We start from the raw sequence: 230,686 nt of genomic DNA, 5'->3' as shown, positions 1-230,686 counted from the left end.
AGGGCGGTCAGAATCAAGCCTGGCACAATGCCGGCCAGATAGAGCTCGGGGATGGATGTATTGGTGATGCTGCCGTAGACGATCAGATTGATGGACGGCGGAATCAGAATCCCCAGCGTGCCGCCTGCGGCAATGCTGCCCAGAAACAGCCGTTCGTTATAGCTGTGCAGTTTGATTTGAGGAATGGCGATCGAACCGATGGTGGCAGCGGTGGCGAGGCTGGATCCCGATGTGGCGGCAAAGATGGCGCTGGTGGCGACATTGGTTTGCATCAATCGTCCCGGCATCTTGTTCAGCCACGGTGCGACGGCATCGTACATTTCGCCGGCAATGCCGCTACGTACGAAGATCTCACCGAGCATGATGAATAAGGGGACCGAGATCAGCACGTAGTTTTGCGACTGGGCCCAGGCTGTCATTCCGAGCGAATCTACGATGGGGGCTGGAGAGATCAGTCCCACCGCGAGAGCGCCCAGGCCGATGACTGAAAAAATGGGCAGGCCGGCAAAGAAAAGAATGAATGCGCCCAGGATGAAGGCGATGCCGATCGTCATACCGTGTACTCCCCGGACTGCTCGCTTTCTTCTATGAGCGTGATCGTTTCCTCGTACTTGCCTTGCAGGGCAAGGCCAAGGCTCTCCAGCAGTACCAGTACCGCAGAGATCAGAAAGAGCAAGACGCCAGCCAGGAAAATGAACTGAGGTATCCACATGGGCACGCGCAACGGTGTGTTTGATACCGCATCAAATGTCCATGAGTCGAAAGCGAGAATCCATACCTGCCATGCCAGGACGCCGATCAGGCCGACCGTCGCCAGGACGGCCAGCACGTCAAGCCAGGCTTTGGCGCGTGGCGGCAGCGTCATGTGCAGAACATTCACTCGTATGTGGCTGCCTTGGAAAAAGGCGTACGAGAGGGCCCAACTCGTAGCCAGGGCGAGCGCATAGCCGCCGAGTTCGTCGGCGCCGACGAATGCGATGCCGAATATTTTGCGGACCACGACGTCGGTGCTGACCAACAGTGTCGTGGCGAACAGGACGTAGAGTCCGGTCAGGGCTGCAATGCGAGACAGGCGCTCGAACAGAATTCGGGCACTGGCGAGATAAGACATGTTCTCTCCCGTGCTGCCCATCTGTCCCGCGTACCTCAGGGACAGGCGGGCAGGGTGTAGGTTGGATTATTGAACTGGAATCGTCATGTCGACGGTTTTGCCGACCGTGTTGTTCCACGCTGTGGCGCAGTCTTTGCCGCACGCCTTGCCATACTGGGGCAGCACTTTCTGCTGAACGACTTCGCGCACTTTGGCCAGGTCTTCTTTGCTGGGCTCGACCAATTTCATCTTGCCCGGCGTGACGCCAGCTTGTCCGATCATGGTGCAGCGTTTGTCGGCAGTGTTGCACCAGATGCCTTCTTGGACGTTCTTGGTTTGAATGGTGTCGCTGATGTTGCGGTAGTAATAATCTATCGCTTTGGTCAGCCATGCGCGTTGGGTCTCGTCCAGTCTGGCCAGGCTCTTGGTGTTGATGACCTGAATGGTGGGCGCCCAGCCTGCGATCAGCGTGAACATGGTGTCGGAGACTTCGTAGAGCTTTGCGGTATTGCCGGACATGGTGCCGGTAATCACGCAATCGATGACGCCGCGCTGCAGGGCCGGGACCAGTTCGCCGAACGCCATGGTGACGGGGGCGGCGCCCAGGCCTTGTACCAACTCGGACAGCGTACTCGAGCTGACGCGTACTTTCTTACCTTTCAGGTCATCGACGGTTTTGATGTCGCCCCTGCAAAAAAAGGTTTGTGCGCCCGACATACCGGCGCCCAGCAGATTGACGCGGTAGCGCTTTTGCAAGGCAGTTTCGGCCGCGGGTTCGTAGGCGGCCAGCACTTTTTTGATGGTATCTACCGACGTGGCTACACCAGCGAGGTCGAATCCGTCCAGGGTCGGGACATCGCCGGAACCATAGTTGGCGACCATGTTGGCCATGTCGAATGTGCCCTGAGAAACGAGTTGCAGGGCGTCCGATGGTTGAGCGTTGATGTCGGTGACACTGTTCAGGGTTGCAGTGACCTTGCCGGCGCCCAGTTCTTTAACGGTTTCGCTCCAGAAGGGCTTGACGACGAATACCCATTCCGCTGTACCCACCGGTGGCCCCAGCACGCGCATGGAAAAGGGCTTCATTTCCTGTGCGAGAGACAGCAACTCGGCTTTGGTATCGGTTTGCGCACGCACCGTCGTTGCCGCCAATGCGGTGACGATCACCGCTGCGGCAGAAAGGAATTGTTTATGGATCTGCTTCATGGTAGTCCTCTGTTGTGTAGACGCGTGCGCGAGGCGACGCGGCGGAACCAAGTGAATAACAGCAGGAGCCGCAGTGGCTCTTGTGCAATCTAGATCAAACGCAGTTGTTCGACCGGGACATCGCCGATCAGCATGTGCCCTGGAGCGTGAGTAATCAGGATCGGGGGTTTGGCGAGCAGCGCTGCAGCTTGCGGTGTGACGCCGCATCCCCAGAAAATGGGGACTTCGCCTGGCAGGATGTCAGTGGGTTCGCCTTCGTCGGGACGATTGACATCGGCGATGCCGATCTCGGCGGGATTGCCCATATGGACGGGCGCGCCGTGCGCACCGGGCAGGCGAGCACAGACTTCGTAAGCGATGCGGGCCTGTTCAGGCGTATAGGGCCGCATCGAAACCACCATCGGTCCTTGGAAAGCGCCGATGCGTTTGGTCTGGATCGAGCTGTGATACATCGGGACGATTTTTCCTTCGTCCACATGCCTGACGCGCAGGCCTGCTTGTTCGAGGGCGTATTCGAACGACAAGGAGCATCCCAGCACAAAGCCTACAAAATCGTCTTGCCACAAGGAGGACACGTCATCGACTTCATCTACGAGCAGTCCATCGCGCCAGACGCGGTAGCGCGGCAGATCGGTTCTGAGGTCGATGTCAGTGCCTAGCATGGGTACTGCGGGATCACCGGGTCGAGTCATCCCGATCAAGGGGCAGGGCGTGGGATTGGCCTGGCAATACCCATAGAAATCCTCGGCCCAGCTTTTGGGCAGGATCACCAGGTTGCCCTGGCCATAGCCCGGCGCCATGCCGCTGGTGTTGCCGTTGAATGATCCTTGGCGCGCTTGCGCGCGAACTCCTGCGGGTGTTGCGGCCCACGGTGGTAGTTGATGTTGCGTGTCGGTGGATGTCATGGGGTCGGGCGCTCCGAGAATAAACGGCCTGTCGGCGTTGCGTGTTCGAGACTGTCGATGGCGTGTAAAGACGCCCATATCGTGGCCTGGTTTGACGTCACCACGGGCACGTTCAACGAGGACTCCAGCGTCTGTACGCACTCCAGTGATCGCCACGCGGTACACGAGCAGAACAGCGCCTGTGCGCTGCCGTCGAAATGCTCGAGCGCGAACTGCGCGATTTCCGCAGGGGACTGATCGTTGATGGCCCGATGGCCGTTTGCAGCGGCCCGAACATCACCGTGCACATCTTTGACGTCCATGCCTTGTGCCGTGTAGTACTCGGCGAGTTTTCGGTTCGTCCAGTCGGGATAGGGCGTCATGACGGAGATGGTGCGCACGTTCAAGGACCGGAACGCTTGTGATACCGCAGTACTGGTAGTCACGCATGGAATGCCGGTGCGCTGCTCAATGGCGTTCTTGACCTGTTCGTCCCAATCTGCGCCGCGATAAAAGCTGCCCGAGGTGCAGGCGTAGGCGATGACGTCTATCTTTGCGGTGGCCAGCAGCGCTGCTTTTTCGTGCAGATCCCGATTCATCAGGTCCAGCGATTCCTCAGTCATCGTGCCGTCAGGAATGTACAAACGTTCGCTGTGCACGGTCACCGCGTCAGATAGCAGCCGCTGAAAATCGGCTTCGACGGATGTGTTGGTCGATGGAATGAGAATACCGATACGCTTTGGAATCATGCCGTTCCTTTTCCCCGGATCTGTGTTGTGACCGCTTTGGTACACTTTTATGTCACTGCCACTCCCATCCTATATGGCATGTCAGGGGTGAGGGTAATCAAAATTCCTAACGGGGCTGCGGTCAATTTCTATCATGGTGATATCCCTAACCCAGATAGAGACTTTTTACTGGGTTGCCCGGCTAAAGAGTTTCCATGCGGCTTCCCGGCATCTGCATTTGACGCAGCCGACGGTGTCTACACGCATCCAGGAACTCGAAGGCGTGGTGGGCTACCGGCTTTTCGAGCGCGACGCAAAGGGCGCGGCGCTGACGCCGAAAGGCGCGTCGTTTCTGAACAAGGCCACTGAGCTGCTAAAGCTCGCCGACGACGTGCTGACCGAGGACGTGGTGCCTATGCGCGGTCTGCTGCGATTGGGCACGAATGAGTCCGCTGCGCTGTCTGGTTTGGGAGCGTTTCTTGCCGGCCTCAGCGAGCGCTATCCCTCGCTGCAAGTGGAATTGAGCGTAGATGTCGGATCTATTTTGCGCGGCAGATTGTGTGCGGGAGGATTGGATTTCGCTATTTCCACCGACCCTGGCGCTCATCCGCATATTCGCGATGTGTTGCTGGGCGATTCTGAAATGTGCTGGGTCGGTGCAAAGGGAAAGGTCAGACAGACCGCGCCCCTGACAGCGGCTGATATTGCACGCATGCCTGTGCTGACGGTGCCGGCGCCGTCTGCGTTGCATGCACTGAATATGTCGTGGTTCGCTGGCGCACGCGTTTCGCCTCCGCGGGTTAATTCGTGCAATTCATTGGCGGTGATGGTGCGCCTGGTCGTGTCTGGCACGGCAGTGGCTATTTTGCCGCGCGCTATTCTGGAACGCGAGTTGGCCGATGACAGCATCGATATCCTGACGGTTGACCGGCCGGTGCCGCCGCTGGCTATCTATGCGTCGTTCCCGCTCATCGGCGACATACGTATATCGGAGAGCATCGCAGACATGGCGTGTGAGGCGTTGTTGGATTCGCAACTGATTCAGGGCTGCGGCTGACTTGCCGCCAGCCCGTGGCGGTCAGCGTTAATGCCCGTTCTGCAACAACGCACTCAACGCCGCAACCGTGCGCGTGAGTTGCGCTTCGGTATGCAGGCACGAAATAAAGAACCGCAATCGCGCCGATTTTTCCGGTACGGCCGGGTACAAGATGGGCTGTACGTTGATGCCTTGTTCGAACAATGATGCCGACAGACGCGCTGCCTTTAACGAACTGGCGGTGATTGCAGGGACGACCGCATAACCCGTACTGCTGCCGGTGTCGATGCCGGCGGCTTGCGCGGTTTTCAGGAAATAACGGCCACGCGCCTGCATCGTGGCAACGCGTTCCGGCAGGTCCTGCATGCGGCGCAAGGCGGCCAGCGAGGCGGCGGCGACACTGGGGGGCATGCCTACGCTGTATAGAAAGCCCGGTGCCAGGAATTTCAAATGCTCGATGAGGGCATGTTCGCCGGCAATGTATCCCCCGCAGCCCGCCAGCGTTTTGCTAAGCGTGCCCATCCAGATGTCTACGTCTTTACCAGCCAGGCCAAAATGCTCGCGGATGCCATAGCCGCGTTTGCCCATGACGCCCAGCGAATGCGCCTCGTCCACCATCAAAAAGGCTTTGTGGCGGCGTTTAATCTCGACAAAGCGGGGCAGGTCGGGGTAGTCGCCATCCATGCTGTAGATGCCTTCGAGCACGATGAGGACGCGTTCGAATTGGTGGCGCTGCTCGGTCAGAATGTCGTCCAGGGCTGCCCAGTCATTGTGGGGAAAGGACAGGCGGCGGGCACCGGATAGCTGTGCACCCTGCAGGATGCTGTTGTGGATGAATTCGTCGTGCAGAATCAGGTCGCGCGGGCCAAACAGGTAACCGATGGTGGATACGTTGGTCGCGTGGCCGCTGACGAATGCGATGGCCTCATCGACCTCGTAGATATCGGCGAGGGCGCGCTCGAGGTCGCGATGGATGGGGCGCTCGCCCGAGACCAGCCGGCTGGCGGACACAGAAGTGCCGTAGCGTTCCATCGCCTGGCGTGCCGCGGCCTGGACGACCGGGTCGCCGGACATGCCCAGATAGTTGTAGCTGGCGTAGTTGATGTAGGACTTGCCGCCGATCTGGGTGTCGGCCCCGGCCGTGCCTTCGTGCAGCTTGAAAAACGGGCTGCGTACGCCCATTCGGGCGGCGCCTTCGTTCATGATTTGCAGCTGACGGTATCCCGGATGCAGATCGAATCGATAGAACTCTTCGGGGATGGCATTTTTGCGCGCGGACGACTGGAATAGCGTCCGCGCAGGCGGCTCTTGCCCGGCTTGGCGCAGCTTGCGTTCCAGGGCTTGCTGGATCAGCTTGTCTTTGATGCTGGCTGACAGGCCGGGCAGGCCTTTTTTGGTGAGGGTCACGGTCAGTGGATCATGCGTTTGCTGTTGATGTTCCCTGATTTTAGTTCATCGGCGAATTTGGCCAGGGCGTCGGCCGGAACTTCGTCGGTGTGTTGCGAGACGACTTGCTCGACTTGGGCCAGGACCGTGTCCTGTTCGGCATGGTCGCCGTCGCCGCGCAGCAGTTGGATCAAGCGATCGGCCAGCTTGGACAAGGTGGGGCTCTCGTTGAGCGCCATGACGGGCAGGCGGATGCCAAACCGGTTTTCCAGGGCGACGACCAGCTCGACGCCCATCAGGGAATCGAGACCCATGTCATAGACCGAGACGTCGGGATTGATCTTGTCGGCAGATACGCGCAGGATTTCGCTGACTTCGGTCTTGAGCATCTCGACGAATACGGGATGCAGGGCCGCGTCGTCCATGGTCGCCAACAGGTGCGAGATGTCGCGGGCATCGCCGTCGTCGTCGCCGCTGTCGCTGCTGCGACGGGCCAGGACGCTGAATTTAGGCGTGTTGGCGCTGGGCAGGAAACGGCGCAGGGCGCGCCAATCCAGTTCCAGCACGCCCAGGCCGCTGGCATTGGCCAGCAGCATGTCTTCGAGAGCATGCAGGGCTGTGTCAGAGGCCAGCGCTGCGCCGCCCATACGGCTTTGCAGGGCGTCCTTGATTTTCTTGTTGCGCGCCAGGTAGCCGACGTCGTCGATCGCGCCCCAGCGTACGCAGGTGGCCGGGCGGCCTTGCGCGCGGCGTTGGCGGGCCAGCCCTTCGAGCCACATGTTGGCGGCGACGTAGTTGGCTTGGCCGGGGTTGCCGAACAGCGTGGTGCCAGACGAGAACATGACAAAGAAGTCCAGCGTCAGGTCCTGCGTGGCGGTGTCCAGGTGTTGGCCGCCCAGGACTTTGGGGGCGAGCACACGCTGGATCTGTTCGGCAGTGGCGTTGCGGATCAGGCCGTCGTCGATGACCATGGCGGCATGCACAATGCCTTTTAACGGCGGCATGGTGGTTTGGATATGCGCGACCAGGTCGTTGACGGCCTGTGCGTCGGTGACGTCGCAGGGCGCGGCATGCACAGTGACGCCGCGGGCCTGCAGCGCGGCGATGGCCTCTTGTGCCGTCTCGGAGGCAGGGCCGCTGCGGCTGACCAGCGCCAGATGGCGGGCGCCTTTGTCGGCGAGCCATTGCGCGGTACGCAGGCCGAAGCCGCTAAGACCGCCGGTGATCAGATAGGTGGCCTGCTCGGGCAGTGTCAGTGCGGCGGCCTCGGCCGTCGTAGCGGCGTTATGCGTGTGACGGATGCCGTTGCGATAAGTGATGACGATTTTGCCGATCTGGCGCGCCTGCTGCATGTAGCGGAAGGCGTCAACGATGTCGTTGGCGTCGAATTCCTGATAGGGCAAGGGATGCAGCACGCCCTGGGCAAAGAGCGCCATCATTTCGCCGAACAGGCGGCGGGTCAGGGCAGGGCGCTCGTGCATCAGTTGGTCGGCATCGATGCCAAAATAGCTGATGTTGTTGCGGAACGGGCGCAGGCCGATGCGCGTGTTTTCGTAGAAGTCGCGTTTGCCCAGTTCGAGGAACCGGCCGAAGGGCTTCAGCACACGCAGGTTGCGGTTGACGGCTTCGCCGGCCAGCGAATTCAGGACCACGTCTACACCTTGGCCTTGGGTGTCGGCCAGAATGTCATCGGCATAGGCCAATGAACGCGAATCGTAGATGTGCTGCACGCCCATCAGGCGCAGGAAGTCGCGCTTTTCCTCAGAGCCGGCGGTGGCGTAGATCTCTGCGCCACGGGCTTGTGCGAACTGGATGGCGGCGATGCCGACGCCGCCTGCCGCGCCATGGATCAGGACCTTTTCGCCTTCTTCGAGCTGGGCCAGGTGGTGCAGCGCGTAGTAGACGGTGAAGAAGGTGCTGGGGATCGTCGCCGCAGCCTCGAAGGAGATGCCTTCGGGGATGTGGGAGATGGCGCTGGCTTTGGTAAAGACACGGTTGGAGAAGCTGGCCGGGCCAAAGCCCACGACTGCGTCACCGGGCTGGTAGCCGCCTTCGGCCTGAGGGCCGACGCGTCGCACGGTACCTGCGAATTCCAGGCCTAGCGTGGGGCCGGCAAAGCCGTTTTCGATGGCTTCGTCCGACAACAGGCCCAAGGCGTACATCACGTCGCGGAAATTCAGGCCGGTGGCGTGGACGTCGATTTCCAGCTGGTCGTCGGCCAGCTCGGCCGCCGGGCCGGCTTGCCAACGCAGGTTGCGCAACTGGCCGGGGAATTCAAAGCCCAGGCTGATCTGGTCTGCCGTGTGGTCAGGCTCGGTGGCGCTGGACGGACGGGGCAAGGCATGCAGTCGAGGTGCGTAGCGCTCGCCATTGGCCGTGAGAGCGGCTTCCTGTTCGGTGTCAGGGTGGCACAGCTCGCGCGCCAGGGCCTCGATCAGGATGTCGGTGGGTTCGGCGCAGGGCAGGTCCAGCAAGCGCACGCCGTAGTTGGCGGCCTCGTTCATCATCGTGCGTCCGTAGCCCCACAGCGGGGTATCGTTCAGCCCGGTGGACAAGGCATCGGACGTGGCCAGATGCTGCGCGGCGCCTACGGTGATGAGCCAGAGGGTGGCTTTGCTGTTGCTGCGTTCGAGCGCCTGGGCGAGGGACGCGGCCAGGGCGCAACGGCGGACTTGTGTCTGCAGTTGGGCGGTTTGGCTGGCGGCGTTCGCGACCAGACCGTCCAGGTGGATGATGCCGTGAATGGCGCCCAATTGGCTGGTGGCTTGAGCCAGCAGCGCATCCAGATTGGCGGAGTCGATGTTGCGCTGGATCACGGTGCGATGACCGGCTGCGGTCAGGGCCGTGGTGATGGCCTGGGCCAGCGCGGTGTCCGCGTCTTGGGATCCGGTCAGCAGCAACCAGCCAGGCTGCTCGGGCCGCGTGCTCGCCTGCACAGCCGGGGCCGCCGGCCGGGTGCCGGCAGATGCCGCGGTCGCGACAGCATTCAACAGATAGGGGCCTGACAAAGACTCGGGGACGAACTCCAGCACCGGACTGCACGTATAGCCCTGCTGTGTCAGCATGTCCTGCCACAGGCGGGCGGGATACTGGCATGAGGCGCGCAGCCCATCGGCGTCGGCCGGCGTCCACCAAGTGGCTTGCGCACCAGCGACGAAGTCCAGCCAGGCGACGGGATGATGGCCGAGCAGCAGCAAGGTGCCACCGGATTTCAGATGCGTGCGAGCATATTCCAACGTGCGCAGGGTGTCGTCAGCGTTGGCGCTGTCCGCATGCAGGACGACCAGGTCGTAGTAATCGGATTCGCCGGGTTGCGAGGCGTCGTCGATCAGGCCGCACGAGGCATCGGGGTAGGCGTCCAGCAGGCGTTGGGCTTGTTCGATGGCGGCTTGCTGGGTGGAGACGTAGCGGTAGTCGGCCAGGTCGAAATCCAGCGTGGTGCAGCAGTGCACGGCAAAGGCCGGCGTGTAGGCGCTGATTTCCAGTACGTTCAACCGGGTGCCGGCACGCAATTGACTTTGCGCCTGGGCCAGCAAGGTTTGCAGGGTGGCGCCGATGCGTTCGCGAGCTTCGGTGCCCAGGATCTGGTGCGTCAATGCGCTGGGCGATGCATCAGCCGGGCAGACTGCGTCCAATGTGACCTGGCCCTGCAGCAATTGGCCCAGATGCAGGCCAACGCGGCCGACGGCGTGCACGATGTGTGCATAGTCGGGGTACTCGCGCAACAGGCTGTTCCAGATGTCGATGACGTCGGGAGCATTGTCTTCCGCTGCGGGGATGCCCCAGCCCGAGGGCGAGCGTTCCAGCAGGCCGGTGTCGGTGGCCCGCGCCAACAGGTGGTCCAGCAAGGCGGCGGTGTCGGGCGAAGTCTGGCGGCAGCGCTCGACAGCGTCGTTGTATAGATGGTGGCCGTTGGGCGCCAGCGTGGTCAGCGCCCGGACAAAGAAATGATCACACAGGCTGTCCAGCAAGGGCTCGATTTCGTGGGCGTAGCGCGTATGGGTCTGGTCCTGCGCGGCGCTGGCGGCCAGGGTGGTCCAGGCGTCGGCGGCGGCACCGGTATCCAGCTCACTGATGCGGCTGCGCGGATCCAGCGCGTGCGGGCGAGGCACGCCAGCGTCGTCTACGAAGTCCAGCGTGTCGCCGGCCGTTTTGGATAGACGGATGCTCTTGAAGCGGGCTTCGCGCACGGCGGCGATTTGTTCGCCGGCGGCGTTGTAGATGTCGAATTCGGCTGTCAGCGAATGCGGCGCACGGCGCAACAGGCGTGCGCGCACGAAATGCGGTACGTCCGTTTCCGAGCGCACGGCCAAGCGTCCGATTTTGGCGGGCACGAAGGCGACGCCCTGACCCATGGCGGGGTCGTCACGCAGCAGTTGGATGATCAACTGGAATGTGCAGTCCAGCAGTGCCGGGTGCAACAGGCTTTGCGGCAGCTGATCTTGCAGCACGGTGGCTGGCTGCAGGACGGCCAGCACGGTGTCGTCGGATTCTTTCCAGCCATGACGTACGGCACGGAAAGCATCGCCGTAATCCAGGCCCACCGCACGAGTCAGCAGGGCATGGCTATCGGTGGTGAAGTCGTAGGGGCGCTCGAGAGCGCGCACGGGCACGCCCCTGATCAAGGCGTCGCTGGCCTCGCGCAGAATACGGGCCGAAGCGTGCAGAGTCCAGGGCTCGGCGCTGCCTACGTCTTTGGCCTGGATACGCAAGCTGCCGTCAGAGGTATCGACCGTCACGCGGGTGCGTTTGGACGGCGAGGCGGCCAACAGCAGCGGGGCGCGGATTTCGAGCTCTTCGATTTCCAGCCAGGGTGCAGGCTGCCATTGCTGCGCGGCGGCCAAGGCGATCTCGGCAAATCCGCTGCCCGGGAATACGGTGGCGTCGCCGACGATGTGATCGGCCAGCCAGGCGTACAGCTTGGTATCGAGCTGGTTTTCCCAGATGCCTTCGTGCTGGCTGAGCGGATATCCCAGCAGGGGATGGACCTTGGCCCGCTGCAGTTGACCCAGCGAGTCGGCGCTGGTCGGGTGCCAATAGCGCTCGCGCTGCCATGGGTAGGCCGGCATGATGATGTGGCGGCCTTCCCAGGGGAACAGGTCTTGCCAGTCAGTTTGCGCGCCGCTCAGGATGGCTTGGCCAGCGGTGTCATGAATGCGGGCAGGATCGTCGTTGCCACGGCTGGCGGTCAGCAAGACGCGGCCTTTGCGTTCGGCGCTATTCAGACCGTCATTGACATACGAACGCAGTACCGGGTGCGGGCCGACTTCAATGTAGACGTTGTCGCCCCGTGCGATGAGAGCGTCAATGGCCTGGTGAAAACGTACCGGTTCACGGACGTTGCGCCACCAGTAGTCTGCATTGAGGTTTTTGCCGTCCAGCAGCTTGCCGTCTACGGATGAATAGAATGGAGTGTGGCCCGCGCTCGGCGCGAGGCCGGCCAGGACTTGCTGCAACTCTGCCTGGATAGGATCCATGGCAGCGCTGTGAAAGGCATAGTCGAGATCCAGGCGTTTGTAGAACACCTGGCGTTCGGCCAGCACGGCTTCGACGGTGCCTAGAGCGGCTGGGTCGCCTGCCAGGGTGGCGCCGCGCATGCTGTTATAGCCCGCGACGCACACGGCGTTGGTGAGCTGCAGTTCGGTCAACAAGGCGAGGGCGGAGCCGCCGTCTATCCCGACAGCAGTCATGCAGCCATGGCCTTTGGTGCGACCCTGCAGGCGGCTGCGATGGAATATGACCTGAACCGCGTCGGCCAGGGTCAACGCGCCGCATGCCCAGGCGGCGGCGACTTCGCCGACGCTATGGCCGATGACGCCGGTCGGCAAGATGCCGCGCTGCGCCAGCATGCGGGTGATGCCTACCTGGATCGCGAACAAGGCGGGCTGCGCGACTTCGGTACGTGCGTATTGGTTGGCACTGTCGGTGCGCGCGAGTTCGTCGCCCAGACGATAACCGGCCAGGGGCGCAAACAACGTATCGATTTCGTGGACGGCTTCGGCAAAAACCGGATCGGCCAGCAGTTGCCGGCCCATGCCGTCCCACTGTGAGCCGTTTCCCGAATAGACGAATACTGCGCCTTGTGCGTCGGGCACGGCGCTGCCCGATGCCACGCTGTAGCGAGGGGCGTCGCCGTCGGCGAACTGCACCAGGGCTTGTGCGACTTGTTCACTGTCGGTGCCATAGACGACAGCGCGTTCGGCGTGCCATTCGCGGCGCATGGCGGCGTGATAGGCGACGTCGTATAGCGCGCGTCCAGGCTGGCTTTGCAGGACACCTGCCAAGTCGCGGGCAGCGGCCTTCAGCGCCTCGGGTGTTTTGCCGGACACGATCACGGGTACCGCGGCGGTGTTGGCCAGCTTGTCGGCCGGATCGTTGTCGGCTTCGGGAGCGCTTTGCAGAATGACGTGCGCGTTTGCGCCGCCAAAGCCGAACGAGTTGACGCCGATGGTCAGCGTGCCGCTGGCGGGCAGGGCATAGTTCTCGGTGGCAACGGAGATATTCCAGTTGTCGAACTCGATGGCGGGGTTCAGCGTCTGGATGCCGATGGTGGCGGGTACGACGCGGTGCTGCAGGCTGTAGATGGCCTTGACCAGGCCGGCGACACCGGAGGCAGCCTCGAGGTGGCCCAGGTTGCTTTTGACCGAGCCGATGGTCAGGGGCTTGCCCGTGCCGCGAGGTTGTCCCAGCGCTGCGCCGATGGCGCGCGTCTCGATAGGATCGCCGACGGCGGTGCCGGTGCCGTGAGCCTCCAGATAATCAATGTCGGTGATGTCGATGCCGGCGCGTTCGTACACCTGCTGCATCAGCGAAATCTGCGCATTGGCATTGGGCACGGTCAGGCCGGATTTGCGGCCGTCGGTGTTGACGGCACTGCCCGCGATGACGGCCAGGATGTGATTGCGGTCGGCGACAGCTTGGTCGTAGTCTTTCAGCAAAAACAGGCCGCCGCCTTCGGATCGGACGTAGCCGTCACCCGACGCGTCGAAAACCTTGCAGCGCCCTTCGGGCGACAACATCGAGGCCTTGGAAAACGTGATGAAACCATAGGGGTGCAAGTGCAAGCTGATGCCGCCTGCGATGGCTTGCGTGGTTTCGCCGGTCATGATGGCGCGGCAGGCCTGGTGTACGGCAACCAGCGCCGACGAGCATGCGGTGTCCACGGCCATGCTCGGGCCGTGCAGATCGAACAGGTACGACAGGCGGTTGGCCGCGATACTGGACGTGTTGCCTGTGGCCATCGACGCGTCGACGGCCCCCATGTCGTCGGAAAGGCGATATGAATAATCGGCGCTGGCGATGCCGATATAGACTCCGCAGTCGCTGCCGCGCATGCGCGAGGGCGGTATGCCAGCGCTTTCGATGGCTTCCCAGCACAATTCCAGCAGCATGCGTTGCTGCGGGTCCATCAGAGAAGCTTCGCGCGGCGAAATGCCAAAAAAGTGCGCGTCAAAACCCGAGATGTCGCCCAAGGAGCCGGCCGAGAAGGTATAAGCGGTGCCGGGGTGGTCCTTGGCCGGATGCAGATAGGCGTCTTGTTGCCAACGGCTGGCGTCAACTTGGGTGACCAGATCGCGTCCGGCCATCAGGTCATTCCAATATCGCTCGGTATCCGTTTGCGGAAACCGGAACGAGAGCCCTACGACGGCAACACGTTTTGCCATGAATGAAATTCCTTCAACAACAGCTCTTGAGAGCCTTTTGATCTTGTTTTGCTGGCAGCCAGTAACCGCACAACTGATACACCAGCCCACCAGGCACCGGGCATACTGGCTGCGCCTGCCAGTAATCGCCCAAGCCGCGCCGATTATCCGACGGGTAAAGCCAGACTATTTGCGACGACGTGGATGGCGGCGTGCCCGCTGCTTCTCAAGGCGGGGCAAACCGCTGAAACACTGATACCTATGCCATAAAAAAGAGGCTCGGCCATTATGAAGGGAGTATCCGTAGAGTTCGAGTTCGCAAATTTTACTGTTTATATTGTGTCTGCAAGATCGTAAGGCGATATGTGGAAAAGTATGGATACAATTGGCCCCCTTGTCGTGGGCAATGCGTGCACGAAAATCGCTATTTCTTGGGAAATAGGCGAAATCTGCTTTGTTATCTAGCCGGTAATTGCTGCATTTGTTATTAAATAAATGAAAATTATGTAACGAAAACGGCAGCTAATTATAGTTCACGGTCGGTTGGACATTTTTTGTTTCGTGATGTGGTTTCTATACGAAATTTTGAAAATAATTGTCAAGACTGGGGAAATTGTACGGAGATAAAGCAAAACGGGGCTCCTGGAGCCCCGTTTATGTGACCCGGATATCCGGGTTTTGATACTAATGAACGCTTGAGTTACCTAAGAGCGATCAGGCGACATTACTTATAGGCCGTCTTGCTGCCGTCCTTGTGCCAGGTAAAGACCTGGAATTCGAATTCATTCAGATCGCCTTGTTTGTTCCATGACGTTTTGCCGATAGGGGTCTGAAAGGTATTGGCGTGCAGGTACTGCGCGACCTTGGTCGGGTCCGTGCTGCCCGCGCCTTTGATGGCGTCGGCGATGACCTGAGTGGCGGCGTAGGCAGTCAATTGGAATGCTCCGCTGGCATTGCGCTTTTTGCTCTCGAATGCCTTGACGACGTCGGCGTTGGCCGGATTTTGCGTGAAATCGGCGGGCAGGGTCAGCAACATGCCTTCGGCAGCGGGGCCGGCGATAGCGTTGATGTCGGGATTGCCTACACCCTCGGGGCCCATGAATTTGGCTTTGACGCCTTGTTCGGCGGCCTGACGCAGTAGCAGGCCCATTTCGGGGTGGTAACCACCGTAATAGACGAAATCCACATTATTGGATTTCAGTTTGGTGATGACGGCGGAATAGTCGCTGTCGCCCGCGTTAATACCCTCGAAAACCGCGACTTTTGTGCCGGCTTTTTCCAGATCGTTTTTAACGGCGGTGGCGATACCCTGGCCGTAGGATTGCTTGTCGTGCAAAACCGCGACGGTTTTGGGTTTGAGCGTATTCAGAATGAATTTCGCTGCGGCGGGGCCTTGTTGGTCGTCGCGGCCGATTGTGCGGAAAATAAACTCGTAGTTTTTACCGTCGGTCAGGGCAGGGGCCGTGGCCGAGGGCGTCACCATCACCACACCCTCATTGTTGTAGACGTCGGCCGCTGCGATCGTGGCGCCCGAGCAGACGTGGCCAACAACAAAACCGATTTCGTCGTTGACAACGCGGTTGGCTGCGACCGGCCCTTGCTTGGGCTCGCAGCCATCGTCGATGACAACGGTTTCCAATTTCTTGCCATCAACGCCGCCGGCAGCGTTGATCATCTCGACGGCCGTATCGACCCCCTCGCGCACCATGGCGCCGTATTGGGTCACGGGGCCCGTGGTCGGTCCGACAACGCCAATTTTGATGTTCTCTGCCTGTACGCCCGCAGACACCGTGAGGCCTGCCGCGAGGCTCAGCGCAGCCAGTACCGGGCTGAGGCGGAATGTTTGTTTCATAAGGGATCTCCTTGGCTTCGTATTTCGTATTCGGGCGGGGCAGATCGTGTCTATGCACCCGCTCGGTGCAGGGCAAGCATACCTGAAACAAGCACTGGTTTGAGGGGAGAACGGGGGCGTAAATCGCCTTGCGCAGGGCAGGGAAATCCCGTATCAACGAAAACGATCCGTCGGTATTCGCTTCGCGCTCCACCACCGTACCGGTAAAAAGTCGCTGGGCCCAGAAGACGATGAAGGGACGGTGAAGGCCGCGCTATATGCAAATCCGCATATATACAAAAGACAATTTATTCGTTTGCCATCATAAGGCTGCGCGGCATCATATCCGCCATGAGATTCCAACCGATTATCGTTCCGGGCTGGAAAGATTCCGGCCCCGGCCATTGGCAAACGCGCTGGGCGCATTGTTTACCGCATGCACAGCGCGTGCAGCAGCCTGATTGGGACAATCCCGATCCGGCAGTTTGGCATGCGACGGTGGCTGCGTATGTCGACCGTGCGGCGTGTCCTGTGCTGTTGATCGCCCATAGCCTGGGGTGCCTGGCGTCTGTGAGCCTGCCGGTTCCATTGCGAGCCAAGGTCGCAGGCGCGCTGCTGGTGGCGCCGCCTGATGTTGAACGCTACAGCGTGCCGGATTGCATACGCGTGTTTGGCCCGGTCCCACTGCATTCGCTGCCATTCCAATCTGTCGTTGTTGCCAGCGATGATGATCCGTACTGCGGACTGGACCGAGCGCGACAGTTTGCGTCGGCGTGGGGAAGCCGTTTCGAGGTTCTCTCTGGCGCGGGGCATATCAATACAGAAAGCGGCTTTGGGGATTGGCCTCACGGTTTGAAGCTGCTCACCGCGCTGCGCCGTCGAGCCATCTGGCGTGTCGCTGCGCCGCTACCTCGCGTCTCGCGCGTGCAGGAGTCTGTGGCGTTGCCTTGATATTGGGTAGTCGGGTTTGAATAACCGTGTGTTTAGTAGTTCAGGTTTTCAGTTGTGGCTGGTTTGGATGGCCTGCTGAAGGGGGGCGCTGAGCGTTGCAGTGTGGGCAGGATGGGGGATCGAGTGCTATTGGACGTCGAGGCGGGGCAGTGACCGTGTTGGCGCTTCACGGAGTCGGTCGGCCGCCTTCGCGTCCGACTGCCGCATCGCTCGTCTCGTCCGGCCCCTTCGGGCCTGCCTACGACTTCCGCTCGCGCGACTCCGAGGCGCGCCAACACGGTCACTGCCCCGCCTCGACTCGCAGCATCTCTGATTCCCTCCGTCGCTGGCACGGTTGGTCTTCGTAGGCACTGGCGTTTGAAAGGATGAGGATCTTGCAGCGCTGCTATGCATGGGCGCCTACGGGCGCGCCCATGCATAGCGTTCGTGATTGGCATGCGAAGGCTGTGGCATCGGGAATGAACAGAAGATCTCTCGAGCTACGATTTTGTTATACCTAGAGCTGAGCTACGCATCATCTTCGCATGCATCGACGCTAGCCAAGCAGATCTTCCAACCTGGCACCACGCCACCCCGCCGCATGCCCGGACCGATCGCTTGAGGTGAGCGCGCTGGGCGCTCGCCGAAAGCAGCCCTGCAAGATCTTCCTCTTTGCCAACACGGCAGCATAAAAATGCCAAGCAAAACAACCGTGCCAGCGATGTGATGAGCTTGAGTGACTGCGAGTCGAGCCGAGGCAATCGGGCCGTGAGGGCGCCTCAAAGCCGAGTGGAGCGGATGTCGAAGGGAGCGCGAAGGCGCGGACGAGACGAGCGAACACGGTGTCCGGCGCCCGCGCGCCGGACCGGCTTTGTGAAGCCCTCACGGCCCGATTGCCTCGGCTCGACGTCCAATAAGCACACCCCCCTAGGCCCATCCAAACCGCCAACGAATTTCAACCCATACGATTTAGCCGATAACAAGACCCTCACCGGGATAACCCGATAGTTGAATCGTCGATTGCTCTGCTAATAATGATCAATTAAGATGGTTTCACACTATCACAGAGCGTCTGTTGTTATTTCAAAATGAGGGTGCAAGTACACATTGCGCCCCTATCGTAGCTGACCGGATCCGGCATCCGCCGGGCATTCCACGAAGGACCTGGAGACAATACGATGAGGAAACATCGCTTGCTTGGATGGGCGTTAGCGCTGTGCGCTTTTTCTCCGCTGGCATACGCGGATTGGCCTGAAAGGCCTATCACGATGTATGTGGCGTGGGGAGCAGGAGGAGGCACCGATGCCACGGCGCGCATCATCGCCTCGCTGCTGGAAAAGGAATTGGGCCAACCCGTCAACGTCGTCAATCGCACGGGTGGTAACGGGGTCGTGGGACATGCAGCGATTGCCAAGGCCCGGCCTGACGGCTACACATTGGGCATGTTGACGGTCGAGATTGCGATGATGAAGCATCTGGGCCTGACGTCTCTGTCGCCAGCGGACTATACGCCGCTCGGCTTGATGAACGTGGATCCCGCTGCAGTTTCCGTCAGCGCCTCGTCTTCGTACAAAACGATGGGCGATTTGATGGAGGCGATCAAGGCGAATCCCGGCAAGCTCAAGGCATCAGGCACTGGCCAGGGTGGTATCTGGCACATAGCGATTGCTGGTCTGCTCAAGACTGCAGGCCTGGATCCGGCGGCGGTCCCGTTTGTGCCATCCAACGGCGCGGCGCCGGCCATGCTGGAATTGGCCTCTGGTGGTATCGACATCGTGCCGACCTCCTTGCCCGAAGCGCGTCCGATGATCGACGCCGGTAAAGCGAAACCGTTGGCGGTGATGGCCGACAAGCGCGAGGCTTTGTATCCCGATGTGCCGACGCTGAAAGAGTCGATCGGCGTGGATTGGAAAATCGGTGTGTGGCGCGGCATCGCGGGCCCCAAGGGCCTGCCCGACGATGTCACCAAGCGGATGGTGCAAGCGCTCGACAAGATCAATCACAGCAAGGAATTCCAGGACTTCATGAAGCAACGCGGCTTTGGTGTCGGCTGGGCGGGCGGCGCCGAGTACGGCACATTCATGCAACGTTCGATGGATGATTTCGGGCAAGTAATTTCCGCGATTGGCATGGCGCGCCCCGCACCGCAATAGCCAATCGGGATCGTTGCCGCATCGCATTCCCCGGCCCGCCGTGTAGGCCGGGGTGTCGAACCCCCTCGTTTAGAAGAGGTCCCATGAAATTCGACGATATTCGAATTGGGATTGTGCTGGGCGTTTTCTCTGTATTTGTTTTCGCCGTAGCGCGCACGTTTCCCGTCATTCCTGGCCAACAATTTGGCGCGAGTCTGTTTCCGACGCTGATTTCGATAGGCCTGTTTATTTGTTCCGTGTTGCTGGTGATCCAGGGATGGCGCGCGCGCCGTGCGGGGGCTGTGCGTGCGGGCTGGCCCGCGTGGCTGCGTGATCCGATGGCGGTGCTGCGCTTTCTGATGGTGCCGATTTCTCTGGTGTTTTATTTCATGGCCGCGGACTGGCTGGGATTTCTGCCTTGCTCGTTTTTGCTGCTGCTGGTGATGCAGCGCTTGTTTGGCGTGCGTTGGCGGCGCGCGTTGATGGTGGCGTTGATCGTCTCGCTCGTCATTCATGTGATGTTCTACAGTGTGCTGCACGTGCCATTGCCGTGGGGTCTGCTCGAACCGTTGGCGTGGTGACATCATGGCATCTGAACATATCTACCAGGCATTGTTGCAGGTAGCCGACCCGTTTGTGTTGAGCGTGATTTTTCTGTCTGCGATATTCGGCCTGTTTGTGGGGGCGGTGCCCGGCCTGAGCGCGACGATGGCAGTCGCGCTGCTGGTGCCGATCACGTTTTTCATGGACCCGATTCCGGCCATCGCGATGATGGTGACAGCCACGGCGATGGCGATCACGTCCGGGGATATTCCGGGCTGCCTTTTGCGCATACCGGGTACGCCGTCGTCGGCCGCCTATACCGACGAGGCCTACGCCATGACGCGGCGAGGGTTGGCGGACCAGGCCTTGGGTGCGAGCATTGTGTTCTCGTGTATCGGCGGGCTGTTTGGCACGTTCGTGTTGATCACGTGCGCGCCGCTGCTGGCCGATTTCGCATTGAACTTCACGTCCTACGAGTTTTTCTGGCTGGTGGTGCTGGGCCTGTCGTGTGCGATATTCATTTCGCCATCGAGCACGCTGCGCGGTTTTGTGTCGTTGCTGATCGGATTGTTGCTGGCCTGTGTGGGGATGAACAATCCCGCAGCGTACCCGCGTTTCACGTTCGGCAACGATGACATGCTCAATGGCGTGACGCTGTTGCCGATGATGGTGGGGATGTTTGCGGTGTCCGAGGTGCTGCGTTATGCCACGGATGTCAGTCAGCGTCCGGTGGATATCAAAGGGCGCATCGGCAATATTTTTACGGGCATGGGCGGGTTGATGCGCAAGTATCCTGCCAGCGTCGCGCGCGGCAGTGTGCTGGGAACGGTGGTGGGAATTCTGCCGGGCGCTGGCGCAGATATTGCGGCCTGGATGTCGTACGGAATCAGCAAGCGGTTTTCGCGCGAACGCGAGAAATTCGGCACGGGCCACGTGGAGGGAATTGTCGAGGCAGGGGCGGCAAATAATTCGGCGTTGGCAGGGGCGTGGATTCCTGCGCTGGTGTTCGGGATCCCGGGGGATTCCATTACGGCCATCGTGATCGGCGTGTTGTACATGAAGAACATGACGCCTGGGCCGATGATTTTTACCAATAGCCCGGTCGAGATGTATGCCGTTTTCACCGTGTTTGTGTTGGCGAACCTCATTATGTTGCCCTTGGGTTATCTCGTGGTGAAGACGGCCAAGCAGGTGCTGAATGTGCCGCGTAATGTGCTGATGCCTATCATTCTGCTATTTTGTATCGTAGGCACCTTTGCCATCAATAACAGTGTGTTTGAGGTGCTGGTGATGCTGGTGATGGGGGTGCTCGCGTACCTGATGGAGGAAAATGACTTTCCGATCGCGCCCGCCGTGCTAGGGGTGGTGCTGGGCGGGATGCTCGAAGAGCATTTCGTTTTTTCGATGATCAAGGCCGATGGAAACTTCTGGGCCTTCTTCAGCCGTCCGATTGCTTGCGGGTTGGGTGTTCTGGCAATCCTGGTTTGGTTGATCCCGCTGTGCAAAGGCGTATATCGCATGTCTACGGATAAAAGGAGCGTGACGGCATGACTCAAGGCGACGTTGGGGTTTATGAGGCTGCCGCGCTGCGGGAGTTTGCCGAGCGGGTGCTGGTGCAGGCCGGGATGCGGAACGATATCGCGACTACCGTGGCAGAGGTCCTGGTCGAGGGCGATTTGCTGGGCCACACGACGCACGGTCTGGCGTTGTTGGCGCCTTATGCCGCCGACCTGCAACAAGGCCGCATGGCCAATGAGGGCGAGCCAGAGGTCCTGTCCGACAAAGAGGCCTCAGTGTTGTGGGATGGCCGGCGGTTGCCGGGTCCCTGGCTGGTTTGCCGCGCGATTGATGAATTGCTGCCGCGCGCGCGCCGTTTCGGTTCGGCAACCCTGGTCATCCGGCGCAGCCACCATATTGCCTGCCTGGCCAGCTATCTGCTGCGCGCCGTTCAGCAAGACATGCTGATCGTGCTGGCATCATCCGACCCTGCTGCGCGCAGTGTGGCGCCTTTTGGCGGCACTCAGGCCGTGTTTACCCCCAACCCCATTGCGGCAGGTATTCCTGCAGCATCGCCGTTGCTGATTGACATCTCTGCTTCGATCACGACCAACGGTATGTCCGCACGGTTGGCGCAGCAGGGCAAGCAGTTCGACGAGGCGTGGTTGATCGACGCCCAGGGGCATCCCACGCGTGATCCGTCAGTCTTGTTTGCGCAGCCGCCGGGCACTATCTTGCCTGTGGGCGGGATTTCCGCGGGACACAAAGGCTATGGTCTGGCGTTGCTGATCGAGGCATTGACGGGCGGATTGGGGGGGTATGGCCGCGCCGACGGCGCCGAGGGATGGGGGGCTACGGTGTATTTGACACTGCATGACACAACGGGTTTTGGCGGCAAAGAAGACTTTCATCGACAGATGAATTGGCTGGCCCAGCAATGCCGCGAGAATCCGCCTCGGGCCGGCGTGGACGCGGTGCGATTGCCGGGTGATAGGGGGCTGGCATTGCGGGCGCAGCAACTCAGTCACGGTGTATCCCTGGATCCCACGATCGTGCCCGCGTTGCACAAGTTGTCCGAGGCGTGGTCTGTGCCGATGCCATCAGCGATTCAGGCGCATACCGCTCGCCATGCCTAGAGGCTGATCACAGACGCTGAGGGATTCTCCGCCCCAATCAGATCCGCCGCCCGGTCTGCACGTCGAACCAGTGCAGGGCATGGCGGCCGTCCGAACCCAGTTGAATGGCGTCACCAGGTTTAAGCGGCGTGGCGGCCAACAGACTGGTGGGACAGCGGACCACGATAGGTGATTGACCGCAGCGCGCGTGCAAGAGCTGTTCCGAGCCCAGGGTTTCGATCATTTCAACTTCGGCGGGGATGCCTTGGTTATTGAGATCGATGTGTTCGGGACGTATGCCCAGGATGACGGGGCGGCCACGCACGGCGGCGGGGACTTGGTCTGCAGGGATTTGCAGCGTGATGCCGTCTTGAGTCTGGACGCTGCCCTCGGCGGTGGTGGTGACGGTGATCAGGTTCATGGGTGGCGACCCGATGAAGCCTGCGACAAAGGTGGAGGCGGGCTTTTCGAAAACCTCCATGGGCGTCCCGATCTGTTCGGGCACGCCCTGATTCATGACGATCATGCGGTGGGCGAGAGTCATGGCCTCGACTTGATCGTGCGTCACGTAGAGGCTGGTGGTGCCCAGGCGCCGATGCAGTTTCATGATTTCCAGACGCATGGCCACGCGCAGTTTGGCGTCCAGATTGGATAAGGGTTCGTCGAATAGAAAGACTTTGGGCTCGCGCACGATGGCGCGGCCCATGGCAACGCGCTGGCGTTGACCGCCGGACAGTTGTCGCGGGCGGCGGTCGAGCAGTTTTTCGAGCTCCAGGATTTTCGCAGCGGCGTCGACGCGTTTGCGTATGTCGTCCTTGGAGAATTTGCGGATCTTCAGGCCGTAGGCCATGTTGTCGAACACGCTCATGTGCGGGTAGAGCGCGTAGTTCTGGAACACCATGGCGATGTCGCGTTCGGCCGGCTCGAGTTGATTGACGACGTTGCCGTCGATCAGGATCTCGCCGCTGGTGACAGTTTCCAGGCCGGCGACCATGCGCATCAGGGTGGATTTTCCGCAGCCGGACGGGCCGACGATGACGATGAATTCGCCGTCTTTTACGTCTGCGTCGATGCCGTGGATGACGGCGACGTTGCCGGCATAGGTTTTCTTGACGTTGCGAAAGCTCAGGGTTGCCATGAGATGTTCTTTGCGTAAGCGGCTGCCCGGATGAGGGGCGGCACGGTTATTTTTCGGTGTCGACCAAGCCTTTGACGAACCACTTTTGCATCAGGATCACGACCAGTACCGGCGGGATCATGGCCAATAGCGCGGTGGCCATGGTGATGTTCCACTCGGTGACGCTGTCGCCGCCGCTGATCATGCGTTTGATGCCGATGACCACCGGATACATGTCTTCTTGGGTGGTGATGAGCAGCGGCCAGAGGTATTGGTTCCAGCCATAGATGAACTGGATGACAAAGAGGGCGGCGATGCTGGTGCGCGATAGCGGCAACAGCACGTCGCGGAAAAATCGCAGCGGGCTGGCGCCGTCGATGCGCGCGGCTTCGACGAGCTCATCGGGAACGGTCAGAAAGAACTGGCGGAACAGGAACGTCGCGGTGGCCGAGGCGATGAGCGGCAGCGTCAGGCCGGCATAGCTATTGAGCAATCCCAGGTCCGCGACGACTTTGTAGGTAGGCGCGATGCGGACTTCGACGGGCAGCATCAGGGTGACGAAAATCATCCAGAAAAAGAACATGCGTCCCGGAAAGCGGAAATACACAACGGCAAAAGCCGAGAGTAATGAGATGGCGATTTTGCCCAGCGAGATGGCCAGCGCCATGATCAAGCTGACATACAGCATGCTGCCCACGCCAGCGTTGGTCAGCGCGCGCGTGTAGTTCTCGACGAAGTGCGGGCCGGGCAGCAGCGACATCGGTGCGGCGGCGACTTCTTGGGCGGTCTGGGTCGAGGCGACAAACGTCACATACAGCGGAAAGGCGACCAGCGCTACTCCGCACAGCAGGATGATGTGAGCCAGGATGTCCAGCCAGGGACGGCGTTCAACCATGATGCGTAGCCTTTTTGATCAGTACTGGACTTTGCGGTCGATGTAACGGAACTGCACGACCGTGAGCGCCACGACGATAGCCATCAGCACGACGGACTGTGCGGCGGAGGAACCCAGGTCCAGGCCGTTGAAGGCGTCGCTGTAGACTTTGTAGACCAGGATGGAGGTGGACGTGCCGGGGCCGCCTTGCGTGGTGGTATCGATCACAGCAAACGTGTCGAAGAACGCATAGATGACGTTGACGACCAGCAGAAAGAACGTGGTCGGCGACAGCAGCGGAAAGACGATGGTCCAGAACCGGCGCGTAGGCGAGGCGCCATCGATCGCAGCGGCCTCGATCAACGAGCGCGGAATGGATTGCAGGCCAGCCAGGAAAAACAGGAAGTTGTACGAGATCTGTTTCCAGACAGCGGCAATGAGCACGAGCATCATGGCCTGATCGCCGTCCAGGCGCGGATTCCAGCCGATGCCCATTTTGCCGAGCGCGACGGCCAGGATGCCGACCGATGGAGAAAACAGGAATAGCCACAGCACGCCGACGACGGCAGGCGCGACGGCGTAGGGCCAGATCAGCAGGGTTTTGTACAGGCCCGCACCGCGGATCACGCGATCGGCCATGACCGCCAGCAAGAGCGAAACTGCCAGCCCGACAAAGGCCACCAGCGCCGAGAATACGGCGGTGACGCGGAAAGATTCCAGATACGCGGTCTGGTTGAATAGATCAACGAAATTGTCCAGGCCGACGAATTCGGTGGACAGACCGAAGACATCCTGTAACTGTGTCGATTGCCACAGGGCCTGGCCCGCAGGCCAGAAAAAGAACACCAGCGTGACCGCAATCTGCGGCGCCAGTAATAGGTAAGGCAGGGTCTTGTGTCGGAAGACGACGCGTTTTTCCATGAGGCAAGCCCTGGTCAGCTAGCAAAAAGGTCTGTCAAAAGACCTGCCAATGTAATTTGGAAATACATATCATCGCAAAAAAAAGCGGCGGCTTTCATGAGGAAAGCCGCCGTGATGACGGATTTTACTTCACGCTCTTTTCGAATTTTTCGAGCAACTCGTCGCCGCGCGTAACCATAGTCTTGATGCCGTCTTGGGCGCTGGTCTTGCCGGAAACGATGCGTTCGATTTCCTGGTCTTCGATCTCACGGATTTGCGGCAGGTAGCCCAGGCGCAGGCCGCGCGATTGCGCGGTCGTCTGGACGTTCAGCTGTTTGACGCCGACTTCCGTACCCGGGTTCTTGTCGTAGTAACCGGATTTTTTGGTTTGCTCGTAAGCGGCGACGGTGACGGGCACATAGCCGGTCTGCTGGTGCCAGCGAGCGGCGATTTCGGGGCTGGCCAGGAAATGGAAGAACTTGGTCACGCCCTTGTAGACCTCGGGCGATTTCTTGGCAAAGACCCACAGCGATGCGCCGCCGATGATGGTGTTTTGCGGTGCGCCCTTGACGTCGGCGTAGTAGGGCAGGGTCGAGGTGCCGAATTCGAATTTGGCGTTCTTGGCGATGTTGGCGCGCAGACCGCTGGAGCCCGTGATCATGGCGCATTTGCCGCCGATGAACAGCGAGTTGGGCTGGTCGCCGCGGCCGCCATACATAAAGATGCCTTCTTTGGCGAGCTTGGCCAGGTTTTCCAGATGGCGCACGTGCAGCGGCGTGTCGATCGCCAGACGGGCGTCCAGTCCGCCAAAGCCGTTGTCTTTGGTGGCGTAGGGCACGTTATGCCAGGCCGACAGCGTTTCCAGCTGGACCCAGGACGGCCAGGACGTGGTGTAGCCGCATTCTTGGCCGGCGGCCTTCAGTTTCTGGCCGGCATCCGCGAGCTCTTCCCAGGTCTTGGGCGGCTTTTCGGGGTCGAGGCCGGCTTTCTTGAAGGCGTCTTTGTTGTAGTAGAACACCACCGTCGAGCTGTTGAACGGCATGGAGATGAGTTTGCCGTCTTGCGACGAGTAGTAGCCTGCCACCGCGCCGATAAAGGCTTTGGGATCCAGTGGCTCGCCGGCTTCTTCGGACATCTCCTGGACTGGCTTGACGGCGCCCTTGGCGTACATCATGGTGGCCGTGCCGACCTCGAATACCTGCAGAATGTCGGGGGCATTGCCGGCGCGGAACGCGGCGATACCGGCGTTCATAGACTCGCCGTAGTTGCCTTTGTAGACAGCATTGACTTTGTAGTCGGGGTTTTTCTTGTTGAACTCCTGGACGAGCTCATTGACGCGTTCACCCAGCGCACCTTCCATTGAGTGCCAGAATTGGATTTCCGTCGCGGCGTATGCCGAGGTCGCGGCAAAGGCCGTCATTAGTGCGGCAAAGGTGAGGGCTAGGCGTTGCGGTCTCATGGATTTGTTCTCCGGTTGCGTGCGTAGTGGGGGCCAAGGGTATTGGGCCGCAATGAACACGACACCTTATGTATGGGATGTGACAGAGTTGTGACTTTTACACCACTGGGGGGCGCTGTCAAATATCTGTCGTAGTTTGTGTGAAACGATGCAGCGAACGGGGCGGTGCGGGAACGGGCGGCAGCGCAACAATCGACGCTGATAAGCAGGCGCGCTTCATCCATTTCGCGTGGCCGCGTGGTGAGGCAGCTGTTATCGGACGCCGCAGCGCGGCTGATCGCAGCCCTGCGGATCCAGAGGCTCGGGCCGCGCCAGATTCCACATCAACGCTCGGAAAGGCGCGAGCATGCTGACGTTGACAAGCAGTTTGATGGCCAGATCGCCAAGCATCCAGGTCACCCACGGCGTCCCGGTCGCAGCAAAGGCGACGCTGAAAAACACGGCGGTATCGAGCAGGGCGCCGACAGTGCCTGACAGCAGCGGCGCGCGCCACCAGCGCTGATCGCGCAGCCGGTCAAAGACCTGGATGTCGGCCAGTTGTGCGCAGATATAGGCCAGCCCAGAGGCCATGGCGATACGGGGTGACGCCAGCCAGATCGATACGGCGAGCGCCAGGGCGAAACCTACCCAGGCGACGCGGCGCGCGGCGCTCGGGCCAAAACGGCGATTCAGGACATCAGTGACCAGAAACGCGATCGGATATGACAGTCCGCCCCAGGTCAGCCAGTCGTTGAGCGGTACCTGGACGAGGACGTTGGAGCCGACGACGATCAGGCCCATGCAAAAGACGGCCACGGCGAATTGGCCGGGCGTCATGGCCTGGAAATGGCGGGATGTGGGCGGCAGGGCCGAGCTGGTACTGTTCAAACCGGGCCTAGGGGTGTTGATGTTCATTGCTTGCATGGAGGTACCCAACATCGCGACGTTGGATACCCCCTGGACCTTATTTGCCGAATTCGTCGGCGAGTTCTCGCGAGCGCTGCGCTGCGGCTTCGAGAGCCTGACGCACGATGCCGCGCAGGTCGGCTTGCTCAAACACCTGCAATGCAGCAGCAGTGGTGCCGCCTTTGGAGGTGACGCGTTCGCGCAATACTGAGGGCGAATCGGTGGCCTGCTCAGCGAGCTTGGTGGCGCCAGCCAGGGTGCCCAGGGCCAATTGATGGGCCTGGTCAGGGCTGAGGCCGACGGCCACGCCGCCCGCAATCAGGGACTCGAGAAACAGGAAGACGTACGCGGGGCCGCTGCCGGACAGTGCGGTGACCGCATCCAGGGCGGCATCGTCTGCCACCCACACAACCTGGCCTACCGAAGCCAACAGGCTTTCGGCCAAGGTGCGGCCCGCATCATCGACGCCGGGCAGGGCGGTCAGGCCAGAGACGCCCGCACCGACCAATGCCGGCGTATTGGGCATGCAGCGCACCAGATTTTGCCAAGGCTGGCCGGCCTCGCCCAGCCATTCGGCCAAGGTGTCGGCTCGGATGCCGGCGGCCACGCTGATAATCAGGGTATCCGGCTGCAACCACTGGCGTGTCGCGGCGACGGCATCGCGCAACTGTTGAGGTTTCACGGCATAGAGCCAGACTTTGCAGGCGCGCAGCGCCTCGTCTGGCGTGCTGGCAGCTGTCGCACCGCGCTGGCGCCAGGCATTTTGTACGTCGGCGTTAGGGTCGACAACATGCAGATTGCCGGCAGGGCAGGTTTTTCCGGCGAGCCCGCTGGCCAGCGCCGAAGCCATGTTGCCGCCACCGATAAAAGCGATAGAGAGGTCGTGATTCATGGCGTGATTGTAGCTGTCAGGCAGAAATATGGGCATGAGACGTCGGTGTTTTCCAGGAGTATTCATTATTTGCAAGCTTGGCGTAAGTAAGCTGTTGAATACTTGCGCGCCTCTTTTTCCCAGGGCAGCAGGGGAATTCGGTAATGAATCAGCTGTGTGCGCAATTCCTCGCAAATAGGCGGCGCACCATGGCGAGATTGCTGTGATGTGTCCCTGAATATGCGACGCTATGCGATATTGGGGATTACACGCAGTGACAGGGTGTCAGGCAGCTTTCAGAATACCGCCCACGCTGTACTTTTGCCCAAGAAGCCGGCAATGCACGTCTGAGGCCGCCGGGTATCCCCCGTCGATGCCAAAGCCGTACAACGCTGTCCATCCTTATCGCCGGAGAATATCGAATGAAGCTTCTGCATCGCGTTAACCCCATCGCTTTGGCCCTGGGTTCGTTGCTGTTGGCTGGCGCTGCGCATGCAGCCGACACCATCAAGATCGGCATGCCCCAGCCCATGACTGGTCCCAATACGCAGTATGGGACGCAGATCCAGGCCGGCGCGCTGACCGCCATTGAGACCATCAACGCACAAGGCGGCGTCAAGGGCAAAAAGCTCGAAGCCATCTTGATCGATGACGGCTGCGAGCCCAAGCAGGCCGTGCCTGCCGCGAACCGCGTAGTCAACTCCGGCGCCAAGTTCGCCGTGGCGCACGCGTGCTCGGGTGTCACAGTGCCCGCAGTGAACGTCTATGAACAAGAAGGCATCGTCGCCATCACCCCGGGTGCGACCTCGCCGCTGGTGACGGACACGACCAAGCCGCATTTCTTCTTCCGTACGATTGGCCGCGATGACCAGCAAGGTCCGTTTGCGGCGAATTACATCGCAAAAACGCTCAAGCCCAAGAAGGTCGCTGTGCTGCACGACAAGCAGACCTACGGCTCGGGTGTAGCCTCGCAGGTGAAGGCCTCCCTGGAAAAAGAGGGCGTGAACATTGCGCTGTACGAGGGCATCAACGTTGGTGATAGCGACTATTCGGCCGTGATCACCAAGCTCAAATCCTCGGGCGTGGACCTGGTCTATTTCGGTGGCTATCACCCCGAACTCGGCCTGTTGCTGCGCCAGTCGCGCGAGCAAGGCCTGAACGTGCAGTTCATGGGCCCCGAGGGCACCGCCAACCAGGATCTGGTGGCGATCGCCGGTCCGGCCATCGAAGGCTTGCTGGTCACGCTGCCGGCTGACTTTACCAAGATGCCCGGCAACGAAGGCATCGTGAAGGCGTTCAAGGACGCCAAGCGCGATCCGGACGGCGCGTTCCAGATGCCGGCCTATGCCGCCGTGCAGATCCTGGCCAAGAGCATCGAGGCCGTGGGTGAGGATCCCGCCAAGGTTGCGGACTACATGCACAAGACCACGTTCGACACCGGTATCGGTAAAGTCGAATACGACGCCAAGGGCGACTTGAAGGACTTTGAGTTCGCCGTATTCAAGTGGGACAAGGACGGTAAGAAAACCCAGCTGTAAACACGCGAAGCTCTGGCTATCCGCTGGAGCTTGTCCGCACGCCCAGGTTTCCGGCTCCGGGTTGTTGTTACCGGGGCCGGTGCCATTTGGAGCATAGGTAATTATTCATGTCAGACCTTATCCCTCAACTCACCCAGCAGATCTTTAACGGTCTGTCTCTGGGCGCGATTTACGCGTTGATTGCCATTGGCTACACAATGGTCTACGGCATCATCGGTATGATCAACTTTGCTCACGGCGAGATCTATATGATCGGCGCTTATGTGGGCTTGGTCACTTTGACCGCCATCGGTACAGGCAGCGGTTTGCCTCTGCCGTTTATGGTGGCTGCCATGTTGTTGGTGGCGATTGTGGTGACCGGTATCTATGGCTTCAGTGTCGAACGCGTGGCCTACCGGCCGGTACGTGGCAGCCAACGGCTGGTGGCGCTGATTTCCGCTATCGGTATGTCGATTTTTCTGCAGAACTGGGTCGCACTGGGCCAGGGCGCACGCGATATGGCGGTGCCGTCGCTGGTGTCGGGATCGCTGCAGTTCCACATGGGCACGGACTTTGACGTCACGCTGCCGTATTCGCGCATCATGATCATTGTGGTGACGGTGCTGTTGATGATCGCGCTGTCGCTGTTCATCAAGTACTCGCGTATGGGCCGTGCATCGCGTGCTTGCTCGCAAGACATGCACATGGCCAATCTGCTGGGTATCGATACCAACCGGGTGATTTCGTTCACCTTCGTTCTGGGCGCAATGCTGGCGGCGGTAGGTGGCGTGTTGATCGCCATCACAGTCGGCAAGCTCAATCCGTTCATCGGCTTTCTCGCCGGGATCAAGGCGTTTACGGCGGCGGTGCTGGGCGGTATCGGCAGCATTCCCGGCGCGATGCTGGGCGGGGTGTTGCTGGGGCTGGCGGAGACGCTGGCGGCAGCCTATATCTCGTCGCAATACAAGGACATCGTGGCTTTCGCGCTGCTGGTCTTGATTCTGCTGTTCCGCCCGACGGGGCTGCTCGGCAAACCTGAGGTGGAAAAAGTCTGATGGCTAATAACACGCTAAAGAACGCTTTCATGGCGGCCGTGTTGACGGCTGTCATTGTGATGCCGGTGTTTGGGCTGCAACTGATTCGTCAGGGCGCGCAAACCCATCTGGAATCCCGCTGGGACCTGGTGGCCTTGGCCGCCGCAGTGGTGTTCGTTTTTCAACTCTTGCGCCCGTGGCTGGCGGTGCCGTTCCGGCGCCTGAAAACCAGCGTACCGGTATTGCCCGCCGCGCCGACCAAAGGCCGTAAATGGATCTTTGTCCTGCTGATCGCGGCAGCGGTGATCTGGCCGTTTTTCAGCGGCCGCAGCTCGGTGGATATCGCTACGCTGGTGCTGATCTACGTGATGCTGGGCCTGGGCCTGAACATCGTGGTGGGTTTCGCAGGGCTCCTGGATCTGGGCTTTGTGGGCTTTTATGCGGTGGGCGCGTATACGTACGCCTTGCTGTATCACTGGGCCGGTTGGGGCTTTTGGGAGGCACTGCCTTTCTCGGGAGCCATGGCTGCGTTGTTCGGTTTCGTCCTCGGGTTTCCGGTGCTGCGTTTGCGCGGGGATTATCTGGCGATTGTGACGCTGGGGTTTGGTGAAATCATTCGCCTGTTGCTGATCAATTTGAATTTTTTCACGGGCGGCCCGGACGGGATTTCGGGGATTCCGAAACCGACTGTGTTCGGCTTTGAAATGACGCGCCGTGCAAGCGAAGAGGGCTCTCAGACATTTCATCAGTTGATGGGCTGGACGTTCGATAACCAGCACATGGTGAACTATCTGTATCTGATGGCGTTGGCGCTGGCGTTGGTGACCTTGTTCGTGTCCACGCGCTTGATCCGTATGCCGGTGGGACGCGCGTGGGAGGCCTTGCGCGAGGATGAAATCGCTTGCCGTTCGCTGGGGTTGAACCCGACGCGGATCAAGCTGTCGGCCTTTACGCTGGGCGCGATGTTTGCCGGTTTCGGCGGCGCGTTTTTTGCAGCCCGCCAAGGCATGGTGAATCCGGAGTCGTTCACCTTCATCGAATCGGCACTGATCCTGGCCATCGTGGTGCTGGGAGGGATGGGGTCGCAGGTCGGCGTGATTCTCGCGGCGATTCTGCTGACGGTACTGCCCGAGATTGCTCGTGAGTTTGCAGAATACCGGATGCTGATGTTCGGTCTGGTGATGGTGTTGATGATGATGTGGCGTCCACAAGGGTTGTTGCCCATGAAGCGTCCCCACGTGGAGCTGAAAAAATGAGCGAGGCCTTGTTGAAAGTATCGGGCCTGACCATGCGGTTCGGCGGGCTGTTGGCCGTCGATAGTGTGGGATTCGAGGTCAAGCGTGATGAGGTGTTTGCCATCATCGGCCCTAATGGGGCGGGCAAGACGACGGTATTCAACTGCGTGGGCGGGTTTTATAAGCCGACCGGCGGAGAGATCGTCATGGACGGCAAACCTATCACTGGTTTGCCCAGCCACAAGGTGGCGCATCATGGATTGGTGCGCACTTTTCAGAACGTGCGTTTATTCAAGCAACTGACGGTGCTGGAAAACCTGCTGGTGGCGCAGCATACGCAGGTGGAATCGCGTCTGCTGCCGGGCCTGCTGAAACTGAAGTCGTATCGCCAGTCCGAGGCTGACGCGTTGCAGCGTGCGGCGCAATGGCTGGATTTCATGGGGCTGCGCGAGTATGCCAACCGCGAGGCAGGCAATCTGGCGTATGGCCACCAGCGCCGTCTGGAGATCGCGCGCTGCATGATCACCAAGCCGCGCTTGTTGATGCTGGATGAGCCGGCTGCGGGGTTGAACCCTCAGGAAAAGCGCGATCTGCAGCAGTTGATCGACCAGTTGCGTCGCGAGTTCGGTGTGGCGGTGTTGTTGATCGAGCACGATATGAGCCTGATCATGGGCATCTCGGACCGGATTCTGGTGATGGAACACGGCAAGCCCATTACGACGGGCACGCCGGATCAGGTGCGTAACGACGAACGCGTCATCAAAGCGTACCTGGGGGAAGAATGATGCTGAAGCTGGACAATATTCATACCTACTATGGTGCGATTCAGGCGTTGAATGGTGTGTCGGTCGAGGTCAATCAAGGTGAGATCGTCACGTTGATCGGCGCGAACGGGGCCGGCAAGACGACGTTGTTGATGACGGTGTGCGGGAATCCGCGTGCTCGTTCCGGGACGATTACGTTCGAGGGCGAGGATATTACGCACAAAGAAACGCATCACATCATGCGTAGCGGGATCGCGATTTCGCCGGAAGGACGCCGGGTCTTCAAGGACCTGACGGTGGCGGAAAATCTGATGATGGGGGGCTTTTTTGCCGACCGTCATGCGATCGAGGCCGGGCTCGAGCACGTGTATAAGCTGTTTCCGCGTCTGAAGGAGCGGGCGGCGCAGCGTGCAGGGACGATGTCTGGCGGGGAACAGCAGATGCTGGCGATTGGGCGAGCGTTGATGACGCAGCCCAAGCTGCTGTTGCTGGATGAGCCTACGCTGGGGTTGGCGCCGCTGATTATTGCGCAGATTTTTGACATTATCCGGACGATACGCTCTGAGGGCGTGACGGTGTTCTTGGTCGAACAGAATGCGAACAAGGCGCTGCAGGTGGCGGATCGGGGGTATGTGCTGGAGAACGGGCGGGTCGTGCTGCAGGATACGGGGGCGAACTTGCTGGTTAATGCGGATGTGCGGAAGGCTTATCTGGGGGCTTGAGGTTTGGAGGGGCTGTCGTTTGGGTTCTTGAGTGTGGCTGTCGTTTGAGTTCTTAAGCGTGCCTGCCGCGTGCCCGAATGGCGTGCCAGCCCGTTCGGCCGGTCTGGACGCCTACGCGTCCAGACTGCCCTTCGGAGATCACGTCAGACGGGGCGGCTGGGCAAACTCGCTCCGCTACGCTGCGCTCAAACATGCCCAGCCGACTACCCCCCGCCTGACGCGATCTCCTCGGCGGCCTCAACGGGCCGGCACGCCATTCGGGCACGCGGCAGGCACTTAGAGTAATGGCAATGCGGCAGGTCGCTTCTCTCGAACATGGCCAGGCGACTACCCTGTCTGACGCGATCTCCTCGGCGGCCTCAGCGGGCCGGCGCGCCATTCGGGCGCGCGGCAGGCACTTACAGTAATGGCAATACGGCAGGTCGCTTCGCTCAAACTGCCCAGCGACGATCGCGTCTTCGTTTACAGACCTTCGGCTTTTAGCGCGGCTTGTACGCCTTTGTCGGCGTCCATGCGGCTCGAGAATTCTGTCAGGTTGTTCAGACCTGACAGGTCGATGTTTTTGGCTTTGGCCCAGCGCAGGACGACGTATAGGTAGGGGTCGGCGATGGTGGGGGCCTTGCCTGCCAGGTAGGGCTTGTCTGCGAGTTGGGTGTTCAGGATGGTGAACAGGTTACGCAGGATGGCAGCGGCGGAGGTGCTGAGCTCTTTTTGTGCGGCTTCGCTGGCGACGAAGCGCTGCGGGCCGAAGACCAGCGAGAAGGTGCGGTGCAGGTCGGAGTTGATGAATCCGAGCCAGCGGCGGGCTTCTGCGCGGGATTGGGCGGTGCCGTCGCCCAGCAGGTTGAGCTGCGGGGCTTGTTCGGCCAGGTATTCCAGGATGGAGGCATTCTGGGTCAGCGTGTAGCCGCCGTCGGTGAGGACGGGGACGGCGCCCATGGGGTTGATGCTCAGGAATTCGGGTTGTTTCAATGCGTCGCGCGCGATGGCTTGGGTCTCGTAGGGCTTGCCGATCCATTCGAGGACGATGTGGGCAGCCAGCGAGCAGGCGCCGGGCATGTAGTACAGTTTCATGGCGTGCTGTTCTCCTTTAGAACGATAGGGCATATTCAAATTGCCATTCGTGCTTGGTATGGTACGCCAGTCTGACATCCTCCCTCCAGTTGATTCATCGAGAGATCCTATGCCGGATTCGTACTCCCGTTTCGCCCCCAAAACTGCCATGCGTGCTGCTGGGTTGCGGCGCGCAAAGCCCGCTACGCTGGCTGCTGCCTGGTTGGCCGCAATGTCCTGGGCGAGTGTGCCCGCTGTGTCGCAGGCGCAAGCACAGACTCAGGTATCCATCGAAGCCCCAGCTTTTACCGAGAGCAAGGCTCAGGTGACGACTGTGGCCGAGGGCCTGGAGCATCCGTGGGGGCTGGCGTTTTTGCCTGACGGCGGCATGCTGGTGACTGAGCGCGCCGGCCGGTTGCGTGTTGTGACTGCGCAGGGGGAGTTGTCCGAGCCCTTGCAGGGAATTCCCAAGGTGTATGCGTCGGGGCAGGGTGGTCTGCTGGATGTGGTGCTGTCGCCCGATTTTGGCAATGATCGTTTGGTGTATTTGTCCTATGCCGAAGCGGGCGAGGATGGCAAGGCGGGTACGGCTGTCGGGCGTGGCCGTCTGGCCAAGGATGCGCGCGGCCTGGAGGATTTTCAGGTTATTTTCCGGCAACAGCCGAAGCTTTCTACAGGGCAGCATTTCGGCGGCCGCTTGGTGTTTGACCGCGACGGGCTTTTGTTTATCGCTCTGGGCGAGAACAATCAGCGTCCCACGGCGCAAGATCTCGACAAGCTGCAGGGCAAGATCGTGCGGATTGCGGCCGACGGCTCGATTCCCGAGGACAATCCGTTTGTGGGCCGCGCCAATGTGCGCCCCGAGATCTGGACGTATGGAATGCGCAATCCGCAGGGGATGGCGCTGAACCCCTGGACCGGCGAGTTGTGGGAACACGAGCATGGCCCGCGGGGCGGTGATGAGATCAATATCATCAAGCCCGGTCAAAACTACGGCTGGCCCTTGGCGACGTATGGGATTAATTATTCGGGATTCGCGATTCCCGAAGCCAAGGGCAAAACGCTAGACGGCGGACAGGGGCCGCTGTATTGGTGGAAGAAATCACCCGCGATCAGCGGCATGGCGTTCTATACGGCGGATCGTTTCCCCGCGTGGAAGAATTCGCTGTTCATCGGTGCATTGGGGGCGCAGGCACTGATCCGCCTGCAGTTCAAAGACGGAAAAATCGTCAGCGAGGAACGCCTGCTGCAGGATCTGAGCGCTCGCATTCGTGATGTGCGGCAGGGGCCGGATGGCTACCTGTATGTGTTGACGGATGCAGGCGATGGCAAGCTATTGCGGGTGGCGCCGGCGGCCGGTGTCCGGCCCTAGTTGCAGGGCTGACAGTTTCTGCACTAGTTGCGGGAGTGCTGTCTGCACCGTGTCCCACACTACATCGAGGTTGATGTCGAAGTCGCCGGCGGGGGCAATGCCGCCCATTGTTTCAACGGCTACGAACGCCACGCTGCCCACGCTACCAAGGCCCACGCGGCCAGGAAGGCTACGCCGCCTATGGGCGTAATGGGGCCCAGCCAGCGGGCACCGGTGAGCGCCAGCAGATATAGGCTGCCACTGAATAGGACGATGCCGGCGAACATGATGATGCCTGCTGTTGAAAACAGGCTGGAGCCATAATGGGCGCCTAGCAAGGCGACCACGAACAGGCCTAGTGCATGGATCAGGTGATACAGGACTCCGGTCTGCCAGACGGCCAGCAGGTCGGCACTGATCATTTGTTTGAGGCCATGTGCGCCAAATGCACCTGCGCCGACGGCGGCGATCATGTTCAGGGCGGCCAGGATGATGAGTTGGCGTTCGGTCATGGGTATGTCCTTTGGATCAAGCGAAGAAGCAATAGACCTGCATTATCCACGGGGATGCGCCGCTCAAGCTGGTAGTTGCGCCACCATCTTTGCATGGCGGCAGGCTGGCGTTATTTGCGGGGCGACGCGGAGGCATTATCCACGCGAATGTGCTGGGCGCCGGATCAGCGTGGATTTGCCAAACAGGCTCTGTACCAGCTCGGTTGCCAGCATCGCGGTTTTGTTGCGTATGTCCAGCGCGGGGTTGAGCTCGACAATGTCCAGCGATCCCAGGCACCCAGTGTCGGCAATCATCTCCATGCACAGTTGCGCTTCGCGATAGGTGGGTCCGCCGGGAATGCTGGTGGCGACAGCAGGCGCGATTTCGGGATCCAGAAAATCTACGTCGAAGCTGACATGCAAATGGGTGTGGGGCGTGAGGTCGGCCAAGGCGGCTTCCATGACTGACCGCATGCCGATTTCGTCGATGGTGCGCATGTCATAGACTTCGATGCCGGCCTCGGCGATCAGGTTTTTCTCTCCCTCGTCTACGCTGCGTATGCCGATTTGGCGGATCCATTCTGGGTGCAGCGCAGGAGTCTGGCCGGCGAGTGTCGTTAATGGCTCTGGACCTTGGCCGCACAGGCACGCCACGGGCATGCCATGTAGATTGCCCGAGGGAGTCAGCGCTTGGGTGTTGAAGTCGGTATGCGCGTCCAGCCACAACACGCGCAGCGGTTTGCCTGCGTGGTGGCAGTGCCGGGCGACCGCACTGATAGAGCCCATGCCGAGGCAGTGATCGCCGCCTAACGTGATGGGCAATCGACTGCGTTGCAGTTCGGCATATACCGCGTCATGCAGGGTTTGATTCCACGCGATGACTTCAGTCAGGTGGCGGTAGCCATTGTCCGGCGGCAGCATGGGATTTGCAGGGCCAATCAGATTGCCGGCGTCTTCCACGTCGTATCCCAATGCCTGTAAAGCAGGACCAAGCCCCGCGACACGCAGTGCCTCTGGCCCCATGGAGGCGCCGCGTGAGCCTGCGCCGACGTCGGTGGGCACGCCGATCAATGTCAGTGCACGGACGGCAGGGGGCGGATTGGATATCAGCACAGAGCGAGCCTCGTAGTGTGGGGGCAACGAACGACATGATGTTGCGATCTACACCCTATGCAGAATGACGGGATTCCCCTGCAGCATTCGCATAGCGCGTCAGCAGTTGCCACGATTGCGTTGACGTTTATTATCTGCTGAAGTCAAAGCAGGGGAAACCAATCGATCCTCATCACTGGCGCTACACGTCTATAACAAGTAACATCCGTAGCCCGAAGCCGCCTCTACGGCCGCACCACGTTGTTTTCACCGGATTCCATGCACTTCAAAGACCAGATCTTCCTCGCTAGCCAATACGCTGCGCCGCACCATTTGGTGTCGCGTCTGATGGGGTTGGCCTCCGATTGCCGCACGCCTGCGGTCAAAAACTGGATGATCTCGCGTTTCGTGCGTCGCTATGGGGTGGATATGACCGAGGCGCTGATCGAGGATCCGCTGGCCTACGACACGTTCAATCAGTTCTTTACGCGCGCGTTAAAGCCCGACGCCCGCCCGTTGGACGCCGAGCCGCACAGCATTCTGTGTCCGGCCGATGGGGCGATCAGTCAGTTGGGGCGTATTGAGCATGGCCGTATTTTTCAGGCCAAGGGACATTCCTATAGTCTGACCGCGTTACTGGGCGACGATTCGGCCCGCGCGGCGGAATTCATGGGTGGCGATTTCGCGACTGTGTATCTGTCGCCGCGCGATTATCATCGCGTGCATATGCCGTGCGATGGCACCTTGCGCGAGATGGTGCATGTGCCGGGGCGTTTGTTCTCGGTCAATCCATTGACTGCCGGCCATGTGCCGGAGTTGTTTGCTCGCAATGAGCGTGTGGTCTGTTTGTTCGACACGGAATATGGCCCGATGGCCCTGGTGCTGGTGGGCGCGATGATTGTCGCGTCGATCGAAACCGTCTGGGCCGGATTGGTGACGCCCCATAAACGCAAAGTGCGCACAGTGCGCTATGGCGAGTCGGCTCGTGCGCCGATTCAATTGGCGAAAGGGGCGGAGATGGGCCGTTTCCTGCTGGGTTCTACCGTGATCGTGCTGTTCGGCCCCAATCGCGTGCGTTGGACGGATACGCCGTCGGTACGCGGGCCGGTGCGTATGGGCGAACTGTTGGCGCTGCCTGCGTAGCCGGCTGCGCATGCGGCTGCATGGTCCCCTGAGGCCGAGCCCATTGAACTGATCGTTGACGCGACGAGGCGCGCAGAGCCGGGCTGACATGGCTCTGCACGCATCCGTGATTGGCTACCACGGAAAATCAATCAAATCGCCATACAACTGGCGCAGCTTGGCTTTTACCTCGGGCGATTGCTGATAGATCTTGATGAACTGCAGCAGTCGCGGATCTTGGGCATGCTCAGGCGTGGTCACCCAGCGAATGGCATAGCGGCGCACGTTGTCTGCATCAGTATTGTCGAATGCCAAGCCGTCTTTTTCGTCGATACCGGCATGCTTGGCAAACGTGGTGTAGGTGACCGAGGCGGTCACGTCATCAAACGTGCGTGCGGATTGCGAGCCCTCGACTTGAATCAAGTCCAATTGCTTGGGGTTCGCGACGATATCCTGCAACGAGGCTTGGTGATCCGTACCGGGACGCAAGCTGATCAGGCCCATCGATTGCAATAGCAGCAGCGCCCGGCCCGTGTTGACCGGGTCATTCGGGATGGCGATCTTTGCGCCTTGAGGAATAGGGTCGCCGCGCTTTAGTTTCTTTGAAAACAGGCCGATCGTGGTCGAATACCCATAGGCGATCGGCGTCAGTTTTGTGCCGCGGCTCTGGTTGAACAATTGCAGGAACGGCGCGTGCTGAAAGAAATTGGCGTCCAGCGCGCCCTCGGCAACGCCGGTATTCGGCATGACCCAATCGCTGAATTCGACCAATTTGACCTGCAGGCCTTGTCGCGCTGCCTCGGCAATCGCGATCTCTGTTGCCTGGTTTGCGACGCTGGGAATCACACCGATGCGCAGCGGCCTGTCTTGAGCCGCCTGCGCGGCGTTACCCAGCAGCAATACGCTAAAGAGGCTGGCCAACGATAATTTCACAAAGCGATTCATGGCGCTCGATCCATTGAGGACAACAATCGGAAGATCGCCATTGTGCCGCAGGCGAGCCTGTCGTTACCGGATGCCCCTGCCGGCAGTTGGGGTTCCGGCCGGCGCAAGCCGGGTTTTCGCTTGCCGCAACGACAGACCGCCTTGCGAGGCGATCAAGGACGCGGTGGGCAGGCTGCGGCTCTGGTTGATGACCATCTCGTCGTTCAGCCCTTTAAAGATGCCGTAACACACGAACATCATCACAATGGACTAGGGCAGGGCCGCGATGATGGCCGCGGATTGCAGATCGTTTTGCGGTTTACGGCTTATCCTCCGCAAGCAGCGCCACCAGATGAGGCAGCGTGGTCTGCGGCGGCGTGTTTTGTGCACCCTGTTTGAATAGCTGCTCGATCGCGTCGGCGGCGCCATGGGCAGCGCCGGCTTCGCCGGCCATGGTGGTGTAATAACCCAGGTCCTTGTGTGCGTTGGACAAGGAAAACCGCAGGCCCGAATCGTCGCCGGATTCGATAAACGGGCGCAGGCGTTCCAACGCTACGCCACCGCCGCCGCCTTTGGCGAGGATATCCACCAATACGGGGGCCTCGATGCCGGCGCGTTGGGCGCAGGCAGCCGCCTCGGCGATGACCGCGGCGCACCCGAGCGAGACATAGTTATGGATCAGTTTCATGCGGTGGCCGGATCCGGTCGGGCCGACATAGCTGATGTTCTCGGCATAGCAACGCAGCAGCGGCAGGCAGCGGTCGAACAGGGCTCTGTCACCCCCTACGAGCAGATTCAGGCGGCCCTCGGCTGCCTCTTTGGGCGTGCGCGTCATGGGGGCGTCCAGAAACAGGCCGCCGGCTTCGTTGACTGCCTGAGCAATGCGCACCGTCGAGGAGGGAATGGCCGTCGAGCAATCGATCACGATGGTGCCAGGCCGCAATCCCTGCAGCAGGCCATCGGGACTGAACAAGACGTCTTCGATCTGCGGCGTGCCAGTGACGCACAGGATGACGACATTGGACTGCCGGGCGACCTGCGCCGGGCTGGCGACTTTGGCCGCACCTGCGGCCAGGAGTCCGTCAACCGGCTGGTTGCCGGGGTGATCCAACAGGACCAAGGGGTAGCCATGTTTGACGATATTGCTGGCAATGCCGTGGCCCATGAGGCCGACGCCGATCATGCCTACAGTGTCTTTCCCGGTATTCATCAACGATTTCACTTAACAAAAAGCCCTGATGCTTTTGCCGAGGACGGCCAGACGGCAAAAATGGTGACAGAACGGTAGTGTGTTCCGAACAGGGTAAATGACGGAATACCGATCATACAAGTTACGAAAATTTAAGTTTTTTGTAAGAAATGCGGTCAGGTTATGTTCAGGTTGCTGTAAGAAATGCTAAAACAACGCTTTGACGATTCATACCAACACGGAGATTGCATGCTCGAGTTTTTGCAGACCCTTAGCTGGGCCGCAGTGTTTCAGATCATTCTTATCGACATCCTCCTGGGTGGCGACAATGCCGTGGTTATCGCACTGGCCTGCCGCAACCTGCCGCCGAAACAGCGCATGCAGGGTATTTTGTGGGGCACCGCCGGGGCTATCGGCCTGCGGGTAGTGCTGATCGCGTTTGCGTTGACCCTGTTGACGATTCCTTACCTGAAGATCATCGGCGCGCTGCTGCTGTTGTGGGTGGGTGTCAAACTGTTGATCCCCGAGGAAGACGCCCATGGCAATATCAAGGGTGGCGTCTCGGTGTGGGCCGCAGTCAAGACCATCATCGTGGCTGACTTCGTGATGAGCCTGGACAACGTGATCGCGATTGCAGGCGCGGCCCAAATGGCTGATCCGGCGCATCAGATCGGTCTGGTGATCTTTGGCCTGGTGGTGAGCGTACCCATCATCATCTGGGGCAGCACGCTGGTGCTGAAGCTGATCGACCGTTATCCGCTGGTCGTCACGTTCGGCGCGGCCTTGCTGGGCTGGATCGCGGGTGGCATGCTGGTGACGGACGTGGTTGTGGTCGAGCAGTTCGGCGAAGTCTCCGGCACGGTCAAGGTCGCGGCAGAAGTCATCGGTGCGTTGCTGGTGGTGGGCCTGGGCCGCATGTTCGCGGCTCGTAAAAAAGCCAATAGCGCGGCGCCGCAAGTCAGCAGCCAAGAGAGCTGATCACATCATCTAGTGTGTTAGCCACTGTGGGAGGCCAGCTGCAAAGCTGAGCCTCCCACAGTCATTTAGCGCAGCGCTGCCTCGAGGTCGAGCCGAGCGGCCTGTTCCAGCGACCACAGCTTGCGCAATAGCTCGCTGGCACGTTCCTGTCCGAGGACGGGCGCCACCAATTCATTGAACTTGCCGCTCAGATCCGCATCGCTCAGCGGCAGTTCCGGATCGCCTTTACGGTGAGGCTGCAGATAGGCGTCCTGCGTACCGTTGGTCAGGCGCATATCGACCCGCGCGGCACGCTGGCCCGGAAACAGGCCATCGAGCGTGGGCTCCACATGCAGGCGGATTCGCGACATCAGCTGGCGCAGGGCAGGGTCTTTCAGACGTGCATCGTCAAAGGCCGCCAGCCGCACGCTGCCATACAGCACGGCAGAGGCAACAACAAAGGGAATGCTGAAACGCGCCTCGGCCGCGGTTTGAGGGGCGGGGTTACCGGCTACGTCCAATGCCGGGGCATAGGTGTGCACGTCGATCTGCTCAATGTCATCCGGCGCGGCCCGAAGCCGGTCTTTCAAGACTAACGCGGCGTCGATGGGCGAGAACGTATGGCCGCAACACGCATGATTCTTAAAGGTCATGCGCGTGATATTGAAGGTCTCGCCCAGCGTTGCCAGGAAAGGCTGCCAGTCCGGGCCGTTGCTCATGGCGTGCCCCAGGCCTGCGGCCCCGTCGAGCACGTCCAGCGAGCCAGTGACCCCGGCACGCGCCATCTGAGCGGCAGCCAGGCCGCCTTCGGCAGCACGGCCTGAATGCAGCGGCTTGGACATGGAGTCCATTCGGAACGCCTGTTGCAGTCCGCTGGCAAAGGTGGCGGCGGTGGCCAGCGCGTGGGTGAACTGCCGGGATTCCAGGCCATACAGGCTGCTGGCCGCAGCCGCGGCGCCAAAGGTCCCGACTGTTCCCGTGTTGTGCCAGAACTTGTAGTGAGTCCGTCCCAGTGCTGCGCCAATGCGTGTGGAAACCTCGTAACCCACGACCACGGCACGGAGAAAATCGCGGCCGCTGGCGCCCATCTCCTGCGCCGCGGCCAGCGCGGCGGCAATGGTCGGTGCGCCAGGGTGGTAGATCGCGTCTTTGAAAATGTCGTCGACTTCGGCGGTATGCGCTGCGGTGCCGTTGATGAGCGCCGCGGCGCGAGAGGTGGCGGACTGGCCTAGCGCGAGGCGGGACGGTCCCCGTCCGATGTCTTCTGCGTACGCTTGTTCCAACAGGGTCGCGGGCGGGAGCACCGCACCGGGCAGCAGAGAGGCGTACCAATCCACGACCGCGCGTTTGGCGTGGTGCAAAACATCCTCGGTCAGGTTCTCGTTGCGCAGGCTGGCGCCAAAGGCGGCAAAGATTTCTAGTGCAGTCATTGCTTTCCTGAGTGTGCGGCAGTAGACGATATGGTCTATCCAGCGGCGCGATTTCACCACTGTTTATTTTGCGCGTTGTCATGCGCTTTGATCATATCAACGCCACCTTTGCAATGACTTTTTGTCATGGCAATGGGCGCAATACGAAGTTTTCTCGACGGGCCAGGCCGGCGATGATTCATCCATCGACACATCCACCGCAGGAGTAAGAGATGGATTTTGAATTAAACGAGGAACATCGGGCTTTTGCCGACTCGGTACGGCGTTTTGCCCAGGATCGCCTGGCCGCAGGCGCGCTGGAGCGCGCGCATTCGCCGGAATACCCGTGGGAAACCGCTCAGATGTTGGCAGAGCAGGGGTTGCTGGGCATCGCGTTCCCGGAGGAGGATGGTGGCCAGGGCGGCTCGCTGATGCATGCGGTATTGGCGATCCAGGAGGTCGCGCTGGTCTGCCCCAAGAGCGCCGACATCGTACAGGCCGGCAATTTCGGCCCCATCCGGACCTTTGTTGAATACGCCACCCCCGAGCAGAAAGAACGGTTTCTTCCCGACCTGTTAGGGGGGCGCAAACTGATTTCGCTGGGAATGACCGAGCCGGACGCGGGCTCGGCCGTGACGGAGTTGAAGACTTCCGCGCGTCAGGATGGCGACGATTACCTGATCAACGGCAGCAAGATTTTCTCTACGCACAGTCCGGAAGCCGAATTGTTCCTGGTCTATGTGCGCTTTGGCCCCGGCCTCGATGGCATTGGCTCGGTGCTGGTCGAACGTGGCACGCCGGGTTTTACGGTGGGTAAACCGGCCTCGTTCATGAACGGTGAACAGTGGTCGCAGCTGTACTTTGAGGACGCGCGTATCCCGGCCAGGAACGTGCTCCTGGGGCCTGGCGGGTTCAAGAAACAGATCTCGGGTTTCAACGTGGAACGCTTGGGTAACGCTTCTCGATCTCTGGCGCTAGGCCGTCACGCGTTCAATATCGCGCGCGAGCACGCGCTCACACGCAAACAGTTTGGCCGCGAACTGTGTGAATTCCAGGGATTGCAATGGAAATTCGCGGACATGTGGATGCGTTTGGAACAGGCGCAATTGCTCTTGTATCGCGCGGCCTTGGAGGGCGAGCACGGGTTGCCGTCTGCACAAAGCACTGCCATGGCCAAACTGGCCTGCAACGAAGCGGGCTGGTTCGCGGCCAACGAGGCATTGCAGGTCATGGGCGGGATGGGCTTTAGCCAGGAGGCCTTGGTCGAGTACTGCGTACGCCGCATTCGCGGCTGGATGATCGCAGGGGGCTCTATCGAGATGCTCAAAAACCGCATCGCGGAAGGCGTGTTCGGGAAATCGTTCTCCCAGCGTCCGCCCAAGCCCAAAGCCTGAACATCAAAAGAGTGGAAGGAGACAGTATGCGTAGTTTGATTTGCGCCACCTTGGCGACTGTAGGCATGATGAGCTGGGCTGGCACCGTACGTGCCGAAGACGATGTCTATCCCAATCGAGCGGTGAAAATCGTGGTTGGATTCCAACCTGGCGGCCCGACCGACGTGGTGGCTCGCTTGGTGGCAAAGGCCTTGCAGGATGAACTCAAGGGCGCTTTTGTCGTAGAGAACAGACCCGGCGCCACGAGCAATATTGCATCGGAGTCGGTAGCCTCGGCCAAGCCGGATGGTTATACATTACTGTTCGCGGCCTCACCCCTGGTCATGAACAAGTTCACCTACCCGATGCAAAAATTCGATCCCGTCGAGAGTTTCGAACCCATTTCAAAGATATCCTCCGCGCCGGGTGTGCTGGCCGCGACCAACAAGCTGTCGGTCAAGGACTACAAAGCGTTCGAAGCACTGGCAAAGCAAGAGCCAGGCAAGCTCAACTACGGTTCGACGGGCGCCGGTGGCACGCAGCACATGGCGATGCTGAAATTGCAGGCATTGACCGGGATCGAGATGGCCCATATTCCATACGGTGGCGGCGCTGGCGCCATGAACGACTTGATCGCGGGGAACATCGACGTCGCGTTCATGACGGCCACGGGCGCAATGCCGGCACTGGTGGCTGGCACTGTGCATCCGTTGGCAATCGCCGGCCCGAAGCGTCTGCCGGAATTGCCTGATGTGCCGACCTTCGCCGAACTCGGTATTCCTGAAATGAAATCTGATTCTTGGAATGCACTATTGGCGCCTGCCGGGACACCCAAACCCATCGTGAACAAGCTTGCCGCCGTCCTCGAAAAAGCGGTAAAGACCAAGGCGTTCTCTGACGTCTTGGGGCCGCAAGGTGCGATGCTGATTGGCAATAGCCCTGAGGAGTTCAAGGCCGAATTGATCGCCGAGGACGCATACTGGAACGAACAATTCAAAAACGTAAAGCTGGACAAGTAAAGGCTATGTCATCGATCAATACCCCTGCATCCTCCGTCTGTCAGGCATTGCTGTATCCCAAGAGCATTGCACTCGTTGGTGCTTCCGACGACGTCAAAAAGACGGGCGGGCGTCCGCTGCAGTTTCTGCGCCGATCCGGCTTTCAAGGCAATATCTATCCGATCAATCCAAAGCGTGCCGAGGTGCAGGGGGAAAAAGCGTGGCCTAGCCTGGCTGCGCTGCCAGAGGTGCCCGAGCATGTCTTTATTTTGTCTCCCACCGATACGGTAGTACCGGCCGTGCAGGAGTGCGCGGACCTGGGCGTCAAGCTCGTTACTATCCTGGCGGCTGGATTTTCAGAGTCGGGGCCCGACGGTGTCGAGCGTGAGGCCGCGCTGCGCGAGATCAGCCAAAAGAGCGGCTTGCGCATTCTGGGGCCCAGCAGCCTGGGTGTCGTCAATCCCGGTAACGGCCTGGTCCTGACGGCGAACGCAGCGTTTGCCGAACCCGACGTGCCGCGTGGCAATGTCTTTGTGGCATCGCATAGCGGCAGCATGATCGGCGCTCTGGTGTCTCGCGGAAAGGCGCGTGGCGTGGGCTTTGCGGGCTTGGTATCGGTAGGCAGCGAGGTCGATCTCAGCGTCGGTGAAATCTGCATGGCGACGTTGGACGATCCCGCCATCCAGGGGTATGTGCTGTTTCTGGAAAGCTTGCGTCATGGCCATGCCATCCAGGCGTTTACTCGCGAGGCGGCAAAACGCGGCAAGCCCGTGGTCGCGTACAAGCTCGGCCGGTCGAGCGCTGCGGCGGAAATGGCGGCGACGCATACCGGCGCTCTGGCCGGCGAAGACGATATCGCGGATGCCTTCCTGAAGGACCTGGGCGTGGTTCGCGTGGAAATGCTGGAGACGCTGTTCGAGGTGTTTCCCTTGGCCCGGAAATTACCTTTGGTGGGCAAGCAGGCCAAGCGCGTCGGGGTAGTGACGACAACCGGCGGCGGCGCCGCCATGGTGGTCGATCAGCTCGGTGTGCGCAACGTGATCGTAGAGCCTGCGTCCGCAGCGACGGTCGCGCAGCTGCAGGCTGCCGGCATGCCCGGCAGCGCGGGGCGAGTCGTGGATCTCACCTTGGCCGGGACCAAATACGAGGTCATGAAAAAGGCCTTGGACATCATGCTGGAGGCGCCGGAGTTTGACATGGTGGTCGCCGTCGTGGGGTCGTCGGCGCGTTTTCAGCCCGACCTGGCCGTCAAGCCTATCATCGATAGCGCGGACCATGAGAAACCTTTGCTCGCCATGCTGGTGCCCGATGCGCCCAACGCATTGGCGCAGCTCACGACGGCCCGGATTCCGTGTTTTCGCTCGCCCGAGGCCTGCGCCGATGCCATTGCTTCGGTGCTTGCACGCCGTTCGCCAGGACCGTTCGCGACGGTCAAACTCGATCACGAGCAGCCCGCCTCGGCGATCAGCGAGGCCGATGCCTATGAGTTGCTGGATAAACTGAATGTGCCGCATGCGCCGGCAGCGACTTATCCTTTGGGCAACCCGCCCGACCGTTTGCCATTTGATTATCCTGTCGTAGCCAAGGTCTGCTCCGCGCACATCCCGCATAAAACCGAAGTGGGCGGCGTGGTGCTGGGCATCAAGAATGCCGAGGAACTGGCGAGCGCCTTTGCCACCTTGCAGCAGAATCTGCGCGAGAAGGCTCCCGGCGTCGACTGCCGGGACGTGCTGGTGCAGCCGATGCGCAAGGGACTGACCGAAGTGCTCGTCGGTTATCGCGTGGACGTGGATGCCGGCCCCATCATCATGCTGGCCGCTGGCGGTATCTGGGCAGAGGTCATGCGCGATCGCAGCATTCGTCTGGCCCCGGTCTCCGTGCAAACGGCCAAGGAAATGATCGAAGAGGTCAAGATGTTGAAAACGGTCTCTGGCCTGCGCGGCAAGGAAAAGGGGGATTTGGACGCGTTGGCCGTCGCGATTTCGAACCTGTCCAAACTCGCGGTCACGCCCGATCTGCCTGTGCGCGAGGCGGAGGTCAATCCGCTGATGGTGATGCCCGAAGGCAAAGGCGTGATGGCCGTGGATGCGTTGATTATGCGCGCGTGATGGAGGCCGTTGCCCGGCGCGCAGCGTTACTGTGCGCGCCTTTTTCGATCCCGAAAGGGGCGAGTTGCCTAGACAAACGATGAACCGAGGTCAACAAGATCGGTAATGCAGGAATTTTCTTCAGCTGATATCGCAGCGGCCGACGCTGCGTTGGATCGTCTGGACGCCAGCGCCATCCGTCATGCGTTCGATGTGCAGGGGTGTCGAATGGTGTGGCGGGAATGGGGCAGGGGGCCTGCCTTGGTCCTGATTCATGGCGGACACGGCTCGTGGATGCATTGGGCCAAGAACATCGACGTCTTGGCGCGGCATTTCCGCGTGCTGATCCCGGACATGCCGGGCTTTGGCGATTCCGAGGATTTTGAGATGCCGCCGTACGACCCGGATAGGGTCGAACGCCTGTTGGACACCTTGAAGCAAGGCATGGCCCGATTGGTCGGGACGGCGCCCCTGTACCTGACGGGGTTTTCATTTGGAGGCGCCATCGCGGGCGCGTTGGCGCCTCGTCTGCCGGGCTTGCAGCGCCTGGCTCTATTGGGTAGCGCTGGCCACGGTGGGCCTCGTCGAGACAGGGGCCCCTTGGCAGACTGGAGGGCCGTTACGGGAAAGGAGCGGGAGGAGGCGTATGCGCAAAACCTGCAAGCGTTCATGCTGTCGTCCCGGCATGCCGTGAGCGCCCTGGCGCTGCAGATTCACGCACGCTCTTGCGAAAAGACCCGCTTTCGCAGCAAGTCCATTTCGCGCAGATCGTCGTTGCAGGATGTGCTGGCGGATTTCGACAAACCGATACTCATGGCCTGGGGTGAGGACGATGTCACCGCGGTACCCGCCGACGTCGGCCACATGCTGGCGCAGGGGCATCCATCGAGAGAGTGGCACGTCATCGCCGACTCGGGCCATTGGGTGCAGTTTGAACAGGCCGATGACATCAACGCACTGTTGATACGCTGGTTCACGCCGCCAGCGGCGGTGAGCGGACGTTTATCCTAGGCTTGGGGGGTCTTTCGGGCCGTTGGCCAAGGCTTCGCGCTCGCGTGCAGCGGTCTCGAGCAGCCAATCGCGAAACACGGACACGCGGCGCGAGAAGCGTTGTTCCTGCGGGCGTAGCAGGTAATACGACATCGAGCGCTGCAGCGGCCGGCGAAAAGGTCGCACCAGCAGCCCTTTGTTGAATTCTGTCTGCAACAAGGCACTTTGGCCTATCGCGATGCCCAAACCATCCAGCGCAGCCTGCCAGGTCAGGATCGATGTGCTGAACCCCATCCGCTCTGAGTTCGCGGCCGCTGCAGACAGCCCGTTGGCTTGCAGCCAGTCGGTCCAGTCGGTCTTGCGGTATTTGGAGACCAGAAGGCGTCCCTTGACCAAGTCTTCCAGCTTTCCATGCCGGGACATATTCTTTTCCAAGTACTCGGGCGAGCATACCGGCTCTATTTCATCGGTAAAGAGAACGTCTTCCTTGACCCTGGGCCAGCCTCCGAGGCCGAACTGGATCGCCACGTCCGCGGCGTCACGATCGAAGTCCACCTCGGATACGCCGTTGCTCACGATCACTTCGATGTTGGGATGGCGGGCGTGAAAATCCTCTAACCGCGGGATCAGCCACTTTGCCGTAAATGTCGTGTACGTCCTGACCCGTAGCACCCGATGCGACATGTTTTGCAGCAGGCCATCCGTGGCGGCGGCGATTTCCGCGAAGGCGGGTGCGACACGCTTGGCGTAGGCTGCCCCGGCCCGCGTGAGCGTCACGCCTCGATGCTCGCGGCGGAACAGTTCTACACCGAGATAACTCTCCAGCGTCGCCAGTTGCCGGCTGACCGCCGATTGCGAGACGTGCAGCTCTTGCGCCGCCAGGGTGAGGTTTTGCAACCGGGCAACGACTTCGAAAACCCGTAGCGGGTTCAGAGGAGGAATACGCAATGACACAGCGGGAATTCGTGAGAGCAATCGGGCCGGGAAAAATGACGTTCAAGTATACCTTTGCGCCTTGTGCTCGGCCCGGATCGGGGCGGGCAGCCTGTATGGACAACGCATAACGACATATCGACTAAGTATTTTCCAGATTGACATGACGAGGCCAGAATGACCGCATTCCTGGTTATATACAGACGGAGCGGTAGTCCCCATCATGACGATTCTGACGTTGGCCGGCAGTCCCTCACAGAACTCGCGTTCATCGGCCTTGTTACGTTACGCCGCAGAGCGATTGGCAGCGCGCGGTTTGGCCAGCGATGAGCTAGGGCTGCGCGATCTGCCTGCCGTTGATTTGATCGAGGGCAACTACAGCGGATCGGCCGCCAGTGCTTTGCGCAAACGCGTCAATGCCGCGCAAGCATTATTGATCTCCACACCGGTCTATAAGGCCTCGTTTGCCGGCGGACTGAAAGCGATCCTGGATCTGCTGGATGAAAAGGCGCTGGCAGACAAAATCGTGCTGCCGATAGCCACCGGAGGCAGCACCGCGCATCTGCTGGCGTTGGAATACAGCTTGAAACCCGTGCTGTCGGCCTTGGGTGCACGCCATATTCTGGCTGGCGTTTATGCGACAGACCGGCAGGTGACGGTGCAACAGGGATACGTCGCGATCGATGATGACGTGCGCGAACGGCTGGATACCGCAGTCGATCGCTTGGCCAAGCACGTATCGACGGCGCCGTTATCGCAGGGTTATGACCTCGGTTATCTGGCATTGAACGCCAGGTTCAGTGTTTGAGAGAGGGCGGGGGCTTGTGATGCAGCCAGCGCCCGAATGCCTCACGCAATAACGATCTGCACAACGACTGATACATAGGAGCATCTCCATGCGCAGGATGCATTTGCCTTTCCTGAGTTGGTTTCGTTTCTCCCGGCTTGCCGTCGCGAGTGTGATGGCATTGAGCGCCGCCATGCTGGCCTGCGCGACGGCATCGGCGCAGGATGCAAAGACCTTGCGTATTGGTTTTCAGAAATATGGCACCCTGACCATTCTGAAGGCGCTGGGCTCGCTCGATAAAAAGCTGGGTGAACAGGGCATAGCCGTGAAATGGGTGGAGTTTCCCGCAGGGCCGCAATTGCTCGAGGGCCTGAATGTCGGCTCCATTGATTTTGGCACTGTGGGCGAGGCGCCTCCGATTTTTGCGCAGGCGGCGCAAGCACCGTTGATCTACGTCGGCAACGAGCCGGCGGCTCCGACGAGCGAGGCCATTCTCGTGCAGAAGGACTCGCCGATCCGATCGGTGGCTGATCTCAAAGGCAAGAAAGTCGCCTTGAACAAGGGTTCCAATGTGCACTATCTGCTCGTCAAGCAATTGGAAAAAGCCGGAGTGCCATACCAGGACGTCAACGTCACGTACCTGACGCCGGCCGATGCCCGGGCCGCGTTCGAGCGCGGTGCGGTCGATGCCTGGGTCATCTGGGATCCATTCCAGGCCGCAGCGGAGAAACAGTTGGGCGCACGTGTATTGGCCGATGGAACTGGCGTAGTCAACAACTATCAATTCTTTCTCGCGTCCCGCGATTACTTGGATAAGCATCCCGACGTGGTTAAAACCGTGCTGGAGGAAATCCGCAAAGGCGATTTGTGGGCCAAGGATCACCCCAAGGAATCAGTCGATCTCTTGCAGCCGGTATTGGGCCTGGAACGGCCGGTGGTAGAGCTCGCGGCGCAACGCCTGGCCTACGGTGTAACGCCAGTGACGCGCGAGGTTTTGCAGCATCAACAGCAGATCGCCGACGCGTTCTACGCGCTGAAGCTGATTCCTCGCAAGCTGGACGTGCAGCAGGCCGCGCCAGCCGAGCTACGTTAACTCATAGATCTATGAAGGCCATTTGCTGATGAACGTTTTCTGGTTTATCCCTACCCATGGCGATTCTCGTTACTTGGGCACTACGCAAGGCGCACGCGCGGCGAGTCATGACTATTTCCGCCAGATCGCCGTAGCGGCCGATACGCTGGGCTATGACGGGGTCTTGTTGCCGACAGGCAGGTCTTGCGAAGATGCATGGGTGGTGGCGTCGAGCTTGATCGATGCAACGCGCCGGCTGAAATTCCTGGTGGCGATACGGCCTGGTGTCAGTTCACCGCAGTTTGCCGCACGCATGGCGACAACTTTTGATCGCATGTCGGGTGGCCGTCTGTTGGTCAATGTGGTTACTGGCGGCGACCCCTCGGAACTGGAGGGCGATGGTGTGTTCGTCAGTCATGACGAGCGTTATGCCGTGACGTCGGATTTTCTGAAAATTTGGCGCGGCATTCTTGAGGCCAGTCATCACGGTCAGGCGTATGACTACACTGGCGATCATTTGGTCTCAAAGGGCGGCAAAGTCATTTACCCGCCTGTGCAACAGCCATATCCGCCGCTGTATTTCGGCGGCTCGTCAGAGGCCGCACACGAGTTGGCGGCCGAGCAGCTCGATGTCTATCTGACCTGGGGAGAGCCGCCCCAGGCGGTGGCTGCCAAGATCGAAGACATGCGCCGTCGCGCTGCCCGGCATGGCCGCACGCTGAAGTTCGGCATTCGTCTGCATGTGATCGTGCGTGAAACGGATGAAGAGGCGTGGGCCGCTGCAGATGCCTTGATCCAGCATTTGGACCAGGACACGGTAGCTGCCGCGCAGGCCGCGTTTCAACGCATGGATTCCGAAGGGCAGCGCCGCATGGCGGCACTGCATGGCGGGCAATTGCACGACGAAAAAGGCGGCCGCTCGCATCTTGAAATCTCGCCCAATCTCTGGGCAGGCGTGGGACTGGTGCGCGGCGGTGCGGGAACCGCATTGGTAGGCAGTCCGGAAACGGTAGCCGCCCGCATGCGCGAATATGCCGAACTGGGCATCGAGACCTTTATCCTGTCCGGCTATCCCCACCTGGAGGAATCGTATCGGTTTGCGGAGCTGGTGTTTCCCCTGTTGCCAAGTAAGGCAGTGGCACAACCCTCACGCGGGCTGCTGAGCGGGCCGTTTGGCGAAGTGATGGCGACAGAGATTGTGCCGGGGCGCGGCAACAAACAGACGGTGCCTGCATGAGTTCGTCGTCGTTCCTGTCCTCGTCAGCATGGCGTCGCCGTGCGCTGCCATGGCTGGTGCCACTGTTGATTCTGATTGTGTGGCAGGGGTCTGCACAATTGGGGTGGCTGTCCTCACGGGTATTGCCCGCGCCATGGTCGGTGGCTAAAGCAGGATGGGAATTGGCCGTCTCGGGCGAGTTGTGGGAACACCTGCGCATCAGCGCGCTGCGCGCGCTGTGGGGGTTGTTGCTCGGGGGCGGACTGGGATTGGCCTTGGGACTGTTGAACGGCGCCTCGCGTGTAGCCGAGACCTTGCTGGATACAACGCTGCAGATGATCCGCAATATACCGGTGCTGGCCTTGATTCCACTGGTGATTCTGTGGTTCGGTATCGATGAGGCGGCGAAGCTCTCCCTGCTGTCACTGGGCGTGTTCTTTCCCGTGTACCTGAATACCTTTCATGGCATCCGTTCGGTGGATCCGGCGTTGATCGAGATGGGACGTTCTTATGGGCTGTCCGGATGGGCACTGTATCGCGACGTAATACTGCCGGGGGCTTTACCGTCCATCCTGGTAGGACTGCGTTTCGCTTTGGGGCTGGTGTGGGTAATCCTGATCGTGACGGAAACAATCTCTGCGCAGTCGGGGATCGGCTATATGACGATGAATGCGCGAGAGTTCCTGCAGACTGACGTCGTGCTGCTGGGTATCTTGCTGTATGCGCTGTTGGGCAAGGTGGCGGACTGGTGTGCGCGGGGCCTGGAAACGCGATTGTTGCGTTGGAACCCGGCTTATCGGCCGACCTGAGATCACACGTATTTTTCGGAGCCGAGCATGCACTTGAGTCCGTATGACTGGGAATTGAATGAGTTCGCGGTGCAGCCGTTCGTGCGCGAGACTTATGACACTGAGCCGCCAGCGGCCCAGCCACCCGTGCATGTCACGCTGCGCGGGCTGAACAAGTATTACGGCGAGCGTCACGTCCTGAAGGGGCTGAATATCGAATTCGCGCCGGGCGAGTTCGCCGCCATCGTGGGACGCAGCGGTTGCGGCAAAAGCACGCTGCTGCGGTTGCTGGCCGGTCTGGAGACCGCTACGCCCGCCACAGGGCAGCGAGGCGGCAGCACTGCGATTCGCTTTGACGGCGAGGTGCAAGACGGGGCCGATGACCGCGTGCGGATGATGTTCCAAGATCCTCGGCTGTTGCCGTGGAAATCGATTCTGGACAACGTCGCCATCGGTACGCCCATCCGTCAACGTGGCGAGGCGGCGTCTGTGCTGAGACAAGTCGGGTTGGGCGAACGGGGTGGCGAATGGCCAGCCGCCTTGTCCGGAGGCCAAAAGCAACGTGTGGCGCTTGCGCGGGCACTGCTGCATCGGCCGGGCCTGTTGTTATTGGACGAGCCACTCGGTGCATTGGACGCGTTGACGCGTCTGGAAATGCAGCAGTTGATCGAGGATCTCTGGCTGCGCGATGGTTTTACGGCTGTACTGGTGACGCACGATGTGAACGAAGCGATCGCCTTGGCTGACCGGGTCATCGTGATTGATGAGGGCAATGTGATCCTCGACCAGCGTGTGGCGTTGCCGCGGCCCCGGCTACGCACGAGTCCTGCATTTGCCGCGCTGGAGGCACGTGTGCTCGACGCAGTATTGAACAAAAAAGATCCCACCCCGGTAGATACCCGTCCGCTGGCTCAAGTCATTTCCATTGGCCATTTGCGGTTGGCAGTCTAGAGCCGGATATTTTTATACAGGAGCAGTCTCATGAGCATTCAATCCATCAACGCCCGTAATCAATTTCGCGGCCGTATCAAGGAAATCATTCTCGGTCCGGTGCTGTCCGAGGTTGACGTCGATACCCCCTCGGGTATCGTCACGTCGGTGATCACGACACGTTCGGTCAAGGAACTGGATCTGCAGGTCGGTACCGAAGTGCTGGCGTTCGTCAAGGCTACCGAAGTGTCGGTGGCGAAACTGTAAGGCAGAAGGAAAATAGGGCGGCACGTTCGATTAAGGCGCGGCGGATTTCAGCGACGATTTACTATCGCGGTCCCCACGGACCTTGACCGCGGCGGTTGTCGGACCGCCTGGATGGCCTATATCATGATGGCGGCGCCCCTGAAATGGGGCGTTGCGTTGTCGCGGCCTGCGCTTGAGTGGCTGCACACCGTCTCGTCAAGGAGGCCGTCACGTGGCTTTGCAGACCCGCACCGCCCATTCCCTCGGTATGAATGTCAATCCGGCGCTGTCGCGCGCGCGGTGGGCCATACCATGGGTAGTGCAAATATGCTGCGTCATGGCGGTGTTATGTGCGCTGTTCCTCAGTCAAGGGGCGCAGGCAGCCGTTGCAATTCCCGGCTTGTCGTCCGCTGCCGACAAGCCCGCCGCCGAAGCGGCGCCGGCTGAGGCGTTGACGCCTGCCAAATTGGCGGACTTGCTCGATGATCCTGCCACGCGCGATAAGCTGATCGAACAGCTGAGGGCGCAGGCGGCAGCGCCGTCGCAGCCTGCGTCTGGCACGGATCCAGCTGCGGCGCCGCCTTCGCTGCCGACGCGTATTGCGACTGGCGCGCAGGATTTCCTGGCGACGATGGGCACGAATGCACAGACGGCCGTAGATGAATTGACGGCGGTGGTGCAAAACCAGGGGATGGCCCCGGAGCGGCGTGAGCGGTTGATCTCGACGCTGGTGAGGCTTGCCATTGTCGCGGCGGCAACGTTGATCGTGTTTGGCGTATTGCGAGCGATTGCGGCCTTTGCCTACGCCCGGATAGACAAATGGGCCGCGCATCCGTTCTTGTCGGCCACAGGGCCGCTGAGATCGGCAGCCAGGGCAATGTTTGCCCGGCGGACAGGGGCGATTGTCGGTGCTTTACTTATCGATCTGGCTATTGTGTTGCTGGCCGGGATGGCAGGCTATGCCACGGCAATGTATGCAGAGAAGCCTTACGGATCCGTGACCACGGCACAATCATTGTTCGTGAATGCTTTTGTGGCGGTCGGCATCACGCGAGCAGTGATCCGCGGGATATTCGCAACGCGCTATCCCACACTGCGCCTTTTCACGATGGCTGACGAGACGGCCCAGTATTGGAATGTCCGCTTGGGACATATCGCCGCGGTCGTGGGCTACGGTCTGCTGCTGGTCGAGCCATTGGCGCAGTCTCTGTTGTCGCCCGCATTGGGCGAACTGCTGGGCCTGGTCATCATGGTGATGGCCTATATCTATGCGGTACGTATCATTTGGCGTAACCGCGCCTTGTTGCGCGACCATCTGAAGCAGCGTGCCGAACGCGCATCGATCCGTTCATTTGGTACGGCGCTGCGCCTCTTGGCGCGCAGCTGGCATTTCCTGGCGATCGGGTATTTCACGGTGTTGCTGGTGGTCAGCCAGGTTGACACGCAAGAGGCCTTGCCATTCATGATGCACGCGACGGTGCAGTCTGTCGTGGCGCTGGTGGTGGGGTCGCTGGTGATCATGTTGCTGGCTACCATGCTGGCGCAGCGCATCCGTCTGCCCGAAGATGTGCGGCGCAAGCTGCCCATGCTGGAAGCGCGCGTGAACGCCTATGTGCCTGCGGGGTTGCGTGGCGTTGGTGTGTTGGTACGCATTGTGGTGGCCTTGTTTGTGTTGGACGCCTGGAGAGTATTTGACTTGTCCAGGTGGATTTCGTCGGCTGCGGGAGCGAAGGCCATTGGCGTTGTCGTCCATGTGGCTATTGTGTTGCTGGTCGCGGCCGTCGTCTGGACCCTGATCGCCAGCATCATCGAACACCGGCTCAGCACGCATGAGGGCCGCAGCCTGCCCACCGCGCGCGAGCGCACCTTGTTGTCGTTGTTTCGCAATGCCACGCTGATTGTGATTATCACCATGACGGTGATGGTGGTGCTCTCGCAGATCGGCGTCGATATTGGTCCGTTGATTGCGGGTGCAGGGGTGGTCGGTCTGGCGATCGGCTTTGGCTCGCAAAAGCTCGTACAAGACATCATCACGGGGATTTTTATCCAGCTTGAAAACGGCATGAACCAGAACGACGTGGTTCAGGTCGCGGGGATTTTCGGAACGGTGGAAAAGATCACGATCCGCTCGGTGGGCATTCGTACACTGGACGGCGGCTACCATTTGATTCCGTTTTCGTCCGTGGATGTGGTGTCCAACCATATGCGCGATTTCTCGTATCACTTGGGCGAATACACGATTTCGCATCGGGAAAGCGTGGACGACGCGATACAGCATCTGCGCCAGGCGTTTGATGAACTGATGCAGGACGAGCTGCTGGCCCCCGAGGTGCTGGAAGACGTCAGTATCCCGGGTGTGACGGCGCTGAACGAAAAGGGCGCGACCATCCGCGTGCTGATCAAGACCACGCCGGGCATGCAGTGGGCGGTGCAGCGCGGCTACAACCGCCTGGTCAAGAAACACTTCAATGCCGCCGGTATCGAGCTGCCGTACCCGCACACCGTGCTGTACTTTGGCCAGGACAAGAATGGCTACGCCCCGCCGGCCAATGTATTCATGCAGACCGAGCGGGCTGTGAATACGCACAATGCGCGCGCAGCAGGGCACACGCGCCGCCAGTTATCCAAGGAGCAGGGCGAGGCGTCGGAAGACGTGTTGGGTAATGAGTTGGAGCGTACGACTGAGGCGGACGACGAGGTCGCTGGGGATGCTGCGGCGTCTAAAGTGGTCGATGCCGGCCAGGCACCAGAGGTCTCTGAGAGCAAGAAGCCGACGTGATGTGAGCGTTGTTGGGATTGAGGGCCGGTAAACGTGGAGAGCAGAGCGTTCATGCTCTCGCGTTAATCGGCCGGCTTTCCCGGATAGCAGCGCTATCCGGGAAATGTCATTTCGGCGTATTGCCTGAGCCCAGGTCCCAATACAGTCCCGTCATCAACGTCAATGCTTCGCGTAACAACTCCGGCGGCAAATGCTCGTTGGGTGCATGCTGCGAGCATCCCGGATACGAATGCGGGACCCACACCGTCTTCAAGCCGAGCACGTCGGTAAAAATATCGTTAGGCAGCGACCCGCCCAAGTTCGGCAGGATGGCGGTTTTTTTGCCGCTGGTTTTTTCGAGCGAAGACACGGCCCAGTGGACCCAGGGATCCTCTGGGTCGATGCGTGTCGCCTTGAACATGGTTTCGCGCGTGGTTTGTATCTTCACCATCGGAAAGCCCTGGCGATCCAAATGGCGGCGTAAAGCAGGCAATAAATTATCGGGATCGACACCGACGACGAAACGTAATTGGCATCGCGCCCAGGCGCGTGGCGGGATCGCGTTGACGGGGGTTTCCGGATTGCCGGTCTTGTATGCCAGGACTTCGAACGAGCACCAGCCGAATACGCGTTCGGCGGGCGAGAGGCCGGGCTCTCCCCATTCAGGCTCGATGACAGGGCCATCCGATCCGCCGTCAACCTCGCAATCCGCCAGCGCGCGCCGTACGGAGGCCGGCAATTCCGCAGGCACCCATTCGGGGATACGAATCTGCCCCGTGGGAGATGAAATGCTGGCAATGGCGTGTGCAAGCTGGATCCCCGGGTTCGATATCAATCCACCCCAGTTGCCTGAGTGATGGCCGCCTGCGCGTGCCTCGATGCTCAGATCGATATTCAGGCTGCCGCGCGCGCCGAGAAATACGGTGGGGCGCTGCGGACTCAGGCGTGGACCATCCGATGCGATGAGCAGATCGGCGTTGAAACGATCCTTGTGCTGCTCGCATAGCTCGCGCAGCCCCGGAGACCCGGTTTCCTCGCCCATCTCTATCAGGTATTTGACGTTAAAGCCCAGCTTGCCTCGCGTTTCCAGTACGAGACGCAGCGCCTCCATGTTGATGCTGTGCTGGCCCTTGTTGTCGGCGATGCCTCGTCCATACCAGCGCCCGTCTCGCTCGGTCAATGCCCAGGGCGAAAGGCCGTCGTGCCATTCGGGCTCGAGCCCGCGGATCACATCACCGTGGCCGTAGCCCAATACGGTGGGCAAGGCAGGGTCTTCGATACGCTCCGCATATAAAAATGGGGCGCGGGCCTTGGCATGAGTCAAGGTCTCGCAGCGAAAGCCCATTGCCTCAAAGGCGGGTTGCATCTCGGTGGAGAGATAGCTTGCCAATGCCTCGGCGCGATCAGGGTTCTGGCTCTCCGTGGGAATGCTCACACGACGGCTCAGAACGGCACGAAAGGCGCCTGAATCAAAACACTGTTCAGCGTTGGCGATGGCTTGTTCACGGCTCACGATGATTTTCCTTGAAAGAGGTTGCAGCGCCGCGCATTGAGTCCTCAAGCAGCGGCAGTTTCTTGTCGCGAATACGACGGATAAAGGTGACAAGCAACGACCGACTGACCTTGTGTTTGCAGCGCGGGCCGTTGCTGCTTGCACTGTGGCATCGCATGCTTGCAGCGCGGATGAAACGGACAGCCGGCGGGCGGATTGATCGGATCGGGGAAAGACAGTCCGAGCCCCATATCCGGTATGCCCAGCCCCGGTTCGGGCGTGAGCACCGAGGCGAGCAGGGCTTGCGTATAAGGATGGCGCGGTTCATGAAACAGCTCGGCGGCAGGGGCGGATTCGACCACGCGGCCCAGATACATGACGGCGACGTGCGTGGCAATGTGTTCGACGACGGCCAGGTTATGGCTGATGAACACATAGGTCAGGTTGAATTCCTGACGCAGCGTCATCAGCAGGTTCATGATCTGTGCCTGTACCGACACGTCCAACGCCGAGGTCGGCTCGTCACAGATGACGATTTCAGGATTCATCACTAGGGCGCGCGCAATCGCTACGCGCTGGCGTTGGCCGCCAGAAAGCTGCCCGGGCGTATTGTTAGCCAGCCGGGCGGGCAGGCCTACGCGTTCCAGCATCTCGATGGCTTTGTGTTGACGCGGGTTGGCGATGCCGTGCACCTCCAGTGGCAGCGACACGATGGACGCGATGCTGCGGCGCGGGTTCAGCGACGAATAGGGGTCTTGAAACACGGGTTGAACGCGCCGTGCGAGATCGCGCCGCGACATGCTGCGTATGTCCCGCCCTTCGATGCTGACGCTGCCGCTGGTTGTCGGAATGAGACCGAGCATCAGCCGCGCCAGGGTGGATTTGCCGCAACCAGATTCGCCGACGATGCCCAGCACGCCGCCGCGCTCTACCTGTAAATCCACGCCATTGACCGCATGCAGCGTGCGGCGGGGTTGGAACATGCCGCTTTTTACGGTAAAGCTGCGGCTGACGTTTTGCGCTTGGATCAGTGGGCTCATGCGTGCGCCTCCGTGCGAATGCAGCGCCACTGCCGGCCTGGGGCTTCGTGAACGGGAACGGTCTGCTGGCAAACGGGCTGCGCATAGCGGCATCGATCATGAAACGCACAGCCGTGCAGATCACCGACCAAGGCCGGCACGACGCCGGGAATCGTGCCCAACGGCGTGCCGGGCGGGGTGCGTCCCGGCACCGGAATACAGGCCAATAGTCCCTCGGTATACGGATGGCGCGGTGCCTGAAACAGCTCGGATACGGGGCCTTGCTCGACGATCTGGCCCGCGTACATCACGGCCACCTGGCGCGCGATGCGGGCCACCACACCGAGATCATGCGTGATGAGCACCATGGCGATGCCCAGTTCCGCCTGCAAATCGGCGAGTAGACGCAGGATCTGCGCCTGGATGGTCACGTCCAGCGCCGTGCTGGGCTCGTCGGCGATCAAGAGTTCAGGCCCGCACATCAATGCCATGGCGATCATGACGCGCTGACGCAAGCCCCCAGACAACTGGTGCGGATACTGTCCCAACCGTTGCGCGGCCGAGGCGATGCCGACCTTTTCCAACAACTCGACAGCACGGTCTCGCGCCTGGTCCGCGCTGGCGTGCCGATGGTGGCGATAGTGTTCGGTGAGTTGGTCGCCGATGGTATAGGCCGGATTCAAGGCGGTCATGGGCTCCTGGAAAATCATGGCCATCTTGTTGCCGCGCAAGGCATTGACGCGCCGGCGGCTGGCGCGAGACAGGTCTTCTCCCAGGACCGCCAGGCGCGACGTGCTGCGTTTCGCGGCCCTGGGCAACAGGCCCATGACGGCCAGCGAGGTCATGGATTTACCGCAGCCTGATTCGCCCACCAGGCACAACGTCTCGCCACGCCGCACCTGGAATGAAATGTCGCGCACTGCATGCAGCTGGCCGCGTGGCGTATCGATGTCCACGCGCAGGTTCTGTACGTCTAATACGATATCGGAGTCGGTCATTGCGTCAGGCCTTGTCCTCTGGCGTGAGCCACTGGTGCAGGCCGTCGCCTGCCAGGTTGATGGCGAAAATCAGCAGCGCCAGCGCACTGCCGGGTATGGCGATCAGCCAGAACGAAAAGAACATATAGGCCTTGGCCTCGGAAATCATCAGGCCCCATGAGGGCAGCGGCGGTTGCACGCCCAGTCCCAGGAATGACAGGGCCGCCTCCAGCAGAATGGCGCTGGCGGCCTCCAGCGTGGCGATCACGATCAGATGCGGCACCACGTTCGGCAGCACCTCGCCACGAACGATGCGCCAGGTCGAGGCGCCAGCAGATTGGGCAGCAGCGACGTATTCGAGCGAGCGTACCTGTTGTGTGGCGCTGCGCATCACGACGGCAAAGCGATCCCATTTCAAAAAACCCAGCACCAGAATCACGACCCAGAGCGAGCCGCCCACGATGGCGACGGTGGCCAGGGCTACCAGAATGACAGGCATCGACAGGCGCGTCGTCACGAGAAACGACACAAACATATCCACGCGGCCGCCAAAATATCCCGCGGCCATGCCTAACGCAGTGCCGATCAACCCGGAGATAAGCGCAACGCTGATTCCGATCAATAACGAAATCCTCGCTCCGTAAAAAAGGCGCGACAAATAATCTCGGCCCAATTGGTCTGTGCCCAGCGGATGCAGCCAAGTGCCTTTCTCATACCAGACAGGTGGCGCGGTGCGATAGGCCAGGTCCTGAAAATAGGGGTCATGCGGCGCTATCCAGGGCGCGAAGATCGCGATCAAGACGATCAACAGCAAGATGCCGCCGCCTACCAACAGCGCCTTGTTCTGCCGCAAACGCCGCCAGGTCAGACTGCCCGCAGGTGCAGTCACGTTCGGTACGGGCGCGTTGGCCGTAATCGGAGAGGTCGGTACAGTCATGGTCTACGACACCCGGATGCGCGGGTCCAGCCACGCGTTGGCAATATCCGCTGCCAATGTCAGCAGCACATACAGTACGGATAGCAACAGCACGATCAATTGCATGACGGGATAGTCCTTGAACGTGATGCTTTGATAGGCCAGATAGCCCAGGCCATCCAGAGCGAAAACCGTTTCGATCACTACCGAACCACCTAGCAGGTAGCCGAGCTGCACGGCCGCCAGCGCCACCACGGGCACGATGGCGTTACGCAAGGCGTGTTTAAAAATGACCTTGCCGGCGGGCAAGCCCTTGGCCCGGGCGGTGCGGATGTAGTCGGCAGCCAGGACTTCGATCATGCCCGCACGTATCAGCCGCATGAACGCGGGTGCGACGTAATAGCCCAGCGCGATGGCGGGCATCACGAAGTGCTGCCAGGTTCCGCTGCCCGATACCGGCAGTATGCGCAGCGATATCGAAAACAGCATGATGAGCAGCAGCGCGAAAAAGAAATTCGGCAACGCCTGGCCCAGCACCGCCACGGCCAGGCAGATGCGATCGGCAATGCCACCCTTGTAGAGCGCTGCAATCACGCCCAGCGGAATGGAAATCAGCAAGGCCACCGCCAACGCGCTCAGGCCCAGCATCAGGGTTGTTTGCAGCTTGGACAGGATCAGCGGTCCGGCAGCCGTCTTGAAATACACCGAGGTGCCGAACTGGCCCTGCAGAATGTGCCATAGCCAATCGGCGTACTGCACGACGACGGGACGATCCAGCCCGTAGGCTTTACGTACCATGTCGATGTCCGCCTGGCGCGCACCTTCGCCTGCGAGCGCGACGGCGGGGTCTCCCGACAGATGCAGCAGCATGAATGCCAGGACGGAGACGGTCAGGGCGACCATCACCGCCAGACCCAGCCGCCGGATGATGAATGCAAGCATTGAAAGGCTCCGCGCACCGCCACGTCCCCGTGGCGGTTGTCAGGGTTATTTCCAGCTCATGTCCCAGAAACGGACCAGCTCGTCAGGATAGGCTTTGAACTCCACGTCCTGGCTGGCGACGTAGTACACCGGCAGCGACCAGAGCGGCACGGCGTAGGCGTGTTCCGCAATCATGGTGAGGGCTTCTTTATAGGCCGCATTACGGGCAGCGCTGTCGATCGTCACATCGCCTTTGTCCAGTAATTCGCGAACCTTGGGGTCACGCGTCACGTCGTCATTGCCGAACGCAAAGTACACCGGCGTCGAGGCCGACACGTCGTTGACCAGGTTCGAGCCCCAGGTCTGATGCGTCAGCGAGGCTTTGCCTGCGCGGATCATGTCGCGCATCGCGGCGTATTGCAGGAAATTCAGTTTGGCGCGGATACCGACAGCTTGCAGATAGTTGATGATGGCTTCGGTCTGATTGCGTTCGCGATAGGCGACGATATCAATGTCAAAGCCATTGGGATACCCGGCCTCGGCCAGCAGTTTTTTGGCCAGTGCCGGGTCATATTTGTAGACGGGTGCGCCTTCGTCGGTGCAGCCGACTTGCGAGGGCGTGCAGATGGTGTTGAGCAGCTCCGAGCCCTCGCCGACGATGTTCTTGATGATGGCTTCGCGATCAATGGCGTGCAAGATGGCTTTGCGCACGCGCTCGTCTTTGAGTTGCGGGGCGGGCGTTTCGTCGCGGATGTTCATTTGCATGAATGCGATCCGCATGGTGTTGCCGCTTTTCACTTGCAGTTGCGGCATGGATTTCAGTTGTTCGGCCTGGTCCTTGGGCACGTGCATGATGAAATCTTCGCCGCCGGAAATCACCTCTGCCATCTGCGTCTGGCGATCCGGTATGAATCGGATGACGACCTTGCCAATCTTGGGCTGGGCCTTGGGTGAGTCTTTGAAATAGTCCTTGTTGGCCTCCAGCGTGATGGATTTGCCTGGTATGTATTCGACGACCTTGTACGGGCCGGTGCCCACGGGCTTGGCGTTCATCCCTTGCGGGCCGACTTCAGCATAGTATTTCGCGGGGTGGATGGCGACGGTGGTCGACAGATATTCTTTGGCGCCGGGGAACGGTTCTTTGGTCGTGAGGCGCACCTTGTATTTATCGATCTTTTCTACTTTGTCGATCCAGCGCACGTTTTGCTGCGTCGTCGCCTTGTTTTTCGGATCCGCGACGAAATTGAGCGTGTAGACGACTGAATCGGCGTCGAATTCCTCGCCGTTGTGAAACTTGATTCCCTCGCGCAGTTCGAATTCCAGTGTTTTGTCGTCGATCTGTTTCCAGCTTTTCGCCAGTTGCCCCTTGTATTCGTTGGTCAGCGGATCGCGGTAGAGCAGGGTGTCCCAGACGTTGGCCGCGATGATGACGCCGATACGGACGTTGTTGTAATAGGGATCAACGCTTTCCGGGGCTTGGTCATAGGCCATGCGCAGCGTGTCGTTCTGCTTGTTGGCCAGCGCAGGCGACATGCTCAGCGCGGTGCCGGCAAAGAGCAGCGCCGCGGCCAGCGCCTTGAGGCGCGGCAGCGCCTGATGGCGGTGTTCAGGGCGATCCAAATGCAGCGGTGCAGCCAATCTAACGCGATGTTCCATGATGGGCTCCTGTCGAGCGTAATCGGTTAAGCGGAATACTGCGGGTGATTCGGTGGCCCCTGGCTGGGCGTACGTTGTGCCAGATACTTCAGCGCGGCCTCGTATTTGCACCGCAAGTGCATGCGCATGATCTCGGTCAGCCGTGGGGTATCGCGGGCGGCCAGCGCCTCGGCGAGGTCGATATGCTGGCGCATGGAACGGTCCCAGTTCTCGTGGTTTTCGTTACACACGAACCGCAGGTTCTGGATGCGGATGTTTTGGGTCTCGTACAAGCGCGTCAGCAGCGTGTTGTGCGCAGCCTGGTGAATGCGCGCATGGATTTCGCGATTGCAGCGGTAGTACGTGGGCAAATCGCGGCGAGCATGGCTGGCCATCATTTCAAAAGTCAGCGCGCGGATTTCGGCGATCTCCTGGTCGGTTGCGCGTTCACAAGCATAGTGACAGGCGAGGGTCTCGATCCCGCTGATGACCTCAAACGTCTCGCGCACATCGGTTTCCGACAGCTCGACGACTTGTGCGCCCCGATTAGGCTCGATGCGTACCAATCCGTCAAAGGCCAGAAGCCGCAGCGCCTCTCGTAACGGTGTGCGTGATACGCCGAGCAACTCGCCCAACGTGCGTTCGTTCAAGCGGGATCCTGGGGGAAATTCCCCCTCGATGATGCGTTCGCGCAAGCGTTCCGCGACGCTGGCGGGCAGCGTGCCACCATTGCCCGGGGCCCGTGGCGGACGCCTGGCGGACGGGGCATGGGACACTGCGCTATCCGAAAGCGTAGGGGGGTCGCTGCTCACTTGTATACCAAATGGATTTGATCCTTCATTCACTATAAAGCACGTAATCCACGCCTCATTATGGGGGATTACCCTGCAATATCACGGTAAAACAAGGGCGTACGGGTAATCGATGATAGGGTGCATCCGGATGGCCGTTGCGGCGTGCGGAGGCGTTGCGTATGATTTGAAACAGGTAATTTGCTGGTGGTATACCATTTTGGCGGGCTTGGGCCCGTATGCGCTTCGCTCAAAAGCGATCAGGCAGCGCGGTCACTGGCTATTCGTTAACGACAATTGGGGGGCTCCATGCAAGACGCATTGATGCAGCAGGCGATTCAGTTTGCGCAAGACCACGAAACCACTTGGGACCGCTCGGTCGATGGTGTCTTTGGCGTGCATCAGCAGGATCCTCCGCCTTGGAACCGCTTGCTCGGGCCGGTGCATGATCGTGGCCCCGTGACAGGGCTGGTCGTGGTCGATGGCAAGACCGTGGCATCCTGGGGCGAGCCGCACCGTGCCGACCTGACGTTCAGCGTGGCCAAGATGTATCTGGCGCTGGTGGCGGGTGTGGCGCACGACCGCGGGCTGTTGCCGGATGTCGACGAGCCGGTGCGCGCCCGGGTGCCGGGGATCGGATTCGACGAGGGCAATAACGCGCTGATCACCTGGCGTCATTTGCTGCAGCAGACCAGCGAATGGGAAGGCGAACGTTTTGGTGTGTCGGATCAGGCAGATCGTTATCGCGCCGTGACGTTTGGTGCGCCGCCCAATGGCAAGAAAGGCGACCCGCGTCCGTTGCAAACGCCGGGCACGTATTGGGAATATAACGACGTCCGTATCAATCAATTGTCGTACGCATTGCTGCATCTGTTCCGCAAGCCGCTGCCGGAAGTATTCCGCGAGGCGGTGATGCGTCCCATCGGAGCGAGCGAGACCTGGAATTGGGTGTGCTATGACAATGCCTGGGTGAACATCGATGGCGTGTTGATGCCGTCGGTGCCCGGTGGATCGCATTGGGGCGGCGGGATGTCGATCAGCAGCGAGGATCAGGCCTTGATCGGTCAGATGCTCTTGAATGACGGCCGCGCCTGGGATGGAAAGCAGGTGATTTCGCAGGAATGGCTGCGCGCCATGCGCACACCCAGCGAATTGGCGCCGTATTACGGCTATCTGATCTGGTTGAACGATGGGCAAAAGATGTTCCCCAGCGTGCCGGCATCGAGCTTCTTTGGCGTCGGAGCAGGCAGCTCGTTCACCTGGGTAGAACCGGAGCGCCGCATGGTCGTGATTGTGCGCTGGCTGAATTCGGCGTACGCGGATGGCCTGTTCGGCAGGATACTGGCGGCGGTTGATGGTTGAGATTGTTGGCTGCCGCTCGTACGGCTTTATTCGATAGCGCTCCGGCACGCTTCGGCCATTCATAGCGAGTGGGAAGTGGCCTATGGATGCTGGCAGGATCGGTCCGATTTGCATTGATTGCTGTGTATTTAGCCAGTAATTTGATTTGGACCGAATAGTATCTCGGGCATGCAACCTCAACGTGCCTACCGTATCCGATTCCATCTAGCACCAGAGCGGGCGATAACGCCCGTTCTGACGGCGCAGTCGACCGATGCCTCAGCATCGTCCGCGGGGCTGTGCTGCCATCGGGCAGTCGTCACGGATACTAATTCGTATTTTGTTAGATTTTTCACTAAAATATCTAACAAAAATTCTGACTAGCAATCATGAGTACTTCTCGAGCCATCCGTGAACGCATCGCCTCGCATCTCAGGGGGGAGCCCTTTACGCCCGCCTTGTTTGCGGGCCTAGGGTCGCGCGCCGCCATTGATCAGACGCTGATGCGGCTGACGAAGACGGGTAGTATCGAACGCATAGGCCATGGTTTGTACGTCGTACCCAAGACTGGACAGTTCGGTATCAAATCCATGCCCGCTCCAGAGCAGGTGGCGCGAACGGTTGCTCAGGCCGAAGGGGCAACGATCCAGATACACGGGGCAGAAGCCGCACGGCGCTTGGGGCTGTCTACACAGATGCCAGCACAGGCCGTTTTTCACACCACGGGCTCTTCGCACCAGATTCGGCTGGGCAAGCTGATTGTCAGGCTGCAACATGTGGCTCCGCGCAAGCTCGCATTGGCTGGCCGGCCAGCAGGACAGGCGCTGTCGGCCCTTTGGTATCTGGGACGAGACCAAGTCACACCAAACACCTTCAGGCAGATCGCAAATAAGCTGCCCGCTGACGAGTTCGAAGCCTTGAGCCAGGCCAAGGCCTTGATGCCCGGCTGGATGGTGCAAGCCCTCATCAGCTACGAGCGCGGCGAGCCTGCTCGTGTCTGAGTCTGTTGCTCACTACTTCGATTTATCGTCGGTCGAGCAGGCTGAACTGCTGCATGGTGTAGCACCGTTGCTGGGTCGACGCGCCGAGATTCTGGAGAAGGACATCTGGCTGTGCCAAGTGCTGAGGATATTGTTCGCGCTGCCGAATCGCAAGCCCATGGCGTTCAAGGGCGGAACGTCTCTGTCCAAGGTCTATCAAGCTATCGAGCGCTTGTCGCGACATTGGTACGACCTGGCGCGTTTGGCCGACCATGAGGTGGGTCAGAAGGCTTTGGCTGATACTAAATTGCTAGCCGACGTGCTGAATATCAAGGAAACCTTCTATCGCAGTGGATTCAGCCACTATGGCCTGTGTCAGGCTGGCGGTTTGCGACTGATTCCCGATGGCGTGTTGATGAGGGCGCTGGAACGAGACTACCAGACTATGCTGGATGCGCAGATGTTCTATGGCGAGAGCCTGGATTTTCGGCGAATCATGGAGCGCCTGTCTGCATTGGAACGGGATATCAATCGCGTTGCATCTATGCAAAGAACGTAGAACAGTTCTGCAAATTTCTGGAGTAATTATCGATGACGATCAACCGTATCGTTGGCGTCTCAAAATTTGGATTGCTCATGACGCGCCCGATGTCATAGCCTGCTCTGAGGGCCAGTGTTGCATTGGCTCTCGAACTGTGGCGTTAGCCTCAGTAAGCAACCTGCATGCGCCCAAGGGAACGCCGCGTGAAATCATCGACAAGCTCGCCGCAGCAACCATCAAGATGGTCAGGATGGTGGAGTTACGCAGACGTTGATGAGCCACATCCCGCGTCCCGGGCGCACCTGATCCGGAGCGGGGCCACCTGCCGCGTGGGTCGGTGGCCCTGAACGTACCTGCCATAGGCACGAACCTCGCTGGGCAGGGGACGGGGCAGGGTGGCTTCAGGCGTGAGTCAGACTGGCTATAATCATCGATTCGGCCTTTGCTTGGCCCTGTCCAATTTTATTGCTTAGCGCTTTTTAGGCGCCTGACTCCACCATGAAAAAACTGACCGCTGCTCTCCTGGTCTGCGCTACGTCGTTGCTCGCGGCCTGCGGCCAAAAAGACGAACCGGCACCCCAAGCGGCCGCCCCGGCTGCTGCGAAAAAGGTCATCGTCGGCCTGGACGACAATTTCCCGCCCATGGGTTTCCGTGACGACAAGAACGAATTGGTGGGTTTTGACATCGATATGGCTCGCGAGGCAGCCAAGCGCATGGGCATCGAGGTCGAGTTCAAGCCCATCGACTGGAGCGCCAAGGAAGCCGAACTCAACGGCAAACGGGTCGATGCGTTGTGGAATGGCCTGACCATCACCGAAGAGCGCAAAAAGAACATCGCTTTCACCGCCCCGTACATGGCTAACCACCAGATCATCCTGGTCGCGCAAGCCTCGCCCATCCAGACCAAGGCCGATCTGGCCGGCCACGTCGTCGGTGCACAAGACGGCAGCAGCGCCGTGGACGCCATCAAGAAAGACGTCCCCGTGGCCTCCAGCCTGAAACAAGTGAAGCTGTTCGGCGATAACGTCACCGCGTTGATGGACCTGTCGGCAGGCCGTCTGGATGCCGTGGTGGTGGACGAGGTCGTAGGCCGTTATCTGGCCAGCAAGCGCGAAGGGCAGTATCGCGTCCTCGAGGAAAACTTCGGTACCGAAGACTACGGCGTCGGCCTGCGCAAGGAAGACACCGAGCTGCTCGCCAAGCTCGATGAAACCCTGACCGCCATGAAAAAAGACGGCTCCGCTGCCCGCATTGCCCAGCAATGGTTCGGCGCCGACATCATCAAATAAGCCCGCCGCAAGTGGCAGGCTGACGAGAGCACCGCATGGATTACATCATTTCCCTGCTGGGGCCGATGGCGCAGGGCGCAAAAACGACCCTGACCTTGTTTTTCGTGACGTTCGCGCTGGCAGTGCCCTTGGGGCTGCTGCTGGCGCTGGCGCGCATCTCGCACTGGCGGGTATTGAGCCAGTTGGTGAACGCCTATATCTGGCTGATGCGGGGTACGCCGCTGATGCTGCAGATGTTGTTCATCTATTTTGCATTACCTTTCGTGCCGGTCATCGGCGTGCGGCTGCCTGATTTTCCGGCGGCGATCGTCGCTTTTGCACTGAACTACGCCGCGTATTTTGCCGAGATCTTCCGTGCCGGTATCCAGTCCGTGGATCGTGGCCAGTACGAGGGCAGCAAAGTCCTGGGCATGACGTATTTGCAGACGCTGCGCCGCATCGTGCTGCCGCAGATGGTGCAGCGCGTGTTGCCGCCCATGAGCAACGAGACCATCACGCTGGTCAAGGACACCTCGCTGATTTATGTGCTGGCGCTTAACGACATTCTGCGCACGGCGCGCGGTATCGTGCAGCGCGATTTCACGACGACGCCGTTTCTGGTGGCGGCCGCGTTTTATTTGATCATGACGCTGTTGTTGACCTGGTTGTTCCAGTACATGGAAAAACGCTATGCCAAGTACGATCAATAATGCAGCAACCGCGAGTGAAACTTTGGCCACTGATATGACGTTCAACGGCAGCGCTGATCCGCGCCCCGTCATGATTGCCGCCCATCAAGTGGGCAAATCATTTAGTGGTGTGCGCGTGCTGGATCAGGTATCGCTGACATTGCGCAAGGGCGAGGTGGTCGCCGTGATCGGCCCGTCGGGCTCGGGCAAGAGCACCTTCTTGCGTTGCCTGATTCACCTGGAGACCATCGATCAGGGCAGCATCGAAATCGAAGGTGAGACGCTTGCCGCTGCCTCTGCCGACGGCGCGAGTCACTATGTGCGCGACGCGGAGGTTCGCCGCATCTGCCGCAAAATGGGGATGGTGTTTCAATCGTTCAATCTGTTCCCCCATAAGACGGTGCTGGAAAATATCATCGAAGCCCCGATCACCGTACAGCGTGTCCCTCGGGACCAGGCCATTGCCAAGGCCGAAGACCTGTTGCGCAAAGTGGGGCTCTTGAACAAGCGCGATAACTATCCGGCCCGCCTGTCCGGCGGGCAGAAACAGCGGGTGGCGATTGCACGGGCTTTGGCGATGGAGCCGGACATCATGCTGTTCGACGAACCGACCTCTGCACTGGATCCCGAACTCACCGGTGAAGTCTTGCGCACGATGAAGCAATTGGCCGACGAGCACATGACCATGCTGGTCGTGACGCATGAAATGGGCTTTGCGCGCGAGGCCGCACATCGCGTGATCTTCATGGACAACGGTCGCATCGTCGAAGAAGCCCCGGCCGAGGAATTTTTCCGCGCGCCCAAGCAAGAGCGGGCTCGGGCGTTTTTAGGCCAGATGCTGTAACGCCCACGAGGCCGGCCGCGAATTTGTCTATTGCGGCCGTGCTAGTGTCAATCCTGCCTGAAGGGCTCGCGCACGCAGGATCGTCCCAGTCGTGGATTCCGTGCAATACAAGGTCTGGCGATCAGGTCCGCCAAACGCGATATTCGTGGTCGACGTGCCGTTATCGCTGCGCCAGACTTTGATGGGCTCGGCCCGATCGTTCAACAGCCAGACATAACCCAGCCCAGGGTTCGCCACGACCAGGTTGCCCGACTGATCGACCGCCAATCCGTCCGGGCCGCTGGGACCGTACGACGTAAAGAACTGGCTGACTTTGGACACGCTGCCATCGGGCAAAAGCGGTACCCGCCAGACGCAATTGCCGCGTGTCACCGCCAGGTAAAGGACTTTTTCATCCGGCGAAAGCGCTACTCCATTCGGACTGGGCACGTTAGCCAACATCAGATCCAGCTGGCCATTCGGCCGCAAGCGATACAGCCGTCCGTTGGGATCGTGTAAACCGCTTTGGCCTTGGTCGGTGAAATACAGATTGCCCGCGCTGTCGAAAATCAGATCGTTGACGCCGCGAAACCGCTCGCTATTGCGCCGCTCCAGAAACGGGCTGACGTTGCCGGTATTGATATCCAGCTGCATCAGGCCATTTTTGTAGTCCGTGATCAGCAGCGTCGTGGCGTTCAACCACTTCATGCCATTGGGTTCACCGTCGTACTCGGCGATCAAGGTCCATTGTCCCGCCGGATCAATACGAAAAACCCGACCCCATGGAATGTCGGTAATGTATAGATTGCCCGCATCGTCGAACACCGGGCCTTCTAAAAATGAATCCGACACGGCACCCCCACGATTGGCGTCCGCCCACGCGCTGCGTTCGGGCTTTCGCAGCGCTGGCGGCATGGTGCTGAATACATCGAAGCTGATTACGTCAGGCGGGGAAAGCAGAAACATCGTGGGCTCCGGGAAGATCTGGTTTTTCAGGGAAGGGGAACGCGGCCGTATTACTCGGATTTCAATCCCAGTTCGCGCGCCATGTCGGTGTAGTTATCGACCTCTTGACTCAGCTGCGTGCCGAACTTTTCCTCACAAGTATTGTGCGCCTGCATGCCTAGCGATTGCAATTTTCCTGCAGAATCAGAGGATTTGGAAAATTCAGTGGCGACTTTTTCGAGCGTCGCCAAGACCTCTGCGGGCGTACCCGCTGGGGCGAGCAATCCATACCACGCATCGGCGCTGTAGTTCTTGACACCTGCCTCCGCGAACGTAGGCACGTCTGGCAAGAATGACGAGCGGGTTGGCGAGGCGACCGCGATGGCATGCAGTTTTCCGGCCTGCAATTGCGGCAATACCGATCCCAGTGTGGCGAACGAGCTATCGACTTGCCCGCCCAGCAGGTCGGTGACTGCCTGTGCCGCACCCTTGTATGGGATGTGGTTCATCGAGGTGCCGGTCAGCTTCAGGAACTGCGCGCTGGCGAAATGTCCGGAGCTGCCTGTACCCGGCGTGGCATAGGTGCGCATGCCGGGTTCGGCTTTGAGCTGCTGCAGGAATTCTCCTAACGTCTTGACGGGCATGGACGGCCCGACTACCAATATGGTGGGGCTGATGGCCAACGTGCAGACAGGCGCAAAGGATTTCAGCGCGTCGAAACCGATTTTTTCGCTGTACAGCGCGGGGATCATGGTGTGATTCGTGGCGCCCAACAGCAGGGTATAGCCATCGGGTTTGGCGCTGGCGACGGCTTTGGCGGCCAATGTGGTGTTGGCGCCTGGTTTGTTTTCGACGATGAAGGTCTGGCCCAGCGTACGCGTGGCTTGGTCGGCAAAGGCACGGGCTACCACGTCGGTGGGGCCTCCGGCCGAGAATCCGACAACGAGCCGAACGGGATGGTCTGGATACGCGCCATAGGCGGTACTGAAGGCGAGCGCAAGTGCGGTGCCGTACGCGAGCGTCGGGTGTTTCATGGTTTGTCTCCTGTCGATTGCCGCCGCCTCGCGGTGACTGTGTGATGGTTCAACGCAGTCGCCGCGATAGCAGGCTGGCGGGATTTTTCAACGTTTTTCAGACATCGTTGTGTCTTCGTCTATTGTGTCGATACGCTTGTCTGTGCCAACACGGCCAGCAGATTTTTCGCCGCTGCCACGCCCATGTTGACGTATGCCGCACTGGTGACACCGCCGATGTGGGGACTCAGAAGGATGTTCTTCTCGCCCTGAAAGGGATGATCGGCCACCATGGGTTCCACGGCAAAGCTATCCAACGCCGCCATTTGTACATGGCCGCTACGCACGGCGTCCAGCAAGGCCGCCTCATCGATCAGGCCGCCGCGTGCCGTATTGACGATGATCACACCGCGTTTGCATTGGGCTAGCGTTTGCGCATTGATCAGTCCGCGATTGTCGGCGGTGAGCGGGCAGTGCAGCGAGATCACATCGGATTCGCGCCACAGGGTATCCAGGTCGACGGATTGAATGTAATCGGGCAGCGCTTTGGCATAGGGGTCAAAACCGATGACACGCATGTCCAGTGCGGCAGCCATCTTGGCAGTACGCAAGCCGATGGCGCCCAAACCGACCAGGCCCAATGTTTTACCGCCGAGCTCCAGGCTTTTATGTGTCGCCTTGTCCCAATGACCCGCGTGCATGCGGGCATTGAGTTCGACGACGGATTTGGCGCAGGCCAGCAGCAGGGCCAATGCTTGTTCGGCGACGGCAGTGGCATTGGCCCCAACGGCGGCAACGACCTCGATGTCGCGCGCTTGAGCAGCGGCTTTGTCGATCGTGTCGGTGCCACTGCCATGTTTGGAGATCACGCGCAGCGCGGGAGCCGCGTCCATCGCGGGCGCACCGACTTTTCCATATCGCACGATGATGGCGACAGGGTTGTGATCACGGCACAGGTTCACAATGTCTTGTTCGCTGGGGGTCTTGCCAGCGTAGACGACGCGGTAGCCAGTCAGCAATGCTAATGCTTCGTCCGCCAGGTCTGCGCCAGTGATCAGGATTGCAGGTTGGGAGGGTGGGGCCGAAGCGAGACCGTCCTGCGGGGAATCGAGCGTAGCAGCATTCACAGCGTTTCCCCTTCTTTCAGCACGCCGGCATTGCGCAGTGCCGAGCTCAGCCATTTCGCGGCGGTGTCGCCCGTTTTAATGGCGGCGACGCGGGCCGCCTCGTCTTGCACTTTCTTTTCAGCGGCAGGCAAGAGGCCTTCGATCTTGTCGCGTTCGACGACGACCACGCCATCGTTGTCGCCAATAATGAAATCGCCAGGATGCACCGTCACGCCGCCGACGCTGACGGGATGGCCGATGCGGCCGCCGACGTTCTTGGTGGGACCGTTGGGATTGGTGCCGGCGGCAAAGACCGGGTAGTCCATTTCAATGATTTCCAGGCTGTCGCGCGCCGCGCCGTCTATCACCACACCCGCCAGGCCGAGCTGTTTGCAAGCGGTCATCATGATGGTGCCCATCAGGGCCGAGCTCAGGTCGCCTTTGCCATCGATGACCAGCACGTCACCCGGTTTGGCCAGAGACATGGCGGCGTGGATCATCAGGTTGTCGCCTGGGCGGACTTCCACCGTGAACGCGGTTCCCGCAAATTTCATGCTCGAATGCAGTGGACGGATACGGCCATGCAAGGCGCCACGGCGGCCGGCGACGTCGGCCAGAATGGCGGGTTGCAGTTCAGCGGCGCGGCGGACGATGTCGGCGCCAACGCGGGGAAAATCTTTGATGATGTCGGGGTTGCTCATGATGGTGTCCTGTGGGTTCGATCAGAAGAAATAGCGAGATGAAATACGGTGGGGTCAGGCGGTGATGCTGGCATCGCGGATGACTTGACCCCACTTGACGTAGTCGGCGCGACGCATTTTGTCGAGCGCGTCGGGGCTGCCGCCCACCAGCGTGATGCCGAGTTTGTCGGCCAGTTCCGTTAACGCGGGCGTCTGCAATGCGCTGGCGATGGCCGTGTTCAGTTGCTGGATGACTGGCGCTGGGGTTTCGGCCGGCGCAAACACGGCCTGCCATTGCTCGACGACAAAATCATCGAAGCCGGATTCGCTCATGGTCGGGATATCGGTCAGCGTTTTCAGCCGCTGTGCAGACGTGACTGCGAGGGCGCGCAGGTTGCCGCTTTGTATATGGGGCAGGGCAGCCGCGATAGGAGCGAACATGAATTGAACTTGTTCGCCCAAGGTGTCCTGTAGTGCTGGCGTGTCGCCTTTGTAGGGCACATGAATAAAGCGGGTGCCTGTTTTCTGCTGCAGCAATTCGCCTTGGACGTGCAGCACGGTCCCGGTGCCACCCGAGGCGTAGGCAATGCTGTCAGGTTTGGCGCGGGCGGCGTCGATCAGAGCTCGTACCGAGGTATAGGGTTGATGCTTGCCGACCACCAGCACGTGCGGAATGGTGCCGACGGTGATAACGGCAGCAAAATCCTCGACCGGGTCGTAAGTCAGCTTGCCCATCATGTGAGGGGCAACGGCTTGCGGGCCGATCGACGTGCCCAATACGGTCAAGCCGTCGGGCTCGGCGCGGGCCACGCGGGCGGCACCGATCGTGCCGGTGGCGCCGGGGCGGTTGTCGACGATAACGGTGGTCTTGAGCAGCGTGTTCAGTTGTTGGGCAATGGCGCGTCCCAATACATCGGTGCTGCCGCCCGCGGGGTACGGCACGACCCAGTTGATCGCTTTGCCATCAGGCCATGCCGCCGCGCGGCTGGTCTGCGCAGCGCCTGCGGCGAGCAAGGTGGCACCGGCGAGGAATCGGCGGCGGCTGAACTGAATAGGTGTAAGGTCCATGTTCACGATGTCTCCTGTAGATTGGCAAGTGATGGGAGGGGGGTGTGGCTCGTGAAGCCATAAAGCTGTTCTGGATTGCGCACGAGGATTTGTTCGAATACCTCGTTGTCCTGCGCCCAATGGGCCACGCGATCTATCTGCTGTGCGTCATCCGGCATCGGATGCAGTCCTGCGGAGGCAGTGGCATGCGGCCAATCACTGCCCCACAGCACGCGATCCGGCGCAGTCTGGATATAGCTACGCGCCAGAGCGTCGATGGCAGGGTCATCGGTGCGTCCGCTGTTGCTGACGATATAGCCGCCGGACAGCTTTACCCATGCGCGGCCTTCGCGCAGCAACCGCAGCACCAGGGCATGAGCGGGATGATTAAAGGCCTGGCCAGGTTGCAGCCTGGCCATGTGATCAAAGACGATCTGAACCGGCAGTCGCGTCAGGTTTTCTGCCTGTTGGGTCAGTTGATCGGGAGGCATCAACAGCTGCAGATGCCATCCCCATTGCGCAATGCGCCAGGCAATCGGCGCAATCTGATCGACATGGCCCACGACACCTCGCGAGAGATTCAAGCGAATGCCCCGAACGCCCGCTTGATGCAATGCCTGCAAAGCGGTATCGCTTTCATTACCGTCGATCACCGCGACGCCGCGTGCCTGATCTCCCATCGCTGCCAGGCCGGCCAGCATGCTGCGATTGTCCGTGCCGTAAGTAGACGGCGTGACGAGGACGGCGCGCGATGTTCCCAAACGAGCCTGCAGCGCCCGATACTGCACAACCGATGCATCGGGCGGCAACAAAGTCGCCCCAGGCACAGCCGGAAACTGCGCGTCATAGACATGGATATGGCAATCACAGGCGTGCAGGGGGACTGGGGATACGGGGTGAGCCGTTCCCGATGTATAGGCGAGGGCAGCCATCGTTCAGGAAATATCAGGTCGTTGGAAACTCGACGATGTCATGAGCGTCTGTCTTGATCCGCTTCGGTCCTTATTCCACCCGCGCGCCGGAAGCCTTGACGATATCGGCCCAACGCAGGCGATCGTCATGGATCAATTTGCCGAATTCCGCCGGCGTGCTGGTCAGTACGTCTGCACCTTGTTCCCGGTATTTCTTCTGCAGATCGTCGGTCTTGAGCGCCGCATTGAATGCGGTATTGAGTTTGTTGACGATGTCTTGCGGGATGCCAGCCGGGCCTGCGATACCGAACCAGGTGATGGCCTCGAAATCCTTGAAGCCGGATTCGGCGACGCTGGGTACATCCGGCAGATCTGGCGTACGCTGCAAAGACGTCACCACCAGACCGCGCATTTTGCCGTTGCGGATGTGGCCGATCAGGGTCGGCACAGACGACATGTACATCTCGATTTGGCCGCCGATCAGGTCATTGATTCCTTGTGCCGCCCCTTTATAGGGAATGTGCGTGAATGTCGCGCCAGTGGCCTGTTGCAGTTTGACCGTGGCCAGGTGGCTGACGGTGCCGTTGCCGGACGAGCCGTAGTTGAGCGCTGACGGTTTCGCTTTAGCGGCTTTCACGACGTCGGCCAGCGTTTTGTAGGGCGATTGCGCGGGAATGGCCAGCACCAGCGGCGCGCTGGCGATCAGCCCGATCGGCGCCAAATCCTTTTCAGGATCGTAGGGCAGTTTGGCATACAGCGTCGGGTTGATCGTCAGATTGCTGGTCTGCCCCAGGACCAGGGTATAGCCATCCGGGGCAGACTTGGCCACGGCATCTACGCCGATATTGCCGCCGGAGCCGGGGCGGTTTTCCGTGACAATGGTCCAGCCCGTATCCTTGGCGACCTTATTAGCGACTTCGCGCGCCAGGGTGTCGGTGCCGCCGCCCGGGGGGAACGGCACAATCAGGCGGATGGGTTTGGTCGGGAAGTCCTGAGCGATGGCTGGGGCCAGGGCGCAGGCGAGAGCGATGCCGGCGAGTACACGAGGTAGGACTTTCATTCTGTCTCCGGTATGGATCTGGTTTTTGGTGAGTGCATTGTGCTGATGTGTTTCGCACATTACAATGACGTCTTGTCTGGTGAGACACGTTCTATCAAATGAAATACTCCAAACCCGATTCGGAAGATAATTCCGACGCTGGCGACGGCGTCGTCGCAGTCCGGCGCGCGATGCGCATCCTGGGCGCTTTCGGCGTCGACGATTCCCATTTGTCTTTGGCTGAGCTCAGCCGCCGTACGGGCTATCACCGTTCGACGGTGTTGCGATTGGCCCGGACGCTGGCGATGGACGACTATCTGGCGCAACGCGTGGATGGCACGTGGCGATTGGCGCGCGCCGCGGGGTGGCTGGGCGCCTGCTATCAGGCCACGTTCAATGTGCACGACGTCGTCGAGCCTGTGCTGCGCGAGTTATCCAGCGCCACCGGCGAGAGCGCCACGTTTTATGTGCGCGAGGGTAACCAGCGTATCTGTGTAGTGCGGGTCGAGGGGCCACGATCTATCCGCCACCACGTGCGGGTAGGGGCAGCGTTGCCCTTGAATCTGGGTAGTCCCGGCCGCGTGATTCTGGCCTTTTCGGGCGAGGCGGGCGAGCCGTACGAGTCGATACGGCGTGCCGGCTATATGATGTCGCTGGGCGAGCGCGACGCGGAGGTATCCAGCATCTCGGCGCCGGTTTATACGTCCAATTGGACCTTGCTGGGGGCGATCTGCATATCAGGACCGCTATCCCGCCTGACCGAAGAAGCCATGAACGGCCACAAGGAAACCGTGCTGGCCGCAGCCAGCCGCCTGTCGCGCGCGATGATGGGCGTGCATCAGGGCACGTCGGTGTCCGGCCAGCGTATGACGCATTTCTGATCCATACGGCGCTTACCGTATCGCACTGTATCTATCCTCCGTGCCGACACATGACCACGTGCGGCACAACGATCCTGACACGCGCGGGATACGTCAAGGTTGTCTAGTAGCACTGAGCCCGATGGGGCTACCTAAAGACAACTTTCATTGACGAATCGCGGAGTAAGGAAACATGGACGGATTGAGCAAAGGGCTGGCTGGGTCGTTGTTGGCGATGGCTGCTGTGATGGGCGGCGGTGCAGCACAGGCAGCGGGTACACCGACGGCCATTCTTGTGCATGGCGCATTTGCAGATGGTTCGAGTTGGAATCAGGTGATCAGCCGCTTGAACAAGGCGGGTATTCCGGTCATTGCGGTGCAGAACCCGCTGAGTTCCTTGGCCGATGATGTGGCAGCGACCCAGCGTGCGATTGATCGTGTCGACGGTGATGTTGTGCTGGTCGGACATTCCTGGGCAGGGACGGTCATTACCCAGGCTGGCGTAGATCCAAAAGTAAAGGGCCTGGTGTATGTGGCGGCATTCGCGCCAGAGCCAGGGCAGAGCACGGCCGCATTGGGCAAGAACTACCCCGTTCCTCCAGGCATCGGCAAGCTCGCAGCGACCAAGGACGGCTATCTCTATCTGCCGGCCGCCGTTGTGAAGTCAGATTTTGCACAGGATGTACCCGCAGCCGAAGCACAACTGATTGCGGCGACTCAGGGCCTGATCCGTGGGGCGGCGTTCGACGAGCCGGTGACGCAGGCAGCGTGGCAGACGCGGCCGAGCTGGTTTGTCGTGAGCACACAGGACCACATGATCGATCCAGGCCAGCAATTGGATATGGCCAAGCGCATCGGTGCGCATGTGACCAAGCTGCAGTCCAGTCATGTGTCGATGGTCTCGCATCCCGATGCCGTTGCCCAGGCAATCGGCGATGCCGTAAAGGCGGTTCAGAAGCCATAAGTTTGACGGATGGCGGGATGACCTTGTGAACCGCAAACAGACTACTTCGTCACCGTCTTGTGATTGCCGGCAAAGGCGGCCGCGATGCCGAGTCCGATCAGCATCGCGCCGCCCAGGTAGCGATCCAGTTTCAGATAGGTGCGGCTGGTGCGCAGCCATTGGCCTGCCGCACCGGCGGCGATGGCATAGCAGGCGTCGCTGATAAAACCGATGATGATGAATACGGCGCCCAGAAAGAGAATCTGCGAGGCGACGTGTCCGCGGCTGACTTCGACGAATTGCGGCAAGAATGCCAGAAAGAACAGCGCAGTTTTTGGGTTGAGCAGATTGATAATGAAACCATCGCGATAGAGCTTGCGATAGTGCCGCTTCACGACCGGGACATCGGCACTGGCCACCGCGGGGCGCGTACAGATTTTCTTCAGTCCCAGCCAGATCAGGTAGGCCGCGCCAGCGTATTTGACGATATCGAACGCCAACGCAGACGAGGCCAGCAACGCGGACAGGCCGAGCGCCGCAGCGATGACGTGCACCAGCGTGGCGGTGTGGATCCCTAGATCCGAGACCAGGCCAGCCTTTTTGCCTTGCTCGATCGATTGCGCAATGATGTACAGCACGGCCGGGCCGGGGATAAGCAGGAGTACTATCGCTGCGCTGATAAACAACGTGAGATTGGTGCTGCTGGGGATGACGAATTCCATAGTCTGCCTTGAGGTGTTAGCTATTTGATGGCTGGATCCGGTGCCAGGGGCGAGGACGGTTGCAGGTATCGCATGGCACGTTGTGGACTTGGAGAAAACCCTAGACAATGAAGTGTACTCTTCGTTAAGGCTTGTCCGGTTTTATCAGGACAAATACACGTGTTCTCCCGGTCTGCCATCCTTCACGTACCATGGGCTGCGTGAGGCCTGGTTTCAAGCGCTTTTTAAATAAGGAATGTTGATGTCTGATAGCACGTCCGCTGTTCAAGCACTGGCCGCACAACTGACTCAGGCGTGGCCTGGCAACCGCACTCAGGTGACGCTGGATGCGTCGATGACGCCGGGCGAGGAGTCGCAATCCTATGCGGTACAGGATCGGATCATTGCGTCGCTGGGGTCTCCGATTGCGGCATGGAAGGTCGGATCGAAATCGGTGGATGGCCCCATGCAGGCAGCGCCATTGCCCCAGGCGGGAGTGCAGCAGGCACCCGCCGCGATTCAACGCAACGCCTATGGCGTTCTGGTGCTGGAACTCGAGTTGGCATTCCGTTTTAATCGTGACTTTGCCGCCGGTGAACAGGTCTATGGCGATGCCGAGGTACTAGGGGCCATCAGCCACACCGTGACGACGATCGAGATCGTCTCCAGCCGCTACGCCGGCTGGCCGGTCGACAAACTGGCCATGCTGGCAGACTTGCAAAGCCACGGCGGCCTGGTCGTGGGCGAGGCCGTGCCTTACGACGCCAGCTATCCTTTCGAGAAACCTTCGTTGACCTGGACGCACGATGGCCGCAATGTCGCGCCAGAGACAACCGGCAACCCGGCTGGCGACCCGCGCCGATTATTGCCCTGGCTGGTGAATCACGCGGCACGCCGTGGGGTGGGGGTGCCTGCCGGGACGTTGATCACATGTGGCACCTATACCGGAATGTATGCACCCAAAACCCCCGGTACGATTGTTGGCCAATTTCAGGGCCTGCCTGAAATCCGCCTGGCGATTGCCTGATGGATCGACACGTACATGACACTCGCGATTTTTGTCGTGATCATGGTGTTGGCGATAGGCTGCGCGGCGTTGTCATGGCGCCGCGCCAGCCGGACGTTCTACGCTGTTGCAGCGATGGGTTTTCTGGCTGTGGGTTGCGGGCCGATGTCGGCCTGGTTGCTAGGCAAACTGCAGTCGGATTATGAAACCTCGCCGCCCGTGGCCTGGGGCGCGCGTAACGCCATTGTGCTGCTGGGCGCCGGCACCGAGCGTGTAGCAGGCCGGGTCGAGCCGGGCGTGTTTTCTTATCCACGTATCGTTGTCGCCGCAGAACGCTACCGCGACTGCAAAAAGTCTGCTGTCTATTGCAAAATCGTCGTCAGCGGCGGGGATGCAGCCCGGACCGGGACGTCCGAGGCAGCCGCCTATCGCGACGTCTTTGTACATCTCGGCATAGATCAGGCTGACGTGCTGCTTGAACCCGAAAGCATGAATACCTGGCAGAACGCGCAGTTCTCCAGCGCGTTGCTGCAGCGCGAACAGGTCGATCGCGTCGTGCTGGTGTCGTCGGCGATTCACATGCGGCGCAGCGAACTGTATTTCGCGCATTTCGGCGTCTCGGCAACGCCGGTACGCGCGGACTATCTGCATGCGATTACGTCCGCGCTGCCACTGTCTTACAACTTCACCTTGGCAGATGTCGCGTTGCACGAATACCTGGGCATTGCCCGTTATCACTTGTACAACCGGCTCGGCTGGAATCCCGCCCGCCATCATCCCGGCCAGGCGTAACAGATTGCTTGTAAACTCGACGCTTCTGCGTCAGTTCTGGAGGCCTGGATGGCCGGAAGCAGCTTTTTTGCCTTGTTCGATGACATCGCCACGATCCTGGACGACGTCTCTGTCATGACCAAGGTCGCCGCCAAGAAAACGGCGGGTGTACTGGGCGATGATCTGGCGCTCAACGCGCAGCAGGTCACCGGCGTGTCGGTCAATCGCGAGTTGCCCGTCGTCTGGGCCGTGTTCAAGGGATCGCTGCGCAATAAATGCATTCTGGTGCCGGCGGCGTTGCTCATCAGCGCTTTTGCGCCGTGGGCGGTGACGCCATTGCTGATGGTGGGCGGGGCGTTTCTCTGCTTCGAAGGCGCCGAAAAGCTGATTCATCGGTTTTTGCCGCATGACAGCACACCCGCAGGCAATCACGAAGCCCGCGCCCACGCCTTGCAGGACGAGCGTGTCGATATGGTGGCGTTCGAGCGTGAAAAAATCAAAGGCGCGGTCCGCACTGACTTTATTCTGTCGGCCGAAATCATCGCGATTACCTTGGGTGCCGTGGCTGGGGCGGATTTTGTGCGTCAGGCGATCGTGGTGACGACGATCGCGCTGGCAATGACGGTGGGCGTCTATGGGCTGGTCGCGGGGATCGTCCGCCTGGATGACCTGGGCTTGCACCTGCGCAGCAAATCGTCCGCGCTGGCACGAGGCACAGGTAATGTGATTGTGCGCGCTGCGCCGTATTTGATGAAAACGCTATCCGTGGTCGGTACCGCCGCCATGTTCATGGTGGGCGGCGCGATCCTGACGCACGGCATTGCGCCAGTGCATCACGCGATCGAACAGCTAAGTCACCTGGCCTCTTCGACCGCTTGGGTGCAAGCCACAGTGTCCACCGTGTTGAATGCCGTGTTCGGCGTGGTGGCCGGTGCGGTGATCGTCGGGGTAGTTTCAGGGATCAAGCGTTTGTTGCGGCGTTGAAGACGCCGCGCTGCGGCGTGTTGGTCGATTGGCAGGCGCGGGAGGATGCGTCATCGGCACAATGCAGGTCGACGGCGTGGCGGTTCGATGCCATTGACCTTGACTCTATGGATGGCATGCCTGCCTGTAAGCCTCGACAAAAGCCTGCGCATCCCGCGCGATATCGGAGACGGGTTTGCCGGGCTTGTACAGCGCTGATCCCAAACCGAAACCGCTCGCGCCAGCCTGAACAAAAGGTGTCATATTCTGCGTCGTGATACCGCCGACCGGCACGAGCCGGATACTGGCAGGCATGACCGCCCGCCATGCTTTGAGTACGTTCACTCCCAGTTGCTCGGCGGGAAACATCTTCAGTACGTCTGCGCCCGCTGCCAGGGCAGCAAAGGCCTCGGTGGGCGTGGCCACGCCCGGGCAGCAGGCCATGTCCGCAGCCTTGGCGGCTCGGATGACTTCGGGATCGCTGTGTGGCATCACGATGACCTGGCCGCCTGCATAGGCGACGTCGATGCAGGACTGGGGGGACATCACGGTGCCTGCTCCTACGACGCAATCGTCTGGCAAACCATCGCGCAGGGCACGGATGCTATCGAGCGGGGCGGGGGAATTCAGCGGGACCTCGATCAATCTGAACCCCGCCTCATAGAGCACCTGGCCCGCAGCGAGCGCCTCGGCCGGTTGGATGCCGCGCAGGATGGCAATCAATGGACATTGGGACAAGGCGTTGTCGAACACGGAGAGAGACATGGATAGCTTTCCTGGGAGATTGGAATGTCAGTTGGCCACGGCAGGAACCAAACCCGCAGCCTGAGCCAGATGCCACAGGCCGCGCTCGGTGGCGTGAGGCGCCAATTCGGGCTCGTCGGCGCCATACAGGCGCAACGCCTGAACGTATCGTTGACAGAGATCATCCTGCCCGCACAATACAATATGAGGCAAGGCCCCCTGGGCACGATGCGACACCAGGACGCTCGCTACCTCGTAGCCGATCAACAGGCCGGACAGATAGTCGGCTTGCGCATTGCCATCGAGCTGGCCTGTCAGTCCCAATGCACGCGTGCTGAATAATGTCGATAGCAGGCCCGCGCGGCCCTCGGGGCGGTTGGCTACTGCCAGGCCGCGGGCAAAGCCCTGCGCATCCGCGGGGGCATCGCTGTTCATAGTACGGCCCAGAATAGTGTGATCGCGCAACGCAGCATAGACCTCGCCGGTCATGTAGGTATCAAAATGGCTCACCTGTCCATCGCGCACGCGCACCCATTTGGAGTGCGTGCCGGGCAGGCCGATCAATAGATCGGCGTCATCGGAAGGACGCGTAGCCAGGATACCCGCAATCTGAGTTTCCTCGCCGCGCATGACGTTGGGCAACTCGCCGCGTTGGATCAGGCCGGGCACGATATGAATCGTTGGCTGACCGGCGCGTTCGATTTTCGTCATCAGTTGTGCAACGCCCGATAGCTCCACTGGCACGTCGAGATAGGTGGCCTCGCGCCAGCCTTGCGCACTGCCCACCATGCCGCACGCGATCACAGGCAGGCCGGGCTGCTCGCGCAGCCAGTCGCCGCAGGCTTCGTCGAAAGCGATCTCGAAACCTGCAGAGGACGCCTGGCCGGGCTGGGCCTGGGGCAAGCGCATGATGCCCCAGGGCAGCGGACGTACGCATAGCGTGCGGCCAGCGTGGTCAAGCAGATAGGCACGTAGCGAAGATGTGCCCCAATCCAGTGCGATCAGCGCGGCAGGCGTAGCGGTATTGAGAGTCATTGAAAGATCGGTTTATTGGCACGTCCTTGAGTCTTTGTGGACAGGCTCGTTGACGGCAGATGGGAGAGCGTCGGGCCGTACGGGCAGCCGGCAGGTTCGGGGGAATTCTAGATCAGCGCTGAAATTATCTCAAAGCGCCTGATGCGCTGCGTGATTGGGGTAACGCATGCGCGAACGGATAGGGCAGGCCGCAAGCGGAGAACCTCCAATGGTGTCTCAGGCACGAGATTTGCGGCATGTATTTGAAAATGACTGGGCGGGCGATATCAGCTCGCACCGCTCGCCATCCGATCCGCAAACAGGAGGTTGCCATGCCCGATCGAACCGCGAAAAAACAGGCCGAGGCCGACCGCAAGGCCGGAAAATCCCCCTCAACTCAGGCAGGTCATTTCGTCGAAGCGGAGATCGAAGCCAAGCGCAAGCACAAAGGGCCAGCGAAATCGAACAAACAGGCCGTTGCTATCGGTTTGTCCAAGGCACGCAAAGCAGGAGTCAAGGTGCCGGCCAAACCGAAGTCGCATTGAAACTTGCTTTGTGGCGGGAAACGCAGTAGCGTGATGCGAGATGCTAAGTAACAAGAATCGAGTGCGCAATCCCTGGACAGACACGCTCGCCCGCCTGGAGGACGAACGCGTGATGTTGCAGCGTATCGCCGCCGGGGTGCCCCTGGCGGATGTGTTGTTGTATGTACTGCATGCTGTCGAGGCGCAATCCAGTGTGGCGCTGCGTACCGCCATCGCGTTCGTTGATGAGTCGGGTAAACATCTGGTCCATGGGGCCGCTCCCAGTTTTTCCGAGAGTTACCGGCAGGCCGTCAATGGCGTGCCGATCGGCCCGCATATGGCGTCATGGGGCGCGGCCGCCTATTTCGGGACGGCGGTCTATGCCAACGATGTGATGACCGACCCCAACTGGTCCGACTGGCGCGAGTTTGCCGTGCAGCAAGGGATACGCGCCTGCTGGTCCACGCCCATCAAAGGGACGGACGGTCAGTTGTTAGGGGTGTTCTCGAATTATTACGCCACGACACGTCTGCCGTCGCCGCAGGATATCGATGCGATCGCCTTGGTGACGCGCACGGCAGCACTGGCTATCGAACGATCGCAGTACGACAGAGAGCTGGAAAAGCGGGTGGAGTTGGCCATTGCCGAACGGGATCGGATCTGGCGTTTGTCTCCTGAGCTGTTGGCGGTCGTCAACGAGGAAGGACGCTATATCAGCGTCAACCCTGCCGTGCGGGACATTTTGGGCTGGACACCCGAGCAGTTTTTGACCATGCCCCTGGCTGATTTAGTACACCCGGACGATTACGCAGCGACGGCGCAAGTCCTCATGCCGACCGCAAACGGCGCGCGCGAGGCCCGACATCTGGAAAATCGGATGAAGCACAGTTCCGGCAGCTACAGCTGGATCACGTGGACGATTTCCCGATCAGAGGGCGACCTCTATATGGCGGGGCGGGACGATACCGATCTGCGCGTCCAGGCCGAGGCCTTGCGTCATGCCGAAGACGCGTTGCGGCAGTCGCAAAAAATGGAGGCCGTCGGACAGTTGACGGGTGGCATCGCCCATGACTTCAACAACATGCTGCAAAGCATCTCCGGCGCGCTCTATCTGATACGCCGCAAGTTGGCTGCCGGCAATCTCGAAGCGGCGGAGCGCTTTATCGATACGGCGAGCGAGTCGACGGAGCGTGCCGCGCGGTTGACACAGCGGCTGTTGGCGTTCGCCCGCCGGCAGCCTATAGCGCCCGTTCCGCTATGTCCTGTACGCGTGCTGCAATCGATGGAGGATTTGTTTCGACGCTATATCGGCGAACGCGTGCAGTTGATCCTGCATACGGATCCCGTCTCGTGGCCAGTGTGCTGCGACGCCAATCAGCTCGAGAACGCGCTGCTCAACATGGTGATCAACGCGCGCGACTCGATGCCCGAGGGCGGGCGGTTGGCGTTACAGGCGACCAACAGGGTGTTGGATAAGGCGTCGTTATTGCAGAACGCCGAATTGGCGCCAGGCGATTTCGTCGAAATTTGCGTGTCGGATACGGGCTGTGGCATGTCCGACGACATCAAGAATCGTGCCTTTGAGCCTTTCTTTACGACCAAAGCGCTGGGCGAGGGCAGTGGGTTGGGCCTGTCCATGATCTATGGTTTTGCGCAGCAGGCGGGAGGCTTTGTGGCGCTGGACAGCAGCGTGGGGCAAGGCACGAGCGTGCGGCTGTATCTGCCCCGCTATACGGGGGCGATGCCGCCGGTCGAGGCCGAGACGGGTACTGTCCCTGTTCCTGTCGATGACAGTGTGCCACCGGCGGTGGTGGCCCTGGTAGAGGACGATGCCGCTGTCCGTCAAATGGTCTCTGAAGCGTTGGCGCAGTTGCGCCTGGAGGTATTGGTCGCATCGGACGGTCTCGAGGGCCGTGACCTGATGGGCCAAACGAAGCACATCGATTTACTGCTGACCGATGTGGGGCTGCCGGGGTTGAATGGCCGGGAGTTGGCTGACGCGGCGCGTCAGGTACACCCGGATATCAAGGTGCTGTTCATGACGGGCTATGCGCAAAATGCCGCTGCCGCTCAGGGATTCCTGGATACGGGGATGGAGCTGATTGTGAAACCCTTCAGGCTCGAGGCGCTGCTCGAGCGCGTGCGCCGCATCTTGATGCTCTAGTACCGACGCCGTAATTCCGCGGCGGGCAGCTTCAGTTGGGCACGGTATTTGGACACGGTGCGCCGCGCGACAACGATGCCGTCCTCGGCCAGTCGCTGCGTCAGGGTGACGTCGGACAGCGGGTCGCTCGAGTCCTCGTTTGCAATCCATTCACGAATCAACGCCTGTACCGCTGCCGCCGAGCAAGAGCCGCCGGTGGCGGTTGCCAGCTCGCGTGAGAAGAAGTGCCGGAACTCGTACAGGCCGCGTGGCGTGACCATGTATTTATTGGCCGTAGCGCGCGAGACCGTGGATTCATGGATCTCGAGCACGTCCGCGATTTCCCGCAGCAGCAGCGGCCGAAGTGCCACTTCGCCATATTCGAAAAAACGCTGCTGGCGTCGAACGATGGCTTCGGCCACGCGCTGAATGGTGGTGTAGCGCTGCTCGACGTTGCGCACGAGCCAGCGCGCTTCTTGCAGTTCCTGGGCCAAGGGACCACGCTCGTCATGGCGTACGCGGCGAAACAAATCTGCGTAAACACGATCCAGCCGTGCGCGCGGCATGGCGTCCCGATTGGGATATACGTGCCATTGCCCTTGTTGTTTACGCACGATGACATCCGGGACGACATAAACCGGGGCTTCCTGGTCAAAACGCCGTCCGGGTTTAGGGTCCAGCGCTCGGATGCGCTCGCAGGCCTGGCGCAATTGTGCTGGCGAGCTGCCGGTTTTATGCAGCAAGGCGTTCCAGTCATTGCGGGCCAGGGTATCGAGGTGAGTACGGACGATAGTCAAGGCCAGTGCCGTCAATTCATCGTCCTGGTTCGGCTCGGCCTGCAGCTGCAATGACAGGCATTCGCTCAAGTCGCGCGCCGCCAGGCCGGGGGCCTGCAACTGCTGTACCAGATGCAGCGCGGCTGCCCATTCGGCGGGATCGGGGACAGGTTCGAAGTCTCCTTGTGCGGCCAAGGATTCCAGCGGGGAGCGCAGATAGCCGTCGCCGTCCAGGGCGTCGATGATGTATTCGGCCAGCAACCGGTCACGCTCGGACAATGGATGAGCACATAGTGCTTCGCGCATTCGGCTTTGCAATGACGGCGGCGCGGCAACCCAATGTGAAAGGTCGTGATCAGCGCTATCGGATAGAGACTTTCGTTTGGTCGGATAGTCGCCTGAATATGCGGACGGAGCGGTGAATGCCTCTTCCTTGTCGTGATACGGTTCTTCTGACGGCACGTGCTCGTTGGTGGCAGGGAGCGGGTCGGAGTCCATGGGCGATGGCGGGGCGCCAGTGCTCTGCAGATCCTCTTCCTCGAGAAAAGGATTGGTATTCAGGGCGTTCTGAATCGCGACGCTGAATTCCAGCGCGGACAACTGAAGTAGTTGCACGGATTGCTGCATCCTGGGGGCCAAGGTAGTCTGCTGGCGTAGACGCAGTTCTGACGCGACGTAAGGCACTGGAACTCTCCTCATAAGGGTGTGACTTGTGGGGGCAAGCAGTGCTGCCTTATCTCCACACTCATGCAATTTCCGTGCCAACCAGCCGGTGACCGTACTGATATAGAGCGCACAGGGGCACCGGCTGGGCGAATCTTCTGGTCGTGTTTACACGTACCGGTAAATATTACGCAGGCCACGAGCGTTCCCATGACCCGGCAGTCGCCGTAAACCCTGGAGCCGTTCGCACTTTTTCACGACCATAGCGAGTAGTAACAAGAGAAATTTTGAAATCTTTATTGAATCGTATCTGATGTTTACGTTTGTCGGATGTTGGAAGCGTTATGCTGCAAAATCAAGCTCATGAAACCTTATCCCTGGAATAGGTATGCCTCATCTCTTAATCGTTGATGACGATGATGCTGTGCGCGACACGTTGGCTGAAATCGGCAAGGACAGCGGTTATACGGTTTCACAAGCCAGCACGATCAAGCGCGCCGTAATCGAATGGGAACGACATGTTCCCGATTTATTGCTGTTGGACGTACGGCTGTCTGAAGGCAGCGGTATGGATCTCTTTGAACGGGTTCCCATTGGCCACGTAGAGGTCGTGGTGATCAGCGGTCACGGCACGATGGATTCCGCCATCGAGGCCTTGCGCCTGGGAGCAACCGATTATCTGGTCAAGCCCATCGAAATGGATCGCCTGTTGCGTATCCTGAATCGTGTGGCCAACGGTTTTGGCAACGCGGAAAATTCGAGCCAGCCCGTTAAAGCCCCGGGCCGTCTGGGCAAGATGCTAGGAAACTCCGAGCCGATGACGCGGCTCTTTGACCAGATATCCCGCGCTGCACCCAGCGAGGTGACCACGCTGCTGGTCGGCGAGAGCGGCACGGGCAAGGAGCTGGCCGCGCATGCGCTGCATCAGTTGAGCCCACGCAGCCAAAAGCCGTTTGTGGTGGTGAACTGCGGTGCTATTGCGCCGAATCTCATTGAAAGCGAATTATTCGGCCATGAGCGCGGCAGCTTCACCGGCGCTGACCGCATGCACAAGGGCTATTTCGAACAAGCCGATGGCGGGACCTTGTTCTTGGACGAGGTCACGGAAATGCCCCTGGAAATGCAAGTCAAATTGCTGCGTGTGCTCGAATCGGGATCTTTCGTGCGGGTGGGATCGCACCAGCAAATATCATGCGATGTACGGGTGATTGCGGCGACCAACCGCAATCCCGAACAGGCTGTGCAGGATGGAAAATTCCGCGAGGACCTGTATTTCCGGTTGAACGTCTTTCCCGTGGATCTGCCCGCATTGCGCGAACGCGGTGACGATGTTCTGATGCTGGCCGATCAGTTTCTCGCGGCGTTGAATGCCGAACACGGTACGAACAGGACCTTTAGCGCGCAGGCACGCCAAGCCATTCAGAGCCACACTTGGCCTGGCAACGTGCGCGAGCTGAGGAATTTCGTACGCCGGGCTTTTATCCTCGCCGACGGCGACGAAGTGACTGGTGACACCTTGATACGGCAGACTGGCCCCCTGGGCGCTGCCAAACTTCAGGGATTGATGCGAGTGCCTGTAGGGGCGACATTGGCCGAGGCCGATCGTCAATTGATTCTGGCGACTCTGGAACGTTGCCAGGGGGTCAGGAAACAAACGGCGGCCGTGCTTGGCATCAGTCCCAAGACTCTCTACAACAAGCTCGAAGAGTACGCTCAGGCGGGCCACGTGATACCGGGTGGCAACCCCGCGCAAGAGGACTATGGAAAATCTGGCCACTAGTGTCATGCTGCAGGCATGATGCTTGCGCACCCATTGTCAAAATGGGAGCAAGGTCATGTCAAATCAGCATCGACGCAGCGAGCCGTCTGACAACCAAGCCGAAGCGGATCGCGGGCGGCAAAAGCACACGCGAGAGTCCGGTCGATGGGGCGCCGAGGAGCCCGACTACGGCCGGCCTCGTGGCGAGCGTCCCGAGCCCGAGCCTCATAAAGGCCCCAATCGTCATGGGCCGCAATACGAAGAAGGGGGCCGCTATCCAGGCACACGGCAGGGCAGCGAACGGCAGCCGCGGCGCAAGGAGAATGCCTCATGTCATTGATTGTCGCAGCGCGATATCAAACGTTTGACCAGGCAGGCGTCGCCGCCGAACACCTGGAACGGCACGGGTTCGCAGGGGATCAGGTCCACACGTTCTACGTGAACTCGGCGGGCTCGCATGATCGCTTTCCTGTCGGCGGGGACCGCCGCGAGGATCCTGACGCGACAGGCGGGGTGATCGGGGTGCTGTTTGGGGCTTCCATATTGGGCTTGCTCGGTGCGGTGCTGACGATGCTGGCGGTGCGCAATTTTGAGTACTCCAGTCTGATTGTCATTGCGGCCGGCGGGGTGGGTGCCTATGTGGGCGCCTTGATCGGCGCGATGGTGGCGATCGGCCGCGTACGCAAGCGCCGGATACGGCGAAATGGCGGGGTGTCTGTCGTCGAGGAACATCCGCCAGTGCGTGCCGCAGGCGTCCTGCTGGCAGTGACCGTGTCCTCTGACAAGGAAACCGAAGTCGCGCGTCTGTTGCGCGAGTCGGGCGGTCAGGATGTTGAGCGTGCAAATGGCCGTTGGGAAAACGGTAAATGGCAGGATTTCGATCCGCTGGTTCCGCCGGAACCAGAGCCTGCGGCTCGCTGATCAGAGGCCCAATCGATCCAGCATACGTTGCGTCAGTACCGTGCGGCGAGCGGCATAGTCATGCCAAGGATCTTCATGGGTTTGCACATGGTCCAGCGCATTGCGTACGTTGAACGCCGCAGCTCGCAAGTCGTTGTGAAAGTCCAATGCCGCCCAAGGCAGGGGCATCGAGACCGGCGCCTCAGGCCGGGCCCGCACGGAGTAAGCGCAGATGGCGGTTGCTCCGTTGCCATTTCGCAGGTAGTCGACAAATATCCGGCCGTGCCGCTGGTCTTTGGCCATGTTGGCGGTGAAGCGGTCGGGCATGGCATTCGCCAGTCGCTGTGCGAGATGGTGGGCGAGGATTCTGACGGTCTCCCAGGAACGGGTGGCGCGGATGGGGGCGACGAGGTGTAGTCCTCGGCCGCCTGTAGTCTTTAAAAAGGGAGCAAGACCGACTTCGGTCATGAGCCCGTGGGCCAGTTGCGTGGCTTCGACCAGGCCACGCCAGGATATGTCCGGCCCTGGGTCCAGATCGATCGTGACGCGGTCAGGGTTGTCATGCTGGGGGGCATGGGCGCCCCAGGTGTGAAACTCGATGACGCCCAACTGCACCAGAGCCAGCAGGCCCTCCGTGGACTGTATCTGCAGGTGCCCTGCATCCCGCGTGAGGCCGGAGGGCAGGTCGCCTGTCAAGTGCTTCTGAAAAAAACAATCTTCGTCAGCGCCATCTGGACACCGCAGCATGGCGATGCGGCGGCCTTTCAGGTGCTCGAGCATGTGAGGGGCGATAGCTTCGTAGTAATGAGCCAGGTCGGATTTGGTGGTCTTGGGTGGGCGCAGCACGACGCGGTCCGGATGGGTAAGCGTGACGTGGCCGATACGCTCTGGCGTGTTGCTTTGCATAGAGAGGCTGGTCATGACATGGTCCAGAGAGTCAGAGATGGGACGTAGGGTTTGCTCAGGTTCGCTTGATTACGCTGATGTTGCCGTCGGCTTCGATATAGGCGCGGTGTACCTCGTTGACATCGTCGACGCCTTGCTGGCGCAGCTCGCTCAGTAGTTCGTCTTTGGTGATGAATTCTTTGCGCAGATTGCGCGTGCGGATCTGGCCGTCCTGGACGAGGCAGACACGATCCGCGGTGAGGAGCCGCCCAATGGGTTTGACGTAGTAGGCAAGGCGGTCAATGGCGACGGTCCAACCGATGATGGTGGCGACCAGGATCATGCCATCGGTAATGGACTCGTATTGGCCCGCCATGCCGTTCTGCGCAGCATCGGCGATCAAGACCAATACCAGCATGTCTGCGATTCCCACCGAGCCTACGTCTCGTCTACCCGCCATTCTGAGCAGTAGAAAGATGAACCAGTACATCATGCTGCCGCGGATGATGATCTCCAGCGGCGACATCGAGAGCGAAAACATGGTCGTCCAGTCGGGCTGCATATTCTTCTCTTTCCGTATGTAGGTATATGCAGAGAGCAAGTTTCGGGCCTGAACAAAAATCGCGTTGCAACGGCGCGTTCAGGCGGTGAGCAGGGGCAGGGCGATGGCCTGGCATGCGGCTTGCGTACGCCGGTCGGGCGTCTTTGCTTTTCAGGAGAATGCAGTGAATCTGAGCATGCACGTTCCGCAGCCCCCGCACCCGAATCCCGGCCGGCCGACGATCCCGCCAGAAATCCCGCCGGACAACCCACCAGAAATCCCGCCTGATGGCCCTCCTGATACGCCGCCCGGGGAACCGCCGATCACGCCGCCGCATGAGCCACCTACGGATCCGCCCCGCGAGCCGCCCACTCAGCCGCCACAGAATCCTGAAACAGACGAGCCGGACGTGGATCTCCCGCCTGCGGAGTCGCCGATCCGGCATCAAGTGTCGCAGCACGGCATATCGACCGCATTACGCGTTAACGGCGTGAGCCATGCGTTGACGCTGGACCCTCGCGCGACGTTGCTGGACACCTTGCGCGAATCCCTTCACCTGACTGGCACCAAGAAAGGCTGCGACCATGGCCAATGTGGCGCCTGTACGGTGCATGTCGACGGCAGACGGGTCAACGCCTGTCTGGTGTTGGCGGTGACCCTGCACGGCAAGGACGTCACCACCATTGAGGGCCTGGGCAGCGCCGAGTCGCTGCATCCCTTGCAGGCCGCATTCGTCGAGCATGACGGCTATCAGTGCGGCTACTGTACTGCCGGGCAAATCATGTCGGCAGCCGCGTTGTTGCATGAACCATGCGGAGACAGCGACAGCGAGGTACGAGAACTGATGAGCGGCAACATTTGCCGCTGCGGGGCGTATGCCAACATCGTTGCAGCGATTCAAGACGTACGCGGGAAAGGGTAGACGCATGCACCAGTTCCAATACACGCGCGCCACCGATATCGATGCCGCGCTGCGCCTGTTCAGCACGCAAGGGGCCGGCCCGCCGCCCCGGTTTCTGGCAGGCGGCACGACCCTGGTGGACTTGATGAAACTCGATGTCGAGACCCCGGCGCATATCATCGACATCAACGGTTTGGGTCTGAACGACATCGAGGTATTGCCCGACGGACGCACCCGCATTGGTGCGCTGGTGCGCAATGCCGACCTGGCGCGCGACGAGCGCATCGCGACCCATTATCCCGTTCTGTCGCAGGCACTGCTCTCGGGTGCGTCGGCGCAGTTGCGCAACATGGCTACCACCAGCGGAAACCTGCTGCAGCGTACGCGCTGCGTTTATTTTCGTGATCGAGCGGCCCGGTGCAACAAGCGCGATCCGGGTAGCGGCTGCGATGCCATCGGCGGGCATAATCGCAATCTGGCGATTCTGGGTACCAGCGAACATTGCATTGCCAGCAATCCATCGGACATGAATGTGGCGTTGATGGCGCTGGACGCCACGGTGCATGTGCAGGGCCCGGATGGCAGGCGTGATATCGCACTGCGCGATTTCTACCTGCTGCCCGGCGACACGCCGCAACATGAGACGGTACTGGACCCCAATGAGCTGATCACGCATGTGACTCTGCCCGCCAGCGCGGCAAGCGAGCGTTCGTGCTATGTGAAACTGCGCGACCGCGCGTCGTATGAGTTTGCGCTGGTGTCGGCTGCCGTGGTGCTGCAGGTGCGCGATGCACACATCCTGGCTGCGAGTATTGCGTTGGGTGGTGTAGGCACGAGGCCATGGCGCTGCCCATCGGCTGAGACGGAACTCGCGGGCCGTGCTCCCAGTGCCGCACTGTATGAAAAAGCCGCCCAGTCGGCCTTGCAGGGTGCGGTCGCGCAAAGTGAGAACGGGTTCAAGATCGAGCTCGCGCGCCGTTGCCTGATCCACGCTCTGTCCACGGCTCTGCCGCTGCAATAAGGACGCACCTGATGGTTCAATCAATGCTTGCTCATCCTGATGTCATCGGACAGCCCAGCGTCCGCATCGATGGTCCGTTCAAAGTCAGCGGCGCAGCGCGCTACGCCGCCGATTTCATGCTGCCGGATATGCTGCACGCCGTGCCGGTGTGCGCCACCATCGCGCATGGCCGCATTACCGGATTGGATACGGGGGCGGCAGAGGCGATGCCGGGGGTGCACATAGTCATTCACCATGGCAACCGGCCGCCGCTCTATCGCGCCGCCAGTGGCAACATCGACGAGGCTCGTCCTCCGCTGGACGACCAGATCGTTCGCTACTATGGCCAATATGTGGCGCTGGTTGTGGCCGACACCCCGGAGCAGGCGCAGGCCGCTGCCAATGTGGTTGATGTGGCTTATGAGGCCAGCACACCGCACGTCTCACCGCCCCGAGACATCCCTGAAACGCGGGATGAGCAGTCTCGCGCAGACCGGGAGGCCTCTCTCACCGTTGAAAGCGAACGAGGCGATGCGGCGGCCGCCTATGCGAGCGCGGACGTGCAGATCGAGACGATATACAGCACACCGGTCGAGACCCACAATTCGATGGAGCTGCATGCCTGCGTTGCTGCGTTCGATGGGCAGGCCTATACGTTGTACGAGTCTACGCAGGGCGTCGTGAACCATCGTGAGGTGGTGGCTCAGATGCTGGGTACTGGAAAAGAAAACGTACGGGTGATCTCGCATTACCTCGGCTCGGGATTTGGTGGCAAGCTGTGGCCGTGGCCGCACTCCGTGTTGGCCGCCGCCGCCGCACGTTTACTGGGCCGCCCCGTCAAGGTGGTCATCAGCCGCGCCATGACGTTCCACAGCGCGGGGCATCGTCCCTACACGCACCAGCACATGAGGCTGGGCGCGACACCAGACGGCAGATTGGTGTCGCTGCAGCATCACTATCTGAGTCAGGCATCCATGCTGGATGATTACCGGGAACAGTGTGGCCAGGCAACACCACGTATGTACAGCACGCCCAATCTGAAAGTGTGCTGGGGGCTGGCGCGACGGCACGTGGGCGCGCCAACGTCGATGCGAGGGCCTGGGGCGGTGCCCGGGATGTATGCGCTGGAGTCGGCCATGGATGAATTGGCCGTGGCGTTGCAGATGGACCCGGTAGCGTTAAGGCTGCGCAACGAACCGCAGCATGACGAAGGCACGGGTATGCCGTTTTCGTCGAGACACCTGCGCGAATGCCTGGAGCAGGGCGCCGAGCGCTTCGGCTGGCAACACCGCCAACCTGCGGTAGGTGCCATGCGCCGCGGCGACGAGGTATTGGGCTGGGGCGTGGCCGCGTGCTCATGGCCCGGTTTGCGCATGCCGACCGATGCCCGCGTCAGTTTGCACGCCGACGGCTCGGCCCGGTTGGTCTGCGCGACACAGGACATCGGCACAGGCACATACACGATTCTGGCGCAATTGGTGAGCGCAGAAACGGGCTTGGCGCTGGATCGTATCCAGATTGGTCTGGGCGATACGCGATTTCCGCCGGGACCCGTATCAGGCGGGTCGGCCGCGACGGCGTCGATTGTGCCAGCTGCACTCGAGGCCTCGCGCAAAGCGGTGAGGGCAGCCTGTCGTCTGGCGGTAGGCAAGGATGGCCCTTATGCCGGGCAATCGGAGCAGAGCCTCGCGATGCGGGATGGCCGTATCTGCGTTGCCGATGACAAGGCCGACGCTGGCGTGCCGCTGGCTCAGGTGTTGACGAAGGCTGGCGTGGCCAGCGTGACGGGCGACGGTCATGGCGGCAGCGGCAAATCATTGAAGAAACAGTACTCGATCAATTCATACGGGGCGCATTTTGTAGAGGTCGCCTGGCATCCTGCTACGGCGCGCCTGCGCGTGGTGCGTGTCGTGACGGTCATCGATGGCGGCCGCGTACTGAACCCCCGCACCGGCCGCAACCAGATCGAAGGCGCCATCGTGATGGGCATAGGGATGGCCATGTTCGAGCAGACGCATTACGACACGCGTTCGGGTGCGCCCATCAACAGCAATCTCGCCGACTACATCATGGCAACGCACGCCGATGCGCCGCAACTAGACGTGAGTTTTCTGGATTATCCCGATCTCATCTGGAACGAGGTGGGCGCTCGCGGCATAGGCGAAATAGGCTTGGCAGGGACGGCTGCCGCCATCACGAATGCGGTCTACCATGCCACGGGCGTGCGGGTGCGCGATCTGCCGGTGCGTATCGAAGATCTGTTGTGATCGGACGCAGGTACGCAACATGCGGGTAAGACGATTCCTATACAACAGGAGGTCATCATGAAGCTGAGAATGTTTGCCTTGCCCATCATTGCCGCCGGTCTGGTACTGGGGGGCTGCAGCCATCGTCATCACGACGGTGACAGCACCTACGACCGTCCGGGTTATCAGAACTCTGCGCCACCCCCGGCGCCTGCCACGATGCCGGACAACAACACCAACACCCCGAGCCCGGCCTATCCCTCCTCGGGTGGCTCACGCTGAGCCTCTATGCGTCACGGTCGCCCGCCGCGAGCGGGCGGCTCGCGCACACCCCATTTCCGCCCAGGTCAGGAATTTGCCCTGTAGCCTAGCAAATGACTGATGGCCTGGGCTTCCCGGCGTACCGCTTGACCTACTACGCCTTCCGGCGAAGGGTCGAATCCGCCGGATGCGCCTAGCGCCGTCAATACCGCTCGAGGGCGGCCCGTATAGTCGTAGAGCGGCGCGGCGACCGCGCTGATGCCCGGCAGATTGGTATCGCGTACGGAAGCGCAGCCGGCATCCCGCACGGATTGGCACAGCACCTCGATAGGCTCATGGGCGTCCAGCAGCGCACGCTGCGCGGGTGTGGCGGCCCGTAATTCCGACCGAGCCATTGCAGATACTTCGCGCTCATTCAACGCAGCCAGCAACGCGCGGCCGGTGGCCGACCAGAGTATGGGCAGCACCGAGCCTACCCGCACATTGACGGTCACGGGCAGGCCGGGCTCTTCAAATCGAACGATGGTGGGTCCTTTGTTGCCCATCACTGCGACAAAGCAGGTGACCTCGAGCTCCTCGCGCAACCGTATCAGCGAGGACTCCGCCATGCGGATAGGGTCCGCCTGCCGCATCGCCGCCAATCCCAACAACAATGTTTCCAGGCCCAGGAAATATTGCTGGGTAGAAGTGTCCTGGTTTACTAGACCGCCTTCCACGAGGCTCACGAGATAACGATGCACTTTGGCAGGGCTTTCGTCGATATGCGAGGCGATCAATGTCAGGCTCGCGCGTCCGCCCAGGCTACCTAACGCTTTGAGAATGGCGGTACCGGTCTCGGCAGCCTGGACTCGCTGGCGGCGTTCGCGAGGGCGGGTAGAGGCGGGGGTAGCGGATGGAGGGTTCATAGTGGGCATTAGGGGGGAGATGACCCGATGATAGGTTATCCCGTATTGACGATTTACGCATAGCGTATAGAATTTACGCAAAATAAGCTACGCTTTGCAGCCACAACACCACGGAGACAATCATGCCCTTTGGCCGCTTTACTCGCGCGTTCGCCTGCTCCCTCCTCACGATGACGGCGGCAGCCCCCGCGCTAGCCGACGACTATCCGTCCAAGCCGATTCGCTGGATCGTGCCGTATGCCGCCGGCGGTGGCTCGGATTTCCTGGCGCGTACGATCAGCCAGGGCCTGTCGCCGCGGCTGGGGCAAACCATTGTGGTGGACAACAAGCCCGGCGGGAATACGGCGATCGGCGCTTCGGAAACGGCGCGTTCGGCGCCGGATGGCTACACCATGTTGTCGGCCGACAATGGCACGCTGGTTTTCAATCCGGCGTTGTACGCAAAGCTGTCCTATGACCCTGAGAAAGACCTGGCGCCCGTGACGCTGCTAGGGAAATTCCCGATGATTCTGGTCGCCGGCCCCGCGCTGAAGGCCACGGACGTAAAGGGTTTCATCGCGGAGGTCAAAGCCAGTGCCAAGGGCATGGATTACGGGTCGGCCGGCGCCGGCAGTCCGCATCATTTGGCGATGGAATTGCTCAAGGTGGAAACCGGAGTGAATCTCGTACACGTACCGTATCGGGGTGCCGCGCCCTCGCTGGCGGATGTTGCGGGCGGGCAAGTGCCCGTCATGATGGTCGATCTGGCTGCCGGGGCCGGGTTCATCAAGGGCGGCAAGGTCCGCGCGCTCGCCGTGGCGAACCCCACACGTTTGCCTCAGCTGCCTGATGTGCCGACGTTTGCCGAGCTGGGCTACAAGAATGTCGAGGCGGCCGCTCAGGTAGGCATCGTCGTCCCGGCTGCAACGCCGAAGCCCATCATCGACAAGCTGAATCATGATCTGGTGGAGACGATCAAGGATCCCACGATTCGCCAGAAGCTCGTGGACTTCGGCATCGAGCCGGTGGGTGACACCCCCGCGGAATATGCCGCGCTGCTGAAAGACGAGCGCGTTCGCTGGCACAAGCTGATTCGCGATCTGAATATCAAACTGGATTAATCGCCTCTCGCGCGTTACCGCATTACAGGAACGACGTTATGTCATCACGTTTTAGTCAAGGACAAACCCAGGTCGACGGACAGCGATCCGGGCCCGTTGAGGTGTTGGGTGCGACGCACGCTCAGAACCCGAGCCCGGCAGCTGGCGCAGGCTGTCCAGTGCATCAGATGACTAACGCCGCTCCTTCCGGCTGTCCCGTACACGTGAGCCCTCGCGCCGCGGAGTTCGATCCGTTCGGTGACGCTTATCAGCAGGACCCGCCGGACTATGTCCGCTGGGCGCGCGAGCAGGAACCGGTGTTTTATAGCCCAAAGCTCGGCTATTGGGTCGTAACGCGCTACGAAGATATCAAGGCGATCTTTCGTGACAACATGACGTTCAGTCCATCGATTGCGCTTGAGAAAATCACGCCGACAGGGCCCGAGGCGAATGCGGTGCTGGAATCCTACGGCTACGCCATGAACCGTACCTTGGTCAACGAGGACGAGCCGGCGCACATGCCGCGGCGTCGCGCGTTGATGGAGCCTTTCACGCCAGAGGCGCTCAAGCATCACGAGCCGATGGTGCGCCGTCTGACGCGCGAGTATGTGGACCGATTCATCAATGACGGTCGCGCGGATCTCGTCGATCAGATGCTGTGGGAAGTCCCCTTGACGGTGGCGCTGCATTTCCTCGGCGTGCCCGAGGAGGACATGGATCTGCTGCGTCAGTATTCCATTGCGCACACGGTCAATACGTGGGGCCGGCCCAAACCAGAGGAGCAAGTTGCGGTCGCCCACGCCGTGGGAAATTTCTGGCAGTTGGCCGGAAAAATCCTGGACAAGATGCGTCAAGACCCTAACCAGCCGGGCTGGATGCAATACGGGATACGCAAACAAAAAGACTATCCCGATGTGGTGACGGACTCTTATCTGCATTCCATGATGATGGCTGGCATCGTTGCTGCACATGAGACGACGGCCAATGCGTCGGCTAACGCCATCAAATTGCTGTTGCAGCATCCGGACGCCTGGCGTGATATCTGCGAAGATCCCTCGCTGATTCCCAACGCGGTAGAGGAATGCCTGCGTCATAACGGTTCGGTGGCGGCATGGCGACGGTTGGTCACGCGCGATACGAATATCGCGGGAACGCCAATCCCGGCAGGATCGAAATTATTGATTGTCAGTTCGTCAGCGAATCATGACGAGCGCCATTTTGCCGATGCGGATCTGTTTGATATCCGGCGTGAGAATGCCAGCGATCAATTGACCTTTGGCTATGGTTCGCATCAATGCATGGGCAAGAATCTGGCCCGCATGGAGATGCAGATTTTCCTCGAGGAATTCACGCGCCGTCTGCCTCACATGCGTTTGGCCGATCAGGCATTTACGTATGTGCCGAATACGTCGTTCCGTGGGCCGGAGCATGTGTGGGTGGAATGGGATCCTCGTCAGAATCCAGAGCGTGCGCAACCCGAGATTCTGTCGCGTCGTCAGGCGGTGCGTATTGGTGAGCCGTCTACGCATGCGGTGACGCGGCCGGTGATGGTAGAGCGTGCCGATGCGGTCGCTGAAAATATCGTGATGCTGACCTTGGCCTCGCCTGATGGAAAGGCGTTGCCGCGTTGGACTCCTGGTGCGCACATTGATGTGGAATGCGGCGATACGGGGATGTCGCGTCAATATTCACTGTGCAGCGACCCCGCGGAAACTGGGCGGCTGCAGATCGCGGTATTGCGAGAAACAGAGAGCCGCGGTGGATCCGCCTGGGTGCATGAGTATGCGAGACCGGGCACGCGGTTGCGTATCCGTGGTCCGCGCAGTCATTTCCGATTGGATGAAACGACGCCTCGGGCGGTCTTTATCGCGGGTGGCATAGGCATTACACCGATCAGCGCGATGGCCCGCCGTGCGCGCGATCTGGGCATCGACTACGAACTGCATTACAGCGGGCGCTCGCGTGACGGAATGGCGTTGTTGGCGCAGCTGCAGCAATTGCATGGTGAGCGTTTGCGTGTGTATGTCTCGGAGGAGGGCACGCGGAATGATTTCACGGCATTGCTGGCGCAGCCTGCGGCGGGGACGCAGGTGTATGCGTGCGGTCCGGAGCGCATGTTGGAGGCTTTGACATCGGCTTGTGCGCATTGGCCGGAGGATACGCTGCGGGTGGAGCATTTTCATTCCACGCTGGGGTCGTTGGATCCGTCGAAAGAGCAGACGTTCGAGGCGGAGCTCAAAGACTCTGGCTTGGTGGTCACTGTACCGGCGGATCAGACGCTGTTGACTGCGTTGCGGGCGGCCAATATCGATGTACAAAGCGATTGCGAAGAAGGACTATGCGGGTCGTGTGAAGTGCGGGTGTTGGCCGGGGATATTGATCATCGGGATGTCGTGCTGACTCGGGCTGAGCGCGAAGGGAACGGCAAGATGATGAGCTGTTGCTCTCGGGCTCGGAATGGCGGGCGCATTGTGTTGGAGTTGTAGATGTTGGTTTGAGGCGTGGCGAGGATCAGAAGAACGCCCCGGTAGGCGGCAGGACGCCGTTGAGCAGGTGATCACCGAGAAAACGCTCTTTGTACAGGCGCGGGTTGTGGGACGAAATGACTTTGATGTTGCGCCAGTGCCGGTCCAGCGCGCCCTCAGTGGTGACGACCGAACCTGAACCCAGGTCTATCAGCCAGCCTGCCAGTTGCGGCGCGATGTCGTCGGCGACGATCTTGGCTTCGGTCGCCTTGAGCGTCGCAGCCAGGGCCAGTGCATCGGCCTGCGCGCTGCCGTAGGCGTCGAAAGCGGCTGCAAGCGCCAGTATCGCGCGTTCTATGACAGCTTCCAGTGCGCCGGCGTGTGCAGCGATGCGGCCAAGCTGCGCCTGAAGCACGGCTTCGTCACGCGGCATGTCGGCCTGGCCATGATAGAAGTTGCGCCGCCGTTCGTGGATGAGCTGGACACTGTCGCGCGCGATGCGGCGGGCGATGCCGGCGATGGCGTTGGTCAGGTACACCTGGTGGAAGGTATAGCGCCAGGTGCCGTTGTGCGCTGCCCGGGCGGGTGTGGGATAGATATCGCCGGCCTGGATGTGTACCTCGGCGAATCGCGTGTTGCCCGAGCCCGTGAGCTTCTGGCCAAACCCGGGCCAGTCGTCGTCCAAGTCCACGCCCGGAGCGCTGGTCGAGGCGAGGTACTGCACCAGTTCCTCCTCGCGGCTTTCGCGGGCAGGGCCGAGGAGCCAGTCGGCATAGAGGTTGCCGGTGGAATAGGGTTTGATGCCGCTACCCACATAAAAGCCCTGCGCGGCACGCCATTCCAGGCGTCCGGTAACGTCTGACGGTGCTTCGCCAGCGCGTTTGGGCGGGGCATTGCCGAAGCCTAGACCGAATGTGCGGCCTTCGGCGGCTTCGCGCAGCAGCCGCGCGTACAAGGGCTCGCAGGGCGCGCGCAGGGCTTCTTCTACCGCGAAGAAGTGATTGCGGAAAGCGTGCGCGATATTGGAGTCGGCATAGGACAGGTCGCGTGCGAGCTGGAAAAGATCAGGCAGCGCCAGTCCAGCGCCGCCTTGTTCGCGCGACAGGCGCAGCCTGCCTAAGCCAGCGGCCTTGAGTTCGGCGACGCGATCCCGGGGAAGCCGCCGCTCGACGTCGCGCTGCGGCGCTTCGTTGGCAATCGATTCGAACAACGACTCGAATCCCAGCGCGTGCGTGATGGCGCTCCAAGCGTAGCCTGACGTCTCTATGGCGAATTCATGCTGCATGGTATGGCTCCCGTCAGGCACTGAGGCGCTCGACGGCGCCGGGACGAAAGGGCTCCAGACCCAGATGGCCGCGCAGCGTGCGGGTCTCGTACTCGTGGCGATAGCGCCCCGCGCGCTGCAGGACGGGAATCACATGGTCCGCGATCAGATCCAGGCCGGCGGGCTGCACGTCAATGTTGAGATTGAATCCGTCGGCGCCCCGTCCATCCACCCATTCGATGATGTTGCGTGCAAAGCCGTCGGGCGTGCCCGTGTAGACGCGATGCCCGCCCGTGATGTTGGAGAACATCAGTTCGCGGATGTTCCAGCCGTTGGTGCGGGCTTCCTTGAGCATCTCGTTGCGGTGCCAGCGCGAGGCGATGGGTACGATGGATTCATTCGCATCTATCTTGGCGTGCGGCAACGGCGCGTCAAGATCGGCGAGGTCTGCAGGCTCCAATGCCAGGTGGCGGGCCAATTCGGCGCGTAGCGCCTCGGTGTTCAGCAAGTCGTCCAGCGCCCGCTTGTGGCGCAGCGCCTCATCGTCGGTGGAGCCCAGGATGGGAAACAGGCCCGGCATGATGAGCAACTGGCCGGGATCGCGGCCGAAAGAAGCCGCCAGGCGCTTGGTCTCGGCATAGAACGCTTGCGCGCTGGCCAGCACCCGCTGGCCCGTAAACAGCGCGTCGGCGTAGCGCGCGCCAAAGGCCTTGGAGTCGGCAGATTGGCCGGCCTGAAAGATCACCGGACGGCCTTGCGGGCTTTCCGGCACCGACAACACGCCGCGTGACGCGAAATGACGGCCGCGGAAATCGATGGGGCGCAGTCTGGCCGGGTTCAGGTAGACGTGTGAGGCCGCGTCGGCCTCGATGGCCTGTATCGGCAAACTGCTCCACAGGCTTGTGACGATCTCGACGAATTCGCGGGCGCGCTCGTAGCGTTCGGCCTGATCCCAGCCTTTGTCGACGCCGAAGGCGCCGAGCGACGGCGGGTTTTGCGAGGTGATGATGTTCCACGCTGCGCGGCCCCGGCTGATGTGATCGATGGACGCGATCTGCCGGGCGATGGTATGAGGATGGCCGAACAGCGAGGTTGTGGTGGCGACCAGGCCTACATACTGCGTATGCTGTGAGAGTGCCGCGACGAGGATGGACGGGTCCAAGGCACGCCAGGGGCGGGTGTGGCTTTCCGTCACCAGGCCGCCCGGGCCGTCGGCCAGGAAGATAGCGTCTATCAGAGCCCGTTCGGCGGACTTGGCGATGGCCGTGAAGTGGTCGATGTCGGTGGACAGGGCCGCAGCGTCGGGCAGGGTCTTCCAGGCGGCGTCGTGGCGGCCAGAGGCCAGTACGTTGACGCCCAGCCGTATCGGATTTGCAGACATGGTGGATTCAAACCTTGATACTGTGGTCAGCGACCTTGATGTTGGACTTGATGATGCCGTGCGAGGCCAGCCAATCGGCGGCCCGCTGGAACTCGGTGATGAAGTCATCGTCATCCGGCTCGTAGAACTTGTTTTTGCGGGCGTAGCTGACCAGCTTGTCGCGCACGGCGTCGTTGTACTTGCCTTCGCGTTGGGCAATGATCTCGGCTTCGACAGGATGCTCGGAGATCCACTGGCCCTCGATGTAATAGGCGTCCTGCACGGCGCGCACCAAGGCGGCATTGCGCGTGGCGAAGTCGCGAGTCACGACCAGCGAGCTGTAATCGATCAGAAAGTCCAGGTCGGTCCCCTCGAAGAAAATGTCCTTGGCGCCGTTCTGTTCCCGCGAGATGTCCACGCCGGGCGACCACATGGACCAGGCGTCGACCTTGCCCTGGGCGAACGCGGGGCCCGCGTCGGGCGGATTCAGGTAGACGAACTGCACCTTCTCGCGCGGCACGTTGAATTTCTCCAGCGCGGCGACGACCAGGAACTCGCCGAGCCCAGCCCTGTTGACCGCCACGCGCTTGCCGGCCAGGTCACGCACGTGGTTGATGCCGCTGTCTGTCTTGACGATGATGGCGGTCGAGCGGGGCGAGTACACATTGAAGGAGGTGAACACCAGGGGCGAGCCGGCCAATATGGCCGCCAACGCGGGCGTGGTGGAACCCCAGAAGCCGAAATCGGCGCTGCCGCCCACGACTGCCTGCAGCGAGGGAGCGTGGTTGGCGAACGGACCTATCCATTCGACTTTGATATCTCGTTCCTTCAGGCGTTTTTCCAATTCGCCGCGTTCGCGCGCGACCAGCGGGATTCCGCCGCGGCCATAGCCCAGGCGCACAGTATCCGTATCGCGGGTACCCTGGGCGGCCAGGCCTCGCGTAGGGACAATCAATCCTGAGGCCAGCGTTGCGGCGCCCATTTTCAGCAGGCCGCGGCGGGTCAGAGGGGTATTAAGAACGGGCATGAAATGCAGCTCCTGTTTTTTGGGGTCGAAGGCTACCGGCGGATCAGATCGTCGGCCACACCCAGCTTGGTGAGCAGGCCGTGGCGCAACTGTGTGAAATCGTTTTGGCTGCTGGTGACGTGCTCGCTGGCAATGCGGCCGTCGCGCATGACCAGGATGCGGTCGGCGATGGCAATAGCCTCGTCGACATCGTGAGTCACGATAAGGACGCCGGGGCGATGGCGCGCCACGAGTTCTCTTACCAGTACGTGCATCTTGATGCGGGTCAGCGCATCGAGCGCGGCGAAAGGCTCGTCCAGGAGCAGCAGGCCGGGCTCTCGGACCAAGGCTCGGGCCAGCGCCACTCGCTGCGCCTGGCCGCCCGACAGGTTGCGCGGCCAGTCGTCCTCGCGGCCAGCCAGGCCGACCTCGGCCAGGGCGGCGCGCGCCTGAGGCACGGAATCGGACGGCCGTCCGAGCATGACGTTATCGAGCACGCTGGCCCAGGGCAGCAAGCGGTGCTCCTGGAAGACCACGGCGGCTGAGCCGCGGGCGTGGATGGTGCCGGCATCGGGCGCATCCAGGTCGGCCAGCGCGCGCAACAGCGTGGTCTTGCCGCAGCCGCTTTCGCCGAGCAGGGCAACAAACTCGCCTTTGCGTATGGTGAGGCTGAGGTCTTCGATGACGGTGCGTTCGCCGTAGTTGCGCCGCAGGCCATGCACTTCGACAGCGAGTTCGGAAGCGGGAATGAGGGTATCCATGGTTCACCCCTTGTCCGTGAAGTTGGGATGCCAGGACAACAAGCGGCGTTCCAGCATCCGAGCCAGACCGTCGGCGACGACGCCGATGAGGGCGTAGATGATGATGGTCAACACGATGACGTTGGTCTGCAGAAATTCCCTGGCATCCATCGCCAGAAAGCCTATCCCCGAAGTGGTGGCCAGTGTTTCGGCGATGACCAGCGCCAGCCAGGCCGTGGCCAGCGAGTAGCGCACGCCGGTCAGCACTGAGGGCATCGCACCGGGCAGGATGATGCGGCGCACAGTGTCCAGCCGCGACAGGCCCGTGACCTGGGACACTTCCAGCAGCTTGGGGTCAATCTGGCGGATGCCGAGGACGGTATTTACGTAGAGAGGAAAAAATACGGCCAGCGAGACCAGGAAGATCTTGCCTGTCTCGTCCACTCCGAACCACACGATGACCAGCGGCAGCAGGGCCAGGAAGGGAATGGCGCGGATCATCTGGATGGGGCGGTCCAGCAGCGCATGCGCCACGCGGGAGAAACCTGTCAGCACGCCGAATCCGAATCCGGCCGTGCCGCCGATGAGAAAGCCTGCGAGGGCCCGCAACAGGGAGGCCCCCAGGTGCCGGAACAATTCCCCGGAACGCAGCAGGTCCCATGCGGTGATCAGTATCGAGCTGGGAGGCGGGAGGACCTGAGAGCGGATGAGGCCCGCTTGGGTAGCTGTTTCCCAGACTATGACGAGCAACACCGGAACTAGCCAGGAGAGCAGAAAGTAGTTGGCCGGATTGATGATGCCGGCGCGCGCCGTCTTGTTGAGAGGACGGGTTCGCGCGGCGCTGCGTACCGAGGTGTCAGCGTGTACAGAGGGCGGCGAGGTGGCAGTACCGAGGGACATGAATCGTGCCTGGAAACGATGGGTGAGCCGCAGATTCTAGGTAAACACCTCTACGGGGCAAACGATCAATTCGTCATTTTTTAATCAGGCATATTCAAATTACGGCGCTGTTGTTTGACATGCTTTCGGTGTTCTCTACATGCCGTCGTGGCGTGGGCAGGTGTCCTGGTTGCGTCAACCACTCGTGAGCCCGAGCAGAGGCGGGCGCAATATATTCAATCGCGCTATATACTGCGCACCAACCAGGAAAAGGGAGGAGCCTCGTATGGGTTTCGGTTCATTTATCCGCAAACAATTTATCGACATCCTGCAATGGAATGAGGACACCGATGGCGTACTCGCCTGGCGTCATCCCATGCAGGATTTTGAAATCCAATATGGGGCCAGCCTGACCGTACGCGAATCGCAGATGGCGGTGTTCGTCAACGAAGGCCAGATCGCGGACGTGTTCGGCCCCGGTATGTACAAGCTGACCACGCAGACGCTGCCGGTGCTGACGTACCTGAAAAATTGGGACAAGCTCTTTGAGTCGCCGTTCAAGTCGGATGTGATTTTCTTCAGCACCCGGTTGCAACTGGGACGGCGCTGGGGCACTACGCAACCCGTGACGATACGCGACAGCGAATTCGGCATGGTGCGGCTGCGCGCCTTTGGGGTGTATTCGTATCTGATCTCCGATCCGGCCAAGTTCTATCGCGAGATCAGCGGTACGCGCGATGTCTTTACCGTTGACGATCTGGAACAGCAACTGCGCAATATGGTGGTGGCGGCCATGACGACGGCGCTGGGCGGATCGAACGTCGCCTTTTTGGATATTGCGGCCAACCAGGGCCTGATGTCGCAAAAAATCGCCGAGGCGCTCGGCCCGGTGTTCGATCGGTATGGCATCAAGCTCGATAACTTCACCGTCGAAAACGTGTCTTTGCCCGAGGAACTGCAAAAGGCCTTGGATACGCGGATTTCGATCGGGATAACGGGCGATCTGGGCAAGTACACCCAATACCAGACCGCCAGTTCCATTCCGATGGCCGCGCAGAACGAAGGTGGAATCGCCGGTATCGGTGCTGGCCTGGCCGCTGGCGCGGCATTGGGGCAGACCATGGCGCAAGGGCTCGTGCCCGGCGCTGGCGCAGCAGCCGCTGCGGCGGCTGGGTCTGCCGGCGCGGACCCTGTCCAACGCCTGCAGCAACTGAAAGATCTGCTGGACAAAGGACTGATCACCATTGCGGACTACGACTCGGCCAAAGCCGAGGTGCTCAAGAAACTCACCAGCTAGAACACGATGCAGCAGGTTCTGTGTCCGCAGTGCGATGCACCCGGTCAAACTTACACGTTACGTGTGTGGAGCGAACTTCAGAGCCTGCTGAGCCGCGGTGGCGATGCTGGTATCCCGACGCCAAGCGACGCATGAGGACGCCCGTCGGCGGCGACTACTGCGCCTCGGCATCATAGACGACCGCGACGCGTGCAAAATTGGCGCCGTGCTGTTTGACGTCGAATTGAAACGGCACGCTTTCGCCGGGCTTGAGCGTCGGCACGCGCAGTTGCTCATAGCGCGCGCCCGTCAGATGATCTTTGGCATCGTACAGGCTGACCCATACGCGGATTTCGTCGACGTTGCTTGACGACTCATTGAGCACACGGCCGAACACCGTCACATACTTGTACTGATAACGGTACGTGAAATTCAAGGTGCCGCCGCCAATGCCCGCGTCGGTTTTCTCGATGGTGACTTTCAGCTTGGGGCGCGGACCGGGCAGGGCGGCGGGTTTGGCCGGCTGCCAGTCTGCCTTGATTTCCGTGATCTTGTTAAAGCGCTCGCCCGTGAACATCATGGGCACACGTTCGCCAGGATAGATCGTGCCGGGCATCGTCCACTCGTGACGCAACCCGATCGCGGTCGATCCCTCAAAGAACGCCATTGTCACGTTGGGATCGACCATGATGGTGTCTTTGCTCGTGTTCACGAACTCCAGATAAAGCTGCGAACGCCCGATTTCGCTGGGCAGCCGATGCGGATCGACGACGGCCATGACTGAGCTGTCGAAAAACTTGAAGTTCTCGTCCAGCAACTCTTCGGTACTGAGGCGCAAATGATCGATGACCCGGACATTGGCGGGATCGACGTGAATGATGCGGGACGGACTGGGTGTCGGCGGGACTTCTGTCGCTTGTGCAAACACCAATGAGGGAATCATGCCGGCCAGCAGCACGGCGGTGTAGCGGCTAGCCTTCACTTTGCACCATATAGTCATAAGACGCGACTTTCTCGTCGCTGAACATATCGCAACGTACATCGAACGGTGTGGCGGCGTTTGGCCCCAGCTCATTGGCCACGCCATAACCTGAACCCACGCCAATGATGCGGCCGTCTTTGCCATACAGCGTGACGACAATTCTGGCGCTGCGCGCCGTGCCCATCTCGATGTTGCGCGCCAGCCCCACCAGACGATAGGTGCCGTCGTTGAGGACGAGTTGCACCTTTTCGGCGACCACGGCACGGCTGATACGGTCGGTCGGAGACACGCGCTGGACTTTCAACTCGTAGCGAGTGAAGGGTTCATCGGGCATCGATAGGCGCACAGGCGCATACTCGCCCGGCAACAGCGTATTGGCGACCGGTGAGCCCGAGGTGCTGCTCAGCGTCAATGCATCCCGGTAAAAGGTCGCCGATACGGTCGGCGCGTTGATGTCGCGGCCCGTGTCATTGTGCATCAGCATGACGAGTTCGCGGCCACGGCCGGTCTTGATATTCTGCACATCGGTGAGCTTGATCAGAGCAGGATCGATGGGCTTTTCGGGCTCGTAACGAGGGACGGGCGTACTCGAATCGTGCAGCAGCGTCATCACGAGCGGCACCAGAAAGACTGCCGCCACCGCGGCAATAATGATCGCAATCGCAGCCGGCTTGATTTGCACCGGCGCGGGCTGCGGCTGCTGCATGCCCCGCAGGATTTTTTCCAGCCGCTGGGCAACATCGTCCTCGACCAATGTGACGGCCTGGCAATGATTGCAGCGATACTCGTTGGTCGCGAGCTTGGTGAACTGGCTGCTGCCACAGGCGGAGCAGGTCAGTGTGATGGTGTTGATGGTGGTACGTTTGGTGGGCATGCGCGCGGCCCCGCTTGGCGCGGGCAGGGTGATCATCCTGGGGCGCAAGGATAACCCGGCGCGCAAAACGCCGCGGGGCCTGCTCGCATCAAAATATTACGAAATACGAATAAAAGCAGTGCGCCGCTTCGGACGGCGCACCTTGGCAGGCGCGCCATGCGACGGTTATAAGAGCAGTTCAACGCCTCTCGCAGCCCGTCCCAAGGAGTGCCCGCATGTTCACACGCCGCCGCTTTTTATATGGGTTGTCCGCATTGAGCGCCGGGACCCAATTCCCTGGCACGGTGCTGGCGGCTGATCCCGCGATGGACCTACGGCGCATTCCTTCGTCAGGCCAAACTGTGCCAGTCATCGGAATGGGAACGGCGGATAGCTTCAACGTCGGCGACTCTGAACAAGAACGGGCACCGCTGCGCGAGGTGATGCGCCGATTCTTCGCCGCTGGGGCCTCGGTGATTGACACGGCGCCCAGCTATGGGCAATCGGAAACCGTGATCGGTGATTTGCTGGCTGGGCTCGGCCTGCGCGACAAGGCGTTTCTCTGCACCAAGATCGGTGCGTCGGGCCGCGAGGCAGGACAGGCTCAGTTTCAGGAATCATTGCGGCGTCTGAAAACAGACAAGGTCGAGCTGCTGCAGGTGCATAATCTGCGGGATTGGCGCACGCAATTGGCGTTGATCCAAGAGCTCAAGGCCCAAGGCGCCGTCCGCTATTCAGGCCTGACTCACTATTATGAGGGAGCGCACGATGAGTTGGCGGACGCCGTGCAGGCCGCCAAGCCCGATTTTCTGCAGATCAATTATTCGGTAATCGCGACGGGTGCGGAAAAGCGCTTATTTCCCATGGCGCAAGACCTCGGCATCGCCGTATTGATCAATCGTGCCTTTGAGGATGGCCGATTGTTTCGCGAGGTGGCTGGCAAGGCGCTGCCTGGTTGGACGGCAGAGGCGGGCATCACATCATGGGCACAGGCCTTTTTGAGATTTGCGATCAGTCCGCCCGCCGTGACCGCGGTGATCCCGGCAACCAGCCGGCCCGATCGGCAGAGCGATAACCTGAAGGCAGGATATGGGCCGCCATTGACGGCAGAACAACGTCGATCGTTGCAGTCGATGTTCGCCTGATAGCGCGTGACGTGACATCCAGGCCTATGCCCATAAAAGCGAGTCTGATTCGCCTGCTGAACCTGCGCGACGGAGAGGGCGCTGCGGTGGCCGCAGGCGTGGGCATGTTTTTTCTGTTGTTCTGCGCGTATTTCATGCTCAGGCCTGTGCGCGAGACCATGGGCGTGGCTGGCGGTGTCGACAACCTGCAGTGGTTGTTCACCGGAACATTTGTGGTCACGTTGATCGCCATGCCGCTGTTCGGTTGGGTAGCTTCGCGTGCGCCACGGCGGCATATTCTGTCCTGGGTATATGGGTTTTTTGTCGTGAACCTGCTGGCGTTTGCCGTAGTGTGGTGGCTGCAGGCCGACATCGTATGGACCGGGCGCGTGTTCTATATCTGGTTGTCGGTGTTCAACCTGATGGCGATTTCACTCGCCTGGAGCGTGCTGGCCGACGTGTTTGCCGGCGAACAGGCACGCCGCTTGTTCGCGTTGATGGCGGGCGGCGCGAGTCTGGGCGGACTCGCAGGGCCATTGCTGGGCGCGTTGCTGGTCGAGCCCTTGAGTCATAGCGGTTTGCTGGTATTGGCGTCCGCGCTTCTGACCGCCAGCGCAGGCTGCGCGGCGTGGCTGCATCGTTGGCGTGACCGGTATCCCGACGTGGCAGAGGATGCCGATGATCGGATCGAGCGTCATCGCCCGCTAGGCGGCAACCCCTTTGCCGGCGTGACGGAGGTATTGTGCTCGCGCTATTTGCTGGGCATTGCCTTGTTTGTGACGCTCTTGGCCAGCGTCAACACCTTTATGTATTTCGAACAAGCGCGCATGGTGGCCGAACATTTTCCGGACCGCACACGCCAGACGCAGGTCTTTGGATTGATTGACGCGGTGGTGCAGGGCCTGGCCATCCTGACGCAGGTATTTTTCACGGGCCGGATTGCGCAGCGGCTAGGTGTGCAAGTGTTGCTGACGGGCGTGCCGCTGTTGTTGGTAGCGGGCTTTTTGTGGTTGGCGTGGTCGCCGGTGTTTGCCGTGTTTGTCGTGGTGATGGTGGTGCGCCGTGCCGGTGAGTACGCCCTGGTGCGCCCAGGCCGCGAGATGCTTTATACGGTGCTGCCTTCGGAACAGAAATACAAGGCCAAAAATTTCAACGACACAGTGGTGTATCGCGGCGGCGATGCAGTGAGTGGCTGGGTGAAACGCGGGGTGGACTTGATAGCGGACCAGCCGTCTTTGGCGCTGCTTTTGGGCGCGATGATTGCATTGGCTTGGGCCTTCACGGGGGCGTGGCTGGCGCGCCAGTATCGGCGACGGGAGCCAGGCGCAGGCAACCATGAAGAGCCGGGCTGATATCATCAGCCCGGCGGATGCTCGGGTGGCGGCGGCTGGGTCACTGAGTAACACGTATTCCCGCTGGTGTTAACTTGCCGTCTCCAGAACACATATCTTCTGCGACGCCTAATCGCCCGCGGTCCCTGTTATGGGCAGCACGATCCCCGTGATATAGCTCGAGCAGCACGGCGCTGCCAGAAAGACGTACGCGGGCGACAGCTCCTCCGGCTGAGCGGCACGGCCCATTTGTGTCTGTTCGCCGAATTTTCGAACATCCTGCGCTGCCCGGTCGGCAGGGTTCAACGGCGTCCAGACGGGCCCAGGCGCGACCGCATTGACGCGAATACCACGGCTGACCAGATTGGCTGCGAGCGCGCGGGTGAATGAATGGATCGCGCCCTTGGTCGCCGAATAGTCCAACAATTGGGGACTACCGCGCAGGCCGGTAACCGATCCGGTATTGATGATGCAACCGCCTTCGGGCAGATGAGGCAACGCAGCTCGGGCCATATAGAAATAGCCGTAGATATTGGTGCGCAGGGTTTCGTCCAGGCGCTCGTCCGAAATATCCTCCAGCGATTCGGCGTGTTCCTGAAAGGCTGCGTTGTTGACGAGAATGTCCAGATGCCCAAAGGCGCGGACGGTTTTATTGACGGCTTGTTGGCAGAACTCCGGATCGCGCACATCGCCACTGATGGTGATGCATCGGCCGCCTTCGGCCTCGACGGCTTTTTTGGTCTGGGCGGCGTCATCGTCTTCGTTCAGATAGGCTACGGCAATGTCTGCCCCTTCGCGAGCATACAGGACGGCAACAGCGCGCCCGATACCGGAGTCTGCACCGGTAATCAGCGCGACTTTACCCTCGAGCTTTTCGCTGCCTCGATATCCCGGTGCGGAATACCGGGGTGCGGGATCCAGATCGGATTCCCGGCCCGGTTTCTGCTGATGCTGGGCGGGCTGAGGCGGCTCGGGCTGACGGCGTTCGCCGGTCTGGGCCGGGCTGCTCGACTTGGATGACTTGGACGACTTGGCATCGCGTTGATCTTGGTCGCGTTGCAGTTCGCGTTGGCGGCGGGCAGTGGCGTCGGCGTCTTGATCGCGAGAACGGTTCGGCATCTGTTTCTCCTTGGCTATCGGGCGCCCAGGCGGGGCGCGGCAGAAGCTCAAAGCCTCGCAATTTGTATTCCCGGCTACGGGCGGGTACGCAAATTGCTGTACGAAACCGTACGGGCCCAAGGGGGGCTCCTGACGCAAATTCGGAGGAGGACTGCCGTCATGTCGACCATTCTGCTGATTGTGCTGATTCTTTTGTTGGTGGGCGCCTTTCCTGCGTGGCCCCATAGCCGCAGTTGGGGATACTTTCCCAGCGGCATCTTGGGCATTCTATTGATCGTCCTTATCGTCATGCTGTTGACGGGCCGGCTGTAGCAGGCCCGGCTAGTCCGTGCTGGCGCAGAGCGCAACAGGCCAGTCCTGAAATAGCGTATCCAGGGCGATTTCGCCTGTTGTGCTCAAAGGAAGTTCACGCTGGCTCAGCATGTCTTTCCAAACGAGGCCCGCCAACGAGGGCACGCGTAATGTCGTACCTTGCCAGAATTGTCTGGCGGCCTCGGCTTCATCTCTCGCATAACCCGCAATACGACGCGCGCACAATCGCGGTACGGCGACCAATGCCGTTCGCCGGCCCGTGCCGCGCAGAAACGCCACGACATGGGCGGCGCGAGGGCCGTTTGCACATAACGGCCGATAGGACCCTGCGAACAGAGTCGGCTGCTGCGCTCGTAGTTGCAGGGCTGCATAGATCAACGACTGCTTGACCGCCCCATTGCGCCAGTGTTTTGACTCAGGCCGCGCGATGATTCCGGAGGACAGCAGAAAACGGCGACGCGCGTAATCGACGGGCCGGCGGTTATCCGGATCGACCAGGCTGTAATCCCACAGCTCGGTGCCCTGGTACAGGTCTGGCACACCGGGGCACGTATTGCGTAGCAAGGCTTGAGCCAGGCTATTGATATGCCCCGGTTCGATCAGCGATTGCGCCAAGGCTGCCAGCTTGCGCAGTGGCTGGCGATCATGGCCGCTTGGGTCCAGGATATCGATGCAAGCCTGCGCGGCAGCTTCATAATGCTCGTCGGGATCTGACCATGAACTGTGCAGCCCCGCCTCGCACAGTGCTTTGCGCTGCCATGCGCCGATGCGCGCCAGCCATTCGCGTATGAGCAATGGGTCCAGCGTATCGATGTCGGCGGGCCAGTCCGCAGGCCATGAGCCGAGCAATGCTTGCAGCAGGATGTAGCGGTCGGGGTCGCTGAATGAGCTGGCCGGAAGCAAGGCCAGCCACTCTGCCGCCATTTCCGCCCATTCCGACGGCATCTCCGTCAACGTGGCCAGGCGCGCCCGAGTGTCTTCGCCACGTTTATGATCATGGGTCGCCGTAGCCAGCAGAGAATGCGGTACATGCCGGCAGCGCCACTGATTGCGGGCATGAAAGCCCTGTGGCCCCAGCGCAAATCGCTGCGGCCAGGCGCCTACCTCGTTACGGGATAGCAAAGTGCCTTGACGGTAATGGAGAGTGTCTTCCAGCGATTTCGCCGCTAACGGCGGGGTGACTTGCTGCAGCCGTTTCAGCGCACTGAGGCCCTCAGGCCCTGAGGGCGCATAGAGGTTACGCAGTAATTCATCCAGGCGCGCGCTGTCCGAGTCGGCCAGCATGGTGCGCGCAGAACGGGTGGCTTCGTCCCAATGGGTCCGATCCGCAGCGGATGGACCGCCATCCTCGGCATAACTGCGATAGACCGGGAATGCCGTCATCCACGCACCGAGCACACGATCCCAGGATGCCTGGTCCTCGGCTTTATGCGACGTGAGTTGTGACCATGCCTTCAGTAATCCGTGCCGTTCATGCGCCAGACGCCGGTCCAGCAGTTGCGCACGGATGTTGTGCAGCTGGTGTTTCAATCCCGTCGAATCGCCACCCTGCCCATACCAGCAGGCCAATAGTGGGCGGCGCGCGGACGGGGCATGCAACAACGCGCTCACATCATCCATGAAATCATAGCCAGTGGTGCCGTCGACAGGCCAACGCCGGTCGAGCGCCTCTTGCGGAGCCAGAATTTTTTCGACCACGATATATGGCGTACGTGCCGGATCGGCCTCCCGCATAGCCGTGCGCAGCCGGCGCAAATAGGCGCCGGGTTCCGCCAATCCGTCTACATGATCAATGCGCAGTCCGTCTATCCAGCCCTTGCGATACAACGCCAGAGGCAGCATGTGCGCCGCCTCGAACACTGAAGGGTCTTCGACCCGCAGGCCCACCAGATCGTTGATATCAAAAAAGCGGCGCCAATTCAGTTGGTTCGTTGCCGAGCGCCACCACGCCAGGCAATAACATTGTTGTTCCAGCAGCGCATGCAGGGCGGCTTTGCGTTCCGCATGATCCGGTGCGTCGGTGTAACTGGCCAGTGCAGCCAAGACCGACGGGCCCGATATGGGCAGGGCCTGACCGCCGGCCAACACCACCGGTTCGCCGTGTTGTTTGCCCAATTGGATATCCCCCTTGCACAAGGCAGAACCATAGGGCTGACCGAGAATGGGCAGCAGGATTTTTCCTGCGTGCATCTCCCAATCGATATCGAAGTAATCCGCATAGGCACTGGCGCGGCCATGCCGCAGGACATCGCGCCACCATGGGTTGCGCGCATCGGCGGCCATGTGATTCGGCACGATATCCAGCAGCAATCCCATTCCGCGTGCCTTGACGGCAGCGACCAGCCGTTCGAGCGCCTGTTCTCCACCCAGGTCGGCGCTGACGCGGGTGGGATCCAGAACGTCGTAGCCATGCATTGAGCCGGGACGAGCCTGCGTGATGGGCGACAAGTAGAGGTGGCTGACGCCCAGATCGGCGTAATAATCCAGTTGTGCGCGTGCTGCATCAAACGGAAAATCGGCATGCAATTGCAGACGCGCAGTGGCGCGTAATGTCATTGGCGGCTCCATACTGATCTACGGCTGATATCGCCTCTCCTTTACGGCGCACCTGTCAGGGAAGGGGTGGTGCCGGTGCGTGCGCCCATGACCATTTCCGTGATCCAGTTCACCAGCACCGATGTGTACGCCCGCTGCGCAGTTTTCTGCGTCAACGCATGATCGGCGCCGTCGATGATCCGATGAGTCATGGAATGTGCGCGCCGAAACGCCGAGCGATAACTCATGATGGTGGAGTGCGGGATGTAGTCATCCTGTTCCGATTCCACGATCAGCACATCGCCCGGAAATGTGGTGCATGCCGACAGCGCACGATTGCTCTCGGGCGCAACGTAATCACTACGATAGGCACGTAATACTTCCCGATTCAGTTGGTGCTTGGGCTTGAACCATTCATCGTCGAGATACAACGCGGGCACGTGCAAGGCCAGCCAACGGACTTTGCGCAATTCGGTCAGAATCGATGCCAGGTAGGCGCCGTAACTGCTGCCCACCACGGCGATTTCACCGGTTTCCACGGCAGGATGCGCAACCAGACGATCATAGGCCGCCATGACGTCGTGCAGGTTATCGTCGCGGGACACGTGTTCGCGTTGGGTTTCATTCGCGGCATGGCCTCGCAGATCAAAGGTCAGGCAGACGCAACCCAGGCCGGCTATTCCCGCTGCCCGTTTCAGGTCGAAGGCTTGATCGCCGCCCCAGCCGTGTATGAAAAGAATTCCAGGAATTTTGCTCTTGGGCGTCAGCAGCGTGCCCGCCAGGACATCATCTGCGACGTTGATGTCTATCGCGTCGCTATGAGCCACCATCATTTTCCCTCACTATGCCACCTGTCTTTGTCAACCATCCCACTTGGCTGTCTTGCCCGTGGAACACGAGATCGCCGGGGTCGGGCTGCTCGGATGCGGGTCCGTAACGCTCTTGCGTATAGGCACTGATTTCGCGGCAATCAGGGTGATGCGCCAAATGGAGTAGGGCGGATGCCTCGGCGATGCTCGCGCCTCCTGCTCGCCACGATTGTTCCAATACTCCGGCCCGCCATGTCCCGGTCATGGACTGTCCGAGCGCAATGTCGTAATTGCGGCGGGACGCGATCAGGGATGGGTACGCCTGGCTCACTGCAGCGTCATAGCGCATCGCCAGATTGACGGCGTGACGTTCGTTCTGCGTCATGTCCAGCGATGTGAGGGCAGCCGGCTCATCGAGGATGCAGCGCAGGATCGATCCGCCATAAACGTCCTGGCCGTTATTGTCCTGGGTCAGTCCTTGGGTGCCCACATACGACAACGTATAGCCGCCGACGCGACACCATCCTACGCTGTAGGTCTCGACTTCAGCCAGGTTCTCTTCCAGTACGACGCCTCGCGTGATTTCCTTCATTTCGGCGATGGCGCTTTCCAGTTCATCAACGTCCTGGACCACGCGCTGGCCCCGTCCGGCGTTGGCGTATACGGGCTTGATACGTATCGGTCCGTGGCGCAGTAACGCGGTGCCGGCTTGTCTTGCGTCCTCGGCAGAAAACGCGGTGTAGCCACTGAGTACGGCGTCCCCCAGGCGCTCTGCCAGGAAGTGGGACCAGCCCTCTGGGGCCGCGCTACGCTGGCGCCATAGACCGTGCGTAATCGCTTTACTGGCTACGAAATCGTACGGCACCATGCCTCCGAAAAACCGCGTTTCGTCGCTGATGCCCAGTTTCTGCGCGTGCACCGGGGTGATCAGCGTTTGATCAGGAACGTAATAAGGCGCCGCCCCAGGCCGGGCGCTATCGCCCTGGTACGGCTCCAGCACCTGGCATTGCAGCAATTCGGCGAGTTTGCGCGTCAGGCATAACTGCGTGGCGAGTTCATGCTGCGATGCATTGCTGTCGCGGGGATAGGCCATCACGCCGGCCGGAGAGAATCGGGAAGAGTGTGTCATGGCGCACCTGCAGCAAGCGCCATGCCTGGCCTCATTGCGGTGTCGGCCGGGATTCGCGGCGCCGGATGGACCATTTGGCCTCGACGACACCGAACGCCAGCAATGCCAACGCCAGAGGCAAGAGGAAATAGACGGCCCGATAAATTAATACCGCGCCCAGGATATCCACGGGAGGGAGATACTTCCCCAGTGCAGCGACGGTAATGGCCTCAGTGGTGCCCAGTCCGCCCGGTACCCGCACCACCAATGCCGCGACGCTGGCATACAACAGCACCCCTAATGCCGCTGCATAGGGCACGCGTCCCTGCAGCACAACATAAAGCACCAGGCCCATCAGGCCCCAGGACAGTATGGCGCTGAGGCTCTGCGCGAGCGCCATCCGTGCACCGGGCAACACGATACGCCACCTGCGCACCATCCACGTCCGTCCCGGGTATTTCAGACAAGCCAGAACATATGCACCTGAAAGCGCCAGCAGCGCGACGCCGACCACTCTCAATCCATCCTCTCCCCAGGCGATGGTCTGTGGCAGAGGGACGGCGCCGCTGACGAAGAAGGCGCCGGCCACCCAGCCAAATCCGATCCAGTTCGATAGGGCGGAGAACAGCGCCACGCGCGTCGGCACCGACTTGCGGCAGCCCATGCGCAGATAAAGCCGCAAGCGCGTTGCGAAGCCGCCGAGCAGCATGCCCAGGTTCAGGTTGAGGGCATAACTGAGCATGGCGATCCCTGCGACGCTGAACAACGGCAGTTTGTGACCGATGTAGCGGCGGCCCAGGACGTCCATGAGCGAATACGCGATATAGCCGCTTAGTGCGACGGCGATCGCCAACGCGATTGTGGGCCGGGGAAGGGCGCGCACGGCCTTCCACACACCGGGCCAGTCCACGTCGCGAGCCAGGTAATACAGCATGCCCGCCACGACCGCCAGGACCAGCACGGCCAGCCACCTGCCCAGAGAACGTCGAGCCCGGGGACTGATCCGAGTCCAGCGCCGCCTTGTCGTACGTATTCGGAATGTGTCCATGGAGATCCTCATTCTCCCGCCGGCTGCTGGCAGTCAGCAGGTTCTGCCGCTATGCGCTGCAGGCGAGGCTTATGGGCGGGCAGGCTCCCCACCCAGTTAGGAAAACGCCGTAATACGTGGAACACCACCACCCCGGCCCACAGCCGCCGCAGACGGCGTGTGCCGATCGACGAGCGGGGTATGCGCTCGCAGTCCTCTTGCAGCAGGCGTTCCAGACGCTCGCGCAATGCGCGGTTCAAGGCACGGTCCCGCATGAGCACGTTGGCCTCCAGGTTCAGGGCCAGGCTGAACGGATCCAGATTGCTCGAGCCCACGGTGCTCCAGTCCTGGTCGAAGCACGCGACTTTGCCATGCAGAGGGCGGCGGCAATACTCGTAGATCTCCACGCCGGCATCGATGAGATAGTCATACAGCATCGTGGCGGCGAGCCGGGCGATACGCATATCCGGCTCGCCCTGCAATATCAGGCGTACGCGCACGCCGCGCCGCGCAGCGCCTGCCAGGTCGTGCAGCAAGCGGTATCCGGGAAAGAAGTACGCATTGGCGATCAATACGTCCTCGCGGGCCGAGCGCAGGCTGGCGCGATACAGGCGCTCGATGTCCTGCTGATGCCGCGCATTGTCGCGTACCACCAGCTTGCCCGTTCCGTCTTCGTCGGGCACCGGGGCAGGGTCTGACACCGGCAATCTACCGGGCGCAGCCTGCACTGCCGCACGCATATAGGCAGCAATGTCGCCGCACAGCGGACCGCGCACGCTGACTGCGTAGTCCTGTTTGGCCTGGTCGCCATATTCGGTCAGGTGGTCTTCCGAAAAATTAATGCCGCCGACGAATGCCAACTCGTTATCCACGACGATGAGCTTGCGATGCAGGCGCCGGAACATATGGAACCGCATCCCGAACAGGCGCGGCTTGGGATCGAATATATGCACACGCACCCCGGCAGTGGCCAACTCGGCAAGAAAGGCGGGCTCCAGCGGATCAGAACCATAGCCGTCCAGCGTCAGTACGACCGCGACACCGCGTTGTGCAGCCTGGATAAGCGCCTGCTGCAATGACCTTCCCACCGGGTCGTCAAACAGAATGAATGTCTCCAGCAGGACCTCTTTGCCCGCTCGCGCGATGGCTGCCTCGACGGCAGGGAAAAAGGCATTGCCGTTCTCGAGCAGTTCAAAATGATTCCCTGTATGCCAGCCCGTGCTCATAGCGAGATCTCTGCGGTCAACGGCACATGGTCGGATAGGCCTGCCCACACGCGCGAGGTTTGTGGTTCGGGGCGCGAAGTGTGTACGCCCCGTACATAGATCCTGTCCAGGCGCAGGATCGGGCATACCGCGGGATACGAGCGCGCAGGCCTGCCGTAGTGCCGCGTAAATACCTCTTGGGCATCGCAGCCGGCCATGATCCGGTCGGCGCGCAATCGCCAATCATTGAAGTCGCCCGCAATCAGCAGCGGCTCATCCGTGGGAATCTGGCGTTGGGCCAGCTCGCACAGCAAACGCAGTTGGCGCTGCCGGTGACGCTCGCGCAGGCCCAGATGCACACACACCGCATGTAGCGGTTGCGCCAGCTCCGGCGGACGCAACACGCAGTGCAGCAACCCGCGCGGCTCAGGGCCGGAAATGCTGACATCGTGGTTGGTATAGGTAGCGATGGGATAGCGCGACAAGATCGCATTGCCATGATGGCCGTCCGGGTAGACGGCATTGCGTCCATAGGCATAATCGGACCATAGCGTGTCGGCCAGGTATTCGTACTGCGACAGTACCGGCCAATCGGGAAACCGCTCGGCATGCCCCTGATGCGCCCCGACGACTTCTTGCAGAAAGACAATGTCGGGTGCCGCGGAACGCAACGCCTCACGCAGATCGTGCAGCATGAAACGGCGATTGAAACTGGTAAACCCCTTGTGCGTATTGACGGTCAGCAACCTGAGGGCGAAGCGACTGCCACTGTCGCGCTGTGATTGCATGCTGCCTCCCTAGCCTGGTAGATGTGGCCATACTGCAAGCGGCATGCCCAGGGAGTCAGGTTGATGTGGTCGATCGAACGTTTATTTCTTTTTTTGGATGCGTTTGTGTCGACTTCATACTATTGTAAGTACGCCGCGAGGGCGCCGGCATACTCAGCGAAGTCCTTCCGTTAGCGGGACGGCGCGCTGATCGGGTCCCGGTTAAATATCAGCCATCCGGCAATGCCCAACATGGCAGAGCCCAACAGGCCATCCTGCAGGCGCATAAACCACGCATTGCGGGTCAACCAGCCCCGGATCCGTGAGGCGCCATAGGCGTAAATGGCGCCCGTCACCAGCCCCAGCATTTTGGAAAACACGCCCAGGACCAGCATCTGTACCCATACCGGGCCGCGCGCCGGATCGGTAAACTGCGGCAAAAAGGCGATCATGAAGATGAACACCTTTGGATTGAGCAAGTTGGTCATGAACCCCTGCCAATAGGCGTCCCGGGCGCTGCCGGGCTGGGCGGTAAGGCTGGTGGCAGTGGCTCGAGCACAGCGGCGCAACGCACGAATGCCTAGATAGATCAGATAAATCGCGCCCAGAATCTTGACCGCGGCAAACAGGGTCTGAGATTCCTGAAAAATCGCCGCCAAGCCCAGCACGACGAGCGGCACCTGCACAAAGCCTGCCGACCAGGTTCCCAGCACACTGATCCATGCCGTGCGAAACCCTTGTGTCATCCCTCGAGTGAGCGTCAGCGCCATGTCCGGGCCCGGAGTGAGTTTGAGCGCCAGATCGGCGGCCAGATACAGCAGGAACACGTGCAGGGTGGGCATGACGGCGGGGCTACGGCGCTGGATGGGGACCAGCTATTATGCGCCATCGTGCAATGGCTTGGTCGGTTCATGGCAATGCCGCACCGGCATCGTGGCGCGCCCGCGACGGCCGGACGTTCTCCGGGGCGATATGTCGGCGACCCTTTATGAGAAATGCACGGAAATGCTGCCCAAAGGGCCGTAATCGGCATGCAGCGTATCACCGCGTGCGACCGCGACGGTACGCGTGAATGAACCGGCGAGCACAATGTGACCAGCTTGTAGGCCGGTGTCGTGTTGCGCCAATTTGTTGGCGAGCCAGGCGACGGCCAGGCCGGGATGGCCCAGTACGGCAGCGGACACGCCGGACTCTTCGATGACGCCGTTTTTGAACAGCAGCCCCGCTACCCAACGCAGATCGACATCGAGGGGTTTGACAGGGCTGCCCCCCAGCACAATCCCGGCGCAGGCTGCGTTATCGGCGATGTTGTCGACAATGCGGCGGGGATACTGGCTGCGGCCGTCAATGAGTTCCAAGGCGGGCACGACATAGTCCGTGGCGTCCAGTACGTCAAACAAGCTGACATTCGGGCCGGTCAAGGGCTTGCCCAGCACAAAGGCCAGTTCCATTTCGACGCGGGGGACGATTAGCGTATCGGTCGGAATGGTTTCACCGTCTTGATAGAACATGGTGTCGAGCAAATGACCATAGTCCGGCTCGTTGATGCCTACCGTACTTTGCATGGCTTTGGATGTCAGGCCGATTTTATGTCCCCGCAGGACTGCGCCACGGCTGAGCTTGTCATCGATGATTCTTTTCTGGATTGCGTAGGAATCCGCGATGTCGATATCGGGAAAAAGGCGATCTAGCTGCTGGCAGGGGACGCCGCTGCGTTCAGCCTCTATCAGCAGTGTGGCGGCGCGCTCGCGATCGGTTGCGTTGAGCATGAGGATTCCTTAAGGATGAGAGATCAATTCGTCGGCTACCGGATTCGACAGCACGCCTATGCCTGAGACTTCAACCTCTACCACGTCGCCGGGCTTCAGGAATCGCGGGGGAGTAAACCTCACGCCCGCACCGATAGGCGTCCCGGTAGAGATGACGTCGCCTGGTTTCAGGGTGGTCCAGATCGAGATATAACGAATCAACTCGGCAAAGGGGAACATCAGATTGTCGGTGCGGTCTTGCTGGCGCAGTTCGCCATTGACGCGCGTACGGACTTCGAGGGGCGCGTGCGGATCGAATTCATCGGCTGTCACCATCCAGGGACCCATTGACCCGCTGGCGTCGAAGTTCTTGCCCTGGGTGACGTTGAATTTGCCGTGTTTCAGCCAGTCGCGTACGGTGCCTTCGTTCAGGCAGGTCAAGGCGGCAACGTGATCCCAGGCATTGTCGGCCGATATGCGACGGCCTGCTTTGCCTATGATCAGCGCGATTTCTCCTTCGTAATCGAGCTGCTCGGACTCTGGCGGGCGCAGCAACGGTTGGCCATGTCCGACAAAGGACCCCGGGAATCGCGGAAATACGCTGGGATAGGCGGGTGGCGCGCTGCCGTCTTTATATTCTTCGTTGCGATTGCCGTAGTTGACGCCGACACAGATGATTTTCTCTGGCGCGACGATGGGCGGCAATATTCGGACCTGATTCAGGCGCAAGCTCGCGGTTCGCTCAGCGGCCAGCCGTTGCAGTATGGGCAAGGCTCGAGCACTCAATACGTCTTTCAGGCTGTCATAGCCCAGGTCATCCAGCGCCACGATGTGCTCGCCGTCACGCAATGCGCCAAAGCCGATACGTCCTTGATGTTCGTACGAAAGCAGTTTCATTGATTGAATCCAAATAAGCGGGCAGGATTATCGACCAGGATTTTTTGCAGCATGGCGGCATCGCCGGCATAGCGGGCGAGTTGATCCACCAACTGCCCCTCGTCAGGAGTGGCCTTGACCGAAACGGGGTGAGGCCAGTCGCTGCCCCATACGATGCGGTCAGAATTGGTGGCGATGAGCGCGTGAGCCAGCGGCAGCACGTCATCCCAGGGATAGCCCGTTCTGGACAGTTTTTCGGTGAGTGACAGCATGACCCAGAAATTGCCGCGCGACAGCAGTTCCTGCAGCTTGCGCAACGTCGGGTCGTTGGCGCCGGCAGTCGGATCGGCGCGTCCCATGTGGTCCAGCAGTACGGGGATATCCAGGTTTTCGAACTGCTGGACTTGCGCCATCATGCCATCAGGTTCAGGCTGGAACTTGGCGTACCAGCCCAGTTCGCGGATGCGCGCAATAGCACGGTCGAATGCCGCAGGCGCCATGCTGATGCCCAGGCCCTGACGGCTGAAACGTGCACCTCGTACGCCGGCATCGTGCAGTTGGGCAATATAAGCATCATCGCGTTCTGCCAGAACAGCAGCGTTGGCGCAGCCTCGATAATTCGGGCCGGCAGCAGCCAGGCCATCGAGTACGACCTGATGATCGGCACCATACGTGGTGGCTTGAACGATGACGCCGCGTTCAATGCCCAGCAATTTATGCAAACGTAGTGCCACGTCGATCGTGGCGCTGGGCATCTCGTAGGCGGCGCCAGCGCGTACGGGATAGCGCTCGGCCGGGCCGAATACATGGAATTGACTATCGCACGCGCCGCGTGGCAGCGAGGTCTTCGGCGCAGTGGGAGACGGATGAAAGACCTGGTATGTTGAGCTCAACGTGTAGCCTCTTTGTCAGTCAGCACCGCAATGAAGTCGCATTCGATCAGCTTGTCGCCGTCCAGGTTGGCCTGCATCGTGTGACGGGCGGGCCGGTTTTGTGGATCAGGAAAATCACGCAGCCACACTGCGTTCAATGCCGCACGTTGGCTGCGGTCCCGCATCCAGACGGTCATCTTGATAATGTCGGCGAGCGAGCCGCCACCGGCTTGGACGATGCGGCGCACATGGTCGAACATCAATTCGCATTGGCGCTCGATCGTGTCGCCATAGTCGCCGGTGGCCGGATCGGTGCCCTGGATGCTGCCTGAATAGAGCATATTGCTGATGCGGCTGGCAGCAGGAATGGGATTCTTATGGCTAAAACCGTCGGCGTAGATACTGCGTCGTGTCATGGAGGGATCCAGAAATCGATGTGAGGATTAGTTCGCGGTGATACCCGCGCGTTCGATGATCGGGGTCCAGCGCGCATCTTCGGCGGCCAGGTATTTTGTGAACGCCTCTGGCGTGCTCGCGCCCGCTTGCGCGCCGAGATCGTCAAAGCGTTGAATGATGGCGGGATCGGCCAGAACCTTGGTCAACGCAGCGCTGAGACGATTCAGAATGTCGGATGGCGTGCCTTTCGGGGCCAGCAATCCCGTGAATGTCGCCGCCTCCATACCGGAAATCCCGGCTTCGGCAAAGGTGGGCACGTCCGGCATCGACGGCACGCGCTCAGCCGTCGTGACAGCCAAGGCGCGCAGACGGCCTTCTTTGACGTATGGCAAGGCGACCGAAATCTGATCAAAATTGAAATCCACTTGGCCGCCTATCAGATCGGTCGTGGCGGGCGCATTGCCTTTGTAGTGGGCCGTCGTCCAATGCGCGCCGGTGAGCGACTGCAGCAGTTCGCTCACCAGATGATTTGTCGTGCCAGCGCCGGGTGAGGCCATGGTGAGTTTGTTGGGATCCTGCTTTGCCATCGCGATCAGATCGCCCACCGTCTTCACCGGCAATTTCGGATTCACTTGCAATACCAGCGGCGTGTACGAGATCGAACTGATAGGTTCGAAATCACGGTCCCATTTGTAAGCCTGGCGCTTGAAAATCAACGGACTGAACAGCAGGGGACCGTTCGCCGCCATGAACAAGGTGTAGCCATCCGGATCGGCGCGAGCAACTTGCTCGCCGGCGATCATGCCGCCCGCACCGGGCTTGTTGTCGACGATGAACGGCTGGCCCAACTCGGCTTGCAATCCCGGCGCGATGAGGCGCGCGGCAACGTCTACATTTCCGCCCGGCGGATACGGGACCACGATCTTGATAGGCTTGTCAGGCCATGCCGCGATGCCGAGCGAAGCGTAGGCGCTGAGCGCGATCGCTGCGCAAGCACGCAGGACGGAAGGGAAATGCATGTCGGTCTCCTGGTTTGTTTCTGCTGTGTTTTTGTTGTGTTGAAACTCTAAAAACTTGAGCCAGAACCGACAATGGAGAAATTCATAAAAAGTCCGAATATTGGACTTAATCAGAAATCTGCTGGAGCCGCATTACGAACACGATCTTCAAACCAGGGAGAATATCGGGAATTTATAGTTCAACATACGGACTGAAAAAGAGGCGTCTTATGCGCATTTCCGCCACGGATCTCAACCCCGAACAGATTTATCGGCTCATGAGCGGCATCGTGGTTCCGCGACCGATCGCGTGGATCAGCAGCCTGAATGCCTATGGGCACGTCAATCTGGCGCCTTTCAGTTGCTATACCTTCGTGTCCAACACGCCGCCCATGATAGGCGTGAACATCGGGCGCAAGGCCGGCGCACGAAAGGACACCGCCAACAACATCGTTGCCCATGGCCATTTTGTGGTGAATATCGGCGACGAGACGCTGCTTGACGCCATTCATATGAGCGCCGAGGAACATCCGCCAGAGGTGAGCGAGGCGGCGCTGCTAGGCTTGTCGGTCCTGCCTGGCGAGGCCATTGCGACACCGCGTATTGCCGAGGCGCCTGTCAGCCTGGAGTGCCGATTCCATAGCGCAACACCCTATGGCGACACCGGAGCCGAGTTCTACGTAGGTGAAGTGTTGGTGTTCCATATCCGCGATGGGTTGCTGCAGGACGGCAAGATCGACACCACGCAATTGCGGCCGATCTGCCGTATCGGTGGGCCGAACTATGCGTCGCTGGGCCCCATCGTGACTAAACGTGCGATACGCCAGACAGCCAAGACGGTGATTGAGAGAAATGCCACATGAGTACAACCTTGACGGAAGACTCAACAGGCGGTGCGCAGACAGTGCGCCGCGCATTAAGCATCTTGCGTCTGGTCGCGTGTGGCCAGGAACGTGGCGTCAGGTTGATTGACCTGGTGCGCATGTCCGGATTGAACCGGCCAACGGTGCATCGCTTGCTCAAGACGCTGATCCAGGAAGGCGCTGTTGAGCAGGACTCTGATACGCGGCGTTATCTGATTGGACCGGAAATCGGTTTGCTGGGATTGGCACGGACGCGGCGGTTCCCGTTGTTGACGGTGGCGGATCCCTATCTGCGGGAGCTCGCTGATGAAGTGGGCGATACCGTGTTCCTGAGCATCCGGCATGGGCACGATTCGATCTGTATTGGACGCCATACAGGACATCACCCTATTCAGGTGCTGTCCATCGAGGTAGGCGCGCGGCGTCCTTTGGGACTGGGAGTTTCCGGGGTGGCGCTGCTGGCTTGCCTGGCGCCCGAGGAAAGCGTGTCTTTGGTGCAGCAGAATGCGACGCGTCTGGAGCTGCAGGGCGAACGCGTCCATGACGTTCTCGCCAGTGTCGAACAGGCGCGTGCGCTGGGCGGCCTGGCGCATAAACCAGCCGGGTTGATGCCGGGCACAAGCGCGGTAGCCGTTCCCATCGCCGGCACAGACGGCCAGGCCTTGGGTGCCGTCACCGTGACGGCGATGGCTGAACGGCTGGCTGAACAGCGCTTTCCTCTGGTGGTGGAGCGCATGCGCCAAGCAGCGGCGGCTATTGCTGCGCGCCAAGCACGCGTTTCCGATAGGCACCTCGAGGGACAGCGATCACGCTCAGTCTGATCCCGCATCGAGTTCGCCCCTGACCGCCACGCCAGGCATGTAACTTGCGCCGCCCAGGCTATTTCGCATTCACGCGTTATTGGGGGCAAGCATGGCAAAGACAGTAGCGGATTTTGTGCTGGCGCGATTGGCAGAGTGGGGCATCGAGCGCGTGTTCGGTTACCCGGGCGATGGCATCAATGGTCTGATCGGCGCATTTGGGCGCGAGGGACAGACCATGCGTTTCATCCAGTCGCGCCACGAGGAAGAGGCCGCCTTCATGGCGTGCGCCCATGCCAAATTCACCGGGCAGATCGGCGTATGCCTGGCAACATCGGGCCCAGGGGCTATTCATTTGCTTAATGGCTTATATGACGCCAAACTGGATCACCAGCCCGTTGTCGCCATTGTGGGCCAGCAGGCGCGATCGAGTCTGGGCGGGGACTTTCAGCAGGAAGTCGATCTGGCGGCCTTGTTCAAAGACGTGGCGCGCGATTTCATACAAGTGATGAGCACAGCCGAACAGGCGCGTCATCTGGTCGATCGCGCCATGCGGATCGCGTTGGAGCGGCGTGCGGTCACCTGCATCGTGATTCCGAATGATGTGCAGGATCTGCCGGCGGTACCGAATCCCCCGCAACAGCACGGCATGATGCATACGGGTATCGGGGCGGTGTCGCATTCGCACGTGCCAGGCGAGGACGCCTTGCACAATGCCGCGTCCGTATTGAACCGCGGACGCAAGGTGGCGATCCTGGCAGGCGCCGGGGCGTTGGGAGCATCGGATGAGCTCGCCCAGGTCGCCGAACGGCTCGGTGCAGGCGTGGCCAAGGCCCTGCTGGGCAAAGCGGTGCTCTCGGACCGCTTGCCCTATGTCACCGGCAGTATCGGGCTGCTGGGCACCGTGCCCAGCTGGAGGCTGATGCAGGATTGCGATACCTTGCTGATGGTCGGTACAACTTTTCCCTACACGGAATTTTTACCGCCAGAAGGGCAGGCGGCTGGCGTGCAGATTGACCGCGACGGGCGTGCGCTAGGCCTGCGTTATCCGATCGAGGTCGGCCTGGCGGGGGATGCGAAACAAACCCTGGCCGCGCTCTTGCCGTTGCTGGAGCAAAAAACCGATCTGGACTGGCGTCACGATATCGAGAAAGAAGTCGCGCGCTGGCGCGAGGTCGTGACTGCCCGAGCGCAGACGCGAGGTCAATTGATCAACCCGCAATTGCCGTTTCTGGAACTGTCGAAACGCTTGCCTGATGACAGTATCGTGACATGTGATTCGGGGTCGGCGGCGAATTGGTATGCGCGTGATGTCGACGTCCGTCCCGGCATGCTGGCGTCAATATCGGGCGGCTTGGCGACCATGGGGTGCGCGGTGCCTTATGCGTTGTCGGGTAAGCTGGCTTGGCCCAGACGCCCCGTTGTCGCGCTGGTCGGCGATGGGGCCATGCAGATGAACGGCATCAATACCCTGATTACCGTTGCCGATCGTTGGCGCGATTGGGAAGATCCCCGTTTCGTCGTACTGGTGCTCAACAACGGCGATCTGAACCTGGTTACGTGGGAGCAACGGATCATGGGCGGCGACCCGCGGTTCCGCGACTCGCAGCGATTGCCGCCGTTCTCGTATGCGGAGTATGGCAAGCTCGTGGGATTGGAGGGCATTCGGGTGACGGATAGCGAGGACGTCCCGTCGGCGCTGGATCGCGCCTTTGCTGCAGACCGGCCTGTGGTGCTGGAGCTCATGACAGATCCCGAGGTGCCGCCGATGCCGCCGCACATTACCGCCAAACAGTTTGGCGCGTATATGCAGGCATTGCGAAAAGATCCGGCGGGTGGCGCTGCGTTGCGAGCCACGTTGAAACAGTGGTGGGCAGGCTGAGCCGCAGGTGCCGCGCGAGAGCAAATTCGCGGCACGGGACTTGCGGCGGATAAAGCCAGGCACGGCATTCTGCGCGTGCACAGATGGAATAGGAGGCGATATGCATAAGCAGCATCACAGTGACGACACCCTCGATCATGACAGTGGCGCCCTGAGCAGATTGGTGCACGGCACCGAAGAGCTGCTGCGCCGTACCGCAGCATTTGGTGGCGCGGACGTCGAGGCCGGACGCGATCGTTTGAAACGCCAATGGGATGCAGCCAGCTCGCGTGCGTCAGATTGGCAGGATGCCGCGGGCGCCGGAATACGTCATTTTTCCCGAGCGGCCGACCGTTGCGCGCATCGCCATGCGTGGGAATCCATTGCGGTGGCAGCCGTCGTTGGTGCGGTCATCACAGCGTGTTTGATGTCGAAGTCTACGCGGCGGTAAGGCGAACACGTATTCGGCTTGAGCACGTGCGCGAGAACTTGAGTAGTCAGTAGCAACTACGAGCCGAACCCGACGCCGGCTCGACGAAACCGAAAACCGATGGGACCCGGATGCACCGGGTCCCATCGATGATTCTTAGTGACGTGTCGAATTGTCCGGCCTCATTCAAGCTGCACTTTTTTGTGCGGCTTTTTCATTGGCGCGGCGCAGCGCCAGAGTATTGAGTTTCTCGTCGGCGCCTTTTTCTTCGGCTAATGTCTCTTTCAGGAGCTTCACCGCTTCTTTGTGTCCCAACTGGTCGGCAAAGGTGCATAGCGTGCCGTAGCTGGCGATCTCGTAGTGTTCGACTTTCTGCGCAGCGCCAATCAGGGCCGCATCCAGGACCGGGCCTTTTTTCAGTTCCTCAATGATGTCTTTGCCTTCTTCGACCAGACCCTCCATCGCCGCGCATTTGATGCGTTTGAGGCGTATGCCCAGGACCTCGACAATCTGGTCGATACGCTCGACCTGGCCTTGGGTTTCTTCGAGGTGACTGGTAAAGGCCTTGGCGAGGTCGGGATCCTCGGCCGCGCGGGCCAGTTTGGGCAGGGCTTTGGTGAGCTGCTTTTCGGCATTGTAGATATCGGATAGCTCATGCACGAACAAGTCTTGCAGGGTTTTCTCAGCCATGAATTTCTCCTAGCGGTGATGTGGCGCAAGATCGCGGCACATCACCGCATACCGCAAGTTCTGTTCCCTGACCCCCGGGGCCACGGCGCATGGGCGTCGTGGCATCGCCGCTATCGGACCGGCTCGGCGATCACGCTTGTGCAGGAGCCAAGGCGCCCGCCCGTTTCAGTCTCAACGCCAGCGCTCCCAACGAGGCAACCGTCGCCAATACGACAACCCCGGTCCAACCATAATGGGCGAGGGCCACGCTGCCCAGCGCTCCGCCAGCTGCCATGCCGATGAACATACCGACCATCAATACGGCGTTCAATCGGCTGCGTGCAGCGGGATCCAGGCTATAGACCAGACTTTGATGCGCAATCAATGACATCTGAATGCCCAGATCAAAACCGATCGTGCTCACCGCGATCAACAGCAATGCTGCTTGCGTAGGCAACATCGGAACAACGGCCATCAGCGCAAAGGAAACCGCGGTTAACAGGGCCCCTCGGCGGCTCACGACGGCCGGGCCGTGCCGGTCCGCAGCGCGTCCTGCCAATGGCGCGGCTAAAGCGCCGGCGGCTCCTGCCAGGCCGAACGCGCCTGCCGCTCCTGCGCCGAGATGAAAAGGCGCGGCATGCAACATGACGGCCAGCGTCGACCAGAACGCGCTGAAGGCCAACGACAATAAACCCTGTGCCAACACTGCGCGGCGCAGCTCGCCATACTGCCGCCACAACGCGCCGAGCGAACCCAACAAGGCGCCGTAGGGCAGGGTGGTCGTCGGCGCAAAGCTCGGTAGACCCCGCGATAGCGCGGCGCCCAATGCGACGATGGCGACGGCTGCCGCCATGAACATGACGCGCCAGCCGAACTGCTCGGCAACCAGCCCGCTGACCACCCGCGACAGCAAGATACCCAAGAGCAGCCCTGTCATCACTGAACCGACGATACGGCCCCGATGTTCGGCCGGGGCCAGGGCGGCCGCGGCCGGAACGATGTCCTGAGCCAGCGTGGCCGTCAGGCCGACGGCGAAACTGGCCGCTAACAAGGTCCCCATGCCTGGGGCCAATCCCGCGAGCAACAGCGCCAGGGCCAACGCCGCGACCTTGCCCAGCATGATGCGCTTGCGATCATAGCGGTCGCCCAGCGGGGCCAATAACAGGATACCCACCGCATAGCCCAATTGCGTCAGGGCGGGGATCCAACCCAGCGCGGCATCGTCCGCGCCAAAGTCGTTCCCCAGGATTCCCAGCATAGGCTGGTTGTAATACAGAGAGGCGACAGCGAGCCCTGAGCCCGCCGCGAGCAACAGCACGCGACTGCTCGACAGGCCCGATTGGCCAGGAGAAGAAAAGGAAGGGCTGGTAGCCGACATGATGATTTTCCCGTGTGAATAACCCGATTCGAAGGGCATGGCGGTATTCTGGACTTGCGTGGTACGTATTGGTAGTCGCATAAAATGCAGAACGGTTATACGATAGACGTATGAGAGAATCCATTTTCGGGGCGGACCGTTTCCAATTGCTGGAAACCTTCGTCCGTATCGTCGAGGCAGGCAGCTTGTCTGCGGCAGCAGCGCAATTGGGGGCGACGCAACCCACCGTGAGCCGCCGTCTGCAGGCACTCGAACGGGCCTTTGGCGTACGGTTGATCCAGCGTTCCACGCATGCGATGGGATTGACCGAGGAAGGGCAGCGCTGTTACGAGCGTGCGCTGGAACTCCTGAAATCCTGGCAGACGCTGGAAGGCGATGTGCATGGCGCGAGCCAGCAACCCGCCGGCACGTTGCGCGTCGTGGCGCCGCACGCATTTGGTCAAGACCAGTTCATCGAGCCGTTGGCCGATTATCTGCGGCGCTATCCCGACATGCGGGTCGAATGGCTATTGCACGATCGCTTGCCCGACTTCATTGGCGAGAATATCGATTGCGCGATTCGGGTAGGGCATGTGCTGGATCCGTCGCTGGTCGCTATCAGGCTGGGGGAAGTCCCACGCCTGGTCGCGTGCGCGCCGGCGTTATTGCAAGGGCGTGCCGTACCCGAACACCCCAGCGACCTGACGGATCTGCCGTGGGTGGCGTTGCATACGTTCTACCGGGAAGACATAACGTTGGTTCACCGCCGAACGGGCGAGCGCGTCCGGGTGGAAATCACACCGCGGCTGTCCACGGACGGTCTGTATGCGGTGGCAAAGGCTATGCGGCTGGGGTTGGGGGCAGGGGCAGCCTCGTCCTGGGCGTTGGCACCGGATCTGGTTGCGGGGCATCTCGTTCACCTCGTGCCGGAATGGACGGCCGAGCCGCTGCCCGTGTATCTGATTTATGCGCCGTCGCGTTTGCAGCCTGTCAGGCTGCGCCGGTTTATCGACATCATGAAAGAACACCTGCCCGCAGAGCTGCAGGCATCGCAAGCAACCGCTCTGTCAGCCGCCGCGCTCTAAGCGCAATTGGTAGGCGTTGTAATAGCAAGCCGCCGCGGCCCTGGCATGGGTCAGCATGCGAGTGCGCACCAATTCCGCATCGCCGGACAGGAATGCTTGATACAGTCCTTGCATGCCATCGAGAATGAGATCGCGCACGTCGGAGTCGTCCATGGTCATCAGCCGCACGACCTGGACGTGGTCGATATAGCGCGAGATGGCGTCGGCTAATTGGCGATTGGGCACCATGATCAGCCAGGCCCATCGAAAACGCGCGTTGTCTCGCATGAACTCGTCGATGTCTCCGGTCTCGTGGGCGTGTTGCGCCTTTTCCAACGACGCGCCCATTTCAGCCAGGCCTTTGGGCTGAGCATGCAGCGATGCCGAGGCAGCAGCCGGTGGTTCGAGCAATGTGCGGATCTCAAAGATCTCGTTCATTTGTGCGAGCGTATAACGGCGCAGCACAAATCCGCGTGCGGTGCCCTCGAGCAGGCCCTCATTGGTCAATTGCATGAGGGCTTCGCGCACCGGCATGCGCGAAACGTGCAGCTCGCAAGCGATGTCATGGTCAACGAGACGGTCTTCCAGGCGGATCTGTCCCATCTGGATGCGTTCTCGCACGATGCCGTAGACGCGTTCGCGCAAATTGGGTTTGCGCGTGGTTTTGCTATGTGTTGTTGTCGTCATGTCCACCGTCATTTTTACATCAGGCCAAACCCCTTCAGGAAAGCGCAAAAGGCAGCAGACTGGAGAGGTTGTTAATCGACCTGTGCCTGAAAGACGCAATACGCCGTCCCCATGCATGCACATTGTGTTTCGTGCACGTCTGCGGGTGTGCCAAACACGAGGGCGGTCACGGCCTCGAGCATACCCGCAATGGCATGGCAGACCGGAGCCTCGTTCGATCCGGCGGCGCTGGCAAACGGGCTATTGTGCACAGTCAAAATCAGCGTCCCTGCCGGTGACCCGTCAAAACGCCAGACGCCCCAGCCTAGATCTGCAGCCGATTCTGCCATGACTTGCAAGAAGGCATCAGTGTCGCCAGCGCCGCTGGCCCGATAAGCACGCGCCGACGCGCCGCCTTGGTCCCGGACCGACGAACGCAGGCTCTCGAGGGCGCGTTGCCGGTCGGCGGCGGGCAGGGCGGTGAACAGACCCATCAGCACATCTGCCCGCATCATGATGTAGCGGCGATCGGCGTCCAGGATCTGCCCGGATGCAGTGTCCCATTTCAATCGTTCGTGTAATTGTCCCATCGTCGCACCTCGGTTTGTTCTAAAAATATACTCTTATATTGGCTATAAGTAGATGAAGTTAGGGTAAATAATTAGTTTAAAGCTCAACTAATCGTGCTTAAATCAAAAACAATATATTCTTTTCCATGCCCAGATTGGGGCTCCCGAAATCATTCCGGCATCGGAGGCCGTATGAGTATCGCGAGGTTGGTAAGAGCGTCTGCCAGGTCTCTGGCATCGTGTTTGTTCATCGCCTGTGCCAGCCTTGCGGCAGGCATGGCCCACGCCCAGGCGCCCGCGACCGAAGAATTGAAAATCGTCTATCCCGTTGACGTGCCGTCCTGGGATCCGACGGCGGTGACGTTTCCCGCGGGGCAGTCGGTTTACAAGGCAGTGTTTGATTCGCCGCTGTTCATCGATGGCGATCTGAAACTGCAGCCCTCATTGGTCAAGAGCTGGAAATGGGCCGACGACAAGAACACGCGGCTGACGATTGAACTGCGGGACGATGTGACCTTTCATGACGGCAGCAAGCTCACGACCGAGGACTTCAAATACAGTTTTTTTGATCGACCCAAGAAAGATAAAAAGCTCGCGATCAATGGGTTCTTTGGTTCATTGAAAGACATCGAGATCGCCAGCCCGACCGAGGCCACGATGGTCTTTACGACGCCGACGCCTACCGCGCCGAGTTACCTCGGGTTCCTCACCTCGTATATCCTGCCCAAGGCCTACATCGAGCGCGTAGGCGAGGACGGTTTTCAGGCGAATCCCATTGGCGCCGGCCCGTACAAGATCGTGCGCTACGAACGTGGGTCTCGTGTGATTCTCGAGGCCTATGACAAGTATTGGGGGCCCAAGCCCGCCATCAAGCGTGTGGTGTTCGAATTTGTGCCGGACGCGTCGGCGCGCGTGGCCATGCTGGAATCGGGCAGGGCAGATGTGTCGGTGCAGATCCCGTTGCGCGAAGTGAACCGTTTGGCAAAAAATGCCGACCTCACTGCCAAGATCTATCCCTATAGCGAGATTTTCATTCTGCAGATGCCTAGCTACGTGGAGGCGTTTCAGAACGAACATGTCCGTCGCGCGCTGCACATGGCGATCAATAAACAAGCTATTTCCAAGGCGTTTTACGGCAACGTGGCCAAGCCCATCTCGGTATTGGCCACCCCGGGATCGCCAGGCGACGTGCCGGGTTACGAGTTCAAATTCGACAAGAAGGCTGCTCAAGAAGAACTCGCCCGTGCGGGCTACGGCCCAGACAAGCCCCTGAAAATCCAATTCCTCTCGACGAACAACGCCTTTCCGAGCGACTACGAAATGGCCCGGGCCATCGTGCAAATGTGGTCGCAGATCGGTGTGCAAGCCGACTTGCAGGAAATCACGCTGGCGAAATATCTGGAGCTGAGCCATTCGTCCAAAGTGCCCGGTGTCATGCTGTATAGCTGGGCCAATGCGACGGGAGACCCCGAGATTTTCGCGGGAAAAATCCTCGATCCGCGCCTGCGTTTCTCTACCTGGAAAGAGCCTGCGCTGGCCAAGACGATTGACGATCTGGCCGCCCTGAGCGATCCCGCCAAGCGTTTCGAGGGCTATCAAGCCCTGGCACGAGAGTCCACCGAACATGCCTGGAGCCTGCCGTTGCTGCAGTCGGTGGCAACGATCGCCTACAAGAAAAACCTCGACGTCAAGGTTTACCAGACTGCCTACATCCTGCCCGCCGAATACCGCTGGAGCAAGTGATGCTGGCTGCGTTGGTGTCCCATTTCATGCGCCGGCTCATGGTGGCGGTGCCCACCATGCTGGCCTTGTCGATCGTCGTGTTTGTCGTGTTGCGTCTGCTGCCGGCCGATCCGCTGGGTATGATGTTGCCGCCAAATGCGACGAATGCCGAGGTCGAGGCGCTACGCCACACGATGGGATTGGATCGATCGTTGCTGGTGCAGTATGGCATTTGGCTGGGGCACGTATTGCAGGGCGATCTGGGCCGGTCTATCAGTTCCGGAGTTCCTGTTACGCAGCTCATCGCACACACTGTGCCCGCCACGTTGGAGCTGTCGTTTGTGGCGCTGTTCCTGGCGTTACTGATCAGCGTGCCGGGTGGACTGTTGTTGTATGTGCTGCACGATCGTCGCGGTGAACTGGTGGCTGACGCTGGGCTGGTGCTGTTGATCTCGATCCCGGGCTTTCTGTGGGGCATTTTTTTGATGCTGGGGTTCGGCGTGTACTGGCCGGTGCTGCCGTTTTCAGGGCGTTTCAGCTCTGATGTCGTCGCTGCGGGGCCGACGGGATTTGTACTCGTTGACTTTCTGCTGCGTGGTCAATTTGGAAATTGGCTGGACGCCTTGTCGCATCTGATTTTGCCGGCTACCGCATTGGCGCTGGGTTTCAGTCCGCTGATTGTGCGCGTATTGCGCGCCAGTCTGCTGGAGGTCAGCCATGAACAGTACGTCACCGTTGCGCGTCTGCGTGGCCAGCCAGAATGGCGTGTGATCTTGCACCACATGTTGCGTAACGCTTTCCTGCCTACGTTGACACTCATTGGTGTGCAGTTTGGTTTTCTGTTCGGCGGCACCTTGCTGATCGAGATGATTTTTTCATTCCCCGGACTGGGCAACATGATGGTGCAGGCCGTTCGCAATCATGATCTGCCCTTGATCCAGGGCGTTTCGCTGGTGTTCTGCGCCGTCATTCTGTTGATCAACGCCAGCGTTGATTGCCTGTATGCCGTCATTGATCCCCGACTGAGAACGAGCTGATGTCGACGTTGCCTATCTCTACGCGCCCATGGCGCACGGGTTTGTCTCCGCTAAAGGCTGCAATGCGTGCCTCGCCCAAGGCCGCCATCGGCGGGGCAATCGTGCTGATACTGGTGCTGATCGCCATATTTGCGCCTTACATTGCGCCCAATGATCCGCTGGAACAAGATCTGTTGTCACCGTTGCTACCCCCGGCCTGGGCGGCCGACGGCATGGCGCAGTTCCCGTTGGGTACCGACAGTCTGGGGCGCTGCGTATTGTCGAGATTGATTTTCGGCACCCGCATCGCACTATGGGTGGGATTGTGCGCCGCTACCGGCGCCATGCTGGCCGGCTGCGTGCTGGCGCTGATTGCCGCGTATTTCGGTGGCCGTGTCGATCGCGCCATTGGCTATCTGGTCGATCTATGGATGTCCTTTCCGCCTGTTGTCCTGTCCTTGATCTTGATGGTGGGCTTGGGGACCGGAGTCGGGAACGTCATCCTCTCGATCATTCTGGTGGACTGGACGCGGTTTTGCCGGGTCGTGCGCGCCGAGGCCTTGAAAATCCGCCGCAATGACTACGTCACCGCTGCACGGTTGATGGGATTTGGCCATCTACGCGTGATTGTGCGGGAAATGCTGCCGGGACTCGTTCCGCTGATTCTGACCTTGTTCAGCCTGCAGATCGGTATCGCCATCATCGTCGAAGCGATCTTGAGCTTTGTCGGTCTGTCTGTGCCTGCCGATGTGGTCGCCTGGGGCGTCATGATTGCCGATGCGCGCAGCACGATGCAGGAGGCCATCTGGACATTGATTGCGCCGGTAGTCGGCATCGTATTGACCGTCTTCGGATTCAATCTGCTCAGCGACGGCCTGCGGCGCGCCCTGGATCCGCGTCAGCGTGCGAGGAATTAAGCCCATGTCCTTATTGCAATTGAGCCATTTGACCTTGACCGTGGACGTTGCGCTGGACAATGCCGGCAATACCGCGCCTGCCGATGTGCTGCGCGATATCACGCTCAGTGTCCCAGAGGGGCAGATGCTGGGGCTGGTCGGGGAATCCGGCGCGGGGAAAAGCATGATCGGGCGCATGGTCGCCGGCACCATTCCCCCGGGTTTTCGTATCAGCCAGGGGACGCTCACATTCAAGGGGCAGGATCTCAATCAGATCAAGCCCGCTCAGCGCCGCGAACTGCTGGGGCGTCAAATTGCTTTTATTCCGCAGGAACCGCTGTCGGGGCTGAATCCTGCATTGACGGTGCGCCAACAGCTTTTCGAGCATCTGCGCCATGTGGGGATCCCCGCTGCGCAACGGGAAAGCTATGCCAGCTCGCGGCTGGCCGAGGTCGGATTGAGCGATGCGAAAAGCATGCTGGCACGTTATCCGCATCAGATGTCGGGCGGCCAATGTCAGCGCATCCTGATTGCAATGGCATTCTGCGGCGACCCTGCATTGATCTTTGCCGACGAACCCACCACGGCGTTGGATGTCATTACGCAGGCGCAGATCATGCAGGTGTTGGCCGAACAGCAGCGGCGCCACAAGACGGCGGTGGTATTGGTGACGCACGATTTGCGCTTGGCCGCGCATGTGTGTGATTCGATTGCGGTGCTGTATGCGGGCGAGGTTGTAGAGCTGGGGGCGGCGCGGCAGGTGCTGGATGCGCCATTGCATCCGTATACGCGCAGTCTGAAAGAGTCGGCGCCAGGCATGGGGAAATCCACCCGGCTGCTGCAGGCCCTGCCGGATTTTATGCCCGGACTGAAAGATTTTGCGCGGATACAAGGCTGCCGTTTTGCCTCGCGTTGCCCGATACGTCAGGACGGGTGCGCCACGCATCATCCTGCCTTGTCATCACGAGATGAGGGACGTGCTGCCCGGTGCCTGGACCATATTCCCGCCTGGCCGGTGAACGAAACCAATGGCACTGATGCTCTCGCGGCACTACGTAATGGCCCACCGCCAGGCAGCCGCTCACCCGTTGTGCAATTGCGCGAGGTGGCGCTCAGCTATCCAGGAGCCGCGCGCTTGTTCCGGGCCAACCGGTCCATCCAGATACTGGAACCGTTGAATGCCCACGTAGAACAAGGCGAGTTTCTCGGCATTGTCGGCGAAAGCGGCAGCGGCAAAACCAGCTTGGCGCGTTTGATGGCAGGCATGGTGGCGCCGACAGCGGGGCAGATTGAATACCCGGGTTCTGTCAGCGGCAACAGGCGGCTCGGGACGAGCATCCCCCTGGCAGATCCGCGCGATGTGCAATTGGTTTTTCAGAATCCCGATTCGGCATTGAATCCCCGGCGTCGCGTCGGCTCGCTGGTCACGCAGATCCTGGAGGTCAGCCGCCAAGCCCGTCTGCGCGCAGGCGCTGCGTCCCATGACCGCAACCAGATCGCACAACAGTTGCTGGCCTCAGTGGGTTTGCCTCCCGAGGCGGCGGATCGTTTGCCCTCGCAGCTGTCCGGCGGTCAGAAACAGCGTGTCAATATCGCACGCGCCTTGTGTGTGACACCACGGATGATCGTGGCCGACGAAATCGTATCCGGCCTGGATGTCTCGGTGCAGGCCTTGATCCTGAATCTCTTGCTGCGACTCAAGCAAGAACTAGGGATTGCGCTGGTGTTCGTATCCCACGATCTGGCCGTGGTGCGGTATCTCTGTACGCGCGTGCTGGTGCTGCACAAAGGCCGCATCGTCGAGCAGGGGCCGACCGATCAGGTGTTCGAGCAGCCTAGCCACGCCTATACCCGTGCGCTGATCGCGGCCGTTCCGCCAGACTCGGCTGCTGACGCGTGGAGGCCTGCGGTCCAGGATGCAGACGGTGCCTTGCACGCAACGCCTGCCGTACAGCGTGCTGCTGCCTAGGCGCGGTTGTTCTGGAGCCGTGCCGCCGCCCCGTTGCCAACATTTATCAACTAGTTATACAGCCTCGTGGCTGGATTCTTTTCTGTTCCCGGCACAAATACCCGGGCTATTCGGAGCAACCGATGCGTGAGTTCTCATCCACAACACCGCTGCGATCCCTGATCGAGCCGGATCGTGTCCATCGGGACCTGTATGTGGATCCCGATCTCTATCGAGCAGAAGTCGAGCGCCTGTGGAAACGCGCCTGGGTTTATCTGGGACACGAGAGCCAGATACCGAACGTCGGCGATTACGCCACCATCGATATCGTCGGGCAGTCGCTGATCATGCTGCGCAAAAGCGCCACGGAGGTCGTCTCGTTGATGAACCGGTGTGCACACAAGGGCAGCCAGCTGGTGCACGAGCGTCAGGGAAATTGCGGAAAATTTCTCCGTTGTCCTTATCATGCCTGGACCTATAAGCTCGATGGTTCGTTGTTGTCGGTTCCCCTGAAAAACGACTACGAGGGCACGCAGCTATCCAGCTGCCCCTCGGGAAAAGGGTTGTCCAGTCCCGGCGCGACGATGAATTACCAGGGCTTTGTGTTCGTACGCCTCAGCGAAGAAGGCCCTGATTTCGAGTCCTATTTTGGCGAGGCGCTGGCCACGCTGGACAACATCATCGCCCGTGCGCCGGAGGGCGGGGTAGAGGTATTGGGCAAACCGCTGCGCAATATCATTCGCTGCAACTGGAAGCTCTATCTGGAGAACGTGAACGATACCGTGCACCCGATCTCCACGCACGAGTCCGCAGCCAGCGCGGCCAAGCATGTCAGCGAACACCTGCCTGAGGACAGCGATACCGTTTTGGCGATGGAGCAATTGCTGCCATTTGGCGCCGGCTACAGTTTCTATTCGGAAATGGGCGCTCGCGTGCTTCCGCATGGCCACAGCGTGCTGGGTACGAAGTTCAGCATCCATACGGGTTATGCGCCGTTGCCGGATTATCAGGCTTCGCTCGAATCCCGCTACGGCAAGGACGAGGCCGAACGCATCCTCAGTTTCTCGCCGCAGAACACCGTGCTTTATCCCAGCCTCGCTGCGAAAGCCTCGCCGATGGTGTTGCGCGTGATCCGTCCGTTATCGGTGGATGAAACGATGATCGAAGTGTGGGCCTTTGCCCCCAAGAACGCGCCGGCCCGATTGCGTCAACGCGCCGCATCCTATGCGCGGCTGGTGTTTTCGCCCATGTCGGTCGTTGCACATGATGATGTGCACCTGTTTGAAAGCCAGCAGCAGGGGCTGCAATGCGCGGGTAACGAATGGCTGAGCCTGCACCGCGGCTATCGGGACGGAGAGATCGAGGCAGGCGCCATATCGCTCGATAGCGGGAACAACGAGCTGGTGATTCGCAATCAGCACCGAGGGTGGCTGGGACTGATGGAGGATGCGTCATGAGCCGGGTTATTGCTGATGGTGCTGACGGTGGGGGCATTGTGAATCCGATCATTGCGCCAACAACACAGGAAACTGCAGCCTTGCATACCGCATTGACGCAATTTGTGTATCACGAGGCGATGTTGCTCGATACGCGGCAGTACGAGGCGTGGCTGTCCTTGTTCGCGCATGACGGTTTGTATTGGATGCCGTTATCTCCCGACGGCGATGACGGCGCGATAGACTCTGCGCCGCCAGACGAGTCGCCTGCCTTGTTGTACGAAGACCTATTGCTCTTGCGTCTGCGCGTGCAGCGATATGCCAACCCGCGCGCCCATTCGCTGCATCCGGCAGTGCGAGGGCTGCGGGTGTTGCAGGCCCCCGCGGTCATCGGTGCCGACGAATCGTCCGGCACTTTTTACACGCGTACGCCGTTCATGTATGTGGAAACGCAAGGCGATACACAACGCGTGCTGGCAGCGACGGCATATCACACGCTGGTGAGGCAGTCAGGAGCATGGCGAATACAGCAAAAGAAAGTCGTGTTGCTCAACGCCGATGCGAGTTTGCCGGCGATACAGTTGTTGTTGTAGATGGCGCCGAGATCAATCGTCGCTCATCAGTTGTTGTTGCAGGCGACGCCTAGGTCAATCGTGGCCGATTGAGTCTGCTGCCGGATCGAGGACCGGGGCCTCGTTGATGTCAGAGTCCCGCTCCAGCAGGCGTCCCGCTTTGGCAGAGAGCGCCGCCCCGGCCCGGTGATAGCTCACCACACTGGCGACGCTCGCATGCCCCGTCATGGCCATGGTCTCCCCGAGCGGCAGTCCCTGTCGGCCAGCCTCGGTAACGAAGCCTGACCGCAGGCTGTGGGCGGCGTAGTCTCCCGACAGGCCGGCCAGCGCTGCACGCGCCTGCACGATCTTGCGCACGGCTTCGGCGCCCAACCCCTCGCCGATCACGCCCCCGCGCCGGACACGGCGAAACAAAGGTCCGGATGTAATGGCTGCGGCGGTCAGCCACGCCTCTAATGCCGCCGCTGCGCGCCCCACGACAGGTTTGTGGCTGTCGGCACGCTCGACGCCGTCCTGGTTGGTCTTGGAATACCCCAACGTGTAAAGAAATCCCTCGGGAACGCGCCGGGTGTTTTCCATCGTGGCGCGCATGACTTCCGAGCGGCGGCGACCGCCACTGGCCCACGCAAACAGCAGCAGGGCGCGATCACGCAACCCGATCAACGAGTCGTCGCAGGTCGCCAGGAGCTGTTCCAGCGGCTCTTTGGTCAAGGCGTCTTTGCGCGCCGGGCGTTCGCCGCGTTTCGCATAGGCGCTGCGTACGCGTTCCAGCAAGGTCTGTACGGCCCGGCTGCGGCAGGGGTTGGGCAGATCCTGCGTTTCGTGGGCCTCCGACAGCACCGCGAGACGATGGCGGACCGTCGCGAGCTTGAAAGGTCCCACCTTGCGTTTGACCTTGGCGGCTACCAGCGCCGCGTCCACCTCTGCAGGCAAGTCGTACGCCAACCCCTGATTCGTGACGTGTTCAACGTGATCGGCGATGAATTGCATCACCGTATTGACCGGCAGGGGCAACAGAAAGGGCGACCCCAGGCGCAATTGATGCCACGCCGCCCAGTATTGAATGGCCGATCGATAGGCGGCGAGGGTGTTTTCCGAACTGCCTTCACGCAGCAACGATTGAATCGATGCCTCGCTGGCGCCGAGACTGTCCTGCAGTGGCCCGGCATCCTGAGCGCGTGGCACGACGGCTTGCGAGGGATTAAATCGGTCGTTTTTCACTGAATTTCTCGCCAGATCATGAGATATGTTATAAATAATATGTAGTACGTATTAAATAATACAGAATTAGCTTTTTAGATCGGATAACTATTAATTATCCGCTCTAATTTGCCACAACCCCACGCCGGCGCCAAGCTGGCCGCATTCGGACATTCAGAGAATCATCATGGCGATAGGCGTTCAAGAGGCAGACGTCTGGGCAGCGGCAGATGCACTGCTGCAGTCGGGCGAACAGCCGACAATCGAGCGGGTGCGCCTGCATCTAGGGCGCGGTTCGCCGAATACGGTCGGACCGCATTTGAAGACCTGGTTTCGCGGATTGGGGGAACGCTTAGGGGCAGGCCACAGTGGAATGAATGGGGTGCCCGATGCCGTCACGCGCGCCGTCAATCACGTATGGGAGACCGCGTTGGCTGCTGCCCGGGATGAATGGTCCGCCGTCTCGACCCGCGAGCGTGCAGAGCTGGCAAAAGCAAAAGAGGCGCTTCAGATAGACCATACGGCGTTACAGCAGATCCGGGAGAGGCTGCAGACCCGTGAAGCGGATTTACAAGCCAGCGCTCAAGCCGCGTACGCTCAGGCGTCTGCCGCCGAGACCCGTCTGCAGGCTGCCGAACAGCAAGTCAACGAAGCCACACAGGCATCCAAGGCGCTCGATGCGGAACTGGTCCGTACGCGGGAGCAGATCGCTGCGCTGCAGCAGGCATTGCACCAGGCTCAGACGTCGCATCAGGAAGCATTGGCCGCCGCCGAGGCCCGGCACGCTACACACGAGGGTCGCTGGTTGAGCGAAATTGACGAGCAGCGGCAGGCATTGAAAAAAGCCAGGGACGAGCTGAGCGCACAGCGTAAATCCGCAGCCCGTGACAATGCACAACAGGCTGAGGCGGCCGCCGGCGCGAGACAAGAAGCCCAGAAGCTGAAAGAGGCACTGGCTGCAGTCCAAGCCGAACATGCGCGCTTGAATGTGCAACTGGAGACGGATCGAGAAAGTGCCCGGCTGGCTCAAGCAGGACTACTGCAAAGGCAGGCTGACCTGGAAAGCCGGCTGCAAGAGCTGCGCGCCCAGATCACGGTGAAAGACTCACAGATTGCAGCCTTGACCCAGCAGATGATTGCACGACAGCCTGCCACCCGGGCACGCAGACCAAAAACGTAACTGCGCGCAGAGTAATTGCAATTGTTGATGTGGATCAATACCTTACATATCCGATCTGATATCCTGGAATGGTCGCGTTCATTCAACCTTTTCCATGGAGCAGATCATGTTCAAGATACTCGTTCCTATAGACGGCTCAGAATCCGCGTTGCGCGCTCTGCAGGCAGCCATCGCCATGGCGGGACAGCACGGCGATGCTGAGTTGCATTTGCTAAATGCGCCTTTACCCGTGTTGTCCGGCCACGCCAAGATGTTCCTGGACAAGAACGTTGTCCAGGACTACTACAAAGAAGAGGGCGAAAAGGCGCTGGCTGTCGCCCGAAAAGTTGCCGAAAACAGCGGCGTGAAATTTGTCACTGCGATCCAGGCGGGTCATTCCGCACAGACCATCGTCGACTACGCCCGCGCACAGCAATGCGGCCAGATCGTGATGGGCACTCGCGGCCTGAGCGCGCTGCCAGGCATTTTGCTCGGCTCGGTGGCCAACAAAGTCATTCATCTCGCAGACGTGCCTGTGACTCTGGTGAAATAGTCCATCAGAGCAAGGCTTCCGGTGAAGTCTCCGAGCCGGAGCTCGCCGGGCCAGGGAGCCTCGGGGCGGCGTGCCAGAATGCCGGATTTCCATTATCATTCAGCTTTCTGTCAGCAAAGGACGTCTGTCTGGACGGCTGTGATAGGCCGAGACTGGCGCGTCCTCTTTTATGAGCAACGAGCCTCCTAGTACCCCCGCGCCGCGAGTGATCAAGCTGCGGCGCCTCCCTCTGAGGGCCTTGCCCCTCGCGCAGTCTTTTTCCTCTCACGAGGCACAGGCTTGGCCATGGCGCCAAGCACGACGGCCGCTCGTGCATCTCTACCTCTATCGAGACCGGGGCCTGGCCCCGCCTGGCGCCATCGCAGCGCTCGGCCGGCCTCGCGCATGTTGACCCCGGATTTGTCCTCTATTGCGGCCGCATCGCGCCGTGACGACTGCTATTGCCCTTTTCCTTTACTAGGATCTCTGCATGTTTTTTGACTGGATGGCCGACCCCACTGCGTGGTTGGGTCTGGCAACACTGATTATTCTGGAAGTTGTCCTGGGTATCGACAACCTGGTCTTTATCGCCATCCTGGCCGATAAATTGCCGCCCGAGCAGCGCAATCGCGCGCGCGTCATCGGCTTGACGCTGGCGATGCTGATGCGTCTGGGCCTGCTGGCGAGTATCGCCTGGGTGGTCACGCTGACCGAACCCCTGTTTACCGCGTTCGGGGCCGAGATTTCCGGCCGGGATCTGATCCTGATCCTGGGGGGCCTGTTTTTGCTGTTCAAGGGGACCATGGAGCTGCACGAACGGGTCGAGGGCAGGGCGCACGGCGAGAGCCAGAAAGTCCAGCATGCCGTGTTCTGGCAGGTCATTCTGCAAATCGTCGTACTGGACGCGGTGTTCTCGCTCGACTCTGTCATTACCGCCGTTGGCATGGTGCAGGAATTGAGCATCATGATGATTGCCGTGGTGGTCGCGATGGCAGTCATGATGCTGGCCAGCCGTCCGTTGATGGCGTTCGTCAATCGCCACCCGACGGTGGTGATCTTGTGTCTGGGCTTGTTGCTGATGATCGGTTTCAGCCTGGTGGCCGAAGGTCTGGGTTTTCATGTGCCCAAGGGCTATCTGTATGCCGCGATTGGCTTTTCAGTCGTGGTGGAGGCCTGCAACCAGTTGGCCCGCCGCAACCGCAGCCGGCGCACGCAGAATCTGACCGGCCGTCAGCGTACGGCGCAAGCTGTGTTGCGATTGCTGCGAGGCGGAAAGAGTCCGGCGGACCAGAATGCCGTGGAGGACGTGGCTGCCCTGGTCGATGGTGCCGGCGAGCCCGGCTTTGCTCCGGAAGAAAGCCAACTGGTGGAGCGTGTGTTGGGCATAGGCACCCGCAGCGTGAGGTCCATCATGGTGCCGCGCGGCGAGATGGTCTGGCTGGACATCAAGGATCCCGTGGATGCCATCGTCAAGAAATTTTCCGCTGGCCATGCGCGCATGCCTTTGTGCGACGGCGATCCGGCCAATGTCATCGGCGTTGTCCATTTCAAGGATCTGCTGCACAAGCTGCAGTTGCCCAACGCGATCGATCTGGTTGAGCTGGCGCGCAAACCCTATTACATCCTCGAAAGCACGCCGGTGCTGAAGGTACTGGATGTGTTGCGCCAATCGCGCGAACATATGTTGATCGTCGTGGACGAGCATGGTGGATGTGCAGGCTTGGCCACGCCGCTGGATGTGCTGGCGGCTGTGGGCGGAGACCTGCCGGAAGACGCGGACGAGCCCCCGCAGGCGACGAGGCTCGCCGATGAGACGTGGTTGCTGGACGCCGCCATGCCTATTGAAGAAGTACGATTACTGCTGGCGAGTCCGGAAATGCATCCCTCGTTGCCCGACGCTACCTTGGCCGGTGCGCTATTGAGGGTGGCGGAGCGCTTGCCGGAGGTGGGGGAAACCATCCGCTGGGGCGAGTGGACGTTCGAGGTGACCCAGCGTGATGGCTTGCGCATCAGCCAAGTCCGTGCCGAGCGGATCGCCGGCCCGGATGAGCCGGCATGATGCGCCGGCTATGCCGCCGGCATGTCAAAATAGCGGCTACCTCTGCGCCATTGACATGAGGTGCATCAGGAGATTTTGTGAACAATTCCAACGAAAGCGTCAGCATGGCGCTTTTCTGCGACTTCGAAAACGTTGCGCTCGGTGTGCGCGACACGAAGTACCAGAAATTCGATATTCGCCCCGTGCTGGAACGGTTGCTGCTCAAAGGCAGCATTGTCGTCAAGAAAGCCTATTGCGACTGGGAGCGTTACAAGGAGTTCAAATCTCCTATGCACGAGGCCAATTTCGAGTTGATCGAAATTCCGCACCTGCGGCAGTCGGGGAAAAATTCCGCCGACATCCGCCTGGTCGTAGACGCGCTGGACTTTTGCTATACGAAGTCGCACGTTGATACTTTTGTGATTATCAGCGGGGATTCCGATTTTTCGCCGTTGGTTTCAAAACTGAGGGAAAACAACAAGAAGGTCATCGGCGTGGGCGTCAAGCAGTCCACGTCCGACCTGCTGGTTGCCAATTGCGATGAGTTCATTTTCTATGATGATCTCGCCAGAGAAGGCCAGCGCAAGGCGGAGTCCCGTCGAGATAATCGGGGCGCCTCCAGCTCGAGTCAGCGCCGTACCCCAGAGGAAGAGCGCAAACGGAAAGAAGAGCAGGAGCAGCGCAAGACACAAGCGGTCGAGATGGTTGTCGAGACGTTCGAGGCCCTGATGGCCGAGCGCGGGGATAGCGGCAAAATCTGGGCGTCCGTGCTCAAAGACGCGCTAAAACGCCGCCGGCCCGATTTCAACGAGTCGTATTATGGCTTTCGCGCCTTTGGAAACTTGCTGGATGAGGCGCAATCGCGCGGGTTTCTTGAGGTCGGCCGCGAGGAAAACTCCAGCGCCTATGTGTATCGCAGCGGGGCTGGCGCGCCTGCCGCTATACAGGATGAGCCACGTGCCAAACCAACGCGCAGAACTCGAGGCGGCCGTCGAGCCGAAGGGGCAGGCAAGGAAACTGCACAGCAGCCCATTCAGCACGCTGATCAGAACCGTGTGTTCAATGATGTCGATGCCGGTCGTCAGGAACGTACTGCGGACGAGCCCGGCGCGCCGCTGATCGAGCAGCCGAAGTATCCCGATGTCCTGGAGCCGCGAGCAGCAGCCGAGCCAAGTGGCGGTGACGCTGCGGCAGTCGCCTCTGCGCCGCCTGAGGATCCTGGCACGAGCGAGCCCATTGCTGCGAAGCGCAGCCGCCCCCGAACGCGTCGCGCCAGCAAGGGCACCGAGCCGGGAGAAATAGTTCCCCAGGACAACGTGCACGCCGAAGTTATCGCTCCCGACGCTGGCATGGCGTCGCCAGCTGAGAGTGAGTCTGCCGCGCCCGCATCAGACACCCCCAAAAAAACCGCACGTAAGACTGCTCGCAGCACGACGACACGGACTCGCCGGCCTCGCAAGACTGCGAACAACTCGGAGTCTTGAGCTGAGGTGCGGGGCAGAGCATATTGCGCGGGGCGCGACGGGCAAAGCTATCCGTCCTGAGCAATCTGCGGTCATTTCAATTTACCGGTTTTCGTCATGGATATCGTTTTATAGGGTTTAAAACGATATCCATGACTGTTTTGCTCGGTATTGGTCGAAATGACACCGAGCAGAAATACGGCAGGAACGACGCTTGCTCACCTGTTTGGCCCCAATATCCGAGCAAGGAATCTGTCATGCCGTCTGCCCCTCTCGCTGCCTACTGGGATCGTGATGCCGCAGTTCAAGCCGTCCGTTTGGCGCGGCCGATGCTCGATGCCGCCCTGTCGGACGCAAACGTGGGCGAGAGTGGTTTCTTGCACGTGGTAATCATGAACCCGTTGGCCAAACCTGGCGGTTGCGATTTCGCCGACGCGATCCTGTATGAGGAAAGCCTGGGCAACCCTGAAGAGTGGGATGCGGACTATGGGGCGTTTGCGCGGGGCAAGGCAAGGATCAGTTGGCGCACAGGCCTGTCCAGCCACGAGGTCTGGGCGTTAAAGCCGCATTTGCTGCAGGCTAAAGACGGCCGTGTGTGGGGCAGTGTCTGCATTGATGGCATTGTGGTGGCAGTGAGCGGCGCCAACCCATGGTTCGACGAGGCGTTTGCCGCGGCGATAGCCGCACTGTTCAAAGCGGTGGTGCAAGGACGGCGCGATGAAGAAATGGCCCCCTGACTTAAGCAAGCAGCGCGTTCAAAGCAAGTCTTCGGAATGATGTCGGCTATGTCTGCGGGGCCGGCTGCGTGGCTACGCCGGCTACGTAGGTCGCGGGCGGCAATCTGCACCAGGCAGGCCCGAGTACAGGCGGTAAAAAGTACACAAGAGGTGCGAGGCCCCGCTTCGCCCCTGACGTGTGATCGTCGGCATGGTACTTGCCATGTCCTGGGTCTCAACTCAATAGGACATCGACGATGAAACAGCCACAGAGTAAGCCTAACCCCTCCGATGACGATACGGCGCGCGAAGCGCAAACCAGTCATCGAGACACGCAGAATCGCAGTAAAAAGGAAGGCCACGTCTCCCAGATCGGCACAGGGCAGGACCAACAGAGTCAACGCAACCGCGGATCGGGAGCGCGAAGCAAGCCTTAAGGCCGAGGTATGCCGTCTAGGGAGACTCGGACAGCGTAGTCAGGAATGCGGCAATGTCACGAGCGTCCTGACCGCTGATGCCTAAGTCCGGCATCGCCGTGCCAGGCTTGATCGTGGTGGGCGCCATCAACCATAGCCGCATATTTTCTGGATTGTTGGACAGTACGCCAGCGATGAATGGCCGTTGCGCGATGCCTGCCAACGGCGGGCCCACATGGTGAGAGGCGCCCACCACGTCGGGAATCACATGGCACGTCGCGCATAGATATTGCTCCACCGCTTGGCGTCCCGCGGTCACGTCGCCGATCCGTGAATCGCCTGTCGCCGTGGGGTCCTGCGACGCTGCCCGGGGTGACAGGCGTGCGGGTTTTTCGTCCCATTGTCGATACGCTACAGGTGACAAGGCCGGCAGTACTCGCATGAAGGCGACGACGTCCCACATCTGCGTATCGGTCAGCCGGTATTTCCAGGCCGGCATGCCGGTCATTTTGATGCCTTCCCGGACAATCCAGTAGATTTCGGCCGCCGGGCGATCGCGGGCGCTGGCGACCAATGACGCGGGGGCAGGGTTCAAGCCCAGTGCGTACGGGGCCGGAGCCGTCCCTGGTGCGCCGTGACATTGCACGCAGTGCGCGCGAAATAGTTCGAATCCATTCTGAATACGAGTTTCTGCGTCGAGTGGCGGTACCTGAATCTGATCGGCGCGCACGGCGACCGAGCGTGCCAAGGCGATATCCAGCAAACGATGAATCGGGGGCGTATGCGGCCGGGTCGCACTGACGTCGTACCAGCCGAAATAGACCACCAAACCGGCGAGAATGAACGCGCACACAGCCAACGCGCCGAGGGCGCGGACAACTATGCGTATACATCCTCTCATGTCCAGGGTCCTTTTTCGTTGCTCACGGCAATGACATCAAGAATGCCGCAATGTCCTCGGCTTGTGCCTGGCTCAGTCCGACATTCGGCATGGCGGTGCGAGGGTTAATAGCGGGCGGATTTAGCAGCCACTGCACGAGGTTTGCCGGGGTGTTAGGCAGCAAACCGCTCAAGTAGGCCCGAGTCCTGATGTTGTTCAACGGCGGGCCAACGGTGGATACAGGACTGCGTACCTGCGGTACGACGTGACAGGCGACACAGCCTTTTTCGGCGATCAAGCGGCGGCCTTGCTCGAGGTCGGCCTCGTCCAATCGGCCGGCCGAGATCGTGTCTTGCGCGAGCGGCGGCTCAACGTCGCCACAGGCAACCACGCAGCTCAGCGCGAACATCGCTGGCAAAACGAGGGTAGAGCGGACAGTCTCGCGCAAGGTCTTCGGCTCCTGAACCTGATTGGCGGTATGCGCGCAAGTTTTATACCTGGCCCGGGTACGGCGCATGCTCCTGCATCAGTCAATTTCATTTATGCGCCGATGTCGCCTCTACATGCCTGGTGCCGCACGCTTCGTGGTGTTGTTTGCTTGGTCCATTTCGATGTGGCCGTCGTTCGCGCGCGCTCAGCTGTCGCGCGAGGGGCAACCGGCGAGTGAAACAGCGATGCAGACGGCCGCAATAAATGAGGTGCTTTTCACGGGGGCCGCCATCATTTTTGCGGCGATGGTTGTATTGGTCGCGCTGGCTGTATTCGGTCCGTCGCAGATGCGCCGTCGGCTAGCGCGGCCTGCGCTCATTCATGTTGCGGGCATTGCGTTTCCCGTGTTGGTATTGACCATGTTGCTTGTCTATACGCTCAGTTCGCCGGCGATGAAGCAGGGGCCGGTGGCAAAGCTGCGGGTCGAAGTCACCGGCGAGGTCTGGTGGTGGCGCGTCCGCTATCTGGATGATTCGGGTTCGCTCTGGTTTGAAACGGCCAACGAGATCCATATTCCCGCCGGCGTGCCTGTGGAATTGGTGTTGAAGTCGGACAACGTTATTCATAGCTTTTGGGCCCCGGAGTTGGGCGGCAAGCTGGACATGATTCCAGGCCATGTCAATCGCATGACAATGCAGGCACGTGAACCCGGCGTTTATGAAGGGCTATGCGCCGAGTATTGCGGCGCGCAACACGCAAAGATGCGATTCTCGATCCATGCGTTGGCGCCAGAGGCATTCGATGCATGGATGGCGGCGCAACGGCGGCCTACCATCGAGACCGCACGCGCGCTGCAACCGGGCAAGCGCTTGTTTATGCAGACCTGTTCGATGTGCCATACGGTGCGCGGCACACCAGCCGCGGGAACCTCGGGCCCGGATTTGACGCACGTGGGCAGCCGCGCCACGCTGGCGGCCGGAACGCTGCCGAACAACGTGGGAGCGCTGGCAGGATGGATCGCTGCCAGTCAACACATCAAGCCGGGTAATCCCATGCCGTCATTCGACCAATGGTCGGGCGAGGAATTACGTGCCGTGGCCACCTATCTGGAAAGCCTCAAATGACGACAAATGATCCGGTGTCCGGCCCGTCATCGCCATTGCCGAATCCCATTCCACGGCCGGCGGGTGAACTGGAGTTGTTGGCGCAAGTCTGGCGGCGTCCGCGCGGTCTCAAGGCAATCACCGTTGTGAACAACAACTACATCGGCGTGCTGTACGTCGGGACGGCATTGCTGTTTTTCATACTGGCTGGCGTATTGGCGCTGTTGATGCGCACGCAACTGGCAGTTCCCGAGAGCGGGCTGATCAGTCATGAGCTGTACAACCAGTTGTTTACGATGCATGGCACGGTGATGATGTTCTTGTTCGCAGTGCCGGCCGTAGAGGCGGTGGCCGTGATGCTCTTGCCCAACATGCTGGGCGCGCGCGATCTGCCGTTTCCCCGTTTGTCGGCCTATGCGTACTGGGCCTATGCCGTGGGCGGAGTGGTGTTTTTCTGCAGTCTGTTTTTTGGTCTGGCCCCGGATGGCGGGTGGTTCATGTATCCGCCGCTCACCAGCACGCAGTATTCGCCCGCCGTCAATGCGGACTTGTGGTTGTTGGGAATCGGCTTTATCGAGATCTCTGCCATCGCGGGCGCCATCGAGTTGGCCATCGGGATTTTGCGCACGCGCGCGCCTGGCATGTCGCTGGACAAGATGCCGATTTACGCGTGGGTGATGCTGGTGTTCAGCGGGATGGTCATCATTGCGTTTCCGGCGGTGATAGTGGCCACGGCACTATTGGAATTGGAGCGTGCATTCGATATGCCGTTCTTCATCGCCGAGCGTGGCGGTGACCCCTTGCTGTGGCAGCATTTGTTCTGGTTCTTTGGCCACCCGGAGGTCTATATTATTTTTCTGCCAGCCGCGGGCATGGTGTCCATGATCATCCCCGCCATGACGGGCGTGCCATTGGTGGGATATCGATTGGTGGTGATGGCCGTGATCGGCACGGCGTTCCTGAGTTTCGGGCTGTGGGTGCATCACATGTTTGCCACCGGTATCGAGCCGATGTCATTGAGTTTCGCCTCGGCGGCCAGCATGTCGGTGTCTGTGCCGACTGCCATTCAGGTGTTCGCCTGGATCGCAACGATTGCGGCTGCGGTGCGTTTGCGTCCCATGAAGACGCCCATGTTGTTCATCATGGGCTTCTTTTTCATTTTTGTGCTGGGTGGGTTGACGGGCGTGATGGTGGCTGTCATTCCGTTCGATTTGCAGGCCCATGACACCTATTTCATTGTGGCGCATCTGCATTATGTGTTGTTCGGCGGCATGGTCTTTCCGCTGTTTGCGGCGTTCTATTACTGGATGCCATTCGTCAGTACCAGACCGCTGTCTGAACGCCTGGGGCGCTGGTCGTTCTGGTTGATGTTCGGGGGGTTCAACCTGGCCTTTTTCCCGATGCATTTCACCGGGTTGGCGGGCATGCCGCGTCGCGTGTACACCTATGCAGAGAGCCAAGGGTGGGGGTCGCTGAATATGCTGTCTACCATAGGCGCGTATCTCATTGCCGTGGGTGTGTTGGTGTTTCTTTGGGATATGGCGCGCAATTTCCGGCCCAGCAGTAAAAAGAATGCCGGCAATGTGTGGGACGCCGGCACGTTGGAGTGGCTGCCCAGCGCCGATTATGGGGTGCGCAGTATTCCCATCGTGACGTCGCGTGAACCGCTCTGGGATCAACCCGGAATCGAGGACGACGTGGCCGCCGGCAGATACTATCTGCCTAACGTGCCAGCCGGTGTGCGTTCGACGCTGGTGACTAATGCACTGGATGCCCGGCCCGAGTACGTGTTGCATCTGCCTGGCCCGGGGTGGTCGCCGTTATTGGCTGCGCTGGGCACGGCGGGCTTTTTCCTGTTGTTGACGTTCAAGGCCATCGTGCCTGCGGCGGCGTGCGGTGTGGTGGCTGTCGCGTCGCTGTGGCGGTGGTTATGGGATGCCGATAGCGCGCCCGATGTGCCGCCTATTGATATCGGGGCAGGTATTCGTTTACCGATGCGATGTATGGGCAGCGCGTCGCATGCATGGTGGGCCATGATGATGCTGATCGTCGTCTGCATCAGCATCTTTGGCGCATTGGTCTTTGCGTACCTGTTCTTGTGGCTCACCTCGGCGGATGTCTGGCCTGCTGTGCAAGCACTGCCCGGTCTGCTATGGCCCGCGGTGTCGGCATGCCTGTTGGTGGGGGCAAGCGCCCTGGCGATGCGCGCGGCGCGCAGTCTCAGGCAGGATAGGGCGCTGCTGCTGAGAGGGTGCTTGCTGGCCGGCATGATATTGCTGTTGGCTGCCAGCGCACTCGAGGTACACACGCACTGGCAACACGGTTTACGACCGACGGACTCTGCCTACGCCGCCGTGGTGTTTGCCTTGGCAGGCCTGCAAAGCACGTTTGCCGTGCTGGTCGGCATAATGGGGGCGTTCACGATTGCGCGCAGTGTAGCGGGGCGATTGAGTGTGGTACGGCGTGCGACGCTGGATTCGACGCTGATCATGTGGCATTACGCCGTGGCGCAGAGCCTAATCGGCTTGGGAATCGTCCATGGTTTCCCGCGGCTGGCGGTGGGGTAGACGGCCATGCGCAATAGATTCTCGATCGAACTATGGTTCCTGATTTCCGGCCCTATGATATGGCTGGCGCATTTTCTGTCGATCTACACTCTCAACGCGCTGCGCTGCGCGCGGCCGCAGTCTTGGCTGGCCGTGACCTGGATGACCTTGCCGGTCTCCTCGTGGATGATTCTGCTGGCCAGCGTGCTGGCGCTGTGCGCCATGGCGTGGGTTGCGATACGCCAGAACCGGCGCACCGTATCCAGCGGCCAGTCGGCATTTCACGCCAAGCTGACCAGCACGCTATGCCTGCTGTCGGCCATGGCGGTTGTTTGGCAAACGATGCCGGTGTTTCTCGTAGCGGAATGCGACTGACGCGCTTTAAGAACCGCGACGGCGCGATGCCGTTGTGTTGCATCGCACCGTCGCTACACTTATCAGGCCTCTGAATCCAGGTGAACTTGAACAGTGCCTGCGTCATACGTCACGGTGGCTTTGTAGCCGTCGACGCTCACGTTATCGAATTGACCATGCAGGCCCTGCGCGTTCAGCACGGTCAGCGTTTGGCCCACTGCCGGGATAAAGTCCTCGGCAAACTCGACACGCAGTGTGCCCGCCAGTGCGGCTACGCCTGACACCGTCAGTTGACCTGCGTTGTCCTTGCCCAGGTTGACGGACAGCGTGCCGTTGCTCAGTTGGGTGTAGCTGGCTTTCACTTGCACGGTGTCGTCGGCGTTGACTTCCAACGTACCGCCATCGACGTACACGGCGCCCGCGCCAAGGGCTGATGCCGAGTCTGCACGCAGCGTGCCTTGCGCGATCTCCGTGCCACCACTGTATTCGTTGGCGCCGGTCAAGGCCAGTGTGCCTGTGCCGTCCTTGGTCAGTTTGCCTGCGCCTGTGATGTCATTGCGCCAGCTGTCCATGGCGTTAAAGCCGCCTTGGCTGGCATCCATGGTCACGGTGACATCGCCATTGAATGCTGCATAGCCGTCGGCGGCAGCAAACAGGTTCAGTCGGCCGTAGCCTTCCTCGTCATCCAGCACGGGGTAGCCGGCGGGCAGGGCAGTGGTCTTGAGCACGACGCGGCGTTGATCAGCAGTCAGGTACGGTTGGCGTGTTTCCAACACGACTTCGGCGCCTTTGGGGACGACGGCTTCGCTGTCCGCATCGCTGGTGCGTTCAAAATCCCAGGTCAGGCGATACCGATAGGTGCTGGCGTTGGCAGCATGGTCGGCAAAGCGGTCTTTCGACACGTCTTGCGAATGGGCAAACTGGTAGAAGTCTTCGACCGTCGCAGCGCCAACGGCGGCTTGCAATGTCTCGTGCGCCTGCGTAAATGCTGCCTGACGGACGCCCGCATCGCTGTTATAGATGTTGGCCACCGCCGAGGCCGTGCCCAGGATGCGGCCGCCTGTCACATCCAGAGGCGAGTGCATGCCCGCCATGATGCGGTTGTAGCCCAGCTCCATGCTGCGCGCGATCATTTCCTGGAAACGCTCGGGCACAACGTACGCCATGGCAATGGCGTTGCGTACGGCTTCGGCCGTGTGGCCGCTCGGATAGCCGCCATCGGTGCCCGGCGAGCTGCTCTTGGCGGTTTCCAGCGAGGGCGCGACGATGACATCGGTGCTCCAGCGCCACGGACGTGCGTATTTATAAAAGCGCTTGCTGGGCTCGGTCGACGCGTCGGCACCCATGCTTTGCACAAAGGAGATGACCGTGCCGAATGAGGGGTTGGCAGCACCGCCCACACCCGTGTTGTTGCCCGAATCGTCCTGCTTGGTGACATAGGATTCCGTCGGAATCGACATTGCGCCGGCGAATGTCGAGGTCTGCTGTGCAGCGGTGCGCCAGTAGTCTGTCAACGGGCCCATGCCGTCGGTCACGCTGTAGTTCTTGCCGCGACGGTCATCGAGGTAGGCGGCCAGTTCCTGCGCGGCTGTACGGTTTTGCGTGGTGCGTGCTGAAAACGCGATGTTTTCGGCATGGACGGCGGCATTGGTGACCTTGCCGTCGGTGGTGTCGTTGGGAATGCCGCTCCAGTCGGATGCCTCAAAACCTGTGCATCCGTTTTTGGCGTCAGCCGATACGCCGGCGTCAACCAGGCGCGTGCTGGGTTCCCAGACTTTCAAGAAGCCTTGCAGTACGCGTACGCCTGCATTGGTTTCGATCGTGGCATGGCACGCATCGCCGCGTACGTTGGTCACTGCGGTATCGACATAATATTGAACGCCAGAGGGCAGCGGTGCCGTGTCTGCGTATCCCAGACCGGCAGGGGCGGCGGGAATGACATAGTCGCCACCCGGGGATACTTCGTCGTCATCGTCATCATCGCTGCCACTGCCGCATGCGGACAAGGCCATCATGACGGCGAGCGTGGTCATGCGTAGCGCATAGACAGGGAAGGGGCGGGCAAAAGTAGATTTAGCGTGCATGACAATCAACAACGGTTGAAAAGTCCGCCATGCTAAGAACTAATTGTGTAATGCTGATGACGTTTCGTGTGACAAGGGCGCCGATGAACGTGACTGAGTCATCCCGTTGACGTCGTACGAAGTTTTTTGTGGGCGTAATGCCTTCTGCCTCGCCTACGTTTTACGGGTGGCTCAGCGCTCGGCCGATCATTGACCACGAGACGGACCTGCCCTATGCTGGCCCTCCATAGAGGCAAGGTGGTCCGCGTGCTTACTTGCTTGCCTGATGAGCTCACCCTGACAACAAACGAATTAATCGCGATGAAACTTTTCTACCACCCCGGCAATGCCAGTATGACGCCGCATTGTCTGCTCGAAGAAATCGGGCAACCCTTTGAGCTGGCCTTTGTCGATCGCGCACACAACGCGCACAAATCCGCGGACTACCTGCAGCTCAATCCGAACGGCTTGATTCCGGTGCTGGTCGATGGCGATCTGGTGCTGTACGAAACGGCGGCCATTTGCCTGCATCTGGCCGATACGCATCCAGACAAAAAACTGGCACCTGAATTGGGCACGGCCGAACGCGCGCAGTTCTACAAGTGGCTGATGTGGCTGACCAACACCATGCAGAGCACTTTGCTCTCGTATTTTTATCCAGATCGCTGGGTAGATGAGGGCAACACCGCTGCAGCCGCGCAGATCAAGGCCCATGCAGAATCACGGATCGCAGGCCTGCTGGATCAACTAGACGATCATTTGAAGAGCAGCAGTGGCCCGTGGTTTCTGGGTGAGCAATACACCGTGCTGGACCCGTATGTCATGATGCTCTGCCGATGGACGCGCGGCCATGCGCGGCCTGGGCGTGATCTGCCGGCGCTGGGGCCCTATCTGCAACGCGTGTTGGAGCGTCCGGCCGTGCAACGTGCGTTGAAGGCCGAAGGGTTGGAGCACCCCTGGGTGTAGGCGGCGCCGTTCTTCGGTCAAGCACACATAAAAAAGCCTGAATCTGGTTGGCACCAGATTCAGGCCTCTTGAGACCATTGACATCGCTTCAACAAAGGGATCGGATGGTCACCAACCCGCTTGCCGGGGAGAGTGAGCTCCCCATTTCAATCACCCTGATCAGCCGATCGAAGCCAACACATTGTTCAGCGTGGCGCTGGGACGCATCGCGGCGCTCGCCTTGGCTTCGTTGGGCTGGTAATAGCCACCGATGTCCACGGGCTTGCCTTGAGCCGCTTTCAATTCGTCCAGGATCTTGGTCTCGAACTCGCCAAACGCGGCGGCCGGGGCCTTGAATTGCTGGGCCAACTCGGCATCCTCGGTCTGCGCGGCCAGGGCTTCAGCCCAGTACATCGCCAAGTAGAAGTGGCTGCCACGGTTGTCCAGACCGCCGACCTTGCGTGCGGGCGACTTGTTGTTGTCGAGGAACTTCGAGGTAGCCTGGTCCAGGGTACGGGCCAACACGCTGGCGCGCGGGTTGTTATAGGCACGGCCCAGGTGGTCCAGCGATTCGGCTAGCGCCATGAACTCGCCCAGCGAATCCCAACGCAGGAAGCCTTCTTCGACGAATTGCTGCACGTGCTTCGGTGCAGAGCCGCCCGCGCCGGTTTCGAACAACTGGCCGCCGGCCATCAACGGCACGATGGACAACATCTTGGCGCTGGTGCCCAGCTCCATGATCGGGAACAGATCCGTCAGGTAGTCACGCAGCACGTTGCCGGTCACCGAGATGGTGTCCTTGCCCGCGCGGATGCGTTCCAGCGAGAAACGGGTCGCTTGGACCGGATCGAAAATATGCAGTTCCAGACCCTTGGTGTCGTGGTCGGCCAGGTATTTCTTGACCTTGACGATCAGTTGGGCGTCGTGGGCGCGCTTTTCGTCCAGCCAGAAGACGGCGGGCGTCTTGGTCAGGCGGGCGCGGGTGACGGCCAGCTTGACCCAGTCTTGCACCGCGGCGTCCTTGGTCTGGCACATGCGCCAGAGGTCGCCAGCCTGAACGGCATGTTCCAGCAATACGGTGCCGGCCGCGTCAGTCACGCGCACGGTACCGTCGGCGGGGATCACGAACGTCTTGTTGTGCGAACCGTATTCCTCGGCAGCCTGAGCCATCAGGCCGACGTTGGGCACGCTGCCCATGGTGACGGGATCAAAAGCGCCGCGGGCCTTGCAGTCTTCGATGACGGCTTGGTAGACACCGGCGTAGCAGCGGTCCGGAATCACAGCCTTGGCGTCTTGCAGTTCGCCAGCGGCGTTCCACATTTTGCCGGAATCACGGATCATGGCCGGCATCGATGCGTCGACGATCACGTCGCTGGGCACGTGCAGGTTGGTGATGCCGCGATCGGAATTCACCATGGCCAAGGCGGGCAGATCCTTGTAGGCGGCGTCGATGTCAGCCTTGATGGCGGCCTGTTGGGCCTCGGGCAGGGCGGTGATCTTCGCGTACAGGTCGCCGATCCCGTTGTTGGGATCGAAACCGACTTGTTTCAGGGCGTCGGCATGGCGAGCCAGCACGTCTCGGTAGAACACGGACACCACGTGGCCAAAGATGACGGGGTCGGAGACCTTCATCATGGTGGCTTTCAGGTGGACCGAGAACAGTACGCCCTGGGCCTTGGCGTCGGCGATCTGGGCTTGCAGGAAGCTGCGCAGCTTGGCGGTAGACAGCACCGATGCATCGATGATTTCACCGACCTTGACGGGGGTCTTGTCCTTGAGCACCGTTTGGGTGCCATCAGCGGCGGTCAGCTCGATCTTGACGTCGCCGGCGGTCGCCACGGTGGCCGACTTTTCGCTGCCGTAGAAATCGCCGTCATCCATGTGGCTGACGTGCGATTTGGAATCAGCGGCCCAGGCACCCATCTTGTGGGGGTGCTTGCGTGCATAGTTTTTGACCGACAGGGGGGCGCGGCGATCCGAATTGCCCTCGCGCAGCACGGGGTTCACGGCGCTGCCCTTGACCTTGTCGTAGCGCGCTTTCACGTCACGCTCGGTGTCGTTGGCGGGTTCGTCCGGGTATTCCGGCAGCTTGTAGCCCTGGGCTTGCAGTTCCTTGATGGCAGCTTTCAGCTGGGGCATCGAGGCGCTGATATTGGGCAATTTGATGATGTTGGCGTCGGGGGTGACGGCCAGCGCACCCAGCTCGGCCAATGCGTCACCGATTTTCTGGCTATCGTCCAGATAGTCGGGGAACACGGCAATGATGCGGCCGGCCAGCGAAATATCGCGGGTTTCAACCGTAATGCCAGCGGATTTAGCGAAAGACTGAACGATGGGCAGCAACGAACGGGTAGCGAGCGCCGGAGCTTCGTCAGTGAGGGTATAGATAATCTTCGGAGTTAGAGCCATAGTCTTCGTTTTTGCCCGGGCGCCAAGCGCCATCCGGACATGCGTTGCCGGACACCGTTGCCGATGTCATCGTAGGGTGGGTGAAACGGGAGAGACGCACGAGGCGTCTGCCCGTCATGCCGGTAATCCCCCCGTTATGGACTGCTTTGGGTAGGTATTGCCGTCATGAAGACCCTATTGTAATCCCGACAAAGGCAAAAGTGGTGAAAGTCTTATAGAAGACTTGCATATTTTTGGAGGGAGGTCTTGTATAAGACTAATGCCGTCCGGCTCCCCTCGGGAAAATGTGGCCGAGTGAGGCGCTGATACACGAGAGGGCGGCATATCGTCGAATTTGCATTCAGACCGTCCACCACTGCCATGCTGCGATCGACAGCGCGGCCCATACTGCCACGATGACCACTGCTGCGGTCCAGTTGCGAGGCTTGGGCTCGTTTGCATTCGATCGAGCTTCTGCCTGAGCCCGGCATTCGAGCAGCACATCGCCCGGCAAAAGTTTGATTGCCAGCCAAATCAGGCCCGGCAATAAGATCACATCGTCGAGATAGCCCAGCACAGGGATGAAATCCGGGATCAGGTCTATCGGGCTGAGTGCATAGGCGACGACAAATATGCCCAAGGCTTTGGCATACCAGGGCGTGCGCGGATGCCTGGCGGCAAACCATAGCGTCAAGCCGTCTCGCTTGATACGCTTGGCCCATGCTCTTAGACGAACATGCAGGGGGCTGGCCGGGGTGGGCATGATACTTGCTTGGCCTTGGTGCAAGCCCTGAGGGCACTCGGTAGATGAGTGAGACAGTTTACTGGTTTCACTGCCTTGGAGAATCGCTTATGGCTACACGCACCATCTGGAAAGGCGCCATCACGTTCGGTCTCGTCCATATTCCGGTCGGCTTGCATACGGCGACCACCGAATCGGGCGTGGACTTCGACTGGCTGGACCGGCGTTCGATGGATCCGGTGGGATACAAGCGCATCAACAAACGAACCGGAAAAGAAATCGAATCTAAAGATATCGTGAAAGGCGTCGAATACGAGGACGGTCAGTACGTCATCGTCTCGCCTGACGAAATCTCCGAAGCCTATCCGCGCACAACGCAGACCATAGAAATTCAGCAGTTTGTCCGAGCGGAGGAGGTGTCATTCGTCTTTCTGGAGCGTCCGTACTACATCGCGCCTATCAACAAAGGGCATAAGGTGTATGCGCTGTTGCGCGACACATTGGTCAAGACCGGAAAGATCGGCATCGCCAAGGTGGTCATCCAGACAAAACAGCATCTGGCGGCGCTGATCCCATCCGGGGACGCGCTGGTGTTGAACCTGATGCGCTGGGGCGACGAGGTGAAATCGCTGGACGGCCTGGATCTGCCAAAGACCGGAGACAAAAGCATGTCGCCCAGTGCATCCGAACTGAAGATGGCGAAAATGCTGGTCGACGAGATGTCCGAGGAGTGGGATCCGGAGCAATACCAGGATGAGTTCAAGTCGGCCATCATGCATCTGGTGCAGCAGAAGGTGAAGGCTGGCAAAACGGAGACCGTCATCGAGCCGCAAGAGGAGGCGCCCGCCTATGCAGATAATGTCATTGACTTGACCGAGTTGCTGCAACGCAGTCTGGGGCGGGGCGGGTCAACCAAAACATCGCGCAGCAAGGCCGCCTCTGGCGGGGCAAAAAAACCAGCCCGCAAATCCCCGGCAAAGAAAGCATCGGCACGTAAAACTGCGACGGCTGGAAAACGCGCCAAACCGGCGCGAAAGGCAGCCTGATCATGGCGGATAGTCTGAAAAAGTATCGTGAGAAACGAAATTTCTCGGTGACGCCGGAGCCATCAGGTGGCGGAGATCCCAACGGCGATGGGCTGGTATTCGTTATTCAGAAGCATTGGGCAAGCCGTCTGCACTACGATTTCCGGCTGGAACTCAATGGAACAATGAAAAGCTGGGCGGTTCCCAAAGGACCTTCTTTTGATCCATCGGTAAAGCGGATGGCGGTGCAAGTCGAGGATCACCCCATGGCGTACAACCAATTCGAGGGAACCATACCGAAAGGCCAGTATGGTGCGGGCAAGGTCATCATCTGGGATGAGGGGCATTGGAGCCCGATCGGGGATCCTCGGCGAGGGTATCAGTCAGGACACCTGAAGTTCGCACTCGAGGGCAAGAAAATGCAAGGCCGCTGGGCGCTCGTGCGATTCAAGAGCAAAGCGTCCGAGCGGCAGCCTCCGTGGCTATTGATCAAAGAAAAAGATGAGTACGCCCAATCCGAATCCGAGTTCAGCGTGGTAGACGAGATGCCGGACAGTGTGGTGCCGTTGCGTGACAAGAAACCGGCCGCGGCGTCATCGGGCAAGCGGAAATCCAAAAGTAATGGCTCCGCGCCGTCTGGAGAAACCACCTTGCCCGGAAAGGCAGCGAGGTTCCCGGCACAGATGAAACCGCAATTGGCCACGCTGGTGGACGCCGTGCCACGCGGTGCGCAGGATTGGCTGTATGAGATGAAATTCGATGGATACCGGATTCTGGCCAGGATAGACGGTACAGAGGTAAAGCTATTCACCCGCAACGGGCATGACTGGAGCGCCAAAATGCCGCACCTGGTGCGCGAGTTCAGCGAACTGCAGCACGATACGGGTTTTGGCAACGCATGGGTGGATGGTGAAATCGTTGTGCTTTCCAGCGAGGGCATTCCCAGTTTTCAATCGCTGCAGAACGCCTTTGACACGGAGCGGACAAAGGACATCGTCTTCTATGCATTTGACCTGCCTTATATCGCAGGCCGCGATATCGGCAGCGAGCCGCTCACGCTGCGCCGTCAGTTGCTGCATCAGTTGATGAGCAAATCAAAGAAGGGCTCTCATCTGCGATTCAGCGAGGCTTTTGAGAAGCCGATTTCGGACCTGGTCGCCTCGGCGTGCAAGCTCGGTCTCGAAGGCGTGATTGGCAAGCGGCCGTCGGCGCCTTATGTCTCACGGCGGTCGGACGATTGGATCAAGGTCAAATGCGGGCGGCGGCAGGAGTTCGTGATCGTAGGCTTTACCCTGCCAAAGGGAGGGCGTGCGGGATTCGGTGCGCTATTGCTGGCTGTCCACGGCCGTGATGGAGGCTTGCGGTATGCCGGCAAGGTCGGAACCGGTTTCGACGATCATCTATTGCGCGAGCTGCATCAGAAACTCGAGCGTATCGAACAGTCAACCTCCGCCATTACGGACGGACGTCCTCCGGGGGGCAGAGATATCCGCTGGGTGCAGCCTAAGCTGGTCTGCGAAGTATCGTTTGCCCAATGGACCCAGGGCGGTCATGTGCGCCATGCAACGTTCAAGGGATTACGTACGGACAAGCCGGCTGAAGAAATCGTGCGAGAAAAACCCGTACCGGCAGAGCAAGTCGCCAACAAACCGGATGGACGACGTCCCAGGCGGGGGCGGAGCGATGTTCCCTCTGCCAAAGCGCTGAAACTGTCGCACCCTGAACGGGTAATCGACTCCTCGTCCGGCCTGACAAAACTGGACCTGGCGCGATATTACGCACTGGTGGCGCCTTTGATGATGGAGCATCTGCAGCGGCGGCCTGTGTCGTTCATGAGGATGCCGGCAGGCATACAGGGAGAGCAATTTTTTCAGAAGCACTCCGATGCTGCCATTACGGGCGTGACAATGCTTTCCGAGCGCTTGCAACCCGGACATCCTCCGCTGATGGAGATCGCCAAGGCCGAGGGCATTCTGGCGGCGGCGCAATTGAACGTCGTCGAGTTTCACACCTGGAACGCGATTAAAACCGCAATTTCGAAACCGGATCGCATGGTACTGGACCTGGATCCAGGAGAAGGAATGTCATGGAAAGGCGTGCAGCAGGGCGCAGAATTGGTCCGTGTGCTGCTGCACGAACTGGGTCTGCAAAGCTGGTTGAAAACCAGCGGAGGAAAGGGCCTGCACATTGTCGTACCGATTCGCAGGCAGTATGACTGGGACACGGTAAAGGATTTCTCGGCGGCGATCGTGCGCCATCTGGCCCGCACGATACCCCAGCTATTCGTCGCCAAGAGCGGCCCGCGCAATCGGGTAGGAAAGATCTTTGCGGACTATCTGCGAAACGGCTTTGGCAGCACGACCGTGGCGGCGTGGTCCGCGCGAGGCAGGCCGGGACTGCCGATTTCGGTGCCTGTGAGGTGGGACGAACTGAACACGCTGAAAAGCTCGGCGCAATGGACGATCGCCACCGTCCATGAACGGCTGGACGTGGGAAATGATCCCTGGGCTGACTATGCGCCGCAAGGCATCGCCCGGGCGATGAAGGCGCTCGGTTTCGATCCGTCACGATAGGGATACGGGCAAGGCAACACGATATAAGGAGCGTTCACGATGAAATTCACAAAAGCTACCGGTGCGAAGGCGCAAGGCGATGCAGTGATATTCAATATGGAGATCTCTGGCGTCACGCGGCAGTTCGAGATATCGGGAGACGTATTGCGTCGAAAATTCGGCGCGATCGACGACAACGCGGTCGAACTTTTACAAGCCTTTGAGCGTGGGGCCGATGCAGTACGAGAGGCGACTCACCGCGTTCGCTCAACCCCCACGGACGGCCGTGTGCTATTGGGGGCAGGGGATTTTGAGTAGGGACTGGGTGTGCCATGAGGCATGCCTATGCATCCTTGTCTGCTGCCTTTATGCAGTTGCATAACCTGTCCAACTCCAGCGCCACTTCATGCCAAACCCAGCGGATCAGCTCGACGGCTTCCAGTTCCGCGGCATCGAAAGCGTTCTCTCGCATTGCGCTTTCCACGATCCGATTCAGACGGTTGAAGGGCTCGCTGGTATGACAGGCGGGAGGTTCGGCCTCGCGGTCGCGCACGGCGCGGGCCAATCCAGCGATTTGTTCATTTGCCGCAGCAGCCAGCTGGTCTAGCGCCGGCCCCAAGCGTCGACAGATATTCTCGGATAGCGTAAGCCCGCCCACGCGCTTCATCAGCGGAACCGTGCGCCATAATCCCTCGAGGTCATTGATCAGCGGGTGCGCCGTATGGCGCTTCCAGAAAGACATGGGAAATGCGTGCGATTGATACGCCATATCGTTGGCGCGCCAACGTGCGTGCTCCATTGCAGGCCTGTCACTCACATCTGGCCGCAGCCGCCCCTCGTTCATGGCGGCCGCCCAATCGACAAGCAGGTCTCCATATATCTCGATCGACTTCGCCAGATTGGATCGCATACTGAGATGGGCCGACAAGGGCAGCACGGCGGCGGACGCCGCGACACCGGACAGCGAACCGATGACAATCGCCATGGACTTGTTATAGGCGCCGCTGAGGATATCGTTGTCTGGCGCCACGGTGAGAATAGTGACCGTGACCAGGCTGTAGCTGAGCGTGTTCCAACGCGCCGACAAGTAGGCCCCGATGCCGACGCCGATCAGAATGCCTCCGAGCGGCGACATCGATGTACTGCGCGATATGAGGACGAGTGAAACGCCCAGCGCCACCCCAATGAATGCGCCCATGAGTCGCGCTGCCGCTTCGCTCACGGTACCTTCTACGCTCGCGCGCACGACGAACAGCGCAGAAAATGCACCCCATGCGATTTCGGGATAGCCTTGCCACGTCATCCAGGCGTAGGCCAACAATACCGCAGCGATGTTCTGTAGCGGCAGACGAACGCCGTCGCGCGTCACGGCCGTGTGACCGGAGGCGGCATAGGTGAGGATACGAGAGCATGATTGAATCCAAGCTTGGGGTAAGCGAACAGGCACGAATCACCGACAGAAAATGAGTCACAGTAGATATCCATTCCGCAATATTCATGCCGCCGCGACCTCCGTTGTAGCGATCACGCCAGGCACAGCACTTGCGCTGATAGATGGCGTGGAGCCGGTATCGGAACACTACGTTGATTGCTTTCAAAGCGCCTGTGTTCTGCGCGGCAAACCGCGGCAGAAACCTGAGAATGGATTGGAGAATTTCATGGGTCCAAAGACAAAACGTCTGCTCGCTCTCACCGCAATCGCTGTCGTGTTCGCGGTATTGGTGGCAATGGTGCCCTGGTAGAGCGCCGATACATGGCGACGCAAACGGTGCCAAGCCCGGAACAGCAAACGCTGAAACGTACCGCCACGCTCAGCGCTGCATGTCCCGATTCACGCATTCGAAGAAATCAATCTTCCTCCTCGCCGCCGAGCGAGTGACCAGACGCGGGAGGCAGGCCCCCGTTGCGCTCGGGATCAACCGGGGCTCGCGACAGGCCAGCCTCATCGGCATTGACCTCTTGGTCGGTATCTATATCGCGCGCTATGTCATCCTGGATAGTCGGCGGTTCGGCCGAAGCGCGTTCGCCGGTACCTGCGGCATCGCTGTCGGCAGGCTCCGCGGGCCGATCATTGGCTGAGTCCGACGAATCGCTGGGCCCGTAGGGGTCTCGAGAGGTGGCAGGTGTCGTCATGATGGAGCTCCGGCGGGTTGGAAAAACACGGTGCCGCAAGCGCCATTCCTACGACGATGTTGAGGTGTCTTGATCTCGCAAGAACGCCAGGAAACGCCGCTCCGCCGGGCTCAACCCCTTGGGCGAACGCGGTGCGGGTCCGTTGCTGATCAAGGCGGACGCCTCGTGTGCCTGGATCACCGCAGGATGCACATAACAGTTACGGCAGACGGCCGGGGTGTTGGCCAATGTGCGCGCTACGGCCTTGATCACATCGGGCGCTGAGGCCGACGGATCGTTACGCAGCAGCTCATAGGCCAAGACCGACGCCGCCCATGTCCGATAGTGCTTGGTGGTGAAATCGCCTGCGCCCGCCGCGCGCAGGTAGTCATTCACCATACTGGAATCAACGGCATGGCGCACGCCCGATTCGTCTTGGTACTGAAATAGACGCTGGCCTGGAATTTCCATGCAGCGCCGTATCAGGCGGGCCAATCGCCGGTCACGCAGGGTCACATCGTGCACGACGCCGCTTTTGCCGGTAAAGGCCAAGCGTATTTGGCTGCCCGCCACTGTCGTGTGGCGCCGCGACAAGGTAGTCAATCCATACGACCGGTTTTCACGCGCGTACTCGTCTGAACCGATACGGATGAGGGTCCGCTCGAGCAAGGTCACGATCAACGCCAGTACACGTTCTGGCGGCAGGCCGGGACGAGCCAGATCCGCCTCGACCTGCCGGCGAATTTTCGGCAGGGAAGCCCCGAAAAGCGCCAGCTGCTGGAATTTTCCGGCATTGCGCTCGGCAGTCCATTCCGCGTGATAGCGGTATTGTTTACGCCCACGTGCGTCGCGACCTGTGGCTTGCAGATGCCCCACGGGCGACGGACAAATCCATACTTCTTCGTAAGCCGGCGGTATCGCCAGCGCTCGGATTCGCGCCAAGGTCGCTTCATCGCGAATCAGATGGCCATCGACATCGTAATATCGGAATTCGCCGTCTTTGCCGCGCTGGCGCCGTAATCCGGGTTCGTTGCCGTCGTAGTAGATCAAGCCTGCAGGCGTTGCGCTTTCCCTGGGATGAGCGGGCGCGTCCGTCCGCGCGCGATCTGCCGCCGTGGAACCGGCATCGAGTTGCTGACGTAAAGCCGCGCGGCGCGTCATGGACGTTCCCGGGTCTGACGCAGGGCCTGCAGCCGATCGCGCCACGGAGGCGAGTCCATCGCGGTAATCGTATTGCCCGGCAATCGCCGCCGCCAGTTGGGAAACTCGACTGTGGTGCCTGGTACGTTGGGGCTCTCATCCAACCCGGCGATATCTTCCAGCGAGGCCAGCGCCAGCGCACAAGGCGCACTCGCGACAAAGCCAAGCATCGCGGGCAGGGGAGCACTGGCCGGCAACGAGCCGCCATCACCCAGATGGCTCCATAGCGCGAGCTTGTCTGCCTGGCGTTCCTGCAGCAGCTGTGTTGCGGTCTTTTCTTTGCTCAACCGGTCGGCGTCCTGCCGCTGGTGGATGTCCGTACCATGCCACCATCCCATCAGGGTCGGTAAATCATGCGTGGTCGTCAGCGCAGCAGCATCGCTCGGCCACTGTGCCGGGGGCATGAATGGCGCGGGATCTGACTCTGATTCTGGGTCTCGCATGAACCACAGCACATTCATCCCGCCAATACCATGATCACGCAGCCGGTCATCAAAGCCGGCAGGTACAGTGCCGAGATTTTCGCCGATCACCAGACCGCGATGGCGCCAGGCCTCCAGCGCGATCAGGCCGAGCAAGGCGTCGGCGGGCAGGCGCAGATAGGCGCCATCGGCCGGGTCCCCGTTCTCGGACACTAACCATAGGCGCTCCATACCGAGAATATGATCTATGCGCGTACCGCCGGTATGGGCCAATGCTGCTCGCAGTACGCCGAGAAAGGCGTCATAGCCGCGGCGTTGCAAGGCGGACGGCGACAAAGCCGCCAGCGCCCAGGATTGACCGCGTGGCTGATGGACATCCGGCGGTGCACCAATCGATACGCCATGCAGAAAACTATCGGGATCGCTCCAGACCTGGCTGCCTGCCGGGCTGACGCCTACCGCCAGGTCGCTCAACAAGCCGACTCCCATTCCCGCCTGGCGGGCGGTGGCCTGAGCCCGAGCCAGACTCGCCGTTGCCAGCCATTGGGCAAAGCAATGGAAATCGACCTCTTTGGCGTGATGAGCGGCGAAATCCTGTACGTGGCGAGATCGTGGATCACGCCATGTTTTGTCCCATGCCGTCCAAGTCTGTATTCGACCCGGCGCGGCAATATGCGCGGCGTGCAGGGTCTCGAAAATGGCATGATCCCGCAGGGGCTGGCCTTGTCGCTCGCAGAAAGACCTATAGTCTCGCTGCAGCGAGGGGGCCATCATCACAAATTGGTCGTGCAGGCGGCGCAGCAACTGCAGCCGGACCTCTGCGGCGCGCGGCCAGTTGATCTGGGCGCCTTGGTCCAATGCCGCCCAATCGATGGGGGGCAATGAGTCCAAGGCATGCCGCACGGCGGCCTCGCCCAGCACCTGGGCAGGGGCAGCGTAGAGCACATTGAGAAACAGACGGCTGGACGGAGAATAGGGACTGCATGCAGCGGGATCGGCACTGAACATGGCATGCAGCGGATTCAAGGCCAAAACATCCGCGCCTGCGTCGCCCAGGCGTTGCGCCAGATTCGCGACGGTCGCCAGATCGCCATGCCCCCAGGTGCGATGTACGGGGTCGAAATGCGCTTCGCGCAGGCTATAGACTTGTGCCATGACGCCCCAGCTACGTGGCTGAGCGCGTCCGAGCAAGGCGGCCATATCGGGGGCGCGAGGGGTGATGGCCAGCCGCTGCGCCGCTTGCCCAGCCTGCCGCAGCTCGTAGTAGCCCGGTTTGACGGGCAACCGCAGCTGCGCTCCCTGTGCATGCGACTCAAGGTTCACCGCATGTGCGCTATTGTCTTCTTCGGACACCAGATCGGCCGGACCCTCGCGCCACTGCGGCAAAGGCAGGACATGGCCGGTCCGCTCGACGAGCAGGGCTGGCGCGTGTGGTTGCGTCGCGTCCAGGGCCGCGTGAGCGGCCGCCACATCGTCGGCATTCTCGCACTGCACCCCCAGCGCATGAAGCAGCCGGCGCAGTTGCTCAGGCCCGACACGTCGGGCCTGTCGATGGGCATCTATCCAATGCTCTTGCAGCCCGCAGCGACGGGCTAGCGCAGACAGGTCGGGCGCGACAGCATCGCTCATTGGGGCTCCTCCAGCACACAGAGTGTGCAGCGGGCAGGCAGCTCGCCGGCGGCGGCGCGGGCCAAACCGCCATCGATACTCTCATAGCGCAACGACTGGCGATGGGTGGCGGAGAGAGGATGGCGCAAGCCACATGGTTCTGATCCCAGGTTGCTGCACACGGTCAGCCGAGCGCCATCGCCCAGCCGCCATTGCGCTTGAACGGCAGCAGGGCCGAGGACCATGCCTGGTTCGCTACATGCGTCCGCGAGGCGGAACGCCAGATGGCGTTGGCGTAAATCGAGCAGGTGCTTGTAATAGCCTTTCCATGCTGGTGCGCCACCGTTCTCCTGCCAGGGGCGGCTACGCAGATACGTGTCAGGCGAGTTCGGATCAGGCAGATCGGCAACGGCCGCCAGTGCCTCGAATTCACGCTGGCGCCCTTGCCGTACGGCGTCGGCCAGCGCTTCGTCAGTGTGGCTGGTGAAGTAAAGAAAGGGTGCGTTCGACCCGATTTCTTCGCCCATGAAAATCATCGGCACGCCCGGCGACAAGAGTTGCAGCGCAATCGCGGCCCGCAAAGCCTGCTCGTCGCACAATTGGTTCAAGCGCTCGCCCAATGCGCGGTTGCCCGTTTGATCATGATTCTGCAGGAACCAGACGAAAGAGGAGGGGGGCAAATCGCCGCTGGGCTCACCACGGCGTTCACCGTTTCGAAACCGTGACGCCTGGCCCTGATATTGCCAGCCTTGTGCCAGACAGCGGCTCAGCATGCGGGCAGGGGCGTCGGCGTAATCGCTGTAATAGCTCGCCGTCTCGCCAGTCAGCAGGTGATGCAAGACATGATGGCCGTCGTCGTTCCACTGGGCATCAAAGCCGGCGCGCAACAGCCGGGATCTATTTTTATCGTCCTCGATCACGAGATAGATGCGGCGTGGTGCGAGGCGCTGCCGCAGTCGCTGCGGTAGCTCCAGCAGCCAGTCCTCGTCCTCGATGGCATGCACAGCGTCCAATCGCAGGCCATCAAAGCGATATTCATCCAGCCAATAACAGGCGCTATCCTCGAAAAAACGCCTGACTTCCGGGCGGCGAAAGTCGATCGCGTCGCCCCAGGGCGTGGCCACGTCCTCGCGAAAAAAGGGCTGCGCGAGCCGAGGCAGATAGTTGCCATCCGGACCAAAGTGGTTATAGACCACGTCCAGCATCACGGCCAGCCCTAGTCCATGTGCGCAATCGATCAGGCATTTCAGCTCTGCGGGCGTGCCGTACGCGGTGTCGGGCGCGTACGGCAGAACACCGTCATAGCCCCAATTCCGCGGGCCGGGAAAGTCGGATATCGGCATCAATTCAATAGCGGTAATCCCCAGCGCAGCTAATTCGGGGAGCCGTTCGCGCAGGCCGTTGTAGCCGCCGGCCAGTCCTGCGTGGACTTCGTACAGAACGGTGCGCTCCCATGGCGGCGGCTGCCAGGATGGGTAATGCCACGCATACTCGTCCTGTCCCATCACAATGCTGCAGTCGTGCACATCGCCAGCCTGCAGGCGCGATGCGGGGTCCGGAATAGGGGTGCCATCGGCCAGCCGGTAACGGTAGCGCGTGCCGGGAGGGCAGTCAGGTACACGATGTTCTACCAGCCCATCCGGTGCTGGCCGCAGATCAACCGATGCGCGGCCTGAGATTTCCAGACGCAGGCCAGTCTCCGCTGTAGGAGCCCAGAGTCTGAATACTGTGCTGCCGTCAGACTGCACATTGGCGCCATAGTATGGGCTCATGCTCCGCCTCCTGGATGGGTGGCAGACAGCAGCACGGCGCTGTGCCCCTGGACCAGCACCTCGCCTTCTGGCGGCCCGCCGGCAGTCGGCAACGTCGAGGTATCCAGCTCTTGCGTCCAGGCCAGATCGGGCGCGGGCAGCGTAAAGGCCAGCGGCTCGGCGGTAGGGTTCAACATCAGCAACGTGATGTCCAGCGTGCCGTCGGCGCGTGCCGCGCATCGACGCAGTGCCAATCCGGCCCCATCGTCCGGTTGTGCCAACGGCTCACCGCTGGGCTCGAACCAGCCGATGCGTTGCAAGGCTGGCGCCAACTCCTGGCCAGGATCGCCGTAACGCTCGGTACGCAGGCTCGGATGAGCCCGGCGCAAGGCCGTCAGGCGTGAAACGAATTGGCTGAGCTCGCGTCCCTCTGCGCTGTCTGCCTGCGTCCAGTCCAACCACGACAGCGGATTATCCTGGCAATAGGCATTGTTGTTACCGGCCTGGCTATTACCGAAATCATCGCCTGCCAAAATCATCGGCGTGCCGTCGGCACATAGCAGCGTCGTCAATAATGCGCGGGTCACGCGCAATCGGGTTTCACGGATCTCCGGCTCATCCGTAGGTCCCTCGGCTCCCCAGTTATGGCTGAGATTGTCCGGATGACCATCCTGGCCGTCTTCTCCATTCGCCTCGTTATGCCGTTCCGCATAGCTGACCAGGTCTGCCAGCGTGAATCCGTCATGCGAAGTGATGAAATTCACACTGGCCCAAGGCCTGCGATGACGGCGGTCGAATAGCGGGCGCGAGCCGGTGAGCGCGTCCATCATCGCGCCGCGCTGGCCTTCGTCGCCGCGCCAGTAGCGTCGCGACGTATCGCGGAACACCCCGTTCCACTCTGCAAAGCCTGGCGGATGATTGCCCAGTTGATAACCATCGGGGCCGATATCCCATGGCTCGGAAATCAGCTTGCAACGCGCCAGCAAAGGATCCTGCAGAATGGCATCAAAGAATCCAGATCCAGGATCAAACCCGGTGCCTTCCCGGCCCAGCGTCACGCCCAGGTCAAAACGGAACCCGTCGATGCCATATGACTCAGCCCAGTAGCGCAACGAATCCATCACCATCTGCAGCACACGCGGATGCGACAGATTCAGGGTATTGCCGCAGCCGGTATCGTTGATATAGTGGCGTTCCTCACCGGGAATAAGCCGGTAGTAGCTCGCATTGTCCAGGCCGCGCCAGGACAGGGTGGGTCCCCACTCATTGCCTTCGCATGTATGGTTGTAGACCACATCGAGCCAGACTTGAATCCCGGCCGCATGCAGACGCCGCACGGCTTGGCGCAGCTCGTTGGCGCCTTGGGGCGTATAGGCTGGCTCGGGCGCGAAATATGACAACGTACTGTAGCCCCAATAGTTACGCAGGTCTTTTTCGATCAAGAATCGATCCTGCAGAAAGGCGTGCACCGGCATGATTTCGAGCGTAGTGATGCCCAGGCGCAGCAAATGATCGATAAAGCGTGCATCGCCGAGTGCGGCGGCCGTCCCCCGTATGGGCACACGCAAATCGTCTCTTTGCATCGAAGCACCGCGTAGATGGACCTCGTAGACGACGGTATCCTGCCAATTGATCGCCGGCGCACGTGAGCTGCCCCAGTTGAACGGCGTGTCGGCGGTGACAATGCCTTTTGGCATCAACGGCGCACTATCGCGCCGGTCCATCGTCAGGTCGCCGCGAGGGTGCCCCATGCGATAGCCGAACAGTGCGTCTCCCCACCGCAGTGGCGCATGCAATTGGCGCGCATAGGGATCAAGCAGCAGCTTGTTGGGATTAAAGCGATGTCCGTGCTGCGGATCATAGGGACCGTGTGCCCGATAGCCATAGATCAGGCCGGGCTGCGCGTCCGGCAAGTAGCCGTGCCAGATTTCGTCGGTGCATTCGGGCAATCGCACGCGCCGCAATTCCTTGCGGGCTTTGGTGTCGAACAGACACAGGTCGATCTGCGTCGCGTTGGCGGAGAAAACGGCGAAGTTGATGCCTAAACCATCACTGGTCGCGCCCAGCGGGTACGGAGATCCAGGCATCAAAGGCGCTGAGAGCGTTGCATCCATGATGGGCAGATCTCCTCGTCAATCGACAGGTTTGAGCACCAGCGTAGTCAGGCCGGGCAAGCTGAGGCTCAGGCTATGGGAATGACCGTGAGCCGGAATATCCTCACTTCCCCAACTCCGGCCGTCGGACTCCAGGTGTCCGCCGTATGCCGCGTCGCTGGTGTTCAGCCGCTCGCGCCAGTTGCCGGCGCGTGAGACGCCAACGCGATAACCGTGACGCGCGACGGGCGTCAGATTGCAGATCACCAACAATGGCGGCGCATCGCCGCTGCGGCGTTCAAAGGCCAACACACTATTGTCGGCATCGTCACCGATTGTCCAGGCGAATCCCGCCGGGTCGCTATCCGCCTGGAAGAGCACAGGCTCATTGCGGTAAAACTGATTCAATGCGCGCACTAGCCGCTGTACGCCGCGATGCGTGGGCTGGTCCAGCAGGTTCCAGTCCAGCACGTGGTCATGATGCCATTCGTGCGGCTGCGCCAGCTCGCCGCCCATGAACAGCAGTTTCTTGCCGGGGTGCATCCACATATAGCCAAAATAGGCGCGCAAATTGGCGATGCGTGACTCGTGATCGCCGGGCATCCTGGTCAATAACGAGCCTTTGCCATGGACGACTTCGTCATGCGACAGCGGCAGAATGAAATGCTCGGAGTACGCGTACACCAGGCCGAACGTCATATCGCGATGATGATAGCGGCGATGCAGGGGATCTTCTTTCATATACCGCAGCGTGTCGTTCATCCAACCCATGTTCCACTTATAGTCAAAGCCCAGCCCGCCGCCCGCGGTGGAGCCGGTCACGCCAGGCCATGCCGTGGATTCCTCGGCTACCGTGATGCTGCCGTCCTCGCGACCATGCACACTGTCATTGAGTATCCGCAGAAAATCGATCGCCTCCAGGTTCTCTCGCCCACCATAACGGTTGGGCAGCCATTCGCCCGGCGCCCGGCTGTAATCGCGATACAGCATCGATGCCACGGCGTCGACACGCAGCCCATCGATGTGAAAACGGTCGAGCCACTGATGGGCGCTGGCCAACAGCATGGCGCGGACTTCGTTTCGCCCCAGGTTATAGACGCAGCTGTGCCAATCCGGGTGATAGCCCTCACGCGGGTCCGCATACTCGTACAACGCGGTGCCGTCAAAACGAGCCAGTCCGTGCGGATCATCGGGAAAATGTGCCGGCACCCAGTCCATGATCACGCCCAGCCCGACGGCATGGCAGCGATCGATGAATCTCGCCAAGGCGGTCGGTGACCCATAACGCGCAGTAGGCGCGAATTGCCCGAGCGGTTGATAGCCCCAGGATCCGCCAAACGGATACTCGGCGACCGGCATCAATTCCACATGAGTGAATCCCATGGCGCTGACGTACGCGGGCAAACGTTCGCTCAGGCTGTCCCAATCTTTCTCGTTGCCCCACGATCCCGCATGCACTTCGTAAATGGCGACGGGTTGTTCCGGCGAGGCGTCGCGCGCATTCATCCAGGCATCATCCTGCCACTCATACGGCTGCGGGTCGGTGATCACAGACGCCGTATCCGGCGGACACTCGGTTTGCTGCGCGAGCGGATCGGCTTTCCAACGTAGTTGCCCCTGATGATCGAGCACGGCGAACTTGTAGCGCTGACCGGCCTGGGCGTGCGGCAAAAAGAATTCCCACACACCGGCTTGATGGCGCAACCGCATACCATGACGACGCGCGTCCCAGCCATTGAAGTCGCCCGCCAGCGATACACGCCGGGCGTTCGGTGCCCATACACTGCAACGCAGTCCGCGGACACCCTGGCATTCGTCCAGCCTGGGTAACATGTCGAACACTGCGCGCCAGTCGCTCTGTGAAAACGCCGCCAGCGTTGCATCCGACAAGCACGAATCAAAGGCATAAGGGTCGAATAGCTCTTCTTCGCTGTCCGGCCAGCGCACGCGTAACCGGTAGCCTAGCGGCCCGCGTGATCGCAGGCCGGGCACGCGGGCGTGGAACAAACCGTCCTGTCCGGACAGATCTATCGTTTCACCGTCAGCCAACTGAGCCTGCACGCTTACCGCACCTGGCATCAGTACCCGCAGGATATCTCCATGCGGGCCGAGCACGGAAAACGGATCACTGTGTGAACCCTCCAGCAATGCGCGGCGGTCAGTGTCGGAAAGACGGTCATTACTCATCGGGCATCCTCCACAGGGCCTTCTTTGCGCAGGGCAGCGGAGAGCAGCAGCTCACGTCCCAGTTCAGCCAGCGCCGCCAGCGGCACCGGCAACCAGTCGGGGCGATGCGCCGCCTCGTAACACACTTCATATGCCGCCTTCTCGAGTTGCGCCAGCGCCAACAGCGATTGTTCCTGATCGGGCGGCAGTGCCGCGCCATCTGATCGCGATTCGCGATAGCCATCCAAAAACGCCGTTGCCGCCAAGGCACGGAAGCGTCCCAGCAGCACATCGTGATGGCTGGACACCGTGCCGGCCAACGCGTCTGCCGGCGGAGCGCCCGGGCCCTCGGGCGATAGGGGCGCCAACGCGGTGGCGCGCGCCGCCACGCTCGCGGCGTAGTCAAAGGACCGCAGCATGCCTGCCAGATCCTTATACACCGTGCTCGCCGCCTGGCGTTGTTCTGCATCGCGCAGCGGTTCGCCTTCGAAATCGATCAGATACGCGTCGGTCTGCACAACGAGCACCTGGCCCAGATGAAAATCCCCATGCACCGATTGACAAGGCACGCCATGTTCAATCGCCGCCAGTTCCCGAATGCATGCTTCGAGGCGCGGCGCATGTTCAGCCAGCCATTGGCCGCTGGATTGCAGCGCAGGAGGCAGACTGGCATGGTGGCGCTGAATCACGTCCAGCGCCATCCGCAACTGTGTCAGTACTCGCATTGCCGTTTCATCGCCGTCACCCGGGCGATCGCCGGTCTCGTGCAAGGCGGCATGCATCTGCGCCAGGCGTTGTCCGATGACACGAACGAACGCGTTATATCCGGCCAAGTGCTCTTCGAAGGCATTGGCGTCTTCGTCAGCGACCAAGGCCGCATCCAGTACGCGCCGCAGATAATCGAGCGTCCATGTCCACGCGTCGCCCTCATTAGGCACGTAACGATGAAATAGCGCCAGCGTCGTGTTCTTGCCATCGCGCTGGCACTGCAGCGTACCCAGCAGTGCCGGCATATTGTGAAAGCCCCCGGCGGCCAGCCTGCGTCCCATTTCTGCCTCGAGGGAAGGGCCTTCAGGCGGTGCGCGCAGCACCTTGACCATCACCTGTTCGTCCACGATCGCAGAACTGTTGCTTTGTTCAACGTTCAACCACCGAACGGTAGGAGTCTCTGCGCCGGCCAACTCCGCAACTGTGGGCTCTGCATGGAAAACCAGCGGCCCACCGTCGCCGGCACCTTGACGCAATCCATCGACTAATGCCCGCACGAAAGCCTCCTGCAGAAAAGCGTCAGCCAGGTAGCCTGTGACGGCGCCACGCCGCAACCGGGCGGCTGGATAGCTGACATCGATCGAGTCATCCCACACCAGTGCGAGCGGCAGCTGCAGATCAGGCTTGCCGGCCGCATGATGAACTGCCAACCAGTAGTACTGCCCCTCGTGGCCCGGCAGCGGCAAGACCGCACTCACGCTCAGGTCGCGTGCCGCGCTACCTGGGTACCATCGCTGACGCGCCAGATACTCGGGCAAGACCTCGTTCTCAAATGCGCGCCGTGCGCCATCGGTCAGGGCCAGATCGCCGCGCGGCTTCAGCACCAGGGTGATCAGTTCGGTCATCTGTTCTGGCGCCTGAGCATGCCAGGCCGGGACACTGGCATCGCGGCTCAACTCGAACCAATAGAAACCAAAGGGCGGCAACGTCAACAGATAAGGCAGTTCTCCGATCGCCGGAAACGCCGAGCCGCCTAACAGCTCGACCGGCACCGTGCCGGCGTATGCCTGCAAGGGCAATTCGACCGGTTGCGCGGCGGCCGACAGATTGGCCACACACAGGATGCTCGTGTCCTGCCATTCGCGCAGATAGGCCAATATTCTGCGATTGCCAGGCGAGAGAAAGCGCAGCGTGCCGCGACCGAACGCCTGGGTCTGGCGGCGTTGCGCCAGCATGCGGCGTGTCCAGTTCAACAGCGAGTGGGGGTCGCGCTGCTGTGCCTCCACGTTAACGGCCTCGTAGCCATACAGCGGGCTCATGATCGGAGGCAACTGCAACCGTTCCGGATCAGCGCGCGAGAACCCGCCATTACGGTCCGCGGACCATTGCATCGGCGTACGTACACCATCGCGATCGCCCAAATGAATGTTGTCGCCCATTCCGAGTTCGTCACCGTAATACAGCACGGGCGTACCGGGCATGGACAGCAACAGGCTGTTCATCAACTCAACCCGGCGACGATCGCGTTCAAGCAGCGGCGCCAACCGGCGGCGAATGCCCAGATTGATGCGGGCGCGTGTGTCCGCCGCGTAGACCTTCCACAAATAGTCCCGTTCCCGGCTCGTCACCATTTCCAGCGTCAACTCATCGTGATTGCGCAGAAAGATGGCCCATTGGCAGTTTTCCGGGATGTCCGGCGTCTGGCGCATGATATCGATGATGGGAAATCGATCTTCCTGCGCGATGGCCATATACATGCGCGGCATCAGCGGGAAATGAAAAGACATGTGGCATTCGTCGCCCTGGCCAAAGTATTCCTGCGCATCCTCCGGCCATTGATTGGCTTCGGCCAGCAACATGCGTCCAGGATACTCGCGCTCGATGACAGCCCGTATTTGTTTGAGCACTGCATGGGTCTCCGGCAGATTTTCATTATTGGTCCCTTCACGTTCCACCAGATAGGGCACTGCATCCAGGCGTAGTCCGTCCACCCCCATATCGAGCCAGTAGCGCATCACGCTGATGACCTCGCGCAGTACGCGCGGGTTGTCGTAATTCAGGTCGGGTTGATGGCTGTAGAAACGATGCCAGTAATAGGCCTGTGCGACGGGGTCCCAGCTCCAGTTCGATGTCTCGGTATCGCAAAAGATGATGCGGGTGTCGGCATAATCTCGATCCGAGTCGGACCACACATAATAGTTTCGTGCAGCCGAACCAGGCTTGGCGCGCCTGGCGCGTTGGAACCAGGGATGTTGATCTGACGTATGGTTGACGACCAGCTCGGTAATCACTCGCAGGCCACGTTCATGTGCCGCGCGAATCAAGCGGCGCAGATCGCTGACCGTGCCGTAGTCGGGATGGACTGTCCGATAGTCAGCGATGTCATATCCGTCATCGCGGCGCGGCGACGGATAGAACGGCAACAGCCAGATCGCGGTCACGCCCAGGCTCGCCACATAATCGAGCTTCGCCAAAAGACCAGGCAGATCGCCCACGCCGTCGTCGTTCGAGTCAAAGAACGACTTCACATGCAACTGATACACGACGGCGTCCTTGAACCAGAGCAGATCTTCGCTTGGGGGCTGAGTCATGTTGCGCTCCTGCAGGGGTCGGCCGGTAATCTCCAGATAGAGTAGGGGGCTTCGGGTGTGAGCCTGACTCGCGCAACGCTGTCATGCCAGGCGCTGTGCACGCCCGTTAATAGATCGTCGGCATGCGCGACAGGCTCGGGCAGCCGTACTTCGGCCTCTGTGGTGTTTTGAGGGTCGAGATTGATGATGACCAGGATCACATTGGCGCCGCCAGATGCCCGCTTGATATAGGCCATCACTGTGTCAGGCCCCGCATTCAGGGGCTGGAAACCGCGATGCGTTTGCAGGGCAGGGTTAGCGCGGCGGATGGCATTGAGCTGTGCGATTTCCGAGCGGATGTTGCCAGGCATGTGCCAGTCGCGAGGGCGTAGTTCGTACTTTTCGGAGTCGAGATATTCCTCGCGTCCAGGCAACGCGGCCGATTCACACAGTTCGAATCCGCTATAGACGCCCCATAGACCCGATCCCGTCGCAGCGAGCGCGGCCCGCGCCAGGAAACCCGGACGGCCATGCGATTGCAAGTAGTACGGATTGATGTCCGGTGTGTTGACAAAGAAATGTGGCCGGAAAAAACTGGCTACCGGCTCGCTCGACAGCTCAGTGAAATACTCCGCCAATTCCTGCCGGTGGTTACGCCACGTGAAATAAGTGTACGACTGCGTGAATCCGATCTTGGCGAGCCGGTACATCATCGCTGGCCGGGTGAATGCCTCTGACAGAAACAAGGTGTCGGGGTATTTGGCACGGACTTCGGTGATCAACCACTGCCAGAACGGCAGGGGTTTCGTATGGGGGTTATCCACGCGGAATATGCGTACGCCACGTTGCGCCCAGAACAGCACAATGTCACGTAACGCCCGCCACACGGGCGATTTACGGCGCCACGGCGGCGTATTCTCGTAGAACGCGACATTGACGATGTCTTCGTATTTCTTCGGTGGATTCTCGGCGTAACGCAGACTGCCGTCGGCCAGCCACGAAAACCAGTTCGGGTGGGATTTGAGCCATGGATGATCGGGCGAGCATTGGATAGCGAAATCCAGCGCCATTTCCATGCCCTCGGCGTGTGTGGCCGCCAGCAGGCGATCGAAATCGTCCAACGTACCGAGTTCTGGCGCCACGGCATCGTGTCCACCTGCGGCCGAGCCAATGGCATAAGGACTGCCGACATCGTCAGGGTCTGCCTTCAAACTGTTGTTGCGGCCCTTGCGGTTGCGTTGACCTATGGGATGAATCGGGGGCAGATACAACACGTCAAAGCCCATCTCACGGATATCCGGCAACCGGTCGATGACGTCGTCAAAGCAGCCATGGCCGCTCGCGGCCTGGGAGCGTGGAAACAGCTCATACCACGCTGCATGGCGGGCACGATTGCGATCCACCCACAGCGGATAGACGGTGCTGGCGCGCGCATGCGGCCGCTGCGCCGTCTCTCGTATCGCTGCCGCCAGCAGGGGATCGCAGAGCTGCTGTAAAGCACGGTCCAAGGTCACGCCGCCATCAAAAACCTGCTTCAGCGTTTTCAGCGCACGTTTTAGTCCGGTACGAATGCCAGACGGGGCATTGTCACGTTCGGCCTTGGCAATCGTACGCGTCAGCCATTGCGCACCCTCGCGCAAAGGCATATGCAGAGACTGTCCTGCAGTGTGCTTGCTGCGCCATTCATGGCAGTAGCCTGCCCACACATCTTGCCAGGCCTGCACCCGATACTCATGGGCGCCAATCCGTTGCGGTGCAAACGCTGCTTCCCACCGGTCGTTGCCGAGCAGACGCATGGGCACACGATGCCAATGACGTTCGTCACACGCCCGCCAGCACAAATCGGCAGCCAGTTCCTCGTGACCGTCCATGATCAGCGTGGCTTGAACAGTCACTTGTTCGTGAGCAATGCATTTGACAGGCAGGCGATCAGGCTCCAGTGCCGGCTGTACTGACTCGATCGCCAGCCTTGGCGCCTGCGGCTGCCGTTCGTCGGCCGGCGCGCGTGCGTCTGATGTCACCTCTGTGGATGGTTGCCAGGCCAGCAGGGAACAACCGCTCTCGCCGACAACGCCATGGCGAGGGTGCAGCGCCGGCGGCACATCCTGCTCGGTCAATGGACCTGTGGGCAAGACGCCGGCCAACGGTGGCAGATCGATGCGGCTGGACGACTCGCCTTGTGGCGTGACGGCCAACCCCACCGTCGTATCGTCTTGCGTCTGGCGCAGCAGCAACGTTGCTCTGCCGGCCTGTCCACCGATGATCGTCAACGGACCCGAGAGTGCGCCTCCAGCATGCCATTGCAGCGCCGCGATCACGTCGCTCGAGGGCCCATCGCCATCGCGCGCATCCACCAGCAATCCGTCGCCGCAAAACGCAGCCAGCCAGGCCGAGCGGGCGTCTGACCGGGCGTCCAACGGCGCCAGTACAGGCGCCAGGGCGCGCAGGCGGGCGTCTTCCTGTGCCAGCCAGTCGTCACGGCCATCCCACCACGGCAGCGAATTCACCGTCCAATCGAAACCGGTATGTGTGCGTTGCTGTAGATCGTGCGGTGTCATGCCCTGTGTCGCGGCGATGTAGCGCGCTTCGGGATGCCTCTGACGCAGACCGCCTAACAAATCTGCCCAGATCGCCGGCGGCAGGCCCTGAGGCCGTTGAATATAGTAGCCGTCGACTCCCGCATTCAGCCATTGGCCCAGACGTTCGCTCCAACAACGCAGGAAATCCTCGTCATCGCCTCGCACCTGACGCGACGACAAGGCATCCAGGGGCTGTCGTGGATCGAGCTCCGGCAGATTCTGGTCCACCGCGAGCCAGTCGGCACGCGCCGTCGTTGCCACGGCATCCTGGGCAACGCGATCCAGTATCACGTCGACATAGCACGTCAGGCCCATCGCGTGTGCAGACTCGGCGTAGCGCGCAATGGCATCAAGGACCGGCTCCTTGCCGTCGGCGGCCAAGTCGGCATCGTACGGAACGTTCTGCACGCCAGCTCCGCGCCAAGGCGCGGGCAGCAGAACAGCATTGACGCCTGCGCGCACCCATGGCGCGAGCGCGTCGCGCCCGCATTGCGTCGTGCGCAATAGCCGCAGGGCAGGGGAGTAAGCCAACACCATCCTCGTTTTACGCCGACACGGCCGATTGCGCCCGTGTCGCCTTGTTCAGCCGTATACGTTCGGCACGCCGCTGCGCGACGGGCATGCGTCTACCGGTCAGCGTGGCAAACACGTCCAGATAATTCTGAACCGCATGCGACCATCCATGGGCCCCCGTCATGGCGTTGCGTTGCATCGCTCGCCACACAGCGTCATGCGCCTTCAGGTGCGCCGCACGCGCCAGAGCCGCCATCACACCGCTCGCGTCCTGACTATCCAGCATCAGGCCGTTAGCATGCATCATGGCAGCTTCCCCCGCATGCGCGCCCGGATCGCGAACCGAGTCTGCCAGCCCGCCCACCGCGGTCACGATGGGCAGCGTGCCATAACGCATCGCGTAAAGCGGAGTCAATCCGAACGGCTCAAAGCGGCTGGGGTGCCACAGCACGTCCGCACCCGCCAGCAAGCGATGAGCGACTGCCTCGTCATAGCCAATATGCACCCCGCAACGTCCGGGATGTTTTGCCGCGATCTGCCTGAACGCCTCTTCGAATCGTTGCTCCCCTTTGCCGAGCAAAGCGAATTGCAGCCGCGGATGGGCGGCGAGCGCATCCGCCAAGGTATCGGCCGTGAGATCTGCCATCTTCTGTTCGGTCAGGCGGCAACACGACACCGTCAACAACGCGCCTGGATCCTGCGCGAGGCCAAATGCGCGCTGGACATGTTCTTTCCAGCGGGTTTTATTCCCCAGATTATTGACACTGAACCCATTAGGCTGCAGATGCACGTTGGTCGCCGGATTCCACAACTCATCGTCAATGCCGTTAGGCAACGCTACCAGCGCGTCTCCTCGAAAACGTAGCGCGCCGTCCAGTCCGCAGCCGCGCTCGGGCGAGAGAATTTCGCGCGCATAAGTGTGGCTGACAGTGGTCACGCGATCGGCATGCAGAATGCCGGCTTGCAGAAAATTCAGTCGGCCCCAGGCATAGAGCCCGGCGGCTTCGCGCACATTGGGCGGCAGGCCGAGATGTTGCACTTCACCAGGATCGAATGCCCCCTGGAATGCCAGATTATGGATAGTGAGTACCGTTTTTACCGATCGCAGGCCTGCACCTTTGATGAGTAACGGCGTCAGCGCCGCATGCCAGTCGTGGGCGTGTACGATGGCGGGCCGCTCCAGGCCCGGCAACCCGGCCGCCACCGCAGCGGCCGCATGCGCGAGCGCGGCAAAGCGGCATGCGTTGTCTGCATAGTCGTGGCCAGACTCGTCGATATAACATCCGGGCCGGTCAAACAGCACCGGATTGTCCAATAGCAGGCAGGCCAACCCCGTAGAACGGCAGTGTCCAGAGACCAGCCGGGCAGGGCCGCCGGGCAAACCATCAATTGGCCAACTGGCGTCGATACGGACCTTGTCCAACACGCCTCGGTAGGCCGGCAACAATATCCGTACCTGAGCACCCGATTGGTTCAACGCCTGGGCCAGGCCCGATACAGCATCGGCCAACCCTCCTGTCTTTACCAGCGGATACGCTTCCCCAGCGACAATCAGTACTGTGCTCGACATATTGGCTCCTTGTTGTGGCCCTTTTCCTCCTTCAGGAGCAAGTAACGTGCCTGGCTAGATCTCCCCGCTTTGAACCGCATCCTCACGCAGGTGCAGGGTGCGTTCCTGGGGACGCAAGGTCACGTCGCGCGCCGCGAAAGCGCGCACAATCCCTAGGTTGATCGCCTGTTGAATGTCCATATACCGGTTGTAATCGGCGCTCAATACGTAATAGACCGCTTCGATTTCCAGGCCGTAGTCGCCGAATCTGGCTACGTGAGCCCGGTCAAAACGCGTTGCTGCCTGCGCTTCGATCTGCGCCTTGATGTCGGCCGGCAGTTCGAGCAGCGTGTCGGCTGGCGTGTCATAAGGCACGCGTAAGGTGAAAATGATCCGCCGCTGCTCCATCCGTTTGTAGTTTTGAATGGTCTGCTTCAGCAGTTCTGTATTCGAACAGACGATCTGCTCTCCACCCAGACTGCGGATGCGCGTCGTCTTCAACCCGATATGTTCGATGGACCCGGCCACCGAGCCAAACACAATAAAGTCGCCGACCTCGAAAGGCTTGTCCAGCCCGATCGAAATGGATGCGAACAGGTCGCTCAGTATGGTTTGCACCGCCAGCGCCACGGCGACGCCGCCTATCCCCAGGCTGGTCACGAGGGCCGTAATATTCACCCCCAAATTGTCCAGGATGGCCAGCAACGTCACCACCCACACTACCGTGCGCACCAGGAACGAAAGCAGCGTGATGGTCACGCGCCCGGCGCGCAGCCGCTCACCCACGATGGTCAGCACGCTGCGGCAGGCAACGTCCAGCCACAAAGCCAGTTGTAACGCCAACAACACGAACCAGAGATGATCGGAAACCCAGCTTTGCCAAGGAAATACCGCTTGAGTCAGGCGCATGCCGATCATCAGCGCGAGCAACGCGATAATCAGCCGATTGGTGCGTGTGACCACCGCCAGCAATGCCGATGCGTAAGGATGAGTGCCCTCGGCCATACGGGATGTCGCTTGACGTCTCACGACATTCAATACCGAGACAAAACCTATGAACAACACAGCGGCCAGTGCCAGCGTTCCAAACCAGGCGCCCCATATCGCGCCGTACTCTGCATATAAGTCAGGCAAACTAATCATCGTCGTTTCCGCGCTCTCGAGATGCCAACCATTGCGCGTGATAGTGCTGAATGCGCTGCAGCGCATACTCGGCGGCCATCTGCCTCACCTCGTTGCGGCTGCCGGAAAACTGACGTGTTTCGGTATAAATCCTGGTTGGAATGCCGGGCGTGCGTAGCAACCAGGCATAGCATTGCGTCCCGGCCTCGACACCTTCGCCGCCATCATCGGCCACACCGGTATTGGCGATGATCACCGATGCGCTGCAACGTTCGGCGGCGCCTTTCGCCATGGCGCACGAGACTTCCGTGCTGGTCAGGTTGTATTGACGCAGGATCTCGTCGGAAACCCCCAGACAACTACGTTTGGCAGCAGGTGAATAGACCACGAACGCACATTCCAGCAAGCCGCCCGCACCCGGCACCTCGGCCAGTTGAGCCGCAATCAGGCCGGCCGTGCAGCTTTCAGCGGTCGCCAGCGTCAGGCTGCGACGGCGCAGATAGTTGGCAACGTTCTCGATTTCCGTCATGTGATAGTCCTTCGGCAGCAGCTCACGCAGTTCGAATAGGGAAGGAGGGCAGGGGCAATATTCATGCGTGCGCTGCAGCAAGCCTCGTTCCTGCTTGGGTACGCGACTTGCAGTGTCTCTCCCACTTCATCATCCCTCAGGGACATTCCCATGCTCGAATCGCTCTCCCAGTACTCGGCCGCGCAATCGACGTCCGTTCTGCGCCATACCTACCCGGCAACGATCAATCGTCAACACGTGTATTTACCTGCGGAACTGGGACGACGCATTACCGAGCGTTTGCAGGCCATGCGAGCGCAGCGCTGGGTATCTCGATTATGGGCAGGCGACGCCAAACTATGGACCGATACTGACGAGAGCCATTGGATGGGATGGGTCGACCCGTCGCGCCAGGAATCCGTGATACGCCGCTATCTGGGTCAATGCGCATGGCTGCGAGACAACGGCTGCGTCAACGCTATCCTCATGGGCATGGGCGGAGCCGCGTTGGGGGCTCATGTCCTGCAAAATGCCTTGGGCAGCGCGGCTGGCGGTCTACGGCTGCATGTGCTGGACTCGACCGATCCGGATCAAGTGGCAGCGCTGCAGCGCCGCGTTGCACCGGAAAACTGCCTGCACATCGTCGCCAGCAAGTCAGGCACCACGATGGAATCGACACTGCTCGCGCAACACTTCTATAAGATTGCGCGAGACAGAATCGGCGCCCATGCCGGCCGGCACTTCTGCGCCATTACCGATCCCGGCTCGCCGTTGCAGGCGCTCGCAGAGCAACAAGGGTATGCCGCCATTTTTACCGGCGATCGCACGGTAGGGGGACGCTACTCGGTGCTTTCGCCCTTTGGCCTGGTGCCGCTGGTTCTCATGGGCCACGATCCGATAGACTTTCTACGCCACGCCAAGCTGCTGCGTAATCACTGCGGTCCACGGGTTCCGCTGAACAACAATCCCGCCGCCTTGTTAGGGGCGACATTAGGCGAAGCGGCCCTGGCTCACCGCGACAAGGTCACTATCTGGGCCGAGCCCGAACTCGAGGGTCTCGGTGAGTGGATTGAGCAACTGTTAGCTGAATCGACAGGAAAGTTTGGCGGTGGACTTATCCCCGTCAATCAAGAGCCGATAGGGCAGGCGGACCGTTATTCGTCAGACCGCCTGTTCGTCATACTGCGTCACGGCAGCACGATGGAGCGGCAGCGGGACGCCTTGCGAGCAGCCGGCCAGGCCGTCATCGATGTGGAAATCGGCGAGGGTGCCGCCTTGGCACAGGAATTCTATCGCTGGCAGTTTGCCACCGCCTTGGCAGGCTCCATCCTCCAGGTCAACCCCTTTGACCAACCGGACGTAGAGGCCAGCAAATCGCGCACCCGTCAATTGCTCGGCGCCCCTGTGACGCCGGCAAACGGGCAACGTTACGGCAGCCTGATCGTTGACACCGGCGATAAGCAGGATCTGGGCGAATGGCTGCAGACGCAGGCTGCACGCTATTTCGCGTTGCTGGCCTATGTTCCGTGCAATTCGCGCAACCGCGCGTGGCTCTCGTATTGGCAAGGCCGTCTGAGGGACCTGTTCGGCACAGCCGCCACCGCGGGATTTGGACCACGTTATCTTCATGCCAGCGGTCAACTGCACAAGGGTGGCCCCGCAGGCGGCGCGTATCTATTCATCGGCCGCCAGGCTTGCAACGCCAACGAATTGGGCAGGTGCCAAGCCGCCCAGGCACAGGCCGACCTGGCAGAATTACGTGCGCGCGGCAGACGCTGCGCCGCCGTCTGGTTCGCGGGGGATGCCGTCCAGGGCATGCGCGATCTTGGGGCGCTGCTCGAGCAGGCGCTAGGCGTCACCAGTCCCAGCGCCGCAGATGCAGCCCGGGCCTAGTGGCGACGTCGGGCGAGTACGGTGCCGACCAACAGCACCGCACCCGTCCCCAGCCAGAACATCCCTTTACCACGTGTGTTGACTTCCGTGTAATAGCTGTGGCGCCGAACCTTCGAAGGCGATGGCGTGGCTGCGCGGACGCCAGGCTCGTATAACCCGTCGCCGCCCTCGGTGGCTGGCACGTCGCTGCGTTGATGCCGCGTCAGCCACCCCCCCAGCGCGTCCATCAAGCCCGGTGCACGATGGCCCAGCGAGGACATGATCTTGGCGGCCGAGCCGACATACAGATCCCGCTGCGGTTTGTGGGCCGCATACAGAATGGCCTGCGCCACCGCTTCCGGCGAATAAATCGGAGGCGGCAAGACGGGCTCGACGTCCATATAGTTGCGCGCGCGGCGTGTGTAGTCCGTATCGATAGATCCGGGCTTGATCAGCGTCACGCTCACTGGCAAGTTTTCTTGCATCAGCTCCATGCGCAAGGCATCGGTAAACCCTTTCACGGCATGCTTGGCGGCCGAATATGCGCCTTGCATGGGAATTGCCCGATCGGAGACTTCGCTGCCCACGTTGATCAGTGCGCCGCCTCGCTCTCGTAAATAGGGTACGGCCGTGAGCGACCCATACACCACGCCCCAGTAGTCCGTCTCGAAGAGCTTGCGCTGATCTTCAATCGGTACGCTTTGCAATGGCCCGAAAATAGACACGCCGGCGTTGTTCACCCACGTATCGACCGAACCATAGGCTTCCAGCGCTGCCTGCAGCAATCTGTGATGATCTTCCTCGATCCCCACGTCCATCGTTACGGTAGTAACCTGGCCGCCGTCAGTTCGGATCGATTCCGCTACCTTGTCCAATTCAGCCGCATCGCGGCCGGCCAGGACGACCCGAGCGCCTGCCCGGGCAGCGGCGCGGCCCGTGGCCGCCCCAATACCGCTGCTGCCGCCAGTGATGACGAGCACCTGCTCAGCCAACGGTTTCAAATTCAATTTACGCATCGCGACCTCCCTGTGAAAACCGGAAGTCGCTGCAAGCCCCGTGCCTGGATGGGGCCCTCGCTGCCGTAAAAACGTGGGCGAGGGCGCTCATCCCTTCGTCATACAGACCGGGTCAATCCGCCATCGACCCGAATATTCTGCCCGGTGATGTACGCCGCACCTTCGCTCGCCAGAAAGGCTACCGTGGCGGCAATTTCGTCACTTGTGCCGTAACGCTTCATTGGCACGTTGTCACGACGCTCATCCCGTTGCGGCAGACTGTCGATCCATCCAGGCAAGACGTTGTTGATGCGGATATTGTCCTGGGCATACGTATCGGCAAAAATCTTGCTGAACGCCGCCAACCCGGCGCGGAACACTGCCGACGTCGGAAACATATCGCTGGGCTCGAACGCCCACGCGGTGGAAATATTGATGATTGCGCCGCCTTTCTGTTTCTGCATGACAGGGGTCACCAGACGAGTCGGGCGGATCACGTTCATCAGATAGGTGTCCATCCCCTTGTGCCAGTCATCGTCGCTGATCTCCAGAATCTGCGCACGCGGTCCGTGCCCGGCACTATTGACCAGCACGTCGATCCGATCCCATTTCGCGACAGCCGCATCGACCAGGCGGCGCAGATCGTCGTTGGACTGATTGCTGCCTGTGACGCCGATGCCGCCCAGTTCCTGGGCCAGTGCCTCGCCCTTGCCGGACGACGACAGAATCCCGACCTTGAAACCGTCCGCGGCCAGACGCCGGGCTGCAGCCGCGCCCATGCCGCTGCCGCCTGCAATGATCAATGCGACTTTTTCTGCTTTCATAGTGACTCCTGCAAACAAAAAAACGATATATGGTGTACGAGAGGGTAGCAGTATCTCGGTGGCCTGCCCGTCGGCGACCCTCAGAAACCGCGCAGTACCGTGCGGCCATACTGGTTGTTGCCCTCTACCAGCGTAGCGAGCAAACGCATGAACACCTCTCGGCTGCGCGCGGTCAGTGGTTCCAGCAGACGCTCCTGGGCGCGCGCCATGCCAGCATGGAGCTCCTCGACCACACTGGCGCCTTCTTTGGTCAGTTTGGCCTGGCGTGAGCGTTTGTCTGCGGGATTGGTGCGGCGTTCGATCAGGCCGCGTTCTTGCAGCCGTTTGACCACATCTGCCGTGGTCGTGCGGTCCAGCCCCACGTCCATGCCTATCTCTGTCTGATCCATCCACGGCACGAGCGACAAGGCGGTCAGGATGCCGTACTGGACCGGTGTGATGTTGTGAGCATGACATTCCTCAAAGAACATGGCGTAGTGGATCTGGTTCAAACGCCGTACGAGGAACCCGGGCCGTTCCCACAGTACCTCGCGGGCCACGTCCGCAGCCTCATTCGTGCTGGATGCCTTTGGGGAGGCTGATTTTCGGGTAACGGGAGTCTGCTTCTTTGATAGTGTCATGCGACCGAGTTTCCAATCCCCGCCAGCGGCGAGGGAAGACTGAGATTTTATACAGGATGGACCAGATCATTCGCCAGAATGTTGGTATCGTAAATGACGTCGCGTCGTTTTAGCAGCAAACGGCCGTGCTCCCGGACAAACACGTCGTGATAGCTGCCGGCCAGGTGTACCGTCGTGGGGCCTTCCACGAGCGTCTGCATCAATAGAAAGGTGGCGTGCGCCTCAACCTCGCTGTCCGTGTCATCGATCACACGTACATTGCTGACAATGTGCAGCAAATAACGGGGTGCGAACATTTGAGTACGGGAAATCGCTATGGCACGGTCATGCATCATGTCACGGCCCTCGGCGTAGACCAGACCAACGGGCAGATTCAATTCCGCATTTTCACGAGAGGTGATTCGATAGAGCGCGTCGGCCGTAAAAAAATCAGGCCATCGCTCTACATCGCCGCCATCTAGTGCTGCACAATATTCTGCATGGAACAGTTCTATTTCGGCCTTCAGCAATACCGCTTTCTCAATGGCTAAACGGCTAGGCACGTAAGTGTTCTTTTCGTTCATGTCGTCGGGCTCTTCAAAATTCCATGACTTGGCGGTAGTACTGATACATGGCGCGAATGGCGGCCTCGGAAATCAGCGAGTCGGAGGTTCCCACCTTGCCGCTCTCCAGCTTGAGCACGTTGAGATCCGTGCTGGAACGGCGTACGCCTTCTTGAACGAACTTCATGGCTTCGTTGTCTTCCAGGCCCAGAAAACCCGCCGGCCCCATCAGATTGCCTTGGCGCAGGCGATGGCGCTGCATCTCGTCGGTGTCGTCCTCATAGCCGAACATGGTCCATTGCATGATCATGCTGTTAGGGCCATTGGGAATAATGTGACGCACGCCGAGGGTGTTCATCTCCCGTTGCACGATCAGGTTCGGCCAAATGGTTTGCATCGTCACCGACCAGGGCGAGTCGAATTCCTTGATGTACTCCAGAAACCGATCATCGCGCAGGCGCAGGCCATCATGGAAAGAGCGCATCTCTTTCTTGTTTTCCTCACTCACTGTCGCGTACTTGTCCTCGCTCTTGGCCGATGCCATCGTGCCATGGCGTCCATGGACAGTATCGACCGTCATCGCCGATTTATTTCCCGCCACCAGCAGCCCGAACACGACCAGAAATGAATGCAGCAGCGTGGCGTGATAAGGATCCTTCAGGTTTTCGTGATACATCTTCCAGTTGCAGGGCAGCTCGTTGCGGTAATAGCCCAGTATTTTCAGCGGACGCCCTGGAAATACCGCGTCGAAATCCATGAGCATCTCGGGCGTGAGGTAGTCCTCCAGCGGCTCAACGTCGTGTGAATAGGATGCAAAGATCACGCCATGACGTGTGGTCACGTTCAGCTTGCGCAGGCCATGCTCGTCATTGCGAAAATCGCGCGGCATGCCGCCCGCCTTGTTGACCCCGCGCTTGAAGGGGACGCCCTGCAAATTGCCCTTCAGGTCATAGGACCATTGATGATAAGGGCAGATAAACTCGGCGGTTTTGCCTTGTCCATGCCGGCAAAACTCTGCACCACGATGCGCGCAGCGATTTTCAAAGACATGCAGGCTGCCGTCTTCCGCGCGTGACACCACCACGGGAACGGCGCCTACATAAGACCGCTTATAACTGCCAGGCTCGGGCACCTCGGCCTCCAGGCCCACGAAATTCCACGTTTTTCCGCGAAAGATCCGGTCCTGTTCGAGCTCGTAGACGGCCTGGCTGGTATAGACCCAGTCAGGCACATAATGCAACGCGTCCTCTGGCCACACGCAGTCGGCTAGCGGAGGATCTTTTCGAGCGGGCGTAATGCCGATCACGGTTTGTGATTGATACATGGATAAAGCTCCTGAATGATGTGCGCCGTCAGGCTGGTTGTGCCATGCACGATTTAACGAATGGTTTTAAGCCGGTGGCCATGTCCGCAAAGACCTCTGCGGGAATGCGAACCGATTGCTCGAACAGCGGACGCAACACCCGCAAGTCGCCTCCCGCATTGATCGCTACGCCATGTACCGGGACGCCATCACGCAATCCAAGATACAAGCATTTGGGAACGGACTCGTTCGGCGCGGCGTCGCCGCGCACGACATATTCGAGGTCGGGGGATGGGGCGCCCAATATCTGGATATTGCAGCCCAACTGATCAGTCCAGAACCAAGGGTAGGGGACCGCGGGCCTAGCCGCATTCAGGATGGCAGCCGCGGCGATGGCCGCTTGGGTGTTCGCGTTCTGCCACGACTCAATTCGCACAGGGGTGTCGCCCGGAGCCTGATACTGGCTGGCGCAGTCACCGGCTGCCCAAACGTACTCGTTCGAAGTCCGGCAATGCCTGTCCACCAGCACGCCGCCGGTCTCGGCGCAGATCGATAGATTCGCGGCATGGGCGAGTGCGGTGTCTGGCGTCAGGCCGATCGAGACCAGCACATGATCAGCATCGATGACACTGTCGTCGCCTAGCGTGATCGCCATCTTCCCATCAGCAGAGGCGTCCGCGAGCGCGCTGGTCACCGCAACGCCCAGACGTACGTCCAGCCCCATTGCTCGGGCGCGCTGTGATAGCCAATGGCTGACCTGAGGGGGCAACACCCGGCCCAATAATGCCGGTCCGCCTTCGAGCACCGTCACGTTGGCGCCGCGCTGCTTGGCGCTCCAGCCGGCCTCCAAACCGAGAAAACCACCGCCGATCACCACCAATCGCATACCGGGCCTCAGAGCCGAACCCAAGGTCATTGCGTCGTTCAGGGTACGCAGGGTGTGCACGGTCGCTGAGCGCGGCAACATGGGTAGGTGCTTGGCTCGTCCTCCGGTGGCCAGCAAACAGGCGTCGTATGTCAACGTTCTGCCATCTGACAGGCCGACCTCGCGTCGTTGGGCATCAAGCAATTGAGCACTGACTCCGGTGATCACTTCGATGTTCTGTTCCGAATAAAACTCCGCGGGATACACCCTGCCTATGGCGAGATCGACGTCTTGCTCCAATGCGGCTTTGGACAGAGGAGGGCGCTCGTATGGCAGATGAGCTTCATTGCCGATTATCGTGATGCGCCCGTCATAACCCAGATCGCGCAGCGTGCGTGCCGCGACCGCGCCTGCCTGGCCGGCACCAATGATCAGAATGGTTTTCGGCGTGGACATGGTTCAGGTATCCAGTTGGGCATAGACGGAGCCGTCCTCGACGCGAACCGGGTAAACCCGGATAGGCACCGTGGCGGGCCCGCACCGGGGAATGCCCGTACTCAAATCGAACTGGGCTTGGTGCAGCGGACACTCGACACAGCCGTCCTCCACATACCCCTCGGCCAACATGGCGTGGCCGTGCGTACAGATGCCGTCGGAAAGAAAGAGCTCGCCGTCGCATTTGTATAACGCCAACTGAACCTGGCCTGCCGTGATTGATATGGCGCTGTCGTCGTCGATCTCCTGCACCGAAGCAATGCGAGTCCAATCCATGATTTTCCTTTGAAAATGATCAGCACACTGAATAAATTCTAGCAGTGAAAATTTTTTTGATCCAGTTCTCGATCACACATTTTTCATGCATTGGGGAATGCCCTGATTGCCTTGTCGCTCAGCGCATTAATCGGTTCATTAGTGCATATATATGGGGTTATTTACGGAAATTACAGTGCATAGAATTATTGGAAAGTGCGCGTATAAGATCAGGAAAAAAACCTATTGACTGAACTGATAAATAGTCAGCATACTGATTATAAATCAGCTTGAGTTTTGGTTTGGTCGTGTCATGATCCGGTGGCACGGTCTCTGCGCAGCGCGCCGGATACTCCACAGCAAAGGGCCGAATACGGCCATTCAAAACAAGGGAACCAGCTATGCAACGTCGTCGTTTCTTGACCCACGCCGCGGGTATCGGTGCAGTGGCCGTAGCAGCGCCAGCAGTGGCGCAAAGTTCTGCCACCGTCCGCTGGCGCATGTCCACCAGTTGGCCCAAAAGCCTCGATGCCATGTACGGGTCGGCTGAGGCGCTCACCAAACGCGTCGCCGAGTTAACCGACGGCAAATTTGAAATCCGCGCCTTTCCCGCCGGGGAGCTCGTGCCCCCGGCGCAGAACATGGACGCCGTCAGCAATGGCACCGTGGAGTGCAACCACGTCCTCGCCACCTTTCATATTGGAAAGAACACGGCATTGGCTTTCGACACAGGTCTATCGTTCGGATTGAGTGCGCGTCAACATAACGCGTGGATCCACTACGGCGGCGGTCTCGAAAAACTGCGCGCGCTCTACAAGAAATACAACATCGTCAATCACGTCTGTGGCAACGTGGGTGTGCAGATGGGGGGATGGTTCCGCCGCGAGATAAAAACGGTGGAGGATCTCAAAGGACTCAAAATGCGTATCGGCGGCATTGGAGGGATGGTGCTCTCGAAACTGGGTGCCATCCCTCAACAGATCCCCCCCGGCGACATCTATCCCTCGCTGGAGAAAGGCACGATCGACGCCGCCGAATGGATCGGCCCTTATGATGACCTGAAGCTCGGCCTCAACAAGGTCGCGCCATACTATTACTCGCCGGGCTGGTTCGAGGGCAGTGCCTCGATCACCACCATGGTCAATGCCGAGGCCTGGAATGCATTGCCTCCGCTTTTCAAAGCGGCATTCGAGTGCGCCAGCTCGGAGCAGACCATGAAAATGCTCGCAAAATACGATGCCAGCAACCCCGGCGCCTTGAAATCGCTAATCGCCGGCGGCGCAAAGCTGTCGTTCTTTCCCCGCGACGTCATGGATGCCGCCTATAAGGCCTCGCAAGAACTCTGGAAAGAGTTGGGCGCGTCCAACCCCGATTTCGCCGCGCTTTATCCGCAATGGGCCGAGTTCCAGCGCGACGAGGCGAGTTGGTTCCGCGTGGCCGAGAGCGCGCTCGATAACTACACATTCCAGGCAGTGACCCGCCGTTGAACCATCCGGCGGCGAGCAGCCGCCGATTTCCTGAGGTATTTATGCACGAAAAGCCTCCCGCCTCGAACAGTGCGGCACCGCAAGGTGTCGGCGCGCGCGTCCCTCGCAAGGAGGACATTCGCCACCTCATGGGCAAAGGCCAGTTTGTTGGAGACATGTCCATGCCTGGTCTGTGCGAAGTCGCGTTTCTTCGCAGCCCCCTCGCTCATGCCAGCCTGGACCGGATCCACCTGCCGGAATCGCTCGCGGGGAAGGCGTTCACCCGCGAGCATATGCAGGTACGGGATATCGTCGCGGATTCGACGCTGCCCACCTACCAGCGTTCCGCGCAGCCACCGCTGGCCAGCGGCAAAGTGCGATTCGTCGGTGAACCCATCGCCATGGCGATTGCCGCCTCTCGCGCGGAGGCCGAAGACCTGATCGAGGAGCTCAATGTCGACTATGGCGAGCTGCCTGTCTACGCCAATACGGAATCGGCGCTCGCGGCTACGGACCACCTCGTTCATGAGGAATGGCACGACAACGTGTTCGTCACCTTGAAGGCGGATCGGGATTTCGACGTGGCGGCGTTCGATGCGCCAGTGGTCGTGCGACGGCGGGTCGAGCTGGCGCGTCAGTGCATGGTGCCCATGGAAGGCAAGGCCGTGCTGGCCTATTGGGACCATCGCGATGATCAACTGGTTGTGATCAGCGCGACCCAAGTTCCACACATGATACGTACGGGGCTGGCTGAATGCCTGGAGATGGACCAGACCAAGATTCGGGTCATATCCCCGGATGTGGGCGGCGCCTTCGGATACAAATGCGTGCTGCAGCAAGAAGAGGTCTGTATTGCATGGCTGGCAAAGACCTATAAACGGCCGTTTCGGTACCTCGAGGACCGTCGGGAGCATCTCATCGCCGGCGCCAACACGCGAGAGCATTACTACGACATGACGGCCTACGCCGACCGCGACGGACGGCTGCTGGCACTCGATGCGCACATCGTGATCGACGGCGGTGCCTATTCGGTCTGGCCGTTCACGATCGGCCTGGAGCCAGGCCAAGCAACGGGCAATCTCCCCGGTCCGTACGATTTTCAGCGATACCGTTGCCTGACGCAGTGCGTGGCGACAAACAAACCCGGTTTTGTCCCATACCGTGGGGTGGCGCGCACCGGCGTGTGCTTTGCCATCGAGTTGATGATGGACGCGATCGCATCCGAGGTCGGCCGCGAACCCTGGGACGTCAGGCTGCTGAATCTGGTCAAGCCAGAGCAAATGCCCTATGTCAACGTCGCGAACAAACATTTCGACAGCGGCGACTATCCCGCCAGCCTGCGCCGCGCGCTGGAAATGATTGATGCGCCCGCGATACGCGCGCGTCAAGCGCATGCGGAACGGGACGGACGTTTGATCGGCCTCGGCGTGGCGACCTACACCGAGCAGTCCGCCCACGGCACCTCGGTGTTTGCGGCGTGGGGAACGCCAGTGATACCGGGCTACGACCAAGCCGGCGTCAAAGTCACCCCAGATGGCGGCCTGGAGATACGCGTGGGCGTGCATTCCCATGGACAGGGAATGGAAACAACGTTTGCTCAGATCGCCCACGAGATTCTAGGCGTCAATGTCGAGAACATCAGGGTCATACACGGCGATACGGGCCAAACGCCATTCTCTACGGGGACCTATGCATCGCGCTCCCTGGTGATGTCGGGCGGCGCGGTCTCTCAAGCGTGTAAAGAGCTGGCGCCACGCATTCTGCATATCGGCGCACACCTGTTGAAAGCCGAGCTTTCCACTGCCGAATTGCGCGCTGGTGCGGTATGGGCAGGTAGCAATTCGGTCGGGATTCGTGACGTCGCCCAAGCTTGGTATATCAATCCCCAAACCCTGCCAGCGGACGCCCACGTCGGCGGCCTGGAGACCACCGTGGGGTACAAGCCCAAGGTCGACAGTGGCGCGTTCACCTACGCCACCCATGCCGCCGTGGTCGCGGTGGATCCCGGTACGGGCGAGGTCGAGATTCTGGACTATGTCGTGGTCGAAGACTGCGGCACCATGGTGAATCCCATGGTGGTCGAGGGGCAGACCTTTGGGGGCATCGCACAGGGCTTGGGAACGGCCCTCTACGAGGAAACTCCCTACGACGAAAATGCGCAACCCTTGGCGTCGACCTTTGCCGACTATGTCATGCCTGGCGCCACAGAGGTACCGCATATTCGCATCGATCATTTTGAAACCCCGTCGCCGCATACCGAGTTTGGTGCCAAAGGCATGGGGGAGGGGGGAGCCATTGCGCCGCCCGCTGTGATCTACAACGCGGTAAACGACGTGCTTCGGCGGTTGAATGCGCCGGTAGTCAACCGCACGCCATTGACTCCCGCGAGATTACGGCACGCCTTGGCAGGCGCGAATAGCGCAACCGCGAGGCACCCGGCAACGCTTGCGACGGTGCAAGCCGAGGTGGAGGCTCAATCATGAAGGCAGCACGTTTTGATTACGCATGTCCGGTGACGCTGAACGACGCGCTCGCCGGCCTGCGAGGCGCCAAACCCATGGCGGGCAGCCAATCCCTGGGCCCCATGTTGAACCTGCGTTTGGCGCGTCCTCCCGCCGTGGTGGATATCTCTCGTGTCGCGGAAATGCGCCAGGTCGAGCGCCGCGGCGCTCGACTGCGTGTGGGCGCGGCGGTGACGCATGCCGAAATCGAGGATGGCGTGCACGAATGCCTTCGAGGCCATCCGATGCAACACGTCGCGCAGCGCATTGCCTATCGTGCAGTCCGCAATCGCGGGACGCTAGGTGGCAGCCTCGCTCACGCCGACCCCGCGGCCGACTGGGTCGTCGTCTGTGCCGGACTGGACGCCAGGATAGAAATCGCCGGGCCACGGCAAGCAGTACGCCACGAGAGCGTTCAGCAATTCATGGCGGGCGCATACACGACCTCACTCCAAGAAGGCGAACTCATCGTCGCCGTCGATGTTCCTGCCTTTAGCGCCGAATCTCGATTTGGCTACTACAAATTCTGCAGAAAGACCGGGGAGTTTGCCGAAGCCAGTTGCGTGGCGTGGTTTGACCCCGCCAGTCGTACCGCCCGAATCGTCCTGGGCGCCATTGACGCTACGCCTCGCTCGTTGATGGCATTGGCACATGCCTGTGCAAAAACAGGCAGATCAGCCGTCACGGCATCGTCGATACGTTCGGCGGTGGAACAAGCGCTGCCCGAGAAAGACGGCGTCGAGCGCCACCTTTACGAAACCGCGGTGACCCGCTGCCTGGATCAAGCGCTCAACGACGCGTTGCCCGTGGCGGAACCCTCCTTTGAACGCAAGGCGAGCGAGATTGCGCGATGAATAGAGTTTCCATGACAGTCAATGGCCAACAAGTGTGCCATGACGTTCCCGCTCGGATGCATCTGGCGGATTATCTGCGCGACAAAGAGCATCTCACCGGTACACACCTTGGGTGCGAGCACGGTGTGTGCGGGGCCTGTACGGTACTGCTCGATGGAAAGCCGGTCAGATCCTGCATAACGTTCTCTGTCGCCTGCGAGTCGCGCAACATCACCACGGTCGAAGGCTACGACGATGACCCCGTCATGCAGCGTTTGCGTCTGGCTTTTCGGGCCCATCACGCGCTGCAGTGCGGCTTTTGCACGCCAGGTATGCTGGCCACGGCCCGCGACATCGTGCTGCGCCTGCCGGATGCGGACGAAAAGCGGATCCGTATCGAGCTCGCCGGCAATCTGTGCCGTTGCACCGGGTATATGGGGATAGTCGCGGCAATACAGTCAGTCCTCGACGAGTTGCGCGAGCTGCCCGATCCCGCGGTTACGGCGTTGCGTGCCGGGCTATCCACGCCAGCGATCATTCCCATCGCTCATGAAAAGACGATGCCAGTTTTCGATCCCGTCGAGCCTATGGACAGCGCTGTGAAACAGGCACAGCCCTCGGCGCCTGCCTCACCCGGCAGGGGCGACAGCAAAGGAAAAGGACAGCATATCAATGGTGAGTTCACCGTACCTTTTCCGCCCGAGCGGGTCTGGTCATTCATGGTGGATCTCCCCATGGTGGCGGGTTGCTTGCCCGGTGCGCAGATAACCTCTCAACAGGGCAATGAAGTCCAGGGCCATATCGCCATCAAGTTCGGTCCGATGCAGGCCGCGTTCCAGGGGACCGCGCAACTCGAGCTCGACAACGAAAAGCGGTTCGCCGTGTTGCATGGCACGGGGCGCGATACCGTCAGCCAGTCGCGCGCGCAGGGCGACATCCAGTATCGGATACTGGCCGAAGGGCAGGGCACGCGAGTCGAGATTGATATGGACTATTCGCTGCAGGGCCCATTGGCACAGTTCTCGCGTTCAGGCCTGGTTCAGGATTTCGTGCGCCGCATGATCGCCGAATTTGGGCGTAACGTGACGCGACGCATCGAAAACCCGAGCTCGGCAGACGAGCCGGTCAAAGCCTTGAATCCAGTGGTGCTGTTCTTCGGTGTACTCAAAGATCGCATTCTGCGCCTGTTCCAGCGACGCCGGCGATAGCCCGGTACGTATGGTGTAACGCTTTCCCATCAACCGCACGTTATCCACATCAAGAGACTGCCAATGCAAGCCTTGCTTAGGGTATCCCATGCCATAGACGCAATAAGCATTTTTGTAGGCCGCATTGTGGCTTGGCTTATCCTGGCCATGGTGCTGATCAGCACGGCCAACGCCGTCGGGCGCAAGCTTTTTCATACCAGCTCGAATGCGTGGCTGGAAATCCAGTGGTATATGTTCGGCGCACTGTTCCTGCTGACGGCCGGGTATGCATTGCTGCGCAACGATCACGTGCGCGTCGATATCATCGCTCAGCGATTCTCGCGCCGGGCGCAGGTACGCATGGAAATCGCTGGCGTACTGTTTTTTCTGTTGCCCGGTTGCGGTCTGATCATGTGGCTAGCGTGGCCCATGTTCTGGGAATCATATGTCAGCGGCGAGATGTCTTCCAATTCAGGCGGCCTGATCCGCTGGCCCGCGAAATTGCTGGTGCCCGTCGGTTTCACATTGTTGATCGTGGCGGCCCTGTCGCACCTCATCAAGTGCGTAGGGTTTCTGAAAGGCCTGTGCGGCGATCCGCGCGAACGCGAAACGAACTCGGCAAAAAAGGCAGACTGACATGGAATTCTTCATCGGCAACATGGCGCCGATTATGTTCGCCACCCTGATTTTTCTGCTCTTGACAGGGTTCCCGGTCGCGTTCGCATTGATGGCGAATGGCATCCTGTTCGGCGTCATTGGCATGGAACTTGGCCTGCTTTCGCCGTCGCTTTTCCAGGCGTTGCCGCAACGCGTATTTGGCGTGGTATCCAACGATACCTTGCTGGCCTTGCCGTTCTTTACGTTCATGGGCCTGGTTCTGGAGCGGTCCGGCATGGCAGAGGAGTTGCTGGAAACCGTAGGGCAGCTATTTGGTCCGGTGCGTGGCGGTCTGGCGGTGGCAGTAGTAGCAGTGGGCGCCGTCCTGTCGGCAACGACGGGGGTCGTGTCGGCATCCATCATCTCGATGGGGCTTATTTCCTTGCCCATCATGCTGCGGTATGGCTATGACCGCAGACTGGCCACCGGGGTGATCGCAGCCTCCGGCACGCTGTCACAGATTATTCCTCCCTCCTTGACCTTGATCATCCTGGCCGACCAGCTGGGCCGTTCCGTGGGAGACATGTATCGTGGCGCGATCTTGCCAGGCATACTGATGATCGTCGCGTACCTGACCTACGCCCTCGTTCTCACCTGGATTCGACCTGCCGCGGGACCAGCCATGCCGGCCGCCGCGAGAGATTTCGGGCAGGCCAATGGATCATCGGGGATCCGTTCGTTGGTGGTGCTGATGCTGCTCTCGAGCCTCTGCGCCTATGTCCTGACAGTGAATGTCATTGACCCCAACGCGCCGATTGATGAGACGGGCGTGATCGCCATCCTCTGCTGGGGCTCCGTTGCCTTTCTGCTGGCATCGCTCAACCGGGTATTGCGTCTGGGATGGCTCTCAACAATCGCCGAGCGCGTCACGTTTGCATTGATCCCCCCGCTCGCGCTCATCTTTCTGGTGTTGGGCACGATATTTATCGGGCTGGCCACCCCTACAGAAGGCGGAGCGATGGGTGCGTTGGGGGCAATCGTCATGGCCCTGTTCAAGCGTCGGCTGAGCTTGCCTCTGCTCAAACAGGCAATGGACTCCAGCGCCCGGCTGACGTGTTTCGCACTATTCATCCTGATCGGTTCCACGGTGTTCGGTCTCACGTTTCGCGCTGTGAATGGCGATCTTTGGGTAGAACATCTGCTGGTATCCGTACCAGGAGGCGAAACCGGCTTCCTGATTTTTGTCATGGCATTCGTGTTCGTCGCCGCGTTTTTCCTGGATTTTTTCGAGCTGGCCTTCATTATCGTGCCCTTGCTGGGGCCGGTGGCGGACAAGCTGGGTATCGACCTGATCTGGTTTGGTGTGCTGCTGGCGCTGAACATGCAAACCTCATTCATGCACCCGCCATTTGGCCTGGCCTTGTTCTACCTGCGATCAGTTGCGCCGCGCGAGGATTATCCAGACAGAGTGACTGGCGCCATGATTCCAAAGGTCACCACTGGCCAGATCTATTGGGGTTCCTTGCCGTTTATCGCCATTCAGTTGCTCATGGTGGCCATCGTTCTGTGTATTCCCTCGTTAGTGACGCACTACCGTGATGGCGTGAAAGAAATCGATTCTTCCAATGTGCGAATAGAGATGCAAGGGGGAGGCTTTGAAAGCAATTACGGCACCAACATGAGCAATCCTTTCGGCAAGTAGAATTTTTTTAAACCGTTCATCAGTGTGCTGAATACTTTCGGCCAGAGTTAGTCGACGGTGTGCCGTCCAGCATTTAATCACCAGGAAACAGCGCCATGCGAAAGATTGCATTTGAAGAACATTACACCGCCCCGGGATTTCAGGAATACTCCAAAGTATTCGCGCAACATATCGACGCCGCCACCTATGCAGAGACCGGGCGCCGTCTCGCCGACTTCGATGAGCTGCGGCTCGCGGATATGGATGAGAATGGCATTGACTATGTCATTCTGTCGCAAACGGGGCCAGGAGTTCAGGCCGAACTGGATCCCGCGACGGCGTTGCGACGAGCAAGGGAAAATAATGACTTCCTGGCCGAGCGCATCGCCAAAAACAGCCGTCGATACGGCGGCTTTGCCGTCATCCCCATGCATGATCCCAGAGTCGCTGCGGACGAGCTCGAACGCACGGTGCGCGACTATGGCTTCAAAGGTGCCTTGATCAACGGCCACACGAATGGCACCTATTACGATGGACGCGAGTACGACGTATTTTGGGAACGCGTGCAAGCGCTACAGGCTCCGATCTACTTGCATCCCGCCGACGCGTACGTGATGCCCCATGCCTATGGCGGCCATCCCGTGATCGAGCGCGCGACATGGGGGTGGGGCGTCGAGACAGGTACGCATGCGCTGCGTCTGCTGTTTGGGGGAGTGTTCGATCGATTTCCCGGCGTGCGGTTGATTCTGGGGCACATGGGAGAGGGACTGCCGTTTCTGCGCTGGCGCTTCGATAGCCGGTTTGCGGTGTACCCCCATGGTGTCACGCTCGAGCAGGCGCCATCGGCCTATTTCGGGTCCAACATTTTGATCACGACCTCGGGCGTCTGCTCGCATCCGACGCTGGTGGCCGCCATTGCCGAAATGGGCGCCGAAGCCGTCATGTTCTCGGTGGACTATCCCTACGAGTCCAGCGCGATCGCCGCCGAGTTCATCGAAACCGCGCCACTCGATGAGGCCACACGCGCATTGGTGTGCCATGGCAACGCCGAGAGACTATTCAAACTCTGATCGATCTCGAGGCGGATTTTCTCAGCAAGGATTCCATATGAGCACCTATCAATACGGCGGCCATGTGCATGCCAATGGCATACGACAGCATTATTTGCGTTACGGCGGGGCGAAACCGGGAGGAGATCCCGTCATTATCATTCCCGGGATTACCAGTCCGGCGGTGACATGGGGATTTGTGGCCGAGCGTTTCGGCTCGGTGTTCGATACCTACGTCCTGGATGTGCGGGGCAGGGGATTGTCGCAGGCCGATGCTTCTCTGGATTACAGCCTGGATGCACAGGCAGCGGATGTCCTGGCCTTTGCGCAAGCGCTGGGCTTTGAACGATACAGCATCGTGGGGCATTCCATGGGAGCACGCATCGGCATTCGTGCCGCACGCAGTCAATCTCCGGCACTTCATCGTCTCGTGATGGTGGATCCTCCCGTATCTGGCCCCGGGCGTCGCCCGTATCCTGCTCAGTTGCCCTGGTATGTCGGATCCATGGCACAGGCGCGCGCAGGAATGAGCGCGGCGGACATGTCCGTATTTTGCCCGAGTTGGACGGAAGAACAGCGGCAGTTGCGGGCGCAATGGCTGCATACGTGTGACGAGCGCGCCATTCTGGCGAGCTTTGATGGTTTTCATATGGACGACATTCATGCCGACCTGGCCCATCTGAAAATACCGGCCTTGCTTATCACCGCCGAACGGGGAGACGTGGTGCGTGATGACGATGTCAACGAACTGCGGGACTTGGTGCCGAAGCTCTTACATATTCGTGTGCGAGATGCCGGCCACATGATTCCGTGGGATAACGAAGAGGGTTTTTATGCCGCATTCGGCACGTTTCTTGGTGTGGCCCTGCCGGGCCCGAATCCACGTTGAGGTGACATGATGCCGGTAAGTGATTACGCAATGGTCAACGCCTGGCAGCAGGTGTTGACGCTGTCCCAACTGCAGCCGGGACAAACCGTGACCATCCTGACAGGGGCAACCACACACGCCCAGACCCTTTCGACGGCGCTGATCGCGGCCCAGTCGATGGGGGCCATCGTCAATCGCCTGGACTTGCCGCCGGTAAATGGCGACAAGGCACTCAGCCGCGACCCGCTCGCGTACCTGGGAACGACACCCCTGACGGGCAACCAGGCCGCCATCGCCGCGCTAAAGGCCAGTGATATCGTGCTCGATCTGATGACGCTGCTGTTTTCACCCGAACAGCACGAGATACTCAAAAGCGGCACCAAGATTCTATTGGCCGTGGAGCCGCCCGAAATCCTCGTGCGCATGGTGCCTACGCCAGCGGACCGCGAACGCGTCAAAGAGGCATCTGCGTGCATAGACGCTGCCAAGACCATGCATGTGACCTCACCAGCGGGGACCGACGTTCGCTTCGCGCTGGGGGAGTTTCCCGCGATCAGTGAGTACGGCTACGTGGATGAACCTGGCAGGTGGGATCACTGGCCTAGCGGATTTGCACTGACCTGGCCTGACGAGGGCAGTGCCGAGGGAGTCATTGTCATCGATCGTGGCGACATTCTGCTGCCGCAGAAATGCTACGCGAATGACGCGATCAGGATAACCGTATCCGGTGGCTATGCCACACAGATTGAGGGCGGTGTCGACGCCGAGCTGCTGAACAGCTACATGGCTTCCTTTAATGATCCAGAAGGCTATGCGATCTCGCATATAGGCTGGGGACTGCAACCACGCGCACATTGGAGCACGCTATCGCTCTATGACCGCGAAGCCTCTATTGGCATGGACGCCCGTGCATTCGAGGGGAATTTCTTGTTTTCATTAGGGCCCAATAACGAGGCCGGCGGCAATCGCACCACGGCCTGCCATATCGATATCCCTTTGCGTGGATGCACGGTCCGTCTGGACGACCGCATCGTCGTCGAACACGGCAAAGTCTTGTTTCCCCCGGCGTCGGGAGAGCCGCAATGACACGGGATCATGATGTCGAGACCTACAGCCGCCAAAGCTTTGGCACAGCCATGGCGCCCAAGGCGCCGTATGGCCTGTTGATTGTCGATTTTGTCAACGGATTCGCCGATCCAGCCGTTTTTGGCGGAGGCAATATTCGCCCCGCCATCGATCGCACCGTGGCATTGCTGGATGCGGCTCGATCACGTCAATGGCCGGTGGCGCATTCGCGTATTGTCTACGCCGATGATGGTGCCGACGCCAATGTTTTCTCCCTGAAAGTGCCTGGCATGCTTGGCCTGAAGGAGCACGAGCCCAATAGCGCCATCGTGCCGGAGCTGACACCGATACCGGGGGAACTTGTGGTGCGCAAGAACGTGCCGTCGGCGTTCTTTGGTACGGGACTCGCGGCGTGGCTATCGTTCCATGGTGTGCAAACCCTGCTGGTGGCCGGTGCGGTCACCAGTGGCTGCGTGCGGGCCAGTGTGGTCGATGCCATGCAATACGGCTTTCGGCCTGTGGTGGTCACTGACTGCGTCGGGGACCGGGCGATTGCGCCGCACGAGGCAAACCTGTTCGATATGGAGCAAAAATATGCCACCTTGATGTCGAGAGACGAGGTGCTGGCGATAGGCTCCTAGCAGGGTAGGGAATAGGGCGCTGCGCCGCGCTGCAAAGATAGAAAATTCAAATACACTACGGCACGGTCAGTGTTCCCTATTCACCTCAGACGCTCTGTGATTTTTCTTTGACGATGTCGGCTACCCACAAACCCAAGTTCCCCCTGATGTCGAGATTCGCGGTATGCGCGGGTCTGTTCAGTATCGGTGCCCTCCTGATAGGCGCCCCATCCCAGAGCCGTGCGCAGGAGGCTGCAGGTGCTCAAGTCGCACAGACGCTCTCGTCAATGGGTCGTCCGGCGCCAGGTACCGACACCTTTGGGCAGCCGCAGTATGTGCTCTCCGGCGAGCCGATCGTGCCGCCGCGCGATTACAGCAAAAGCATCGAGATCCCGCAGCCGCAGGACTACGATCCCCGGGCAGTCGGCATCATCTACGACGTCTGCTTCCTGGGCATCGAAGACGGAAATATGCAGTTCGAGATCCGAGGCTTTTCAGCCGAGGACCTGGATTTTCCCGAAAGCGGCCAGACCATCGAGTTTCCTGTTGATCAAAAGACCATTGTCATCCGCGATCTGACGATCGAGGTTGATGAGGTGCTGCCTGGCAGTTTGACGTACGTGGTTCGACGGTCGTGATCGCTCAGCGGCTGCAGCTCGCAGTTGACCATCAATCGTTGAACTGCGTATACTGCCCGGGCTGCTTGGCAATCAAGCAGCCGTAAGCGTTACCGTCATCCAACGCGTCCTTTTCCGAGAGGAGTCCAGCTGGACAGTTCTCGGTTAACCTGACGCCGTTTCGATGACAGCATTTTTCATTTGCCCGGGCTCCAGCCGGACCCGAACATTTCCCCCGATTTCATTGGCGCTTTTGGTGATTTTCATCGCCGTAGGCCGCTTTCGCGCGTCTATGTCCTATACGGCATACCCACGCAAAGCAGGGGAGCAGCAAGATTCTGTCGGTCTGATGCGGCTTCAAAAGCAACTCACTCATCAAGACTTAAATCATGAACCTTACTGATAATTCCTTTCCAGTCCAGTGCAAGGGTCTGTTGAATCATCTCAGCTTTCCGACGACAGACCCGATGGCCACCGCCGTCTTCTTTCAAAAGTATTTTGGATGCGAGATTGTTGCCGCCGGCGACGCCATCCTGCTCAAGCGCGATGGCATGGACATCGTGCTGGACCACACCTCGAGTCCGGTCCAGTGGCCGGGCAATTTCCATTTTGGCTTCGAGGTCGCAACGCTGGATCAAGTGCACGAGCTATATCGTGTCTTTAACGAAGACGGCGTCAAAATGGAGACCGAAGTCTTCAACAACTCCCGCGGATCGCGCTTTTTCTGCCGTACTCCGGAGGACATTCTGATCGAGGTAAACACCCGAGAGGACAAAGAAGACGACTGGCGCAAGTTGTTCTAAAAAGTCCAAACGTTGAAAGCTAGAGACACTCACGGTCGCTAGGCATTGATCCGTGTCATGGGCACGGATCAATGCAAACCGGCTCGATCAAATAACTGTCACATTTCTGTCGTAGCATCGGCTCCCGACGCAGGGGCGGTACGCGCTCGTGGCGCAAAACTGTATTCACATGACACCGGCCGGGGAGGGCACATTGAAAAGGAAATCATGGCGCAATACCGCCAGGCTTTTCCTCGCCAGCTTGATCTTGCTGGTATTGCCGCCGACGACATGGGCCCAAACAGGGAAAGTCAAGGCGAAAACAAAAACGGCCAACAAGCACCGTGCATCCGCACCGCCTGCCATGCAGATCATCGAAAACGGCATTGTCGTTGCCGAGATCAACCTGCATGGCGGTGAGCTGGTGTTGTCATATCCGGCGTCCACAGTGGCCCAAACCACTAAAGCCGCTAAAACCACTAAAACAGCGCGTCGGCAACCCCCATCGCAAGCGATCCACGACCCGGTCCAGCTCTACGATCCCGTGATCCGAGAGGCCGCATGGCGTTACGGTATGGACCCCGATTTGCTGCACGCGGTGATCAAAGTGGAGTCCAATTACAACCCACACGCGGTGTCGCCTAAAGGCGCTACGGGTTTGATGCAGATCATGCCTGCCACGGGTGTGGAGCTGGGTTTCGCCAATCCGCGCCGGGATTTATTGATTCCGGCCAACAACATCGACGCGGGAGCCCGATATCTGGCATGGCTGAAAGATCAGTTCGACGGCGACCTGAGTCTGGCGCTAGCGGCCTACAACGCCGGCATAGGGGCCGTGACGCGGAACCAGGCGCTGTCCAATTATCCCGAGACGAGCAAGTACGTCAGGTCTGTCTTGGACCTGTACCGTCAGGCTGAGCTGACTGCCTTGCTACGCGCACGCTATTAAAAAGTGAGGTGATAGGGCCACGCCGCTTCGCTGAAGTCCTTGCTGTCGTTTTCAGATAGTGGGTAGCAAGTAGCTTCGCCTCATCGTTGCCTTGCGTCAGTTGGCTGCCGGAACGAGCGTGCAGCAGGTTGCAGGGAATCTCGGCTACGACTCGGTCACGGCTTTTATTACGATGTTCAAGAAGGCTCTGGGGCAGCCCCCGGCGCAGTACTTTTCGACGTTACGGTAAAAGCAGGGGCGCGAGGTTAGGTTTGCGCGCAGCAGGCCGTCAAGCCGATTCAACGCGTTTTCTCCAGCGAATACCCTCGCGTTCGCGCGCTGCAGCCGGAATATCGTCGATATCGGTGCACACGGCCAGCACGTGGGCGGGCTTGCTGCTCATGCTTAGGTAGATGTGGCCCATCTGGCTGTCGAAGTACGCAGATTCGAATCGGCTAAGCATCACGCTTTCGCCATTTTCGAACTGGATCCGCACTTTGCCGCTAAGCACGATCACGAATTCCTGGCCCGCGTGCCGCACGTAGTCTTCGAATTCGCTGCGTTCGCGCGATTCGATGATGGCCAGCATGGGCGTCATTTTCTTGTGGGGGTATTCGCCTAGCAGCAAGCGGTAGTGATAGTTTTCAGTTACGTAGTCCAGCGCGTCGTAGACCGAGCTTTTGACGAAGGTAGGCGTTTCCATGACCGGCGCGGCGTCGTCGCGTCGGAACAAACGCGTCATGTCGATTTCCAGGGCACGCGCCACGGCTGCGAATTTTTCGTACGATAGCGCGATCTGGCCCAGTTCGGCTTTGGACAGCGTGGACACCGCGATCCCGGACGCTGCCGACAAGGCCTGCAGCGTCATTTTCCGAACCTTGCGCTCGGCGCGCAGGCGAGCCCCCATTTCTTCTTTGCCTAGGATATCGGGCGTGGCAGGTTTCGGAACTGGGGCCATGGTGTGATCGGGATCAGGATGAGGCCGGCGGCGCAAGATGCACCGCCGGAGCTGCTGGCGATTGTAAGGCCTGTACGATTGCCTAGGGTCTGGCCAAAGGAGCACCCGCGCCGGTGCGTTCCAGGATCAGGCCATAGTGCTCGGGCCGGCGGTGCGCAGCGAAATTGAAGATATTCGCCCGGTAGTATTCGCAGACCGACAGATCGCAGACAAAGTTGATGACCTCGTCGTCTTCCGAGAATGTGCGTACCATCACCTCGCCTGTGGGCGCCACGATGGCCGAGCCACCTATCATTGGGCTGCCTTCTTCCACGCCGGCCTTGGCCGCCGATGCAATCCAGCAGGCGTTCTGGTAAGCGGCCGATTGCAGAGACAGCAGGTGGTGGTGCATGCGCAGATGGATCGGTTCATTCCATTGCACATAGCCCGAGGGAGTGTTGTAGCCGTTCATGACCACGTCCACGCCCTGCAGGCCCATGACACGGAACGTCTCTGGCCATCGGCGGTCGTTGCAGATGCACATGCCGATCTTTGCGTCGGGGGTTTCCCATACCGGAAAACCCAGGTCTCCAACTGCGAAGTACTTCTTTTCCAGATGCTGTAGCGCTGCGCCCGATACGGTGGCGGCGTCGCCTGGGATATGGATCTTGCGGTATTTGCCCAGGATGGTGCCGTCGCGGCCTACCAGGATGCTGGTGTTGAACTGTCTGTCGCCGTCCAGTTCCGCATAGCCCAAGTAAAAGCCTACGCTCAGTTCGCGGGCAGCGTCGAACAATGGGCGAGTTTCCGGTCCGGGCATCTCGGTTTCGAAAAACGCACGGATTTCGGCCGAGTCGTCCATGTCCCATCGCGGAAAGAACGTGGTCAGCGCCAGTTCGGGGAACGTGACCCAGGCGGCGCCGCGGCTGGCGGCGTCTTTCAGCAGTTCCAGCAGGCGCAGGACCACTTGCTTGCGGCTGTCGGCCCGTTGCACTGGGCCTAGTTGCGCAACCGCCAGGTGCAGTTTTCGTGCGGTTGAGGAGGTGACCATGATCAAACGGTCCTTTCCAGCACGTGGCCGGGGTGATTGCCTGTGTGTTCCTGGCCGGCCCACACGGCCTGGCCATTCACGAATACGTGTTCGATACCGGCGGCGCGTTCGGTGGGGTGTTCGAAGTTGGCTACGTCGGCAATACTATCGGCGTCGAACACCACCAGGTCCGCATAGGCACCGGGCAGGATTTGTCCGCGTCCGGCCAGACCGAACTTCGCGGCGGTCAGACCCGTCATTTTCCAGACTGCGGTTTCCAGCGGAAACAGTCCCAGGTCACGGGAATAATGTCCTAGGACACGGGGAAACGTGCCCCACAAGCGAGGATGCGGGCGTTCGTCGTGCGGCAGGCCGTCGGATCCGATCATGGTGGGCGGGAACGCCAGGATCCGCTGTACATCGGGCTCGTCCATCATGTAGTAGACGGCTCCAGCCGGCGAGATCTCGTCGATCACGTCAGCTTTGGATTTCCCGCGTTCAGTGGCGATGTCGCCCAGGTCGCGCCCGGCCAGTTCCGGAAAGGGCTTACACCAGGTGATCGTGGTGCGGCTGGCCAGCACGCCCAAGTCTTTTTTCAGCATGCTGGACCCAGCGACATACGGGTAGGCGTCCAGTGAAATCGGTTGGCGCGCCATCGCGGCTTCGATAATAGCCAGTGTTTCGGGCGAACGGCCAAAGTTTTGCCGACCCATGACCTTGTGGTGCGAGATCACCACGGGCACGTCCAATTCGCGGCCTATCCGGAAGGTTTCTTCCAGGGCGTCGACGATGCGGTCGCCTTCGTCGCGCATGTGCGTGGCGTAGACGCCTTGGTAGGTCGTCAGCGGACGGCAGACCTCGATCAATTCTTCGGTCGTGGCGTGGGCTGCGGGCGGATAGAACGTGCCGGTGGAAATACCGATCGCGCCGGCACTCATTGCTTCTTCGGCCAACGCCTGCATCGCGTCGATCTCGGCCGCAGTGGCATTGCGGTCCAGCGCCGGCATGATCGCAGCGCGCAGCGTGGAGTGGCCCACCATGCAGGCGGCATTGACCGACGCAGGGGTGTCGCGCAGCGCGCCCAGGTAATCGGCAAACGTGGTGAATCTATAGGACCCGCCCACGTCCAGCAGGTCTAGCGGGGGTGGGGGAGTGGCGTGTTTCAGCGGCGCCAGGCTGATACCGCAGTTACCGGTGATCACGGTGGTCACACCTTGGGATACCTTGGCCGTCATGTCGCGACGTGCCAACAGGTAGTTGTCGTCGTGCGTGTGCGAATCGATGAATCCGGGCGCCACGATCTTGCCAGTGGCGTCGACGCGTTTGACGGCTGCCTGGTTAGACAGATCCGCGATGGCGACGATGCGATCGCCGCGTACGCCTATGTCGGCAACGCGGCGCGGACCGTTGGTACCGTCGATGACAGTACCGCCGGCCAGGATAAGGTCATAGGGAAGGTCGTTCGGATCAGGCATGGCTAACTCCAGGAACAAGCGGGTCTATGAAGCAGACGATGGGTGCGACGGAAAACCCAGGCGTTGACGCCCTGGGTCGAAAGTCGCGGTGACCTAGGCAAAATGACAGGCGACCTCGTGGCCGTCCGACAGTTGGCGCGGCGCTGGCGTTTCTTGCGCGCAGCGTTCCTGCGCCATAGGGCAGCGCGTGCGGAACGCACAGCCGGATGGCGGCGACAGCGGGCTGGGAATTTCGCCCTTCAGGATCTGCACGGGTCCGCGTTCTCCAGCCCTGGCTGACGGCACCGACGCCAACAGCGCGCGAGTGTAGGGATGCGCGGGGTTCTTGAACAGCACGTCGCGGCTGGCTGTTTCCACAATCTTGCCCAGGTACATGACGGCCACGCGGTGGCTGATGTGCCGCACCACGCTCAGGTCATGCGAAATAAACACATAGGTCAAGCCCAGGTCGCGCTGCAGGTCCATCAGCAGGTTGATCACCTGCGCCTGCACGGAAACATCTAGCGCGGACACCGGTTCATCGCAGACGATCAGCGTGGGGTCCAGCGCCAGCGCGCGGGCGATCACGATACGCTGGCGCTGACCGCCCGAGAATTCATGCGGATATTTGTCGGCCGCGTCGGATCGCAGACTGACGCGCGCCAGCAGCGCCGCCACGCGTTCGCGAATATCGGCGCGGCTATACCCAAAATTGCGCAGGGGTTCGCCCACGATGTCGCGCACCCGCATGCGTGGATTCATCGACGAAAACGGATCCTGGAATATGAATTGCATGCGTTTGCGCATGGCGCGCAATTCGTTGCTGTTCATGTGTGCCAGATCCTTGCCTTCCAGCAGGATGCGGCCCTCGGTCGGGTCGCTCAGCCGGATCAGGCATTTGCCGGTGGTGGATTTGCCGCAGCCGGATTCTCCGACCAGGCTTAGCGTTTCACCACGAGCGACCTTCAATGAGATGCCGTCGACGGCCCGCAGCGTGCGGTTGCCGTCGCGGCCAGCGACTTGGTAATGTTTTTTCAGATTGATCACGTCCAGCAACGGCGAGACGGCGGGCAAGATAGGCGTGTCCATGGGAATGTCCAGTTGCTGTGGTCTCAGGCGGGCAGGGGAGCGGCGGCTTTCGCCGGCACCGGGGCGCTGCAGACACGAGCCCAGCACCACGACCGGTGCCGGTCTCCCGCATCCACGGCGGACGGTTCGTCGGTGGTGCAGCGGGCTTGCGCTTCGGGACATCGCTCGGCGAACGCGCAACCTTGCGATTGCGGCGTGATCACGGGCACGATGCCAGGCAGTTCCTGCAGCCGAGCCGTATGATCCTGGCCGTCGACGAACGCGGGCAGGGAGCGGATCAGCGCCCGCGTGTATGGATGCTGTGGACGGTCCAGCACGTCGTCGACGCTGCCTTCTTCGACCTTGCGGCCCGCGTACATGACGATGACCCGCTGGCACATTTGTGCGACCACGCCCAGGTCGTGCGTGATCAATACGATGGCCGTGCCCAGTCGTCGCTGGATGTCGCGCAGCAAATGCAGGATCTGGGCCTGGATGGTTACGTCCAGCGCCGTCGTGGGTTCATCGGCTATCAGCACGCGGGGCTCGCACGCCAACGCCATGGCGATCATTGCGCGCTGGCGCATGCCCCCCGATAACTGGAACGGGTATTCGCGCACGCGGCGCGCCGGGTCCGAGATCTGCACCAGTTCCAGCAGCGATTCGGCCTGGGCATAGGCCTGGCGCTTGGACTTGCCTTGGTGCAGCATGATGGATTCCGCGATCTGCTTGCCCACGGTGAACACCGGGTTCAGCGACGTCATGGGTTCCTGGAATATCATCGAAATGCGGTTGCCGCGCAACTCGCGCATGCTTTTTTCCGGCAAGGCCAGCAGATCCGTGCCTTCGAATTCAATCTGGCCGCCGGCAATGCGACCTGGCGCGCGCAACAACCGCATGATGGAAAGCGACGTCACGCTTTTGCCACAGCCCGATTCGCCGACCAGGCCCAGCGTTTCGCCGGGCCGCAAATCGAACGACAGGCCATTGACGGCGACGACCGTGGTGTCGTCGCCATCGAAACAGGTGCGCAGGTCGCGCACGCGCAGTACCGGTTGAGTCGTGTCGGTCATGGCAGTTCCTAGAGTTTCTTGGCTAGACGTGGGTCCAGCATGTCGCGCAGGCCATCGCCCACCAGGTTGATCGCCAACACCGTCATGCCCAGGAACAGGCCCGGATACAGAATGATGTGAAACGCAATGGCCACGAAATTGCGGCCTTCGGCCATGATGTTGCCCCAGCTGGGAATCTGCGGTGGTATGCCTACGCCCAGAAAGCTGAGCACGGCTTCCGTCAAAATGGCCGAAGCGGCAATGAACGTGGCCTGCACCATCAGCGGCGCGAACAGATTCGGCAAGATGTGGCGCAGCAGGATGGCCGGCACACGGGTGCCCACCGACACCGCGGCCTCGATATAGGGTTGTTCGCGTATGGTCAATACCAGCGCGCGCACCAGGCGCACCACGCGCGGTACCTCGGGCACGATGATGGCGATCATCACGGTGCCCAGGCCGCCTTTCAGCGTGGCCATCAACGCAATAGCCAGCAACACCCCGGGAATGGCCATCAGGCCGTCCATGATGCGCATGATGAAAGCGTCAATACGCCGAAAATAGCCAGCCATCATGCCAAGCAAGGTGCCCAGCACGGTGGACGCAACGGCGACTGCAATCCCTACGACCAGCGACACGCGCGTGCCCCAGATGGTGCGGGCATACACATCGCGGCCCAACGCGTCGGTGCCGAAGAAATGATCCGCGGACGGCGGTTTCATACGGGCGGCGGGGTTGATGTCCAGCGGATCTACGCTGGTCAACAGCGGTGCGAACAGCGCGATCAGCGCCAGCAGGATCAGCACCAGCCCGCCCAAGTACAAAATACGATGTCGGCGTACTGAGCGCCACATACGGACACGGGGGGGTCTGGCGGCTGGCTTCAGCGGTAAGGATGCGGTCGTCATGATCGTCCGGTCTTCAATAGCGGATACGGGGATCGAACAGGCGGTAGCTCAGGTCGACCAGTAGATTGATCAATACGTAGATGCCGGACGCCACGAGCAGCACGCCCTGGATGACGGGGTAGTCGTGGCGCAGGACGGAATCGATCGTTAAGCGGCCCAGGCCCGGAATGGCGAACACTGTTTCGGTGACGACGACGCCACCGATCAACAGGGCCACGCCGACACCTATGGTGGTCACGATGGGGTTGGCGGCGTTCTTGAGCGCATGCCAGACAATGGGCATGGTGGCCAGCCCCTTGGCGCGCGCGGTGCGTATGTAGTCTTCGGACAGGGCTTCCAACATGGTGGCGCGAGTCATGCGGGTCAGCAGCGCCATGTACACCAGCCCCAGCGACAGGCAGGGCAGGACCAGGTGCCGGAAATACAGCAGCAGGCCGTCCGCCATGGGCCGATAGCCCTGCACGGGCAGCCAGCGTAGTTTGATGGAAAAGCCATAGACCAGGCTGTAGCCGATCAGGAACACTGGTACCGAAAATGAACAGACCGACAGCACCATGGCGAACCGGTCTATCCAGCGACCGGCGTTCCAGGCGGCCAGTACACCCAGCGGAATCGCCAACGCGACTGCAAACAGCATGGTAAACAACGCGATCGACAGCGTAGGCCCCATGCGTTGGGCGATCAGGGTCGACACCGGCATCTGAGTGGAGATCGACGTCCCCAGGTCGCCGGTAGCAATGTTGGCCACCCAGATACCGAATTGCTGTAGCAAGGGTTTATCCAGGCCCAGGTTCTGGCGAATCTTGGCCACGTCTTCGGCGGTGGCGTTGTCACCTGCGATGACCGCGGCAGGGTCGCCGGGCGATAGGTGAATAAGCAGAAACACCACGACCGCGACCACAGCCATGACGGGAATGACAGCCGCGATGCGGCGCAAGATGAATTTCACGTGATTCTCCGCGCGCACGCCCTGACGGTCGTGAGACCGCTGACGGCGCACGCGTAGGCAAGGCTGGAGCTCGGGGGCGTCAAGGCTTTTGCAGGTTCCACATCACTGTGACGCCCGTCTTGAACAGTTCTGTGTGCGACAGACCACGCGTCGCCGAGATGGGCTTGAAATCGCCCCAAGGCACGTACGGCGCTGCCTGGAACGCACGTTCCTGGATCCTGGCGACCAGCTCCTTGCGCTTGGCCGCATCGGGTTCCTGGGTCCATTGGGTGCGCAATTCGTCCAATTGCTTATCGCAGGGCCAACCGGGCAGGCTGTTGCCGCAGGCCGCGGCGATCCAGGGATTGGTCAACGGCGTGCTGGCGTCGAAATAACCGCCCCAGGTCAGGAATATGTTCCAGCCTCCCTTGTCCGGTGCGTCTTTTTTCAGGCGGCGAGCGGCGACCGATGCCCAATCCATGGATTGCATGTCCACGTTCACGCCAGCTTTCTTCAGGTTCTGCGCCAGCACCATCACGGCGGGGCCGGTGACGTTGTCGGTGGGATGCAGCAACACGATTTTTTCCCCCTTGTAGCCCGCTTCCTGGAACAGTTGCTTGGCCCGGGCGATGTCCTGCTTGGCGTACGGCGCAGCGCCCGCGTCGGTGGCCAGCGGCGATCCGCAGATGAAAAGCGTGGCGCAATAGTCGACGCGGAACCCTTCCGGATAGCCGATGGCCGTGATCATTTCCTTTTGGTTGACGAGGTAGAACAAGGCCTGGCGCGCGCGCGGATCATTGAACGGCGGGAACAACGAGTTGGGCACGACCATCCCTTGCGAGGCCACCATGGGGTTGACCTTGATGTCGGGATTCGATTCCAGCACCGGGACAAAGTCGGGCTGGACTTGTTCGATCATGTCGACTTCGCCGTTCATCAGCGCTGCGGTCGCGGTGTTGCCGTCGGGAATGTAGACCCATTCGACACGATCCACGTTGACGACCTTGCCGCCAGCCAGTCCGTCGGCGGGTTCCTTGCGTGGCACGTAGTCGGGGTTCTTGACGTACACGACCTTGTTGCCGGGCACCCATTCGTCACGCTTGAACAGGAACGGACCCGAACCCACCATTTCGGTAACCGCCACGCTGGGATCGGTATCGGCCAGCCGCTTGGGCATGACGAACAAGGGCAGGCCGGACGGCTTGGACAGAGCGTCCAACACCAGGCCGAACGGCTGGGTAATGGTTAGCGTAAAAGTCGTGTCGTTATCGGCGGTCAGTTCGGCGCCAGCGCGGAACAACGCCTGGCCCATGGTGTCTTTCTTGCCCCAGCGTAGGATCGAAGCGACGCAGTCAGCCGCAGTGACCGGGGTGCCGTCGCTGAACCTCAGGCCGGGGCGCAGTGTAAAGGTCCAGGTCTTGCCGTCATCGGATTTGGTGTAAGTGTCCACCATTTCCGGCTGTGGAACGCCCTTGCTGTCTTGCGCGAACAGCGTGTCGAACACCATGTACCCGTGGTTGCGGGTGATATAGGCGGTATTGAACAGCGGATCGAGCGTTTTCAGGTCAGCGTGCGGGACCATGCGCACCGTCTTGGCGGGCGTGGCAGCGTGCGAGACGGTTGTGGTTGCGATCGTGGCCCCGGTCAGGCCGATCGCGACCAGGGCGGCGGCGCACAATTTGTTCATTTTCAACAGCATTGCAATCCCCATGATCGATGATTTGTTGAATCGTGCCGGCGATGCCCGTGATGCCGCACATGCCGGCGTGTGCTTCTTTGTGTTGCGAGTTGCGTTGCTTGTGATGCGTAGGTCAGGACGCTAGCGGCCAGATGTCGCGGCGCGCTTTGAAATAGGGCAATGATTTGTAGTCCTGGGTAATCGCACCCGGTGTTTCGACGTAGATGACTTTTTTGGCAATCTTGGAAAAAGACGCGTAGAAATGCTGCGAGCTTTTCACGACGATTAGTTTCAGCGCTGACAGGTCCAGGCCGAACTGGGTGAACAAGTCAGTGCCCATGGCTTGGTTACGCACGGTGGTGATGACCAGCGTCACGCCTTGCGTTTCGACGACGGCGACGTCGCCCAGTTGCGCGGGCGTGCCGGCCAGGCCTGTCATTTCAGCCTGGCGCGCCAACGCCACGACACGACAGGACAGGTCTAGCGGATCGCCGGATACCGGCGCGACTTTACCGCCCACGCGCAGGTTCATTTGCGCCCCGACGCCTGCTTCAAAGCACAGCGACACCGCGACGGGATCCCAGTACGGGCCGATGGCCACACCAGTCACGCCGCGCTCCAGGATGCGTTGCAGGATAAAGTTCGAATCGCTGGGTGCACCGCCGCCTGCATTATCGGCGGAATCCGCTAGCACGACAGGAAAGTCGCCGTGCGCCAACGCTTGGTCCAGGGCCGCGTCAGGCGCCGGATACACGGGCGCCAGTTCGTCGCGAAAACCGATGATTTCCTGACCCAGTTTCTCGGCCAGTTCCGCGGCCTGAGCGGCGTTATCGTCGGTATACACCAGCACTTTGCTGCCCATGTCGGGCACGTCGCCCCAGGGAAAGCCGTGCGCGATCGAGATCGACAGAATGCCGTCGTGGCCTTCCATCGCCAGCAGTTTGTCGACGAACCCACGCATGGGTTCACGACTGGTGTGCATGATCGAGATCATGTTGCAGTCGTACACGGCCAGCGTGGGCTTGATGCGTTTTTCGGCTTTGGCCACGCACAAGTCGACCAGGTCGTAGGCGCGATCCAAGATGTCGGTGTGCGGGTATTCCTTGAAACACACCACAAAGTCGGCGGATTCCGTTTTTAGCTTTGTCATGTGGCAATGGGGATCCAGTTCCACGCCAATCACGGTGTCCGGACCGACGATGGCGCGAGCGCGCGATACCAAGTCGCCTTCGCAATCGTCGTAGCCATCGGCCACCATGGCGCCATGCAGGCCGAACAATGCGATGTCGACGGGGCCGGCGTTGCGCAAGTCGTCCAGCACCTGGTCGCGCAGCGTCTCATAGGCAACCCGCGTGGTGGTGCCGGCAGGTGTGGCGCCCGCGGTCAGTCCTTCGATCAGAGTCCAGTCCCGGCCTTGCGCGCGTTGACGCGCGGCCCACAACGGTCCTGAGAACAGCTGCATGCGGTCGGGGTGTGTGCCGGCCGGATAGAAACCACGCGCTTTGTAGGCGGCCATCCCGGTGGGGATAGGCGAAAACGTGTTGGTTTCAGTAGCCAGTGACGCCGAGAAGATCTTCATGATGGGGCTCCGTGCCTAACCGAGATACGCTTGGATTTCGATTTCTACATCCACGCCCATGGCCAGTTGAGCCTGAACGGTGGACCGTGACGGGAAGTCGCCACCAAAGCGTGCGCGATAGACCTCGTTGAAGTCGGCGAACAGCGCCAGGTCCGTCAGCCAGACGGTGGCGCGCACGACGTTTTTCAGTGTTGCACCGGCCAGCGCCAGGGTTTCTTCGATGCGGTCCAGCGCGGCGGTGGTCTGTGCGCGGATGTCGCCTTTGACAACTTGGCCTTCGGCATCCATCGGGATCTGGCCCGACAAGAACAGGAAGCCGCCTGCCTGGGTAGCGCGGGAAAAGGGCAGCGGCAACGAACTGGGATAGCGGGTGATGGCAATCATGCGAAGATCTTCCTTGTCGGGTTTAACGCAAACGGTTGGGGTCGGCCAGCGCGGCGTCTACGCCGTGCTCGCGCAGTTCAGCCGGTACGGGCCGGCGCAGCAGCAGGGCGCTGGCTAGTTCCGACGTGGCGCCAGCGGTCTGGATGCCATACCCGCCCTGGGCTGCCAGCCAGAAGAAGCCGGGGGTGGCGTTGTCCCAGCCCACGGCGAAATCGCCGTCGCGCACGAACGAGCGCAGACCAGCCCAGGTGTGCTTGGGGCGGCGGATGGTCAGCGTGGTGGCTTCTTCGATGCGATAGATGCCGGTGGCGACGTCCAGCTCTTCGGGCACGACATCATGAGCGTCGACGGGGTCGGCGTTGGCTGGCGACCCCAGCAGTTGGCCGGCGTCGGGTTTGAAGTAGTAGCTTTCGTCCACGCCCACGACGGCTGGCCAGTCGGCAAACGCCATGTTTTCCGGTCCGGCAAAGGTGAATGCGGTACGGCGGCAGGGTTGCAGGCCCAGGGGTTTGGCGCCGCAGAGGGCAGCGACGTGGTCGGCCCAAGCGCCGGCGGCGTTGACGATGTGGCGGGCACGGATCTGTTCGTCGTTGGCCAACGTAAGGATCCAGATGCCGTTTTCTGGTTTGGCCCGGGTCAATTCCGCGTTGTTGGCCAGGTGGGCGCCAGCGTCGCGCATACCGCGCAGGAAACCTTGGTGCAGCGCGTGGACGTCGATGTCCCGGGCATCTGGCTCGGCGACGGCGCCGTACAAGGTTTCGGATCTGAGGCAGGGGACGCGCGCCTGGGCGTCACCGGCGCTGATCAGTTCGACGTTATCGGAGTATTGGCGATAGGCGTCGTACGTTTGCTGCAGTAGGTCTTTCTGATGGTGCGTGGCCAGGTACAGTACGCCGCGCGGGGACAGGATAGGGTGTTCGGTGAAATGTTGCGGTGGGGATTGATAAAAGGCACGGCTGGCGCGGGTTAGCGCCTGGATGTGCGGGGTGCCGTAGGTTTCCATGAACATGGCTGCCGAGCGGCCAGTCGAGTGGTAGCCCGGTTGGGACTCGCGTTCCAGTACGACTACGCTGGCGTGCGGGGCCAGGCGGTAGGCGGCGGATGCACCGGCAATGCCGGCACCGATGATAGCAAAGTCGTAGAGATGCGCGGCGGTCATGGAAGGAGGTCGGAGGCTTGGGTTTGCGAGGAGGGTGCTTTTGTTGGATTTCTCTGATTCGATAATTCTCCGATACGATAATTCTCGGAAACGAAAAAACCTAGATGGGGTTTTTACTCATAAGCGTCGTACGGTTCGCTCGAGGAGCGTCGGGCGACGCTTTCGTGAAGGTGTTAGTGCCGAACCGTAGCGGGCAGATCGTTGCCTACCTCGCGGCCGTCGGGAAAAACCATCGTGGCACTTGTTTGAAGAGGTCTTCGAGAGGGGCGTTGCCTATCTCGAATTGAGTGGGGTCGCGGTAGAACTCACGACCCGCGAAGCGGGAGGTGCAAACAGGGTCTTGCGTCGAAAATAGATGACGCAAGGGACGATCGGTAGAAACTTGGTTCGGTGTTAGGCCAGGTCAGTACGATGGGCCTAACACCAGTCAGGCTGGTTCAGCGCCGCCGTTGGCGGGCTGAAGAATGCCATTGGCGAACTGCTGTCGGAAATTAACCCGAGTGCGGGCGCTTGCCGGCGTTTTTCTTGTGGTGGGTATGCGAGCCACGCTCCAGGCTGCTACGCTGGCCGCCGCCTTGTCTCTTAAAGGTCACGCCCTTGGGAGCGGCGGGAGCGGGAGTGCGCTTGCGGTCGGCTTCCGTAACGATTTTGTTGCCCATGGAAATCTCTCTGGTTTGGTTAAAAAACGGGCTATTGTTCCACATTCACTCAGTTTTTTCTCGCGAAGCTGGAAACAGACAATTTGTTTCCCCGCCCGCCCGCAGTCAGCCCACCGTTTCACAATACAGTTATATTGAGAATTTATAGTCGCAGCAAAGACGATCTTCCGAGTTTCTGCAGAGCAAAACGTGAGCGTTTTGCCCGTGTGATAGGTAGGGGTATGATGCTGACCGACTATATTTCCGCTGGGGCGCGAACCCTGGCTCCTCCGCCAGCCTTTTTGTCGCTTGCGGCACGGCCTGATGTGATTTCCTTCGCCGGAGGCGTGCCGGATCCAACACTGTTCGCGTTCGAGAAGGTTGCTCGGGCCAGTCGTCGAATCCTTGAAGACCGATCGATGGCAACAGGTGCCCTTCAATACGGAGCTAGCGGGGGTTATGAACCGCTGAGACAATGGCTGGCGACGTTCATGACCGCTCAAGGGGCGGCCACCCCTCCCGAAAGTATTGTGATAACGAATGGCGGTCTAGAGGCGTTGGACCTCACCGCCAAAATGTTGATCAATAAAGGCGATGCTATTGCTGTAGTGTCGCCCACATTTTTCGCGGCCCTAGAGACCTTCAAGCTTTACCATCCACGGATGTTGAGTATTCCATTTGAAAACGGCATGCTGGACATGGAAGCTATGCTCCGCGCCGTCAGTCAAAGACCGAAATTCCTTTATATCAATCCTGACTTTCAAAATCCGACTGGAGTCAGCCTGTCAACTGAGCAGAGGCGGGAATTGGTCGATATCTGCGCCGAACATGGTGTGCTTATCCTAGAAGACGGCGCCTACAGCCAGTTGAGTTTCGACGGAAGCCTACAGCCCACCTTGTTGCAACTGTCCCAGGAGGCCGACGGACCGCACAAGGCGGCCGTGATATACGTGGGCACTTTCTCGAAAACAATCGCACCAGGCGCACGTGTTGGCTGGGCTTGTCTTCCTCCTGATTTGTGTCCTGCATTTGTCGGACTCAAGGCCGTCTCGAATATCAACACTAGCCAGATGAACCAGATGATTGTGCACGAATGCTTGTGTGACGGTTATGAGGATCATCTGCATAACCTGCGTATGGCCTACGCAAAACGGTGTTCGTCAATGACCAATGCGTTGGCGGAGATGATGCCTGATGGCGTCACGTGGACGAGTCCAGATGGCGGCATTTTTACCTGGTTGCGAGTACCTAGAACGGCCGGCGCAGTCACTCTGTTTGAGAGATGTGCACAAGATATCGGGGTGGCGGTGCTTCCAGGCAACCTGGCTTGCGTCGATGGCGGCAATTCCAATGCTTGCCGACTGAGTTTTGCCACTGTAGATGAGAGCCAGATCTGGGAAGGTGTCACTCGGCTGTCCAGGTTACTGGCGGTCGCGATAGGCTAAAGTGCGTGCCGGATTTTCACCCCCTCCGGATGTAGCGCAGAGCTAGTCTAGAACGCTGATAACCCCCATAACTTTTTGAAGAGAAGACTTCATGAATACTGCGACAGTGCAGGAGTGTGAGACTTCGTCTAAAGAGGTTCCGGATTCGGACTTGTCGAACCGCATGTCCTACTCTGGCTATCTCGACCTGGAACGATTGCTGGCTGCACAGAAGCCGCTGTCGGAGTCCCCCGACGAAATGCTGTTTATTATTCAACACCAGACAACTGAGCTTTGGATGAAGTTGATCATCCATGAACTTTCTTCCGTAATTGCCGCCATTGGCCAAAACCATGTCGGACTGGCCTGCAAGAGGCTATTGCGAGTTTCGCGGGTGTTTGAGCAGCTTAATGACGCTTGGGACGTGCTGCGAACCATGACTCCGAGCGAATTTCTACGTTTCCGTGGCGCGCTTGGGCAGTCGTCGGGATTCCAATCCTGGCAATACCGCGCGTTGGAGTTTTTAGCCGGTAACCGCGATCTGGCACGGCTGAGCCCGTATACCAACGACCGGTACGCAAGCACCCGGCTTCGGGAAATCCTGAATGAGCCCAGTCTTTATGATGAGAGTATCCGTCTGTTGGCACGGAGCGGGTTCGAGATAGGACTAAATGGGGAGCGAGAGTCGTGGAGCGAGCGCAGGCCCCCAAACGAGACTGTGCTGAGGGCCTGGAAAACGGTCTATGACGCACCCGACAGCTATTGGCAGCTCTATTTGCTCGCAGAGCAGTTGATTGATTTCGAGGACCAGTTCCGCCGATGGCGCGTTAATCACGTCAGCACCGTCGAACGCGTTATAGGTATGAAGCGGGGAACCGGCGGCACGGACGGAGTTTCCTATCTGCGAAGAGGGCTGGATATCGTGCTTTTCCCAGAACTGTGGCAGGTTCGCACGCAACTGGAGGCTGGCGCCGACCATTAATCCGCGCCTGTGAGATGGCTCTTTCGATAAAGGATGGCATTCATTGAAGAATCAGATAGACATGGGGTTGCCTGAACCCTCTCAGCCCTTCGCCTGGGCAATATCTTCGGGAGAGTTCCTGTTCACCACCCACGGTCCGGTACTGGCTGATGGCCGCATTTTACAAGGATCAACAGCCGACCAGGCTCATTTAACGTTTCAACATTTTCAGTCAGCTGCCAAGGCGGCAGGCGGCAGCATGGACGACTATGTTCAGCTGCAGATATTCCTGACAGACCGAGCCGACGTAGCAGTCGTAGATGAGATCTACAGGCTGTATTTTCGGCCGCCTTATCCTAACCGGGCGACCGTTATAGTTGCGGGCCTGGTGGTCCCGGAGATGAATATTGAGGTGACGGGAATTGCTCGGATCGTTCGGTAGAGTGGGGCCGCTATGTCGTGCTGGTTGTCCCCGCGACCTCAATCGTTCGAAGGACGCCAACATCGAGCTGACCAGAACCGGCAGTCCCGACGTCACCATCAAAGGGCGTGACAGCAGCAGAGACCGTTTGGAGTCTAAAGTTGAAGAAAGAGGGCTTTGCGGAAAGTGGATACTGATTTACGCAAAGTTCCCCAAATCCATTACTTTACATAATATACATTATGCGGTTATTGGATGGGTATCAAGCAGACCTCGTCTCGACCGGATGAAAATCGCCGCCATGTCCCTTTCGACTGGTTTTCGTATGGGTCGTGGTTAATTACCCAGCGAACTACAAAAAACCAATCCAACGTCCCGCAATGATGGCGCCCAACCAGAGAAACAGCGACACAGCCGCGTGCAGTTTCACTCTGGCTGGTGTCGACTCGCTTTGCAAGGCCCGGCTCCATGGGCCCCCATAATGCAGCCACAGAGCATTCAGGATCCCCAAGGCCAGCAATCCCAGTTTGGCGAGAAACGCGGAATTATCCAGATAGTCCTGAGGATTGACGGCGAACAGGCACACTCCTGTTAACAGCGCTGCTATGAGTCCCGCAGCTGCCAAGCGCGACAGATAAGGTCCTGCCGTAGCCAGTGGCAAGGTACGTGCGGCTCCTAACAAGCGCAAGTCCAGCGCCGCGATAGCGCCAAACAGCAGGCCAATCGACGCGATATGCCCCGCGTTGACCAGCAAATAAGCGGTGCCGGAACGCCGCAGCATACCGGCCAGAGGCCAGCCAGCTATCCAGTCCAGCATTATTTTTTAATGCGGTCCGGATAGATATCGTAGGTTTTGCCGCCTACGGTGATTTGCACGGCCTTCATGCGTTTTTCCGCATGGTCCTGCGCGCGGTTGCCCGTTGCGGTAATCGTATCGCCCGGTTTGGCGGATGATTCATCAAATCCGGCGCGGCTGGTCTGGTTGGGATTGCCCAGCTCTACGCGCCATAGACCATCCTGAGTTTCGACATCCAGCCAAGGATGCGGCGGCGCGACCTGCACTTGCTTGACCGTGCCAGTAAGCTTGATTTGCTCGGCGTCGGCCCATGACCAGCCGTGATGAGCGAGCGCCTGGGGCATGGCGATGAAGACAGAGACAGCCGCGCATAGAGTGCTGGCTGCGATGATGCGGTGAGACATGACGACACCCTTTTGACGTTGTGCTTCACTATCCATCAACTGGCAATGAGTCGGCGCCAGCCGGCATGTAAAAGACTATAGCGCAGTCTTTTTTGCCACCGTGTTTCAGTTAGTCGTCTTTTCCGCGCGTCGGTTTTTCATAGGCGTCTCTGCCGGACCGAGTGCGCTCGCCACCAGCAGGATAGCCGGAGTCGCTATAGGGGTCGGTGTTGGGCTTTTCCAATGGCTTTTTCCGACGAAGCTCCTGCAATTTTTCACCTAGATGTTCGGTTTGACCTTCGGGTTGATGAGGGCTCATTGAATGCTCCTGTTGACGACGGACTCTTGAAACCCTGTTTGATCGCAAGCGCCATACCCAAACATGCTTCAGGCAGTGCATCAGCGCAGATACACCACCGATTTACGCCGCGCTTGAAACGTCAGAATTCGTGTCTGCTCGGGAACGCCGGATGCTGAGGAGCTTGCGCAGACCACATTCATGATGGCCTGATCTGGAGATTGCTATGGAACGAAATGACTCAAAGGCAAGCGAGCACCTCATGGACTGGCTGAGGGATGCGCACGCCATGGAAGAACAGGCCGAAACGATGCTCAAGAGCATGGCCTCGCGTATCGAAAACTACCCTGACCTGCATCAACGTATTCAACGCCACATCGAAGAAACGCGCGAACAACAGCGTCTGGTGCGCAGTTGCATCGAGCGGCGCGGCGGCGATACCTCGATGCTCAAGGACCTGACCGCCAAGGCGATGGCGACTTTTCAGGGATTCTCCGGCGTCTTTGCGTCCGATGAAGTAGTGAAAGGCAGTCTGTTCAGCTTTGCTTTTGAAAACCTTGAAATCGCTGCGTATAGCCAGCTGAAAGAAGCTGCCGCGTTCGTGGGCGATGTGGAAACCGCCGAAATCTGCGAAAGGATCCTGCTGGAAGAACGCGCCATGGCGCAGTGGCTGGAGCACAACTCCCCTGCCCTTGTCCGGCATTTTCTAGCGCGTGCACAAAACCCCGAGGCGCAGGCAAAGCGATAACGGCATTACCTGTGGCCGGCGTGGAGGCTGCGCTGCGTGTGTTGCTTCGTTTATTAATTGATCGACTCAGGGCTGGCGGCATGGGAGGATCCACCGGGATCCGTGCCCCATATATCGATCAGACTGCATAGGCTTTCTACACAAAACATCCATCAACCGTGTTGTGCAACGGGGTATTCCTGTTCGCCGTACGTGATCAGCCCTTGCGCCTTGGCGTCGGCCAATTCGCTGCGGACTTCGGCACGGCTCTTGTTGCTGGCGATCGCTGCGGGCACCGGATATGGGGCTTCGCCATCGCTGATCTGGCCAGCGGCACGAGCGGCTGCCAATTCGGCGCGAACGTCTGCGCGGGTCTTGGTGTTGACAATGGGTTCAGGCAACGGGGACGGCGCTTCGCCGAAGCTCGCCTCGTTTGCCGCGAGCTGGGTCAGTGGCTCGCTATTGCCACCGTCAGCGTTGGCGGTGCCGATCAAGGCGGAAAAAACGATCAAGCCGGTCAGTGCGATTTTCATGGTGATACTCCTCGTGAATGATGGGAAAAACTTGGGTATCAGCCCAGGCTGTTTACTTCCCGGACTGCGTTCACGAAGATTAGTCAGACTTGCGCACGAGCAGAAGCCATCCGCCTGACACTTCAGAGTTGTGTGTATGGAAACAATGGATCGCGGCTGAGCTTCGGCCTTCGAGAGTTCAACGCAACGATGTCGCGTATTGGCCTGGCAACGTGACGCACGGTTTTTGCACCCACCGACTGCTGGCGGGTGCGCGCGCGTTCAGGCCGCTGCAGCCTCAGGCAGCTTGGCGATCACTTTGATTTCGAACTGAAAACCGGCCAACCAGGTAACGCCGACAGCCGTCGCAGTCGGATATGGCGCTTTGCCCCAGAACTCCGCGACCACAGCCCAGGCCCGTTCGAAATGCGTCTGCGGGTCCACCATGAACACCGTCACATCGATCACATCGTCGAAAGTGCATCCGGCCTCGGCGAGAATGGCATTGAGATTTTTGAACGCCAGACGAATCTGGTCATCAAGATCCGGCTCGGGAGAGCCATCGAGCCGGCTACCGACCTGGCCAGACACGAACAACAGGCCATTGGCTCGGATTGCGGGGGAATATCGGTGTAGTTCGTACAGGGCGTGGCGTTCGGCCGGAATAACAACGTCGCGGGTGCTCATCTGACAAATTCCTTAAAGTAATGGCAGGTGGAGCCACTATATAAGGCCGTCAATTGCGGATAAACTAGTCAAAAACAAAAACATTATTCGAGCAAACGGGATAATGTTGATGAGTCTCTACATTGGTTCGGCGCCCTGTACGTATAGCGCGTCCCGACCCCGCCGATCATTTCGGGCGATGAACGACGCGCAGCTTGCCGCTGCCGCCACCGCCGCAAAAGAAGCGGCCGTCGCTGCCTGCCTCTAAACCCGATACACCGGTGCCGACCGGCATCTCTATCGTTTCGATGATCTCACCTGTTTCCGGGTCGATCCTTCTCAGGTCGCTTTCTTCGCCTTCCCACGTCCCGTGCCAGAGCTGGCCGTGCATCCACGTCACGCCGGTCACGACACGATTGGATTCAATGGTTCGCAGGATTTTCCCGGTATCCGGATCAATCTGATAGATTTTCCGGTCACGATACTGGCCAACCCAGAGCGTGCCCTCTGCCCAGGCCAGCCCGGAGTTATTGCCTGAATCCCCGGGTGCCGGGATCGTGGTGAGTACGCGGCCGGTCGCCACGTCGATTTTCCGGATGTGTTCGCCGGTGATCTGAAAGAGGTGCTTGCCGTCGAACGCCGTTCCGGCATCGCCCTGGACATCAATCTGGCGCACCATCGCGCCTGTGTCGGGATCGAATGCGTTGAGTTTGTCTCCCGAGGCGAACCAGACGAGTTGCCCATCGTAGGTCACGCCATGGACTTCGCCTGCGCCCTCGAATGGGCCGTATTCGCGGATAATTTCGGCTTTGGAATGTTTCATCTGTTGCTCCGGGTTCCGCCCGCTCAAGTAGCAACTGCCACATGAGGCACGCTGGTTGATTAGGTTCTGACCAAGATAGTCTACTTATCGTGTAACAAGTCCGGGAGTAACAAGGCTGTCGGGAATCCTGGCACCGAAGCAACCGTCCAGCGACGTGCCCTCCCAGCACCGTAGGCCTGCACTTTGCCTGCTGCGCACAGCGGTTCCAGCGCCCGTTGAACGGTGCGCGCGCTCATGCCGAGCGCGATGGCCAGAGCCGAACTCGACCACGCCTCGCCGTCGGCGAGCAGCGCCAGAATCGCCGTGTTTCGTTCGTCAACAAGGGGCACCAACACCACAACGGGCTGCTCATCGCAAGGCGTCAGCACGAAGCCGCGTTTGGTCGCCCCAAGTTTGGCTATCCCCTCCAGCGCCACGCGCAGACGCCCTATTTCCACGCGTAGGCGCGCCCGATGCGATTCGTCAATGTGTTTGGCCCGAAACGCCCGCAGCAGCAGAGTTTCTCGGGCAACGTCGCCCGGCGAGGCTTCGCCCAGGCAGCGGGCCAAGGTGAACAAGACCGGCCGCTTCGCCAGCCGCACGATCGCGTTGGGGCCGCGTACCAGGCCGCGGCATGCGTCGATGACGAGCGCCCCGGATGTCAGTAACGACTCGACCTCATCGAGCAAGACGAGACGCTTTACGCCGCAGGTGATAGCGCATGCAACCGGCTGGTCGAGAATACCTGCTGCCTGCTGGACCTCTGCTGTCAACGCAGGAATATCTGCCTGCCGCGCGGCGTCGGCGGCCTGGATAAACGCCGAGCGCGCGGCAGCCGTGTCCAGGCGGCGGACGGCGATGCCTGCTAGCGTCAGCTCCACTGCCGCTCGCAACGCGGGCGCCAACCTGCCGGGATCCACATTGGAAAGGGCCTGCGCCGCCTCGTCCACCCTGCCGGTCAATAACAGCCGGCGGGCCGCCAGATTGCGCGCATGGGCGGCGTTCATGAGATCGCCAGACGTTTGCAGCACCGTATACGCAGCATCCAGGGCTGGGACGGGCCAGTTCAGGTTGCGTGAGACCAGGGCGATCTCGGCCTCGGCGACGATGCAGCGTGCACGGGCGACCTGGTCTGTCTGGCCGAATGCCTTCGCGGCACGCTTGAGCAGCGCCTTTGCGCGGCTGAAATCACCCAACTGCGCCATGGCGATGCCACGCAGCGCCAGCGCTGCCGGCTCTTCACGTAGCGCGACGTGGTTCAGGGCGTCAAGGACATCGCCCCTGGCCAGGGCTTGCGCCGCCGCCCGAATCAAAGCGTCCATTGGATTCCCGTCACATTTGTCACTCCCATGATGTCGAGGCCTGGTGCGACCATGGTATCCACCCCTGCCCTGACAGGTCGATGATGCAGCGCAGTTTGTCAATTAGCCAACGAGGAATCAAGCCATGAACGAGACCACAGTCCCCCAGACCGACAGTGCCAAAGTCAACGCAGGCGATCACCGCATCGTTTCCCGAGAGGACTGGATTGCCGAACGTAAAGCCTTGCTGCGGCGCGAAAAAGAACTGACGCGGTTACGCGATCAGTTGGCGGCAGAGCGCCGTGCCCTGCCCTGGGTTCGTGTCGAGAAAGAGTACGTGTTCAATACCAATAAAGGCCCCCGCAGGCTGATCGATCTATTTGACGGCCGTCATCAGTTGATTGTCCAACACTTTATGTTCGCGCCCGGATGGGAACAAGGCTGCCAGAGTTGTTCCTACATGGCCGACCATACCGACGGGATGACGACCCATCTGGCGCAGCGTGATGTGACGTTTATCGCGATTTCGCGCGCCCCGCTGGCGGATATCGAGCGTTTTCGTCGACGGATGGGATGGAAATTTAACTGGGTCTCATCCCATGGCAGCCAGTTCAATTACGATTTCGGCGTGAGCTTCCCGCCGGAAGACGTCGCGCGGGGAACGCTGCAGTACAACTATGGCGATTGGCCCTATGCGTACGAGGAATGGCCGGGAATCAGTGTCTTTCTGAAAAGCGACGCAGGCGAAGTTTTCCATACGTACTCCTGCTATACGCGTGGCGTAGAGATCATGATGGGCACGTATAACCTGCTGGATATCACGCCCAAGGGACGCGATGAACGAGAGGTGGAGAACAAGATGGAGTGGGTGCGCCACCACGATCGCTATCAAACGGAGCCGGCGCAAACCGCGGCGTCCGCCGGCACGGTCGGGGAGCTGCTCGATACCGCCAAATCGGCGTGTTGCCACGCCGATCTCACCAGTGAGGCAAGAACATGAGCCCGCTCAGTCAAAGCGAATGGCCGGATGCGCCTCCTGCACTGGAGGCGCGTGGGGCCGCCCTGCGGATGGCCCGTTGGTTACACCTGGCCGCTGCCCCGACCTTCGCAGCCATGGCGGCGCTGACGTTTCTGCTGGGCGGCGACGCACAGCCGATGACCTGCCTGGGCGGCGATCCTGCCTCGCCTATCAGCGGAATGGGCCTGATGTATTTGCTGATGGGCGTTTTCCACGCGGCTCCGTGGCTGAAGTTCGTCGCGTACCGGAGGTAAGACGGAGACGAACCCTGCCAGGCGATGGTTTATTATTGCGCGCGAGCCTCTCTCTGGAAATTTGCGCGTGAAAACCATCGATAAATCCGTCAAGCTGAACAATGTTGCGTACGACATACGCGGTCCGGTCCTGGATCGCGCCCGGGAAATGGAAGAAGCCGGGCAACGTATTATCAAGCTGAATATCGGTAATGTCGCCGCGTTCGGGATACAACCCCCGGACGAAATCATTCAAGACATCATCCGCAACGTGGCCGATTTCGCCGGCTATACCGATAGCAAGGGATTGTTCGCGCCGCGCAAGGCAGTCGTGCACTATATGCAGAGCAAGGGCGTGCACGGCGTCGACGTCAATGACGTTTATCTGGGTAATGGCGCATCGGAACTGATCTCGATGAGCATCAATGCGCTGTTGAACGATGGCGATGAACTGCTCATCCCATCCCCGGATTTTCCGTTGTACACGGCGGTGACGGGTCTGTCCGGAGGGCGCCCGGTGCATTATCTGTGCGACGAGAGTTCGGATTGGATGCCCGATATCGCTGACATTCGCGCCAAGATCACGCCTCGCACCCGCGGCATCGTCGTGATCAACCCCAACAATCCCACCGGGGCGCTGTATTCCCGCGAGGTACTGCTGGACATCATCCAGGTGGCGCGCGAACACAATCTCGTCATCCTGTCGGACGAGATCTACGACAAGACGATTTACGACGATCTGGCCCACGTCAGCATGGCGTCGCTGGCGGACGACGTGTTGATTTTGACCTTCAACGGCCTGTCCAAGAACTATCGTTCCTGCGGGTACCGTGCGGGCTGGATGGTGGTCTCGGGGGACAAACGGCCGGCGCAAGGCTATATCGAGGGGCTGAATATGCTGGCCTCGTTGCGCCTGTGTTCGAACACCCCGGGCCAACTCGCCATTCAGACGGCGCTGGGCGGATACCAGAGCATCAATGAACTGGTCGGTCCCTCCGGCAGACTGCGCCGGCAACGCGATTTGGCCTATGATCTGCTCACCCAGATTCCCGGTGTCAGCGTGATGAAGCCCAAAGGCGCGCTGTATCTGTTCCCGCGGCTGGATC

At 60.3% G+C, this 230,686-nt stretch carries 206 protein-coding genes and 1 pseudogene (2 of these 207 running past the window's edge); 97 read left to right on the top strand and 110 right to left on the bottom strand.

Translation table 11 applies throughout. The features are described 5' to 3' along the window. The 5 genes from ACYVIT_RS14700 to ACYVIT_RS14680 form a co-directional block, all read right to left on the bottom strand. Window positions 1-554: the start of a TRAP transporter large permease gene (locus ACYVIT_RS14700; protein ID WP_415807200.1), read on the bottom strand. Its footprint begins 721 nt before the window's first position; only the first 554 of its 1,275 coding nucleotides appear in the window; the start codon lies at window positions 552-554; the stop codon falls past the left edge of the window. After that, the gene (locus ACYVIT_RS14695; RefSeq protein ID WP_460478219.1) at window positions 551-1,111 is read right to left on the bottom strand and encodes a TRAP transporter small permease subunit; all 561 of its coding nucleotides are present in this window, start codon (window positions 1,109-1,111) and stop codon (window positions 551-553) included. Before ACYVIT_RS14695 ends, ACYVIT_RS14700 begins: the two co-directional genes overlap by 4 nt. Window positions 1,112-1,177: 66 nt before the next feature. Beyond that, window positions 1,178-2,296, bottom strand: a complete 1,119-nt coding sequence (dctP, locus tag ACYVIT_RS14690) for a TRAP transporter substrate-binding protein DctP (protein ID WP_415807199.1) — start codon at window positions 2,294-2,296, stop codon at window positions 1,178-1,180. An 89-nt stretch (window positions 2,297-2,385) separates the two neighbouring features. Then, complete coding sequence (locus ACYVIT_RS14685) at window positions 2,386-3,201, bottom strand: putative hydro-lyase (protein WP_415807198.1); 816 nt, start codon at window positions 3,199-3,201, stop codon at window positions 2,386-2,388. Then, window positions 3,198-3,929 (bottom strand): maleate cis-trans isomerase family protein, encoded by a 732-nt coding sequence (locus tag ACYVIT_RS14680; protein ID WP_415807197.1) that lies wholly within the window; start codon window positions 3,927-3,929, stop codon window positions 3,198-3,200. Before ACYVIT_RS14680 ends, ACYVIT_RS14685 begins: the two co-directional genes overlap by 4 nt. A gap of 133 nt (window positions 3,930-4,062) precedes the next feature. Here ACYVIT_RS14680 and ACYVIT_RS14675 point away from each other — a divergent pair, with 133 nt between their 5' ends. Continuing rightward, window positions 4,063-4,965 carry a LysR family transcriptional regulator gene (locus tag ACYVIT_RS14675; protein ID WP_415807196.1) on the top strand — a complete coding sequence of 301 codons (903 nt, stop codon included), beginning with the start codon at window positions 4,063-4,065 and terminating at the stop codon, window positions 4,963-4,965. Between the two features lie 27 nt (window positions 4,966-4,992). Here the strand turns inward: ACYVIT_RS14675 and ACYVIT_RS14670 are convergent, their stop codons facing one another. The 3 genes from ACYVIT_RS14670 to ACYVIT_RS14660 form a co-directional block, all read right to left on the bottom strand. Beyond that, window positions 4,993-6,351 carry an aminotransferase class I/II-fold pyridoxal phosphate-dependent enzyme gene (locus ACYVIT_RS14670; RefSeq protein WP_415807195.1) on the bottom strand — a complete coding sequence of 453 codons (1,359 nt, stop codon included), beginning with the start codon at window positions 6,349-6,351 and terminating at the stop codon, window positions 4,993-4,995. Window positions 6,352-6,353: 2 nt separating this feature from the next. Next, entirely contained in the window at window positions 6,354-13,994 is a 7,641-nt protein-coding gene (locus tag ACYVIT_RS14665) for an SDR family NAD(P)-dependent oxidoreductase (RefSeq protein ID WP_415807194.1), read from the bottom strand. 703 nt (window positions 13,995-14,697) lie between these two features. After that, window positions 14,698-15,825, bottom strand: a complete 1,128-nt coding sequence (locus tag ACYVIT_RS14660; protein WP_415807193.1) for a branched-chain amino acid ABC transporter substrate-binding protein — start codon at window positions 15,823-15,825, stop codon at window positions 14,698-14,700. 330 nt (window positions 15,826-16,155) lie between these two features. Between ACYVIT_RS14660 and ACYVIT_RS14655 the strand changes: the two genes are divergently transcribed. The 5 genes from ACYVIT_RS14655 to ACYVIT_RS14635 all read left to right on the top strand — a co-directional run bounded on the left by ACYVIT_RS14655 (window position 16,156) and on the right by ACYVIT_RS14635 (window position 22,042). Then, complete coding sequence (locus tag ACYVIT_RS14655) at window positions 16,156-16,755, top strand: RBBP9/YdeN family alpha/beta hydrolase (protein ID WP_415807192.1); 600 nt, start codon at window positions 16,156-16,158, stop codon at window positions 16,753-16,755. A 1,157-nt stretch (window positions 16,756-17,912) separates the two neighbouring features. Continuing rightward, complete coding sequence (locus ACYVIT_RS14650) at window positions 17,913-18,887, top strand: tripartite tricarboxylate transporter substrate binding protein (RefSeq protein ID WP_415807837.1); 975 nt, start codon at window positions 17,913-17,915, stop codon at window positions 18,885-18,887. 83 nt (window positions 18,888-18,970) lie between these two features. Next, entirely contained in the window at window positions 18,971-19,447 is a 477-nt protein-coding gene (locus ACYVIT_RS14645; protein ID WP_415807836.1) for a tripartite tricarboxylate transporter TctB family protein, read from the top strand. Window positions 19,448-19,451: 4 nt separating this feature from the next. After that, a complete protein-coding gene (locus ACYVIT_RS14640; protein ID WP_415807835.1) occupies window positions 19,452-20,960 on the top strand; it encodes a tripartite tricarboxylate transporter permease in 1,509 nt (502 codons plus the stop codon). Next, window positions 20,957-22,042: an Ldh family oxidoreductase gene (locus ACYVIT_RS14635; protein WP_460478217.1), complete on the top strand. Its 1,086-nt coding sequence runs from the start codon at window positions 20,957-20,959 to the stop codon at window positions 22,040-22,042. Before ACYVIT_RS14640 ends, ACYVIT_RS14635 begins: the two co-directional genes overlap by 4 nt. Window positions 22,043-22,079: 37 nt before the next feature. On the opposite strand, the gene ACYVIT_RS14630 is transcribed toward ACYVIT_RS14635, so the two are convergent. The 6 genes from ACYVIT_RS14630 to proC form a co-directional block, all read right to left on the bottom strand. Beyond that, window positions 22,080-23,159: a sn-glycerol-3-phosphate import ATP-binding protein UgpC gene (locus ACYVIT_RS14630; protein WP_415807834.1), complete on the bottom strand. Its 1,080-nt coding sequence runs from the start codon at window positions 23,157-23,159 to the stop codon at window positions 22,080-22,082. Between the two features lie 46 nt (window positions 23,160-23,205). Beyond that, window positions 23,206-24,033 (bottom strand): sn-glycerol-3-phosphate ABC transporter permease UgpE, encoded by an 828-nt coding sequence (gene ugpE / locus ACYVIT_RS14625; protein WP_094821548.1) that lies wholly within the window; start codon window positions 24,031-24,033, stop codon window positions 23,206-23,208. 18 nt (window positions 24,034-24,051) lie between these two features. Further along, window positions 24,052-24,933, bottom strand: a complete 882-nt coding sequence (gene ugpA, locus ACYVIT_RS14620; RefSeq protein WP_094838047.1) for a sn-glycerol-3-phosphate ABC transporter permease UgpA — start codon at window positions 24,931-24,933, stop codon at window positions 24,052-24,054. Window positions 24,934-25,057: 124 nt separating this feature from the next. Then, window positions 25,058-26,371, bottom strand: coding sequence for a sn-glycerol-3-phosphate ABC transporter substrate-binding protein UgpB (gene ugpB, locus ACYVIT_RS14615; protein WP_415807833.1), 1,314 nt, complete (start codon window positions 26,369-26,371; stop codon window positions 25,058-25,060). Between the two features lie 252 nt (window positions 26,372-26,623). Next, window positions 26,624-27,187 carry a queuosine precursor transporter gene (locus ACYVIT_RS14610; protein ID WP_415807923.1) on the bottom strand — a complete coding sequence of 188 codons (564 nt, stop codon included), beginning with the start codon at window positions 27,185-27,187 and terminating at the stop codon, window positions 26,624-26,626. Window positions 27,188-27,314: 127 nt separating this feature from the next. Beyond that, window positions 27,315-28,148 carry a pyrroline-5-carboxylate reductase gene (proC, locus tag ACYVIT_RS14605; protein ID WP_415807922.1) on the bottom strand — a complete coding sequence of 278 codons (834 nt, stop codon included), beginning with the start codon at window positions 28,146-28,148 and terminating at the stop codon, window positions 27,315-27,317. 401 nt (window positions 28,149-28,549) lie between these two features. On the opposite strand from proC, the gene ACYVIT_RS14600 reads away from it, so the two are divergent. The 5 genes from ACYVIT_RS14600 to ACYVIT_RS14580 all read left to right on the top strand — a co-directional run bounded on the left by ACYVIT_RS14600 (window position 28,550) and on the right by ACYVIT_RS14580 (window position 33,399). After that, window positions 28,550-29,665 (top strand): high-affinity branched-chain amino acid ABC transporter substrate-binding protein, encoded by a 1,116-nt coding sequence (locus ACYVIT_RS14600; RefSeq protein WP_415807832.1) that lies wholly within the window; start codon window positions 28,550-28,552, stop codon window positions 29,663-29,665. Window positions 29,666-29,772: 107 nt separating this feature from the next. Continuing rightward, window positions 29,773-30,699 carry a high-affinity branched-chain amino acid ABC transporter permease LivH gene (livH, locus tag ACYVIT_RS14595; RefSeq protein ID WP_415807831.1) on the top strand — a complete coding sequence of 309 codons (927 nt, stop codon included), beginning with the start codon at window positions 29,773-29,775 and terminating at the stop codon, window positions 30,697-30,699. After that, window positions 30,699-31,934, top strand: a complete 1,236-nt coding sequence (locus ACYVIT_RS14590; RefSeq protein WP_415807830.1) for a high-affinity branched-chain amino acid ABC transporter permease LivM — start codon at window positions 30,699-30,701, stop codon at window positions 31,932-31,934. The genes livH and ACYVIT_RS14590 overlap by 1 nt, the downstream gene beginning before the upstream one ends. Beyond that, window positions 31,931-32,698: a high-affinity branched-chain amino acid ABC transporter ATP-binding protein LivG gene (livG, locus tag ACYVIT_RS14585; protein WP_415807829.1), complete on the top strand. Its 768-nt coding sequence runs from the start codon at window positions 31,931-31,933 to the stop codon at window positions 32,696-32,698. The genes ACYVIT_RS14590 and livG overlap by 4 nt, the downstream gene beginning before the upstream one ends. Further along, the gene (locus ACYVIT_RS14580; RefSeq protein ID WP_415807921.1) at window positions 32,698-33,399 is read left to right on the top strand and encodes an ABC transporter ATP-binding protein; all 702 of its coding nucleotides are present in this window, start codon (window positions 32,698-32,700) and stop codon (window positions 33,397-33,399) included. The genes livG and ACYVIT_RS14580 overlap by 1 nt, the downstream gene beginning before the upstream one ends. A gap of 462 nt (window positions 33,400-33,861) precedes the next feature. Here ACYVIT_RS14580 and ACYVIT_RS14575 read toward each other — a convergent pair whose 3' ends face one another. Next, the gene (locus ACYVIT_RS14575) at window positions 33,862-34,473 is read right to left on the bottom strand and encodes a glutathione S-transferase family protein (protein WP_415805266.1); all 612 of its coding nucleotides are present in this window, start codon (window positions 34,471-34,473) and stop codon (window positions 33,862-33,864) included. A gap of 211 nt (window positions 34,474-34,684) precedes the next feature. On the opposite strand from ACYVIT_RS14575, the gene ACYVIT_RS14570 reads away from it, so the two are divergent. Continuing rightward, a complete protein-coding gene (locus tag ACYVIT_RS14570; RefSeq protein ID WP_415805286.1) occupies window positions 34,685-35,824 on the top strand; it encodes a PQQ-dependent sugar dehydrogenase in 1,140 nt (379 codons plus the stop codon). Window positions 35,825-35,943: 119 nt separating this feature from the next. On the opposite strand, the gene ACYVIT_RS14565 is transcribed toward ACYVIT_RS14570, so the two are convergent. Further along, the gene (locus tag ACYVIT_RS14565; RefSeq protein WP_415805265.1) at window positions 35,944-36,315 is read right to left on the bottom strand and encodes a DUF423 domain-containing protein; all 372 of its coding nucleotides are present in this window, start codon (window positions 36,313-36,315) and stop codon (window positions 35,944-35,946) included. A gap of 135 nt (window positions 36,316-36,450) precedes the next feature. Beyond that, the gene (rocF, locus tag ACYVIT_RS14560) at window positions 36,451-37,401 is read right to left on the bottom strand and encodes an arginase (RefSeq protein ID WP_415805285.1); all 951 of its coding nucleotides are present in this window, start codon (window positions 37,399-37,401) and stop codon (window positions 36,451-36,453) included. Between the two features lie 264 nt (window positions 37,402-37,665). On the opposite strand from rocF, the gene asd reads away from it, so the two are divergent. Continuing rightward, on the top strand, window positions 37,666-38,529 hold the full coding sequence (gene asd / locus ACYVIT_RS14555) for an archaetidylserine decarboxylase (RefSeq protein ID WP_415805264.1): 864 nt from the start codon (window positions 37,666-37,668) through the stop codon (window positions 38,527-38,529). Between the two features lie 114 nt (window positions 38,530-38,643). Here asd and ACYVIT_RS14550 read toward each other — a convergent pair whose 3' ends face one another. Both ACYVIT_RS14550 and ACYVIT_RS14545 read right to left on the bottom strand, forming a co-directional pair. Beyond that, window positions 38,644-39,453 (bottom strand): MetQ/NlpA family ABC transporter substrate-binding protein, encoded by an 810-nt coding sequence (locus ACYVIT_RS14550; protein ID WP_415805263.1) that lies wholly within the window; start codon window positions 39,451-39,453, stop codon window positions 38,644-38,646. 298 nt (window positions 39,454-39,751) lie between these two features. Beyond that, complete coding sequence (locus ACYVIT_RS14545) at window positions 39,752-40,642, bottom strand: NAD(P)-dependent oxidoreductase (RefSeq protein ID WP_415805262.1); 891 nt, start codon at window positions 40,640-40,642, stop codon at window positions 39,752-39,754. 228 nt (window positions 40,643-40,870) lie between these two features. Here ACYVIT_RS14545 and ACYVIT_RS14540 point away from each other — a divergent pair, with 228 nt between their 5' ends. Further along, on the top strand, window positions 40,871-41,599 hold the full coding sequence (locus ACYVIT_RS14540; protein WP_415805261.1) for a TerC family protein: 729 nt from the start codon (window positions 40,871-40,873) through the stop codon (window positions 41,597-41,599). A 65-nt stretch (window positions 41,600-41,664) separates the two neighbouring features. On the opposite strand, the gene ACYVIT_RS14535 is transcribed toward ACYVIT_RS14540, so the two are convergent. Continuing rightward, window positions 41,665-43,008 (bottom strand): MmgE/PrpD family protein, encoded by a 1,344-nt coding sequence (locus ACYVIT_RS14535; protein WP_415805260.1) that lies wholly within the window; start codon window positions 43,006-43,008, stop codon window positions 41,665-41,667. A 212-nt stretch (window positions 43,009-43,220) separates the two neighbouring features. On the opposite strand from ACYVIT_RS14535, the gene ACYVIT_RS14530 reads away from it, so the two are divergent. The 4 genes from ACYVIT_RS14530 (at window position 43,221) to ACYVIT_RS14515 (ending at window position 48,456) form a co-directional block, all read left to right on the top strand. Continuing rightward, entirely contained in the window at window positions 43,221-44,381 is a 1,161-nt protein-coding gene (locus tag ACYVIT_RS14530; protein WP_415805259.1) for an acyl-CoA dehydrogenase family protein, read from the top strand. A 26-nt stretch (window positions 44,382-44,407) separates the two neighbouring features. Beyond that, entirely contained in the window at window positions 44,408-45,379 is a 972-nt protein-coding gene (locus ACYVIT_RS14525) for a Bug family tripartite tricarboxylate transporter substrate binding protein (RefSeq protein WP_415805258.1), read from the top strand. A gap of 5 nt (window positions 45,380-45,384) precedes the next feature. Beyond that, the gene (locus ACYVIT_RS14520) at window positions 45,385-47,466 is read left to right on the top strand and encodes an acetate--CoA ligase family protein (RefSeq protein WP_415805257.1); all 2,082 of its coding nucleotides are present in this window, start codon (window positions 45,385-45,387) and stop codon (window positions 47,464-47,466) included. Window positions 47,467-47,571: 105 nt separating this feature from the next. Next, window positions 47,572-48,456 carry an alpha/beta fold hydrolase gene (locus tag ACYVIT_RS14515; RefSeq protein ID WP_415805256.1) on the top strand — a complete coding sequence of 295 codons (885 nt, stop codon included), beginning with the start codon at window positions 47,572-47,574 and terminating at the stop codon, window positions 48,454-48,456. Here ACYVIT_RS14515 and gcvA read toward each other — a convergent pair. Continuing rightward, the gene (gcvA, locus tag ACYVIT_RS14510) at window positions 48,448-49,389 is read right to left on the bottom strand and encodes a transcriptional regulator GcvA (protein WP_415805255.1); all 942 of its coding nucleotides are present in this window, start codon (window positions 49,387-49,389) and stop codon (window positions 48,448-48,450) included. The two genes, ACYVIT_RS14515 and gcvA, sit on opposite strands and share 9 nt — an antisense overlap. A 202-nt stretch (window positions 49,390-49,591) precedes the next feature. On the opposite strand from gcvA, the gene ssuE reads away from it, so the two are divergent. The 7 genes from ssuE (at window position 49,592) to ACYVIT_RS14475 (ending at window position 57,186) form a co-directional block, all read left to right on the top strand. Continuing rightward, window positions 49,592-50,176, top strand: coding sequence for an NADPH-dependent FMN reductase (gene ssuE, locus ACYVIT_RS14505; protein WP_415805254.1), 585 nt, complete (start codon window positions 49,592-49,594; stop codon window positions 50,174-50,176). 154 nt (window positions 50,177-50,330) lie between these two features. Next, window positions 50,331-51,248: a sulfonate ABC transporter substrate-binding protein gene (locus tag ACYVIT_RS14500; RefSeq protein WP_415805284.1), complete on the top strand. Its 918-nt coding sequence runs from the start codon at window positions 50,331-50,333 to the stop codon at window positions 51,246-51,248. Between the two features lie 28 nt (window positions 51,249-51,276). Next, on the top strand, window positions 51,277-52,464 hold the full coding sequence (gene ssuD / locus ACYVIT_RS14495; protein ID WP_415805253.1) for an FMNH2-dependent alkanesulfonate monooxygenase: 1,188 nt from the start codon (window positions 51,277-51,279) through the stop codon (window positions 52,462-52,464). Further along, window positions 52,461-53,252, top strand: a complete 792-nt coding sequence (gene ssuC / locus ACYVIT_RS14490) for an aliphatic sulfonate ABC transporter permease SsuC (protein WP_415805252.1) — start codon at window positions 52,461-52,463, stop codon at window positions 53,250-53,252. Before ssuD ends, ssuC begins: the two co-directional genes overlap by 4 nt. A gap of 27 nt (window positions 53,253-53,279) precedes the next feature. Next, window positions 53,280-54,182, top strand: a complete 903-nt coding sequence (locus ACYVIT_RS14485; RefSeq protein ID WP_415805251.1) for an ATP-binding cassette domain-containing protein — start codon at window positions 53,280-53,282, stop codon at window positions 54,180-54,182. Between the two features lie 30 nt (window positions 54,183-54,212). Then, entirely contained in the window at window positions 54,213-54,428 is a 216-nt protein-coding gene (locus ACYVIT_RS14480; protein ID WP_094821002.1) for a TOBE domain-containing protein, read from the top strand. Between the two features lie 316 nt (window positions 54,429-54,744). Next, window positions 54,745-57,186, top strand: a complete 2,442-nt coding sequence (locus tag ACYVIT_RS14475; protein ID WP_460478248.1) for a mechanosensitive ion channel domain-containing protein — start codon at window positions 54,745-54,747, stop codon at window positions 57,184-57,186. Between the two features lie 106 nt (window positions 57,187-57,292). Here the strand turns inward: ACYVIT_RS14475 and ACYVIT_RS14470 are convergent, their stop codons facing one another. The 7 genes from ACYVIT_RS14470 to ACYVIT_RS14440 are packed head-to-tail and all read right to left on the bottom strand — an operon-like array spanning window position 57,293 to window position 64,901. Continuing rightward, window positions 57,293-58,678 carry a M20 family metallopeptidase gene (locus ACYVIT_RS14470; protein ID WP_415805249.1) on the bottom strand — a complete coding sequence of 462 codons (1,386 nt, stop codon included), beginning with the start codon at window positions 58,676-58,678 and terminating at the stop codon, window positions 57,293-57,295. Window positions 58,679-58,722: 44 nt separating this feature from the next. Then, a complete protein-coding gene (locus tag ACYVIT_RS14465; RefSeq protein WP_415805248.1) occupies window positions 58,723-59,697 on the bottom strand; it encodes an ABC transporter ATP-binding protein in 975 nt (324 codons plus the stop codon). Continuing rightward, window positions 59,694-60,674, bottom strand: coding sequence for an ABC transporter ATP-binding protein (locus tag ACYVIT_RS14460; RefSeq protein WP_415805247.1), 981 nt, complete (start codon window positions 60,672-60,674; stop codon window positions 59,694-59,696). The genes ACYVIT_RS14465 and ACYVIT_RS14460 overlap by 4 nt, the downstream gene beginning before the upstream one ends. Before the next feature lie 4 nt (window positions 60,675-60,678). After that, window positions 60,679-61,590, bottom strand: coding sequence for an ABC transporter permease (locus ACYVIT_RS14455; RefSeq protein ID WP_415805246.1), 912 nt, complete (start codon window positions 61,588-61,590; stop codon window positions 60,679-60,681). 3 nt (window positions 61,591-61,593) lie between these two features. Then, on the bottom strand, window positions 61,594-62,511 hold the full coding sequence (locus ACYVIT_RS14450; protein WP_415805245.1) for an ABC transporter permease: 918 nt from the start codon (window positions 62,509-62,511) through the stop codon (window positions 61,594-61,596). 45 nt (window positions 62,512-62,556) lie between these two features. Beyond that, entirely contained in the window at window positions 62,557-64,146 is a 1,590-nt protein-coding gene (locus ACYVIT_RS14445; RefSeq protein WP_415805244.1) for an ABC transporter substrate-binding protein, read from the bottom strand. A gap of 26 nt (window positions 64,147-64,172) precedes the next feature. Next, entirely contained in the window at window positions 64,173-64,901 is a 729-nt protein-coding gene (locus ACYVIT_RS14440; RefSeq protein WP_415805243.1) for a GntR family transcriptional regulator, read from the bottom strand. A 324-nt stretch (window positions 64,902-65,225) separates the two neighbouring features. Between ACYVIT_RS14440 and ACYVIT_RS14435 the strand changes: the two genes are divergently transcribed. The 6 genes from ACYVIT_RS14435 to ACYVIT_RS14410 all read left to right on the top strand — a co-directional run bounded on the left by ACYVIT_RS14435 (window position 65,226) and on the right by ACYVIT_RS14410 (window position 70,580). Next, complete coding sequence (locus ACYVIT_RS14435) at window positions 65,226-66,278, top strand: serine hydrolase domain-containing protein (protein ID WP_415805242.1); 1,053 nt, start codon at window positions 65,226-65,228, stop codon at window positions 66,276-66,278. A gap of 368 nt (window positions 66,279-66,646) precedes the next feature. Next, window positions 66,647-67,258 (top strand): DUF6088 family protein, encoded by a 612-nt coding sequence (locus ACYVIT_RS14430; protein ID WP_415805241.1) that lies wholly within the window; start codon window positions 66,647-66,649, stop codon window positions 67,256-67,258. After that, the gene (locus tag ACYVIT_RS14425; protein ID WP_415805240.1) at window positions 67,251-67,796 is read left to right on the top strand and encodes a nucleotidyl transferase AbiEii/AbiGii toxin family protein; all 546 of its coding nucleotides are present in this window, start codon (window positions 67,251-67,253) and stop codon (window positions 67,794-67,796) included. Before ACYVIT_RS14430 ends, ACYVIT_RS14425 begins: the two co-directional genes overlap by 8 nt. Before the next feature lie 480 nt (window positions 67,797-68,276). Continuing rightward, window positions 68,277-69,068 (top strand): amino acid ABC transporter substrate-binding protein, encoded by a 792-nt coding sequence (locus tag ACYVIT_RS14420; protein ID WP_415805239.1) that lies wholly within the window; start codon window positions 68,277-68,279, stop codon window positions 69,066-69,068. Window positions 69,069-69,103: 35 nt separating this feature from the next. Continuing rightward, window positions 69,104-69,757 carry an amino acid ABC transporter permease gene (locus ACYVIT_RS14415; protein WP_094821016.1) on the top strand — a complete coding sequence of 218 codons (654 nt, stop codon included), beginning with the start codon at window positions 69,104-69,106 and terminating at the stop codon, window positions 69,755-69,757. Between the two features lie 70 nt (window positions 69,758-69,827). After that, the gene (locus ACYVIT_RS14410) at window positions 69,828-70,580 is read left to right on the top strand and encodes an amino acid ABC transporter ATP-binding protein (protein ID WP_415805283.1); all 753 of its coding nucleotides are present in this window, start codon (window positions 69,828-69,830) and stop codon (window positions 70,578-70,580) included. A gap of 27 nt (window positions 70,581-70,607) precedes the next feature. Here ACYVIT_RS14410 and ACYVIT_RS14405 read toward each other — a convergent pair whose 3' ends face one another. From ACYVIT_RS14405 to ACYVIT_RS14375, 7 genes are all read right to left on the bottom strand, one after another. Next, complete coding sequence (locus ACYVIT_RS14405) at window positions 70,608-71,525, bottom strand: SMP-30/gluconolactonase/LRE family protein (protein WP_415805238.1); 918 nt, start codon at window positions 71,523-71,525, stop codon at window positions 70,608-70,610. A 50-nt stretch (window positions 71,526-71,575) separates the two neighbouring features. Then, on the bottom strand, window positions 71,576-72,538 hold the full coding sequence (locus tag ACYVIT_RS14400) for a Bug family tripartite tricarboxylate transporter substrate binding protein (RefSeq protein WP_415805237.1): 963 nt from the start codon (window positions 72,536-72,538) through the stop codon (window positions 71,576-71,578). Between the two features lie 119 nt (window positions 72,539-72,657). After that, window positions 72,658-73,578, bottom strand: coding sequence for a hydroxyacid dehydrogenase (locus tag ACYVIT_RS14395; protein WP_415805282.1), 921 nt, complete (start codon window positions 73,576-73,578; stop codon window positions 72,658-72,660). Between the two features lie 62 nt (window positions 73,579-73,640). Further along, complete coding sequence (locus ACYVIT_RS14390) at window positions 73,641-74,324, bottom strand: RraA family protein (protein WP_415805236.1); 684 nt, start codon at window positions 74,322-74,324, stop codon at window positions 73,641-73,643. A gap of 54 nt (window positions 74,325-74,378) precedes the next feature. Then, window positions 74,379-75,371 (bottom strand): Bug family tripartite tricarboxylate transporter substrate binding protein, encoded by a 993-nt coding sequence (locus tag ACYVIT_RS14385; protein WP_415805235.1) that lies wholly within the window; start codon window positions 75,369-75,371, stop codon window positions 74,379-74,381. 2 nt (window positions 75,372-75,373) lie between these two features. Further along, a complete protein-coding gene (locus tag ACYVIT_RS14380; protein WP_415805234.1) occupies window positions 75,374-76,282 on the bottom strand; it encodes an amidohydrolase family protein in 909 nt (302 codons plus the stop codon). Window positions 76,283-76,352: 70 nt separating this feature from the next. Next, window positions 76,353-77,321 carry a Bug family tripartite tricarboxylate transporter substrate binding protein gene (locus ACYVIT_RS14375; RefSeq protein ID WP_415805233.1) on the bottom strand — a complete coding sequence of 323 codons (969 nt, stop codon included), beginning with the start codon at window positions 77,319-77,321 and terminating at the stop codon, window positions 76,353-76,355. Window positions 77,322-77,419: 98 nt separating this feature from the next. Here ACYVIT_RS14375 and ACYVIT_RS14370 point away from each other — a divergent pair, with 98 nt between their 5' ends. Together ACYVIT_RS14370 and ACYVIT_RS14365 are read left to right on the top strand one after the other, a co-directional pair. Continuing rightward, complete coding sequence (locus ACYVIT_RS14370) at window positions 77,420-78,181, top strand: IclR family transcriptional regulator (protein ID WP_415805232.1); 762 nt, start codon at window positions 77,420-77,422, stop codon at window positions 78,179-78,181. A gap of 172 nt (window positions 78,182-78,353) precedes the next feature. Continuing rightward, the gene (locus tag ACYVIT_RS14365; protein WP_415805231.1) at window positions 78,354-79,124 is read left to right on the top strand and encodes an alpha/beta fold hydrolase; all 771 of its coding nucleotides are present in this window, start codon (window positions 78,354-78,356) and stop codon (window positions 79,122-79,124) included. 41 nt (window positions 79,125-79,165) lie between these two features. Here ACYVIT_RS14365 and ACYVIT_RS14360 read toward each other — a convergent pair whose 3' ends face one another. After that, window positions 79,166-79,825, bottom strand: a complete 660-nt coding sequence (locus ACYVIT_RS14360; RefSeq protein ID WP_415805230.1) for a LysE family translocator — start codon at window positions 79,823-79,825, stop codon at window positions 79,166-79,168. 241 nt (window positions 79,826-80,066) lie between these two features. Here ACYVIT_RS14360 and ACYVIT_RS14355 point away from each other — a divergent pair, with 241 nt between their 5' ends. From ACYVIT_RS14355 to ACYVIT_RS14345, 3 genes are read left to right on the top strand one after another with little or no spacing between them, the layout of a single operon-like run. After that, complete coding sequence (locus ACYVIT_RS14355) at window positions 80,067-80,831, top strand: 2-keto-4-pentenoate hydratase (protein ID WP_415805229.1); 765 nt, start codon at window positions 80,067-80,069, stop codon at window positions 80,829-80,831. Window positions 80,832-80,846: 15 nt separating this feature from the next. Continuing rightward, the gene (locus ACYVIT_RS14350; RefSeq protein WP_415805228.1) at window positions 80,847-81,602 is read left to right on the top strand and encodes a YdcF family protein; all 756 of its coding nucleotides are present in this window, start codon (window positions 80,847-80,849) and stop codon (window positions 81,600-81,602) included. Window positions 81,603-81,650: 48 nt separating this feature from the next. Continuing rightward, a complete protein-coding gene (locus ACYVIT_RS14345; RefSeq protein WP_415805227.1) occupies window positions 81,651-82,565 on the top strand; it encodes a DUF808 domain-containing protein in 915 nt (304 codons plus the stop codon). A 105-nt stretch (window positions 82,566-82,670) separates the two neighbouring features. Here the strand turns inward: ACYVIT_RS14345 and ACYVIT_RS14340 are convergent, their stop codons facing one another. Together ACYVIT_RS14340 and ACYVIT_RS14335 are read right to left on the bottom strand one after the other, a co-directional pair. Further along, window positions 82,671-83,309, bottom strand: a complete 639-nt coding sequence (locus ACYVIT_RS14340; RefSeq protein WP_460478214.1) for a 2-dehydro-3-deoxy-6-phosphogalactonate aldolase — start codon at window positions 83,307-83,309, stop codon at window positions 82,671-82,673. A 27-nt stretch (window positions 83,310-83,336) separates the two neighbouring features. After that, on the bottom strand, window positions 83,337-84,323 hold the full coding sequence (locus ACYVIT_RS14335; RefSeq protein ID WP_415805226.1) for a 2-dehydro-3-deoxygalactonokinase: 987 nt from the start codon (window positions 84,321-84,323) through the stop codon (window positions 83,337-83,339). 311 nt (window positions 84,324-84,634) lie between these two features. Here ACYVIT_RS14335 and ACYVIT_RS14330 point away from each other — a divergent pair, with 311 nt between their 5' ends. Next, complete coding sequence (locus tag ACYVIT_RS14330; RefSeq protein ID WP_415805225.1) at window positions 84,635-84,847, top strand: DUF6496 domain-containing protein; 213 nt, start codon at window positions 84,635-84,637, stop codon at window positions 84,845-84,847. 112 nt (window positions 84,848-84,959) lie between these two features. Then, entirely contained in the window at window positions 84,960-86,990 is a 2,031-nt protein-coding gene (locus ACYVIT_RS14325; RefSeq protein ID WP_415805281.1) for a response regulator, read from the top strand. Here ACYVIT_RS14325 and ACYVIT_RS14320 read toward each other — a convergent pair. Further along, entirely contained in the window at window positions 86,987-88,429 is a 1,443-nt protein-coding gene (locus ACYVIT_RS14320) for an RNA polymerase factor sigma-54 (protein WP_460478213.1), read from the bottom strand. The two genes, ACYVIT_RS14325 and ACYVIT_RS14320, sit on opposite strands and share 4 nt — an antisense overlap. A gap of 367 nt (window positions 88,430-88,796) precedes the next feature. Between ACYVIT_RS14320 and ACYVIT_RS14315 the strand changes: the two genes are divergently transcribed. The 3 genes from ACYVIT_RS14315 to ACYVIT_RS14305 are packed head-to-tail and all read left to right on the top strand — an operon-like array spanning window position 88,797 to window position 91,088. After that, complete coding sequence (locus tag ACYVIT_RS14315) at window positions 88,797-90,188, top strand: sigma-54-dependent transcriptional regulator (protein ID WP_415805223.1); 1,392 nt, start codon at window positions 88,797-88,799, stop codon at window positions 90,186-90,188. Between the two features lie 55 nt (window positions 90,189-90,243). Further along, window positions 90,244-90,507: a hypothetical protein gene (locus tag ACYVIT_RS14310; protein WP_415805222.1), complete on the top strand. Its 264-nt coding sequence runs from the start codon at window positions 90,244-90,246 to the stop codon at window positions 90,505-90,507. Further along, window positions 90,498-91,088, top strand: a complete 591-nt coding sequence (locus tag ACYVIT_RS14305; protein WP_415805221.1) for a hypothetical protein — start codon at window positions 90,498-90,500, stop codon at window positions 91,086-91,088. Before ACYVIT_RS14310 ends, ACYVIT_RS14305 begins: the two co-directional genes overlap by 10 nt. On the opposite strand, the gene ligD (ACYVIT_RS14300) is transcribed toward ACYVIT_RS14305, so the two are convergent. Together ligD (ACYVIT_RS14300) and ACYVIT_RS14295 are read right to left on the bottom strand one after the other, a co-directional pair. Further along, the gene (gene ligD, locus ACYVIT_RS14300) at window positions 91,089-91,988 is read right to left on the bottom strand and encodes a non-homologous end-joining DNA ligase (RefSeq protein WP_415805220.1); all 900 of its coding nucleotides are present in this window, start codon (window positions 91,986-91,988) and stop codon (window positions 91,089-91,091) included. Window positions 91,989-92,028: 40 nt separating this feature from the next. Continuing rightward, the gene (locus ACYVIT_RS14295) at window positions 92,029-92,514 is read right to left on the bottom strand and encodes a DUF421 domain-containing protein (protein WP_415805219.1); all 486 of its coding nucleotides are present in this window, start codon (window positions 92,512-92,514) and stop codon (window positions 92,029-92,031) included. A 388-nt stretch (window positions 92,515-92,902) separates the two neighbouring features. Here ACYVIT_RS14295 and ACYVIT_RS14290 point away from each other — a divergent pair, with 388 nt between their 5' ends. The 4 genes from ACYVIT_RS14290 to ACYVIT_RS14275 are packed head-to-tail and all read left to right on the top strand — an operon-like array spanning window position 92,903 to window position 96,922. Beyond that, a complete protein-coding gene (locus ACYVIT_RS14290) occupies window positions 92,903-93,415 on the top strand; it encodes a (2Fe-2S)-binding protein (protein ID WP_415805280.1) in 513 nt (170 codons plus the stop codon). A gap of 4 nt (window positions 93,416-93,419) precedes the next feature. Further along, window positions 93,420-94,415 carry an FAD binding domain-containing protein gene (locus ACYVIT_RS14285; RefSeq protein WP_415805218.1) on the top strand — a complete coding sequence of 332 codons (996 nt, stop codon included), beginning with the start codon at window positions 93,420-93,422 and terminating at the stop codon, window positions 94,413-94,415. 11 nt (window positions 94,416-94,426) lie between these two features. After that, entirely contained in the window at window positions 94,427-96,661 is a 2,235-nt protein-coding gene (locus tag ACYVIT_RS14280; protein WP_415805217.1) for a xanthine dehydrogenase family protein molybdopterin-binding subunit, read from the top strand. Window positions 96,662-96,718: 57 nt separating this feature from the next. Further along, a complete protein-coding gene (locus ACYVIT_RS14275; protein ID WP_415805216.1) occupies window positions 96,719-96,922 on the top strand; it encodes a hypothetical protein in 204 nt (67 codons plus the stop codon). Between the two features lie 65 nt (window positions 96,923-96,987). On the opposite strand, the gene ACYVIT_RS14270 is transcribed toward ACYVIT_RS14275, so the two are convergent. Beyond that, a complete protein-coding gene (locus ACYVIT_RS14270) occupies window positions 96,988-97,815 on the bottom strand; it encodes an IclR family transcriptional regulator (protein WP_415805215.1) in 828 nt (275 codons plus the stop codon). Window positions 97,816-97,928: 113 nt separating this feature from the next. Between ACYVIT_RS14270 and ACYVIT_RS14265 the strand changes: the two genes are divergently transcribed. Further along, on the top strand, window positions 97,929-98,906 hold the full coding sequence (locus ACYVIT_RS14265) for a Bug family tripartite tricarboxylate transporter substrate binding protein (RefSeq protein WP_415805214.1): 978 nt from the start codon (window positions 97,929-97,931) through the stop codon (window positions 98,904-98,906). Window positions 98,907-99,073: 167 nt separating this feature from the next. Beyond that, a complete protein-coding gene (locus tag ACYVIT_RS14260; RefSeq protein WP_415805279.1) occupies window positions 99,074-101,371 on the top strand; it encodes a cytochrome P450/oxidoreductase in 2,298 nt (765 codons plus the stop codon). Between the two features lie 25 nt (window positions 101,372-101,396). Here the strand turns inward: ACYVIT_RS14260 and ACYVIT_RS14255 are convergent, their stop codons facing one another. Genes ACYVIT_RS14255 through ACYVIT_RS14235 form a run of 5 tightly spaced genes read right to left on the bottom strand, consistent with a single transcriptional unit; the run spans window position 101,397 to window position 106,620 of the window. Beyond that, a complete protein-coding gene (locus ACYVIT_RS14255; protein ID WP_460478212.1) occupies window positions 101,397-102,635 on the bottom strand; it encodes an acyl-CoA dehydrogenase family protein in 1,239 nt (412 codons plus the stop codon). Between the two features lie 13 nt (window positions 102,636-102,648). Then, window positions 102,649-103,995 carry an NtaA/DmoA family FMN-dependent monooxygenase gene (locus ACYVIT_RS14250; protein WP_415805212.1) on the bottom strand — a complete coding sequence of 449 codons (1,347 nt, stop codon included), beginning with the start codon at window positions 103,993-103,995 and terminating at the stop codon, window positions 102,649-102,651. Between the two features lie 7 nt (window positions 103,996-104,002). Then, a complete protein-coding gene (locus ACYVIT_RS14245) occupies window positions 104,003-105,001 on the bottom strand; it encodes an ABC transporter substrate-binding protein (protein WP_415805211.1) in 999 nt (332 codons plus the stop codon). Window positions 105,002-105,033: 32 nt separating this feature from the next. Next, window positions 105,034-105,741 (bottom strand): ABC transporter ATP-binding protein, encoded by a 708-nt coding sequence (locus ACYVIT_RS14240; protein ID WP_415805209.1) that lies wholly within the window; start codon window positions 105,739-105,741, stop codon window positions 105,034-105,036. A gap of 3 nt (window positions 105,742-105,744) precedes the next feature. Next, entirely contained in the window at window positions 105,745-106,620 is an 876-nt protein-coding gene (locus ACYVIT_RS14235) for an ABC transporter permease subunit (protein ID WP_415805208.1), read from the bottom strand. A gap of 265 nt (window positions 106,621-106,885) precedes the next feature. Here ACYVIT_RS14235 and ACYVIT_RS14230 point away from each other — a divergent pair, with 265 nt between their 5' ends. Next, entirely contained in the window at window positions 106,886-107,896 is a 1,011-nt protein-coding gene (locus ACYVIT_RS14230) for an SPFH domain-containing protein (RefSeq protein ID WP_415805207.1), read from the top strand. Between the two features lie 154 nt (window positions 107,897-108,050). Here ACYVIT_RS14230 and ACYVIT_RS14225 read toward each other — a convergent pair whose 3' ends face one another. Beyond that, window positions 108,051-108,857, bottom strand: coding sequence for an FxLYD domain-containing protein (locus ACYVIT_RS14225; RefSeq protein WP_415805206.1), 807 nt, complete (start codon window positions 108,855-108,857; stop codon window positions 108,051-108,053). Further along, a complete protein-coding gene (locus ACYVIT_RS14220) occupies window positions 108,847-109,731 on the bottom strand; it encodes a hypothetical protein (RefSeq protein WP_415805205.1) in 885 nt (294 codons plus the stop codon). Before ACYVIT_RS14220 ends, ACYVIT_RS14225 begins: the two co-directional genes overlap by 11 nt. Window positions 109,732-109,946: 215 nt before the next feature. Here ACYVIT_RS14220 and ACYVIT_RS14215 point away from each other — a divergent pair, with 215 nt between their 5' ends. Beyond that, window positions 109,947-110,855: an aldo/keto reductase gene (locus ACYVIT_RS14215; protein ID WP_415805204.1), complete on the top strand. Its 909-nt coding sequence runs from the start codon at window positions 109,947-109,949 to the stop codon at window positions 110,853-110,855. Between the two features lie 26 nt (window positions 110,856-110,881). Continuing rightward, entirely contained in the window at window positions 110,882-112,186 is a 1,305-nt protein-coding gene (locus ACYVIT_RS14210; protein WP_415805203.1) for an NTP/NDP exchange transporter, read from the top strand. Between the two features lie 108 nt (window positions 112,187-112,294). Here ACYVIT_RS14210 and ACYVIT_RS14205 read toward each other — a convergent pair whose 3' ends face one another. Next, a complete protein-coding gene (locus ACYVIT_RS14205; RefSeq protein WP_415805202.1) occupies window positions 112,295-113,284 on the bottom strand; it encodes an SDR family oxidoreductase in 990 nt (329 codons plus the stop codon). Window positions 113,285-113,443: 159 nt separating this feature from the next. Here ACYVIT_RS14205 and ACYVIT_RS14200 point away from each other — a divergent pair, with 159 nt between their 5' ends. Next, window positions 113,444-113,596 (top strand): DUF3309 family protein, encoded by a 153-nt coding sequence (locus ACYVIT_RS14200; RefSeq protein ID WP_094837876.1) that lies wholly within the window; start codon window positions 113,444-113,446, stop codon window positions 113,594-113,596. Window positions 113,597-113,605: 9 nt separating this feature from the next. Here the strand turns inward: ACYVIT_RS14200 and treY are convergent, their stop codons facing one another. The 12 genes from treY to ACYVIT_RS14140 all read right to left on the bottom strand — a co-directional run bounded on the left by treY (window position 113,606) and on the right by ACYVIT_RS14140 (window position 125,958). Continuing rightward, the gene (gene treY, locus ACYVIT_RS14195) at window positions 113,606-116,152 is read right to left on the bottom strand and encodes a malto-oligosyltrehalose synthase (RefSeq protein ID WP_415805201.1); all 2,547 of its coding nucleotides are present in this window, start codon (window positions 116,150-116,152) and stop codon (window positions 113,606-113,608) included. 41 nt (window positions 116,153-116,193) lie between these two features. Beyond that, window positions 116,194-116,961, bottom strand: a complete 768-nt coding sequence (locus tag ACYVIT_RS14190) for an alpha/beta hydrolase family protein (RefSeq protein WP_415805278.1) — start codon at window positions 116,959-116,961, stop codon at window positions 116,194-116,196. Next, window positions 116,948-118,069 carry a DUF3182 family protein gene (locus ACYVIT_RS14185; RefSeq protein ID WP_415805200.1) on the bottom strand — a complete coding sequence of 374 codons (1,122 nt, stop codon included), beginning with the start codon at window positions 118,067-118,069 and terminating at the stop codon, window positions 116,948-116,950. The genes ACYVIT_RS14190 and ACYVIT_RS14185 overlap by 14 nt, the downstream gene beginning before the upstream one ends. A gap of 31 nt (window positions 118,070-118,100) precedes the next feature. Beyond that, complete coding sequence (locus ACYVIT_RS14180) at window positions 118,101-119,096, bottom strand: lysylphosphatidylglycerol synthase domain-containing protein (protein WP_415805199.1); 996 nt, start codon at window positions 119,094-119,096, stop codon at window positions 118,101-118,103. Window positions 119,097-119,104: 8 nt separating this feature from the next. Continuing rightward, window positions 119,105-120,301 carry a cardiolipin synthase B gene (clsB, locus tag ACYVIT_RS14175; RefSeq protein ID WP_460478211.1) on the bottom strand — a complete coding sequence of 399 codons (1,197 nt, stop codon included), beginning with the start codon at window positions 120,299-120,301 and terminating at the stop codon, window positions 119,105-119,107. Continuing rightward, window positions 120,298-121,068: an endonuclease/exonuclease/phosphatase family protein gene (locus ACYVIT_RS14170; protein WP_415805197.1), complete on the bottom strand. Its 771-nt coding sequence runs from the start codon at window positions 121,066-121,068 to the stop codon at window positions 120,298-120,300. Before ACYVIT_RS14170 ends, clsB begins: the two co-directional genes overlap by 4 nt. Before the next feature lie 170 nt (window positions 121,069-121,238). Beyond that, complete coding sequence (locus ACYVIT_RS14165; RefSeq protein WP_415805196.1) at window positions 121,239-121,889, bottom strand: LysE family translocator; 651 nt, start codon at window positions 121,887-121,889, stop codon at window positions 121,239-121,241. A 144-nt stretch (window positions 121,890-122,033) separates the two neighbouring features. Continuing rightward, window positions 122,034-122,816 (bottom strand): 2-oxo-hept-4-ene-1,7-dioate hydratase, encoded by a 783-nt coding sequence (gene hpaH, locus ACYVIT_RS14160; RefSeq protein WP_415805195.1) that lies wholly within the window; start codon window positions 122,814-122,816, stop codon window positions 122,034-122,036. Between the two features lie 9 nt (window positions 122,817-122,825). Then, window positions 122,826-123,692 (bottom strand): fumarylacetoacetate hydrolase family protein, encoded by an 867-nt coding sequence (locus tag ACYVIT_RS14155; protein ID WP_415805194.1) that lies wholly within the window; start codon window positions 123,690-123,692, stop codon window positions 122,826-122,828. Continuing rightward, entirely contained in the window at window positions 123,689-124,564 is an 876-nt protein-coding gene (locus ACYVIT_RS14150; protein ID WP_415805193.1) for an amidohydrolase family protein, read from the bottom strand. The genes ACYVIT_RS14155 and ACYVIT_RS14150 overlap by 4 nt, the downstream gene beginning before the upstream one ends. Then, window positions 124,561-124,959, bottom strand: a complete 399-nt coding sequence (locus ACYVIT_RS14145; protein WP_415805192.1) for a RidA family protein — start codon at window positions 124,957-124,959, stop codon at window positions 124,561-124,563. Before ACYVIT_RS14145 ends, ACYVIT_RS14150 begins: the two co-directional genes overlap by 4 nt. A gap of 27 nt (window positions 124,960-124,986) precedes the next feature. Continuing rightward, complete coding sequence (locus ACYVIT_RS14140) at window positions 124,987-125,958, bottom strand: Bug family tripartite tricarboxylate transporter substrate binding protein (RefSeq protein ID WP_415805191.1); 972 nt, start codon at window positions 125,956-125,958, stop codon at window positions 124,987-124,989. A 209-nt stretch (window positions 125,959-126,167) separates the two neighbouring features. Here ACYVIT_RS14140 and ACYVIT_RS14135 point away from each other — a divergent pair, with 209 nt between their 5' ends. From ACYVIT_RS14135 to ACYVIT_RS14120, 4 genes are all read left to right on the top strand, one after another. Then, window positions 126,168-126,800 (top strand): flavin reductase family protein, encoded by a 633-nt coding sequence (locus tag ACYVIT_RS14135; RefSeq protein WP_415805190.1) that lies wholly within the window; start codon window positions 126,168-126,170, stop codon window positions 126,798-126,800. Further along, window positions 126,797-127,621 carry an IclR family transcriptional regulator gene (locus ACYVIT_RS14130; RefSeq protein ID WP_415805189.1) on the top strand — a complete coding sequence of 275 codons (825 nt, stop codon included), beginning with the start codon at window positions 126,797-126,799 and terminating at the stop codon, window positions 127,619-127,621. The genes ACYVIT_RS14135 and ACYVIT_RS14130 overlap by 4 nt, the downstream gene beginning before the upstream one ends. Window positions 127,622-127,712: 91 nt before the next feature. Continuing rightward, the gene (locus ACYVIT_RS14125; protein ID WP_415805188.1) at window positions 127,713-129,482 is read left to right on the top strand and encodes a thiamine pyrophosphate-requiring protein; all 1,770 of its coding nucleotides are present in this window, start codon (window positions 127,713-127,715) and stop codon (window positions 129,480-129,482) included. 100 nt (window positions 129,483-129,582) lie between these two features. After that, window positions 129,583-129,912, top strand: coding sequence for a glycine zipper domain-containing protein (locus tag ACYVIT_RS14120; protein ID WP_415805187.1), 330 nt, complete (start codon window positions 129,583-129,585; stop codon window positions 129,910-129,912). Window positions 129,913-130,077: 165 nt separating this feature from the next. Here ACYVIT_RS14120 and ACYVIT_RS14115 read toward each other — a convergent pair whose 3' ends face one another. Further along, window positions 130,078-130,581 carry a YciE/YciF ferroxidase family protein gene (locus ACYVIT_RS14115; RefSeq protein WP_415805186.1) on the bottom strand — a complete coding sequence of 168 codons (504 nt, stop codon included), beginning with the start codon at window positions 130,579-130,581 and terminating at the stop codon, window positions 130,078-130,080. Window positions 130,582-130,711: 130 nt separating this feature from the next. Next, window positions 130,712-131,938, bottom strand: coding sequence for an MFS transporter (locus ACYVIT_RS14110; protein ID WP_415805185.1), 1,227 nt, complete (start codon window positions 131,936-131,938; stop codon window positions 130,712-130,714). Window positions 131,939-132,048: 110 nt separating this feature from the next. Here ACYVIT_RS14110 and ACYVIT_RS14105 point away from each other — a divergent pair, with 110 nt between their 5' ends. After that, a complete protein-coding gene (locus tag ACYVIT_RS14105; RefSeq protein ID WP_415805184.1) occupies window positions 132,049-133,002 on the top strand; it encodes a LysR family transcriptional regulator in 954 nt (317 codons plus the stop codon). Here the strand turns inward: ACYVIT_RS14105 and ACYVIT_RS14100 are convergent. Further along, window positions 132,985-133,668 carry a GntR family transcriptional regulator gene (locus ACYVIT_RS14100; protein WP_415805183.1) on the bottom strand — a complete coding sequence of 228 codons (684 nt, stop codon included), beginning with the start codon at window positions 133,666-133,668 and terminating at the stop codon, window positions 132,985-132,987. The genes ACYVIT_RS14105 and ACYVIT_RS14100 overlap by 18 nt on opposite strands. Window positions 133,669-133,739: 71 nt before the next feature. Continuing rightward, window positions 133,740-134,237, bottom strand: coding sequence for a V4R domain-containing protein (locus ACYVIT_RS14095; protein WP_415805182.1), 498 nt, complete (start codon window positions 134,235-134,237; stop codon window positions 133,740-133,742). Between the two features lie 255 nt (window positions 134,238-134,492). Here ACYVIT_RS14095 and ACYVIT_RS14090 point away from each other — a divergent pair, with 255 nt between their 5' ends. From ACYVIT_RS14090 to ACYVIT_RS14065, 6 genes are all read left to right on the top strand, one after another. Continuing rightward, window positions 134,493-135,959 (top strand): ABC transporter substrate-binding protein, encoded by a 1,467-nt coding sequence (locus tag ACYVIT_RS14090; RefSeq protein ID WP_415805181.1) that lies wholly within the window; start codon window positions 134,493-134,495, stop codon window positions 135,957-135,959. Continuing rightward, a complete protein-coding gene (locus ACYVIT_RS14085) occupies window positions 135,959-136,975 on the top strand; it encodes an ABC transporter permease (protein ID WP_415805180.1) in 1,017 nt (338 codons plus the stop codon). The genes ACYVIT_RS14090 and ACYVIT_RS14085 overlap by 1 nt, the downstream gene beginning before the upstream one ends. Further along, the gene (locus ACYVIT_RS14080; protein ID WP_415805179.1) at window positions 136,975-137,871 is read left to right on the top strand and encodes an ABC transporter permease; all 897 of its coding nucleotides are present in this window, start codon (window positions 136,975-136,977) and stop codon (window positions 137,869-137,871) included. The genes ACYVIT_RS14085 and ACYVIT_RS14080 overlap by 1 nt, the downstream gene beginning before the upstream one ends. Window positions 137,872-137,875: 4 nt before the next feature. After that, window positions 137,876-139,819: a dipeptide ABC transporter ATP-binding protein gene (locus ACYVIT_RS14075; RefSeq protein WP_415805178.1), complete on the top strand. Its 1,944-nt coding sequence runs from the start codon at window positions 137,876-137,878 to the stop codon at window positions 139,817-139,819. Window positions 139,820-139,941: 122 nt separating this feature from the next. Next, window positions 139,942-141,255, top strand: coding sequence for an aromatic ring-hydroxylating dioxygenase subunit alpha (locus ACYVIT_RS14070; RefSeq protein ID WP_415805177.1), 1,314 nt, complete (start codon window positions 139,942-139,944; stop codon window positions 141,253-141,255). Beyond that, window positions 141,252-141,827 carry an aromatic-ring-hydroxylating dioxygenase subunit beta gene (locus tag ACYVIT_RS14065; protein WP_415805176.1) on the top strand — a complete coding sequence of 192 codons (576 nt, stop codon included), beginning with the start codon at window positions 141,252-141,254 and terminating at the stop codon, window positions 141,825-141,827. Before ACYVIT_RS14070 ends, ACYVIT_RS14065 begins: the two co-directional genes overlap by 4 nt. A 54-nt stretch (window positions 141,828-141,881) precedes the next feature. On the opposite strand, the gene ACYVIT_RS14060 is transcribed toward ACYVIT_RS14065, so the two are convergent. After that, window positions 141,882-142,922, bottom strand: a complete 1,041-nt coding sequence (locus tag ACYVIT_RS14060) for a site-specific integrase (RefSeq protein ID WP_415805277.1) — start codon at window positions 142,920-142,922, stop codon at window positions 141,882-141,884. Window positions 142,923-143,193: 271 nt separating this feature from the next. Here ACYVIT_RS14060 and ACYVIT_RS14055 point away from each other — a divergent pair, with 271 nt between their 5' ends. From ACYVIT_RS14055 to ACYVIT_RS14035, 5 genes are all read left to right on the top strand, one after another. After that, on the top strand, window positions 143,194-144,186 hold the full coding sequence (locus ACYVIT_RS14055) for a DNA-binding protein (protein ID WP_415805175.1): 993 nt from the start codon (window positions 143,194-143,196) through the stop codon (window positions 144,184-144,186). 106 nt (window positions 144,187-144,292) lie between these two features. After that, window positions 144,293-144,718 (top strand): universal stress protein, encoded by a 426-nt coding sequence (locus tag ACYVIT_RS14050; protein WP_415805174.1) that lies wholly within the window; start codon window positions 144,293-144,295, stop codon window positions 144,716-144,718. Window positions 144,719-145,187: 469 nt separating this feature from the next. Next, a complete protein-coding gene (locus ACYVIT_RS14045) occupies window positions 145,188-146,756 on the top strand; it encodes a TerC family protein (protein ID WP_415805173.1) in 1,569 nt (522 codons plus the stop codon). 77 nt (window positions 146,757-146,833) lie between these two features. Further along, window positions 146,834-148,219 (top strand): NYN domain-containing protein, encoded by a 1,386-nt coding sequence (locus tag ACYVIT_RS14040; RefSeq protein ID WP_415805172.1) that lies wholly within the window; start codon window positions 146,834-146,836, stop codon window positions 148,217-148,219. 236 nt (window positions 148,220-148,455) lie between these two features. Beyond that, window positions 148,456-148,935, top strand: coding sequence for a hypothetical protein (locus tag ACYVIT_RS14035; protein ID WP_415805171.1), 480 nt, complete (start codon window positions 148,456-148,458; stop codon window positions 148,933-148,935). 432 nt (window positions 148,936-149,367) lie between these two features. Here ACYVIT_RS14035 and ACYVIT_RS14030 read toward each other — a convergent pair whose 3' ends face one another. Further along, entirely contained in the window at window positions 149,368-150,231 is an 864-nt protein-coding gene (locus ACYVIT_RS14030) for a c-type cytochrome (RefSeq protein ID WP_415805170.1), read from the bottom strand. A 22-nt stretch (window positions 150,232-150,253) separates the two neighbouring features. Beyond that, window positions 150,254-150,658, bottom strand: a complete 405-nt coding sequence (locus tag ACYVIT_RS14025) for a c-type cytochrome (RefSeq protein WP_415805169.1) — start codon at window positions 150,656-150,658, stop codon at window positions 150,254-150,256. A 115-nt stretch (window positions 150,659-150,773) separates the two neighbouring features. On the opposite strand from ACYVIT_RS14025, the gene coxB reads away from it, so the two are divergent. The 3 genes from coxB to ACYVIT_RS14010 are packed head-to-tail and all read left to right on the top strand — an operon-like array spanning window position 150,774 to window position 154,663. After that, a complete protein-coding gene (gene coxB, locus ACYVIT_RS14020; RefSeq protein WP_415805168.1) occupies window positions 150,774-151,763 on the top strand; it encodes a cytochrome c oxidase subunit II in 990 nt (329 codons plus the stop codon). After that, window positions 151,760-154,309, top strand: coding sequence for a cbb3-type cytochrome c oxidase subunit I (locus ACYVIT_RS14015; RefSeq protein WP_415805167.1), 2,550 nt, complete (start codon window positions 151,760-151,762; stop codon window positions 154,307-154,309). Before coxB ends, ACYVIT_RS14015 begins: the two co-directional genes overlap by 4 nt. 6 nt (window positions 154,310-154,315) lie before the next feature. Beyond that, window positions 154,316-154,663, top strand: a complete 348-nt coding sequence (locus tag ACYVIT_RS14010) for a hypothetical protein (protein ID WP_415805166.1) — start codon at window positions 154,316-154,318, stop codon at window positions 154,661-154,663. A gap of 62 nt (window positions 154,664-154,725) precedes the next feature. Here ACYVIT_RS14010 and ACYVIT_RS14005 read toward each other — a convergent pair whose 3' ends face one another. After that, window positions 154,726-156,675 (bottom strand): acid phosphatase, encoded by a 1,950-nt coding sequence (locus ACYVIT_RS14005; protein ID WP_415805165.1) that lies wholly within the window; start codon window positions 156,673-156,675, stop codon window positions 154,726-154,728. A 351-nt stretch (window positions 156,676-157,026) separates the two neighbouring features. Between ACYVIT_RS14005 and ACYVIT_RS14000 the strand changes: the two genes are divergently transcribed. Further along, a complete protein-coding gene (locus ACYVIT_RS14000) occupies window positions 157,027-157,671 on the top strand; it encodes a glutathione S-transferase family protein (RefSeq protein ID WP_415805164.1) in 645 nt (214 codons plus the stop codon). Window positions 157,672-157,830: 159 nt separating this feature from the next. On the opposite strand, the gene ACYVIT_RS13995 is transcribed toward ACYVIT_RS14000, so the two are convergent. Together ACYVIT_RS13995 and ACYVIT_RS13990 are read right to left on the bottom strand one after the other, a co-directional pair. Then, window positions 157,831-160,059: an NADP-dependent isocitrate dehydrogenase gene (locus ACYVIT_RS13995; RefSeq protein ID WP_415805163.1), complete on the bottom strand. Its 2,229-nt coding sequence runs from the start codon at window positions 160,057-160,059 to the stop codon at window positions 157,831-157,833. A gap of 340 nt (window positions 160,060-160,399) precedes the next feature. Continuing rightward, window positions 160,400-160,801: a YkvA family protein gene (locus ACYVIT_RS13990; protein WP_415805162.1), complete on the bottom strand. Its 402-nt coding sequence runs from the start codon at window positions 160,799-160,801 to the stop codon at window positions 160,400-160,402. Between the two features lie 89 nt (window positions 160,802-160,890). On the opposite strand from ACYVIT_RS13990, the gene ku reads away from it, so the two are divergent. The 3 genes from ku to ACYVIT_RS13975 are packed head-to-tail and all read left to right on the top strand — an operon-like array spanning window position 160,891 to window position 164,675. Next, on the top strand, window positions 160,891-161,826 hold the full coding sequence (gene ku, locus ACYVIT_RS13985; RefSeq protein WP_415805161.1) for a non-homologous end joining protein Ku: 936 nt from the start codon (window positions 160,891-160,893) through the stop codon (window positions 161,824-161,826). 2 nt (window positions 161,827-161,828) lie between these two features. Further along, window positions 161,829-164,378, top strand: a complete 2,550-nt coding sequence (gene ligD / locus ACYVIT_RS13980) for a DNA ligase D (protein ID WP_415805160.1) — start codon at window positions 161,829-161,831, stop codon at window positions 164,376-164,378. Window positions 164,379-164,417: 39 nt separating this feature from the next. Beyond that, a complete protein-coding gene (locus tag ACYVIT_RS13975; RefSeq protein WP_415805159.1) occupies window positions 164,418-164,675 on the top strand; it encodes a DUF1488 family protein in 258 nt (85 codons plus the stop codon). 25 nt (window positions 164,676-164,700) lie between these two features. On the opposite strand, the gene ACYVIT_RS13970 is transcribed toward ACYVIT_RS13975, so the two are convergent. Continuing rightward, a complete protein-coding gene (locus ACYVIT_RS13970) occupies window positions 164,701-165,726 on the bottom strand; it encodes an FUSC family protein (protein ID WP_415805158.1) in 1,026 nt (341 codons plus the stop codon). A 94-nt stretch (window positions 165,727-165,820) separates the two neighbouring features. On the opposite strand from ACYVIT_RS13970, the gene ACYVIT_RS13965 reads away from it, so the two are divergent. Continuing rightward, the gene (locus ACYVIT_RS13965; protein WP_415805157.1) at window positions 165,821-166,099 is read left to right on the top strand and encodes a hypothetical protein; all 279 of its coding nucleotides are present in this window, start codon (window positions 165,821-165,823) and stop codon (window positions 166,097-166,099) included. 106 nt (window positions 166,100-166,205) lie between these two features. Here the strand turns inward: ACYVIT_RS13965 and ACYVIT_RS13960 are convergent, their stop codons facing one another. Genes ACYVIT_RS13960 through ACYVIT_RS13910 form a run of 11 tightly spaced genes read right to left on the bottom strand, consistent with a single transcriptional unit; the run spans window position 166,206 to window position 185,360 of the window. Next, on the bottom strand, window positions 166,206-166,490 hold the full coding sequence (locus tag ACYVIT_RS13960) for a MatE family transporter (RefSeq protein WP_415805156.1): 285 nt from the start codon (window positions 166,488-166,490) through the stop codon (window positions 166,206-166,208). 48 nt (window positions 166,491-166,538) lie between these two features. Beyond that, on the bottom strand, window positions 166,539-167,630 hold the full coding sequence (locus ACYVIT_RS13955; protein WP_415805155.1) for a DNA topoisomerase IB: 1,092 nt from the start codon (window positions 167,628-167,630) through the stop codon (window positions 166,539-166,541). Further along, window positions 167,627-169,720 (bottom strand): 4-alpha-glucanotransferase, encoded by a 2,094-nt coding sequence (gene malQ / locus ACYVIT_RS13950; protein ID WP_415805154.1) that lies wholly within the window; start codon window positions 169,718-169,720, stop codon window positions 167,627-167,629. The genes ACYVIT_RS13955 and malQ overlap by 4 nt, the downstream gene beginning before the upstream one ends. Beyond that, window positions 169,717-171,471: a malto-oligosyltrehalose trehalohydrolase gene (gene treZ / locus ACYVIT_RS13945; RefSeq protein ID WP_415805153.1), complete on the bottom strand. Its 1,755-nt coding sequence runs from the start codon at window positions 171,469-171,471 to the stop codon at window positions 169,717-169,719. The genes malQ and treZ overlap by 4 nt, the downstream gene beginning before the upstream one ends. Further along, window positions 171,468-173,564 (bottom strand): glycogen debranching protein GlgX, encoded by a 2,097-nt coding sequence (gene glgX / locus ACYVIT_RS13940; protein WP_415805152.1) that lies wholly within the window; start codon window positions 173,562-173,564, stop codon window positions 171,468-171,470. The genes treZ and glgX overlap by 4 nt, the downstream gene beginning before the upstream one ends. Before the next feature lie 18 nt (window positions 173,565-173,582). Next, a complete protein-coding gene (gene glgB / locus ACYVIT_RS13935) occupies window positions 173,583-175,730 on the bottom strand; it encodes a 1,4-alpha-glucan branching protein GlgB (RefSeq protein WP_415805151.1) in 2,148 nt (715 codons plus the stop codon). Beyond that, window positions 175,727-179,008 (bottom strand): maltose alpha-D-glucosyltransferase, encoded by a 3,282-nt coding sequence (treS, locus tag ACYVIT_RS13930; RefSeq protein WP_415805150.1) that lies wholly within the window; start codon window positions 179,006-179,008, stop codon window positions 175,727-175,729. The genes glgB and treS overlap by 4 nt, the downstream gene beginning before the upstream one ends. Continuing rightward, window positions 179,005-182,097: an alpha-1,4-glucan--maltose-1-phosphate maltosyltransferase gene (locus ACYVIT_RS13925; RefSeq protein ID WP_415805149.1), complete on the bottom strand. Its 3,093-nt coding sequence runs from the start codon at window positions 182,095-182,097 to the stop codon at window positions 179,005-179,007. The genes treS and ACYVIT_RS13925 overlap by 4 nt, the downstream gene beginning before the upstream one ends. Window positions 182,098-182,110: 13 nt before the next feature. Beyond that, the gene (gene glgA / locus ACYVIT_RS13920; RefSeq protein ID WP_415805148.1) at window positions 182,111-183,649 is read right to left on the bottom strand and encodes a glycogen synthase GlgA; all 1,539 of its coding nucleotides are present in this window, start codon (window positions 183,647-183,649) and stop codon (window positions 182,111-182,113) included. Between the two features lie 54 nt (window positions 183,650-183,703). Continuing rightward, window positions 183,704-184,771: a mechanosensitive ion channel family protein gene (locus ACYVIT_RS13915; protein ID WP_415805147.1), complete on the bottom strand. Its 1,068-nt coding sequence runs from the start codon at window positions 184,769-184,771 to the stop codon at window positions 183,704-183,706. Then, the gene (locus tag ACYVIT_RS13910) at window positions 184,764-185,360 is read right to left on the bottom strand and encodes a CinA family protein (protein ID WP_415805146.1); all 597 of its coding nucleotides are present in this window, start codon (window positions 185,358-185,360) and stop codon (window positions 184,764-184,766) included. Before ACYVIT_RS13910 ends, ACYVIT_RS13915 begins: the two co-directional genes overlap by 8 nt. 69 nt (window positions 185,361-185,429) lie before the next feature. Between ACYVIT_RS13910 and ACYVIT_RS13905 the strand changes: the two genes are divergently transcribed. Further along, window positions 185,430-187,151 carry a hypothetical protein gene (locus ACYVIT_RS13905; protein ID WP_415805145.1) on the top strand — a complete coding sequence of 574 codons (1,722 nt, stop codon included), beginning with the start codon at window positions 185,430-185,432 and terminating at the stop codon, window positions 187,149-187,151. On the opposite strand, the gene ACYVIT_RS13900 is transcribed toward ACYVIT_RS13905, so the two are convergent. From ACYVIT_RS13900 to ACYVIT_RS13870, 7 genes are all read right to left on the bottom strand, one after another. Beyond that, window positions 187,148-188,146 (bottom strand): SDR family oxidoreductase, encoded by a 999-nt coding sequence (locus ACYVIT_RS13900; RefSeq protein ID WP_415805144.1) that lies wholly within the window; start codon window positions 188,144-188,146, stop codon window positions 187,148-187,150. The genes ACYVIT_RS13905 and ACYVIT_RS13900 overlap by 4 nt on opposite strands. Window positions 188,147-188,244: 98 nt before the next feature. After that, window positions 188,245-188,949, bottom strand: coding sequence for an SDR family oxidoreductase (locus ACYVIT_RS13895; protein ID WP_415805143.1), 705 nt, complete (start codon window positions 188,947-188,949; stop codon window positions 188,245-188,247). Window positions 188,950-189,029: 80 nt separating this feature from the next. Beyond that, window positions 189,030-189,569, bottom strand: a complete 540-nt coding sequence (locus ACYVIT_RS13890) for a MarR family winged helix-turn-helix transcriptional regulator (protein ID WP_415805142.1) — start codon at window positions 189,567-189,569, stop codon at window positions 189,030-189,032. A gap of 47 nt (window positions 189,570-189,616) precedes the next feature. Beyond that, window positions 189,617-190,132 (bottom strand): aromatic-ring-hydroxylating dioxygenase subunit beta, encoded by a 516-nt coding sequence (locus ACYVIT_RS13885; protein ID WP_415805141.1) that lies wholly within the window; start codon window positions 190,130-190,132, stop codon window positions 189,617-189,619. Window positions 190,133-190,145: 13 nt separating this feature from the next. Further along, a complete protein-coding gene (locus ACYVIT_RS13880) occupies window positions 190,146-191,435 on the bottom strand; it encodes an aromatic ring-hydroxylating dioxygenase subunit alpha (protein WP_415805140.1) in 1,290 nt (429 codons plus the stop codon). Between the two features lie 28 nt (window positions 191,436-191,463). After that, window positions 191,464-192,735 (bottom strand): NAD(P)/FAD-dependent oxidoreductase, encoded by a 1,272-nt coding sequence (locus ACYVIT_RS13875; protein WP_415805139.1) that lies wholly within the window; start codon window positions 192,733-192,735, stop codon window positions 191,464-191,466. Window positions 192,736-192,738: 3 nt separating this feature from the next. Then, entirely contained in the window at window positions 192,739-193,050 is a 312-nt protein-coding gene (locus tag ACYVIT_RS13870; RefSeq protein WP_415805138.1) for a non-heme iron oxygenase ferredoxin subunit, read from the bottom strand. A gap of 380 nt (window positions 193,051-193,430) precedes the next feature. On the opposite strand from ACYVIT_RS13870, the gene ACYVIT_RS13865 reads away from it, so the two are divergent. The 14 genes and pseudogenes from ACYVIT_RS13865 to ACYVIT_RS13800 form a co-directional block, all read left to right on the top strand. Beyond that, window positions 193,431-194,516, top strand: coding sequence for a TRAP transporter substrate-binding protein (locus tag ACYVIT_RS13865; RefSeq protein ID WP_415805137.1), 1,086 nt, complete (start codon window positions 193,431-193,433; stop codon window positions 194,514-194,516). Between the two features lie 41 nt (window positions 194,517-194,557). Further along, window positions 194,558-196,978 carry a xanthine dehydrogenase family protein molybdopterin-binding subunit gene (locus ACYVIT_RS13860; protein WP_415805136.1) on the top strand — a complete coding sequence of 807 codons (2,421 nt, stop codon included), beginning with the start codon at window positions 194,558-194,560 and terminating at the stop codon, window positions 196,976-196,978. Next, window positions 196,975-197,850 (top strand): FAD binding domain-containing protein, encoded by an 876-nt coding sequence (locus tag ACYVIT_RS13855; RefSeq protein WP_415805135.1) that lies wholly within the window; start codon window positions 196,975-196,977, stop codon window positions 197,848-197,850. The genes ACYVIT_RS13860 and ACYVIT_RS13855 overlap by 4 nt, the downstream gene beginning before the upstream one ends. Then, entirely contained in the window at window positions 197,847-199,037 is a 1,191-nt protein-coding gene (locus ACYVIT_RS13850; RefSeq protein ID WP_415805134.1) for a xanthine dehydrogenase family Fe-S subunit, read from the top strand. Before ACYVIT_RS13855 ends, ACYVIT_RS13850 begins: the two co-directional genes overlap by 4 nt. 63 nt (window positions 199,038-199,100) lie before the next feature. After that, window positions 199,101-199,652: a TRAP transporter small permease subunit gene (locus ACYVIT_RS13845; RefSeq protein ID WP_415805133.1), complete on the top strand. Its 552-nt coding sequence runs from the start codon at window positions 199,101-199,103 to the stop codon at window positions 199,650-199,652. A 1-nt stretch (window position 199,653) separates the two neighbouring features. Continuing rightward, window positions 199,654-201,315: a TRAP transporter large permease gene (locus tag ACYVIT_RS13840; protein WP_415805132.1), complete on the top strand. Its 1,662-nt coding sequence runs from the start codon at window positions 199,654-199,656 to the stop codon at window positions 201,313-201,315. A 95-nt stretch (window positions 201,316-201,410) separates the two neighbouring features. Next, on the top strand, window positions 201,411-202,364 hold the full coding sequence (locus ACYVIT_RS13835; RefSeq protein ID WP_415805131.1) for an amidohydrolase family protein: 954 nt from the start codon (window positions 201,411-201,413) through the stop codon (window positions 202,362-202,364). A gap of 37 nt (window positions 202,365-202,401) precedes the next feature. Then, window positions 202,402-203,232 carry an alpha/beta fold hydrolase gene (locus ACYVIT_RS13830; protein WP_415805130.1) on the top strand — a complete coding sequence of 277 codons (831 nt, stop codon included), beginning with the start codon at window positions 202,402-202,404 and terminating at the stop codon, window positions 203,230-203,232. A 9-nt stretch (window positions 203,233-203,241) separates the two neighbouring features. Further along, entirely contained in the window at window positions 203,242-204,297 is a 1,056-nt protein-coding gene (locus ACYVIT_RS13825; protein ID WP_415805276.1) for a M29 family metallopeptidase, read from the top strand. After that, window positions 204,294-204,917: an isochorismatase family protein gene (locus ACYVIT_RS13820; RefSeq protein ID WP_415805129.1), complete on the top strand. Its 624-nt coding sequence runs from the start codon at window positions 204,294-204,296 to the stop codon at window positions 204,915-204,917. The genes ACYVIT_RS13825 and ACYVIT_RS13820 overlap by 4 nt, the downstream gene beginning before the upstream one ends. Window positions 204,918-205,063: 146 nt before the next feature. Further along, window positions 205,064-205,534, top strand: a complete 471-nt coding sequence (locus ACYVIT_RS13815; protein ID WP_415805128.1) for a hypothetical protein — start codon at window positions 205,064-205,066, stop codon at window positions 205,532-205,534. Between the two features lie 368 nt (window positions 205,535-205,902). Beyond that, entirely contained in the window at window positions 205,903-206,316 is a 414-nt protein-coding gene (locus tag ACYVIT_RS13810) for a VOC family protein (protein WP_415805127.1), read from the top strand. 193 nt (window positions 206,317-206,509) lie between these two features. Then, window positions 206,510-207,244, top strand: coding sequence for a lytic transglycosylase domain-containing protein (locus tag ACYVIT_RS13805; RefSeq protein WP_415805126.1), 735 nt, complete (start codon window positions 206,510-206,512; stop codon window positions 207,242-207,244). A 73-nt stretch (window positions 207,245-207,317) separates the two neighbouring features. After that, window positions 207,318-207,473 (top strand): annotated as a pseudogene (locus ACYVIT_RS13800) (helix-turn-helix domain-containing protein); the annotation flags it as partial. A gap of 39 nt (window positions 207,474-207,512) precedes the next feature. Here the strand turns inward: ACYVIT_RS13800 and ACYVIT_RS13795 are convergent. The 12 genes from ACYVIT_RS13795 to ACYVIT_RS13740 all read right to left on the bottom strand — a co-directional run bounded on the left by ACYVIT_RS13795 (window position 207,513) and on the right by ACYVIT_RS13740 (window position 220,059). Then, window positions 207,513-208,181 carry a helix-turn-helix domain-containing protein gene (locus tag ACYVIT_RS13795; RefSeq protein ID WP_415805125.1) on the bottom strand — a complete coding sequence of 223 codons (669 nt, stop codon included), beginning with the start codon at window positions 208,179-208,181 and terminating at the stop codon, window positions 207,513-207,515. A gap of 82 nt (window positions 208,182-208,263) precedes the next feature. Beyond that, the gene (locus ACYVIT_RS13790) at window positions 208,264-209,211 is read right to left on the bottom strand and encodes an N-carbamoyl-D-amino-acid hydrolase (RefSeq protein ID WP_415805124.1); all 948 of its coding nucleotides are present in this window, start codon (window positions 209,209-209,211) and stop codon (window positions 208,264-208,266) included. Window positions 209,212-209,213: 2 nt separating this feature from the next. Then, entirely contained in the window at window positions 209,214-210,665 is a 1,452-nt protein-coding gene (locus ACYVIT_RS13785; protein WP_415805123.1) for an N-acyl-D-amino-acid deacylase family protein, read from the bottom strand. A gap of 93 nt (window positions 210,666-210,758) precedes the next feature. Then, a complete protein-coding gene (locus ACYVIT_RS13780) occupies window positions 210,759-211,733 on the bottom strand; it encodes an ABC transporter ATP-binding protein (protein WP_415805122.1) in 975 nt (324 codons plus the stop codon). A 23-nt stretch (window positions 211,734-211,756) separates the two neighbouring features. Further along, window positions 211,757-212,785 (bottom strand): ABC transporter ATP-binding protein, encoded by a 1,029-nt coding sequence (locus tag ACYVIT_RS13775; RefSeq protein WP_415805121.1) that lies wholly within the window; start codon window positions 212,783-212,785, stop codon window positions 211,757-211,759. An 8-nt stretch (window positions 212,786-212,793) separates the two neighbouring features. Next, window positions 212,794-213,672, bottom strand: a complete 879-nt coding sequence (locus ACYVIT_RS13770; protein WP_415805120.1) for an ABC transporter permease — start codon at window positions 213,670-213,672, stop codon at window positions 212,794-212,796. 13 nt (window positions 213,673-213,685) lie between these two features. Next, window positions 213,686-214,621, bottom strand: coding sequence for an ABC transporter permease (locus tag ACYVIT_RS13765; RefSeq protein WP_415805119.1), 936 nt, complete (start codon window positions 214,619-214,621; stop codon window positions 213,686-213,688). 79 nt (window positions 214,622-214,700) lie between these two features. After that, window positions 214,701-216,299: an ABC transporter substrate-binding protein gene (locus ACYVIT_RS13760; RefSeq protein ID WP_415805118.1), complete on the bottom strand. Its 1,599-nt coding sequence runs from the start codon at window positions 216,297-216,299 to the stop codon at window positions 214,701-214,703. A gap of 112 nt (window positions 216,300-216,411) precedes the next feature. Then, window positions 216,412-217,857 (bottom strand): M81 family metallopeptidase, encoded by a 1,446-nt coding sequence (locus ACYVIT_RS13755; protein ID WP_415805117.1) that lies wholly within the window; start codon window positions 217,855-217,857, stop codon window positions 216,412-216,414. Window positions 217,858-217,872: 15 nt separating this feature from the next. Then, window positions 217,873-218,241 (bottom strand): RidA family protein, encoded by a 369-nt coding sequence (locus ACYVIT_RS13750; protein WP_415805116.1) that lies wholly within the window; start codon window positions 218,239-218,241, stop codon window positions 217,873-217,875. A gap of 22 nt (window positions 218,242-218,263) precedes the next feature. Beyond that, a complete protein-coding gene (locus ACYVIT_RS13745; protein WP_415805115.1) occupies window positions 218,264-219,400 on the bottom strand; it encodes an NAD(P)/FAD-dependent oxidoreductase in 1,137 nt (378 codons plus the stop codon). 491 nt (window positions 219,401-219,891) lie between these two features. After that, a complete protein-coding gene (locus tag ACYVIT_RS13740) occupies window positions 219,892-220,059 on the bottom strand; it encodes a hypothetical protein (protein WP_415805114.1) in 168 nt (55 codons plus the stop codon). Between the two features lie 221 nt (window positions 220,060-220,280). Between ACYVIT_RS13740 and ACYVIT_RS13735 the strand changes: the two genes are divergently transcribed. The 3 genes from ACYVIT_RS13735 to ACYVIT_RS13725 all read left to right on the top strand — a co-directional run bounded on the left by ACYVIT_RS13735 (window position 220,281) and on the right by ACYVIT_RS13725 (window position 222,865). Then, window positions 220,281-221,483, top strand: coding sequence for an aminotransferase-like domain-containing protein (locus ACYVIT_RS13735; RefSeq protein ID WP_415805113.1), 1,203 nt, complete (start codon window positions 220,281-220,283; stop codon window positions 221,481-221,483). Window positions 221,484-221,574: 91 nt separating this feature from the next. Further along, window positions 221,575-222,444: a tryptophan 2,3-dioxygenase gene (locus tag ACYVIT_RS13730; RefSeq protein ID WP_415805112.1), complete on the top strand. Its 870-nt coding sequence runs from the start codon at window positions 221,575-221,577 to the stop codon at window positions 222,442-222,444. Between the two features lie 43 nt (window positions 222,445-222,487). Beyond that, window positions 222,488-222,865 (top strand): RidA family protein, encoded by a 378-nt coding sequence (locus tag ACYVIT_RS13725; RefSeq protein WP_415805111.1) that lies wholly within the window; start codon window positions 222,488-222,490, stop codon window positions 222,863-222,865. A 331-nt stretch (window positions 222,866-223,196) separates the two neighbouring features. Here ACYVIT_RS13725 and ACYVIT_RS13720 read toward each other — a convergent pair whose 3' ends face one another. From ACYVIT_RS13720 to ACYVIT_RS13710, 3 genes are all read right to left on the bottom strand, one after another. Continuing rightward, on the bottom strand, window positions 223,197-223,661 hold the full coding sequence (locus ACYVIT_RS13720; RefSeq protein WP_415805110.1) for a DUF6644 family protein: 465 nt from the start codon (window positions 223,659-223,661) through the stop codon (window positions 223,197-223,199). Next, complete coding sequence (locus ACYVIT_RS13715) at window positions 223,661-224,044, bottom strand: DUF6152 family protein (protein ID WP_415805109.1); 384 nt, start codon at window positions 224,042-224,044, stop codon at window positions 223,661-223,663. Before ACYVIT_RS13715 ends, ACYVIT_RS13720 begins: the two co-directional genes overlap by 1 nt. A gap of 109 nt (window positions 224,045-224,153) precedes the next feature. Then, entirely contained in the window at window positions 224,154-224,342 is a 189-nt protein-coding gene (locus tag ACYVIT_RS13710; protein WP_415805108.1) for a hypothetical protein, read from the bottom strand. A gap of 205 nt (window positions 224,343-224,547) precedes the next feature. On the opposite strand from ACYVIT_RS13710, the gene ACYVIT_RS13705 reads away from it, so the two are divergent. Then, window positions 224,548-225,069 (top strand): ferritin-like domain-containing protein, encoded by a 522-nt coding sequence (locus ACYVIT_RS13705; RefSeq protein WP_415805107.1) that lies wholly within the window; start codon window positions 224,548-224,550, stop codon window positions 225,067-225,069. A gap of 152 nt (window positions 225,070-225,221) precedes the next feature. Here ACYVIT_RS13705 and ACYVIT_RS13700 read toward each other — a convergent pair whose 3' ends face one another. From ACYVIT_RS13700 to ACYVIT_RS13685, 4 genes are all read right to left on the bottom strand, one after another. Next, window positions 225,222-225,581 (bottom strand): DUF4148 domain-containing protein, encoded by a 360-nt coding sequence (locus ACYVIT_RS13700; RefSeq protein ID WP_415805106.1) that lies wholly within the window; start codon window positions 225,579-225,581, stop codon window positions 225,222-225,224. Window positions 225,582-225,842: 261 nt separating this feature from the next. Beyond that, the gene (locus ACYVIT_RS13695) at window positions 225,843-226,247 is read right to left on the bottom strand and encodes a RidA family protein (RefSeq protein ID WP_415805105.1); all 405 of its coding nucleotides are present in this window, start codon (window positions 226,245-226,247) and stop codon (window positions 225,843-225,845) included. A gap of 166 nt (window positions 226,248-226,413) precedes the next feature. After that, entirely contained in the window at window positions 226,414-227,049 is a 636-nt protein-coding gene (locus tag ACYVIT_RS13690) for a Vgb family protein (protein WP_415805104.1), read from the bottom strand. 80 nt (window positions 227,050-227,129) lie between these two features. Beyond that, window positions 227,130-228,350 (bottom strand): helix-turn-helix domain-containing protein, encoded by a 1,221-nt coding sequence (locus ACYVIT_RS13685; protein ID WP_415805103.1) that lies wholly within the window; start codon window positions 228,348-228,350, stop codon window positions 227,130-227,132. A 124-nt stretch (window positions 228,351-228,474) separates the two neighbouring features. Here ACYVIT_RS13685 and ACYVIT_RS13680 point away from each other — a divergent pair, with 124 nt between their 5' ends. The 3 genes from ACYVIT_RS13680 to ACYVIT_RS13670 all read left to right on the top strand — a co-directional run. After that, a complete protein-coding gene (locus ACYVIT_RS13680; protein ID WP_415805102.1) occupies window positions 228,475-229,329 on the top strand; it encodes a DUF899 domain-containing protein in 855 nt (284 codons plus the stop codon). Further along, window positions 229,326-229,601, top strand: coding sequence for a hypothetical protein (locus ACYVIT_RS13675; protein WP_415805101.1), 276 nt, complete (start codon window positions 229,326-229,328; stop codon window positions 229,599-229,601). The genes ACYVIT_RS13680 and ACYVIT_RS13675 overlap by 4 nt, the downstream gene beginning before the upstream one ends. A 67-nt stretch (window positions 229,602-229,668) precedes the next feature. Beyond that, window positions 229,669-230,686: the 5' portion of a pyridoxal phosphate-dependent aminotransferase gene (locus ACYVIT_RS13670; RefSeq protein ID WP_415805100.1), read on the top strand. It continues 206 nt past the right edge of the window; 1,018 of the gene's 1,224 nt are visible here — the first part of the coding sequence; it begins with the start codon at window positions 229,669-229,671; its stop codon lies off the right edge, out of view.

This window comes from Bordetella muralis (assembly GCF_054781015.1).
The sequence above is the reverse complement of the archived record's forward strand: the minus strand, read 5'-3'. Positions and strand labels throughout refer to the sequence as shown.

Coding starts and splice junctions, on each gene's coding strand:
- ACYVIT_RS14695 (WP_460478219.1), bottom strand. CDS start 1,111: ATGTCTTATCTCGCCAGTGCCCGAATTCTGTTCGAGCGCCTGTCTCGC.
- dctP (WP_415807199.1), bottom strand. CDS start 2,296: ATGAAGCAGATCCATAAACAATTCCTTTCTGCCGCAGCGGTGATCGTC.
- ACYVIT_RS14685 (WP_415807198.1), bottom strand. CDS start 3,201: ATGACATCCACCGACACGCAACATCAACTACCACCGTGGGCCGCAACA.
- ACYVIT_RS14680 (WP_415807197.1), bottom strand. CDS start 3,929: ATGATTCCAAAGCGTATCGGTATTCTCATTCCATCGACCAACACATCC.
- ACYVIT_RS14675 (WP_415807196.1), top strand. CDS start 4,063: ATGGTGATATCCCTAACCCAGATAGAGACTTTTTACTGGGTTGCCCGG.
- ACYVIT_RS14665 (WP_415807194.1), bottom strand. CDS start 13,994: ATGGCAAAACGTGTTGCCGTCGTAGGGCTCTCGTTCCGGTTTCCGCAA.
- ACYVIT_RS14660 (WP_415807193.1), bottom strand. CDS start 15,825: ATGAAACAAACATTCCGCCTCAGCCCGGTACTGGCTGCGCTGAGCCTC.
- ACYVIT_RS14655 (WP_415807192.1), top strand. CDS start 16,156: ATGAGATTCCAACCGATTATCGTTCCGGGCTGGAAAGATTCCGGCCCC.
- ACYVIT_RS14650 (WP_415807837.1), top strand. CDS start 17,913: ATGAGGAAACATCGCTTGCTTGGATGGGCGTTAGCGCTGTGCGCTTTT.
- ACYVIT_RS14645 (WP_415807836.1), top strand. CDS start 18,971: ATGAAATTCGACGATATTCGAATTGGGATTGTGCTGGGCGTTTTCTCT.
- ACYVIT_RS14640 (WP_415807835.1), top strand. CDS start 19,452: ATGGCATCTGAACATATCTACCAGGCATTGTTGCAGGTAGCCGACCCG.
- ACYVIT_RS14635 (WP_460478217.1), top strand. CDS start 20,957: ATGACTCAAGGCGACGTTGGGGTTTATGAGGCTGCCGCGCTGCGGGAG.
- ACYVIT_RS14630 (WP_415807834.1), bottom strand. CDS start 23,159: ATGGCAACCCTGAGCTTTCGCAACGTCAAGAAAACCTATGCCGGCAAC.
- ugpE (WP_094821548.1), bottom strand. CDS start 24,033: ATGGTTGAACGCCGTCCCTGGCTGGACATCCTGGCTCACATCATCCTG.
- ugpA (WP_094838047.1), bottom strand. CDS start 24,933: ATGGAAAAACGCGTCGTCTTCCGACACAAGACCCTGCCTTACCTATTA.
- ugpB (WP_415807833.1), bottom strand. CDS start 26,371: ATGAGACCGCAACGCCTAGCCCTCACCTTTGCCGCACTAATGACGGCC.
- ACYVIT_RS14610 (WP_415807923.1), bottom strand. CDS start 27,187: ATGACGCCCGGCCAATTCGCCGTGGCCGTCTTTTGCATGGGCCTGATC.
- proC (WP_415807922.1), bottom strand. CDS start 28,148: ATGAATCACGACCTCTCTATCGCTTTTATCGGTGGCGGCAACATGGCT.
- ACYVIT_RS14600 (WP_415807832.1), top strand. CDS start 28,550: ATGAAGCTTCTGCATCGCGTTAACCCCATCGCTTTGGCCCTGGGTTCG.
- livH (WP_415807831.1), top strand. CDS start 29,773: ATGTCAGACCTTATCCCTCAACTCACCCAGCAGATCTTTAACGGTCTG.
- ACYVIT_RS14590 (WP_415807830.1), top strand. CDS start 30,699: ATGGCTAATAACACGCTAAAGAACGCTTTCATGGCGGCCGTGTTGACG.
- livG (WP_415807829.1), top strand. CDS start 31,931: ATGAGCGAGGCCTTGTTGAAAGTATCGGGCCTGACCATGCGGTTCGGC.
- ACYVIT_RS14580 (WP_415807921.1), top strand. CDS start 32,698: ATGCTGAAGCTGGACAATATTCATACCTACTATGGTGCGATTCAGGCG.
- ACYVIT_RS14575 (WP_415805266.1), bottom strand. CDS start 34,473: ATGAAACTGTACTACATGCCCGGCGCCTGCTCGCTGGCTGCCCACATC.
- ACYVIT_RS14570 (WP_415805286.1), top strand. CDS start 34,685: ATGTCCTGGGCGAGTGTGCCCGCTGTGTCGCAGGCGCAAGCACAGACT.
- ACYVIT_RS14565 (WP_415805265.1), bottom strand. CDS start 36,315: ATGACCGAACGCCAACTCATCATCCTGGCCGCCCTGAACATGATCGCC.
- asd (WP_415805264.1), top strand. CDS start 37,666: ATGCACTTCAAAGACCAGATCTTCCTCGCTAGCCAATACGCTGCGCCG.
- ACYVIT_RS14550 (WP_415805263.1), bottom strand. CDS start 39,453: ATGAATCGCTTTGTGAAATTATCGTTGGCCAGCCTCTTTAGCGTATTG.
- ACYVIT_RS14545 (WP_415805262.1), bottom strand. CDS start 40,642: ATGAATACCGGGAAAGACACTGTAGGCATGATCGGCGTCGGCCTCATG.
- ACYVIT_RS14540 (WP_415805261.1), top strand. CDS start 40,871: ATGCTCGAGTTTTTGCAGACCCTTAGCTGGGCCGCAGTGTTTCAGATC.
- ACYVIT_RS14535 (WP_415805260.1), bottom strand. CDS start 43,008: ATGACTGCACTAGAAATCTTTGCCGCCTTTGGCGCCAGCCTGCGCAAC.
- ACYVIT_RS14530 (WP_415805259.1), top strand. CDS start 43,221: ATGGATTTTGAATTAAACGAGGAACATCGGGCTTTTGCCGACTCGGTA.
- ACYVIT_RS14525 (WP_415805258.1), top strand. CDS start 44,408: ATGCGTAGTTTGATTTGCGCCACCTTGGCGACTGTAGGCATGATGAGC.
- ACYVIT_RS14520 (WP_415805257.1), top strand. CDS start 45,385: ATGTCATCGATCAATACCCCTGCATCCTCCGTCTGTCAGGCATTGCTG.
- ACYVIT_RS14515 (WP_415805256.1), top strand. CDS start 47,572: ATGCAGGAATTTTCTTCAGCTGATATCGCAGCGGCCGACGCTGCGTTG.
- ssuE (WP_415805254.1), top strand. CDS start 49,592: ATGACGATTCTGACGTTGGCCGGCAGTCCCTCACAGAACTCGCGTTCA.
- ACYVIT_RS14500 (WP_415805284.1), top strand. CDS start 50,331: ATGGCATTGAGCGCCGCCATGCTGGCCTGCGCGACGGCATCGGCGCAG.
- ssuD (WP_415805253.1), top strand. CDS start 51,277: ATGAACGTTTTCTGGTTTATCCCTACCCATGGCGATTCTCGTTACTTG.
- ssuC (WP_415805252.1), top strand. CDS start 52,461: ATGAGTTCGTCGTCGTTCCTGTCCTCGTCAGCATGGCGTCGCCGTGCG.
- ACYVIT_RS14485 (WP_415805251.1), top strand. CDS start 53,280: ATGCACTTGAGTCCGTATGACTGGGAATTGAATGAGTTCGCGGTGCAG.
- ACYVIT_RS14480 (WP_094821002.1), top strand. CDS start 54,213: ATGAGCATTCAATCCATCAACGCCCGTAATCAATTTCGCGGCCGTATC.
- ACYVIT_RS14475 (WP_460478248.1), top strand. CDS start 54,745: ATGGCGGTGTTATGTGCGCTGTTCCTCAGTCAAGGGGCGCAGGCAGCC.
- ACYVIT_RS14465 (WP_415805248.1), bottom strand. CDS start 59,697: ATGAGCCCACTGATCCAAGCGCAAAACGTCAGCCGCAGCTTTACCGTA.
- ACYVIT_RS14460 (WP_415805247.1), bottom strand. CDS start 60,674: ATGACCGACTCCGATATCGTATTAGACGTACAGAACCTGCGCGTGGAC.
- ACYVIT_RS14455 (WP_415805246.1), bottom strand. CDS start 61,590: ATGACTGTACCGACCTCTCCGATTACGGCCAACGCGCCCGTACCGAAC.
- ACYVIT_RS14450 (WP_415805245.1), bottom strand. CDS start 62,511: ATGCTTGCATTCATCATCCGGCGGCTGGGTCTGGCGGTGATGGTCGCC.
- ACYVIT_RS14445 (WP_415805244.1), bottom strand. CDS start 64,146: ATGGAACATCGCGTTAGATTGGCTGCACCGCTGCATTTGGATCGCCCT.
- ACYVIT_RS14435 (WP_415805242.1), top strand. CDS start 65,226: ATGCAAGACGCATTGATGCAGCAGGCGATTCAGTTTGCGCAAGACCAC.
- ACYVIT_RS14430 (WP_415805241.1), top strand. CDS start 66,647: ATGAGTACTTCTCGAGCCATCCGTGAACGCATCGCCTCGCATCTCAGG.
- ACYVIT_RS14420 (WP_415805239.1), top strand. CDS start 68,277: ATGAAAAAACTGACCGCTGCTCTCCTGGTCTGCGCTACGTCGTTGCTC.
- ACYVIT_RS14415 (WP_094821016.1), top strand. CDS start 69,104: ATGGATTACATCATTTCCCTGCTGGGGCCGATGGCGCAGGGCGCAAAA.
- ACYVIT_RS14410 (WP_415805283.1), top strand. CDS start 69,828: ATGATTGCCGCCCATCAAGTGGGCAAATCATTTAGTGGTGTGCGCGTG.
- ACYVIT_RS14405 (WP_415805238.1), bottom strand. CDS start 71,525: ATGTTTCTGCTTTCCCCGCCTGACGTAATCAGCTTCGATGTATTCAGC.
- ACYVIT_RS14400 (WP_415805237.1), bottom strand. CDS start 72,538: ATGAAACACCCGACGCTCGCGTACGGCACCGCACTTGCGCTCGCCTTC.
- ACYVIT_RS14390 (WP_415805236.1), bottom strand. CDS start 74,324: ATGAGCAACCCCGACATCATCAAAGATTTTCCCCGCGTTGGCGCCGAC.
- ACYVIT_RS14385 (WP_415805235.1), bottom strand. CDS start 75,371: ATGGACCTTACACCTATTCAGTTCAGCCGCCGCCGATTCCTCGCCGGT.
- ACYVIT_RS14380 (WP_415805234.1), bottom strand. CDS start 76,282: ATGGCTGCCCTCGCCTATACATCGGGAACGGCTCACCCCGTATCCCCA.
- ACYVIT_RS14375 (WP_415805233.1), bottom strand. CDS start 77,321: ATGAAAGTCCTACCTCGTGTACTCGCCGGCATCGCTCTCGCCTGCGCC.
- ACYVIT_RS14370 (WP_415805232.1), top strand. CDS start 77,420: ATGAAATACTCCAAACCCGATTCGGAAGATAATTCCGACGCTGGCGAC.
- ACYVIT_RS14365 (WP_415805231.1), top strand. CDS start 78,354: ATGGACGGATTGAGCAAAGGGCTGGCTGGGTCGTTGTTGGCGATGGCT.
- ACYVIT_RS14360 (WP_415805230.1), bottom strand. CDS start 79,825: ATGGAATTCGTCATCCCCAGCAGCACCAATCTCACGTTGTTTATCAGC.
- ACYVIT_RS14355 (WP_415805229.1), top strand. CDS start 80,067: ATGTCTGATAGCACGTCCGCTGTTCAAGCACTGGCCGCACAACTGACT.
- ACYVIT_RS14350 (WP_415805228.1), top strand. CDS start 80,847: ATGACACTCGCGATTTTTGTCGTGATCATGGTGTTGGCGATAGGCTGC.
- ACYVIT_RS14345 (WP_415805227.1), top strand. CDS start 81,651: ATGGCCGGAAGCAGCTTTTTTGCCTTGTTCGATGACATCGCCACGATC.
- ACYVIT_RS14340 (WP_460478214.1), bottom strand. CDS start 83,309: ATGTCTCTCTCCGTGTTCGACAACGCCTTGTCCCAATGTCCATTGATT.
- ACYVIT_RS14335 (WP_415805226.1), bottom strand. CDS start 84,323: ATGACTCTCAATACCGCTACGCCTGCCGCGCTGATCGCACTGGATTGG.
- ACYVIT_RS14330 (WP_415805225.1), top strand. CDS start 84,635: ATGCCCGATCGAACCGCGAAAAAACAGGCCGAGGCCGACCGCAAGGCC.
- ACYVIT_RS14325 (WP_415805281.1), top strand. CDS start 84,960: ATGTTGCAGCGTATCGCCGCCGGGGTGCCCCTGGCGGATGTGTTGTTG.
- ACYVIT_RS14315 (WP_415805223.1), top strand. CDS start 88,797: ATGCCTCATCTCTTAATCGTTGATGACGATGATGCTGTGCGCGACACG.
- ACYVIT_RS14310 (WP_415805222.1), top strand. CDS start 90,244: ATGTCAAATCAGCATCGACGCAGCGAGCCGTCTGACAACCAAGCCGAA.
- ACYVIT_RS14305 (WP_415805221.1), top strand. CDS start 90,498: ATGTCATTGATTGTCGCAGCGCGATATCAAACGTTTGACCAGGCAGGC.
- ligD (WP_415805220.1), bottom strand. CDS start 91,988: ATGACCAGCCTCTCTATGCAAAGCAACACGCCAGAGCGTATCGGCCAC.
- ACYVIT_RS14295 (WP_415805219.1), bottom strand. CDS start 92,514: ATGCAGCCCGACTGGACGACCATGTTTTCGCTCTCGATGTCGCCGCTG.
- ACYVIT_RS14285 (WP_415805218.1), top strand. CDS start 93,420: ATGCACCAGTTCCAATACACGCGCGCCACCGATATCGATGCCGCGCTG.
- ACYVIT_RS14280 (WP_415805217.1), top strand. CDS start 94,427: ATGGTTCAATCAATGCTTGCTCATCCTGATGTCATCGGACAGCCCAGC.
- ACYVIT_RS14275 (WP_415805216.1), top strand. CDS start 96,719: ATGAAGCTGAGAATGTTTGCCTTGCCCATCATTGCCGCCGGTCTGGTA.
- ACYVIT_RS14270 (WP_415805215.1), bottom strand. CDS start 97,815: ATGCCCACTATGAACCCTCCATCCGCTACCCCCGCCTCTACCCGCCCT.
- ACYVIT_RS14265 (WP_415805214.1), top strand. CDS start 97,929: ATGCCCTTTGGCCGCTTTACTCGCGCGTTCGCCTGCTCCCTCCTCACG.
- ACYVIT_RS14260 (WP_415805279.1), top strand. CDS start 99,074: ATGACTAACGCCGCTCCTTCCGGCTGTCCCGTACACGTGAGCCCTCGC.
- ACYVIT_RS14255 (WP_460478212.1), bottom strand. CDS start 102,635: ATGCAGCATGAATTCGCCATAGAGACGTCAGGCTACGCTTGGAGCGCC.
- ACYVIT_RS14250 (WP_415805212.1), bottom strand. CDS start 103,995: ATGTCTGCAAATCCGATACGGCTGGGCGTCAACGTACTGGCCTCTGGC.
- ACYVIT_RS14245 (WP_415805211.1), bottom strand. CDS start 105,001: ATGCCCGTTCTTAATACCCCTCTGACCCGCCGCGGCCTGCTGAAAATG.
- ACYVIT_RS14240 (WP_415805209.1), bottom strand. CDS start 105,741: ATGGATACCCTCATTCCCGCTTCCGAACTCGCTGTCGAAGTGCATGGC.
- ACYVIT_RS14235 (WP_415805208.1), bottom strand. CDS start 106,620: ATGTCCCTCGGTACTGCCACCTCGCCGCCCTCTGTACACGCTGACACC.
- ACYVIT_RS14230 (WP_415805207.1), top strand. CDS start 106,886: ATGGGTTTCGGTTCATTTATCCGCAAACAATTTATCGACATCCTGCAA.
- ACYVIT_RS14220 (WP_415805205.1), bottom strand. CDS start 109,731: ATGCCCACCAAACGTACCACCATCAACACCATCACACTGACCTGCTCC.
- ACYVIT_RS14215 (WP_415805204.1), top strand. CDS start 109,947: ATGTTCACACGCCGCCGCTTTTTATATGGGTTGTCCGCATTGAGCGCC.
- ACYVIT_RS14210 (WP_415805203.1), top strand. CDS start 110,882: ATGCCCATAAAAGCGAGTCTGATTCGCCTGCTGAACCTGCGCGACGGA.
- ACYVIT_RS14205 (WP_415805202.1), bottom strand. CDS start 113,284: ATGCCGAACCGTTCTCGCGATCAAGACGCCGACGCCACTGCCCGCCGC.
- ACYVIT_RS14200 (WP_094837876.1), top strand. CDS start 113,444: ATGTCGACCATTCTGCTGATTGTGCTGATTCTTTTGTTGGTGGGCGCC.
- treY (WP_415805201.1), bottom strand. CDS start 116,152: ATGACATTACGCGCCACTGCGCGTCTGCAATTGCATGCCGATTTTCCG.
- ACYVIT_RS14190 (WP_415805278.1), bottom strand. CDS start 116,961: ATGGTGGCTCATAGCGACGCGATAGACATCAACGTCGCAGATGATGTC.
- ACYVIT_RS14185 (WP_415805200.1), bottom strand. CDS start 118,069: ATGACACACTCTTCCCGATTCTCTCCGGCCGGCGTGATGGCCTATCCC.
- ACYVIT_RS14180 (WP_415805199.1), bottom strand. CDS start 119,096: ATGGACACATTCCGAATACGTACGACAAGGCGGCGCTGGACTCGGATC.
- clsB (WP_460478211.1), bottom strand. CDS start 120,301: ATGAGCACGGGCTGGCATACAGGGAATCATTTTGAACTGCTCGAGAAC.
- ACYVIT_RS14170 (WP_415805197.1), bottom strand. CDS start 121,068: ATGCAATCACAGCGCGACAGTGGCAGTCGCTTCGCCCTCAGGTTGCTG.
- ACYVIT_RS14165 (WP_415805196.1), bottom strand. CDS start 121,889: ATGCCCACCCTGCACGTGTTCCTGCTGTATCTGGCCGCCGATCTGGCG.
- hpaH (WP_415805195.1), bottom strand. CDS start 122,816: ATGCTCAACGCAACCGATCGCGAGCGCGCCGCCACACTGCTGATAGAG.
- ACYVIT_RS14155 (WP_415805194.1), bottom strand. CDS start 123,692: ATGAAACTGCTTTCGTACGAACATCAAGGACGTATCGGCTTTGGCGCA.
- ACYVIT_RS14145 (WP_415805192.1), bottom strand. CDS start 124,959: ATGACACGACGCAGTATCTACGCCGACGGTTTTAGCCATAAGAATCCC.
- ACYVIT_RS14140 (WP_415805191.1), bottom strand. CDS start 125,958: ATGCATTTCCCTTCCGTCCTGCGTGCTTGCGCAGCGATCGCGCTCAGC.
- ACYVIT_RS14135 (WP_415805190.1), top strand. CDS start 126,168: ATGCGCATTTCCGCCACGGATCTCAACCCCGAACAGATTTATCGGCTC.
- ACYVIT_RS14130 (WP_415805189.1), top strand. CDS start 126,797: ATGAGTACAACCTTGACGGAAGACTCAACAGGCGGTGCGCAGACAGTG.
- ACYVIT_RS14125 (WP_415805188.1), top strand. CDS start 127,713: ATGGCAAAGACAGTAGCGGATTTTGTGCTGGCGCGATTGGCAGAGTGG.
- ACYVIT_RS14120 (WP_415805187.1), top strand. CDS start 129,583: ATGCATAAGCAGCATCACAGTGACGACACCCTCGATCATGACAGTGGC.
- ACYVIT_RS14115 (WP_415805186.1), bottom strand. CDS start 130,581: ATGGCTGAGAAAACCCTGCAAGACTTGTTCGTGCATGAGCTATCCGAT.
- ACYVIT_RS14110 (WP_415805185.1), bottom strand. CDS start 131,938: ATGTCGGCTACCAGCCCTTCCTTTTCTTCTCCTGGCCAATCGGGCCTG.
- ACYVIT_RS14105 (WP_415805184.1), top strand. CDS start 132,049: ATGAGAGAATCCATTTTCGGGGCGGACCGTTTCCAATTGCTGGAAACC.
- ACYVIT_RS14100 (WP_415805183.1), bottom strand. CDS start 133,668: ATGACGACAACAACACATAGCAAAACCACGCGCAAACCCAATTTGCGC.
- ACYVIT_RS14095 (WP_415805182.1), bottom strand. CDS start 134,237: ATGGGACAATTACACGAACGATTGAAATGGGACACTGCATCCGGGCAG.
- ACYVIT_RS14090 (WP_415805181.1), top strand. CDS start 134,493: ATGGCCCACGCCCAGGCGCCCGCGACCGAAGAATTGAAAATCGTCTAT.
- ACYVIT_RS14085 (WP_415805180.1), top strand. CDS start 135,959: ATGCTGGCTGCGTTGGTGTCCCATTTCATGCGCCGGCTCATGGTGGCG.
- ACYVIT_RS14080 (WP_415805179.1), top strand. CDS start 136,975: ATGTCGACGTTGCCTATCTCTACGCGCCCATGGCGCACGGGTTTGTCT.
- ACYVIT_RS14075 (WP_415805178.1), top strand. CDS start 137,876: ATGTCCTTATTGCAATTGAGCCATTTGACCTTGACCGTGGACGTTGCG.
- ACYVIT_RS14070 (WP_415805177.1), top strand. CDS start 139,942: ATGCGTGAGTTCTCATCCACAACACCGCTGCGATCCCTGATCGAGCCG.
- ACYVIT_RS14065 (WP_415805176.1), top strand. CDS start 141,252: ATGAGCCGGGTTATTGCTGATGGTGCTGACGGTGGGGGCATTGTGAAT.
- ACYVIT_RS14055 (WP_415805175.1), top strand. CDS start 143,194: ATGGCGATAGGCGTTCAAGAGGCAGACGTCTGGGCAGCGGCAGATGCA.
- ACYVIT_RS14050 (WP_415805174.1), top strand. CDS start 144,293: ATGTTCAAGATACTCGTTCCTATAGACGGCTCAGAATCCGCGTTGCGC.
- ACYVIT_RS14045 (WP_415805173.1), top strand. CDS start 145,188: ATGTTTTTTGACTGGATGGCCGACCCCACTGCGTGGTTGGGTCTGGCA.
- ACYVIT_RS14035 (WP_415805171.1), top strand. CDS start 148,456: ATGCCGTCTGCCCCTCTCGCTGCCTACTGGGATCGTGATGCCGCAGTT.
- ACYVIT_RS14030 (WP_415805170.1), bottom strand. CDS start 150,231: ATGAGAGGATGTATACGCATAGTTGTCCGCGCCCTCGGCGCGTTGGCT.
- coxB (WP_415805168.1), top strand. CDS start 150,774: ATGCCTGGTGCCGCACGCTTCGTGGTGTTGTTTGCTTGGTCCATTTCG.
- ACYVIT_RS14015 (WP_415805167.1), top strand. CDS start 151,760: ATGACGACAAATGATCCGGTGTCCGGCCCGTCATCGCCATTGCCGAAT.
- ACYVIT_RS14010 (WP_415805166.1), top strand. CDS start 154,316: ATGCGCAATAGATTCTCGATCGAACTATGGTTCCTGATTTCCGGCCCT.
- ACYVIT_RS14005 (WP_415805165.1), bottom strand. CDS start 156,675: ATGACCACGCTCGCCGTCATGATGGCCTTGTCCGCATGCGGCAGTGGC.
- ACYVIT_RS14000 (WP_415805164.1), top strand. CDS start 157,027: ATGAAACTTTTCTACCACCCCGGCAATGCCAGTATGACGCCGCATTGT.
- ACYVIT_RS13995 (WP_415805163.1), bottom strand. CDS start 160,059: ATGGCTCTAACTCCGAAGATTATCTATACCCTCACTGACGAAGCTCCG.
- ACYVIT_RS13990 (WP_415805162.1), bottom strand. CDS start 160,801: ATGCCCACCCCGGCCAGCCCCCTGCATGTTCGTCTAAGAGCATGGGCC.
- ku (WP_415805161.1), top strand. CDS start 160,891: ATGGCTACACGCACCATCTGGAAAGGCGCCATCACGTTCGGTCTCGTC.
- ligD (WP_415805160.1), top strand. CDS start 161,829: ATGGCGGATAGTCTGAAAAAGTATCGTGAGAAACGAAATTTCTCGGTG.
- ACYVIT_RS13975 (WP_415805159.1), top strand. CDS start 164,418: ATGAAATTCACAAAAGCTACCGGTGCGAAGGCGCAAGGCGATGCAGTG.
- ACYVIT_RS13965 (WP_415805157.1), top strand. CDS start 165,821: ATGAGTCACAGTAGATATCCATTCCGCAATATTCATGCCGCCGCGACC.
- ACYVIT_RS13960 (WP_415805156.1), bottom strand. CDS start 166,490: ATGACGACACCTGCCACCTCTCGAGACCCCTACGGGCCCAGCGATTCG.
- ACYVIT_RS13955 (WP_415805155.1), bottom strand. CDS start 167,630: ATGACGCGCCGCGCGGCTTTACGTCAGCAACTCGATGCCGGTTCCACG.
- malQ (WP_415805154.1), bottom strand. CDS start 169,720: ATGAGCGATGCTGTCGCGCCCGACCTGTCTGCGCTAGCCCGTCGCTGC.
- treZ (WP_415805153.1), bottom strand. CDS start 171,471: ATGAGCCCATACTATGGCGCCAATGTGCAGTCTGACGGCAGCACAGTA.
- glgX (WP_415805152.1), bottom strand. CDS start 173,564: ATGGATGCAACGCTCTCAGCGCCTTTGATGCCTGGATCTCCGTACCCG.
- glgB (WP_415805151.1), bottom strand. CDS start 175,730: ATGAGTAATGACCGTCTTTCCGACACTGACCGCCGCGCATTGCTGGAG.
- treS (WP_415805150.1), bottom strand. CDS start 179,008: ATGACTCAGCCCCCAAGCGAAGATCTGCTCTGGTTCAAGGACGCCGTC.
- glgA (WP_415805148.1), bottom strand. CDS start 183,649: ATGTCGAGCACAGTACTGATTGTCGCTGGGGAAGCGTATCCGCTGGTA.
- ACYVIT_RS13915 (WP_415805147.1), bottom strand. CDS start 184,771: ATGATTAGTTTGCCTGACTTATATGCAGAGTACGGCGCGATATGGGGC.
- ACYVIT_RS13905 (WP_415805145.1), top strand. CDS start 185,430: ATGCTCGAATCGCTCTCCCAGTACTCGGCCGCGCAATCGACGTCCGTT.
- ACYVIT_RS13900 (WP_415805144.1), bottom strand. CDS start 188,146: ATGCGTAAATTGAATTTGAAACCGTTGGCTGAGCAGGTGCTCGTCATC.
- ACYVIT_RS13895 (WP_415805143.1), bottom strand. CDS start 188,949: ATGAAAGCAGAAAAAGTCGCATTGATCATTGCAGGCGGCAGCGGCATG.
- ACYVIT_RS13890 (WP_415805142.1), bottom strand. CDS start 189,569: ATGACACTATCAAAGAAGCAGACTCCCGTTACCCGAAAATCAGCCTCC.
- ACYVIT_RS13885 (WP_415805141.1), bottom strand. CDS start 190,132: ATGAACGAAAAGAACACTTACGTGCCTAGCCGTTTAGCCATTGAGAAA.
- ACYVIT_RS13880 (WP_415805140.1), bottom strand. CDS start 191,435: ATGTATCAATCACAAACCGTGATCGGCATTACGCCCGCTCGAAAAGAT.
- ACYVIT_RS13875 (WP_415805139.1), bottom strand. CDS start 192,735: ATGTCCACGCCGAAAACCATTCTGATCATTGGTGCCGGCCAGGCAGGC.
- ACYVIT_RS13870 (WP_415805138.1), bottom strand. CDS start 193,050: ATGGATTGGACTCGCATTGCTTCGGTGCAGGAGATCGACGACGACAGC.
- ACYVIT_RS13865 (WP_415805137.1), top strand. CDS start 193,431: ATGCAACGTCGTCGTTTCTTGACCCACGCCGCGGGTATCGGTGCAGTG.
- ACYVIT_RS13860 (WP_415805136.1), top strand. CDS start 194,558: ATGCACGAAAAGCCTCCCGCCTCGAACAGTGCGGCACCGCAAGGTGTC.
- ACYVIT_RS13855 (WP_415805135.1), top strand. CDS start 196,975: ATGAAGGCAGCACGTTTTGATTACGCATGTCCGGTGACGCTGAACGAC.
- ACYVIT_RS13850 (WP_415805134.1), top strand. CDS start 197,847: ATGAATAGAGTTTCCATGACAGTCAATGGCCAACAAGTGTGCCATGAC.
- ACYVIT_RS13845 (WP_415805133.1), top strand. CDS start 199,101: ATGCAAGCCTTGCTTAGGGTATCCCATGCCATAGACGCAATAAGCATT.
- ACYVIT_RS13840 (WP_415805132.1), top strand. CDS start 199,654: ATGGAATTCTTCATCGGCAACATGGCGCCGATTATGTTCGCCACCCTG.
- ACYVIT_RS13835 (WP_415805131.1), top strand. CDS start 201,411: ATGCGAAAGATTGCATTTGAAGAACATTACACCGCCCCGGGATTTCAG.
- ACYVIT_RS13830 (WP_415805130.1), top strand. CDS start 202,402: ATGAGCACCTATCAATACGGCGGCCATGTGCATGCCAATGGCATACGA.
- ACYVIT_RS13825 (WP_415805276.1), top strand. CDS start 203,242: ATGCCGGTAAGTGATTACGCAATGGTCAACGCCTGGCAGCAGGTGTTG.
- ACYVIT_RS13820 (WP_415805129.1), top strand. CDS start 204,294: ATGACACGGGATCATGATGTCGAGACCTACAGCCGCCAAAGCTTTGGC.
- ACYVIT_RS13815 (WP_415805128.1), top strand. CDS start 205,064: ATGTCGAGATTCGCGGTATGCGCGGGTCTGTTCAGTATCGGTGCCCTC.
- ACYVIT_RS13810 (WP_415805127.1), top strand. CDS start 205,903: ATGAACCTTACTGATAATTCCTTTCCAGTCCAGTGCAAGGGTCTGTTG.
- ACYVIT_RS13795 (WP_415805125.1), bottom strand. CDS start 208,181: ATGGCCCCAGTTCCGAAACCTGCCACGCCCGATATCCTAGGCAAAGAA.
- ACYVIT_RS13790 (WP_415805124.1), bottom strand. CDS start 209,211: ATGGTCACCTCCTCAACCGCACGAAAACTGCACCTGGCGGTTGCGCAA.
- ACYVIT_RS13785 (WP_415805123.1), bottom strand. CDS start 210,665: ATGCCTGATCCGAACGACCTTCCCTATGACCTTATCCTGGCCGGCGGT.
- ACYVIT_RS13780 (WP_415805122.1), bottom strand. CDS start 211,733: ATGGACACGCCTATCTTGCCCGCCGTCTCGCCGTTGCTGGACGTGATC.
- ACYVIT_RS13775 (WP_415805121.1), bottom strand. CDS start 212,785: ATGACCGACACGACTCAACCGGTACTGCGCGTGCGCGACCTGCGCACC.
- ACYVIT_RS13770 (WP_415805120.1), bottom strand. CDS start 213,672: ATGACGACCGCATCCTTACCGCTGAAGCCAGCCGCCAGACCCCCCCGT.
- ACYVIT_RS13760 (WP_415805118.1), bottom strand. CDS start 216,299: ATGCTGTTGAAAATGAACAAATTGTGCGCCGCCGCCCTGGTCGCGATC.
- ACYVIT_RS13755 (WP_415805117.1), bottom strand. CDS start 217,857: ATGAAGATCTTCTCGGCGTCACTGGCTACTGAAACCAACACGTTTTCG.
- ACYVIT_RS13750 (WP_415805116.1), bottom strand. CDS start 218,241: ATGATTGCCATCACCCGCTATCCCAGTTCGTTGCCGCTGCCCTTTTCC.
- ACYVIT_RS13745 (WP_415805115.1), bottom strand. CDS start 219,400: ATGACCGCCGCGCATCTCTACGACTTTGCTATCATCGGTGCCGGCATT.
- ACYVIT_RS13740 (WP_415805114.1), bottom strand. CDS start 220,059: ATGGGCAACAAAATCGTTACGGAAGCCGACCGCAAGCGCACTCCCGCT.
- ACYVIT_RS13735 (WP_415805113.1), top strand. CDS start 220,281: ATGATGCTGACCGACTATATTTCCGCTGGGGCGCGAACCCTGGCTCCT.
- ACYVIT_RS13730 (WP_415805112.1), top strand. CDS start 221,575: ATGAATACTGCGACAGTGCAGGAGTGTGAGACTTCGTCTAAAGAGGTT.
- ACYVIT_RS13720 (WP_415805110.1), bottom strand. CDS start 223,661: ATGCTGGACTGGATAGCTGGCTGGCCTCTGGCCGGTATGCTGCGGCGT.
- ACYVIT_RS13715 (WP_415805109.1), bottom strand. CDS start 224,044: ATGTCTCACCGCATCATCGCAGCCAGCACTCTATGCGCGGCTGTCTCT.
- ACYVIT_RS13710 (WP_415805108.1), bottom strand. CDS start 224,342: ATGAGCCCTCATCAACCCGAAGGTCAAACCGAACATCTAGGTGAAAAA.
- ACYVIT_RS13705 (WP_415805107.1), top strand. CDS start 224,548: ATGGAACGAAATGACTCAAAGGCAAGCGAGCACCTCATGGACTGGCTG.
- ACYVIT_RS13700 (WP_415805106.1), bottom strand. CDS start 225,581: ATGAAAATCGCACTGACCGGCTTGATCGTTTTTTCCGCCTTGATCGGC.
- ACYVIT_RS13695 (WP_415805105.1), bottom strand. CDS start 226,247: ATGAGCACCCGCGACGTTGTTATTCCGGCCGAACGCCACGCCCTGTAC.
- ACYVIT_RS13690 (WP_415805104.1), bottom strand. CDS start 227,049: ATGAAACATTCCAAAGCCGAAATTATCCGCGAATACGGCCCATTCGAG.
- ACYVIT_RS13685 (WP_415805103.1), bottom strand. CDS start 228,350: ATGGACGCTTTGATTCGGGCGGCGGCGCAAGCCCTGGCCAGGGGCGAT.
- ACYVIT_RS13680 (WP_415805102.1), top strand. CDS start 228,475: ATGAACGAGACCACAGTCCCCCAGACCGACAGTGCCAAAGTCAACGCA.
- ACYVIT_RS13675 (WP_415805101.1), top strand. CDS start 229,326: ATGAGCCCGCTCAGTCAAAGCGAATGGCCGGATGCGCCTCCTGCACTG.